The sequence below is a fragment of the Hymenobacter sp. H14-R3 genome (genome assembly GCF_030063445.1).
Lineage (GTDB): Bacteria > Bacteroidota > Bacteroidia > Cytophagales > Hymenobacteraceae > Hymenobacter.
In genome coordinates this window covers 112,053-306,240 of the sequence record NZ_JASITD010000003.1, presented here as the reverse complement: position 1 = coordinate 306,240, position 194,188 = coordinate 112,053, and the positions used below count along the sequence as shown (strand labels likewise).

Below are 194,188 nucleotides of genomic sequence, written 5' to 3'. Positions count from 1 at the left end.
ACGTACCCCGCCTTGCCCCGGCAGGCGCGTTGCGCTTGCCGCAGCAACTGCCGCTCTGACTCCGAAAGCCCCACTTCCATAGCACAATTTTAAGCCCTAATTCGCATTTCACTTCGCGACGAGTATAGTGTCTTTTTTTCTGGCAGCTCCGTAGTTGTTAGTCGCTGGCAGGACACGGGGGACTTTCTTTACGCTGAAACCAGCCAGCTTGCCTGTTACCCGCCCATTATCTTCCTGCACATCGTGCGGCCGCCCCGGCCCGTATACCCGTTTTATGAGCCGTATTTTTCTGGTTGATGACCACACCATTGTGCGCGATGGCCTGCGGGCGCTGCTGGCCGGCGAGCCAGATTTAGAGGTTGTGGGCGAGGCTAGCAATGGCCAGGAGCTACTCGACCGCCTGCCTGCCTGCCCCGCCGACCTCGTGCTGCTCGATGCCAACATGCCCGTGCTCGATGGCCTGGCCACCACCTTGCGCCTGCGCGCCGAGTACCCCCAGGTACGGGTGCTCGTGCTGAGTATGCTGGCGCACGAGCGCTACATCGGGCAGCTGTTTGACGCGGGCGCGCTGGGCTACGTGCTCAAAAGCGCCGAGAAAGGGGAGATTCTGGTGGCTATTCAGACGGTGCTTGCCGGGCGGCAGTTCCTGTGCAGTGACCTGGGCCTCAATATGCTGCGTAAAGTATTGGCCAAGGACGATGAGTCCGATGAAACCACGAAGGTCAGCCAGCTGTCGCGCCGCGAAACCGAGGTATTGCAATTACTATCCGAAGGCTTGACTACCAATGAGATAGCCGAAAAGCTGTTTACCAGCAAACGCACTATTGAAACGCACCGCCAGAACATTCTGGAAAAAACCCAGACGAAGAATACCGCCGCCCTCATTCGCCTGGCCGTTACGCAGGGCCTGCTCACGTAAGCAGGGCCCAGGCAGGTTTTCAGCGCAAGCAGGCCTGGTCTCCTTACGGGGGCCAGGCCTGCTTGCTTTTCATGTATAACTAACAGTTAATCAGGCCGTACTGGCTAGTTCTTTTTGGCTTTGGCAACCAGCGCTTTGGGGGCCGCCTCGGTAGGGCGAATGGGGCCGCGCCGGCTGGTGAGGCCACCTTTGCGGCCCGCCTCACGGGCCTCGTCGGCCGTCCACTTGTGGCCTTGGCCGCTGGCGTGCGAGGCTTTACCACCTTCACTGGCAATGCGGCGCTGCTCGGCGGGGTCCATGCTGGCAAAGCCCCGGCGACTGGTGCGGCTACCATCACCGATGCGGGCGGCCGGGCGGGCTTTGAGCGTTAGCACGCCGGCGGCAGTAGCGTTTAGAACCGATTTCATAGGAGTAGGGGAAAAGGTGAACTGGTGAACTGGAGGGCCGGGGAGTCTTGTACTGACTGCCCAACGGCAAAAGGCCCGATAACGTCCACCTTTTCGCTCCTAAAAAGCTAGTTTTCAAGCTAATTACCGATTTATACGGAGGACCTATACGAGTTTTTCGCGGCAAGCACACGCACCGAACGGCGCAACCTGCGGAAAACACGTAGCTGAACAATACGCAGGGCTTAGGCACCCCCATCGCAACCGTAAACAGGTATTTATACCTAGGTAAAATCACGCGTACTACGGAGCCAACTCTCTGACTGGCAACTGTATCTTTGCCTCATTGCTCTCTTAACCTTCCCCGCGCGCTATGACGAATACCTTCTTCCTCCTCATCCTCCCCACGCGCTCGCTCACCATTCACCTGGGCAGCCACCAGCAGCGGGTGGGGCTTAGCCTGCGCGGGGGCTGCTCGAGCGCCGCCGACGCGGCGCACTTGGGCCAGGCCATGCAGCTCCTGCTCGACCGCCATCCCACCCAGGCCTGGATTGATACGCAGCTGCTGCACTCGCTCAGCCAACTGGGCCAGCAAGCCTTGCTACGGGCCGACACTAGCGGCAAACAGGCCGGCGTGGCCGTGCACTGGTGCGGGCTGCCCGCCCCGCTCCGCCACGACCTGAGCGCCAGTGGCCTGGGCCAGCAGCTTGACTTACAGCCCGCCAGCAGCTTTGAGGGGCCCGAGTTTTTGCTCCCCGTCCGGGCCGCCGCCAGCACGCACCAACCCGGGTACCTGCCGGCGGCCTAGGCGGCGGGGCCGGCCAGCAGCCACTCTTGCAGCCGGGCCTTGAGCTCGGCGGCGGCCAGGCCGCGGTAGATTTCGCCGTGGCGCACGAGGCTCATCTGGCCGGTTTCTTCGCTCACTACCAGCACCACGGCGTCGGTGGCTTCGGTGAGGCCCAGGGCGGCGCGGTGGCGCAGGCCCAGGGCGGCGGGCACCTCGGGGTTCTGGCTCACGGGCAGGATGCAGCGGGCGGCCACCAAGCGGCCCTGGGCCACTATCACGGCCCCATCGTGCAGGGGCGAGTTTTTGTTGAAAATGGCCAGCAGCAGGCGCTTGCTGGGCTCGGCATCGAGCCGGTCGCCCGATTCGGCGTAGAAACTAAGGTCGGAGGTGAGCGTGAAGCAGATGAGCGCGCCGGTTTCTTTGCCGGCCAGGCTTTTGGCGGCCTCCACAAAGGCCACAATGCTGGGCGCGCCCGCGGGCTGGCCACTGGGCCGCCGCCACCAGCCCAGCGGGCCGCCGCCCTCCAGCGCTACTTTACCCACATTAAGCAAAAACCGCCGGATTTCCTGCTGAAACAGGATGATGCTGGCCAGCACGCCCACGCTCATAAACTGCCCCAGAATGGCCGACAGCAGCCCCAGGCCCAGCGCATTCACCACCAGGTACACCAGGTAGAGGCTCAGCAGCCCGAGCGCGACATTGAGGGCCACCGAGCCGCGCAGCAGCTTATAGAGCTGGTACAGCAGCCAGGTCACGAGCAGCACATCGGCCACATCGACCAGCCCGACGTGCAGGAAGTAAAAGGGAAAAGGGAGGGACAAGGCAGCGGCGGTTAGACTACAACAAAGAACGGCCGCTCCGCCGCCGTGGGCAAGGTGAGCAGGCATTATCCTCAGCTTTCGCTTACCAGAGCGGCAGTTCCTGGGTTAGCTGACCTTACTTTCAGGAAGCAATAGAATTTCTGGGATTTTGAAAAATATTTTATTTATTCAACTAATTGAGTATTATTGCTTACGCAAATACCAACCCCTCTTACTTACATCCCCTTTTCCACTTAGCGTATGAGAAAGCTCTTTACCCAAATTAGCTTATGTTGGGTGCTTATCGGCACTATACTAGTAGCTTGCAAAAAGGACGTTACCCCGTGGCAGCCCGTGCTCAGCACGGCTAGCAAGGCAACCGCGCCCTCGCTGGCGGAGCTAAAAGCTTGGTATGCCGGGCGGGCCAGCGCCAGTCATACCCGGCTGAAGAGTACAAGCGCCTCCCGCACGGCTTCGGCTACTCAGGCCGACTCGCTGAACTGGCTAGCCATTCAGTGGGAGCAGCTTGACACCATCGCCAATGGGGCCGAGCCGCTGGCGTTTCTGCCCATTCAGGGCGGCCCGGTCGGCTTTACCAGCCAGTACCAGGGTTACCGGCGCGTAGTGATGGGCAAAAAGGCGGGCAGCCCACCCAGCGGGGTCATCATCGAGGTCATTCACAAGGGCACTGCGCTCGGCGCGCCGGAAATAAATCACGTGTTTAGAGCGCTCTACACGGCCCAGCAGCAGGGCCAGGTAGCTCAACTAGCCGGCTTCACGGGGTTCACGGCGTTTTACTCCCGGGAAAACTACTACCTCACGGGCCGCGCCTATCAGGCCGGGGTGCCCTCGGCCGGCCCAAAGTGGCTCAGCTCCTTCCCGGTCGTGGACAAGGCTACCCGCCAGTCGGGCACCGCCCGCACGGCGGATGTAGACATTACGTGCGTGGCCTCGGTGGTGAACCCCTCTACCTCCCTAGAATCCAGGGAGGACATTGTCATCTGGAACTGCTCAGTTAGCGGCGGCGGCGGCGGTGGGCCTACGGGCGGCGGCACTACCGGCGGTACTACGGGCGGCGGCACTACCGGCGGGGGCTACCCTGGGGGCACGGGCGGGGGCAACAGTGGCGGCGGGGGCAGCAACGGCTCCATCCCGAACGAGCAGTACGACGACGGCAGTGGCAACGGCTACGGCGGCTACCCCACAAGTGGGGGCAGTAGTCCTGCTGCCACTACGACCATTATAAAAGATAACCTACCCCCTTGTATGCAGGCAATTCTTGCCTCTTTACAAAAAACGAATGGCAATGATATCGGCGGAATATTCGCGTTACTAGGCAATAGCACAACTGTTACTTGGACGATAAAAACTGGTATTATTCCTCCATCCTCTAATAGTACTCAGGCACCTAACGCGATTACAGAAACCTTGGGAAGTACTCCCTTTGAGGTTACTACAACTCTGCAAAGCAGCTATGTTTCACAGGCAACAAATGTTGCCGTAGCCAGAACATTAATCCACGAATCGCTCCATGCTTACTTGGGGCGATGGGGAAGGCTTAGTAATATGCCGCCGAATGCCACCTTGGATGAGCTATTAGAGGGGTATATGAAGGGCACTGGCTTCAGTCCAGAAGACCAACATGCGTTGATGTCAGGTATTGTAAGCCAAATGGCTGATGCGCTACAGAACTATTGCAATCAGAATGGTATCCTCTTATTTCATGAGCGAGCAGAAGACCTTTTTTGGAGTGGCCTAACAAAAACACCTGCATACAAGCTACTTTCTCCGGCGCGGCAAGATATGATTACAAGAGAAAACAATGCTGAACAACAGAATATAAATGTACCCAATCCGGCTCCGACAGGTGTTGACATTACCCCACAGGGAAAAAAGGCTTGTTAGCAAGTATAAAATTATATTTATTAAAATAAAATATGACTTTCTATAGGTTCTTTCTTATTTGCACGGCACTCGCGTTTTTTTTCACGCACCCCTACCAGGCGCTGGGCCAGCAACTGGACTGTTTGGCCGGTAGCCTACCCGGCAGCCAATACGACCAATACGTAGAAATTACCAACGTCGGCCTTTCGGCTACGCACGTGCAAACTAGGCGAATGCGGCAGGGCAAAAGCGAGTTTGTGGATATCATCAACGTGCTGGCGGACAACATTTTTTTTCTTCGACAGGAAGCCTCCTTTGCGGGTAGTGGACTAAACGACCCGTATGTCAGCGACCAATTGCTGGTCACGATGGCCGTGCTACCCGACCCGGCAACTGGGCGGGTAATGTGGGTGCCGCTGGACCCCGATAGCCTCGCCACCCAACATACCGCATCACTAACGGCCGTTTTGCACGACTGCTACGCCCGGCTCTTCGCCTACAAGGCAGCCCTGCCCTACGCCAATGCCCTGACCCGCCGCCTCGACCTGCGGCCCGTCATCTGGCGCGCAGGCCGCCGCTGGACCACCCGCAACATGGTACTCACCGAATACTTCCTGGTGCGCCGCAAGCCTCAATGGTTCATAGAGGGCAGCGACAACGTTACTCTCAACTATAAGGCCCGCGTGTTTTCGCGCGCCGACCTGACCGCCCTCCAGCGGAGGGTGGCAGTGGCCTTCCCTAAGGAGGAGGAGCGCCCGCCGGTAGATGGCGAGTTGCAAACCAAGCTGCTGCTGGAGCGGCAAGACGGGCTGACCTATTCGTTCTGGTCTACCCAGCCCCAGGTAACCGACCTGGAGCCGGAGCTAGTCTACTCTGGAGTGGTTGAGCTGCAATTCCGACCAGGCATTGGTATGGTTTCGGGTAAGTTTCCGACCTACTTTCACCTGAACGATATATCCACAGCCAATACCTTCTTTGAGGTAGTGAGCCTGACGCATCTGCCCGACAACTAATCGTATGCTGCGTACTTCCCTTTTTTCACTGCTGCTAACGCTAGTGCTATCTAGCAGCCAGGCAGCCTGGGGGCAATTCAAGCCCGCCTCCAGTACCCAGCCGCTGCCCTATGCCGAGGGCCGGCTCTACATGCTGGTGCCAACTACTGGGGTGCGGGCTACCCACGTGCGCACCCAGCGGCTGCGGGCGAAGGGGCAGGAGTTTTTGGACTTGGTGAATGTGATTCTACCCGCTGCCTTTGTTCAACAGCAGCTCATCGCCAGCGGCGACCTGGGGCCCACGGGCTTATACCCCACCGATGAACTATTAGTGACTATGACCATCCTGCCCGACCCCAATTCTGGTCGTGTGCAGTGGCTCCCCATCCGGCTCGATACCCTGGCCCAAGCTCGGCAGGTGACCTGGCCCGCCGTGGCCGGCGATTGCTACACACGCTTATTTAACTATAAGGCGGCACGCGAGGCTGAAGTGGACTGGTCGCGCCGACGCCTGGATTTGCGCCCGGTGCTCAAGCAGGGTAATCAATACTTCACGCCCAAGCAGCAGGTATTAACGGAATATTTCGTACTGCGCAATACCAGAACTTGGTATCCTACTTCGGGTGACAATGCCACTATCAATTGCCTGGCCCAGCCTTTTTTACCAGCCACTTATCTCAAAGAGCAGGATGCTGCTAGCGCTGCCAGTCCACCGGGCCAGCCTGCCCCCCGATTGCGCGAGGAGCTAGGTACCAAGCTACTTCTGCAAAAGGCAGAGGGCCAAGTATATACTTTCTGGTCGTTCCCTCCTGCTAGTACGGCTGGCGTGGATGGCTTGCTCACTGCATATGGAGTGGGCGACCTGCGCTTTCAGCCTCAAGTAGGCCTTATCAGTGGGCGCTACTCCTCCTATTTTGGGGCGATTATCAATGCGGAAGACCGGTTCTTTGACCTTATCAGTATTGAGTTGCTTTCTGCCAAATAGACACCCCTTTTATTAGGACCAAAAAGACATCGTTATCTGGACGTGTACGGTCAGCGGCGGTGGGGGCAGCCCGCCTACTGGGGGCGGCGGGGGCAGCAACGGCCCCATTCCCAACAAGCAGTACGACGGCGGCAACGGCTACGGCGGCTACCCCCCAAGTGGGGCAGTAATAGCCCTATTGCAACTAATGAGGAGGGCCGGTTTTTGACTTAACCGGTATTGAGCCACTTTACCCGCAAGAAATAGAGATGCATGGAAAATCCTAATAACCTGATTTTTTATGCTGCTTAAACTCCTCACCAGCCGGTCACCAGCTCAACCGTCTGCCGGGCCTCGGCCACGTCGTGCACGCGCAGCAGGCGCGCGCCGCCTTGCAGAGCCAGTACGTGCAGGGCGGTGGTGCCGTTGAGGGCCGTTTCGGGGCCCAGGCCCAGGGGCTTGTACACCATGGCCTTGCGCGATAGGCCCACCAGCAGGCCGTAGCCCAGCGGGGCCAGCTCGGGCAGGCGGCGCAGCAGGGCGTGGTTGTGGATGGGCGTTTTGGCAAAGCCGAAGCCGGGGTCGAGCAGCACGTCGGGCAGGGGTTGGCCGCCGTTGGCTTGGCGTAGTTTGGCGAGCTGGTCGCGGAAGAAGCGCAGCAGCGTGAGCACCAGGTCATCGTCGTACTGGGATAATGCTCTCATAGTCTGCGGGTTGCCTTTGATGTGCATGAGGCAGTAGGGCACCCGCAGGCGGGCCACGGTGGGCAGCATGTCGGCGTCGAGGGTGCCGCCGCCGATGTCGTTGATGAGGTCGGCCCCGGCGGCCACGGCCGCGGCGGCCACGCTGGCCCGGAAGGTATCGGCCGAGATAAACGCCTGCGGAAACTCGCGGCGCAGGGCTTCGAGGGCGGGCAGCAGGCGGGCCTGCTCCTCGGCGGGGCTGATGTCGTCGGCCCCCGGGCGCGAGCTGTAGCCGCCCACGTCGAGGGCGGCGGCCCCGGCGGCGAGCATAGCTTCGGCGCGGCGCAGCAGGTCGGCCGCGGGGCTGCCGCCGAGGCGCGAGCCGGGGTAAAACGAATCGGGCGTGACGTTGAGAATACCCATTACCTGGGGCCGGCGCAGGTCGAGCAGGCGGCCGTGGGGGCTCTTTAGTACGTGCGTAAATGAGTAAGTGAGTAAGGGGGAGGACGTAGCGGCAGGGAGCATTGCGGGGGTGGGAGGAAGGCGAATGGCGGTTAAATATCCGGCATTGCGGGCGAACTTGCGGGGGTTTTCGGGTGGGTGTTTTCACCGCAGAAGACGCAGAGGGGTACGCAGAAGAACCGCAGAAGTCGGCCAGCTCCTTCACTCATTCACTCCTTCACCCCTTCACTCCTTGACCACCCCTGCCCACTACGACCTGATTCTGAGCCGCTGCCGCGAGCTGTTTTTGGCCAAAACCCACGACTATGGCACGGCCTGGCGCATTTTGCGCCTGCCCTCGGTCACGGACCAGCTATTTATCAAGGCCAACCGCATTCGCACTATTCAGGAAGTAGGCACCCAGAAAATTGCCGATGGCGTGGACGAGGAGTTCGTGGCCATCATCAATTACTGCCTCATTGCCCTCATGCAGTTGCGCTTGCCGGCCACCGCGCCCCTCGACCTGCCCCCCGACGAGGTAGCCGCCGCCTACGCCCATGAAAACGCCCTCAACCGCGAGCTGCTGCTGGCCAAAAACCACGACTACGGCGAGGCCTGGCGCCAGATGCGCGTGAGTAGTATTACCGACCTTATTCTCATGAAGTTGCACCGCATCAAGCAACTCGAAAACCTGGGCGGCGCGGCCCTGGTGAGCGAGAGCGTGGAGGGCGGCTACCGCGACATGCTCAACTACGCCGTGTTTGCCCTCATTTTGCGCGAAAACGCGGCATGAGCCGGCGCTCGCGCATATTGGCGAAGCGGTTGGTGCCACGTTTCTGGCTGGCGCTCCGTTATGGCCCCGGTTACTTCCTTTGTAAGTAGCGGCTGCGCAAAAGGCAGTTGTCGTTGCGAGCATGTTGCGCCCTTGCATGATGCGCATCATGCTCGCAATGAAGGGTGTTTCTGCGTAAACCCTTACTCAACACCAAGCTTACAGCTAGTAGCTAAAACCCAACGGCTCATTCCCTATATGCCCACTTCCAGCCTCGCGCCCGCCCCTCCTGCTCAGCATCGCCTCCGCATTTTTACGCGGGTGTGCTGGCTGCTGCTGGGCGTTTTGTTCATCTTTTCGGGCCTCATCAAGCTCAACGACCCGGTGGGCACGGCCTACAAGCTGGAAGAATACTTTGAGGTATTTGCCATCGACGTGCCCTGGCTGGGCTGGCTCTTTAGTACCCTCAAGGACTCTAGCCGCTTGCTGAGCGTGGCGCTCAGCTCGCTCGAAGTTATTTTGGGGGTGGCGCTGCTGCTGCGCTGGTACCTGCGCCAGGTGCTGCACCTGCTGCTGGCGCTGCTGGTGTTTTTCACGTTTCTCACTTTCTACTCGGCGGCCCTCAACCGGGTCACGGACTGCGGCTGCTTCGGCGATTTCATCAAGCTCACGCCCTGGACGTCGTTTACGAAAGACGTGTTTTTGCTGGTGTTGTGGGCCGTTACGTTCAAAGGCCTGCGGTTTTTGCGGCACTCGTTTGTGAGCGGCATGGCCGGACTCATGACCATGACGTTTGCCAGCGCGCTGGTCATTGGCATTGGGGTGCGGGCGCTGGGGCACCTGCCGTACTTCGACTTTTTGCCCTATAAAGTGGGCAACAACATTCCGAGCCTGATGAAGCCCGCCGAGGCCCCGCGCTACCGCTACACCTTTGAGCGCAACGGCCAAACGATGGAAGCGAGCGAGTTTCCGACCGACTCGACCTGGAAATACAAAGCCATGACGGTGCTCAACCCGCTAAAATCGACGCCCATTGTTACCGATTTTGTGATTTCTGACCTGGAAGGCAATGACATAACCCAGCAGGTGCTAACGGGCAATAAGCTGATTCTCATTGTTCAAAACACCAACAAGGCCGACCGTGAGCGCTTCGAGCAGTTCAACGCCCTGTTTGCCCAGGCCGCCAAGTCGCGCAAGAAGATTGACGTGCTCACCATCACGAGCACGGCGGCCAGCAAGTTCGACTCGTTTCGGCACGATGTGAACCTGGCCACGCCCTTCGCCTTCGCCGATGCCACGGTGCTCAAGTCCATCATCCGCTCTAACCCCGGCCTGCTGGTACTGCACAACGGCACCGTGATGGCCAAGTACCACTACCACGACATTCCGGCGCTGTACCAGGTCGAGAAGGCGCTGTAGCAATTTTCGTTTTTCGTTGCTCGTTTTTCGCCCGCTGCTTCGGCGAGAACCGGCCACCCACAAAAAGCGCGCAACTAAAAGCGCGCAACTAAAAAACGAAAAGACATGCTCACTTTCCTTCTGCGTCGCCTGGGTCAGGGCCTGCTTGTGCTGGTGGGCGTGGCCTGCACGGTTTTTTTCCTGTTTAATGTGCTGCCCGGCGACCCGGCCGCCCTGCTGGCCGGCCAGCGCTCGGACGTGGCCACCAAGGCCGCCATTCGGGCCGACCTGGGCCTCGACCAGCCGCTGCCCGCCCGCCTGCTGGGCTACCTCAACGATGCCTCGCCGCTGGGCCTGCACCCGCGCGACTCGGCCGGGGTGGCGCGCTACGGCGGCGTGGCGCTGCTGCCGCTGGGCTCGCGCGCTCTGGTGCTGAAGTGGCCCTACCTGCGCCGCTCGTTCCAGAGCAACCAGGACGTGCTCAGCATCTTGCTCGACCGCTTTCCGGGTACGCTGTGGCTGGCGCTGGCGGCTATGCTGCTGGCGGCCGTGGGCGGCATTGCGCTGGGCGTGGCGGCGGCGCTGCGGCCCCAGTCGTGGCTCGACCGTATTTTGGTAACTACTTCGGTATTAGGCATTTCGGTACCGTCATTTGTGGCGGGCATTCTCATTGCCGTGAGCTTCGGCTTTTACTGGAGCCACTGGACGGGCCTGAGCCTCACGGGCCAGCTCTACGAAACCGACCCCTTCACCGCCGAGCGCCACCTGGCGCTGCGCAACCTGCTGCTGCCAGCCATCGCGCTGGGCGTGCGCCCGCTGGCCATCATCATGCAGCTCACGCGCTCCTCCATGCTCGATGTGCTGAGCCAGGACTACATCCGCACCGCCCGGGCCAAGGGCCTGAGCCCCGGCCGCACGGTGTGGCACCACGCCCTGCGCAACGCCCTCAACCCGGTGGTCACGGCCGTGTCGGGCTGGCTGGCCTCGCTCATGGCGGGCGCCTTCTTCATCGAATATATCTTCAACTGGAAAGGCCTGGGCACCACTACCTTGCGCGCCGTAGAAAACCTCGATTTCCCGGTGGTAATGGGCGCTACGCTTTTTGTGGCCGCCATTTTCGTGCTGGTGAACATCGCCGTCGACATGCTGTACGCCGTGCTCGACCCGCGGGTGCGAATCAGTTAACCTTTAACTGTTTGTCCTTGCGAGCATGTTGCGCTCCACCGCGCCCTTGCTTGATGCGCATCATGCTCGTAAGGACAAAGTGCTTGTTATAAGGCCATTAACAATGAACCAGGCTTTGACCCCATGAATCACCTCTACCTCATTGGCCTGCCGGCATCGGGCAAAACCACGCTGGGGCGGCAGCTGGCCGCGCACTACGGCCGGGGCTTTCTCGACCTCGACCAGCGCATTGTGGCCGACGCGGGGCAGTCGATACCCGAGATTTTTGCCCGTGAGGGCGAAGACGGGTTTCGGCGGCGCGAGGCGGCGGCGCTGGCGGCCGTGGCCCGGCACCCCGGCCGGCCGCTGGTGGTGGCTACCGGCGGCGGCACGCCCTGCTTTCATGATAACCTGGCGGTGCTGCACGCCTCCGGCTTTGCGCTGTGGCTCGATGTGCCGCTGGCCGAGCTAAAGCGCCGCCTGGCGCGGCGCAACCAGGCCGCTACCCGGCCGCTGCTGGCCGCCACCACGGCCGCCGCTACGCCCCAGGAGGCCCTGGCCGACTGGCTCGACCGAACCCTGGCGGCCCGTTCGCGGTTCTATGCCCAGGCGCGGCTGCGCCACCCAGGCGGCCCAGCCGCGGAAGTAGCCACCGCGCTCGAAGCCGCTGGCTTCCAGCCGTAGCCGCGTGTAACCGCACGGCGGCGCGTGGCGTAACTTTGTGAATTAGGTTGATTTTTTAGGTATTAAGCAAGTTTTAGCGTTCGTATGGCTACCCTACCCGACACCCCTACCGCTCCGGCGGCGGCCCCGGTCCGGCCCAAGCATAAGGGCTCGGCCCAGCTCTTTAAAAACCCCATGCTGGAGCGGCTTTCGCACACGCACATTGCGCTGCCGGTGAGCATTTTTATCGCTACGGCCCTCGTGAGCCTGTATTACGGCTTCACGCGCGGCTTCCTGTCGGGCTTTTCAGCGCTGGGCTTGTTCCTTGGTGGCTGGTTGCTGTTTACGTTTGCCGAGTACCTGGTGCACCGCTACTTATACCACATTCCGGCTACCTCGCCGGGCCGGGCCAAGTTTCAGTACACCATGCACGGCGTGCACCACGAGTACCCTAAGGATGAAACCCGCCTGGCCATGCCGCCCATTATCACGGTGTTTGTAGCCTCGCTGCTGTTCTTCATTTTCCGGTTTGTGTTTGGCACCTGGGCGTTCGGCATTCTGGCCGGTTTCACGTTTGGCTACGCGCTGTATCTATTTGTGCACTACGCTATTCACGTGTACGCGCCGCCGAAAAACTTTCTCAAAGTGTGGTGGACGCACCACGCCCAGCACCACTACCGGCAGGATGAAATTGCCTTCGGGGTTAGCAGTACCCTCTGGGACCACATTGTGGGCACCATGCCCACCAAGCGGGCCGAGTAGGCCTCAGCAAGTACTCATCAAAAAAGGCGCGGCCCCCGAACGGGGGCCGCGCCTTTTTTCTTGTCAAGCAGTGAGTTACGTTGTTTTAAGTTCTACGCACTCTTGCAGAATTATTAAGAATCAAGCAGTTAACTTCTTAATTAATTCCGAAGCTGCACAGCCTTATACCGAGGTGCCGTTGCCACCGCCGCCGCCCATCTTGGTAACCAGCCACCACACCAGGGCCACTACCAAAAACACGCCGATGATGCCCACCCAGGCACCTGCCTTAAAGATGTCGCCAATGGCGGAACAGCTGCTGAGCGTGGTAACCATCAGCACCAACGCAAACAGGGAGAATAAACGGGAAGTAGTCATTAGAATAAGCAGAAGATGAAGAAAATACGGCGTGGCGCTACTGAGCGGCCCCCGTAACTTGGACTTACTTAAATACCCCGAAAAAGGTTGGCGCGGCAGTGCCCCCGCGGGGCGGGGCTGCGTAAAAAGTAACTCATCCGGTCTTTTTACAGCACATTTACGCTCACTATGACTATTCCCACGCTGAAGGCCGATTTCGAGCGCCACTTTGGGGTGCCGCCCGACCTGTTGCTGCGCGCCCCCGGCCGCATTAACCTCATTGGCGAGCACACCGACTACAACGATGGCCTAGTGCTGCCGGCCGCCATCGATAAGGAAATCCGCTTTGCGATGCGCCTCAACGGCACCGACCAAATCCGGCTGGCGGCCCTCGACTTTGACGCGACCTACGAGGTGGCGGTAGCTGCTATTGCGCCCATTCCGGATGGCCACTGGGCCAACTACCAGCTGGGCGTGGTGGCTGGGCTGCTTCGGCACGGGGCCGTAGTGCCGGGTTTCGACTGCGCCTTTGGGGGTGATATTCCGACCGGGGCGGGCATGTCGTCGTCGGCCGCCCTGGAGTGCGGCGTGGCCTGGGGCCTCAACGAGCTGCTGCACCTGGGCCTCGACAACATGACGCTGGCCCACCTGGCCCAGAAGGCCGAGCACGAGTACGCCAAGGTGATGTGCGGGCTCATGGACCAGTTTGCCAGCCTCTTTGGCCGGGCCGGGCACGTGGTAGAGCTCGACTGCCGCTCGCTCGAATACGCCTACTTTCCCTTCGACACCGCCGCCTGCCGCCTGGTGCTTTGCAACTCGGGCGTGAAGCACGCGCTGGCCGACAGCGAGTACAACACCCGCCGCCAGGAGTGCGCCCGCGGCGTAGAAATACTACAAGCTAAAAACCCCAAAATCAAGGCGTTGCGCGACGCTACCCTGCCCGACATCGAAGCCGCTCAGGCCGAGCTGGGCGAGGTAGTAGCCAAGCGCTGCCGCTACGTGGTGGAGGAAAACCAGCGCGTGCGCGACCTCACGGCCCACCTCGCCAAGAACCAGTCGCTGGCCGAAGTGGGCGCGCTGCTCTACGCCAGCCACGCCGGCCTGCGCGACGACTACCAGGTGAGCTGCCCCGAGCTCGACACCCTCGTGGAGCTGAGCCGCCAGGCCCCCGGCTGCTACGGCGCCCGCATGATGGGCGGCGGCTTCGGCGGCTGCACCCTCAACCTGGTAGCCACCGACAAAGTGAAAGTTTTTCTGGCCCACATGAAGCAGGGCTACCACGACCAGCTGGGCCTCAAGCTCGATACCTACGTGACGACCTTGGCCGACGGCGTGGGCGAGTTTTTGAATGAGGAGTAGCTTATGTGGGAAGTTGGCGCTGAGGTACGCTGAGTTTTGACGTCCGCGCGCAGCGTACCCCAGCGGCAACTTCCCAAACGGCACCGCCCCGTACCGAATCGACAACAGCCACCGATTTTAACCTATCCTGATGTTTGATTTCACCGAACAGCCACACCGCCGTTTCAACCCCCTGCTCGATGAGTGGGTCCTCGTATCGCCGCACCGCTCCAAGCGCCCCTGGCAGGGCCAGCAGGAAAAGCCGCAGCCCGACGAGCGCCCCACCTACGACCCCACCTGCTACCTCTGCCCCGGCAACACCCGCACCAGCGGCGACGTGAACCCGAAGTACGCGCACCAGTTTGTGTTCGACAACGACTTTGCGGCGCTGCTGCCCGCGGGCGAAGGCGGCACCTACGAGGAGGGCGGCCTGCTGCGCGCCGAAGCCGAAACCGGCCACTGCCGCGTCATCTGCTTCTCGGCGCGCCACGACCTCACGCTGCCCGAAATGCCCAGGTCGGAAATACGCCGCGTGGTGGATGTGTGGACCGATGAATTCCGCACGCTCGGGGCCGACCCGACTATTAATTACGTGCAAATATTTGAGAATAAGGGCTTTATGATGGGCTGCTCGAACCCGCACCCGCACGGCCAAATATGGAGCGAGCGCACCGTGCCCGACCTGCCCGCCCGGGAAAGCCGCGCCCAAAAGGCGTACTTCGCGCAGCACGGCCGCACCTTGCTCAGCGACTACCTCGCCATTGAGGAGAAGACCAAAACCCGCTTCGTAGTCGAAAACGAGACGTGGGTAGTGCTGGTACCCTTCTGGGCGGTGTGGCCCTTCGAAACGCTGGTGCTGCCGCGCCGCGCCGTGCCGGACCTCACCCAACTCACGGAGCAGGAGCGCGATGGCCTGGCCGATATTATCAGCCAGCTCACCATTAAGTACGATAACCTGTTCGAAATCAGCTTCCCGTACTCGGCCGGCTTCCACCAGCGTCCCACCGATGGCGCCGACTACCCCGAGTGGCACCTGCACATGCACTTTATGCCGCCGCTACTGCGCTCGGCCACAGTGAAAAAGTTTATGGTGGGCTACGAGCTGCTGGCCAACGCCCAGCGCGACATCACCGCCGAGCAGGCCGCCGAGCGCCTGCGCGCGCTGCCGGCCGTGCACTACAAGGCCGCCACTGCGGCAGCCAAGTAGCCCCAATTTTTTTTCCTCAGCGCAGCACTGCCCCGGTCGGCCGGCGAAGCCGGCCGACCGGGGCACGCACCTTGGCCCCACAAGCAAATTAATATCTAAATATTTTGTAATCAGGTAGTTATAATAACTACTGCAGTAGTGCAGCGGGACCTTGGTAGCCCGTGGCGGGCAGCAGGCTCAGCAGCAGGTGCAGGCCGGTGGTGGTGAGCTGGGTGAGCACGGCGGGCTCCAGGCCGCACCAGTAGAGGGTGCGCCCCGCCAGCCGGGCCCGCTGGTTGGCGTTGAAAACGGCCCGCTGGCCCTGCCAGTTGAGTGAGGTGAGGTACCGGCAGTCGACCCAGATGAGCATCGAGCCCACGGCCACCATCTCGTCGATGGCCTTTTCGAGCTGCTGGGCCGGGCCGGTGCCCTGGCAACTGCCGCGCAGGCTGAGGCCAGCCGCCGCAGCATTATTGCTGCGGTGCACGGTGAAAGCAATAGTGGTTTCCATAGCAGAATGAGTGTGTGTAATCTTTTTAAGATTAAATTACACAAAACTACTACCTAAGAAAGTTTCACACGTGCGGCAATTACTGATTTTTTCCTGGAGATAAACCGCAATTTTAGGCTCCTTCGGGGCCACCCGGGGCCACTACTGGTATTTGCAGGAAGAAACCCGTGCCCCGCCCCGGCCGCGACTGCACCGTGACGGTGCCGCCCAGCAGCCCCGCCCGCGTGCGAATGCCGGCTAGCCCAATGCCCAGGGGCGGGCCCTGCACTGCCTCGGGGGCCAGGCCCACGCCATCGTCTTCCACACTGAGATAGAGCTGACCATCTTCCTGGCTCACTTGCACGAATACTTCCTGAGCCTGCGCGTGCTTCATCACATTGTTAAGCAGCTCTTGCACAATACGATATACTGCCGTAGTCAGCAACAGGGGCAGCGGCTGCCCCAGGTTGCGCAGGTTGAGGTCGACGGTGAGGCTGCCCGGAATGCGGCTCACCAGCTCTTGCAGGGCCACGGTCAGGCCAAAGTCTTCGAGGATGGTGGGCGTGAGCTCGAAGGAAATGCTGCGCGTGGCAATAATAGCTTCATTCACAAGCGATTGACTGGCCCGCACGGCCTCGGTGGGGGGCAGGGCATCGAGGTGCAGGCGGGTGCCGTAGAGCAGCTGGCCCACGCTGTTGTGCAGGGCCTCGGCAATGCGGCGGCGCTCCTCCTCCTGGGTGGTGAGGATGGCAGCCAGCAGCTCTTGCTGCTGGCGCACGGCGGCTTCCTTGAGCTGCTCGGAGTCGGTAATGTCGAGGGCAAACACGACGACCTCCTGCCGCTGGGCGTCGAAAAAGCCCGAGCAGTGCAGCACCATCGTCCGCTCCTGGTGGGTGAGGTGCAGCACGTAGCTTTCGCGGTGGCCGGCCAGCAGCCGCTGAAAGTGCGGCGCGGTGGCCGGAAACAGCCTGGCCGCTACCTGGCCCACCAGCTCGTTGTCGGCCAGGCCCAGCCGGCGCAGGGCTTGGCCCACCAGCTCGCGGTAGCAGCCATCGGGGCCCAGGCGCGCCAGCACCACGGGCATTTGCTGCACAATGGTATCGAGGAGGCGGTTTTTGGCGCTTAGCTCATCCTGGGCCTGGCGGCGGGCCGTTACGTCGAGCAGCACCAGGCGGCAGCTGCCGGGCAGCTGGCCCAGGGCATCGGCCTCGGCCTGCACCACGCCTTCGAGCTGGCCAAAGAAGGGCGTGTTGTCGGCGCGGCGCATGGCCAGCTCGCAACTCTGGCGCTGGCCGGGCTGGGCCCACAGGCGCGCCAGGAAGTGGGCCAGCTGGTCGCGGGCGGCGGGGGCCACAAACAGGGCCAGCCGCCGGCCCAGCAGCTGGCGGCGCTCCTGGCCCAGCAGCTGGCCGGTGCGCAGGTTGAGCTGGTGCAGCGTGCCGGTGGCATCGAGGGTGCAGTAGCCCACCGGCGCAAAATCGTAGAGGTCAAGGTATTGCAGGCGGCTGCGCTCGGCTTCGGCCTGGGCCAGCAGCAGCTCTTCGTACTGCATTTCGAGCTCTATCTGGTGCACTTGCAGCTCCTGCACCAGCTGCTGCACGTCGGGGGCGGTGCCGGGGGGCAGGCTGGCCGCCACCAGCCCGCGGCGCTCGGCACGGGCGCGCAGGCCTTGCAGAGCGGGGTGGGGGTCGGCGGGCGGCGGGGTGGGGGCGGGGCGTTTCATAGGCAAGGGCAGGTAGGCGCGGGCACAGCCGCGGCCGGGCGAACTGCTGGGAGCGCGCAACAACTTATTAAGTATAACTTATTTATCGTCAAGTACTTAATAAATAACCTTACGTATGCGCCGGCAGCTGGCGCTGAAAGTGCAGCTGGAGAATATGGTCGATTTTCTCCTTGGTGAGGGGCTTGCTGACGAGGCCGGCGATGGAGAGCTCATCGAGGCGGGCCAGGTCGCGGGCGTCCATGGTGGTAGTGAGCATGATGATGACCGTGGCCGCCTGCTGCGTGGTGGGCAGCTGCTGGTAGGCTTCCAAAAACTGGATGCCGCTCATGCCGGGCATGTTCACATCGAGCAGAATGAGGGCGGGCTCCGGGGCCCCGGTGGGCTGGGCCAGCAGGCCAAGGGCCTGCGCGCCGCTTTCGGCCACCAGCAGGTGGTCGGTCACGCTCAAGTTCTTGAACAACAGTTCATTCAAAAAGTTATTGGTTGAGTCGTCGTCAACCAGCAGCACACTGGATAGCTTTTCCATGGGAGAGGGCGAGGCAAAAAAACGGGCGCTAGCGGGCCAGTGGCAGCGTTACGGTAAAGGTAGAGCCCTGGCCGGGCTGGCTCTGCACGGTAATGGTGCCGCCGGCGTTTTCGACCAGCCGCTTCACCATGTACAGGCCCACGCCCGAGCCCTCGACGTGGCTGTGCAGGCGCCGAAACATGCGAAACAACTGGGCCTGCTGGCCCTCGCTCAGGCCCAGGCCATTGTCGTGCACCGCCAGCACGGCCTGGCCGGCGTGGGCGTGGCAGTGCAGCGCCACCACCGGCGGGCGGGCGGGGTCGCAGTACTTCACGGCGTTGCTGAGCAGGTTGTACACCACCGAGCGCAGGGTTTTGGGGGGGCACTGCACCGCCAGGCCCGGCGCGCTCTCCACGGTGAGCGTGGCCTGGGCGGCCAGCAGCAGCGGGGCCAGGTCGAGGCGCACGGCCTCTACCAGGGTGGCCACGGCCACGGCCTCGGCCGGCGCGGTGGCGGCTTCCTGTTGCAGCTGGCCAATGTCGGTGAGGTGCCCGATGGTTTGCTGGAAGCGGGCCACCGAGTCGCGCATCAGGTGCAGGATGCGGGGCACCAGCGGGGCGGCCAGGGCGGCGGGCGGCAGCTGCTCGTGCAGGGCCGTGAGCAGCCCCTCAATATTGGTGATGGGGGCTTTGAGGTCGTGCGAGGCCGTGTACACAAACGTGTCGAGGTCGGTGTTGGTGCGCAGCAGGCGGTTGTTGGTGTCGCCCAGCGCGGCGTTGGTGGCCTGCAGCGCCTGGTTGAGGGCCTGCACCTGCTGGCGGGCCTGCACCTGCTCGGTTACCTCGGTGCCAATGGCGATAATGCCGCTAACGTGCTGATTATCATTAATTAAAGGTTGAAACACAAAATTGACGTAGGCCTGGGTGGGCTGGCCCGTGTGGGCCCGCGCAAAGGCCACGGGGGCCTCGGTGAGGCTAAAGGGCTGGCCAGTGTGCAGCACCTGGGCCAGCCCCTGCTCAAAGCCCTGGCCCGCCGTGTCGGGCAGGGCCTCGAAGTAGGGGCGGCCCAGCACGTGGGCCGGGGCGCGGCCCCAGATGCGGCCCACCGCGGCGTTGGCCAGCTCTACCACCAGGGTGGGGCCGCGCATGATGGCGATGGCCACCGGGGCCTGCTCAAAAATGCGTTGCAGCTCGGCCTGCTGCGCCTCGCGCTGCTGGCGGGCCAGCACCTTGTCCGTCACATCAAAGGCAAAAACCGAAACGCCCACAATGCGGCCCTGCTCGCGGTAGGCCTGGTAGGTGAAGTTGAAGTAGTGCGGCTGGGGCGGCTGGCCGGGGGCCGGCGCGCTGGCCAGCAGCTCTTCGGGGCCGTGGTAGGGCGTGCCCGTTGCGTACACTGCGTTGAGGCAGGCCAGAAACTCGCGGGCGTCGGGCTGCACCTCGGCCACGGTGCGGCCCTGCAGCTGGCGGCCCGCAAACAGCGCCTGGTAGGCGGGGTTGAGGTACTCGATGCGGTGGTCGGGCTCGCGCAGCAGGCAAATGGCGGCCGGGGCCTGCTCAAACAGCTGGTAAAGGTTTTCGCGCTCCTGGCTCTGGCGCTGCACGGCGGCCAGCGCGGCGGCTTGCAGCGTATCGGCCTGGCGCTGCGCCAGCACCTTGTCGGTTACGTCCACAATGAAGGCCAGAATACCCTGGGGCTGCTGCTGCCCATCAAACAGCGGCTGGTAGATGAGGTCCATGTAGCGCTGCCGGCCGCGGCCGGTAGCTGAGTCGTGGAGCAGCACCGGCACTTCGCTACCCACGTAGGGCTGGCCAGTGGCGTACACCCGGTCGAGCAGGCCAATGAAGCCCTGCGCCACCACTTCGGGCACTACCTCGGCCACGGTGCGGCCCAGGGCCGTGCGCCCGGCTACTATGCGGTGGTACTGGTCGTTGAAGAACGTGTAGCGGTGCGCGGGGCCGGCGAGGGCGGCAATGGCGGCCGGCACCTGGCCCAGAATCTGACTGAGCAGGCCCTGCTGGGTACGCAGCTGCTCGCGCTGGGTCTGGGCGGTGTGCAGGGCGGCGCGGGTTTCGGCGGTGCGGGCGGCCACGCGGGCCTCCAGGTCCTGGTTGAGGCCCTGCAAGTCGTACTGGGTTTGGCCCAGCGCCTGGTTGGCGGCCAGCAGTTCCTCATTATTGGTTTGCAGCTCTTCGTTGGCAACGGCCAGCTCGTCGTTGAGCTCCTGCACGCGCCGGCGGGCCAGCACCTGCTCGGTTACTTCCACGGCCACATCTACCACGCCCAGCACCTGGCCCTGCGCATCGTAAATGGGCTGGTACACAAAGTTATAGTAGGTAGTTTGCAGGTGGCCGTCGCGCTGCATCTGGGCGGGGGTTTCGACGCCCGTAACGGGTACGCGGGTGGCCAGCACCTGGTGCAGCAGCGCGTCGAAGCCCTGGCCGCGCAGCTCGGGCACGGCCGCCAGCAGGGGCTGGCCCACCACTTCCTTCAGCGAGCGCCCCCAGATGGCGGCCATGTGGGCATTGGTGGCCGTAACGCGCAGCTCGGAGCCTTCAAACAAGGCGATGGCCACGGGGGCTTGCGTGAGCAGGGCGTGCAGCTTGTGGCGCTCGGCCTGGGCGGCGGCCAGGGCTTGCTGCTCGCGGGCCTGGCTTTCGCGCAGGGCCTGCTCTACGGCCGTGCGGGGCTGGTCGTTGGTGTCGGTAAAGCTCACTACCAGCAGCGGCCCGTGGCGCTGGGCAGCCAGGTGAAAGTAGCCGTCGAGCTGGTCGTGCTGGTAGTTGGTTTGGTGCTGTGCGGCCTGGCCCGAGGCCCAGGCCTGCGCATAAAAGGCAAACACGCCCGTGGCAATGGCGTGCGGATACAGCGTGAGAAACGACTCGGCGGGGCGCGCCGGCAGATGCAGCAGGCGCTGGGCGGCGGGGTTGAGGCGCTCGTAGGCCAGGTCGAGCACATCGGTACCGTTGGCGGCCAGCACCGGCCGAAACAGGATAATGCCCGTGAGCGACACGTTGAGCAGCACGTGTAGCAGCGCTTCCGAAACGGGCACATCGGCCGGTAGCAGCCGGGAATCTAAATCAGCCATTACCTAAAGCTAAACTAGCAGCAGTCAATTTATTAGGAGCCAAGCAGGAACTCCCTACCCCCGGCTTGGCCCGGCTGGTCCAGGGCCGCGGGCGGCACTTCTTCCAGGGCCCGCACGCCCAGCATAAGCTGGTGGGTGAGCTGGCCCTCTTGCAGCACCCGGCGGCCGTAGAGCAGGGCGCGCCGCCGGCCCAGGCCCGGAAAATCGGCCTCCAGCACGAAGCCCTCAAACTCGGCGCCCGGGCTGGCTTCGTCCAGCAGGCGGCGCAGCTGCTGGTGCAGGGCCGGCTGCCGCCAGGCTGCCCCGCCCAGGCTGGCCAGCGCCCGGCCCGGCAGCCCGGCCAGGGGCTCGCCAAAGGTGGTGGCAAAGGCGGGGTTGGCCCCAAGCACGCGCAGCTGGGCATCGAGGGTGAGCTGGGGCTCGCGGCCGCCGTCCTGCAGGCTGTCGGTGAAGCGGGTGTGGTCTTGCAGGCGGGTTTCGAGCACCTTCAGGGCCGTGATGTCGGTGAAGGTGAGCACGGCCCCGTTGATGTAGTTGTCGAGCGAGCGGTAGGGCAAAATGCGCAGCGTGTACCACTCGCCGCGGGTGGTCTGGATGTTGGTTTCGACCACCGTGAGGCGGTCAAGCACCTGCTGCACATCGCGCAGCAGGTGCTCGTAGCGCAGGCTGGAGGTGAAGTGGGCCAGCGGCCGGCCCACGTCGCCCGGCACCAAGCTGATGATGCGCCCCACGGGCGGCGTAAACCGCTTGATTAGCAAGTCATTATCCAGAAAAATGATGGCTATTTCGGTAGCATCGAGCAGGTTTTTCATGTCGTTGGCCGTTTGGCCCAGCTCCTCAGTTTTGGCCAGGTACTGCATGTTGAGGGTCATAAGCTCCTCGTTGAGGCTCTGCATCTCCTCCTTGTTGGTCATGGCCTCCTCGTTGGTGCTTTGCAGCTCCTCATTGGCACTTTGCAGCTCCTCGTTGGTGCTTTTGAGCTCTTCGAGGCTGCTTTCCATCTCCTCCACGGTGGTTTGGAGGCGGTGCTTGGTGTATTGCAGCTCTTTGTCGAGGGCAGCCACCATGGCTTCGCGGTGCGCGCCGTCGGGGGCGGGGGCGTCTTTGGCCACCCGCAGCCGGCGCGGGGTGGGCTGGTCCTCAAACACCACCAGCAGCAGGCCAGCCAGCACCTCGGGGCCGGCCAGGTGCTGCACCGACAGGCGCAGCACCTGCTGGCCGGCGTCGGTGCGCACGTGCACGTTGTCGACCACCACATCCTGGCGGGTTTGGGTGGCGCGGTGCACGGCCCCGCTGATTTCGAAGTTGAGCTCCTCGCGGGCCATCTCAAACAGGTTCATGCCGCTGAGGCCGGGGGCGGGCTCCAGGTACTTGCCGGTGCGCCCGTTCACGTACAGGATTTCGCCCTTGCCGTCAATTACCACGGCGGGCGGGGCGTAGGTTTGCAGCAGTTTTTTTTGCACCAGCGCCGCGAACGTGCTGGTTTGGCGGTGGTTGGCGGAGGCGGAGGCAGACAGGAGGGCCATGGTGGGGGGCGCGGGCGCCTGGCGGGCATACGCAAACGGAAACTTGAGCACGTGGGGCAGCGCGGCGGGCAGGCTGGTGCGGCGCGATATTTTCCACTTCACATCCAGGGGCTGAAACAGGTCTTGGTAGCCGGTGATGTTTTCGCTGGGCCCCAAAAACAGCAACCCACTGGCATTCAGGGCATAATGGAAAACAGGCAGCAGGCTTTTTTGCAGCTCGGCCGAGAGGTAGATGAGCAAATTGCGGCACACCAGCAGGTCGAGCTTGATGAAGGGCGCGTCCTTGTTGAGGTTGTGCAGGGCAAACACCACCACGTCGCGCACTTCCTTGCGAATCTGGTACTGGTCGTCGATTTTCTGAAAAAAGCGCGCCAGCCGCTCGGGGCTCACGTCGGCCGCAATGTTTTCGCTGTAGAGCCCGGCGCGGGCAAAGGCAATGCCGCCGGGCGAGATATCGGTGGCAAAAATCTGGAGCCGCAGGTGGTGGCCGTCGGGCTTGAGCTCGTCGAGGCACTCCAGCAGGGTCATGGCCAGCGAGTAGGCCTCCTCGCCCGTCGAGCAGCCGGGGGCCCACACCCGCACGGTGCCGTCGGTTTCCTTGGCCGCCAGCAGCGGGCGCAGCAGGCCCTGCAAGCTGGCAAAGGCCTCAGCATCGCGGAAAAACTTGGTCACGCCAATCAGCAGCTCGTGAAAGAGCTGCTCTACCTCGCCGGGGTTTTCCTGCAGGTAGCGCACGTACTGCGTGAAGTCCTTGATTTGGTGCGAGTTCATGCGGCGCTCGATGCGCCGAAACACCGTATTGCGCTTATAAAAGCTGAAGTCGTGCCCGGTTTGGGTGCGAATGAGCAAAAATATCTTCTGGAGCGCGTGGCCCGGCTGGCTCGGCGAGGCGGGCTCGCGGGGGGTGGGGCGGGCCTCCAGGGGGCGCTCGACGTAGTCGAGCAGCTGGGCGGGCAAGCGCTCGGGGGGCAGCACAAAATCGACAAACTCGGTGGCCAGCGCCGCGCGCGGCATAGCGTCGAACTGGGCCGTGGCGGGGTCCTGGGCCATCACCATCCCAAAGTTTTCCATCACCAGCTTCAGGCCCACGGTGCCATCGGCCCCCAGCCCCGAGCAGATGACGCACACCGCCCGCTCGCCCATATCCTTGGCCAGGGTTTGCAAAAAGAAGTCGATGGGCTGGCGGCGGCCCGGCGGCTGGGTGGGCTTGAGCAGGTAGAGGCAGCCGTGCAGCAGGCTCAGGTCGTGGTCGGCCGGAATCACGTACACGTGGTTGGGCCGCACGCGCAGGCCGTCGGTGGCCTCGGCCACGGGCAGGGGCGTAAAGCGCTGGAGCACTTGCGTCAGCTGCTCGCCGTGGGCGGGGGCGGCCGGCCGGTGCAGCACCACCACCAGGGCCAGCCCGCTGAGGGGCGGCAGGTGGGCAAAAAACTTTTCGAAGGCCTCCAGCGCGCCCGCCGAGCCGCACAGCGCCACTACGGCAAACTTATCGGGGCCACTGGAGCGGCCGTCGCGCGCGGCCCGCTGGTTGCGGGGCGCGCGCGGCGTTACGGAGTCGGCCGCGATGGGGGCCGCCACCGACTCATCTGGGCCCGGTGCGTTTTCGGGCACGGGAGTATTTTTCATAAAAAAAGATGCGCTGGCGGCCTGGGTCCTCGTAGCAAGGTGCCGGGTAGCCAAGCCGCCCGTTATCTAAAACTTGCCGCGGCCTTACCCTTGAGCTAGCCAAAACTACTTGCTAAGTTAACGGCCCACGCGGGTTGGTGGGGCGTAGCCCACGCGGCCCGGTATTGCGTAGTTGAATTGGTGCCGCCAACGGCCAACGCGCCTTTTCAGTTTCTTTCCCGTGCCCAGCCCTTCCCACCTCATCGTTATTGGTACTTCGGCGGGCGGCATGCCGGCCCTCACCCGCCTGGTGGCGCAGCTGCCGGCCACGCTGCCGGCCGCCGTGCTGGTGGTGCAGCACCTGGCGCCCGAGTCGACGGGTGCGCCGCTGGTGGCCCGGCTGGCCGCCCACACCGGCCTGCGCTGCCAGTTGGCCACCCACCTCATGCCCCTGGAGGCGGGCTGCCTGTACCTGGCCCCGCCCGACCGCCACCTGCTGGTGAAGGGCGACCACCTGCTGGTGACCAAGGGCCCGCGCGAAAACAGTTACCGCCCCGCCGCCGACGCCCTGTTTCGGTCGGCGGCCGTCACCTTCGACTCGTGCGTGGTGGGCGTGGTGCTCACCGGCATGCTGCACGACGGCACGGCGGGCCTCGACTTTGTGCAGCGCTGCGGCGGCACTACCGTAGTGCAGGACCCCGCCGAGGCCGAGTTTCCGAGCATGCCCGAGAGCGCGCTGCGCAGCGTAGCCATCGACCACGTGGCCACCCTGGCCGCCATGGGCCCGCTGCTAACGGCGCTGGTGAGCCCGGCCGGGCCGCCCACGCCCCCCAACCCGTTCGCCATTCCGCCCGACCTGCGCCTGGAGGCCGCCATTGCCGAGCGCGTGGTGGGCACCATTGAGCAGGCCAGCGAGCTGGGCCAGCTGGTGCCCCTCTCGTGCCCCGACTGCGGCGGCCAGCTCTGGGAGCTGAATCAGGGCCAGGTGCTGCGCTACCGCTGCCACACCGGCCACGCCTACAACGCCGAGGTGCTGGCCGAGCGCTCGCAACGCGGCCTGGAAGAAAGCCTCTGGGTGGCCCTGCGCATGATGGAGGAGCGCAAAAACCTGCTCAGCAGCCTGGCTGCCCACGGCGAGGGCCGCTGGAACGCGCAGCACACCGCTCGGGTAGAAGAAATAAAGCGCCACATCAACCGCCTGCGCGAGTTTTTGCTGGCTAGCCCCGCGGGCGGCCCCGCGGGACCCAGCTAGCGGGCCGGCTCCTCAAAAGGCACCCCAAAAGCTCGGAGCAGGGCGTGCAGGTAGGGCTCGGCCAGCTCGGGGGCCGGCAAATTTTCCTGCACCAGCAGGGCATCGAGGGCCTGGGCGGCGGCCGGGCCGGCGGTGCGCCCCAGGCCCATGCTCCAATCGGCAAAGCGGCGGCTAGGGCCGGGGCCCTCGCTCACGGTTACTACCTGGGTGTGCCGCGGGTCTTGCTGAATTTTGGCGTATAAGGCGCGCACGGCCGGCTCGGGGCCTTCGAGCAGCTGTACAAACCGGCCGTCGCTGTAGAGCAAAATACCCGTGAGCTGGTGCCGGGTGTTGAAGCCTCGGGCTTCGGCCAGCAGGCTTTGCAGCTGGGCCTCGCTCACAGTGCCAGTGGCCTGGCTGTGGTAGAGCACCTGGTAAATGCTATTATCTAACAAGCTGATAACCTGCTCGATATTAATTTCGCCGCGTTGGTAGCGGCTCAGCAACTGGCGCTCGTAGCGTTGCGGGGCCTGGGGCGTGTTGGCCGTGAGGGCCACAGCGGCGGTAATGGCGCGGCGGCGCTGGTCTTCGCTTTCGGGTGGTTGCATGTAGTAGTTTACGCCGGGCCGGGCTGCGAGATATACCGTTGTAGACCGGAAAATACGAATTCCACCCGTATTACGCCGCCCGCCCCGGCGCTGCGTGCCCCCGCCAGCGCCCGCCAAAGCCGCTTTAAACTCCGCCGCAGCGCCTCGTACTAAACTTGTGCTCTTGGGCGTTAGCGCTGCCTCCGGCCCTTCGGTTGACCCGCACTTCCTTCCCGCGCAGTATGGCTTTTTTTTCGTTCCGGCGGCCCGCCGCCTCCCCCGCCGCTCCCAGTAAAACCCGCGAGTGGGCCAACTCCTTGCTATTCGCCCTTGTGGTGGCCACGCTCATCCGCTGGTCGGCGGTGGAGGCCTACGTCATCCCGTCCGAAAGCATGGAGCACTCACTGCTGGTGGGCGACTACCTGTTTGTGAGCAAGTTGCACTACGGGCCCCGCACGCCCCAAACGCCCCTGCAAGTGCCCCTCACGCACCAAACGCTGCCGGTGCTCAACAGCCCGAGCTACTCCGACCTCGTGCAGCTGCCCACGTATCGCTTGCCCGGTTTCAGCACGGTGCAGCGCAACGACGTGGTGGTGTTTCACGTGCCCCACGAACAGCAGCGGCCCGCCGACCTGCGCACCTTCCTCATCAAGCGCTGCATTGCCGTGGCCGGCGACACGCTGGCCATTCGCAACGGCCAGGTCTTCCTCAACGGCCGGCCCGGCGCCGTGGCCGGCCAGCCCCAGGCCAGCTACTTCCTGGCCGTGGCCCAGCCCAACGACGAGGTGCGCCAGGCCCTGCACGACCAAGGCGTGGTTGACTACACCGCGCCCGATGGCCTGCCCGCGGCCAGCACCAACCCCGCCACCGGGCAGCTGGGCTACTTCATCAGCTGCCCGGCCGCCGTGGCCGCCTACTTCCGCCGGCAGCCCTACGTGCAGACGCTCACCGTAGCCGCACCAGCCGCAGCCCTGTTCCCCGACGTGGCCGACTTTGATGTTTCCGGGGCCGCCAGCGCCGTGCTTACCCACTGGCAGCTAGATAACTACGGCCCGCTGCCGGTACCCAAAAAGGGCCAGACCATCGTGCTCACGCCCGCCAACGCCGCCATCTACTACAAAATAGTGAGCCAGTACGAGCACAACCCCGGCATTACGTGGCAGGGCGGCATGATGCAGCAAAATGGCCGCCCCCTCACCCGCTACACCATCAAGCAAGACTACTACTTCATGATGGGCGACAACCGCCACAACTCGGAAGACTCGCGCTTCTGGGGCTTTGTGCCCGAAGACCACCTCGTGGGCAAGGCCGTGTTCGTCTGGCTTTCCCTCGACCCCTACGCCGACTTCTGGCACAAGGTGCGCTGGAGCCGCTTGCTTCAGCCCATCAGCTAATTCATTAGTAATCAATAAATTAACCCCAACCATAACCTTATTGCGGTTTTGGCAGTAAAATCCGCAGTTTTAGTACCTTTTTCCTTTTCCCATGAAATTCTCACATTTGTTCCTCGCCGCCAGCCTGTTCACTTTCACGGCTGCTACCGCCCAAACCACCCCTACGCCCAATGGCCCCGGCACCGCGCCCGGTGCCCCGGGCACCACCACGGCTAGCCCCAGCGCCGTGCCCAGCGGCACCGCCCCCGTGCAAGCCAACCCCGACGGGGCTGTGAGCGCCGGCGAAGTATTCACCAAGGGCGCGCCCATGACCGCCGACGAGCGCCGCATGAAGCGCCAGCAGCATAAGGCCATGAAGGCCGATGGCAAAGGCAAGATGAAAACCAAGATGTAGGTTGCCCGCGCTGCCCACTGGCCGCGCCCAGACTATAAAAAGGCCGTTCCCCACGTAGGGAACGGCCTTTTTTTGTTGATTAACTCCTGTGATTCGCAGCGTACCTGGCTGTCCGGCATAAGGCCCGGCGCAGCTGGGCCGCTGAGCTTTATAAGCAAAAGAAAAGGCCGTTCTCAGTAGAGAACGGCCTTTCTTAGGTAGCGGGGACTGGACTCGAACCAGTGACCTTTGGGTTATGAGCCCAACGAGCTACCAACTGCTCCACCCCGCACTGTTTGGTAATACAAAAGTACTGAAAAATCCTGAAATTGCAAGTCTTGCTCTGTTAAAAGGCGTGGAACGGTAGCTTGGGCGCTGATTTTCAGCCTTAAAAATTGTGCAGCCGCTGGTAGCAGCCCGGGTTAACCACCGGGCCGATGGGGTTTTGTCGCCAGCTTTGCTGTTTAATTGCCCCTTCGCTTTATGTCGCCCAAACGCCCGGCCGCGCTCGCCTTCATCTTCGTCACCATTCTCATCGACGTTATTGGGCTGGGGGTCATTATCCCGGTGCTGCCCACGCTCATCGAGCAGCTCACGGGCGAGGGCGTGAGCCGGGCCTCGCAGTACGCGGGCTGGCTCTCGTTTGCCTACGCGGCGGCGCAGTTTGCGTTTGCCCCGGTTATCGGGGGGCTGTCCGACCGCTTTGGGCGGCGGCCGGTGCTGCTGGCCTCGCTGCTGGGGCTGGGGTGCGACTATATTTTTCTGGCCCTGGCGCCCACCATTGCCTGGCTGTTTGTGGGCCGCGTTATTGCGGGCATCACGGGGGCCAGCTTCACCACGGCCACGGCCTACATTGCCGACGTGAGCACGCCCGAAAAGCGGGCCCAGAACTTTGGGCTGGTGGGGGCGGCGTTTGGGCTGGGCTTCATTATCGGACCGGTGCTGGGGGGCTTGTTTGCGCACTACGGGCCGCGGGTGCCGTTTGTGGTGGCGGCGGTGCTGAGCTTGTGCAACTTCCTCTACGGCTTTTTTCTGGTGCCCGAGTCGCTGCCCGTGGAGCGGCGGCGGCCCTTCGAGTGGGCGCGGGCCAACGCCGTAGCCTCGCTGGTGCGGCTGGGTAAGTACCCCAAAATCATTGGGTTAGTGGTAGCCCTGGTACTGCTCTACCTGGCGGGCTCGGCCACGCAGTCGGTCTGGACGTTCTACACCATCCTCAAGTTTGGCTGGACTGAGCGGCTCATTGGCTACTCGCTGGGCGCGGTGGGGCTAGGCGCGCTCATTGTGCAGGGCGGGCTGGTGCGGGTGGCCATTCCGCGGCTCGGTGCAGCCAAGGCCGTGGCCGTGGGCCTGGTATGCTATATCATTGGCTTTGTGCTCTATGCATTTGCCTCGCGGGGTTGGATGATGTTTGCTTTCACGGGCGTGTACTGCCTGGGTGGGCTGGCGGGGCCGGCCTTGCAGGGCAGTATTTCGGGCCAGGTGCCGGCCGATGAGCAGGGTGAGCTGCAAGGCGCGCTCACCTCGCTCATCAGCGCTACCGGCGTGGTGGGGCCGCTGGCCATGACGAGCCTGTTTGCCTACTTCACGCGGCCCCAGGCCCCGTTCTACTTCCCGGGCATGCCGTTTTTGGTGGGCGCGGTGCTCACGCTGCTGGCCCTGCTGGTGGCGGCCGGCCCGCTGCGCCGGCTGCCCGCCAAGGCCGCCCCGCTGCCAGCGGCCGGGGCACCCGCCGGGCACTGATTTTCGTTAGGGCAGATGTACCGTCTGACTTTGCCCGCCTATGCCCGCCCAGCCGCTCCACCCGCCCCTGCTAGAACTTACGCCGCGCCCCGACCTCGATATTTTGCTGGGCCGCTGGCGCTACCAGCCCGAGCAGCCCGCCGCCTTGCGCCCCTGCTACTACCAGCTCGCCGACCAGGCCCTGGCCACAGGCTGCCGGTCTTGGCTGCAAGACCTGCGCCGCCGGACCTCACCCGACCAGCAAACCAAGCGCTGGCTCCTGGACGAGTACTACCCCGAGGTGGCCCGCTGCCTGGGCCAACGCCTGTTTGTGGCCTACCTGTTTAGCCCCGCCATGCACCGCCAAATTGTGGCCGCCCCCGACTACGCTCCCCCCGAGGCCTACGGCAACACTCCCTACGCGCTCGATTTTTTTGGCAATGAGGGCGCGGCCATTCAGTGGCTGCAAGCGCACCAGCTGGCGGGCCGCGAGGCGGCCTGATTTGGTGTAGCCAAGTAGTATAGCCGTTCATTATGAGCTAGTAAGCTTATTTTATTTAGAGCTAAAAAAGTGCTTTTCTCCCAAGGGAAAGCACTTTTTTTTGCATTAGCAGAAATTTTTACCCGAACACTGAGTTTCTTATTACGAATCATTCGTAGTATTACGAAAAATTCGTAATAAGCACACATGGAACGCCTCACCCAACCCGAAGAAGACGCCCTGCGTGCCCTCTGGCATACCAGCCCGGCCTTTGTGAAGGATGTGCTGGAGGCGCTGCCCGCGCCGCGCCCGCCCTACACTACCCTGGCCAGCACGCTGCGCAACCTGGAGCGCAAGCTGTACATCAGCGCCGAAAAGCTGGGTAATTCCTTCCGCTACGCGGCCTTGGTGAGCGCCGAGGACTACCAGCGCCGCTCGCTGGGCGCGCTGGTGCGCGAGCACTTCCGCGACTCGTACAAGGAGCTGGTTTCGTTTTTTGCCAAAGAGGAGAAGGTCAGCGCCGCCGACTTGCAGGAGATTATCCGGCTCATCGAACAGCAAAAACCCGAGTAGCGATGGCGGCTCTTTTCGATTACCTGCTGCGGGCCAATGCGGTGCTGCTGCTGTTTGCGGCCGCCTACTACGGGCTGCTACGCCGGCTCACGTTTTTCCAGCTGAACCGGGCTTACCTACTGCTGGCCCTGCTATTTGCGGCCGTGTACCCGGCGCTGCCGGTGCCGGCGCTGCTGCCGGCGTCGGCGCGGCTGCTGCCGGCGGCTACGCTGGCTACTGGCGCAGGCCCAGCGGCCGTTGTTGCGCAAATGCATAGTGTTGATTATAAATTACTTATAATCAGTATTTATGCTGCGGGCACGGGCTTGCTGCTGCTGCGCCTGCTAGCCCAGCTGATGAGCCTGGCGTGGGTGCGGGCCCGCGCGCGGCCGGCCGTGGTGCTGGGCCAGGCGGTGCGGGTGCGGGCGGGCGCGGGCGGGCCGTTTTCGTTTGGCCGCACCATCTACCTGAGCGCGGCCACGCTGGCCGACGCGGCAAACCTGGCCCCGGCCCTGCGCCACGAGCAAGCCCATGTGCGCCAGCTTCATACCCTCGATGTGCTGCTAACCCAGCTGGCCACTGCCCTGGCCTGGGCCAACCCTGCGGCCTGGCTACTGCGCCGCGCCGTGCTCGACAACCTCGAATACCTGGCCGACCACGCCGCTCTGCAAACCGGCCTCGACCGCCGCGCCTACCAGTATAGCCTGCTGCGGCAGCAGCCGGGCGGCGTGCCCGCACCCGCCCTGGCGTTTCACTTTTCCTTTCTCACCCTCAAAAACCGCATTACCATGCTCAACCAACCCGCTTCGACCACGCGCCAGCTGGGGCGCTACCTGCTGGCCGCGCCGCTGCTGGTGGCGCTGGCGCTGGGCTACTCATCGGCCCACGCGCAGGTGGCCCCTACGCCGGTACCAGCCCCAAAGCCATCCCTTAGCAAGGCTACTTACTACGTTGATGGTAAGGTTACTACCGCTGATGCGCTCAATAATATTAGCCCCGATAATATTGCATCCGTAAGCGTAGTGAAGGATGCGAAGCGCTTGCAGGTGCTGGGCCTGGGCCAGGTTTCGGCCGAAGGCGCGGTACTGATTACGACCAAAGCCAAGGCCAACGCGCCGGATGTGCTGGCTTTTAACAAGCAATTCTCCGTGCAGCCGGCTACGGCGGCGCAGCAGGCTGCCCTGGCCGCCGCCCAGGCCTACATCACCAAAACCTACCCCAACGCCAAGATAGAAAGCGTTTTTATGGTTAAAAACCAGCCCGGCCGCTACCAAGCCATCTTTATGGAGGCCGGGCAGCGGCAGCAGCAGTTGTTTGATGCGCAAGGCCAGCCCGTAGCAAAATAAGCTTTTAGCCAGCCGAACAGTGCGGCAAGACACTGTAAACCAAAGAAGCGACTAGCATCTAGTCGCTTCTTTTATACTTGATAATCAATGCGGTACTTTCCTTTTGCGCTGGCGCTGGCCAGCTGCCTGGCGGCGCGCGCCCAGGCCCCAATCACCATTAGCGGTCAGCTGGCCGGCTGCCCCGACTCCACTACCGTGGCGGTGGCCGAGCCGATTGTGGGCGGGCGGCTCAACTACTTCTTCGCCGCCGAGCCCAACGAAACGCTCGTGCAGGGCGGCCGCTTTCGCTACCGGCTGCACCACGCGCCCACCGGCCTGGTGCTGCTCACGGGCAAATGCGCCCCCCAGGTGTGGGCGTTTGTGGAGCCCGGCGCGCAGGTGAGCTTCACCCAAACTACCACCGGCCAGGCCAGGCCAACCTACGCCTTTAACGGCACCAATGCGGCCGCCAACGACCTGCTGGCCAACGGCAAGCTGCTCAACAACGGCCCCGCCGACCAGGAGCGCGTGGGCAACCTGCTGGGCGCGGCTCCCACGGCGGCGGCGGTGCTGGCCCGGCTGCAAGGGCTGCTGCAACCCAGCCTCGACCGGCTGGCCGCACTCCGGCAGCAAGGGCGCATTTCGGCCGGTTGCCACGCCTACCTGCAAGCCGAAACTGAGCAGCGACTGGTTTTTTGGGCCGGCGGCCTGCTGCTGGCCTACGCCACCGACTCGGTGCGCGCGCGCCTGCCCCTGCGCCTCAGCCCGGCGGAGCGCGGCAAGCTGGCGGCGCAGCTTTTTGCCCGCTATAACCCCAACCTGCCCGGCTACCGCTTTACCACGCTGGGCACTGACCGCCTCAAGGCCACGTTTGTGAGCCGGGGGCTGCTGGCCGGTTCACGGCCCGCCAATCACTTATGGGCCAGCTTTCACCAGCAACTGCTCGGGGTTGATGAGGTGGTGGAGGTGTTTGATTACGCGCCGCTGGCCGGGCAGGAGCAGGGCATGGGCATGACTATTCTGAACGCCGTGGCGCTCAAAGCCATCAGCCCCCCCGACCTGGTGGCCGTGGTGGCCGCGTACCGCCAGCGCTTTCCGGCCAGCCCCTACGCGCCGCTGCTGGCCCGCGCCGCCACCCAGGCGATGGCTGCGGGGCCCGCGCTGGCAGGCCAGGGCCTGGCTTTCGGCCACTACGAATTAGGCGCTAAGGCGCTGGCCTTTAGCCCCGCGCCGGGCCTCGACACGGTGCGTACGCTCGGGGGGCTGGTGCGGGCGCAGCGGCCGGGCCGGGCGGTGTTCGTCGATTTTTGGGCTACCTGGTGCGGACCCTGCGTGGCCGAGTTTTCGCACGAGCCAGCGCTGCACAAATTCTTAGCTAACAACGACATAGATATTTTGTATATCTCCGTTGATAAGCCGGCGCTGCGCGAAAAGTGGGCTGCCATGGCCGCCAAGTACCGCCTGCAAGGCTACCACTACCTGGCCCCACCGGCGCTGCAAAAAGCCCTCGAAACTACCGTGCCGCACGTGCCCTACTACCTGCTGTTTGACAAAAGCGGCCGGCTGGTGCAGGCTGATATCTACCGCCCCAGCGACGGCGAAAAGCTGTACCAGCAAGTGCGCGAGCGGCTGGCCCTGACGCACTGAGCTTCAAAAAGTCTTCAGAAATCAATAACCTGAACCGGTCGCCACTTAGGGAAAGTGCTGCTACATTCGCGGCCTTATTTCCCTACTTACTGCATGACGACGGGCCTTCCTACCGAGCTGCTTCACCTCACCTATCGCCCCGATTTGGCCATCCTTATCGGCCGCTGGGGCTACCAGCCCACACCCGCCGAGCTGCCCGCCCAGTATGAGCGCCTGGCCGCCATCGCGCTGCAGCACGGGGCCCAGCGCTGGCTGCAAGACATCAGGCACCGCAACCTCAACGACCCCTACACCACGCAGTGGCTGCTCACCGAGTACTTCCCCGATATGGCCGAGCAGCTCGCCAAGCCACTGCGGGTGGCCTACCTGGTGGGCCCCACCCTGCGCGGCCTCATTGAGGCGGCCCCCGATTTTCAGCCGCTGGCTTCGTACCAGGGTCGGCCGTTCATCGTCGGCTTTTTCGGCGAGGAGGGCGCGGCCATTGCGTGGCTGAAGGAAGGTTGAGAGAACACCCAAACCAACACCGAGTTTAGAGAAGTTCTTCTGTTTATCGCGTAATACATTTATAACCATAATTTTACCTTTATGCGTTATTCAATGAAGTTACTGGCTGCTTTGGTGGCAGCCTGGGCATTGCGCCCGGTCGGGGCCCACGCTCAAGCGCTGGATACCGCTCGTGGCCCCCGTATTCAGAACGCCCCCAAAGGCATATCAACCACCCCCCTGATGGCCCTGGATGGCCTCCAGGCTAAAGGACTCTCATCGGTGATTTACCTGGATGGGCAGCGACTCGACTCGACGGCGCTGTTAGCCGTCAGCCCCAGTGATATTGCCACTATCAGCGTTATGAGAGCCGAGACGGCTCGCCAATTGGGGCCCGATGAGGCCCGGCTGGGCGTTTTGGTTATCACTACAAAGGCGGGCAAGCGTAAGCACTCGGTACGCGCCTTCGACAAGCGCTTGCGCAAGCTGGTGCCGCCCAGCGCGCCCGCGGCCCCGCCCGGCCGGGGCCCCAACTAGTACTCGCCAGCGGCCCGGCCGAACTACCCACCCACCCGGCGGCGTTGGCCGGGTGGGTGTAACTTGTTGCGGCGCGGGCTGCCACAAGGCCCCTTTTCTTTCCGCCTATGACGATGGTAGCGACTCCCCCGGCTGCGGCAGCCGGGGTTTCTTCGACCGATTTTCCGGCCCTGGCCCAGGTGCGGGCCGAGCTGGAAGCCTACAAGCGCAAGTTTTACCTGAGCCTGCTGGTGCGCGGCGGCCTGGTGGCGGCGGCCCTGCTGCTGAGCTTGTTCGTGGTGCTCAACACTCTCGAATACTTCCTCTACCTGCCCCCAGTAGTGCGGGCGGGGCTGCTGTTTGGCTTCCTGACGCTGGCTGTGTACGCGGTAGGGCGCTGGCTGTGGCAGCCGCTGGCCGCACTAGCCAACCTGCGCCGGCTGCTCAGCGATGAGCAGGCCGCCCGCCAGGTGGGCGAGTTGTTTCCGCAGGTGCAAGACCGCCTGCTCAACGCCTTGCAGCTGCAAGGCCAGGCCCGCGGCAATGCACTGCTGCTGGCCAGCCTGGAGCAGCGCGCCGCCCAGCTGCACGGCGTGTCGTTTGCTCAAGGCATCAACATTCAGCAGCAAAGCCGGCCGCTGTGGAAGTACGTGCTGCCGCCGCTGGCAGTGCTGCTGCTGGCACTGGCGTTTTTCCCGAGCTTCATCACGCAGCCCACCAGCCGCATCTGGCACTACCAGCGCCGCTACTCGCGGCCCGCGCCGTTTGCGTTTGTCATTAAAAACAAACAGCTGCAAGTATTTAAGGGTGAGAGCTTTACGTTGAGCGTGGCCGTGACCGGCAAGGCCCTGCCCGCCACCCTCAGCCTGCTTACCGCCGATGGCCCCGAGCGCCCGCTGGCCCCGGTGCCCGGCCACCCTAGCGAATTTCGCTACACCTTCGAGCAGCCCGCGCAGGACGTTGCGTTTCAGCTCAGCGGCGCGGGCTTCGTGTCGGATGAGTACCAGCTCACGGTACTGGAACGGCCTGACCTGCGCGACTTTACGGTGCGCGTAACCTACCCCGCCTACACCGGCCGCACCCCCCAAAACCTGCGCAACGGCGGCAACCTCACCGTGCCCGAGGGCAGCCAGCTGCGCTGGGAATTCAGCACCGCCGCCACCGAGGCCCTGGCCCTGCGCTTCGATAACCCCGCCGAGCTGGTGCAGGCCACCCGCGCCGACGACGCTTTTGTGGCCGAGCGCCGGGCCCTGCGCTCGCAGCAATATTTAGTACAATTGCGCAACGCGGCCAGCGCCAATGCCAACCCAATCAGCTACCAGCTTACGGTGGTGCCCGACGCGCCGCCCAGCCTCACGGTGGAGGCGTTTTCGGATACGACCTCAATGCGCTTTCTGGCGCTGGGCGGCTCCGCTACGGATGATTATGGCCTCACGGCGCTGCGCCTGCACTACCGCCTGCACCGGGCCGGCGCAGGCCTCAATGCGGGCGGCGGCTTTGCCAGCCGGGCGCTACCCCTACCCAGCGGCGCGGGCGGCACCTACGCCTACACCTGGAACCTGGCCCCGCTGGCCCTGCGCCCCGGCGACCGCCTCGAATACTTTGTGGAAGCCGTTGATAATGACGGTATTCACGGGCCCAAGAGCACCCGCTCGCGGCCCCTGGAGTTCCGGCTGCCCAGCCGCCGCGAGCAGGACAAGCAGCTGGCCTCGGCCGCCAATGCCGTGGCCAGCCAGCTGAGCGCGGCCGCCAAGCAGAGCAAGCAACTGGAGCGCGAGCTGGCCCAGAGCCAGGACAAGCTCAAGACCAAGCGCGACCTCAGCTTTCAGGACCGCAAGCAGCTGCAGGACATGCTGGAGCAGAAGCAGCAGATGGACCAGCAGGTGAGCCAGATGCAGAAGCAGTTTGACCAGCTGCAAAAGCAGCAAAACCAGCTCGACCCCAAAAGCGAGGAGCTGGCCCAAAAAGCCGAAGAGCTGAAAAAGCTGATGAGCGACTTGCTCGACCCCGAAACCAAGAAGCTCTACGAAAAGCTGCAAAAGCTGCTGGATGAACAGAAGAAGCCCGACGCCGAAATGCAGAAGCTGATGCAACAGCTTGAGAACAAAGAAAATACGCTGCAAAAAGAGCTGGACCGCGCCCTCGAAATGTTCAAGCAGATGCAGTTTGAGCAAAAGGCCGAGAAAACCGCCGACCGCCTCGACCAGCTGGCCAAAGACGAGCAGAAGCTGGCCGAAAAAACCGCCGAAAACGACAAGAACAACCCCGATAACAAGCAAAGCGCCGAGCAGCAAAAAACTGAAAACCAGCAGCTTCAAAAGGAACAGGCCCAGCGGCGCGAGGAGCTCGACCAGCTGAAGGAGGACCTGAAAGACCTCAAGCAGCAGGACAAGGAAATGGGCGACCAGAACGAGCTGGACGAGCAAAAGGCCGACCAGGAGCAAGCCGACCAGGAAATGCAGGACGGCGAGCAGCAGCTCGGCAAAAACCAGAACCAGAAGGCCAGCCAGAGCCAGAAAGCCGCCGCCCAGCGCCTGGAGAAAATGGCCAAGAAAATGCGCGACGAGGCCAGCGACGATGAGCAGCAAAAGAAGCAGCAGAACATCGACGACCTGCGCGATATTCTCGATAACCTGGTGACGCTCAGCTTTGACCAGGAGAAGCTGATGAAGGACTTTCGGGCCGTGGACCAGACCGACCCGCGCTTTGTGCAGCTGGGCCAGACCCAGCGCAAGCTGCGCGACGATGCCCAGATTATCCAGGACTCGCTGTATGCCCTGGCCAAGCGCGAAACCCGGATTCAGAGCTTCGTGACCCGCGAAGTGGGCGAGATGAACGGCCGCATGGACGAGAGCCTCACCCACATCAAGCAGCGCGACGTGGCCCGCGCCACCACCACCCAGCAGCAGGCCATGACCAGCGTTAACAACCTGGCCCTCATGCTCTCCGATGCCCTCAAGCAGATGCAGCAGGACATGCAGCAGATGCAGGGCAAGGGCCCCGCCAAGCCCGGCAGCGGCAAGGGCAAGAAGAAAGGCAAGGGCGGCTCGCCCGGCGCGGGCGGCCTGGGCAAGATGCAGCAGCAGCTCAACGACCAGATTCAGCAGCTGCAGCAGAGCGGCAAAACCGGCCGCGCCCTCTCGCAGGAGCTGGCCAAGCTGGCCGGCCAGCAGCAGCTACTGCGCCAGGCCATGCAGCAAATGGGCAACATGCCCGGCGGCGGCAAGCCCGGCGGCAAAGACGGCAAGGAGGGTAAAGACGGGGGCAAAAACGGCGGCAAGCCGGGCCAGGACAAAGACGGCCAGGGTGGTGGCGGCAACGCCGCCGAAATGAAGAAGATGATGGAGCAAACCGAGACGGACCTCGTCAACAAGCGCCTCACCGAGGAAACCATCCAGCGCCAGCGTCAGATACTGACGCGCCTGCTCGAAGCCGAAAAATCGGCCCGCGAGCGCGACCAGGACACCAAGCGCGAGGCCCAGGCCGCCCAAAACCACCCGCCCGTGTTCCCGCCGGCCTTTGAGAAGTATAAAACGGCCGCGCCCGACCAACAAACAGAAATTTTACGTCGTCAGCAACCCGCGTTAACTCCTTACTATCAGCAAAAAGTAAGCGAGTATTTCCAAAAAAACCGGTAGGCAAACCGTAACCTCATCGGCAGTCGTACGTAGAGGCGACTTTGCTACTTATCCAATCCAGGCAAAGCAGGGCCAAGTAGCCGAAAACCACGCTGCTACGGCGCTACCCGTTTTTTGCCCGGTGTTTTCTACTTTTGCCCTCCGTTAGCCGCGCCGCTCTTTCTATTCCTTCGCTATCCCCCGTATGAAGCAGGTTAAAATTCAGATTCCATCGCTCGTGGAAAATATCCGCGTCGTGGAGAGCTTCATTGATAACTCCAAAGACACGTTCCAGATTGAGGACGACATCTATGGCAATATTATGGTGGCAGTGACGGAAGCCGTGAATAACGCGATTCGCCACGGCAATAAGTTCGACAAAGACAAGAACGTGTACCTCTCGCTCTACGTCAACCAGAACCAGTTGAAGTTTGAGATTGAGGACGAAGGCACTGGGTTTGATTTCAACAACCTCGACGACCCCACGGCCCCCGAAAACCTCGAAAACCCCGGCGGGCGCGGCATCTTCCTCATCCGCCACCTGGCCGATGAGGTGGAATTCAGCAAAGACGGCCGCCGCCTGGAACTGACGTTTGCCCTGCACCCCGCCACCCCCGAGCAAGCCGCCGCATGAGCGTACCAGCCGCCGCCGGCGTCCGCTACTTCGAAGCCCCCGGTATTGAGTTTGTAGTGGAAGACGTGGCCGAATTCGGCCTGCGCGACGCCGAAGACCTCGTAGCCTGGATTGAGCGCATTGCCGTGGTGCACGAGTACCGCATCGCGCAGCTCACCTTCATCTTTTGCTCGGATACTTACTTGCACAAGCTGAACGTGGACTACCTCAATCACGACACGCTCACCGACGTCATCACCTTCGACAACGCCGACGATGCCGAGGTGTTGGAAGGCGATATCTTCATCAGCGTGGAGCGCGTGGCCGACAATGCTAAAGACCTGGGAATCAGCTTCCGCGACGAATTACACCGCGTCATGATTCACGGCGTGCTACACCTGCTGGGTTACCACGACAAAGACCTGCTGAGCCAGACGGCCATGCGCCGCAAGGAAGATTACTGCTTGTCGCTGCGCACCTTTTAGGGCGCGGCACGTTTTGCTGGCATGAGTGTCGCGCTTTCTCGCCTGCCCGGCGATTTTCTGGATTATTACCTCGGTCAGGGCTACTACCGCATGGGGCAAAACTTGTTTACCTGCGAGTTTTTACCCCTCGAAACCGGCCTCTGCACTACTCACTGGCTGCGCCTGGCCCTGGCCGACGTGGCCTACGGCCCCAAGCAGCGCCGCCTGTTTCGGCTCAACGAGCAGTTTGCGATAACCACCCGGCCCTTTCGGTTCTCGCCCGAGCTGATGGACCTGTATAATCTTTATTATCAGTCGATTGACTTCGACGGCAACCCCTCGCTGGCCGACCTGCTGCTGGATGGAGCCGCCCACAACGTCTTCGACACCCACGTTATTGAGGTGCGCGACGGCCCCCGGCTCATTGCGGCCGGCGTGTTCGACAACGGCACGGACAGCATTGCGGGCATTGTTAACTTTTACGACCCCAGCTATCACAAGCACAGCCTGGGTAAGTACCTGATGCTGCTTAAGTTAGAGCACGCCCGCCGCCACGGGCTAGCCTACTACTACCCCGGCTACCTGGTGCACGGCTACCCCAAGTTTGACTACAAGCTTTTCGCCTGCCCGGCCGCAACCGAGGTCTTCAACTCGCGCACCCACCACTGGCGCACCTTCCGCTGGGAGGACGTGAACCGGCAGGCCGCCTTTCTGCACGGCGAGCGGCAAGCCCAGGACCTAGCCGACGAGGCACAGTAAGCGGGATAGCCGACAACGCATGCAGGGTAAGCTTTAGCTTACCGCCGCAAGGCAGCCGGCCGTAGCGGGCTCATCAGTAGTTAGCCGATAGTACCGTAATTTTGTTGATTCCTACTGGGCTACCCGCTGCGCCGCCGAACTATTTACGGCAAGCTAAAGCTTACCCTACTATGTTTCAGCAAGAAGATTACGACCTCATAGTGGTGGGCGCGGGCCACGCGGGCTGCGAAGCCGCTGCCGCCGCCGCCAACCTCGGCTCGAAAGTGCTGCTGGCCACGATGAACCTGAACACCATCGCCCAAATGTCGTGCAACCCGGCCATGGGCGGCGTAGCTAAAGGCCAGATAGTGCGCGAGATAGATGCCCTGGGCGGCCAAAGCGGTATCATCACCGACCGCACCATGATTCAGTTTCGGATGCTGAACCGTTCGAAAGGCCCCGCCATGTGGAGCCCGCGCGCCCAAAGCGACCGCATGCGCTTTGCCGAGGCCTGGCGCCTGACGCTGGAGCAGATTCCGAACGTCGATTTTTGGCAGGAAGCCGTGACCGGCTTGCTCGTGGAGGACGGCACCTGCGTGGGCGTGCGCACGGCGCTGGGCATCGAGTTCCGCAGCAAAACGGTGGTGCTCACCAACGGCACCTTTCTTAATGGCCTCATCCACATTGGTGAAAAGAACTTCGGGGGCGGCCGGGCCGGCGAAAAAAACAGCCGCGGCCTCACCGAGCAGCTCGTAGAGCTGGGCTTGGAAGCCGGGCGCATGAAAACCGGCACCCCGCCCCGCGTGGACGGCCGCTCGCTCGACTACTCCAAAATGGAGGTGCAGGCCGGCGACGAAAACCCCGGCCGCTTCTCATACCTCGACACGCCCCGGCTCACTGAGCAGCGGCCCTGCTACATCACGTACACCAACGAGCGGGTGCACGAGATTTTGAAGGAAGGCTTCGAGAAATCGCCCATGTTTCAGGGCCGCATCAAGGGCCTGGGGCCGCGCTACTGCCCCAGCGTGGAGGACAAAATCAACCGCTTCGCTGACAAGGACCGCCACCAGATTTTTGTAGAACCAGAAGGTTGGTCTACCGTGGAGTGCTACGTGAACGGCTTCAGCAGTTCGCTGCCCGAGGACATTCAGTACCGCGCCCTGCGCGAAATCGCGGGCTTTGAAAAGGCCAAGATGTTCCGGCCCGGCTACGCCATTGAGTACGACTTCTTCCCGCCCACGCAGCTTACGAATACGCTGGAAACCAAGCCAGTGCATAACCTCTGGCTGGCTGGCCAGATTAACGGTACCACCGGCTACGAGGAGGCCGCTTGCCAGGGCCTGATGGCCGGCATCAACGCCCACCAGCGCGCCCACGACAAGCCCGCCTTCACGCTCCGGCGTGACCAGGCCTACATCGGCGTGCTCATTGATGACCTTATCAACAAGGGCACCGACGAGCCGTACCGCATGTTTACGAGCCGCGCCGAGCACCGCATCTTGCTGCGCCAGGACAACGCCGACCTGCGCCTCACGCCCCTGGGCCACGCCCTGGGCCTGGCCAGCGACGAGCGCCTGGCCCGCGTGCAGCAAAAGGAGGCCGACACAGCCGCCGTGCTGGCCGTGCTCGCCAACTTCGGCATCGAGCCGGCGGCCATCAACGGCTTTCTGGCGGCGCAGGGCTCGGCCGAGATTCACGAGAAAACGCGGGCCCTCAACCTGTTGCGCCGGCCCAATATCGAGCTGCCGCACCTCACGGCCTACCTGCCCGAACTGGCCGAGAAACTGGTGGCTTTTAGTGAAGAAGCTCAGGAACAGGCCATTATCCAGACCAAGTACGAAACCTACTTGCAGAAGGAGCAGCAGCAGGCCCAGCGTATGCGTGAGCTGGAAGACTTCCACATTCAGGGCCGCCTGAACTACGGGGCCATGCCGGCCCTCAGCCACGAGGCCCGCGAAAAGCTCCTCAAGATTCAGCCCGAAACCCTGGGCCAGGCCAGCCGCATCAGCGGCGTGAGCCCGGCCGACGTGTCGGTGCTGATGGTGTATTTGAATCGTTGAGTAATAACGACCTGAAAAAGACCGTCATGCTGAGTTCGCCGAAGCATCTCTACCACGAGCGTATTCTCCAATTATCAGGATTACGCTCGTGGTAGAGATGCTTCGGCGAGCTCAGCATGACGGTCTACTTTGATTTTCCTTTTTTCAACAAAGTGACCGAATTATTACCCGTCTGCCCGGTGTGCGGAAGTGCCGACCTGCGCGACAAGCTGCGCGTGCAGGACCGGTCGGTGAGCCAGGAAACGTTCACCATCCAGCAGTGCGCGGCCTGCGGCTTCCAGCTTACCAACCCGCGACCCTCGGCGGCAACTATTGGAAAGTATTATGAATCAGATGCTTATGTGTCACACAACTCAGCGGCGCAAGGCCTGGTAAACCGCGTGTACAAGGCGGCGCGCTACTTCACGGTGCGGCGCAAAGTGAGGCTCATTACCCAGCTTAACGGGGGGCACGTGGGCAATTTGCTCGACTACGGCTGCGGCACGGGACACTTTTTGGCCGGGGCCAAGCGCGCCGGCTGGCAGGTAACGGGCCTGGAGCCCAACGACCGCGCCCGCCACGACGCGGCCGCCCGCGTGGGCCAGCCTATACTGGAGGACACGGCCCTGGCCGCGCTGCCCGCCGCCAGCTTCGACGTGATTACGCTGTGGCACGTGCTGGAGCACGTGCACACGCTCAATGACACACTGGCTCAGCTACTGACGGCGCTCAAGCCGAGCGGCAAGCTGCTGATTGCGGTGCCCAACGCCGAGAGCCTCGATGCCCAGCACTACCGCCAGGACTGGGCTTCGTACGATGTGCCGCGCCACCTCTACCACTTTGTGCCGGCTACTATGCGCCGGCTGTTAGCGGCTCATGGCCTGCACGTTACACAAACGCTGCCGCTGCCGCTCGATGCCTACTATATCAGTATGCTGAGCGAGCGCAACCGAGCCGCCGAGCGGGCCGGTGGGCCGCTTGCGGTGCTGCGGGCGGGCTACAAATCCAACCAGTACGCGGCGCAGCACGGCGGGCAATATTCGAGCCTGGTGTACGTAGCCGAGCGGGCGGCCGCGGGCCGCTAGCCCCGGCCGTAGCCGGCGGGGTACTTTTGCACACGTTTTTCCGCCGCTGGTATTTCTGATGGGTTTTCGCGCTGCTTTTCGTTTTTTAGTGAGTAACAAGTTGATGGCCAGCCCAGAGTGGGCTGGCTCGGGGCTGGCGCTGGCGGCTTTGCTGGCACTGGGCAGCTGCGCGGCCATTAGCTCGCCGCAGGGTGGGCCGCGCGACAAAACTGCGCCGCGCCTGGTGGCTACCTCGCCCGACAGCGCCGCCCGCAACGTGAAGCAGCAGTTTATCCGCCTCACGTTTTCGGAGCCCATTCAGGTGAAGGATTTGGCTAAGAACCTGCTCATTACCCCGCAGCTACCGCCCGATAACTTGTACTCGGTGCGGCCCGACCGCGACTTCGTAACCCTGCTGTTTAAGAAGCCGCTGGAGGCCAACACCACGTACTCGTTTAACTTCCGCAGCGCCATTGTGGACGTTACCGAGAGCCTGCCGGCTAAGTACCAGGCCCTGAGCTTCAGCACCGGCGCCACCCTCGACTCGGGCCGCGTGAGCGGCTCGGTGGTGGACCTGCTCACCACCCGCCCCGCCAAAGATGTGGTGGTGGGCCTCTACCGCACCACCGACACGGTGGGCGTGCGCCGGGGCCAGCCCTACTACCTCACCCGCACCGACGACAAGGGCCAGTTCCAAATCAACTTTGTGCGCGTGGCCCCCTACAAGCTCTACGCCTGGACCGATAAGAACAATAACAACCGCTTCGACGACGGCGAGAAAATAGCATATCTGCCTAATCCAGTGCTGGTTACTGATACTACCGGGCCGCGCGTGCTGCGCCTGGTGCGGCCCGACCGCCTGCCCCCGCGCCGCACCGGCCTCGAAACCACGGCCACTCAGGCGCGGGTAAATTTCAACGAAGGCCTGCGCTCGGCCACGCTGGCGGCCCTGGCCCCAGCGGCCGGCGCTACGCCGGCCGCTATCCAAAACGCCACCGAGGTGGCCGACTTCGGCCGCTCGCTACTCATCTACAAAACCCCGGTGCTGAGCGATGGCCGCTACCTGCTCATGGCCACCGACAGCACGGGCAACGAGCGCCGCGACACCCTCAACCTGCGCTTTCCGGTGCCCACGGCGGTGGGCAAAACGCCCGCGCTGCCGCCGGGCACCACCGTGGCCGGCAACCCGCGCACCGTGTACCGGCAGGGCCAGGTAAAATTCGTGTTTCCGGTGCCCGTGGCGCTAGTGGCCGGCCGCAGCCCCGGCACCCTCACCGAAGACTCGCTCAAAACCCACGCCCTCAAGGTGCCCACCGAGGCTGTGCTGAGCCCCAGCCGCACCCAGCTGCTGGTGACCCTGGACACTAAGGCGCTCAAAAACATTGAAATCCGCCTCGATACCCTGGCTATTCTGGCCGTTACGGGGCAATCGCTGGGTCTGCGCCGCCCCCTGCGCCTAGCCGTGGTAGACCAGGACCCCAGCGGCCTCATCACCGGCACCATCCAAACGGAGGTTAAGAACTTTGACTTGCAGTTACTTAATGAGCAGCTGCAAGTGGTGGCGCAGCTGCGCTCGCCGCGTGGCACCTACCGCTTCGCCTACCTGGCCCCCGGCAAATACCGCCTGCGCGTGCTCATCGACCAGGATGGGGATGGCCGCTGGCGCGGCGGCGACCCCGACCTCTTGGTGCCCGCCGAGCCCATTTATCTCCACCCCGAGGTAATCCAGGTGCGCTCCGGCTTCGAGTTGAACAACAAGCTCAACTTTTAACTCTCCGCGTTGCCGTGGTAAAAGGTGGCCTGGCAGTAGCCTGCCCCTTACCACCACCCACCCGCCGACAACCGAAAAGACCTGTGTGACGCTTTTCGGCTACTTACCTGGTTCGGCGGGCAATTGTGCATAAGCAGCGCTGAATTCCGGGTTTAACCCGGAGCATTTCATAAAAAGTGGATAACTAAGCCGCGTTTCCAGTTACTGGGCGCGGCTTTTGGCGTTTTTCCACTAGTTATCCACCGAGTTATCCACCGCCGCTGGGGGTGGAGCAGTTTCGTGTGGATAACTGTGGGGATAAGTGCTGGCAGCCTGTGGATAAAATGGGGACAAGTTTTTTTGGTAGTCCGGCCCGGCTAGCAGCTAATCGGCGTTGTGGATAACGGTGGATAACTTCCACCGTCTACGAACACTATCCACACTCCCCGCCCCCTGTGGATTGTGAATAGTGGATAACTACTGTGAATAGTGGATAACTAGGTTAAGTTCTTCAGCCTGACCCGAATGATATACACATTGCCTGTGGATAGCCGGTGGATAAGCCCATAGTTACCCACTTGTTATCCACGCTGTGGATAACTTCTGAGAGTTATCAACTTATCCACTGCCCTGATGGAGGAGAATAAGAAGAGCTTTTTTTAAGAAGAAATTAATTCATCTTATTAGGCTGTGGAAAACTTCGGCCGGTGGAAAACTCGCGGTTGCCTCCGCCTCGCCAACCCTGGCCCGGGGCCGGCCGTTGAAAAAGCGGCCGTGCAAAAACTGCCGCGCCCCAAAAGGAAATTGCCGCCATGCCCTTCGACTACACCCTGGACTTTGCCACCGTCGACTTTCGAGCGCACCCCGAGCTCTACCGCGTGGGCCGGGGCGAGCAGGGCGTGCTGCTGGTGCAGCCCTACAAGGGCGAGATTCTGCCCCACTGGCGCTTTAAAGACGCCGCGGTGGCCCACGAGTCGGCGGCGGCCATCTGGGGCCTGCTGGAGGCTTACCTGAAGGCCGCCGACTTTGTGGGGGCCGACATGGCCCGCAAGTTTTTACAGATGGGCTACACCCGGGCCCGGCGCTATGCCAACCACGCTGGCGGCAAGAAATACGATGGCCCCGTGCCCGCCGATAAAAAAGGCCAGAGCGGCGCCCATGGCCGCGCTGAATTGCCGCGTAATCCACATCCCGATGTGGATAAAGTAGAAGCGGCCGCCATTTTCAAAACCAAGTGGGATGCCGCCGTGGCCCTGCCCGAGTACCAGCGCCAAAAAGCCGCCTTCATAGCGCAGTATGGCAAGTAACGAGTAGGGGAAGCTTCAGCTTGCCGGGCGCTGGCGCAAGTACCCGACCGGCGCGGGTGCCCGGCAAGCTAAAGCTTACCCTACACGCCGCACATTCTACCTTTGTCTCAACTTCAAAACCCCTTTCCCATGAGCACCCCGACGACCACTCCCAGCAGCATCGAGGAAAACGAAATCATTCTGGGCACCGGTATGGGCCCGCTGCGCTTTGGCACCACCATGGACGAGGTGCGCACCCTGGTGGGTGAGCCCGAGGAAATCGACGAGTCGGAAGACGAGGACGAATTCGAGCACCAGGCCTGGAACTACTACGAGGAAGACCACTTGCTCTCGCTGTACTTCGACCGCGAGGACGATTTCCGCCTGAGCTGCATCGAAACCGACAACCCCAACCTGCGCCTCTTCGGCGAGGTTATCCACGGCCGCCCGCTCGACCAGGTGAAGGAGCTGATGAAGCGCCACGGCCAGGCGGCCCCCGAAATCGAAACTATGGAGGGCGGCGAGGTGCGCTTGTCCTACGAAAAGTCGATGATTGACATGTACTTCGAGGAGGGTATGCTGCAATTCGTCAACTTCGGCGTCTTCATCAATGACGACCTGGAGGTGCAGTGGCCCAAATAGACTTATAGCAGGTGGAAAACTTGAAAGTTCCCGGCATTATCCAGTTGGGTGCCGGTCAGCCAAAAAGTTATCCACAAAAAGGCCCTTTTTTAGTGTTGATAAGTGGATAACTCAGTGAAGCTGGGATTATTCCCAGGTTACCACTAGTAAACCTAGCCAACCTGCCTAGCAAAAAAAGCCAACCCTAACCGGGTTGGCTTTTTGCATGTAGCGCGGACTTTCAGTCCGCGGGTATTGTCGTTTTGTTGGTTACCATCCGCGGACTAAAAGTCCGCGCTACTTACCCCGTAAAGGAGCGGAACAATAGGAACAGGCCGCCCGACAGCACCATGGTAACGGGCAGCGTGAGCACCCAGGCCAGGGCGATGCTGCGCACCATGTCGGGGTTGATGTTTTTGACGCCGCGGCTGGCCACCATGCTGCCCGCGATGGACGAGGTGAGCACGTGCGTGGTAGACGAGGGCAGGCCGAGTTGGGTGCTGGCCCCAATCATCATGGCGGCTACCAGCTCCGAGCTGGCGCCCTGCGCGTAGGTAAGGTGCTCTTTGCCGATGCGCTCGCCAATGGTTTTGACGATGCGCTGCCAGCCTATCATCGTGCCGCAGGCCAGCGACAGCGATACCATCAGCAGCACTTGCCAGGGCGCGTAGTCGGTGAAGCTGCTCATCTGGCCGATGGCCGCTTTGTAGGTGTCGCGGTCGGCCGTGCTCAGGCTGATGCTTTTGCTGGCGAGCAGCTTTTTGCCCCGGTTGGAGAGCAGCAAAATGGCGCGCCGAATCTCGAAGCGGGCCTGCTTGGGTAGGTCGCTCACCGCGTTTTTGCCAGTAAATACGCGGTCGAGCTCGGCCGTTTGGGCCCGTACTTCGGTTAGCAGCTGCTGGTCGGTAGTGCCCAGCTCGGCAGCGTTGACGCGGTTGATAACGTACTCGACCCGGGCAAGTGAATCGCGCAGGTCGAGAGGATTCTTGGAGTTGTCGAGGGCAAAGTGCGCGGGCACTATCCCAATGAGAATCAGCATGATAAGCCCCACGCCCTTTTGGCCGTCGTTGGAGCCGTGGAAAAAGCTCACCAGCGTGCAGGTAGCAATGAGGGTGAGGCGGATGAACAAGGGCGGCGGCTTGCGCTTGTGCGGCTCCTTAAACAGCGCCTTGCTGGGGAAGAATCGCTTGAGCAGAAACATCATGCCGATGGTGAAGGTGAAGCCCAGCAGCGGGCCCAGCAGCAGCGCCAGGCCACTCTCGCTGGCCTTGCTCCAGTTGATGGCCGCGCCCCTGCCACCGGGCAGCAGCGAAAACGCGATGCCGACCCCCAGAATGGAGCCAATGAGCGCGTGCGACGACGACGACGGAATGCCGTAGTACCAGGTGCCGATGTTCCAGATGATGGCCGCCACCAGCAGCGCCCCCACCATGGCAATGCCGTGGTACACGTTCTGGTCAACCAGGCTTTCGACGGGCAGCAGGTACACAATGCCCATGGCCACGGCAATGCCCCCGGAGAACACGCCGATGAAGTTCCAAAACGCCGACCACACCACGGCCACCCAGGGCCGCAGGGTATTGGTATAAATAACGGTAGCCACGGCATTGGCCGTGTCGTGGAAGCCGTTGACAAATTCAAAAGCGCAGGCTGCCAGCAAACAAATCGCTAGCAGCAGCAACACGTGGGGTTCAAGTCCGAACATAAAAGGAAGCCGGAGTGGGTAGCCGGCCCACAAAATTAACCCCGCGTGAAGCGAACGGCATGTTACCTAATCATTACCGCAGATTCAAACGGATTTAACGGATTTCGCAGATACGCCCGCTGCGCGGGCTTACTACGTGGGGAGTTTTGGGGTGGGGTGTTTCTTAGAGCTTGATGCGTAGGCGGGTGTCGGTGGCGCCGCCGAAGAGGCCGTAGCCGCCGGGTAGGTTGGAGCGCAGGGGGGCGGGCTCGGCAAAGGGGTTGCCGTTGGTGTCGTAGAAGCGCTGCACCGATTGGTAGAAGGTGTAGGTGGTGGCGGGCAGGCTGCTCACGGTGAGCTCCAGGTAGGCGGGCGGCGAAATGGGGTTCTGCGCGTTGTAGGACCGACCGTAGTAAAAACCCACGGGGTTGCTGAACGCGAGGCGCTGCCCGTTGCGCCCGGCATCACTGATAGGCAGTATTCTGTACACATCGTTGGCCGTCGACAGGTCGAAGCGGTTCAGGTTGACGTCGGGGCCGGTGCTGTTTTGCAGGCTGTAATCCTGGTTTACGTCGCCCCAGAACTTGCCCGCCGCATCGAGCACCTGCGCGTACACGGCGTAGTAGTCGGTGGTGGCCGCCGGGTCGAGAATGGCAAACGAAAGCTGGCCGTAGTAGTCATAAATGGCGGGGTAGGGCCCGGAGGCCACCACCTGCGGCCTGGCCACGAAGCTGGCGCTGGCCGCATCAATGGCCGCCGGTGCGGGCAGCGTAATGGTGGCTTCGAGCGGCGCCACGCCGGGCGCGCTGGCGCGCAGTGTGTAGGCCTGGCCCGGCCGGCCCACGTAGCCGCGCACGGCCGTGTAGGGGCCGTAGTTGTAAGTGGCGTATTTAGAGCCGGGGGGCCGGTAGCCGGCCGTATCGGCCTCAAACTGCTCCACTACCTGCCCGCTGGCGTCGCGCAGCTCCACGGTGGCATCGGTGCGGCCTTGCAGGGGCGTGGTAGCCAGCGTGCCCAGGCTGCTGCTCACGTAGAGGGTGCGCCCGCCGAAGCTTTGGCGGTAATCGGTTGTAAGCGGTTGGTTGCTAAGGGTATAGAGTAGCGATAGCCGCGGCGTGTGCGCCGGCACGGGCACCTCCACCACGGTGTCGCAACTGGCCAGCGCCGCCAGCGCACTCAGGAGAACAGTCTTTTTCATAAAGCTTACCGAAGGAATCGACCTAAAATTTGAACGCCTTGCTCACCGACGGGATGATGGGAAACAGCGACACCTGCTTGTAGCGGGCCTGCTTGTTTACCACGCCGTTGGGGCTGATACTACCGGCCTCGTAGTAGATGTAGTAGGGGTTGTTGCGGCTATATACATTGTAGATAGACAGGCTGTTGACTATTTCGCCCCAGCGCTTTTTCTTGGTCTTGCTCAGGTCGAGGTCGAAGCGGTGGTAGGCCGCCATGCGGTAGGAGTTGCGGTCGCCGTAGTCGTCAAAAATCTGCCCGCTTCCCAGCTGGTAGCGGCCCGACGACAGCGTGGTGGCGTTGCCGGTGCCATACACCCAGGTGCCCGACAGCGTGAGCGTAGGGCTGAAATGGTGAATAACCACCAGCGAGACATCGTGGCGTCGGTCGTACTTGTAAGGGAAAATCCGGCCCTGGTTCAGCTCCCCAAACTGGCGGTTGCTCCAGGCCAGCGTGTAGCCGAGCCAGCCGGTGGTGCGGCCGGTTTTCTTCTGTAAAAACAGCTCGGCGCCGTAGGCCCAGCCCCGGCCGCTCGTGATTTTGCTTTGCCAGTCGCCGTCGGTGGTATTGAGAAAGCTGGCGCCCTCGCGGTATTCCACCAGGTTCTGCATCGGCTTGTAGTAGGCCTCCAGGCTCAGCTCAAACTCTTCGCCCCCGCGGTGCAGCGTGCGGGCCGCGCCCAGCCCAAACTGGTGCGCCACCTGCGGCCGCACCGCCGCCGTGGCCGGCACCCACAAGTCGGTGGGCAGGCCGATGCCGCTGTTGGTGAGCAGGTGAATATACTGCGTGGTGCGGGCGTAGGCGGCCTTCAGGGCCCACTCGTCGGTGAGCATGTAGCGGGCGGCGAGGCGCGGCTCCAGGGAGGGATAGAGCTTGCTATCGACGTAAAAGCTGCTCAGGCGCAGGCCGGCGTTCACCTTCAGGCGGGGCGTGAGGTGCACGTCATCTTCCACGTAGACAGCGCTTTCGGTGCCCTGCGTGCGGCTGCCCGAGGCGGCGGCGCTGGTCACGCCGTCGGTGTTGTCGTTCTGGACCACCGCGCCCGGCCGAAACGCGTGCCGGATAAGCTGGCCCCCAAACCGCAGGTAGTGCGCCGGCGACGGCACGTAGTCGAAGTCGGTCTTCAGGCTCCAGTCCTTGATGTTCGACAGGTAGTTGAGGGCGTTAATATCGGTGGCGGGCTGGCCCTGGCCGAGGTGAGTGTATTGCCGCGACTGGTCGATGTCGAACTGGTACTGGCTGTAGGTGAGGTGGGTGTTCATAAACAGCTGGTCGTTCACCACGTGGTTCCAGCGCAGGGCCCCGGTGAGGTTGCCCCAGCCCAGGCTGTTGGCCGAGCGGCGGTAGTCGGTGGGGTCCTCGGTAGTGCTGCGCAGGTTGGCCGAAAACTTGTCGTAGCCGCGGTAGGCGCTCAGGTAGAGGCGGTCGCGGCTGCCCACCTTCCAGTTGAGCTTGGCGTTGAGGTCGTAGAAATAATAGCCCAGCGAGCCCGCCTGGCCCTCCTGGCGCAGCTGCCACTTGATGAGCGGCTGGGCCACCACATCGAGGTACGTGCGCCGCGCCGAGACGATGAACGAGGCCACGTCCTTCTTAATCGGCCCTTCCAGCGTGATGCGCGAGGCAATGAGCCCGATGGCCCCCTCGCCGTGCAGCTGCTGCGCGTTGCCCTCCTTCATCGAAATATCGAGCACCGACGACAGCCGCCCCCCGTACCGCGCCGGGAAGCCGCCCTTTATCAATTCCACATTATTGAGGGCGTCGGCATTAAACACCGAGAAGAAGCCGAACAGGTGCGCCGCGTTGTAGACCGGCGTGCCATCGAGCAGAATCAGGTTCTGGTCGGGCGAGCCGCCGCGCACGTAGAGGCCGCTGCTGCCCTCGCCGCCACTCTGCACGCCGGGCAGCAGTTGCAGCACCTTCAGCACGTCGGTTTCGCCCATGAATTTGGGCAGGCTCTTAATTTGGGCGATGGGGATGTTGATGGTACCCATGCGGGTGCTGCGCGGGCCGTGGTCGTCGGCGGCCTGGCGGTCGCCCACCACCTCCACGCCGGCCAGCTCGTTGGTAGCGGCGGGCAGCCCTAAGTCGTGCCGGGCGCTACCAGTGGCGGGCACGGCCCAGCGCTGGCGCTCGTAGCCCACGTAGCTGGCCACCAGCCGCACCGAGTCGAGCCCCGCCGCGGGCAGCGTGAGCGAGTAAAAACCGTAGGTATTGGTGGCCGTGCCCTGGCCGGTACCCACCTGCACCACGGCCACCCCAATCAGGTTTTCGCCCGTAGCCTGGTCGCGCACATAGCCGCTAACAGTAACGCGCGCCGGCGGCGGCGGGAGGCTGGGGGTAGAAGTAGGGGCCTGCGCCCGCGCAGCCAGTGCGCCCAGCAGGCAGCCGGGCAGCAAACAGCGGTAAAGCTGCTTCATAGCAGAAAATAAAAAGAGAAGAAATAGGCTATTTCTACACAAGGTAGAACCCAGCCACTCCCCAAGTGAGTGTTTGATGAGCCGCCCCCCACCAAATAGGTTGCGCCCCCCAGCCAGCCACGTAATCAGCTTGCGCAGCAAGCGTATCAGCGAAATCCGTTTGAATCTGCGGTCAAGCATGGGGTTTATCTTTGCGGCTTATGAGCAAGCCCGCGCCTACGCCTGAGAATACTCAGCTAAAAGATATTATTGCCCACGCCAAAGAATACGGTTTTGTATTTCAGTCTTCCGAAATATATGACGGCCTCGCCGCCGTGTATGACTACGGGCCCAACGGCGTGGAGCTGAAGAATAATTTGAAACGCCTGTGGTGGGAGGCCATGACCCAGCTGCACGGCAACGTAGTGGGCCTCGACGCGGCTATTTTCATGGCCCCCCAAACCTGGGAGGCCAGCGGCCACGTAGCCGGCTTCAACGACCCGCTCATTGATAACCTCGACAGCAAGAAGCGCTACCGCGCTGATGTACTGCTCGAAGAAAAAGCCGCCGAATACGAAAAAGCCGGCGACCCTGCTCGCGGTGCTGCCCTCACCGCTGAGATGGGCCGCCTGCTCACGGCCAACGACCTGGCCGGCGTGCGTCAGCTCATTCTTGACGAAGAAATCAAGTGCCCCGTCTCCGGCACCGGCAAGTGGACTGAGGTGCGCCAGTTCAACCTGATGTTCTCGACCCAGGGCTCGGCCGTGGACTCGGACGCGCCGCCCGTGTACCTGCGCCCCGAAACGGCCCAGGGTATTTTCGTCAATTTTCTGAACGTGCAGAAGTCGGCGCGGATGAAAATCCCATTCGGTATCGCGCAGATTGGCAAGGCGTTCCGCAACGAGATTGTGGCCCGGCAGTTCATTTTCCGCATGCGCGAGTTTGAGCAGATGGAGATGCAGTTCTTCGTGCGCCCCGGCACCGAAGGCGCGTGGTACGACATCTGGAAGGCCGCCCGCCGCCGCTTCCACGAAGCGCTGGGCCTGCCGGCCGCCAAGCTGCGTTTCCACGACCACGACAAGCTGGCCCACTACGCCAAGGCCGCCGTAGATATCGAGTATGAATTCCCCTTCGGCTTCAAGGAGATGGAGGGCATTCACTCGCGCGGCGACTTCGACCTGACCCAGCACCAGAACCTGAGCCGCAAAAAGCAGCAGTACTTCGACAACGATATTGACGAAGCCACCGGCAAGCCCTACGGCAACTACGTGCCCTACGTGGTCGAAACCTCGGTGGGTGCCGACCGCCTGTTTCTGGCCACGCTCTGCGAGGCCTTTCAGGAAGAAACTATTACCGAAGGCGAGGGCGAAGCCCAGACTACCAAGCAGCGCACGCTGCTGAAGCTGCACCCGGCCGTGGCGCCCATCAAGGCCGCCATTTTCCCGCTGGTGCGCAAGGACGGTATGCCCGAAAAAGCCCAGCAGATTTTCGACGACCTGCGCTTCGATTTCCGCCTGGTAATCGAGGACAAGGACGCCATCGGCAAGCGCTACACCCGCCAGGACCTCATCGGCACGCCCTTCTGCATCGTGGTGGACGGCCAGACCCTCGAAGACGATACCGTGACGGTGCGCGACCGCGACACCCGCGAGCAAATTCGCATGCCCATCAGCGCGTTGCGGGCCTACATTGGCGAGGCCGTGAGCTTCAAAACGATATTTGCGAAGCTGTAACCCACGCGGCGAAGCCTCGCCGGAACTCTGAGCGGAGGTAATTGGCTTTCGACTATGCAAGTACTGACGAAGCGGGCGTTAAGGGAATTTGGCCTGCTGCATCCCGACGTAGCGGCCGATATCCTGGACTGGTTCGACGCGGTGGAAGCCGCCGAATGGGAAAATGGCGCGGCCGTGCGGGCATTTGACCGCACGGCCGACTACGTTGGGGGCGACCGCTGGGTGTTCAACCTGCGCCGCAACCGCTATCGGCTCGTAGTGCGTATCTTTTTCCCGGCCCGCCAGGTGTATGTGCGCTTCATCGGTACCCATGCTGACTACGACCGACTTGCCGACATTACCACTATTTAGCTAGCGTTGTTATGGAACTCAGTAACGAAGCCGACTACCAGCAGGCTTTGCATCGCCTGGAGTATTTGCTTGACCATGAGCCTACTAATCTGGCTGAAATTACGATGTTGGGCAACGTAGTGAATACGTATGAAAACGAGAATGGCCACCGGCCGCTACCGCCTAATTCGCTCATTGCCCGGCTGGAGCGAGAGCGACTGGCGCGTCAGCTCAGTAATCAGCAGCTGGCTGAGCTTCTTGGAATCAGCCCTGAAAGCTTACGCGCCGTACTCAACGGCCAGCAAATTATTGACTTAGATTTTGCTAAGCGGCTGCACAGCCGCTTAGGAATTCCGGGCGATTTTATTCTGGAAGCGGCCTAAGCCAGCCCGCCACTTTATTTACGTTGCTACTCATTTTATAAGCTTATGTGGGGACATATCGCCCTCTTTATCATCAAGTACCGCGGCTGGTTGCTGGGCCTCATTGCCGCCGCGACCGTGGGCATGGCCTGGATAGCCAAGGACGTGGAAATGACCTATGACTTTGCCCAGGTTGTGAGCCCGAAAGACCCGGACATGGTCTACTTCCAGCAGTTCAAGAAAACCTTCGGCGAGGATGGCAACATCCTGGTGGTGGGCATGCAGGACAGCTCGGTGTACCGGCTCAAGCAGTTTCAGCAGTACGACGAGCTGGCCGAAAACCTGGTGAAGGTGCAGGGCGTGTCGGGCGTACTGGGTATTCCCAAACTCATTAATATTGAGAAGGATACCGTAAACAACCGCTTCGTGACGGCCCCGGTCTTCAAGAAGCCCCCCACCAGCCAGGCGCAGCTCGACTCGCTGATGGGCGTCGTGAACAGCATCGAGTTTTACAAGGGGCAGGTGATTGCGCCGCGCTCGGGGGCCACGCTGCTGGCCATCACGCTCGACCCATCGTTCCTGAACTCGAACAAGCGGGGGGCGGTGATGAATAAAATTCTGGACCTGACCACCAAGTTTGAGAAGGACACCGGTATCAAGCTGCACTACGCGGGCCTGCCCTACGTGCGCTCGACGATGACGAGCAAGGTATCGGCCGAGATGAAGATGTTTGCCGGGCTCATGGTGCTCGTGATGGCCGTCATTCTGTACGTGTTTTTCCGCACCTGGTCGGCGGTGGTAGTGCCGCTGCTGGTCGTCATTATCGTGATGATATGGTGCGTGGCCAGCATTGTGCTGCTCGGGTTTAAAATAAACCTGCTCACGGGTTTGATTCCGTCTATCCTAGTGGTTATCAGCGTGCCCAACTGCACGTACCTACTCTCGCGCTACCACTACGACTACCGCAAATCGGGTAACCAAGTACTGGCCATGACGCGGGTAGTGCGCAAAATCGGCCTCATTACGCTGGTCAATAACACGACTTCGGCCATCGGTTTTTTCGTGTTCACCTTCACCGATATTGCCATTCTCTACCAGTTTGGCCTGGTGGCGACGGTCAATATTTTCGTGGCCTTCGCCATCAGCTTCATCATGATTCCGGCGGTGTTTACCTACCTGCCCGGCCCCAGCGCCAAGCAGCTGGAGCACCTCGATTCGAAGCCGCTGGTGGGCATTGTGCACTTCCTCGACTTCATTGTGCTGCGGCGGCGGCGCACCATTTACCTCACGGCGGCGCTGCTGGTAGGGCTGGCGGCCATCGGTATTTCGCGCATCGAAGCCGTGTCGTACATGGTGGACGACCTGCCCAAGAAAAGCTCGGTGAACGAGGACTTGAGCTTCTTCGAAGCCCGCTTCGGCGGGGTGATGCCCCTGGAATTTGTGGTGGATACCAAGCAGCCCAAGGGCCTGCTGAAGCTGCCCAACTTGCAGAAAATCGACCAGTTCGATAAGTTTCTGCAAGCCCAGCCCGAGCTATCGACGCCCATCAGCATGGTGACGTTTTTGAAGGCGGCCAAGCAGGCTTTTTATAATGGCGACCCCAGCTTTTATAAGCTGCCGGATAACGACGATAAGAACTTCATTCTGAGCTACCTGGCCAACTCGCAGGGGCAAGGTAAAAACTCGACCAGTAAGCTGCTCAAGTCCTTCACCGACAGCACGCAGCAGCGCGCCCGCATCAGCGTAAAAATCGCCGATATCGGCTCGCACAAGCTCGATACGCTGGTGAATAAGCGCATTGAGCCGGCTATCAAGCGCATTTTCAGCGGCACCGATATGGTAGTGCGCCGCACCGGGACCACGGTTATTTTCACGAAGGGTAACGAGTACGTTATCGGTACTCTGGGCGAGAGCCTGCTGTGGGCCTTCGGGCTGGTGGCGCTGGTAGTGGTGCTGGTGTTCCGCTCGTTCCGTACCATCTTCTACGCGCTGGCTCCCAACGTGTTAACGCTGACCCTCACGGCCGGCGTGATGGGCTACTTCGGCATTGCTCTCAAGCCCAGTACGGCGCTCATCTACGTGATTGCCCTCGGCATCGACGGCGACAACTCGATACACCTGCTGGCCAAGTTCCGGCAGGAAATGGCCATCGCCAACCGCAGCGTGAGCGAGGCCATTACCAACACGCTGAGCGAGGCCGGCACGAGCATGTTCTACACCAGCGCCGTGCTCTTTATCGGGTTCAGTATCTACGGGTTCAGCGAGTTTGGGGGCACCAAGGCGCTGGGCGTGCTTATGGGCGCATCGCTGCTGATTACCAACTTTTCGAACCTGGTTTTCCTGCCCGCGCTGCTCGTAACCTTCGAGCGCGGCGGCGGCTGGCACACTCCCAAAGCCGCCCTCGTGCACCACTACGATGAGAACTACCACGAGGAAGACGACGACGTAGACCAGAACTTGCAGCGCCTAAGCGTGGAGCGCAACAAAGTGATTAAAACAACTTGAATCAAATCTGCCTAACGGGGTGTCTCACCCCCTGGCCCCCTCTCCGAAAAGGAGAGGGGGAACTAGCTCTAGTTTTAGTTGCCAGGCTGGTACTAGATTTAAAAGCTAATCCCCCCTCTCCTTTTCGGAGAGGGGGCTAGGGGGTGAGGCGCACGCGGAGGGCGATGCTACAAACGAAAAAAGCTAACGGCTAGCAGCTAATAGCTACTAATACAATGACTTATACCGAATACAAGCAGCCGCTCGACTACGCCAAGCTCGCCACCGACGTGCGGGCCTATTGGGAGGCCAACGGCATTTTTGAGAAGAGCGTGAGCAGCCGCGACGGCCAGCCCACGTTCGTGTTTTACGAGGGTCCGCCCTCGGCCAATGGCCAGCCCGGCATCCACCACGTGATGGCGCGGGCGGTGAAGGACATCTTCTGCCGCTACCAGACGCAGCTCGGCAAGCAGGTGCCCCGCAAGGGCGGTTGGGATACCCACGGCCTGCCCATCGAGCTGCAAGTGGAGAAGGAGCTGGGCATCACGAAGGAGGATATCGGCCACAAAATCAGCGTGGAGGAGTACAACCAGCGCTGCCGCGAAACCGTGATGCGCTTCAAGGCGCAGTGGGACGAGCTGACCCAGCAAATGGGCTACTGGGTGGACCTCGACGACCCCTACATCACCTTCGAGCCCGAGTACATCGAGAGCTGCTGGGCGCTCCTCAAGAAGCTCTACGACAAGGGTTTCCTGTACAAAGGCTACACCATTCAGCCCTACTCACCGGCCGCCGGCACTGGCCTTTCGTCGCACGAGCTGAACCAGCCGGGCACGTATAAGGACGTGAAGGATACGACGGTAGTGGCGCAGTTTAAGGTAGTGCGCGATGCGGCTTCGGAGAAGCTGTTTGAAGCGCTAGAAGCTGAAAAAGTAGATGTGCCAGTTTCTGTTTTAGCTTGGACTACTACTCCTTGGACTCTACCTGCTAATACTGCACTAGCAGTAGGTAACAACATCGACTATGTTCTAGCAGTTACTGAGAATCAGTACACACACGAAAAAATTGCTGTCGTAGCTGCTAAGAAACTCTTAGATAAATTAGTTGCCGTCCCAAACGTTACAGCTCTCACAAAGCAGTTTTCTAGTGACCCGCTTGTTATAGACCCGTTGAAGACGGCTTTGGCTATTGTCGAGGCTGCTAGGCCAAAAATCATAGCTGAATTCAAAGGAAAAGACCTAGTAGGCATCCATTACGAGCGCCTATTCGGTACCGAAGCCGGTTTCCCGCACTTCGAAGGTGAAGAAAATGCCTTCCGTGTAATCCCCGGCGACTTCGTAACCACCGAAGACGGTACCGGCATCGTGCACATTTCGCCCACGTTTGGCGCGGACGACTTTCGGGTGGCGCAGCTCAACAACATCCCCGCGCTGATGCTGCCGGATAAAGAGGGTACCCTCGGCCCCATCGTGGACCGCACGGGCCGCTACGTGGCCCAAATGGGCGAGTTTGGCGGCCGCTGGGTGAAGAATTACGACGGCCACGACCAGAGCGGGGCCGACTATAAAACGCTGGATGAGAGCATCGCCATTCGGATGCGCACCAACGGCACGGCCTTCAAAACCGAGAAGTACGAGCACACCTATCCGCACTGCTGGCGCACTGACAAGCCGGTGCTGTACTACCCCCTCGACTCGTGGTTTATCAAGACCACGGCCGTGAAAGACCGCCTCATCGAGCTCAACAAAACCATCAACTGGAAGCCCGAAAGCACCGGCACCGGCCGCTTCGGCAACTGGCTCGAAAACCTGGTGGACTGGAACCTCAGCCGCTCGCGCTACTGGGGCACGCCGCTGCCCATCTGGCGCACCCAGGACCGCACCGAGGAAATCTGCATCGGCAGCATCGCCGAGCTAAAGGCGGAGATTGATAAGGCCGTAGCGGCCGAAGTGATGACCCACAACCCCTACGCCAACGGCGAAAAAGTGGACCTGCACCGGCCCTACGTGGACGATATTTTCCTGGTTTCGCCCAGTGGCCAGCCCATGTACCGCGAGCCCGACCTCATCGACGTGTGGTTCGACTCGGGCGCGGTGCCGTATGCACAGTGGCACTATCCGTTTGAGAATCAGGAGAAATTCGCCAAGAATTTCCCCGCCGATTTCATCGCCGAAGGCGTGGACCAGACCCGCGGCTGGTTCTTCACGCTGCACGCGCTGGCCGTGATGCTGGAAGACTCGGTGGCCTTTAAAAACGTGATTGCCAACGGCTTGGTGCTCGATAAGGAGGGCAACAAGATGAGTAAGCGCCTTGGCAACGCCGTGGACCCGTTTGAGACGATTGCCAAGTACGGCCCCGACGCCACGCGTTGGTACATGATTGCCAATTCTTCGCCCTGGGACAACCTTAAGTTTGATTCGGCCGGCATTGTGGAGGCGCAGCGCAAGTTCTTCGGTACGCTCTTCAACACGTACTCCTTCTTCGCGCTCTATGCCAACCTCGACCGCTTCCAAATGGGGGAGAAGCCCAGTGTGCCCGTGGCCGAGCGCACCGAGCTGGACCGCTGGATTCTGAGCAAGTTGCAATCGCTGCTGGCCGAAGTACGCGGCCACTTCGACAGCTACGACCCCACGAAAGCCGCCCGCGCCATCCAGGATTTCGTGGCCGACCAGCTCTCCAACTGGTACGTGCGCCTCTCGCGCCGCCGCTTCTGGAAAGGTGAGCTAACTACCGACAAGCAAGCCGCTTACGAAACGCTGCACGAGTGCCTCAGCACCGTGGCGCAGCTTATGGCGCCGATTGCGCCGTTCTTCGCCGACTGGCTGTATGGTAACCTGATGCAGCCCCATCCCCCGACCCCTTCCCCTATGGGAGAAGGGGAGCCTAACGACTTCGAAACTTCTGATAACGTGCGTTCTATCTCGGCTCCCCTCCCCCGCAGGGGAGGGGCTGGGGGTGGGGCCGAGTCGGTACACTTGACCTACCTGGCCGAGGCTGATACTACGCTCATCGACAAAGCGTTGGAAGAGCGTATGGAGTTGGCCCAGCGCATCAGCTCGCTCACGCACTCGCTGCGCAAGAAATCGGTGCTGAAGGTGCGCCAGCCCTTGCAGCGCATCCTGGTGCCGGTGCTGAACGGCTCTACCAAGGAGCAAGTGAGCAAGGTCGAAGACCTGATTTGCGCCGAGGTCAACGTGAAGCATGTGGAGTTTCTGGACGACACCAGCGGCGTGCTGGTGAAGTCGGTGAAGCCCAATTTCAAGCGCCTCGGCCAGGTGTATGGCCCGCGCCTCAAGGCCGTGGGGGCCCGCATCCAAACCCTGAGTCCCGACGAGTTAAGCCAGCTCGAAAAGCAAGGCGAGCTAGCCGTGGAAGTGGAGGGCGAAACCCTCACCCTGCACCTCGACGAAGTGGAAATCCGCACCCAAGACCTGCCCGGCTGGCTCGTGGCTACCGACGGTCCGCTCACCGTGGCCCTCGACGTGACCCTCACCGATGAACTGCGCCAGGAAGGCTTAGCCCGTGAGCTGGTCAACCGCCTCCAGAACCTGCGCAAAGATTCGGGCCTGGAGGTGCAGGACCGCATTAGCGTGGCGCTGGCCGCCAGCGCGCCCGCCGAGTTGCACGCCGCCGTGGCCTCGTTTGGCAACTACATCCGCGAAGAAGTGCAGGCCCTGCGCCTGGAGTTCGTGCCCGAAGTAGCTGGCGGCGCGGTACTGGAGTTTGACGACTTCTCGGTGCCTGCCAAAGTAGACGTCGTAACTGCCTGATTGTGAGCCACCCGGCTGCGCCCCAAAGCGCGGCCGGGTTTTCTCGCGCACAACGCCTTGCCCAAGCCGTTTTTAAAGGTTATGAAACCTCGTAATCCGGTATAAAACAGTACAAAGTAACCAGAGTTTCATCCGTGCAGACCGATTTACCCGCCGCTTCTTCTTCCGCGCCTCCGCGCTACCTGGCGCGCCGGGGCAGCGTGTTGCCCTTTTTCCTGCTGGCCATCTTGATTATCGCTATCGACCAGCTTTCTAAGTATCTGGTGCACACGCATATGGCCCCTGGCCTGGCGGGCGAGATACCGCTCATTGGCAACTGGCTCAAGCTGCATTCCATCCTCAACCCTGGCATGGCCTTCGGCGTGGAGTTGCTGCCGCCGCCCTACGGCAAGGTGGTGCTCACAGCTTTCCGCATTCTAGCGGCCGGCGGCATCAGCTATTATATGGTGTACCTGTGGCGGCACCGGGCGGCGGCGGGCTTCATCGCCTGCATGGCCCTGATTTTGGGTGGGGCCGTGGGCAACGTCATCGACTCGATTTTCTACGGCGTCATCTACCACAACGCACCCTTTGGCTCGCCCACGCCGTGGTTTTTCGGCCAAGTCATTGATATGATATACGTTGACATTTTCGAGGGCTTCCTACCAGCTTCGTGGCCCCTGATAGGCGGCAAGTACCTGTCGCTATGGCCCATCTTCAACATCGCCGATTCGTCCATCTTCGTCGGCGTGGCGCTGATTCTGCTGCTGCAAGGCCGCTTCTTCAAGCAGAGCGAGCAAAACACGGCTGCCCTTACCGCCGAGCCACCCACTTCGGAGCTCACCTAGCCTAAGTTGTGGACCAGCGCGCCTCACTGGCAAGGTTCAATTTGTGGGGCCGCTTTGCCGGTCCGCCGGCTCGCGCCGGCCGACCGGGGAGCACGGCTCGCAACTTGGATTACCCAGCCCATTAAGCGTTGAATGACTAGAAAACGTCTGCCGTGCTCAGCATGGCAGACGTTTATATTTTTAGCCTGCTGTAAGTTTGTCGTCTATGCCTCTACTCTCGGTCGAAAACCTCACCGTCGATTTTCATTCGCAGCGCGGGCACACGCGGGCCGTGGCCGGCGTCTCGTTTGAGATAAACAGGGGAGAGGTGCTCGCCATTGTGGGCGAGTCGGGCTCGGGCAAGTCGGTGACCTCGCTGGCGCTGCTGGGGCTGCTGGCCAAGCCGGCCGCCCGCATCGAAAGCGGCACGGCGCTTTTCGAATCCGACAAACTGGGGTCTGTCGATTTGCTGCCCCTCACCGAGGCGCAGCTGCAACAAGTGCGGGGCAACGACATCAGCATGATTTTTCAGGAGCCCATGACTTCCCTGAACCCCGTGCTCACCTGCGGCTACCAGGTGGTCGAGGCGCTGCTGCTACACACCGCGCTCACGGCCAAAGAAGCTGAGGCCCGCACTATAGAGTTATTTACCGAAGCCCAGCTGCCGCGCCCAGCCCATATTTTCAAATCCTACCCGCACGAAATCAGCGGCGGCCAGAAGCAGCGCGTGATGATTGCCATGGCCATGGCAGCCCGCCCCGCCCTGCTCATCGCCGATGAGCCCACCACGGCGCTCGACGTAACGGTGCAGGCCAAAATATTGCAGCTCATCCGCGACTTGCGGCGCGAGTACGGCACGGCCGTGCTCTTCATCACCCACGACCTCGGCGTGGTGGCCGAAATCGCCGACCGCATCCTGGTCATGTACCGCGGCCGGGTGGTGGAGCAGGGCACGGTGCTCGATATTTTCACCAACCCCCAGCACCCCTACACTAAAGGCCTGTTAGCCTGCCGCCCCCGGCTCTCCATTGGCAAAACGCGCCTGCCCGTAGTAGCCGACTTCATGGACACCGACGCGGCCGGCAACCTCACGGCGCGCGCCGGTGGGGGAGGAGCCACCCCCACCGAAACGGCCATTTTGCAGTTACGGACTAATTCTGATACCACCAAAACGTTCCCCGTGGAACAAAATCCACGTTCCACGGCCGATTCGCCCCTGCTGCAAGTCGAAAACCTCCAGGTTTACTTTCCCATCCGCAAGGGGTTCTTCACCCGGGCCACCACCTACGTGCGAGCCGTGGATGAAGTCAGCTTCGATATCTATCGCGGCGAAACGGTGGGCCTCGTGGGCGAGTCGGGTTGCGGCAAAACCACGCTCGGCCGGGCTCTGCTCCGCCTCACGGAACCAACGGCCGGCCGCATCTTGTTTGAAGGCACTGACTTGGCGCGCCTACCGGCCGGCGAATTGCGCCACCGGCGGCGCGAGTTTCAGCTCGTGTTTCAGGACCCCTACGCGGCCCTCAACCCGATGCTCACCGTGGGCGAGGCAATTCTGGAACCGTTGCGGGTGCACGGCGTGGGTGGCAACCGCGCCGAGCAAAAGGCCCGGGTGCGCGAGTTGCTGCGCACCGTGGGCCTGAGTGAGGACGCGGAGCAGCGCTACTCGCATGAGTTCAGCGGTGGGCAGCGGCAGCGCATTTGCATTGCGCGGGCGCTGGCGCTGCGGCCCAAGCTCATCGTGTGCGATGAGTCGGTGTCGGCACTCGACGTGTCGGTGCAGGCGCAAGTGCTCAACCTGCTCAACGACCTCAAGCGCGAGTTGGGCATCACCTACCTCTTTATTACCCACGACCTGTCGGTGGCCCGCTTCATGAGCGACCGCCTGCTGGTGATGAGCCAAGGTAAGATTGTGGAGAGCGGCCCGGCGGCTGATGTGTACGCACACCCGCAGCATCCGTATACGCAGCAGCTGCTGGCAGCCATCCCCAGTGATGACCCGGCCCGCATCGCGGCGCGGGTGGCGCAGTAAGGTGGGCCAGCGCACGGCGGGCCTGTAGTACCCGGCTGCTCGGGCACTTAGCTTTGAACAAGCCGCTCCCGCTCCCGTTTTACTTTTACCCAATAATGAGCGGAATAATCCTCCGTTCCCAATTTCTTTACCACGCGTCGCCTTCGTCAATCTTACCCCAAGCTGCCCGGCGGCCGTCTTACCAACTTAATGAAAAACCCCAAAGACCCCGCCGCCCCCCGCGCCGCTCGCGCGAAGGCAGCCCCCGCCGCCAAGGCAGCTCCTACCCCTAAAGTCTCCGTTGCGGCTGCGGCCGCAGCCAGCATCGACGAAGAGCTCGTGTACCGCCAGTTTGCCGATAACCCCGGCAAGGTGCTGGCTTATCGGCAACTCTCGCGCCGCCTCGGCATCACCACCAAGGCGCAGCGCGAAGAGCTGTTTGCTCACCTGAAGGAACTGAAGCAGGCCGGCCGCTTGGAGTTGCTCCAGAACGACGAGTATCGCCTGGCTAACCCCACCGACCTGCAAGTGGCCGCCAGCGCCACCAAGGCCCGCAAAACCACTAAAAAGGCCGCCGCCACCGCCGCCGCAGAATCGGTCCTAGAAGAGGAATTCGGCCAGGACCCCATCATCCACCGCCGCCGGGCGGCGGGCTTCGACCACGTGGGCGATGGCCCCGACCGTCGGTCTCAGCGCGACGTGAACACCGTAATCGGTACGGTGTCGCTGGCCACGCCGCGCTTCGCCTTTGTAATGCGGGAGGATGGAGAGGGCGATGATATCCGCGTCTTCACCGACCAGCTACGCTACGCCCTCGATGGCGACCTGGTGCGGGTGCGCCTGCGCGGCATGCGCGACGGCCGCCTCACTGGCGACGTGGTGGAGGTACTCAAGCGCCAGCGCCCCGAAGTGGTGGGGCGCCTGCAAATCAACGGTTCCATCGGCTTTGTGAAGCCCGACAGCCGCAAGGCTTATTTTGATGTGATGGTGCCCGCCAGCGAGCTAGGCGACGCCCGCAACGGCGACAAGGTGCTGGTGCGCATCACCGAGTTTCCGGACCAGGATTCGCAGGGCCGCAGCCCGGTGGGTACCATCGCCCGCAACTTCGGCGCGGCCGGCGAGAACGAGGCCGAGATAAACGCCATCATGGCCGAGTTCGGCCTGCCCTTCGAATTCCCGGCGGGGGTGGAAGAGGAGGCCGACGCCATCCCGACGGAGGTAACCAGGGAGGAGATTGCCAAGCGCCGCGACTTCCGCGACGTGCTCACCTTCACCATCGACCCGGCCGACGCCAAGGACTTTGACGATGCCCTGAGCCTGCGCACCCTCGAAAACGGCAACCACGAAGTAGGGGTGCACATCGCCGACGTGACCCACTACGTGCGCCTCGGCACCGAGCTGGAGCGCGAGAGTAAGAACCGCGCCACCTCGGTGTACCTGGTAGACCGCGTGATTCCGATGCTGCCCGAGAACCTTTCCAACGGCCTCTGCTCGCTGCGGCCCAACGAGGACAAGCTCACCTTCTCGGCCGTGTTTGAACTCGACGATAAGGGCAAGCTGGTGGATTCCTGGTTTGGCAAAACCGTCATTCACTCCGACCGCCGCTTCAGCTATGAAGACGCGCAGGAGCGCATCGAAACCGGCGCGGGCGAATTCGCCGAAGAGGTAAACCTGCTCAACCGGCTGGCCAAGCTGCTCTCGGCTGAGCGCTTCCGCAAGGGGGCCATCAGCTTTGAAACGCAGGAGGTGAAGTTCAAGCTGGGCGAAGACGGCAAGCCGCTTGGCGTGTACGTGAAGGAGCGCAAGGACGCGCACAAGCTCATCGAGGAGTTCATGCTGCTCGCCAACAAGCGGGTGGCCGAGTTCGTGTTTGGCCTCAAAAAGACCAAGCCGCGCTTCACTATGGTGTATCGCACCCACGACGCACCCGACCCCGACCGCCTCGAAAACTTCGCCATGTTTGCCCAGAAGTTTGGCCACACCCTCAACCTGAGCAACCCCAAAAAAGTAAGCACCGAGCTCAACAAGCTGAGCACTGAGGTGGTGGGCAAGCCCGAGCAAAACGTGATTCAGGGCCTGGCCATCCGGTCCATGTCGAAGGCCATTTATACTACCGAGCCGCTGGGTCACTTCGGCCTTGCGTTTGCGCACTACTCGCACTTCACCTCACCCATCCGCCGGTACCCCGACATGATGGCCCACCGCCTGCTGGAGTACTACCTCAATGGCGGTAAGAACGCCGCCGTGGAGCCCGTAGAAGAAGCCTGCAAGCATTCCTCGGCCCGCGAGAAGCTGGCCGCCAATGCCGAGCGCGCCAGCATCAAATACAAGCAGGTCGAGTACATCGGCGCGCACATCGGCGAGCAGTTTACGGGCGTGGTATCGGGCCTCACCGAGCGCGGCATCTACATCGAAATCGAGGCCAACAAGTGCGAAGGCATGGTGCGTATCTCCGACATTCCCGGCGATACGTTTGAGCTTGACAAGGAGAACTACCGCATCGTGGGCCGCGGCTCGAAGCGCATCATCCAGTTTGGCGACGAGTTGCAAGTGGTGGTAACGTCGGCCAACCTGCTCGACCGCACCATCGACATGGAGCTGGTCGACGACCGCCCCGAAGGCGTGAAGCAACGCGAGCGCGCCGAGCGCGAAGCCGGCCGCGGGGGCCGCCCCGCCCGCAACAGCGGCGGTAATAGCAAGGGCGGCGGTGGCTACAAAGGCAGCGGCGGCAGTAGCCGCGGCGGCAAGGAAGGCGTCAAGCGCCGCCGCTAGATTCTATAATTCATCTGTCATTGCGAGCGCAACGAAGTGGAGCGCGGCAATCTTTCCTTCGCACTTGGGTTAGTAATCCAAGTGCTGAAGGAAGGATTACCGCGCTCCACTTCGTTGTGCTCGCAATGACAATTGTACCCCGACCTTTGCCCCGTGCAAACCGACCTCTCCGCCCTCCTCGCCCCGGCCCTTCAGCAGCTCGACTACGGCCAGCAGCCCGCCACACTCTACGACCCCATTCGCTACATTATGGGCCTGGGGGGCAAGCGCCTGCGACCCCTGCTCACGCTGCTCGGCGGCCAGCTTTTTACCGACGACCTGGCCCCGCTGGTAAATCCCGCGCTGGCCACTGAGGTCTTCCACAACTTCACGCTGCTCCACGACGACCTCATGGACCAGGCCCCTATTCGGCGCGGCCAGCCTACGGTACATGAGAAGTGGAACCCCAACGTGGCTATCCTCTCGGGCGATGTAATGCTGGTGCGGGCGTATGAGCTGCTCATCGAAAACGTGCCGTTGCTGCTACTGCCCCCGGTGCTGCGCCGCTTCTCCCAAACCGCCGCCGAGGTGTGCGAGGGCCAGCAGTGGGACATGAATTTCGAGACCGAAACCACCGTCACCATCCCGCAGTACCTCGACATGATTCGGCTGAAAACCGCCGTGCTCCTCGGCTTTGCCCTGGAGCTTGGCGCGGTACTGGCCGGCGCCAGCGCCGAAGATGCCGAGCACCTGCGCCAGTTTGGAACTGACATCGGCCTAGCTTTCCAACTCCGCGACGACCTGCTCGACGTTTATGGCGATGCCGCTACCTTCGGCAAGCGGGTAGGGGGCGATATCATTTCTGATAAGAAAACCTTTCTGCTGCTTACCGCCCAGGCCCAGGCCAACGCCGCCCAGCGGGCCGCCCTGGCCCAGCACATCGGCCAGCCCGTGCCCGATGCCGAGGCCAAAGTGCGGGCCGTGCGCGCCATCTACGACGAACTCGACATTCGGCCCCAAACGGAGGTGCTCATCAATACTTACTTCCAGAATGCCTTGCAGCACCTAGAGCGTGTAGCGGCTCCGGCGGCCCGCAAGCAGCCCCTTCACCACCTCGCGCTCCAGCTAATGGACCGCGAAAGCTAGCGCAGTGCGGTAAGCTTCAGCTTGCCGTTTACCCTCCATACCCGGCAAGCTGAAGCTTACCGCACTTACTCATGGCCCTCAATCCCATTCTCATCCTCATCGGCCTTACGGTCGCCGTGTCTGCCTACGCTTGGTCTAACGACGAGCTGATGCGCTCCTGGATATTAGAGCCCTACACCATGGCCCGTGCTAAGGGCCAGTGGTACCGCTTCCTCACATCGGGCTTCTTGCACGCCGATTGGATGCACCTGCTCTTCAACATGTACGCCTTCTACTCCTTCGGCCCCATCGTGCTGAGTATGCTGGCGAACGCTTACGGGCCCAATGGCGGCCTGGGCGTATTTCTGCTGCTCTACCTAGGCGGCATTATTGTGTCGGATTTGCCCACGTATTTCCGGCACCGCGACGACCGCGACTACCGCAGCCTGGGCGCGTCGGGGGGCGTGTCGTCGGTGCTGTTTGCCAGCATCCTGCTCTTTCCGGTCAGCGAAGGCGGCGGCATCCGCATCTTCCCCATCCCCGTCGATATCCAACCCTTTATTTTCGGCTTTCTCTACCTGGCTTATTCCTACTACATGGGCCGCCGCCGGGGCGACAACATCAACCACGATGCCCACTTCTATGGTGCGCTCTACGGCGTGCTCATCATCATTGCGCTGATACCCGGAGTAGTGCCTGCATTTGCCCAGCAAGTAGGCGCTTATGTCGGTAAAATACTGTAAATCAGTATTTTATCATAAATAAGTAGCCAAAGATTTAGAATCTGCGTAAAGGGCGGCAACACGCCACTCTTCTTCACTTCTTTTATGCGCACTTTCTCCACCGTAGCTACCCGCCTCAAGCCGCTGGCTTTGCTACCCCTTTTGTCTTTAATCGCAACTAGCTGTGCACCAAGTGCTTACAATAGTCGGGGCGGCCTGGGCTTTTTCGGGGTTCTGTACCTGATTATGGCCATTTACGCGGTCATCAGCTTGCTTAAGCAAGATTGGTCGCTGGGTAAAAAGCTCCTCTGGGGCGCTATTATCTGGTTCTTCCCAATTGGTGGCTCCATCATCTACCTACTTTTCTCGGGCCGCAGCAACTAGCTGCCAATCGTAGTGAGGCTTGTTTCGAGCCAACAGAAAGCCCTCAGCTACCGTGTAGCTGAGGGCTTTCTGTTGGCTGCTTTGCCTGTATCGGGTTGTTACTTCAGCAGGTGCTGCTTCTCCAACCGGGCTAAGCCCTGCACCAGTTCACCAGTATTAGTAACCTGTTTAGCCTGCCAATGGCCATCGGGTTGTCTCTGAAGCTTCACTTCTACTACCATGGTGGTGTCGTAGCGCGGCTGCGAAAACTCCAGCCCTACCAACGATACGTCGCCCTTGTCAATGGTGTATTTGATGCCCTTAAATTTGCTATCGGGCCCTACTACGTGCCCAGCCAGGCCCAAAAAGGAGAGGTTGACCAGCCGCTTGGGCGCGGCCGCCTGGGCCTCTTCCAGCGAGCCCGTCTCCACGTAGCGCTGAATTTCGCTATGGGCGGCTTTGGTCAGTTGGGGTTTCAGCAGGCCCAGCCCACCGCGCAGTAGTAGCCCGCCGCCCGGCACCAGCACCGACAGCACATTGCCCTGCTTGGCCACATCATCGACTAGGTGGCCCGTGAGGGCGTCCACATCTACGTAGCGCTTGAAGGCCGCCAAGTCGTGCGTTTGGGTCGCGGCCGCCGCTTGCAGCAGCGCATATTCCGGCCCTTTCTTAAGGGAATTGTAGTAGTAATAGCCGCCCGCCGCGAGGGCCAACAGCAGCACAAATAGTAAAAGACGCTTCATGAAAGGAGATTAAGCAACCCGCTGGGCGGAGTAAAAAAGTAGCTGCAAAGCTACTGGCCCGGCCACTGCTACCCCGCCCGCCTGCGTACAAAGGCACATGCTGTTTTTCTCTACCACACCTACTCACTCCTCCCGCCCCGAAGTGCACGGCCACCGGGGCTGCCGGGGTCTGCTACCCGAAAATACCCTGCCCGCTTTCTTGCACGCCTTGGCCTTAGGCGTTGATGTGCTGGAGCTGGATGTCGTGATTTCGCAAGACCAGCAGGTGGTGGTTTCGCACGAGCCTTGGCTGTCGGCCCGCCTGGGGCCTGGTCCCAACGGCGAGCCAATCGACCCGCGGCACGAGCGCGAATACAACCTTTATCATCTGCCTTACGCCACTATTCGCCGCTGCGTAGTGGGGGAGCAGCCCCACCCTGGATTCCCCATGCAGCAGCGCACGGCCACCTACCGGCCACTCCTGCGCGAGGTTTTGCAGGCTACGGAAGCGACGTGCCAGCGCCTGGGCCGCTCCCCAGTTGGGTACTCCATAGAATTGAAAAGCATGCCGGATGGTGATGACATTTTCCATCCGCGGCCGGCCTGGTTTGTCGAGTTGGTACTGTCCGAGCTGGTTGCCGCAGCTGTGCTGCTACGCACCACGCTACTCAGCTTCGATGCGCGCATTCTGCAAGCGGCCCGGCAGCTATCGCCCGCGTTGGCGCTCTGCTTGCTCAGCGAAGACCATACACCGGCCGAGATACTGTTTCACCAGCTCGGCTTTGTGCCCGAAACGTTCGGCCCCAATTTCCAGCTTCTTTCTCAGCGCACTGTAACGGACCTGGCCACGCGTTACCCAGCGATACGGCTGATTCCCTGGACCATAAATACGCCTAGCGACATGCAGCAGGCAATTACCTGGGGCGTAGCGGGCATCACAACCGATTACCCCGACCGCCTACTGCAATTGCTGGCGTAATACAACGAGCGGCAGCCGGCTTATCAAAAATTGTCCGTAGTGTCCGTTTCTGTCAGCTGACCAAATTCGTTACAATGTCAATCCTAAACTTGTTACAGTCATGAGTTGAAGATATTCATAAGTAACCGCAATTGTGGACTTGTCTCATTACGAAACAATTTGGATTAGCTTGATACGGTTTCCATATTTGCATCACCTAACCCGTAACACCCTCATTTTATGGCTCATCAAGGCGAAATACTGCAAGAGGCCATTAAAAACAGCGGTATTTCCATCACGCGTATCGTGGAAGAACTGGGCATTACACGGCCCACAATATACCGTAAGTTCAAGGATGATACACTAGACGCTAACCTGGTGAAAAGTGTTGGCCAAATTATTGGTCATGACTTTTCACAGGATTTTACAATAGCCCAGCAATCATCGCTGCCTTTTGTAACACCCTTATCGCGAAGTTCTGTTACACCGCGTGTAACACCGAACCAATCTCTTGATGTAGACCCCATCAGGCAGTTGCTAGTCCTCCAAACCAAGTACATTGCCCTTCTAGAGGCGTACAATGAGTTGTTGTTGAAGGTGTATGGCCCCAAGTAACAAAAATGTTTCACGTGGAACATTTTTGCTGTCTCAGTGAACTAGCCAGGCGTGTCAAATAAATAGTGATGGCTGACAGGCACTATGAAGAGTACCCGGAACTGCCAATAATTGTCAAGGGCAGCAACAGCTTTATTACAAGCTAGCTGCGCCGCACTCCTTACTCTGCAAGCGGAGCTTACAGAAAAATAACTTCCGAAACCACCTGGGTGCCTACCTCCGCGTTGAGCATTTCCAACACTCGGGTCTTGGCCATTACCAACTCGTGCTTGAGCGGAGCCGAGGTGAGGCGCACGAAGAGCTTACCCTTGCTCACGTAAACCTCCTTGGTTTTGAGCGCGACGGCTTTACCCATCACCCGTTCCCAACTTGCCACAACTGTCACCTCGTTGAGCTTACCACCTAGGCGGTAAGCGCGTACTAAGGCTTCCAATCCTTCTTTCAGCGGAATGATATCGGCCCGGCGAGCGGTAGGGGAGAGGCTAGGCTTTTTCACGGCAAAAGGAAAAATGTTGCGCGTGGCGGCCGGGAAGCCGCAGCTTATTAGCTGCACAAGGATGACTCAAAAGTACGCCTCCCGTGCCCCGAAAAGAGCGGTAGTAATCAGATAACCGCCACCAAACCGGCCTGCACCCGAAAGCGCCGGATGTCGCTTGCAATGCCGGCAAGCGCCAGGTCGGTGCGCTCCAAGTTGGTGTCGGTGAGGAACACTTGGCCAAACGTATGGTCGGCTACCAGTTGAAGCAGTCGGGCAATGCGCTTATCATCAAGGCGGTCGAAAATGTCGTCGAGTAGCAGCAGGGGTTTGGCTGCGTCGTGGCCCGCTGGTTGCGGCTTGGTAGCCAGCAGCTCAAACTGCGCCAGCTTGAGGGCGATGACGAAGGACTTCTGCTGGCCCTGGGAAGCGTAGCTTTTAACCGGTAGTCCATCCATCAGGAATACGAAGTCGTCGCGGTGCGGCCCGGTGGTGCTGCGTTGCAGGGCCACGTCGCGGCGCTCATTGGCTAGTAGCAGGTGGCGAAAGTTCTGGCCCGGGAGTTGGCTTTTGTATTCGAGTAGTACTTCCTCGCGGCCATCGGCCAGCTGCGCGTAGTGCCGCTGAAACACTGGTACGAACTGCGCCAGAAACGCGGCCCTCATGGTCGAGAGGTTTTCGCCTAGCGGGGCCAGCTGGTCATCGAGCGAGTGCAGATACAGCATGTCGAAGCCGTGGCTGCCGCCGCTTTGCTTGAGGGTGGCATTGCGCTGGCGCAGCAGCCCATTATACTGGATGAGTAGTTCTAGGAACTCGTGGTCGAGCTGTGATTGCAGGCTGTCGAAGTAGCGCCGCCGGTCCTCACTGCCTTGTCGAACGAGGTCGGTATCGTAGGGCGAAATGAGCACCGCCGGGTAGCGCCCGATGTGGTCGGCTAGTCGGTCGTAGGGCTGCTTGTTGTGGGTGATGGTTTTCTTCTGCCCCGCCCGCATACTCACCTGAATGGTTTCGGCCTGCTCCAAGAGGGGGGTATTGAACTTACCCTTAACTACAAAAAAATCAGCCCCTTGCTTGATGCTCTGGGCATCAGCGCTCGCAAAGGCGCTCTTGGTAAGGGAGAGGTAGTAGATGGCGTCCAGCAGGTTGGTCTTACCGCTGCCATTGTCGCCAATGAAGCAATTGATACCCGGGCTGAAGGCCAGGCTCGCTTCGTCGTAATTCTTGAAAAATAGCAGGTGTAGCTGGTCGAGCGTCATTCGGAGCGGTGGGGTGGGAGTACGGTCAGAATTATGTAATTTCGCCCTCCCAACGCGAAATTATATACCCCGAATTATGGCGGAGTCGAAAGTAAAGGATGCGCCGAAGGCTGGCGCAAACGGCAGCAACACCGAGAAAGCCGTCAAAGGCCAAACCCCGGCTACGGTTGATGCCGCAACGGGCGTCGAAACCGCGCCCCTGCCGGCCGTAGAAGAAATGCCCGATGCGCACCAGGGAGATGCCCCGGCCGATGCACCGCTGGCTACTTCGCCTGCCGAGCCGGAGTTTTCTAAAGAGATGTACATGGCCTGGTATGAGCAAATGCAGCTCATGCGCAAGTTTGAGGAGAAAGCCGGTCAGCTGTACGGCCAGCAGAAGATAAAGGGTTTCTGCCACCTCTACATTGGCCAGGAAGCCTGCGTAGCCGGGGCCGTGTCGGCCCTGGAAAAAGGTGACAAGTATATCACCGCCTACCGCGACCACGCCCACCCCCTGGCGCTGGGTACTTCGCCCAATGCCATCATGGCCGAGCTGTTCGCTAAGGCCACCGGTTGCTCAAAAGGCAAAGGCGGCTCCATGCACATGTTCGACAAAGAGGTTGGCTTCATGGGCGGCCACGGTATCGTGGGAGCCCAAATCCCGATGGGAGCCGGCATTGCTTTTGCTGAGAAGTACAACAAAACTGGCAAGCTCTGCATCTGCTACATGGGTGATGGCGCGGTGCGTCAGGGTGCCTTGCACGAGGCCTTCAACATGGCCATGCTGTGGAAGCTGCCCGTGATTTTCATCGTGGAGAACAACGGCTACGCCATGGGTACGGCCGTGCACCGCTCGTCGAACGTGACGGACCTGCACATCATCGCCGACGGCTACCAGATGCCCAACGAGCCCGTGAATGCGATGAACGTGGAAGATGTGCACCACGCCGTGGCCCGCGCCGCTGAGCGCGCCCGCAGCGGCGAAGGTCCCACCTTCCTCGAATTCAAAACCTACCGCTACAAAGGCCATTCGATGAGCGACCCGGCCAAGTACCGCACCAAGGAAGAGGTGGAGGAGTACCGCCACCGCGACAGCATTGAGTCGGTGCGCCACACCATCCTCACTCACAATATGGCTGCTGAGGAAGACCTTGCGGCCATCGACGAGCGCATTAAGGCGCAGGTGCTGGAGTCGGTAGAATTTGCCGAAAACTCGCCCTACCCCGACGCGCGGGAGCTGTACACGGATGTGTACGTGCAGGCCGACTACCCTTATATTCACGACTAGTTCCATTCTTAACCCGGCCCCTTGCCTTTGTGGCCAGGTGGCCTCCCGCGGCGCGGCCTGGTTCAGAGCCGTGCCGCCGAGCTACCAACCCTGATGTCTAAGATTCCTTACACCGGCAAAACGCCGGGTGCCCGCCAGCCCGTTCGCCCCGTATCGACCGACCCGTTGGCGCCGGCCGAAGAAACCTACGCGACCGAAAACCCGCTGCTCGAAGACCCCGATGCCCTGGCCGCCCGGCTAGCCGATTCGGAAGACTTTGTGCGCCGCAACCGCAACCTGCTCGTGGGCGTGTTGGTGGTGGTGGTAGCGGCGATAGCCGGCGCGTTTGGCTATAATTACTGGCGTACCGAGCAGAACACGCAGGCGCAAAACGCCATGTACAAAGCCGTGGACTACTGGCAAGCCGACTCGTTGGGCAAGGCCACCAAAGGTGACGGTAAGCACCCGGGCCTTGATAAAGTGGCCTCGGAATATAGTGGTACAAAGGCAGGCAACCTAGCTAACTTCTACGCCGGCGTAGCCTCGTTGAAGCAGGGCAAATTTCAGGAGGCCTACACTTACCTCGACAAGTTTAGCTCGGACGACTACCTCGTGCAGTCGCGCGCCTACTCGCTCATGGGTGATGCCAAGCTGGAGCTCAACCAGCCCAAAGAGGCTGCTGAGCTCTATGCCAAAGCCGCCGACCATAATGCCAACGACCAGTTCTCGCCCGGCTATGTGCTGAAGCAGGGCGTGGCCCTCGAAGCCGCCAAGGATAACGCCGGCGCTGCCAAAGCTTACGACCGCGTGCTGAACGACTATGCCACCGCGCCCGAAGCCGGCGAAGCCCGCCAGCGCAAAGCAGCTCTCGGCCAATAGTACCAAGTAACTCGTTACAGCAACGGCGCTTTCCCGCAACGGAGAGCGCCGTTGCTTTTTAGTTGAAATCTCACTTTCCCAAGCAACTTTTCACCCCGTAGCGAGCAGTATATCTGCAAAAGGCTTGGCCCTGCGCCAGCCGAATCTGCGTAATCTGCTCCATCTGCGTAATCTACGATTTATGGCAACCGCCCTGCAAAACCTGAGCACCTATGATAGTGCTGGCTTCATCGACATCAGCGAAAAGCGCTTTGGCCTAGTGGTAGCCGAGTGGAACCGCGAGCTAACCGACATGCTCAGCAACGGCGCGTACGAAACGCTACTCAAGCACGGGGCCAAGCCGGAGAACATTTTCCGCAATACGGTGCCCGGCAGCTTTGAGTTGACGTTTGGTGCGCAGCTGCTGGCCCAGCACGAGGAGATGGATGCCGTCATCTGCCTGGGGGTGGTAATCAAGGGCGACACCAAGCACGACGACTACATCTGCCACGCGGTGGCGCAGGGGTTGACCACAGTAGGGCTTAAGTATAATAAACCTGTGATATTTGGTCTGGTTACGACCAATAACCTGGAGCAAGCCTGGGACCGCGCCGGCGGGCGGCACGGCAACAAAGGCGTGGAGGCTGCCGTGGCCGCCATTCAGATGTTGGGATTCTGAAGGAAGTAGATAGCCAGCGAGGCAAACCCGCTGAAAACAATTACCTTTGCCCCGCGAAAGCCGACTTCCCGCGGAAGCCGGTTAGTAAATGCCAATAGCTTGACCAAACTTTTTAGTAGGGTGGGGCGTTGGTTTTGCCAGGCTGCCTACCGCAGCGTGCGTATTTATTATTCTTTTTACTTGCTTTTCGATGTCTGAGGAAAACCTCCGCTATTCGCGGGAAGATTTAGCTGAGTTTGAACAGATTATTCAAAGTAAGCTCACGGCTGCTCGCAAGGAATTGTCTTTCATTAAGGAAACCCTGACCCGCAACAACGAGTCGGGCACCGACACTACGGCAGCTTCGCTGAAGGTGCTGGAAGACGGCGCTGAGACCGCCGAAAAGGAAAGCTTGAACCAGTTGGCCTCGCGCCAGATGAAGTTCATTCAGCAACTGGAAAATGCGCAGACGCGCATTAAAAACGGCACCTACGGCGTGTGCATCGGCACGGGCAAGCTTATCCCGAAGGAGCGCCTGCGGGCGGTGCCCCACACCCAGCATTCGATTGAAGCCAAGCTAGCCCGGCGCGACTAAGCGCGGCCTTGGCCTACGGCCCGGACCCGTAACCGGCGCTTCGGCGGCTGGCTTACGGGTCCGGGCTTTTTTTTACTAACTACCAATAGGGTAGATATTTGCACTCACCAGCGCCGGCGGCGCGGGACTATAAGCCAGCAACCAGATAAATTATAACTCAGATGGGTAAGAAACATTTTTCAGACGATAAGCCGGGTCGGCGTGGCGCAACTGGCGGTAGCGGGCGGCCAAGCAGCGACTCGCGCGGGAGCGGTGGGTATGCACCCCGCGGCAACAGCAGCGCTGGCGGCGGCTATAAAGGCAGCCGGCCCGACGGACGCGGCGAGGGCTTTTCGCCCGCCCGGCCCACGTTTGGCCAAGGTGGCGGCAACAAGTTTGGCGGCCGGCCCAGTGGCGGTAGCGGCGGCAGCAGCTTCGGCAAATCGAACTTCGGCGGTGGCGACCGCCCCGAGCGCGGCAGCTCCAGCTTTGGCGAGAAGCGCAGCTTCGGCGGTGGCGACCGTCCCGAGCGCGGCGGCTTCGGCGAGAAGCGCAGCTTTGGCGGTGACCGCCCCGAGCGTGGCGGCTTCGGCGAGAAGCGCAGCTTTGGCGGTGACCGCCCCGAGCGTGGCGGCTCCAGCTACGGCGAAAAGCGCAGCTTCGGCGGCGACCGCGGCGGTGCTGGCGCTGGCGAGAAACGCAGCTTCGGTGGCGGCGCTGGCTACGGCGAGAAGCGCAGCTTTGGTGGCGGCGACCGCCCCGAGCGCGGTGGTTCCAGTTATGGCGAAAAGCGCAGCTTTGGTGGCGACCGCCCCGAGCGCGGCGGTTCTAGCTACAGCGAGAAGCGCAGCTTCGGCGGTGACCGCCCCGAGCGGCCTCGGCCCCAGGATGCCGAAGGTGGTGACCGCGACCGCAGCGAGCGCCCCGCTTACCCACCCAAGCCCATCTGGCAGGGCCAGCCGGTGCGCTACGAGGGCCTGCCCACGGTGCCGCGCGGTGGCAAAGGCGAGCGCAACCGCAAGTTCATCAAGACTAACCCTGATGGCTCGCCGGTAGAAGGTGGTGCCGACAATGCGCGTCCCGCCTATACGGGCCGCGATGAGCGCCGCTCGTTTGAGGAGCGTGGCACGGGCAACGAAGCCCGCCGCCCGCCGTCGGAAGGCAGCCGCGACGAGCGCCCCGCCCGCCGCGAGTTTGGCACGCGGCCGGGTGGCGACGACCGTCGCAGCAACGACCGCGAAGGCGGTGAGCGCCGCAGCAGCTACGGCGACCGCAACGCGCCCCGTGAGCAAACGCCCGGGGCCTTTGGCAAGCCGCGCAGCTTTGGCGAGCGGCCCAACAACACTACTACCGGCTCGTTCCGGGAGCGTCGCGAGGCCATGCGCGAAGCCCAGAGCAGTCCGCAACGCAGCACCGGCTATGGTAACAAAACCCGCACAACCACTACGGACGAGCCAGTAGGCTTGGCCCCTGACTACAAGAACCTCAAGCACTACGAAAACGACAAAACCCGTGGCAACAAGCGCCGGGCGAGCGAGGAAGACTTCGGTACCGAGGAGCTGCGCCTGAACCGCTACATCGCCAACGCGGGCATTTGCTCGCGCCGCGAGGCCGACTCGCTGATTGCCGCTGGCGAAATCCGCGTGAATGGCGAGGTTATCACCGAAATGGGCTACAAAGTGCAGCCCACCGACACGGTGCAGTACGGCAAAACCAACCTCAACCGCGAGAAGCTGGTGTACGTGCTGCTGAATAAGCCCAAGGACTTCATTACCACGACCGACGACCCCGAAGGCCGCAAAACGGTTATGTCGCTGGTGGCTACGGCCTCGAAGGAGCGCATTTTCCCAGTGGGTCGCCTCGACCGCAATACCACGGGCCTGCTGCTCTTCACCAACGATGGCGAAGTGGCGCAGAAGCTGTCGCACCCCTCGCACAAGAACAAGAAAATCTACCAGGCTGAGCTTGATAAGCCCCTGACTGCCGAGCACTTGGCTGAAATAGCGGCCGGTATCGAGCTGGAAGACGGCAAGGCTGAGGTGGATGATGTAGCCGTGGTAGCCGGCAACCCGCACTTCGTGGGTATCGAGCTGCACATTGGCCGCAACCGCATTGTGCGCCGCATATTTGAACACTTAGGCTACGACGTGGTGGCCCTCGACCGGGTGCAGTACGCTGGCCTCACCAAAAAGGAGGTGTCGCGCGGCAAATGGCGTTTCCTCACCGAGCAGGAAGTGATTCGCCTCAAGTACTTTATGTAAATAATTGATGGGCAGGGTCTTATGAATACTGGTTTATGCGCCGGTATTCATAAGACCCTGTTTGTTTTAGGACGTTCTGCACATGATTACGCTGGCGCTGGACCTGGGTAATACGGCGTTGAAATACGGCGTATTCGGGCCGGAAGGACTACGGGAAAGTGGTGTGCTGGCAGCCCCGGCCCACCTGGAAGAAATATGGCAGCGCACGCAGCCGGCGCAGGCCATCCTGTCGTCGGTGGCCGATAAGGTGGACACCCAGCCCTGGCTGGCGGCGCTGGCTGCCACCGATGGCCTGCAACGGATATTGCCATTTCGGCCCGGCTTTACGCCGGTACCGCTGCGCAATGCCTACGCCACGCCCCACACCCTGGGGCCCGACCGCCTGGCCGCCGCCGTAGGGGCCGCCCGCCTGCGGCCGGGCCAGGCCACGCTGGTGCTCGACGCCGGCACGGCCCTCAAGCTGGACCTGGTAACCGCCGATGGCACTTACCACGGTGGTAGCATTGCGCCCGGCCTGCGCATGCGGTTGCAGGCGCTGCACACGTTTACGGGCCGGTTGCCGTTGTTGGAGCTGCCCCCGGCCAGCGAGGCGGTGCAACTAATCGGCGACTCTACGGCGTCTTGCTTGCTGAGCGGCGTGCTGCGCGGCACGGCGGCCGAGGTGCGCGGGCTGGTGGCCGAGTACCGCCAGCAGCACCCGCAGCTGGCGCTGGTGCTCACCGGCGGCGACGCCGAGTACCTGGCCGTGGCGCTGGCCCCGCTGGCTGGCCGTATCTTTGCCGTGCCAGAATTGGTGCTGCTGGGCTTGGATAAGATTTTACGCTATAATGTTGACAACTAAAAAACTATCCGGGGCCCTGCTAACGGCCGCTGCTACCTTGTTTGCCGGCTCGGCCTGGGGGCAGGGGCTGGGCAACTCGCCCTACTCGCGCATTGGCTTGGGCGATAGCTACGGCAACTTTGGCGGCGTGCGCCAGCTGGGCATGGGCGGCTCGGGCCTGGCCGCGCCCAATACGGGCAACGTCAACGAGCTGAACCCTGCCTTGCTCACCTACACGCCGCGCACCACCTGGGAAGCCGTGTTCAACGCGCAGGTGCAAACGGTAAAAAACACCGTGGCCTCCAGCCGCGCGGGCACCGGCACGCTGGGCTACCTGGCGCTGGCCGTACCGCTAAACAAGCGTTGGGGCGCAGCCGTTGGTCTAAAGCCCTATAGTTCAGTTGATTATGAATCTAATACCATTGGCTCGGTAAATGGCGACCCGCTGGCCCAGGCTTACAAAAAGTATACGGGCTCGGGCGGGCTGTCGGAGGCGTACTTCGCCACTGGTATTCACGTGCTGCGCGACCTCAACCTGGGGGGCAGCGCCTCTTACCTGTTCGGCACCATCACGCAGAGCGAGGGTACGGCCATAAACTCGCCCAACATTGCGGCCCAGCAGCTGGTGGTGGCCAATGAGCAGCTGCGCTACGCCGACTTCCTGTTTCGGGCCTCGGCACACTACCGCCACCAGATTAACAAAAACCTGAACGTGAACCTGGGAGCCGTGCAGACCTTTCAGGCCAACCTGAAGGCCAACCGGCAGCGCACCACCGAGCAGCAGGACGCCCGCGGCGCGGTAATCGGCAACGTGGTGCAGCTCTCCGACGACAGTGGCACTACCACCACGCCCGCGATGTCGCAGCTGGGCTTTTCGCTCGACAATGGCCGCAACTGGAGCTTTAACCTCGACGGTTCGCGTCAGCAATGGTCTGATTTCAAAACGTTTAGCCTAATATCGCCCCAGGCGCTGAGCAATACATGGCGCGTGGCTTCGGGCGGCGAATTTACGCCCGACCCCGGCTCGGTAGACCACTATTTCCAGCGCGTGACCTACCGCCTGGGCCTGAGCGTGGCGCAGCTGCCCTACGCGCCCCTCGGCAACCGCCTCTACGACCGCGCCGTGCACTGGGGCTTCGCCTTCCCGCTGCCCACCGCCACCGCCCTCGAATCGACGGTTATCAGCTTGGGCTTTGCCTACGGCGTGCGCGGCAACACCGATTTCCTGGTGGGCAACAACGGCGCGAGCAACGTGCAGGAAAACTACGTGCGTATGCAAATTGGCGCCACGCTGAGCAACCGCTGGTTTATCAAGCGCCGCCTGCAATAATCGTGAGCATGAGCTACTTATGGCAGGCCGGCGCCCTGGCGGCCGGCTTGCTGCTGGCTGGTTGCGATAAGCAAGACACCGCCCCCAAGCGGGTGGTGTACACCGGCCCGCTGCTCGAAACTGACAATGTGGTGACGCTGCTCAGCGACTCGGCGCGGCTGCATATTCGCCTCACCGCCCCGCTGGAGCAGAACTTCGAGAACAGCGACCGGCTGTATCCCAAGGGCGTGACGGTGACGTTTTATGACAAGCCCGGGAAGCTGACCGTCAATACGTTGGTGGCCAAGTGGGCCAAGTTTGACAACGCCAAGCAGCTCTACATCATGCGTGGCGCGGTGAAGGTGGCCAACGTGCCGCAGAAGCAAACTCTCGATACGGAGGAGCTGTTTTACGACCGCAACAAGCAGCGGATTTACACCGATAGCGCCATGTTTGTGCGCATAAAAACGCCCACCGAGGTGCTCACCGGTAACGGCATGAGCGCCAATCAGGACTTTTCGAGCTACCGGCTGTACCACCCCATCGGCACGTTTTCTATTGACCAAGCTAATGGTTTGGGGAAGTAGAACGCTAGCCAAGATGTTGCTAAATCCGATAGAACGCCATGCTGAACGCAGCGAAGCATCTCACACGCATCGTTGCAACGACCTGGGCGTTGCGCGCGCGATGCTTCACTGCGTTCAGCATGACGTTTAGGTAGCTAGTTTGAATATAAATTATTAATAATCAATAAATTATGAAATTCGATAAATCCTTGGCGCGCACGATAATATTTGCCCTGGGTGTGGTATCGTTCGTAATTGGGGTGCATCGGACCATTTTGCAGAACGATATAATCGCTAACTACTGGATATTTATGATATCGCTGGCGTGCTGGCTACCGCTCAACTACTGGCGGCGGCAGGATGCCCGCCGGGCTAAGGAAGCCGAGGTAGCCCAGCAAGTGGCCGCGCTCAACAAGCCCGCCAAAAAAAATAAGAAGCGCCGCTAGGGCCGGCTGGCTCACATTGGGGCCGGGCACGGGGGCAGTAGCTTGATAGTTTGGGCGATTCGTGGTTATTTTGCGCCTCTTTTTGGCTTCGGGCCACCGCATTTAGTTTAGTATTTGGTAAGTAATGGCTTTAATTAACACGATTCGGGAAAAGTCGGGGGTGGCCGTAGGCGCCGTCGCCATCGGGATGCTGCTCTTCATTGTGGGCGGCGACCTGGTGGGAGGAAAAAACCGGCTTTTTGGTGGCAATGGCCAAACGGTAGGCGAAGTGAACGGCAGCAAAATTGAGCTACCCGAATTCACGGCCGCCCTGGAGCAGGCCAAGCAAAACTTTGCCAACCAGCAGGGCCGCCCCGCCGACGACCAGGCCCTGGGCTACCTGCGCGACCAAACCTGGAACCAGCTGCTGTACCGCCGCGCTTTCCAGCCCGAAATCGACAAGCTGGGCCTGACCGTGGGCGACGCCGAAATGGTGGACATGGTGCAGGGCGACAACCCCAACCCCGCCATCCGGCAGGCGTTTACCGACCCCAAAACGGGGCAGTTTGACAAGGCGCGCCTCATCGACTACCTCAAGAACCTCGACAAGCTGCCACCCGATGCCCAGGCCGCTTTCCACAACTTCGAAGCCAGCCTGCGCGATTTCGATGGGCCGGTGAACAAGTTCAACGCCCTGCTTAAGAACTCGGTGTACGTAACCACGGCCGAGGCTAAGCAGTTTGACCAGGCCCAGAACGCCAAGGCGAATTTCCGCTACCTGTTCGTGCCCTATTCCAGCGTGTCGGACTCGGCTTTCAAGCCCACCGATGCCCAGCTGAGCGACTACCTGGCGCGCCATAAGGGCCGCTACAAGGTGGAGGACGGCCGCAGTATTGAGTACATCGTGGTGCCCGAAACCGCCACCAAGCAGGACAGCGCCGCCCTGCGCACGAGCATTGCCAGCATTGCCGAGCAGTTCCGCACCGCGCCCAACGACTCGCTGTTTGTGCGCTCCAACTCGGAGCAGCCTTATAGCCCCGCCTACCTCACGGCCGCCCAGCTGCCCCAGCAGCTTACCAGCCAGCCCATGACTGTGGGCCAGGTGTATGGCCCGTATGTGATTGGTAATACGCTGGCCGTGTACAAGATAACCGGTGAGAAGGCCAAGCCTACGGTGAGCGCCAGCCATATCCTGTTTAAGACGGAGGCTAACATGAGCCCGGCCGACAAAGCCGCCGTGAAAGCGCAGGCGCAGGAAATTCTGACCAAAATCAAGGGTGGGGCTGACTTTGCCGCCATGGCCAAGCAGTACGGTACCGACGGCACCAAGGACAAGGGCGGTGACCTCGGCTACTTCGACCGCACCAGCATGGTACCCGAGTTCAGCAAGGCGGCCTTTGGGGCACCGGGCCTGGGCCTGCTGCCCACGCTGGTCGAAACCAGCTTTGGCTACCACATTGTGAAAGTGACCGGCAAAAAGACCGAGAACACCTACCAGGTGGCCTCGGTGCTGAAGTCGGTGCAGCCCAGCGACGCCACCCGCGAAGCCGCCTACGCCCGCGCCGAGCAGCTGCAATCGGAAGCTAATACCCTGGACACCTTCCGGGCCCTGGTTGCCAAAGACAAGACTCTGCAAAAGCAGGAAGCCAAGTTTATCACCCGCGATGCGCCAACGGTGGGCAACCTGCCCGGCTCGCGCGAGATGGTGCGCTGGGCCTTCGGCTTCAACCCCGACGGCGGCTCCGAAACGAAAGTGGGCGACGTGCGCAAGTTTGACATTGGTGAGCAGCACATCCTGGCCGCCGTTACCGATTCGCGCAGTAAGGGCACCGCTACCATTGAGAGTATTCGCCCCGAGCTAACAGCTGCCGTGCGTAATGAATTGAAGGCCAAGCAGTTGATGGAGAAATTGCAAGGCAAAACCGGTACGCTCGAAGAAATGGCCACCGCAGCCGGGGCCGGTGCGCAGGTGCAAACGGCCGAGGGCGTAGCCCAGGGCCAGGGCACTATCCCCAACGTGGGCTTCGAGCCCGACGCCGTGGGCCGCGCCTTTGCCTTGAAGGCGGGCCAGAAATCGGCTCCCATCCAAGGCGAGCAAGGTGTGCTGGTGGTAGAAGGCAGCAGCGTGCTGCCCGCCACGCCCGGTGACCTGAAAGTAGTGCGCCAGCAGCTCACGCAGCAGCGCCAGCAGCGCCAGGATGGCCTCATCTACGAAGCCATCAAGAGCCAGGCCAAGGTGCAGGACAACCGCTCGAAGTTCTTCTAGGCCACTGCGCCGCGAAAAGCAAAGGGGCTGTACCTTCGGGTGCAGCCCCTTTTTGCTGCCGTTAAGCTAGGTTAGCGGCACCCGCAGCAGCGGGGCGGCGTTGAACAAACCACTTACCCTCAGGCGTTGCCAGATTATGAAAATCGAGTTGCGTATGCGTGCTGCCGTGTTGGTGCCGGCTTGCTGGCTGGCGCTGACGGGCTCCTTGCACGCCCAGAATATGCCGGGCGGGCCACCCCGGCCGGGTAGCTGGGCCCCCATTGATGCGCCCACGCTGGCCCGCGACTACGCCCGCCGGGGCGAGTTCGAGAAGGCCGTCTTCCTGTTTGAAAAGCTCAAGAGCGACGAGCAAACGGCCCCCACAATGCTGCCCGACTACCTCGCCGCCCTGCAAAGCCTGAAGCGCTACAAGGACGCCGAAAAGTTGGTGAAAAAGGCCATCAAGCAGCACCCCGAGGAGGGCGGCTACGGCGTGGCGCTGGGTGGCCTCTACGCCGCCGCCGGCGACCCGGCCGCGGCCGACAAGCAGTACCAGCGCGTGGTGAGCCAGCTCACGGTGGCGCAGGTGGTGCCCGTGGCGGCCGAGTTTGGCCAGCGCAACCTGCCCGCCTGGGCCGAGCGCAGCTACCTGCGCGGCCGCGAACTGGCCAAGAATAACACCGAGTACGCCCCGCAGCTCATCCAGCTCTACACCCAAAGCCAGGAGCAGGATAAGCTGCTGGCCGAAACCCTGCGCCTGGTGGAGCGCGACGAGCAGCAGCTGCCCTTTGTGCGCAACATGCTGCAAAATGCGCTGCACGAAGACAAGGATTTCGATGCCCTGGAGAAGATACTCGTGGCCAGGGTGCAGGCCCAGCCCGACCAGAATGCCTACAGCGAGCTGCTGCTGTGGCTGCAAGTGCAGCGCCACGACTTTACGGGCGCGCTGGTGCAGGTGCGGGCCCTCGACCGGCGCACCGGCGCGCAGGGGGCGCGGGTGCTGAGCCTGGCCGGTATTGCGCAGCGCAACCGCGACTACGCCACGGCCATTGCCGCCTGCCAATACGTGGTGCGCGAGTATAAGAGCGGGCCTTACTACCAGATAGCCAGGCAGTTGCTGTTGCAGGCCCGCGAGGCGCAGGTGCGCGACACCTACCCCGTGGACCTGGCCCAGGTGCGGGCCTTGGCCGCCGACTACCAAGCCCTGCTTACCGAGCTGGGCCGCACGCCCGCCGCGGCCCCGGTGATGCGCCAGCTGGCCAACCTCTACGCGTTTCAGCTCGATGATAAGCTCAAGGCAATGAGCCTATTGCAGGAAGTGATTGACATGCCCCGCGCCGAAACCGACGTGGTAGACGAGGCCAAAACGACCCTCGGCGACCTGTTCCTGCTGAAGGGCGAGCCCTGGGAAGCCACCCTGCTCTACTCGCAGGTGGAAAAGGCCCACCCCGAAGCCCCGCTGGGCTACGAGGCCAAGCTGCGCAACGCCCGGCTGAGCTACTTCGCCGCCGACTTTAAGCTGGCCCAGAGCCACTTGGATATCCTGAAGGAGGCCACCACCCGCGAAATCGCCAACGATGCCATGCAGCTCTCGCTGCTCATTCAGGAGAGCACGGCGGAGGACACGCTGGGCCTGGCCCTCAAGGACTACGCGGCGGTGGAGGCGCTGGTGTTTCAGAACAAGATTCCGCAGGCTGAGGCGGGGCTCGATGCGCTGCTGCGCAAGTACCCCAGTCACGCCCTCACCGACGATGCGCTGTATTTGAAGGCCAAGCTGCAACGCCGCACCGGCGACTACGCCGCCGCCGTGCGCACGCTGGGGCAGATTACGGGCAACCCCAAGTATGACGTGCTCAGCGACGATGCGCTGTTCTTAACGGCTGAGATTCAGGACGAAAACCTGAAGGATAAGGCGCAGGCCCAAACCTTGTACCAAGCGCTGCTCACCAAATACCCCGGTAGCATTTACGTGGCCGAGGCCCGCAAGCGCTTCCGCCGGCTGCGCGGCGATGCCGTGCAGTAACCGGCGGGCGTTTTGAAACAGGTAGCTAGCGCAGCCCTAGTTTCTGGCCCGCGGCCAGGCGCTGGCGGCGCAGCAGGCCCTCCATAAAGTAGTAGTCGGCGTAGTTGAGGGGCACGTCTACCTCGCTGTTGGCGGGCTTGGAGCCGGTGCTGTGCAGCAGCAGGAAGCCTTGGCTGCCGCCGGGCTGGGCCACGTATCTTTTGGCTAGGTTGTCCAGCATTTTGTTGGCTTGGCGGCGGTAGAGGGGGCCGTTGGTGCTGAAGGTGCTCAGCTCAAGCAGGCCCGAGGCGATGATGGCCCCGGCCGAGGCATCGCGCGGGGCGTTGGGCAGGTCGGGAGCGTTGAAATCCCAGTATGGAATGAGGTCTTTGGGTAGGTTGGGGTGGTTGAGAATGAAGGCCGCTACGTGCTCAGCCTGAGCTAGATAGTCGGGATTTTTAGTTTCGCGGTAGCACATAGTGAAGCCGTAGAGCGCCCAGGCCTGGCCCCGCGCCCAGGCCGACTCGCTGGCGAAGCCCTGGTGGGTGGTGCGCTTCACCACGCGGCCGGTGGCCGAGTCGTAGTCTACTACGTGATACGAGCTGTAATCAGGCCGGAAGTGGTTTTTGAGCGTGGTGTTGGCGTGGCTGACGGCGATTTTATAAAACGACGAATCGCCCGAAAACCGGGTAGCCGCGAAGAGCAGTTCCAGGTTCATCATATTGTCGATGATGACCGGGAAGCCCCACTCGGCGCGGTGGTGGTCCCAGGAGCGTAGCGTGCCCACATGGGGGTTGAAGCGGGTGCTGAGCGAGCGGGCCGCCTGCACGATAACGGCCTGGTAGGCTGGGTCTTGCGTGAGGCGGTAGCCCGTGCCGAAGCTGCAATATATTTTGAAGCCCACATCGTGGCTGGTGCGGTCGTTCTTTTCGGGCTCGATGCGGGCCGTGTATTCCTGGGCGGCGGCCTTCCACTTGGCCGCGCCGCTGGCCTGGTACAGTAGCCAGAGGTAGCCGGGGAAGAAGCCGCTCGTCCAGTCGCGCGAGGGCACTACTACCAGCTCGCCGGCCGGGCTGAGGGTGCGCGGGGCCACCAGCGGCGCCTTGCCGGGCTTGGTGGCGCGCTCAATGGCCAGGGGCGTTTGTTGCAGCAGCAGCTTGGCTTGGGTTTCGGCCAGGCGCAGCGTCTTTTTGGGGAGGCCAGCCTGGGCCATTGCCGAGGTAGCGAAGAGCGCCAGGCCCAGGGTTAGGCCGATGCGGGTACGGGTGCGGGTCATGGGGTGGAATATAAAGTGTTGGTTGATAACTAAAAACGGTTATAATAGACCGTCATGCTGAGCTTGCCGAAGCATTTCTACCGCTTCATCCGCGCTGTTCAACGAAGCGGTAGAGATGCTTCACTGCGTTCAGCATAACGGCCTCCTCGTATTCAACGACCAGCTCACGGCAGCCAAATGAGCGGGTTGCGCACGGGCAGGTTGCGCACCACTTCGGGCACTTGCGGGTCGTGGTTGAGGCGCTGCCAGGTGCTGAGCCAGGCGCGGTTGTCGAACTGCACCGCGCCCAGCACCAGGCTGGGCTGGGCCACCGGCCAGTCGTTCCAAAACAGCACGTCGTGGGCGAAGGGCCAGGTGCCTTTATCGGCAATGTAGGGGTGCAGGTATGCGATGCCGCGGCGAATGCTGCGGCCGTCGGGCGTGGCAAACGCCCAGAGGTTGTGGGTGTTATCGGTCAGGATTTGGCAAATCAGCGTCATCGCATCCAGGTTGAAGAGCGAGTAGCCGTAGGGCTTGGTACGCTTCAGCTCCTGGGGAAAGGAGCCGTCGGCGGCCATTTGGGTGGGCAGCAGCACGGTTTGGTAGCGCGTGCGGCAAAAGTTGAGCAGTTCGGCGTTGCCGGTGAGGCGGGCGAAGGCGGCCACCTGCATCACCCAGCAGGTGCCGTGGTTATTGGTGGCATTCATTTCGTCCTGGCCATACTGGTGGGTGGTGAGCCAGGTGAGGTACTGCGCAAACCAATCTTTAATAGTAGTTAAGTCGTTGATTGCAAATGCGTTAGCTCCCTGCATCACCAGCACGCCCTGCGCCACTTCCAGCAGTTGAATGGTGTCGATAACGCCGATGCCGCGCCCCGTAAACCGGCCCTGAATGGCCTGCGCGTACAGCAGCGAGGGGTTCATGCGGGTGGCGGGATTCAGGAACCAGGCGCGCAGGTGCAGCAGGGCGTGGCGGGCGTATTTGTCGTCGCCCGTGAGCTTGTAGGCCGACGCCAGCGCGCCCACCACGCGGCTAAACCGAATCATGGCCAGCCGGTGGGCCGTGAAGTTGTCGGGATTGGTGAGGCCGTCGCGCTGCACGTAGGGCCCAGTAGGGTCTTTGGGGTCGGGCCACCAATAGTCGCCTTCCGAGAAGAAATCGTGCGGGCCGCCCGCGCTGCGCGGCGAGGTGCTGGCCGTAACCGTAACCGGCGCCTGCTGCAACGCCCAGGCGGCCTCGGCCAGCACGTGGGCGCGCAGGGTGCGCACGGCCGCCTGCTCAAACTTACCGGCGGGCAGCGTTGGCGGCGTGGCCAGCAGCAGGCTCAGCAGCAAAGTCAGGTAGGAGAAAAGTAGCACAGCGTGAGGGAGTTGTGGATTAAATCTAGGCTATTGATAAGAAGTTAGTACTGCCGCCGCACCTGAATCCCGTTCAGGCAGGCCTCGCCCGCCTCGGGCCGAAACTCGACCACGATGCCGCGCCCGCCCCGCGCCGCTACCGGCACCTTCACGCGCACGGCTCGCAGGGGCGGCAGGTTGGTGGCGCTGCTGAACGGGGATAGGGCTTGGCCGTTTAGCAGTACCGCAAAGGCCCGGCCGGTAGGCGCGGGCGCGCCGCTGGCCGCCGGGTTGCCGGCCAGGTTGTAGGCCAGCTGCTCGGTGGCTGGGGCGGCCTCCAACTCGGCAAAGTGCAGCGTCACCTCATATTCGCCGTCGGGCACGTCGAGCCGGAACTCGCGGAGGCCCAGGCGCTGGGTTTCGTAGAGGGCATCGTAGCTGGTGCCCAGGATGTTGCGGTCGGAGCCGTAGGGGAGGCGGTCGCCGGGCAGCCGGTACACGTGGCCGCCCACGTAGCCCCAGCCGCCGGGGGCGTAGGGCTGCTCGGGCACCCAAACCTGGTGCAGCATAGCATCGGTGAAGGTGCGCTCGTCGCCAAGGCTCACATTGAGCTCGGTAAAAGGTAATTTATTGCTGGATAAGTTGTTAGGTAGTAGCTGAAACTCAATGTCGGCCGCGTCTTCCAGGGCCAGGCCGGTAGCCTGGGCCCGCAACTGGTTGGGCCCGGGGCCGAAGGGTACGCTGAAATGCGCCACCCCCAGCGCGGCCGGCTGGGTGCCCAGGTCGCGGCCATTGAGCAGCAGCCGGGCGGTGGGCTGGTTGGTGTACACAGCCACCGGCTGGCGGCAAAACAGCGAATCGGGCCCGGCGGCCTGGCCGGCGCGTAGCGTCCAGGCGCGCGAGCCGACGCACAGAAACGGTGTTTTCAGCAGCCGCGCCTGGTAATAGAGGTAGGCGTCTTTGGGCCGGCGGTCGCCGGTGAGCAGGCTTTTGTTGTTGATGTGAGGCACGGCCTCCTGGCGGCTTTCGGAGTTGAATTCGGCCAGGTTCCAGACGGTGCTGCCCGCCACGAAGGGCCGGTCGAGGATGGCTTGCAGGTAAAACTCGTGGTAGCGGTTGGCGTACTCGGTGGTTTTGTCGAAGCGCCGGGGGCTGAACGAGTGCAGCCGCTCATCGGAGTCGGCCCCGTACTCGGTTACCAGCATCGGCTTGGTAGGCAGCTCTTTATGGTGGCGGTCGAGAAAATCGGGGAAGCCCTGCAAATTGCCCGCGTACCAGCCCTGGTACAGGTTCCAGCCAATTACCTGCGGAATACTGAGCAAGCCGGCCTGCTGGTAGAGGTTGAAATCGCCGTGGCACACGAGCATAGTGGCGCGCGCCGGGTCTTCGCGCCGGGTGAGGCTGTCGAGCTGCTGGGCCAGCGCGCGCACGCGCCGCAGGTAGGCGCGGCCGGGGTCGTTGTCGCGCTTGAGGCCGGCGGGCAGGCGCAACAGCACCTCGTTCATGTAGCCCCAGATGACGACGCTCGGGTGGTTGAAGTTTTGCCGTATCAGCTCGGTCTGCATCGTGCGGCAAGTCTCAAAAAACGCGGGTGATTCGGTGATGGCGTTCACGATTGGAATCTCGACCGAGGCCAGGATGCCCAGCCGGTCGCAGGCGGCCAGCACGGCGGGGTCCTGCGGGTAGTGCGACACGCGCAGAAAATTGCCGCCCATCTCCTTAAGTAGCTGCACGTCGCGCACGGCCAGGGCATCGGGCAGGGCGTTGCCCAGGCTGGGGTAGTCCTGGTGCCGGTTGGTGCCAATGAGCTTGAGCGGCTGCCCGTTCAGAGTTCAGAAAGAAGCCCGTGGCGGCCTCAAACCGAAACCAGCGCAGGCCCACCGGGTTGCGTACCTCATCGAGCACGGTATTTTGCCGGGCATCAACTACTTGTGAAACAGCTTGATACAGATACGGGTCGCCGGGTGCCCACAGGTGCGGCCGGCGCAGGGCGGGCAGGGCCTGCCGAAACTCCCGCCGCTCGCCGGCCCGTAGCGTGAGGCGACTTTGCTGCCGGGCCACCACGCGCCCGGCGTGGTCGAGCAGCTGCGTGCGTACCAAAAGCTGGCGCGAACTGGCCGATTCGTTGGCCAGCGCGCCGCGTACCGCCACGCTGGCCGCCTCGGCCGACACGGCGGGCGTGGTTACAAACACGCCACTCGAAGCGTAGTTGCTGAGGTCGAAATGTACCGGCTCGGCCGCTACCACGTACGCGTCGCGGTAGATGCCGCCGTAGAAGGTGAAGTCGGCCGTGAGGGGCGGAATGGCCGGGTTGTAGCGGTTGGTGAGCTTCACCACAACCTCGGCAGTGGTGGGGGCGTTATTGCTGAATACCAAAAGCTTACTTATGGGAACGCTGAACGCCGTGTAGCCGCCCGCGTGGCGGCCGGCCAGCTGACCATTCACGTACACCTCGGCCTCCTGGTTGGCTCCTTCAAAGCGTAGGTACACGGCGCGGCGCTGCCAGCCGGCGGGTACGAACAGCGTTTTGCGGTACCAGCCGCCGCCCCGGTAGTAGCCCGGCTCATCGTCGAGCACGTCGGTGGCGTTCCAGGTGTGGGGCAGCGAAATAGGCATCCAGCCCGCGGCGGCCACCACTTGGCTGGGGTTCAGCGCCAGCGAGTCTTTGCGAAACAGCCAGTTAGAATTGATGGACTGCACCACGCGCTGGGCGGCGGCGGGGGCGGCTAGCAGCAGCAAGGCCAGTAGCGGTATCAATTGGTAACAGTGTTTCGCTAATTTACTCATTAGTAGTATGTTAATATAATTCCTGAACAGGGTGCAGGCTCCGCTCCGCCGGCGCAGCCGGCCGACCAGTTGCCGCGTGCGCCGCTTGGCCAGTTGTGCAGGCATCGTTCCTACCTCGTTCACGCGACAACTGGTCGGCCGGCTGCGCCGGCGGACCGGAGCATTTGCGCTAACGCTTAGTAAGCTATCATGCTCACAAAGAGAGTGCTACCGTAGCCAGCCCCGGCGACTGCACCGCCACCACGCTCTGCCCGGGCCGAACATCGGCGAGGCTAATGCGGGCGCGGCCGTTGTAGGCCTGCACCCGGCGCGAGCCGCGGCTGGTGCCCAGGTCGTCGAGCAGGCGGCCCTCGCCGGCCAGCGAAAACTCGACCCAGTTGGCGGCGTCGAGGCAGGGCACGCCCTGGGCATCGAAGAGCTGGACCTCGACGGTGGGCAGGCCGCTGGGGTCGGTTACTTTGTTGAGGGTCAGCCGGGTGGGCTTGGTCCAGGGCTGGGTTTGGTACTGGAAGCTGATTTCGTCGGTCACGGTTTGCTGGCCCTGGTGGGCTACTACGCGCAGCTGGTTTTGGCCGGTGGCGAAGGGCACAGTCCAGTGCAGGCCGGCGGCCGGAAAGTCCTGGCTGTTGCGCTGCCGGGTGCCGTAGCTTTTACCGTTCACAAATAGCTCGGCCTGAGCGCAGTTGGAGTATACTTTCACCAGCTTTTGCTCGCCTGCGGTGCCCCAGCGCACGGGCCACGAGTGGCCGTAGATATGGGCCATGGGCGCGGTGGCCCAGTACGATTGGAACACGTAGTAGGCCTCCTTTTTGGTGAAATCACGCTCTACCACGCCCTTCTGGTTCATGTACGGGATGGGGTTGTCGGGGCGCACGGGGGTCGAAAAATCCTTGAAGGGCCAGTAGGCCGTGCCGCTGAGCCAGGGCATGGTTTCCTGCTCCTTGAGGTGCCAGTCGACGAGGTTGCAGAGGTAGGTTTCGCTCCAGTCGCCGTCTTTCGATACCCGGGCGCTGCCGCCAAACAGCGAGGCGTCGCCGGCGCGCTCGTCGGCGCCGCGGCCGGTCGTTATTTTGGCCAGCGCGTTGTCGGGGTTTTCGGAGTGGCGGCCGGCGTGGCTGTCGCCGCCCCACTCCACGTGCAGAAACCGCTTCACGCCCTTAAACTCGGCCTCGGTGGCAGCTTTATAATCGGTATAAATGCCTCGGTACCAGCCCGCCCAGATGGAAGGCGAGTACACATCGGGAATATCCTTGCAAAAATCGCAGCGCCGGATGGCCGTGTACCGGCGCGGGTCGAGCTGGTGCGAAAGCGCGTTCAACTCCTTCATAAAGGTGCGAATTTTCTCCTTGTCGAACTCGGGGAAATCGCCCGGCCAGTCGTTCTCATTGCCCAGCCCCCAGATGATGACGGCCGGGTGGTTGTAGTGCTGCGTTATCATATTGGTAAGCATGCGCTTGGCCTGCGCCTGGTACACCGGGCCGCCCAGGCCGCCGCGGCACCAGGGTATTTCCTCCCACACCAAAATGCCCAGCGAGTCGCACAGATTCAGCACGATGCGCGACTGCTGGTAGTGGCCCAGCCGGATGAAGTTGACGCCCATCTGCTTCATTAGCACCATCTCCTGCCGAATCAGGGGCTCGGTCATGGCGGCGGCCACGCCGGCGTGGTCCTCGTGGCGGTGGGTGCCGCGCAGCAGCAGGCGCTCGCCGTTGAGCTTAAACGGGCCGTGCTCCACAAACTCGATGCGCCGGAAACCCACCTTTTCGGTGTGCTGGTAGGCCTGGGGCCCGGTGCCCACCGTGAGCCGCACCGTGTAAAGCTGCGGCTGCGCGGGCGACCACAGCCGCACGTTCTTCACCCGCAATTGGGCCAACGCCAGCTCGCCGGCCTGCCCGGCCAACGTGCCCTGGTAAGTAGCCACGGCCCGGCCCTGGGGGTCGAGCACGCGCACGGCCACCGGGGTGGCGGCGCTGGGCGGGCCGGTTTCGGGCCAGGCGGCGCGCAGGGTGAGCGTGCCGGTTTTACCGCTGGCAGCTACCTCGGCCAGGGCGGCCACGCGCTCCAGGGCCACGGCCGGGCGGTACTCCAGGTTGAGGTAGCGGTAGAGGCCGCCGTAGAGGTTAAAATCTGATAAATCAGAGGGTATCATCTCCAAATCGCGCGAGTTGTCGCAGCGGATACTGAGCGGAACCTTGCCCTTAAATTGCTTTTGGAAAGCCTCGGTCTGCTGAAAATCGGCCACGGCCTGGGTGATGTCCACCGTCCATTCGTCGTAGCCGCCCACGTGGCTGCCCACCAGCGTGGTGCCGATGAACACCTGTGTTTTCTGGCCCGCGCCCTCGAAGTGCAGCCGGGTGCGGCCGCCGGGGTAGGGGTTGCGCACCGCCAGCTGGGTCCGGTACCAGCCGGGCCCCTGGTAGTAGTTGAGGGCGGGGTCCACGGCGTCGCGGGCGTTGAAGCAGTGGGGCAGGGCCACGGCCTGCCACAGCGGCACGCTTTCGGGGTTGCCGGCCACCACGGGGCGCACGGCCTCCCAGAGGCCGCCCAGGTCCTGGCGCAGGTACTCCCAGCCGGCGGTGAGGCGCTGGCTTTGCTGGGCGTGGGCAGTCAAAATACTCAGTAGCAAGAGGATGCTAAAGAGAATGGGCGGGCGGTTTGTCATCAAAGGAGGGTATGAGGGCGCTGCTAGGAGGTGAGGTGCCCCGCGCGCCGAATGCCCAGCTCCAGCCCGCGCAGCTCGGCCAGGCCGCGCAGCCGGCCGATGCCGGAGTAGCCGGGGTTGGTTTTTTTGGTGAGGTCGTCGAGCAGCTGGTGGCCGTGGTCGGGGCGCATGGCGATGGCGGCGCGGCGGTGCTGGGTCAGCTCCACCAGCTCGCGCATCACGGCGTACATGTCCACGTCGCCTTCGAGGTGGTTGTCCTCGAAGAAGTCGCCGGCCGCGTTGCGGCGCGTGCTGCGCAGGTGCACGAAGTGGATGCGGTGGGCAAACTGGCGCACCATGGCCGGCAGGTCGTTGTCGGGCCGCACCCCAAACGAGCCGGTGCAAAAGCACAGGCTGTTGGCGGGCGAGGGCACGGCATCGAACAGCGCCTGCACATCGGCGGCGGTGCTCACCACCCGCGGCAGCCCCAGAATAGGGTAGGGCGGGTCGTCGGGGTGAATGACCAAGTTGACGCCCGCGCTTTCCGCCACCGGCACCACGGCCCGCAAAAAGGCAATCAGATTGGCCCGCAGCCGCGCCGCGTCGATGCCCTGGTAGGCATCGAGCGCCGCCTGAAACTGCGCCAGCGTGAAGCTCTCCTCGCTGCCCGGCAGCCCGGCAATGATGTTGCGTTGCAACAGCTGCTTATCGGCCGCGCTCATGCCCCCGAAGCGGGCGCGGGCGGCGGCCAGCTCCTCGGCCGAGTACGCGGCCGCCGCCCCAGGGCGTTGCAGCAGCAGCACATCGAAGGCCACAAAGGCGGCCCGCTCGAAGCGCAGCGCCCGCGCGCCGTCGGGCAGCTCGTAGCTCAGGTCGGTGCGCGTCCAGTCGAGCACCGGCATAAAATTGTAGGTGACCGTGCGGATGCCGCAGGCCGCCAGGTTGCGCAGCGATTGCTGATAATTTTCGATAAAGTGCTCGTAGCCGGCGCTTTGCGTTTTAATGGCTTCGTGCACGGGCACGCTCTCCACTACGCTCCAGCGCAGGCCGGCCTGCTCGATTTCGACCCGCCGCGCCTCAATTTCGGCCACCGGCCACACCTCGCCGTTGGCGAGGTGGTGCAGGGCCGTGACCACCCCCGTGCAGCCCGCCTGCCGCAGGTCGGCGAGGCGCACGGGGTCGGGGGGGCCAAACCAGCGCATGGTGTGCTCTAAGGAAAACGATTCGGTAATTAATTGATTATCAGTCATAACTTACACGCCGCCAAAGATGGAGAAGCCGCCATCCACGCAAATCATGGAGCCGGTGACAAACTGCGCGGCGTCGCTGAGCAGCCACACCAGGGCACCCTTCAGCTCGTCGGGGTGGCCGAAGCGCCTGAAGGGCGTTTGGCGGATTACCAGCTCGCCGCGGGCCGTGAAGCTGCCGTCGGGGTTGGTGAGCAGGGCGCGGTTTTGCTCGGTGAGGAAGAAGCCGGGGGCCAGCGCGTTCATGCGGATTTTGTCGCCGTAGCGGTTTGCCATCTCCACCGCAAACCACTGGTTGTAGCAGTCGAGTGCGGCCTTGCCCATGTTGTAGCCCAGCACTTTGGTGATGGCCCGCTTCGAGTTCATGGACGAGATATTGACGATGCTGGCCTTGCCCGGCGCACTAGCCAAGGCCGCGCCAAAGGCCTGGGTGGGCAGCACGGCCCCCCACACGTTGAGCTCCATCACGCGCTTCATGCCGGCCAGGTTCATCTCAAACACGCCCTCGGCGGGGTCGAGCACGCCGTCGGGCGCATTGCCGCCGGCGGCGTTCACCAAGCCATCGAGGTGGCCGAAGGCGGCCACCGCCTGCTGGCAGGCGGCTTGCAACTGGGCTTCGTCGAGCACGTCGGCTACCAGGGCCAGGGCGTGGCCGCCGGCTGCGTTAATGGCGTCGGCGCGGGCGTGGGCCACCTCGGCGTTGCGCCCCAAAATGCCGACGCTGCCGCCCGCCTCCACAATGCCCTCAATAAAGGACTGGCCCAGAATGCCGGTGCCCCCGGTAACGATAATCGCCTTGCCCCGCAGGGAAAACTGCTTACTCATAACTACTTGTTGATTAATAAGATGCCTGCTACTAACTCTCAAAACGCCCACGGTACCGGCCGAAAATCGGGATGCTTGGTAAAAACGGCGGCGGCGTTGAGGTCGGGGTAGGCGCGGCTGGCTTGCTCGTACGCGGCCAGGGCCAGGGTGTTGGAGGTGGGGGCGGCGTCGGCCTTGGCCATCGTTTGCTGGCCCAGCAGGTAGGGCCGAAACCACGCCACGGCGGCGCGCAGGCCGCGGCCGTCGGGCGTGGTGTAGTGCCACAGGTCGAGGCCCACGTGCGGGGCCAGTAGGGCCAGGCGCACCCAGCCTTGGAGGTTCATACTCACGTAGTTCCAGGGGCGGGTGCGGGCCAGCTCCAGGGGCTGCGCGCCGTCGGGGGCCAGCTGCTCGGCCACGCGGGGCCAGGTTTGCTGCTGCAAGGTGCGCCGGGCCAGGGCCTCATCGCCGGTGAAGAGGGCAAAGTCTACTACCTGGGCATCGTAGAAGGTACCGTGGTTGTTCCTGGCCTGGCCCTCGGGCAAGGCGATGGGGCTGGTAAGGAGCCAGTTGTTGAAGTCCTTGAACCAGGTTTTCAGGCCTGTTACTAAGCTGGCATCGAGGCTGGGGCTGCCGCTGAGCAGGGCCAGCGCCTCGGGAACAACCACCAGATGGCGCGTCTCAATAATGCCAAAATTGCGTCCCGTATTAATGCCCGGAATGCCCTGCCCGAAGTTCAGGTTGGGGTTCATGCGGGTGGCGGGGGCCAAGAAAAAGCCGCGTAGCTGGCGGGCGGCCTGGCGGGCGTAGCGCTCCTCGGCGCTGAAATAGTAGGCCAGACTGAGCGCCTGTACGTCGGCGCAGAGCTTGCTCAGCTGCTCGCTGTCGTGCATGGCCTCGGCCTCGGGGTTGTGCAGGCCGTCTTTCTGAATGTAGGGTAGGCCGCTGGGCTTGCTGGGGTCGGGCCACCAGTAGGGGGCCTGCGAAAGGTAGTCGTGCTTGTCGCCGCTGGGCGGCACCTGGGGCTTGGTGGCAATGGTGTAGGGCGCGTGGGCCAAGGCGCGGTCGGCCTGCCTCAGCACGTCACTCACGATGCTCTTCTGCAAGGAGTTACCGGCGCGGTAGGCCGCTTTGTAGGCCGCCATGGCGGTGGGGTCGAGCAGCAAAAAGGCGGGCGGCGCACTGGGCGCTGCCCGCGCCAGTAGCGGGGCGGCCAGTAGCCACCCCGCTAGCAATAGCAGTATATTACGCATTAATAACCAGGGTTTTGCGTCAGGTTGGGGTTCAGCACCGTTTCGGGCTGCGGAATGGGAAAGAGCAGGTACTTATCATCTACTACGCGGTTGAACACGGCCAGCTCGCGCTGCTTGAGGCGGTTGAGGCGAATGAGGTCGAACCAGCGGTGGCCCTCCTGCACCAGCTCCCAGGCGCGCTCCTGCACCAGCAGGTCCACGAAGGCGTCTTTGGTGGTGGCCGTGGTGGGCAGCGGGGCCAGCTTGGCCCGCACGCGCACCTGGTTGATGTCGGTGTACTTGTTTACATCGTTGGGGTTCAGGTTGTTGAGTGCCTCGGAGCGCAGCAGTAGCACGTCGGCGTAGCGCGTGATGAGGTAGTTAGTGCGGGCATCGTTGATGATGCGCAGCGGGTCGCGAAACTTGTTGAAGTAGTAGCGCGGCAGCACCGTGGTGCCGGCCAGGTTGCTGATGTTCCAGGCACGGCGGGCGTCGGTAGCGGCGTAGGAGGCTACCAGGTTGTCCTCCACCGTAAAGGTGCCCAGGCCAGCAAGCTGCGAGGGCAAAAACTGCCGCACAATGATGCTGCCCGTGTTGGGCGGCAGGTCAAACTGGATGGAGAAAATGTGCTCGGGGCCGTTTTCCTTGTCCGGGTCAAACACGTCGCCGTACACGGGCAGCAGGCGATACAAGCCGCTGGTAATAACGCGGTTGCAGGCGTCGAGGCCGCTCTGGTTATCGGTGGGCTGGGCGGCCGCGCTGGCGGCGCGGGTCACGTACACCTTGGCCAGCACGGCGGCGGCGGCCCCGCTCGACACGCGGCCCTTTTCATTGTTGGCCAGCTTGTTTTCGGGAAAGCAATTCTTCTCCGCAAATTGCAGGTCCTCAATAATTTGCTTGTACACGTCGGCCAGGGGCGTGCGGCTGGGGCGCAGGTCGTCGGTGGGGCCTTTCACGGTGGCCAGCACCAGGGGCACATCGCCAAAGCAGCGCGCCAGGTCGAAGTAGCCCTGCGCCCGCAAAAAGCGCGCATTGCCCACCAGGTTGTTGCGCCGGGCCTCGTCCATGCTAATGCCAGGCACCTTCTCAATCACGTCGTTGGCCCGGTTTATCATCCGGTAGGTATTTAGCCACCAGCTGTTTATCTCCGTGTTGGTAGGCGTGTAGGTGAAGCGCGAGAGCTGGGCCCGCTCGTCGGTGCTGGAGCCCACGCGAATGAGCTCGCCGGGCAGCTCCGTGATTTGCCAGCCCGTGCGGCCGTAGTAGGTTTGGGGCAGCAGGGCGTTGAACACGCCGTTGAGGGCGGCCACGGCGTCGCCCTCGGTTTGGTAAAAATTGGTGGCGGCAATAAAGTCGTAGGGCTTCTCTTCCAAAAAGCTTTTGCAGGAAGGGAAGGAGCTCAACGCCAGCAAGCCCAGCAGAATAAATGACTTTTTCATCGGGGTGGGAAGTTTAGAGTAGAGAAAAAGGCGGTTCTGGCGTCCGCCTCAAAAGCCCAGGCGCACGCCGGCAATGAAGGTGCGGGTGCTGGGAAAGGCGTTGTAATCTGTGTTGAGGCTCAGGTTGTTACCGCCAAAGGAGTTTACCTCGGGGTCGTAGCCGGTGTACTTGGTAAGGGTCACCAGGTTCTGGGCGGTGAGGTACACGCTGGCCAGCTTGATGGCGCTGAGGTAGGCGGGTACCGGAATGGTGTAGCCCAGCGTGAGGGTTTTAAGGCGTACGAAGCTGCCATCTTCCACCACGTCGCTCACGATGCCGGTGCTGCGGCGCAGCACGCTGCCAGCCCGCGGAATGGTGGTGCTGGTGCCGGGGCCGGCCCAGCGGTTTACCACGCTGGCGAGCTTGTTGGTGGTGGTCACGCCCGATTCCAGCTCGTAGCGGTTCAGGTTCAGCACATCGTCGCCCTGCACGCCCTGAATGAACACGCTGAGGTTGAAATTGCCCAGCTTGAAATTGTTGGTCACGCCGTAGATGAAGCTGGGCTGGGCCTTGCCGATAATCACGCGGTCGGTGGCCGTAATGGCGCCGTCGCCGTTCTGGTCCACGTAGCGTGGGTCGCCGGGCACTGCGGGCGTTTTGGTGCCGCTGGCCTTAATCTCGTCGGCCGTTTGCCACAGGCCGTCAAACTGATAGCCGAAAAACGAGCCGATGGGCGCGCCCACCCGCAGCACGCTGGTGTTGCCCAGGCCCGAGCCCACAAACAGGCTGCTGCTCGACGAGCCCACGTAGCGCTCATACTCGCCGTTGAGGTCCAGCACCTTGTTGCGGTTCAGCGAAAGGTTGAGGTTGGTGGACCACGAAAAGCGCTTGCTGTCGATGTTGGTCGTGTTCAGGGCAAACTCCAGGCCCTTGTTTTCCACGCTGCCCGCGTTCAGGTACACGCTGTTGAAGCCCGAGGTGGTGGGGATGGATACTTGCAGCAGTAGGTCGCTGGTTTTCTTATAGTAAGCATCAAACGTGAAGCCAATCCGGTTCTTGAGCAGCGACAAATCGAGGCCCACGTTGCTCGATGCCGTCGATTCCCAGCTCAGGTTGGGGTTCGGAATGTTGGTCGAAACCAGGCCCACCAGCCGGGTGTTGCCCGCCGCGTAGGCGCCCACGCTGTAGCGCGAAAGCGACTGATAGTTAGCTATTTCCTGGTTGCCGGTGACGCCGTAGCTGGCGCGCAGCTTCAAGTCGCTCACCACCGGAAAATTTTGCATAAACTTCTCATCGACAAGCCGATAGGCAAAGGCCGCCGACGGGAAGTAGCCCCACTTATTATTATCGCCGAAGCGCGACGAGCCGTCGGCCCGCATCGTAAGCGTGAACAAAAAGCGCTGCAACAGCTGGTAGTTGACCCGCCCGAAGTACGAGGCCAGCGTGTTGGCGTAGCGCCCCGAGCCGGGCGTGAGCGTTACCGCGCCCAGCGATAAGTTGTCAGTGCCCAGCGTGTTAGTAAAAAAATTGGTGGCCGTGGCGTTGAAGTTATCGCCCCCAAACTGCTGAAAGCTGAGGCCGCCCACCACGTTCAGCGAGTTGTTCTCGTTGAACTGCCGGTCGTAGGTCAGCGTGTTCTCGTTCACCCAGCTATACACGTTCGAGTTGATGCGGGTGGCCGAGCCGTTGGTGGTGCGGCCCAAAAACACGTCGGAGGGCCGGTACTGCTCCACCTGCTGGTTGTTGTAGTCGATGCCGCCCGTGGCCCGAAAAGTTAACCCCTTTATAATCTGGTAGTTGCCAGCCACGTTCAGCAAGCCCCGAACGGTGTTGCGGTTGTCCGTGGCCTTCTCGGCGTAGGCCACGGGGTTGCCCACGTCCTCCACGTAGGGCAGCGGCGTGTTGGAATACGTGTAGTTGCCGTTGGCGTCGCGAATCGGGTTGATGGGGCTAAAGCGCAGGGCATCAAGCAGAACGCCGCCAAAGCTGCCGCCCTGCGAGTTCACCAGCGCCCGCTTTTCGCCAGTGGCCGCCACCTGGCTCGAAAAGTTGAACGTTAGCTTCTCGCTCACCTTCTTGTCGAGATTAAAACGCACCGTGCCCCGCTTAAAGCCCGAGTTGAGGATAATGCCCGTTTGGTCGAAGTAGTTGAAGCTCAGGTTATAGCGCGTTTGCTCGGTGCCCCCGTTAAAGCCTAGCTGGTAGTTGTTAATCTTGCCCGTTTGCAAAATGGCGCTCTGCCAGTCGGTGCCTTCGCCCAGCGCCGCCACTTGCTCGGGGGTGTAGGGGAGGGGCAGCGCCGTGGTGGGCGAGGCCAGGTTGCCCTGGGCGCGCACGTCGTTGAGGTAGCTCGCAAACTGGCTGGCGTTCATCAGGTCGTACTTGCGGCGCACTTTCTGAATACCGCTGTAGGCCTCGAAGTTGATGGTGTTGCGGCCCACCTTGCCCTTTTTGGTGGTGATGAGCACCACGCCATTGGCCCCGCGCGAGCCGTAGATGGCCGTGGCCGAGGCATCTTTCAGCACCTCAATGCTCTCGATGTCATTGGGGTTGATGGAGTTAAGGTCGCCCGCCCCCGGAAAGCCATCTACTACAAACAGCGGCTCGTTGCCCGAGTTAATCGAGTTGGTGCCCCGAATGCGGATGGACGTGCCGCCGCCCGGCTCCGAGTTGGTCTGGGTCACCTGCACGCCCGCCGCCCGGCCCTGCAAAATCTGGTCGGCCCGCACAATGGGCGTTTCGGCCACCTGCTCGGCCGAAATAGACGATACCGAGCCCGTGATATCGCGTTTTTTCTGGGTGCCGTAGCCCACCACCACCACCTCGTCGAGGCCAGTGGCGGCGTCCTTCAGCTGCACAATGTTGAGCGTCGAGCGGTCGCCCACCCGCACCGTAGTGGCCTCGTAGCCCACAAACGAGAAGATGAGCACCGCGTCGCCGCCCACGGGCACGTTCAGGCTAAACTTGCCCGTGGCGTCGGTCGAAGCGCCCAGCGTAGTGCCCTTCACCACCACCGACACGCCGGGCAGGGGCGTTTGGTCGGCCGCGCTCACCACCGTGCCGGCAACCGGGCGGGTCTGCGGAGCCTGGGCCAGGGCCGGCAGGCTCGCGGCCACGGCAATGGGCACCAGAAGAGAACGAAAAGTAGAGGTGTGCATGAGGCAGCGCGTTGGGTGGAAATTGGATGAAGTGCCACAAACATAGGCCGCTGCCCAGCCCGAAACTACAATTAGTTACGGAAACGTTTTCGGAAAATTGAGTACTCACTCACCCAATTGAAGGGAAGCCTCTTTCTCGCTCGTTAATTGCGACAGGCAGAAGATTTATTATGTAAATTACTGATAACAAATAATTTACTGGTTGCCCTTTTCACCAGTAGTCGCAGGGGTTTTTGGCCCCGCGCCAGCGCAACTGTTGCGGGCCGCCCGCGCATCCCCGAAACGTTGCGTTACATTTGGCCCATCGAAGCGGGGCCGGTGGTGCCGCTTTCCGCTCTGCTTTCCCCACCCCATGAAGTCCGTAAACCTGAAGCAGCTGGCCCAGGAGCTAAGCCTGTCCGTGTCCACGGTGTCGCGGGCGCTCAACGACCGCTACGACATCTCGCAGGCCACCAAAGACCGGGTGCGGGCGCTGGCCAACCAGCTCGACTACGAGCCCAACCCCTACGCCAGCAGCCTGCGCCAAAACAAAAGCAAGACAATCGGCGTCATCATTCCCGAGGTGGCCAACCACTTTTTCTCGCTGGCTATCAATGGTATAGAGGAGGTAGCGCGCAGCAACGGCTACCACGTTCTCATCTACCTCACCCACGAGGAATACCAGCGCGAGGTGTCGATGGTGCGGCTGCTGGCCAGCGGCCGCGTCGATGGCGTGCTGGTGTCGGTGGCTAACAATGCGGACAGCGACTTTTCGCACCTCGACCTGCTGGGCGAGCGCAATATTCCGGTCGTGTTTTTCGACCGGGTGTGCGAAGGCGTGGCCGCCCCCAAGGTCACCACCGACGACTACGACAGCGGCTACCGGGCCACCCGCCACCTGCTCGACCAGGGCAGCCGCGTCATCGCCCACCTCACCATCGCCGAAAGCCTGTCCATCAGCCAGCGCCGCATGCAGGGCTACCTGGCCGCGCTGGCCGCCAGCGGCATCGCCTTCGACCCCGAGCTGCTGCTACGCTCACAAAATGATAAAGTGCAGGACGTCAAAGCTATCCAGGATTTGCTGGCCCAGCGGCCCGACATCGACGGCATCTTTGCCACCGTCGAGAGCATGGCCATGAGCAGCTACGAAGCCTGCCGCAACCTGGGCCGCGACATTCCGGCGGATGTGAAAATCATCAGCTTTTCCAACCTCGAAATTGCCGCCCTGCTGGCCCCGGCACTCACCACCATCACCCAGCCCGCCTACAACATTGGCCGTGAGGCCGCCCGCATCTTGTTTCAGTCCATTATTAAGAACCGGCCCCTGTCGGTGGCCCAAAGCCAGGAGCTGAAATCGGAGCTGGTTATCCGGGCCTCTACGGCCAGCCGCAGCGCCCCCGGCTAGCGGAAAAAAATGAACATGATGGCCAAAGCCAGCAGGAACACCACGTACATCAGGCCATCGGTGAGAATGTACTGGCGGTAGCGCTGGTAAAATTCGCGGAGGCGGCTCATAAGCGGAGGGGGAAGCCGGGCGAAGGTACGGCGGCTAAATTTTGTGTACTTTTGAGGCTATCCCTATCTACTAAATTAATGGCTGTTATACCGCTTAAGCGCTGGATTTTTGCGCCCTTGCCCAACTCCACAACGGTGGCAGGGCTGGAGCAGGCGCTGGGCATCAGCCCGTTACTGGCCCGCCTGCTGGTGCAGCGCGGCATCGAAACGCCCGCCGCCGCCGAGGCCTTTTTTACGCCCGACCTCGCCAACCTGGTGTCGCCCTGGCTCATGTGCGACATGGACCTGGCCGTGGCCCGCCTGCGCCGGGCTCTCGACAGCGGCGAGCGGATACTGGTGCTGGGCGACTACGACGTGGACGGCATTACGTCGGTAGCGTTGGTAGTGAGCTTCTTGCGTGATTTAATAGAAGGCCCCGACCTCGACGAGGCGGCCAGCCGCTTCCAGCCCTACATCCCCGACCGCCACCGCGAAGGCTATGGTATTTCGGTGCAGGCCGTGGATTTTGCCAAAGCCAGTGGCATAAGCCTTATTATCGCCCTCGATTGCGGCGTGAAAGCCGTGGAGCAGGTGGCCTACGCCAACACGCTGGGCGTAGACTTCGTAATCTGCGACCACCACCTGCCCGGCGAGGTGCTGCCGCCCGCCGTGGCCGTGCTCGACCCCAAGCGCCTCGATTGCAGCTACCCGTACCCCGACCTTTCGGGTTGCGGCGTGGGCTTCAAGCTGCTACAAGCTTACACCGAAAAATACAATTTACCCTTAGCTCCGCTTTATGCGCAGCTCGACCTTGTGACGGTAAGTATCGCGGCCGACGTGGTGCCGATTACCGGCGAAAACCGCATTCTGGCTCACCACGGCCTGCGCCGCTTCAACGTGACGCAGGCGGCCGCCTTTGCCGCGCCGCAGCCCTCCGCCCTAGCCTCGGCCGACACCCTGGACGGCCCCGGCCCGCTGGCCCCGCCACCCACCGAGGCTGCGCACGACGGCCTGCGCCCCGGCCTGGCCGCGCTGCACGAGCTGGCTACCCCGCGCCAGGGGCCGCTGAGCCTCAGCTCGTTGGTGTTTGGCTTTGCGCCGCGCATCAACGCCGCCGGCCGCATGGGCGACGCCCACCGCGCCGTGAATATGCTATTGGCCGCCACTCAGCAAGAGGCCCGCTACACCGCCGAAGTGGTGGACCACATGAACCAGGAGCGCCGCCTCTCCGACGCCCGCACCACCCAGGAGGCGCTTGCCCTCATTGTGGCCGACCCCGACGGTGCCACCTCGCCCGCCACCGTGCTCTACCAGGCCCACTGGCCGCAGGGCGTGCTGGGCATTGTGGCCTCGCGCTGCCTCGACCAGTACTACCGCCCCACCGTCATCCTCACCGAGCGCGACGGCCTGGCTACCGGCTCGGCGCGCTCGGTATCGGGCTTCGACGTGCACGAAGTGCTGGAGGCGTGCGCCCCGCTGCTGCGCCAGTTTGGCGGCCACAAGGCCGCCGCCGGCCTGGCCCTGCCCATCGAAAACGTGCCCGCTTTTCGCGAGCAGTTTATGCGCGAGGTGGCGGCCCGCCTGCCCGCCGGCCAGCTGCCCGTGCGCCCGGTCGAGATTGACGCGGAGTTGGATTTTACGCAGCTCACCGAGGAGTTTCTGAACCAGCTGGGCCGCCTGGAGCCGTTTGGGCCGGGCAACCCGGCCCCCATTTTTGCCACCCACCATGTGCGGGCGGTGCCCGGTTCGGTGCGCCCCGTGGGCCAGGCCGGCCACCTCAAAATCAGGCTCATGCAGCCCGGCCAGTCGCCAGGCCTCGTGCTGGAGGCCATCGGCTTCGGCCTGGGTCACTATCTGCCCCGCCTACTCGAAAGCCCCGAAGCCTCCTTCAGTGTGTGCTACGCCCTGGAAATGAACGAGTTTCGCGGCCACCGCACCTTGCAGCTCCGCCTCAACGACTTGCGTTGGGAAGATGGTAAATGAGTGAGTTGTGAATGAGTGAATTGGTGAATGAGCGAGTTGTAAATTAATGAGTTGGTGAACATCAGTTATGTAACTCATTAATTTACAACTCGCTCATTCACCAACTCACTCATTCACAACTCACCGCATGCGCTACGTCTCGCTCGACCTTGAAACCAGCGGCTCCGACCCGATCCGGCACCAGGTGCTGGAGCTGGCCGCCGTGGTGGAAGACACCCGCCGCACCGCCACCACGCCCCTGGCCGAACTGCCGGCTTTCCGGCGAGCCCTGCGCTACCGCGAGCTCACTGGCACGCCCGGCGCGCTGGCCCTCAACGCCCGCCTGCTGGTAGAGCTGGCCGATAAAACCAAGGCCGACGCCCCCGACATCTGCGCGCCCGCCGAGGTGCTGCCGCAGCTGCGTGAGTTCCTGCTGGCCAACGGCTTCAAACCCGATAAAAAGGACTGCGTGAGCTTCACGATAGCTGGCAAAAACGTGGGCACATTCGACGTGCTGTTTTTGCGCCAGCTGCCCGGCTGGGGCACCTTAGTCAGGTCGGAGCCCGCCGTGCTCGACCCGGCCGCGTTCTACCTCAACTGGCACAAAGATTCGCGCCTGCCCTCCATGCTCATCTGCCAGGCCCGCCTCGGCGACCCCGAGCCGCACGTGGCCCACGAAGCCCTCGCTGATGCCCTAGAAGTAGTGCGCCTGCTACGCCCGTTCTACGACCGGCCAGCTTATAAGTCAATTGTGAAGGAGTGAATTGGTGAAGGAGTGAGGCACGTAACATGGCCCTCACTCCTTCACAACTCACTCCTTCACAACTCACTGAGAGCTACCAGCTACCAGCTACCGCTGGCGCCCCCACCGCCGCTGTCGCCGCCGCCCCACGAGTCGCTGCTAGAGCTGTCCGACGAAGAGTCGGAAGACGACCAGGAGTTGCTGGACGAGTCGCTGCTACTGCTGCCTGAGTGGCTGTCGCTTTCATACGTTGCGCCTGCCCCAATGCCTATCGCCCAGGCCCAAAGGCCCCGCGTGCCGCGCTCCATGAGCAGCCACGTCAGCAGCCCTGCCATCAGCATTGACACGCAGAGGAGCAGGCTCGGGCCCCGTTCATCGGCCGCCGGGGGCTCGAAAGATGCCGTTTCGCCCTGCGCCAGGCGAATGAGCTGGTCGGCCAGCGCGTCGAGGCCCGCGTAATACTGCTCTTGCTTAAAGGCTGGAGTCAATACTCCCGTAATCAGTCGCTTAGCAATAGCGTCCGGGACGGCGCCTTCGAGGCCATAGCCAGTCTGGATGCGCATTTCGTGCTCTTGCGCGGCCACCAACACCAGCAGGCCATTGTGGTTTTTGCGCTGGCCAATGCCCCAGTTGCCGTACAGCTTTTGCGCGTAGTCGGCAATGTCGCTGCCGTCGAGCGTGGGCACCGTTACCACCACGAGCTGGGTAGTGCTGCTGTGCTCAAATGCCTGAAGCTTAGCGCCGAGCGCGGCCGCATCCTGCGTACTCAGCAGGCCCGCGCCGTCGCTCACCGGCGTGTACACGGCCGGGCGTGGCGGCATGCCGTGGCTGGCCACGGGCGCCCGCAGGTGGCCCAGCCACTGGCTAGCGCCCTGCCATAGGCTCAGTCCCAACGCGCTCAGCATCAGGCATCCTATAAACAACCCACCCAGGCAGCCCATGCTACTAAAAAACTTGCCCGCCAGCGACATAGAGTCACTGGCGGGCTTGGTAGTTTCTTTTTCGGGAGTCGAATTTCGTTTGGCAGCCAATGCGCGAGGGGAGGACCTTTTCATACGCAGTTGGCTGAGAGGTTTAGGTTTGGTAGCTGTCAGTAAAAGGCTTCGGCTAAATATCTCTTTGATTGACAGTATGTTGTGAGGAAAGCAAAGCCGGTTTTATTCTGCCCATTCACTCATTCACCACTCACCAAGACCCGCTGGCGCCGCCACCACCGCTACTGCCGCCGCCAAAGCCGCCGAAGCCACCTCCACCGCCGCCGCCAAAGCCGCCGCCCCCGCCGCCAAATACGCCCCGGCCACCCGAGAAGTCGCCGAAGATGATGGGGGGGATGAAGCCGCCGCCGCCGCGCCCGCCCCGGCCGCCGCCCCCGCCCCGCGAGCGCAGGATGAAGAACAGCACCAACGCCCCGATAATCAGCCACATGCCAATGCCCGAGCCCGGGCGGTCGCGCGGGCCGCGCCGCGCCGCGTTGGGGTCGCCTTTGTAGCCCTCGCCCCTGGCCAGCGAAATGAGCGCATCGGTGGCCCGGTCGAGGCCCGCGTAGTACTGGTTCTGCTTAAAGGCGGGCACTAACACATTGCTAATAATGCGCTTAGCCAGGGCATCGGGCACGGCCCCTTCCAGGCCGTAGCCGGTCTGAATGCGCGCCGTGTGCTCCTTGGCCGCCACTAGCACCAAAATGCCGTTGTCCTTGCCCTTCTGGCCGATGCCCCAGCCTTCGTACAGCTTTTGGGCGTAGTCGGCAATGTCGTTGCCATCGAGCGAGGGCACGGTTACTACCGCAATCTGCGACGACGTGCTGTCGTTGTAGGCCACCAGCTTTTGCTCCAGCGCGGCCACTTCCTGGGGTTGCAGCAGCCCCGCCAGGTCGTTGACGAGGCGCGGCGGGCTGGGGCGCGGGGGCACGGTTTGGGCGCGGGCCGCCAGGCCCAGGCCCAGCAGCAGCACCAGTAGCCACGCCCAGGCCGCCGGGTGCCGGGCGGGGCGCAGCGGGGTGAGAGTTATCGTTTTCATCGGCGGGGAGTGGGCGCGTTGTCGCCGTAAGAAATGTCGTCGTCAAGCTCATTCACATCGGTAGCCTCGTCGTAGGGGAAAAGCTGCCGCAGCTGCTCGCCCACCAGCCGAATGCCGCGCTCCAGCCCCGGCACGTACTTCTCCTGCCGAAAGTGGTCCATCACGGTTTCCTTCACGGCCTCCCAAAACTCGTCGGGCACCACCGAGTTGATGCCCGAATCGCCCACCACGGCAAACTGCCGCGTTTGCCAGGCCAGGTAAAACAGCACCCCGTTGCGCAGCTTGGTGTGGTGCATGTTCAGTTCGGCAAACACCTGGGCGGCGCGGTCAAGCGGCTCCGGCGTGGGGCATTTATCTTCCAGATGCAGCCGGATTTCGCCCGACGTGCGCAGCTCGGCAGCCTTGATGGCGGCCACCAGCGTGGCTTCCTGGGCGGGGGTAAGGGGGTGGGTCATGGCGTACAGGGATGAAATAAAACCGTCTGTCATGGCGAGGAGGAATGACGAAGCCATCTCTCCTTCCGTTTGGCCAACGAATAGGAAGGATTGCTTCGTCGTTCCTCCTCGCAATGACAGACGATTGTGTAAGCAGCAGCTGAACAGTTATTTGCTGCCGGCGGGCGCGCCGCCCATGTCGCCGAAGTCCACTTTGGGCGCGTCCTTGGCCCCGGCATCGGCCTCGAAGTAACCCTTGGGCTGGAAGCCGAACATGCCGGCAAACAGGTTGTTGGGGAACGAGCGCGTGAAGGTGTTGTAGTCGTTTACGTTGCCGTTAAACTTGTTGCGCTCCACGTTGATGCGGTTTTCGGTGCCCTCAATCTGGGCCTGCAGCTCCTGAAAGTTGGCGTTGGCCTTCAGTTCGGGGTAGTTTTCGCTCACGGCCAGCAGGCGGCCCAGGCCCTGGCTCAGCTGGCTTTGGGCAGCCTGAAACTTCTCGATGTTTTCGGGCGTCAGGTTGTCAGCGCTGATGTTGACGCTCGTGGCCCTAGCGCGGGCCGCGATAACGCCTTCGAGGGTCGATTTCTCGAAGTTGGCGGCGCCCTTCACAGTACTCACCAGGTTGGGGATAAGGTCGGAGCGGCGCTGATAGGCACTCTGCACGTTGGCCCATTGGCCTTTCACGGCCTGGTCGCGCTGCACCATGCCGTTGTAGCCGCACGACGATTGCGAGAGCAGCGTCACCATCGCGGCGAAGTAGAGGAGAAGGCGTTTCATAGAACAAGGGTTTCTAAATGCTGGGCTTAGCTTTGGGGCCCAGCGGTGAGAAAGAAAAGAATCGACCGGCCGTAACCACCACCCAATGGTAGCGGTTATGGTGCCCGACCGGCCCAAAGTACGCAGCCGCCCGCTAACGGTTGTACGGTTCCGCTTTTTCTGCCTTTGCCCTCTTCGTACATGAAAGCCATTATTCCCGTTGCCGGCATCGGCTCGCGCCTGCGCCCCCACACCCACACCCAGCCCAAAAGCCTGGTGCCGGTAGCCGGCAATACCATCCTGGGCCATATCATCGACCGCCTGCGCGGGGCCGGCCTCACCGAGTTTGTGTTCATCATCGGCTACCTGGGCGAAAAGATTGAGCAGTACGTGCGCCGCCACTACCCCGATCTTAACGCCACTTTCGTGGTGCAGGAGCCGCGCGAGGGCCTCGGCCACGCCCTGTGGGTGGCCCGCGACACCTTCCGCCACGAGCCCGACGGCGTGCTCATCATGCTCGGCGATACCATCGTGGACATCGACCTGCCCGCCCTACTGCGCCAGCCCGGCACGGTGCTGGCCGTGAAGGAGGTGAAAACCCCCAGCCTCTTTGGCCTGGTTGAAACCAATGCCGCCGGCCAGGTCAGCCGCGTGGTGGAGAAGCCCCGCATCCCGAAGTCGAATTATGCGCTGGTGGGCCTCTACAAAATGGCCAACGCCGAAAAGCTGGCCCAGTCGCTGGAGTGGCTCATCGAAACCGGCCGCCGCACCCACGAGGAGTACCAGCTCACCGATGCGCTCATGCACCTCATCGAGGAAGGCGAGCCCATGCAGACGGTAGCCGTGGACAACTGGTTTGACTGCGGCCGCAAGGAAACCCTGCTCGAAGCCAATGCCCGCCTGCTCGACCAGCCCGAGTTTCGGCAGGAGCGCGCCTACCCCGAGTTTCCCAACACCGTCATTATTCCGCCCGTCAGCATCGGCGCGGGCTGCCGCATCGAGCACGCCATCATCGGTCCCAACGTGGCCATCGGCGACCGCACCATCATCCGCCACACCATCGTCAGCGACAGCATTATCGGCTCTTATTCCGAGCTCAGCTCGGCCGTGATGAGCGACTGCATCGTGGGTTCCGACGCCTCCTTTAAAGGCCTGAACCACAGCCTCAACCTGGGCGACAATACCGAAATCGACTACGGCCAGGCGCGTGGGTAGCACAGTAGCGCGAATCTTCCGCTTCGTGCGCAGCGCAGCGAGCATCTGGCGGCCGGGTCATCCGGTGCCGCCTGCTCGCTGCGCTGCGCACGAATGCGGAAGATTCGCGCTACACCACCACGTTATCAATCAGCCGCACGCCGCTTAGATGGGCGGCTACGCACAGCACTACGCCGCAGCCGGCCACATACTGCGCCAGCGGTTGCAAGGTCTGCGCATCGGCCACTTCAAAATACTCGGGGGTAAACTGCGGCTCGGTCGCCAGCGCCGCTTGCGCCAGCGCCTGCACCTCGGCCGGGGCCACGCCCTGGCGCACCTGCTCGGCCGCCTGGGTCAGCACGCGGTAGAGTAGGGGGGCCGCCGCCCGCGCCTCGGCCGAGAGGCGGCGGTTGCGCGACGACATGGCCAGGCCATCGACCTCGCGCACCGTGGGATATACAATTAGCTCCAAGTCAAATGACAGGTCTTCAATAAGTTGGCGCACTAAGGCTACTTGTTGAAAATCCTTCTGGCCAAAGTACGCCGCGTGCGGCCGGGCCAGGTGAAATAGCTTGCTCACCACCGTAGCCACGCCGTTGAAGTGGCCGGGTCGGTGCGCACCCTCCATTACCCGCTCCAGCGGGCCGAAGTCGAAGTGCAGCACCGTGGGCTGCGGGTACATCTCGGCCACGGTGGGCATAAATAGCGCCGTGCAGCCCGCCCCGGCCAGCAGGGCCGTGTCTTGCTCGGGCAGGCGCGGGTAGAGGCGCAGGTCGTCGGAGTTATTAAACTGGGTAGGGTTGACGAAGATGCTGGCGATAACGTCGTAGCCAGCGGCGGCCCCGGCCTGCACTAGTTGCAGGTGGCCGTTGTGCAGGGCGCCCATGGTAGGCACCAAGGCTAGGCGGCGGCCGGCGCTACGGGCGGCTTCCGAGTAGGCCCGCAGCTCGGCGGCGGTAGTAAAAACGTGCATTAAGCTGAGCGATAGAACGATAGGGTTAAGCAAATTTTATTGAAAATTCGCGAAAAAATGCGTATTTTTGTGGAGCCAATCTGTGGCCCGTTCTCAAATCCTTTAGTTCACTAGCTATGTCGAAGTTGCGCATCCTGTACGCGGCCACCGAAATTGACCCTTTTCTCCAGACTACGAAAGTAGCGGAGCTGTTGCGCCGCTTGCCGGCCGGCATGCAGGAGGCGGGCGCCGAAATCCGGATTTTTGTGCCTCGCTTCGGCATCATTAATGAGCGTAAGAACCGCCTGCACGAAGTGGTACGCCTCTCGGGCATCAACATTGCGGTGGGCGACGATGAGAAGCCCCTGGTCATCAAGGTAGCTTCCATTCCGACCGCGAAGCTACAGGTTTATTTCATCGACAACGAGGATTACTTCCACCGCAAGTCGGCGCTAGTTGATAAAAACGACAAGTTCTACGCCGACAACGACGAGCGCGCCATCTTCTTCTGCAAGGGCGTACTCGAAACGGTGAAAAAGCTCGGCTGGTCGCCCGATATCGTGCATTGCAACGACTGGATGACCTCGCTCATCCCGCTGTACTTGAAAACGACCTACAAAAAAGACCCCGTTTTCAAGGATGCCAAGTCGGTATTCACGGTCTACAACAACGAGTTCCTGGATAAATTTGAAGGAAACTTAGTAGACAAAGCCAAGATGCTCGACATCGACGACCAGATGCTGAAGTCGCTGAAGACGGCCGACTTCTCGGGCTTCGTGAAGCTGGGTATGGAGTACGCCGATACGGTAGTGCGCCAAGATGAGGACTTTTCCGACAATATGAATGGCTTATTCAAAGAATACGCGTTGAACAACCGCCTCAGCCAGGTGGCTACCGACGAAAACCTGCTCTCCTCCTACCAAGCCCTCTACGACGAACTGGCCAACTAGTTCCTCTGGGCTCCGGCGAGGTTGAGAAGATACTTCTTAACTTTGCGAGTCCCGTACCGGCCGCTGGTCTCGCTTTGGGCGAAGCTAGCGGCCGGTGCTGTTTTACAAGCGCTTAGCGGTGAGCGCGACGGTTTGGCTATAAAATTGCTAGAGCCCCACGCCCCGCTTCTACGGGTTTACTAGTTATCTTAAAATTTACTTTTACTCTTTCTGCACATGTGCGGTATCGTTGCATATCTCGGCCATCGTGAGGCCTGCCCCATTATCCTTAAAGGACTGCATCGCCTCGAATACCGGGGCTACGACTCGGCCGGCGTAGCCCTGCTCAACGGTGAGCTGAGCGTCTATAAGAAAAAGGGCAAAGTAGCCGAGCTGGAGAAATTCCTGACCGATAAGGATACTCACGCCACCGTGGGCATGGGCCACACCCGCTGGGCTACCCACGGTGAGCCCAACGACGTGAATGCTCACCCGCATTACTCAACCTCCGAGCGGATTGCCATCATTCATAACGGCATCATCGAGAACTACGCGGCGCTGAAAACCCACCTCGAACAGCAGGGCCACACGTTCCACTCCGATACCGATACGGAGGTGTTCGTCAACCTCATCGAGGATATCCAGACAAATAATAACTGCACGCTGGAAGAAGCCGTGCGCCTGGCGCTGCACGAAGTAGTTGGTGCTTACGCCATTGTGGTGCTGAGCAAGGATGCCCCCAACCAGCTCATCGCGGCCCGCAAGGGCTCGCCGCTGGTTATCGGCATTGGTGAAGGCGAGTTTTTTGTGGCTTCCGATGCCACGCCCATCATTGAGTACACCAATGAGGTAGTCTATGTAAACGACTACGAACTGGTCGTTATCAAGGACGGGCAGATGGCCATCCGCTCGCGCGAAGACGTGGTGCAGACGCCCTACATTCAGCGCCTGGAGCTGGAGCTTGATAGTATCGAAAAGGGTGGCTACGAGCACTTTATGCTCAAGGAGATTTTTGAGCAGCCGCGCTCTATCCTCGATTCCATGCGCGGGCGCCTGGAGCTGGGTGGTAGCCACCTCAACATGGCGGGCTTCCGGGCCTACGAGCAGAAGTTTGTGAATGCCCAGCGCATTATCATCGTGGCCTGCGGCACGTCGTGGCACGCCGGCCTGGTAGCCGAGTATCTCATTGAGGACCTGGCGCGCATTCCGGTGGAGGTGGAGTACGCTTCGGAGTTCCGCTACCGTAACCCGGTTATCTCGGAACGCGATATCGTAATCGCCATCTCGCAGAGCGGTGAAACGGCCGACACGCTGGCTGCCCTGGAGTTGGCTAAGAGCAAGGGTGCCACCATTTTCGGCATCTGCAACGTGGTGGGTAGCAGCATTGCCCGCGCCACCGACGCCGGCGCCTACACCCACGCCGGCCCCGAAATTGGCGTAGCTTCTACCAAGGCCTTCACGGCCCAGGTAACGGTGCTCACGCTGCTGGCCATGTGCATCGGCCAGCGCAAGGGCACGCTCTCAGACACCCGCCTGCGCGAGCTGACGACTGAACTGCACAACATTCCCGCCAAGGTGGAGAAAGCGTTGAAGCTAGACGCCGAAATCCAGCTGATTGCCGAAACGTTTAAGGATGTGCCTAACTTCCTATACCTGGGCCGCGGCTACAACTTTCCGGTAGCCCTGGAAGGCGCGCTTAAGCTCAAGGAAATCAGCTATATCCACGCTGAGGGGTACCCCGCCGCCGAGATGAAGCACGGCCCCATCGCCCTCATCGACGAGAATATGCCGGTGGTAGTTATCGCTACCAAAGACAGTTCGTATGAGAAGGTGGTAAGCAACATTCAGGAGGTGAAAGCCCGCAAAGGCCGCATCATCGCCGTGGTAACGGAAGGCGACACTACCATCCCGGCCATGGCCGAGTTCGTGATTGAAGTGCCCGCCACCTCGGAGGTCCTGATGCCGCTGGTGTCGGTGATTCCGCTGCAGCTCCTGAGCTACCACATTGCCGTGCTGCGCGGCTGCAACGTAGACCAGCCCCGCAACCTCGCCAAGTCGGTGACGGTGGAGTAAGTATAAGTCGACTTGCTTCTGTTTATCAGATAGTTGCGCTAAGTGATAGAAAGTCATGCCGAGGCTGTTTAGACAGCCTCGGCATGACTTTTGTTTTTGTAATATATTGATTAGTACGTTATACCAGCGTTGCTAAGTGCTTTTATCGTTGCGTTATTGCGCTATGCCACGACCAGCTGCCCTGTTTTCATTTTTGGCTGCTTTAGGCTGCGTATTGCCTTTTCTGGGGCTGGCTTTCTACAGCCATGCCGCGCTGGACGACTACGCTATCGGCACTGCTTTGCGCGCCACCGATATCTTCAGCTATACTTGGGGTACTTATGTGAATTGGTCGGGTCGATACTCGGCTTCCTTGTTCAGTGCCATTCATCAGTTGTTCGATGCGCATCCAGCTTGGTACCCTTACCTAATTTTTGGCTTTATAAGCCTCTTTGTCAGTAGCTTATTTGCGGCGGTTGTAGTACTGGTGCCGGGCCTGCCAACCGGCCGGCTGTTGGCGGGAAGCGTGGTTCTCGTTACGGGGCTAAGTGCCTTTCCATGGCCCGCCGAAGGCATTTTCTGGTTGACAGGCGCAGTAGCTTACTTAACCCCACTCATTATGAGCTGCTGGTTATTGATTCTATTAGCTACTTTTTATGCAGCCCCAGCCGGGCCGCAGTGGGGTGGCTGGTGGTTGCTTGGTGGGCTAATAGGGTTTTTCATTGCTGGTTTTTCCGAGGTGATGGCTTTGCTTTTGCTATTGGTGGGCAGTGCGGTATGGGCAATGCCTACGCTACGGCCATTCCGCCGAGAGGCGCATTGGGCAGGGGCCGCCATTGCGGTTGGCTGCCTGCTCACGCTCGCCGCACCCGGAAATTTTCATCGTCTGGGTATCCGGCCGAGTATCATTCAGGTGGGAAATGCCGCGGTATTGGCCGCGTTAAGCACGGGCTACCTGCTCCTCAATTGGGTTGGCAATGCGCTGCTGCTTGCCCTCACCTTACTACTACTACCCATAATCCAGGCTACGGCCCGCTACCCTGGCCGCAGCTTACTCAACCGGCTGGTTGCTGGGCCTAGCTGGCTGTGGCCGCTCCTGCTAGGGGCGGGGCTATTCGGCACTACGTGGTTTTGCTATGCTGCGCAAGGTATTGGCCCGGCTTTGCGGGTTAAAAACCTTCTTTATTTTTACTTTTTGCTCTGCTGGTTTTTGAGCGTATGCGCAGCCATAAAGCATCATGGCCCAAGTGCGCAACTGCGGTATCCGGCAGGCCCAGGGCTTTATGTGGGTGGAGCACTGTTGCTCAGTTGCCTTTTCTTCACTGACCACAACCAGAACCTGGTGCATGCTGGCATCGGCCGGGCACCCAATACCGTGGTGCAGGCTTACCGTGACTGGCTCGGGGGCGATGCCGCCCGCTACCATGCGGCGCAGTTGACTCGCTATCGTATAATGCGTACTACTCAGCAAGACAGCGTGCGTTTGCCCGACCTACCCGTGCATCCGGTTACCATATTTTACTCGGATATTTCCTGTAATCCGGCCCTGTGGGGAAACAGGGCATACGCCCAGTTCTTTCACCGCAAAGCTGCTTATGCCTATCTGTTGCCATAAGCAAATTGTTGACAAACAGCATTCTATTCACAATTAGAGCCTTCTTTTCTCATGCCCCACCAAGTTATCCTCACCGACCAGGCGCCCGCGCCCATCGGCCCCTACTCACAGGCCATCAAGGCCGGTAATACGCTTTACGTTTCGGGCCAAATCCCGCTGAGCGCCGCCGGGCAGCTCGTGGGCGAAGGCGACGTAGCCGCCCAAACGCACCAAGTACTCCAAAACCTGACGGCCGTGTTGAAGGCTGGCGGCTTGCAGCTAACGGACGTGGTGAAGTGCTCCATCTTCGTAAAAGACTTAGGTAACTTTGCCATTATCAATCAGATATACGGTACTTACTTTGACGAGGCCACCGCCCCGGCTCGCGAAACGGTGGAGGTAGCCCGCCTGCCGCGCGATGTGGAGGTGGAAATTTCCTGTATCGCGGTAGGGTAGGTAGTGCGGTAAGCTTTGGCTTGCCGTCGAACGGCTTTTCCCGTGGGCCGGAAGTTACCTTTGCATATTCTTTACGGCAAGCTAAAGCTTACCGCACCTACTATGACTGACCGACCTGTTCGGGTGCGCTTTGCACCTTCGCCCACGGGGCCGCTGCACATTGGCGGCGTTCGTACGGCGCTTTATAACTACTTGCTGGCCCGTAAGTTGGGCGGCACCATGATACTGCGCATCGAGGACACCGACCAAAATCGGTTTGTGCCCGGTGCTGAGGATTACATCCGCGAAAGCCTCGAATGGGTGGGTATTGAGTTGGACGAAAGCCCCTGGAAGGGCGGCCCCCACGCGCCCTACCGCCAGAGCGAGCGCAAGCCCATGTACCGCGCCTACGCCGACCAGCTCATCCGCGACGGCTACGCCTACTATGCCTTCGACACGCCCGAGGAGCTGGATGTGATGCGCGAGCGCCTGCAAGCCGCCAAGGTGCCCAACCCACAGTACAACAGCATTACCCGTGCCCAAATGCGCAACTCGCTCACCCTACCAGAGGACGAGGTGAAGGCGCTGCTCGAAAACAACACGCCCTACGTGATTCGCCTCAAGGTGCCGCGCAAGGAGGAAGTGCGCTTTCAGGACATGATTCGGGGCTGGGTAGTGGTGCATTCGAGCGCCATCGACGACAAGGTGCTGATGAAATCGGACGGCATGCCGACCTACCACCTGGCCAATATCGTGGATGACCATTTGATGGATATCTCCCACGTTATCAGGGGGGAAGAGTGGCTGCCGAGCGCGCCGCTGCACGTGCTGCTCTACCGCTACCTGGGCTGGGAAAAGACCATGCCGCAGTTTGCCCACTTGCCGCTGCTGCTCAAGCCTGATGGCACGGGCAAGCTCAGCAAGCGCGATGGCGACCGCCTGGGCTTCCCGGTTTTTGCCACCGAGTGGCGCGGCACCGACGCCGAAACCGGCGAGCCCACCCTCAGCAAAGGCTACCGCGAGGAAGGCTACCTGCCCGAGGCGCTAATCAATTTTCTGGCCTTTTTGGGCTGGAACCCCGGCACGTTGCAGGAAATCTTCTCGATGGACGAGCTGATTCAGGCCTTTTCGATTGACCGCGTGAGCAAGTCGCCCGCCAAATTTGACCAGGCCAAGGTGAAGTGGTTTAATGAGCACTACCTGCGCGCCAAGTCCGATGCCGAGCTGGCGCCCTACCTGCTCACGGCCGTGGCCGCGCACGGCATTGCCTGCGACCAAGCCAAGGCCGAACAGATTGTGGGCGTGATGAAGGAGCGCGTGAGCTTCCCGCAGGATTTCTGGCAGGAAGCCCGGTATTTTTTCGAAGCCCCCACCGAGTACGACCCGGCGGTTATCAGCAAGAAGTGGAACCCGCAGGTGAGCGCCGCCCTGGCTGCCTACGCCGAAGCCCTGCCCGCCACCTCGGAGCCCAGCAGCAATGCGGAGGTGCTGAAGGCGATTTTTACCCAAACGGTAGAAGATCAGGGCCTGAAGCCGGGCCAGGTATTGCAGGCCTTGCGCGTAGCCGTGACTGGCGCAGCCGCCGGCCCCGACCTGTTCGAAACGCTGGCCATCTTGGGTACTGGCGAGGTAGCCAAGCGCCTGCGCATGGCCATCGAGCGCCTGAGCTAGCGCCCGGCCCACCAAACCCCAACCCGAGGCCGCGCCGTATGCACTACGACGCGGCCTCTTGCGTTGGCCCGTAGTTGCTCATCGTTACTGACTTCTTGAAAGAGAAATGGCTAAGAAACCCACCAAACCCAAGCAGAAGCCCGCCGAGCCTGAGAAGAAAGCCCGCGTGCATAAAGAATTGGATGGCTTCGAAATCGGCGTGAACCCGCTGGGCGAAATCACCTCCAACTATTCCATCGAGCAGATAAACCAGTTTTTGGGCCGCCACGTGCGCGACAAGAAAATAGTGCACCGCGAGGGGCAGTTCGGCGAAGAAGCGCAGGCCCGCACCGCTGCCGAAGAAGCCCGCCTGGCCCGCGAAGATGAAGAAAACTTCCCCGCCACCGATGGCCCGCCCGAAGAGCCAGAAGAAACCGACGAGGACTTTATGAAGCGCACCAGCCGCGAGGCCAAGCGCAAAAAGCCCGCCGCTACCGACGACGACGAGGCCGCCGAGACCCGCCAAGAGCTACCCGAATAGTAAGAATTTGGTAATCAACACGTTGGCTACATGGCTACTGCGCTAGGTGGCCCAGCCAAGCTGGGAGCGGCCCGGGGCCGACTGGGGCCGGTAATTTGGGGCGGACGCTACATTTGTGCTCCACCCAAATTTCCCTGGCCATGCGCTCGCACGATGTTGATTACCGAATTATTGGCGCCGACATCCAGGTGCTCGAAATAGAACTGGACCCCCAGGAAACCGTGATTGCCGAGGCCGGTGCCATGGTATACATGGAGGAAGACATTGCCTTCGAAACCAAGATGGGCGATGGCTCTTCCCCCGACCAGGGCCTGTTGGGTAAGCTGTTTTCGGCGGGCACGCGGCTCATCACCGGCGAGAGCTTGTTTCTGACGCACTTTACGCACCGGGGTAACTCAGGCAAGAGCCGGGTGGCTTTTTCGGCCCCTTATCCGGGCACTATTATTCCTGTTGACTTGGGCACCATGCCCCAAGGCCTCATTGTGCAGAAAGATGGCTTTTTGGCCGCCGCCCGGGGCACCCAAATCAGCGTGCATTTCAATCAGAAATTCGGGGCCGGCTTATTTGGCGGCGAGGGCTTTATTCTGCAAAAGCTGACCGGCGACGGCAAGGCCTTTGTGCACGCCGGCGGCACCATCATCGAAAAGCGCCTGAATAACGAGCTGCTGCGCGTGGATACGGGCTGCGTGGTAGCGTTTGAGCCGGGTATTGACTTTAGCGTGGCGCGCGCGGGCGGCCTCAAGTCGATGATATTTGGGGGCGAGGGCCTGATGCTGGCCACCCTGCGCGGCACCGGCCGCGTCTGGATTCAGTCGATGCCCGTGAAGAAGCTTATTCAGGCCCTGGCCCCGTGGGGCGGCAATGCCAAGAAAGAAAGCGGCACCGTGCTGGGCGGCCTTTTTGGCGGCCTGCTCGATGAATAGTAGCCGTTAGTCTTCCGGCTTGCTACTGCGGGCTAGTGGCCAGGTGGTAGGCTACCACCCCCAGCGTTACGACCAGCGCCGCCACCAGCAACCCCACTACCACCAGCGTACGCCGCGTAGAAGCACCGGCAGCCTGCAGCTGCCTGGCCCCGTTGAAGGAGGAGCGGCGATAGGGGTGGGACGATGACGAGCGGTGGGAAGCGCTGAGATGCGGAGAAGCCATGCTGAGCAACAGAAATTAAGAGGCGGGAAAATTACAACTTACTGACGAATCATAGCAAAGCTACGACAGTGCCTGCAAGTTGGATTGCCCGTAGCAAGCTAATAAGCTAAGCACTCGTTCAATACCCGTTTAAAGTCGCCGAATTGTCCTGCGCGGCTCGTTGCTAACTGCGCTTTCTGCCGGTGCCTAGGTTCCCCGTTTAGTTTCATTTCGGCTCCCGCGTGGGCCTCCTCTATGAATATTGCGTTTGCCCCCAACTACCTGCTGCCCCTGCCGCCCGGCCACCGCTTTCCCATGCTCAAGTACGAGTTGCTGCCCGAGCAGCTACTGCACGAAGGCACCGCCACGGCCAGCGATTTCTTCGTGCCTACCCCGCCGCCGCTGGCCGATGTGCTGCTTACCCACGAAGCCAACTACGTGCACCGCCTGCTGCACGGCCAGCTCACGCGCCAGGAGGAGCGGGCCAGCGGCTTCCCATGGAGCCCTGCGCTGGCCGACCGCGAAATGACCCTGCTCGGCGGCACCATCGGCTGCGCGCAGCGGGTGCTGGCGGGTGGCGGCGTGGCCCTCAACATTGCTGGGGGCACGCACCACGCATTTGCGGGCCGCCCCGAGGGCTTTTGCCTGCTCAACGACCAAGCCGTGGCGGCCAACTGGCTGCTGGCCCATGAGCCGGCGCGGGTGCGCCAGATTCTCATCATCGACCTCGATGTGCATCAGGGCAACGGCACGGCGGCCCTCTTTCAGCACGAGCCGCGGGTGTTTACGTTTTCGATGCACGGGGCGCGCAACTTCCCGGGCCGAAAGGAGGTATCGGACCTCGACCTGGCGCTGCCCGACGGCCTCGGCGATGCCGAGTATCTGGCCCAGCTGGCCGACGTGCTGCCCCGCCTGCTCGACGAGCAGGTGCGCCCCGACTTTGTGTTCTACCTCAGCGGCGTCGATGTGCTGGCTACCGACAAGCTTGGCCACCTGGCCCTGAGCCGCGCCGGCTGCCGCCGCCGCGATGAGCTGGTGCTCACCGCCTGCCATCGCCGCGGCCTGCCCGTGGTCGTGTGCATGGGCGGCGGCTACTCCGAGCGCATAGCCGACATCGTAGAGGCCCACGCCAACACCTACCGCGTAGCCGCCAGCCTCTGGGACTGAAATAATTGTGAAGGGGTGAGTTGGTGAAGGAGTGAAGGAGTGAGTTGGCGAATGGCAGAATTAACCAAACAGCTACTTCTTCACAACTCACTCCTTCACAATTCACTCATTAAATAAAAAAAGCCTCGCTCCAAGATAGGAACGAGGCTTTTTCAAAAAGCGATTAGGCTGAATTAATGCTGGTTCGACGGACGGTTGGGGTCGTTGCTGGTGCCGCTGAAGGTCTGCGAGAACCAGTCTTTAATTTCGTCGATGGCGTGGCCGGTTTTTTTCTGGATGTTACCGAAGAACTCGTCCTGCTTGCCCTCGTCGTAGGTCATGTCGTCGTCGGTGAGCTGGCCCCACTTCTGTTTGGCAGCACCTTTTACTTCGTTCCAGTTGCCACGGGTATTCAGCTCGGTGCTGTCGTCGATGTTGTTGTTATTAGCGTCCATGATTGAGAAAAGAAAGTGGTGGGTTGCGAAGCTTGTACGGCAGAAATAAGCCGCAGGTTGGGGGCCGCTACGGTTTCAGGTGCAGCCCGCTTACTTTCGGCTTTCCAACCGACCTGCCCTCTATGGACGACCTGCGCCTGACCCTGCAAACCCTGGCCCCCGACGACCGCCGCGACCTGGCCCAGTACATGCAGTGGCAGCGCCGCCGCCCCGCTGGCCGCCAGGATGTGCGCCTGCTGGCCCTGCTGCTGCACCCCAAGGAATACGACTCGGAAGTGCTCATCAAAAAGCTCTACCCCGACGAGCCTAACCCCGTGGCTTACTACGCGTTGCGTAAGCGGCTGCTGCGCCAGCTCACCGATTTTTTGTTGCTGCGCCAGCGCCAGCACGATGCCACGGCCGCCACCCCCGTGCGCGGCCACCTCACGCTGGCCCAGTACCTGTTTGGGGCCGGCGTGCCGCGCCTGGCCTGGACGATGCTGCGCAAGGCCGAAAAGCTGGCCCTCGACAACGAGCAGTACGAGCCCCTGAACGCCGTGTACAACGTGCAGATTCAGTACGCCCACTCGCCCCACGCCGAGCCGCTGGAGGCGATAATTGAGCGCCGCCACCGCAACAAAAAAGCCGCCGACGAGGAGGAGCGCGCCGGCATTGCCGATGCCCTGCTGCGGCAGCGCCTGCGCCAGGCTCGCGTGCACGGCCGCGGCACCGTGCCCGTCGATGAGCTGCTGCGCAACATCCTGGTTGAGTACGACTTGCAGGAGGCCTTTGCCCGCTCGCCCTCGCTGCTGTGCCGTCTGCTGAGCATTGCGCGCCACGCCATGCTGGCCCGCGGCGACTTTGCCACGTTTGCGCCCTTTGTGGAGCGCTGCTACGGGCTCATGGCGCGCCGCCACGGCTTTGCGCCCGCCCAGCGCGGCTACCAGCTGCGGCTGCTCTACATGCTGGCCCACGCGCTGTACCGCGCCCGGCGCTTTGCCGAGTCGGTGGCGTACCTGGAGCAGGCGCGGGCCGTGCTGGCCGCCGCGCCGGGCCGGCAGTTTGCCGAAATGGGGCCGCGCCTTACGTTTTTGCTGGCCGCCAACTACGCGTTCCTGAATCGTAACCGCGATAGTATCAGTCTGTTGGAGGAAGTACTGAAAGCCCGGCCCGCGCTGCCGCCCGCCGACCAGCTCACGGCGCGCCTACAAATCAGCTTCCATTATTTCGCCCAAGGCAAGTTTGCCCAGGCCAACCAAACCCTCATCAGCCTCGACCGCACCGACCACTGGCTGGAGCAGCACCAAGGCCTCGAATGGCTGCTGAACCACAACATTGGCGAGCTACTCATTCAAATAGAGCTGGGCAACCCCGAGCTGGCCCTAGGCCGGCTGCGGGTTATTGAGCGGCGGCTGCACGAGCAGTTTCCGGCCGCCGAGGCCACGCCCGATACCCCCGCCGCCCACGCCGGCGGCCCCTACCGCGCGGTGCTGCACTACCTGGCCCTGGTGCACGAAATCATCGACGACCCCGCCGTGGCCACCACCTCGGCCTTTGCTAATCGGGTGGCCACGATGCCGGCTTTCCTGTCAACCCAACAAGAAGATTTACAAGTACTTAGCTTTTTTGCCTGGCTGCGGGCGCGGGTGCTGGGCCGGCCCTATTACGAGGTGCTGCTGCGGCTGGCCGAGGGCTAGGAAGCAGGTAACTGCCTGGCCAGCTGCACAATGTCTTTCACCTCCAGCACCGGCTTGCCGGTCCCGCCCTGGGCCGCGTGCAGCATGGCCAGGCCCAGCTCACGTAGGGTGGAGCCGAAGCCCAGCCGCCGCGCCAGCGGAAGCAGCCAGCCAACCCAGCGATACATCGGCAGCACGTGCTGCTGGCCCGCCACGGGCTTTAGAAAGCCCGGCCGCAGCATAAACGCCGCCCCGAAGGGTAGGGCCAGCAGGTCGGTTTCGGTGCGGCGCTTCACCCGCGCCCACATGGCCCGCCCGCCAGTGCCCGCCCCCGAAATGTAGCAGAACGTGGCCGCTGGCGACTGCCGCACCAGCGCGCGGGCAAAGTGGAGCGCCAGGTCGTACGTGAGGTGCGTGTACTCGGACTCCTTCTTGCCCACCGACGACACGCCCGCGCAAAAAAAGCACGCCGTGTAGCCCGCCAGCTCGCCTTCAACGGCGCCCAACTCAAAAAAATCGGGCACCAGCAGCTCGCGCAGCTTGGGGTGCGCGTGCCCGCTGGGGCTACGGCTGATGCTGAGTACCTGCTCCACCCCAGGCTGTTGCAGCAGGGTGAGCAGCACACCTTCGCCCACCATGCCGGTGGCGCCGGTGATAATGATTCGTTGACTCATAAGTAATTAAGCGAAAAACCCGCCCTCCAGCCAGACGGTGAAGAGCGGGTTCTGTTTTAAGGAATAAATTTGATTTACAGCTCCTTGCGCAGCCGGGCCACCGGAATATTAAGCTGCTCGCGGTACTTGGCCACCGTGCGGCGGGCAATGTTGTAACCGCGGGCATTCAGCATTTTCTCCAGCTTATCGTCGCTGAGGGGGTGGTCTTTTTTCTCGCTGCCGATGAGGTCGCGCAGGATGCTTTTGACCTCGCGGCTGCTGGCGTCCTCGCCCGAATCGGTGGCGATGCCCTCCGAAAAGAAGAACTTGAGGGGGTAGATGCCGTGCTCGGTTTGCACCGATTTGGAGTTGGCCACGCGGCTCACGGTCGAGATATCCATGCTGATTTGCTGGGCGATGTCCTTGAGAATCATGGGCCGCAGCTTCGAATCGTCGCCGGTCATGAAGAACTCGCGTTGCAGCTCCACAATGGACGACATGGTGCGCAGCAGCGTGTTCTGGCGCTGCCGGATGGCGTCGATAAACCATTTGGCCGAGTCGAGCTTTTGCTTCACGAAGCTCACGGCCTCCTTCATTTTCTGGTCCTTTTTGGCGGCCTTGTCATAGGTCTGGAGCATTTCGCGGTAGTCGCGGCTCACGCGCAGCTCGGGGGCGTTGCGGGCGTTCAGGGTCAGGTTCAGCTCGCCGTTGTCGTTGGTGAGGATGAAGTCGGGCATGAGGTACTGGGCCCCGCCGCCGCTGCCGCGGCCCGCGTTTACGGGGCCGTTGCCGCCTGGCTTGGGGTTCAGGCGCAGAATAACGGCCACCGCGTCTTTCAGCTCATCGTCTTCTAAATCAAGCTTTTGCTGAATGCGCTGGTAGTGCTTCTTGGTAAACTCGTCAAACGTTTCGGTGAGAATGCGCTCGGCGTTGAGGGTGTCCTCGTCCTGGTGGCGGCGCTCCAGCTGCAAGAGCAGGCACTCGGGCAGGTCGCGGGCGGCAATGCCGGGCGGGTCAAACTGCTGCACCACGCGCAGCACGGCCTCAATCTCGTCCTCGCTCACCTCCAGGTTCTGGCTGAAGGCCAGGTCGTTGGCAATGGCGGCCAGGTCGCGGCGGATGTAGCCGTCGCCGTCAATGGAGCCCACCAGCTGCTCACCAATGGCCTGCTGGCGCTCGTCGAGCTGGGCAAAGTGCAGCTGGTCGAGCAGCGAGTCTTGCAGCGAACCGCTGTTGTCGGCCAGGGGCATTTCGCGCTCCTCCTCGTCGCCGGGGCCGTCGCCCTGCATTTTGTAACCCGCTATCTCATCGTCGTTTACGTAATCGCTGATGTCGATTTCGTGGTTGTCGTTGTCGATGCCCAGGGCCTCGGGCTCGGCGGCGGGCTCGGGGCGCTCGTCGGCGTAGTCGTCGGTGTTGAAGCTCTCCTCGGCGGGCTCGGGGGCGTCCTGCCCGGCGGGGGCAAAATCCTCGTCCAGGGTGTTCTCGTCGTTGTCGAGCGAGTCGTTGGGGTCATCGGCCTCGGGGGCCTCCTCCGAGTTGTCGTCGCGGTCGTCGGCGTCCTCGCTGTCGCCTTCTTCGAGGGCGGGGTTCACCTCCATTTCCTCCTTGATGCGGGTCTCCAACTCGGCCGTAGGAATTTGCAGCAGCTTGATAAACTGAATCTGCTGGGGCGAGAGGCGCTGCGAGAGCATCTGCTTGAGGTCGAGGCGTTGCATAAGGGAGCTAGAATAGAAGACAGTAGGGTGGGGCAGCAGCCCGTAGGAACCCGGCGCGCCGCGAACCGGCGCGGGCGGCGGCGGCTCCGGCCCGGCAAGCTACGGCGCGGCTGGCCCTGGCTACCGTAGTCTCATACTCCCAATGCACGGGTGAGGTTAACTCTCGGCCCCGGCGCAGCTTCCTGGCGGGGCCGCTGGGTGGCGGACTACGGCCGGTTTGCCGCCAGTGCCACTGGCTGGGGGCCAGGCGCGCCGGCGCGGCTTATTTTGCGCCTCCGCCTTTGGGCAGCACGATGAAATTCAGCAAGTACCGCGACTTTCCTACTCCGAGACCCTACGGCTTCACCCGCCAGTGCCTGGCCCTGCACGAAGGCCAGGCCGCCGTAGCCCTCACCCACGACCGGCAGCTGTGGCGGCTCTCGCTCGACGGCCCCACTGGGCCGGGGCAGGACCTGCGCCCGCTTTCGGCCCGTTACCAGCAGTGGCAGCAGGCGGGCGACACCTTTGAGGAGCGCACCTACGGCGGCGGCGCATTATTCGCTTACGAGCAGGGCTTTGGCGTAGTGTTTCTTGACCAGGTGCTGCTGTTCGATACCCTGAGCCAGCCCGTGCCGCGGGTGCTCGACGTGCTGGGCCCCGACCAGCAGCCCCAGGTGCTGCCCGCCCGCTTCACCGGCCGCGCCGGCTGCCCAGGCGCGGCCTGCTGGCTACCCGATACCAACGAGCTGGCCGTGGCCTACGAGCACGGCCAGTTCTGGGGCCGGAAGTTGTTTTTAGGGCTGCTGCGCCTGCGGCCGACCGCCGGGCCGCTGCCACCCGCTTTTTTCCGAACTCTGCGGCACGCGCTGAAGGCCGATAGCCACCCCCAACCACCGCCCGCCGCCTTCTACCAGGTAGCGCCGGCCCAGCCGCTTACCCTAAGCGCCGCGCTGCGCGCCGAGCAACAACTGCCAGCCAGCCTGGGCGACCTGATAGACGCGCCGCAGCTACTGGCGCTGCGCTACGCGGCGGGGCAGCTACAGGTAGCCACGTTTGGCGGCTACTACTCGGCCCGCATGGGCGGGGCTGGTACGGGGCGGGGGCTGGCCCTGCTGGCCGTGGAGCCGCGCTCGGCCACGGCCACCGCCCTGCTGCAACACGTGCCCACGCACTGGGCCAGCGTGCGGCTAACGGCCGATGGCACGCTGGCGGGCTGGAACCAGTACTTGCCCGCCGCGCAGGGCGGGCTCTACTTCTACTGCTTTGCTACGGGCGAGGTAGCCCGGCTGGGCTTCCGGCAAAAAGCCTTTACCACCGGCCTGCCGCAAGACAAAGGGGAGATGCTGAAGTGGCTGAGCTTTGACCGGGCCGGGCGCTTCATCTGGGTGTTTTCGGGGGGCGGGGCCAGCGTGTTTGAGGTACACTGACCTTGGAACCTACCTTTGCCCCACTCCTTAATCCCTCTTTATGCCTGCCGACCAGCTCCGCCGCACCCGCATCCAAGACCTGCTCAAAAGTACCGACCTCAACCGCGAAGTGCTGGTGAAGGCCTGGGTACGCACCCGCCGCGGCAACAAGTACGTGCAGTTTATTGCCCTCAACGACGGCTCGTGCCTCGCTACGCTGCAAGTAGTGGCTGCTGCCGAGGGTTTCCCGGAGGAGAGCCTGAAGGAAATTACTACGGGCTCGTGCATCGCCGTGCGCGGCCAGCTGGTAGCCAGCCAGGGCAAAGGGCAAGCCGTTGAGATTCAGGCTACTGAGATAACGGTGCTCGGCACGGCCGACGAAACCTACCCGCTGCAAAAGAAAGGCAACGACCAGAAAGGAATCTCGCTGGAGCACCTGCGCGAAATTGCCCACCTGCGCCCCCGCACCAACACGTTTGGGGCGGTGCTGCGCATCCGGCACGCGCTGGCGTTTGCCATTCACCAGTATTTCAACGACCACGGCTTTTACTACGTGCACACGCCCATCATCACGGGCTCCGATGCCGAGGGTGCGGGCCAGATGTTTCGCGTCACTACCCTGCCGCCCGAGCACCCGCCCCGCACCGCCGACGGCGCGGTAGACTACGCGGAGGATTTCTTCGGCAAGCAAACCAACCTCACCGTGAGCGGGCAGCTCGAAGGCGAGCTGGCGGCCATGGCGCTGGGTAGCGTGTACACCTTCGGGCCCACCTTCCGGGCCGAAAACTCGAACACCGCCCGCCACCTGGCCGAGTTCTGGATGATTGAGCCCGAAGTGGCCTTCAACGACCTCACCGACAACATGGACCTGGCCGAGGATTTCCTCCAAAGCCTGGTGCGCTACGCCCTGGCGCACTGCGCCGAGGACCTGCAATTTCTCAACGACACCTACGATAAGGAGCTGCTGGAGCGCCTCAACTTTGTGACCACCAACGAGTTTCAGCGCCTCACCTACACCGAGGCGGTGGAGATTTTGAAGTCGGCCAAGAAGAAATTCGAGTTTCCCGTGGACTGGGGCACCGATTTGCAGAGCGAGCACGAGCGCTACCTCGTGGAGAAGCACTTCAAGAAGCCGGTTATCCTCACCAACTACCCCAAGGAAATCAAGGCTTTCTACATGAAGCTGGACGATGACGGGCGTACCGTGCGGGCCATGGACGTGCTCTTTCCCGGCATCGGCGAAATCATCGGCGGCTCGCAGCGCGAGGAAGACCTGGTGAAGCTGCAAACCCGCATGGCCGAGATGCACGTGCCCGAAGACGAGCTGTGGTGGTACCTCGATACGCGCCGCTTCGGCACCGCGCCGCACGCGGGCTTTGGCCTGGGTTTCGAGCGCCTGGTGCTGTTTGTGACGGGCATGACCAACATCCGCGACGTGATTCCTTTCCCGCGCTTCCCCAAGAACGCCGAGTTTTAGGCCGCGCCGCGGCCCGGCCAACGCCGGGCGGCGCGCTAGCCCCACTGAAATATGCTGCTGATACTGCTGTTTTGGGGCTGGGCGCTGGGCGTGTCGCTCGGCCTCGGGCTGGGGCTGGCGGCAGCCCTGCGCCGGCTGGCGGGCCCGCTACCCACCGTATTGACCACCAGCCCCGAGCTACTGGGCCTGACCGGGCTGGCCGCGCTGGCCTGGCTCGTGGCCGGGCTCAGTTTTAGCCTGCCCGTAGCCCTGGGCCTACAGGTGGGCCTGAGTGTGCTGGCGGTTGGCTGCCTGGTGGCGGGCCGCGGGCAGCTGCACCAATTGCTGCGGAGCTATGCCCACGCGTGGCGGCAGGCCGGGGTAGGGGCGGGCGCGCTGGCGGCCGTGCTGGTAGCGCTGGTGCTGGTGCACGCGGCCCAGCCGCCCGTTTTCCCCGATGCGGCGCTGTATCACGCGCAGTTTGTGCAATGGCTGCACCACTACCCGGTGGTGCCGGGGCTGGGCAACTTGCAGGGGCGGTTGGCTTTTAATTCGCACGCGCACTTGCTCACGGCGTTTTTTAGCCCGGCGGCCGGGCGCGGGCCGGCTTTTCAGCAGGTATTCAACAGCTTGGGTTGCCTGCTGCTGGTGCTGCACCACGTGCGGCGGGCGGCGGGCCACGCCCGGCCGGGTGGGCAGCCCTGGCTGAGCTGGTTTTACCTGGGCACGCTGCTGCTGCTGCTCATGGCCCTGCGGCCCTGGATTTCGTCGCCGCTGCCCGATAGCACGGTGGCCGTGTGGGGCCTGCTGCTGCTGGGCGCGCTGCTCGAAACGCCTCGCTTCGCCCTTGGCGGCTTGGCCTGGCTGGCACTGCTCACGGCTACGGCCCTCACGTTTAAGCCCTCGGCGGGGCTGCTGCTGCTGTGGCCCGCCGCGGCCCTGCTGCGGCTGCCGCGCCGGGCCTGGGGGCGCGGGCTGGCCGTGGTGGGGGGCGTAGTGACGGTAGTGCTGCTGCCCTGGCTGGGGCGCAACGTGCTGCTGTCGGGTTACTTAGCTTATCCCCTGGTGGGGTGGTCGCCGGGGCCTGATTGGCTGGTGCCCGAAGCCCAGCGCTTGGCCGACCTGGCCGAAATCCGGCTCTTTGCCCGGCGGCCCCTGGCTGATTGGTCGCTGGCCGCCGGGCAGCCGCTGCGCCAATGGCTGCCGCCGTGGTGGGCCCAGCAGGAGCCCGCCGATAAACGGCTGCTGGTGCTTGGGCTGGCGGGGGCGGCGCTGGTGCTGGGCTGGTTGCTGTGGCTGGCCCTGCGCCGGCCCGCGGCCCTGCGCCACCAGCTGCGCCGGGCTGAGGTGCAGCTCTACGGCCTGTTGCTGCTGGGCGGCGGCGGCTGGTTTGTAGCGGCTCCGGCGCTGCGCTTTGCCTATGCCTACCTTATTGGGGCGGCCGTGCTAGGGCCATTGCTGGTGCTGCGCGCGCCGCTGGCGCGCTGGGGTCGGCTTAGCGGGTGGGTGCTACTTGGCCTGGGCCTGGTGTACGGGGGTAATGGCCTGCGCCACGAGCTGGCCCGGCCGGGTGCGCTGAGCGCAACGCTCATTTGGCCAGCCGATTACCCGCCCGTGGCGGTGCAGGTAGTGGCCCGGCTGGGGCCTTACCCGTTGCGCGTTGCGCCCGCCACCACCGGGCGTTGCGGCAACTGCCCGCTGCCGTGCGCCGAGGCGTGGCAGCCCGGCCTGCGGCTGCGCGGCGCTACGCTTGGGGAGGGTTTTCGCACGTTGTCAGCAGCGGCCGGGAGATAAAAGCGTCATCAGGAAAAAAGGCTGGTACTTCCAGCCGTGATAGCTGGCGCACCAGTGGGGGTTATGACCGTAGCGAGCTATAGGCGGCTACCGCGCACTGGTGCGTGTGCTGCTCTTCGGGTAAGCCAGCTTCAACCTTTTTTTTCCACCAGTAGCTTCAAAACTATGGCCAGGAACCCGGCGGCCGGGCCAGCGCCCTGGGCAAGCTATGCCAACCCGGCGGGCCGGCTGTGCGTTGCACGAGGTAGCCCCTCACTTACCCAGCCCATGCGCCCCGAAATCAACCTCACCGACTCTGCCAGCCTGCCCGAAGGCGGCCTGAAAACCTTTTCCACGCCCGACGGTGGCCCTGCGGTACTGCTGGCCCGCCACCAGGGGCAGGTGCACGCGTTTGCGCCCAACTGCCCGCACTACGGCGCGCCTCTGGAAAAAGGTAAGCTGCTGAATGGCAAAATTATCTGCCCCTGGCACCACGCCTGTTTTCGGGTGGCCGATGGCACCTTGTGTGAGCCGCCCGCCCTCGACGACCTGCCCACCTACCCCGTGCGCGAGGCCGAGGGCCGCATTTGGGTGCAGGTGCCTGCCAACCCACCCGCCAGCACCGACAAGCCCGAGGCCACGCCCACGGCCGAGCTGGGGGGCACGCCGCCCCCCGCCCCCGCCCCGGCCGCCGATACCCGCACCTTCGTGCTGGTGGGCGGCGGCGCAGCCGGCGAGTTTGCGGCCCAGGCGCTGCGCCGCGAGGGTTTTGCGGGCCGCGTAGTGCTGGTATCGGCCGAGGCCGACGTGCCCTACGACCGCACCAAGCTCAGCAAAGCCTACCTGGCGGGCAAGGCCGCGCCAGCCACGCTGCCACTGCGCAAAAGAGATTTTTATGAAGCGCAGCAGATAGAATGGCGGCCCAACAGCCGCGCTACGGGCCTCGACCTCGCCAAGCAGGAGCTGCAGCTGGCGGGCGGCCAGCCGCCGTTGCACTACGACCAGCTGCTGCTGGCCCCCGGCAGCACGCCCAACCTGCTGCCCAAGCTGCCCGGCCACAACCTGGCCGGCGTGCTGCCCTTGCGCACCAAGGCCGACGCCGACGCGCTGCTGGCCGCCACCAAAAACGCGCAGCAGGTGGTCATCATTGGCAGTAGCTTCATTGGCATGGAGGCGGCCAGCAGCCTCATTGCCGAGGGCCGGGCCGTGACGGTAATTGCCCAGGAAAAAGTGCCCTTTGTGCGGGTGCTGGGGCCCGAAATCGGGGCGATGTTCCAAAAGCTGCACGAGGAAAAAGGCGTGCAGTTCGAAACGGAGGCCGAGGCAACCTCCATACTTGGCGAGCGCGGCCATGCGGTGGGCGTGGAGCTTAAATCGGGCAAGCTGGTGCCGGCCGACGTGGTGATACTCGGCGTGGGCGTGCGCCCAGCTACTGATTTCCTGAAAGAAGCCTTCACCCTGGAGAAAGACGGTGGCCTGGCCGTAGATGAGTACCTGCAAGCCGCGGCCAATGTGTACGCGGCTGGCGACATTGCCCGCTTCCCACTGGCGGCCACCGGGCAGCCTACGCGCATCGAGCACTGGCGCGTGGCTCAGCAGCACGGCCAGGCGGCGGCCCGCAATATGCTGGGCCAGCAGCAGAAATTCACGGCTGCGCCCTTCTTCTGGACGCAGCAGTATGGCAAAAGCCTGCGCTACGCCGGCCACGCCGAAAAGTGGGACGAAATCACCTGCCACGGCGACGTAGCCCAGCAGGATTTCCTGGCGCTCTACGTGCTGGACGGCCGCATAGTGGCCGCCGCCGGCATGGGCCGCGATACCGACATGATTTACATTACCGAGCTGCTGGGCCTGGGCAAGCTACCCGCCCCCGCCGACGTGCACGACAAAACGGACTGGGCCGCCCTGCGCTAACTCAGCCTGCGTTTGCGCTCGGGCAAGCAAAAAAGGGGGACGATACCTATTCGGTGTCGCCCCCCTTTTTTGCTTGATTATCAAGGCTCTAGCGTCTGCCTCGGCCACCGCCGCCAGGGTTGTCTCCGCCGGGCTGGCCGCCGCCGCGTTGGTCGCCCCCGCCAGGTTGCCCGCCGCTGGGCTGCCCACCAAAAGTGCTGCGGTTGGGCTGGCCGCCGCCACCCGGCTGGCCACCAAAGCCGCCGCGGCTCGGCGCGGGCTGCATGCCGCCCCCAGGGCTACCCCCGCCGCCGGGCTGGCCGCCGCCAAAGCCACCGCGCCCAGGGTTGCCCCCGCCGGGGTTGCTGCCCCCGGTGCCCCCGCGGTTGGGCTGGCCCCCGCCAGGGTTACCCCCGCCAAAGCCGCCGCGGCCATCGTGGTCGCCGCCGCGGCTATCACGGTCTCCGCCGCGGCCATCACGGTCGCCGCCACGGCCATCGTGGTCGCCGCCAAAGCCACCGCCGCGGTTGGGCTGGCCGCCGTAGATGCCACCCCGGCCGCCGTAGCCATCGCGGTTGTAGGGCCGGTTGCCCACGTTGCCGCGGTTGCCATAGCCGCCGCGGTCGTAGCCATACACTCGGCCCGCGCCGTACTCGTGGCCGTTGTAGCGGCCGCCGCCGCCGTAGCCCCCGCCGCCGCCGTAGCCCCCGCCGCGGTACACGGTTACGTACTGCGGGTAGCGCTGGCGGTAGGTGCCAATGTAGAGCCAAGGCTGCGCCCCAATGTAGCTAACCGGTTGCGGGTGAAAATAGTAAGGGTCGTAGCCGTCGAGGTAAGGCACCGAAATCCACTGGACGCCATCGAACACGATGTACGTGCCGTTGTAGATGTCGTAGTACCCGTCAATCTCCGGAATGTAGTAGTACTGCGTGCCCTGCTGCACGGGCGGGCCCCACGGCGGTGTGCCAATGTTAATGCCTACGCTCACTTGCGCCTGCGCAGCAATGGGGGCGGCAAAAGCCAGGCCAGTGCCCAGCGCGAAAGCAAGATAACGAAGGCGGAAGTTCATGATAAGGAGGGAAAAAGAAGGAAGACTACGCGGCTGACTAACTGCAAGTAAGGTGCCGGGTTTTGGGCCGTGCCGCCACCAGGCGCGTTGCTTCGGTAGACAGGGCAACTACGCCGGCCACTACCCGCCCGGCCGGAACTACCCCAAAAAAGCCTCGCCCACCGGGCGAGGCTCCAGGGTCCCGCGGCGGTTACCTAGCGCACGGTGCGCGTAACGAGCTGGCCGCGGCGATTCACTTTTTGCACGATAACCGGGCGGCGGCCGGGTTGCTGCATCGCCACCGGGCGGCGCACCGGCATCGCTACCGGGCGGCGGTAGTAGCGGGCGTGGTGGTCATTGTACTGCGCCCAGGGCTGGCGGCCGCGGTAGGCTACCACTACCGGGTGAAAGCTGCTGGGGTTGTAGCCCTGCATGCTGGCTATGGGCGTCCAGCGGCCGTTGCGCTGCACGAGGTAATTGCGGGCGGCCAGGTCGTAGTAGCCATCAATTTCGGGTACGTAGTAATACTGTGCGCCGGCTGGAGCGGCCGGGCCCCAGGTGGGGTGGCCAAACTGCGCGTTGAGGCTTACCTGGGCGTGGGCGGCCGGGGCGGCCAGCGCCGCGAAAGCACCGCAAACAAAGGCGAGAACGTGGGTGCGAAATTTCATGGCAGTGCGTTGAAAAAGGGTTGGGAAAAGGTGTTGAACAGGATACCCTAACCATGCAAAGCAGGTGCCCCAAATACCCGCCCTCGTTGAACAACCCGCTTATGCAGACCAAAAGACGTACTTCATCGACCAGCCCGGACGCCTGGCTTTTGGGCCAAAAAAAAGCGCTCTGGAGAGCGCTTTTTATGCAAGTGGCTTGCAGTAAATTGGTTAGTGCTTGTCCTTGCCGTGGCCTTTGTCCTTATGGCCCTTTTCTTTGTGGCCCTTGCCGTGGTCATCATGGTCATGGTCATGGTCATAGTCACCACGATACAGCTTCTTGGCCTGGCCGGGGGGCAGGCCGTGGGGGTGGCCCTTGCGGTCGTAGGTCCAGGGCTCGGCGCCGCGGTACTCGATGTACTGCGGGTGAAAATTGCGCACGTCGTAGCCTTCCAGGCGCTCGTAGCGGTTCCAGCGGCCATCGCGCTTCACCAGGTAGCGGCGGGCGGGCACGTCGTAGTAGGCATTGGCCTCCGGAATGTAGTAGTACTGGGCGTTGGCGGGCGCGCCCACTACCACGGGCGGGCCCGTGTTGATGTTGATATTAACCTGGGCCTGGGCGGGCGCGGCGGCCAGGTCCAGGGCGCTCAGCAGGCCGAGGACGGCGGTTTTTTGGAGGAAATTCATGAAAGGAGAGAGTTAGGTAGGTGTGTGCTCTTGTTGCAAGGACGGTGCCAGGTACCAGGGAGCGGGAGCGCCCATGCGCGGCGGCTCAGCTTTTGGCTTTGCGCAGCAGGTAGCGCGTGACAACGGGCGCGGGGGATACGCCTTCCAGGACGGCGTGGGTTTCGACCAGCTCCCAGCCGGCCGCGGACAATTCGCTTAGCGCCTGGTTGAGCAGCAAGGTGTTGTGGTGCAGGTTTTCGCGGTAGCGGTCGCTGGTTATGGTATATTCTTCTTCCAGCTTTACTTCGCTCACGCCCTGGAAGGCCGGCGTCACCAACATGCGGCAATCCGTTTTGTAGGGCGATTTGATAATCGTAATAGTTAGAAAATCGTAGCCGCCGCGGGGGCGCGCCGCGCTGGCCTGGGCAAAGGCCGCCTGGGTGCCCAGCACCAGCCCGGCGCTCAGCACCAGCCGGCGCAAAAAGGGGCGTAAAAGCAAACGCATGGCAAGGAGGGTTTAGAGAGAGTGCCGCCGAGGTGCACGGCCCGGCAAAGAAAGAGAAATTGCGCCACCGCGCACCAATCGGGGGCTCAGCTTGTTGCTGTCGGTCGGCCCACCGCCACTGGTAGCCAGAAATCTTCGATTTTTCGCCACCCCTGGCCGGCCATTCCCGTACCTTTGCTCGTTCTTCCTCTTTGCCCGCATGGCTAAAAAAACGGCTACCGCTCCCGTGGCTCCCGCTCCGAAAAAATCCCAAGCTGCTCCTAAAAAAGCCGCGAAGCCCGCCGCCCCCGCGGCCACAATCCTGACCGCCGCTACCGAAGCCGAGCTACTTGAAATGGCTGAGCAGCAGGGGCCCGACCTGCGCCACAACCTACCCGTGGGCAGCCAGCCTGCGCCCGCCGGCCTGGCTGTGGCCGCCGCGCACGACACGCCCGAAACGCTGCCGCCCCGCGTCCCAGCCCCCGGCCCCGCGCACCAGGCCCCACTCCTGGGCGCGGCTGCCGAAGCGCCCTACATTGAGGTATACGGTGCCCGCGAGCACAATCTCAAAAACGTGAGCGTGCGCATTCCGCGTGGTAAATTGGTGGTTTTCACCGGGATATCGGGCTCGGGTAAGTCGAGCCTGGCCTTTGATACCATTTACGCCGAGGGGCAGCGGCGCTACATGGAGACGTTTTCGGCCTACGCGCGCTCCTTCATGGGCGGGCTGGAGCGGCCGAATGTCGATAAAATCGAGGGCTTGTCGCCGGTAATTTCCATTGAGCAGAAAACGACCTCGCGCAACCCGCGCTCCACGGTAGGCACCATTACCGAGATATACGACTTCCTACGCCTGCTGTATGCGCGTACTGCCGAGGCGTTTAGCTACGCCACGGGCAAGAAGATGATTCGGCAGTCGGACGACCAGATTATCAACTACATCCTTCGGCAGTACGATGGCAAAAAGCTCATCGTGCTGGCGCCCGTGGTGAAGGGCCGCAAGGGCCACTACCGCGAAGATTTTCAGAAGATTGCGAAGCTGGGTTTCACCAAGGTGCGCGTCGATGGCGAGCTGCTCGACATCACGCCCAAGATGCAGGTGGACCGCTACAAAATCCACGACATTGAAATCGTGATTGACCGGCTCGTGGTGAAGGAGGAGGACCGGTTCCGCCTGTCGGGCTCGGTGCAGAACGCCATGACCCACGGCAAGGGCACCATGCTGGTGCTCGACCCCGACGCCAAGAAGGCCGCGCCGCAGTTCTTCTCGCGCTTCCTCATGGACCCCGAAACCGGCATCGCCTACGACGACCCGGCGCCTAACACGTTCAGTTTCAACTCGCCCTACGGCGCGTGCCCGCACTGCGCCGGCATGGGCGAGGTGCAGCAGATTACGGAGGAAACCGTGATTCCCGACCCCAAGCTGAGCATCAGCCGCGGGGCCATTGCGCCGCTGGGTGAGTACCGCGACATCTGGATTTTTCAGCAGCTCCAGCTCATCCTCAAAAAGCACAAGGCCAGCCTCAATACCAGCATTGAGAAGATGGACCCCGACCTGCTCAAGCGCCTGCTCCACGGCATTACCCAGGACGAGGCCGACGACGCGAAAGCCGTCTATACGGAGCCGTTTGAGGGCATTATTCCCTTCCTGCGCCGGCAGATGGAGTCGGAGTCCGACAACATCCGCGAGTGGATTCAGCAGTACACCCAGGCCCAGACCTGCCCCGTGTGCGATGGCTACCGCCTCAAGAAAGAGAGCCTGCACTTCAAGTTGGCCGACAAGCACATTGGCGAGCTATCGGTGATGGATATCAACGAGTTATCGACGTGGTTTGTGGACGTGGAGGAGCGCCTGAGCGACCGCCAGAACCTCATTGCCCGCGAGCTGCTCAAGGAAATTCGCAAGCGCATCGGCTTCCTGCTCGAAGTAGGCCTCGACTACCTCAGCCTGCACCGCTCGGTGCGCACGCTGAGCGGCGGCGAAAGCCAGCGCATCCGCCTCGCCACCCAGATTGGCACCCAGCTCGTGGGCGTGCTCTACATCATGGACGAGCCGAGCATTGGCCTGCACCAACGCGATAACGAGCGGCTAATCAAGGCTTTGCAGCACCTGCGCGACATCGGTAACTCGGTGATTGTGGTGGAGCACGACAAGGACATGATTATGCACGCCGACCACGTGCTCGACATTGGCCCCGGCGCGGGCATCCACGGCGGCCACATCGTGGCCGAGGGCACGCCCGAAGCTATTTTCAACTCGGGCTCGCTCACCTCCGATTACCTCAGCGGCAAGCGCAACATTGAGCTGCGCAAAAAGAAGCGGGTAGGCGAGGGCGCCGAGCTGGTGCTGAAAGGCGCCAAGGGCCACAACCTTAAGAACGTAACGGCTAAGTTTCCGCTGGGCAAGCTCATCGCCGTCACGGGCGTGTCGGGCTCGGGCAAGTCGTCGCTCATCCACGACACGCTGTACCCGATTCTGAACCAGCACTTTTTCAACGCTCACCGCGAGCCGCTGGCCTACGGCAGCCTCGACGGCCTGGAGCTGATTGACAAAGTGATTGAGGTGGACCAGTCGCCCATTGGCCGCACACCGCGCTCTAACCCAGCTACTTACACGGGCGTGTTCACCGAAATCCGGCAGCTGTTTGCCGAGATGGCGGAGGCCAAAATCCGCGGTTACGGCCCCGGCCGCTTCTCGTTCAACGTGAAGGGTGGGCGCTGCGAAACCTGCGAAGGCGCGGGCATCCGCACCATCGAAATGAATTTCCTGCCCGATGTGCACGTGCCCTGCGAAACCTGCAAAGGCCGCCGCTACAACCGCGAAACCCTGGAAGTGCGTTTCAAGGGCAAGTCCATCACCGACATCCTCGACATGACGGTGGAAAAGGCTACGGAGTTCTTCGAGTTTCAGCCCCGTATCCTGCGCAAAATCAAGACGTTGGCCGATGTGGGCTTAGGGTACCTCACGCTGGGCCAGCAGGCCACCACGCTCTCGGGCGGCGAAGCCCAGCGCGTGAAACTCGCCACCGAGTTGAGCAAAAAGGACACCGGCAAGACCTTCTACATTCTCGATGAGCCCACCACCGGTCTGCACTTCGAGGACATTCGCCACCTCGCCGACGTGCTCCACAAGCTCGCCGACAAGGGCAACACCGTCCTCATCATCGAGCACAACCTCGACCTAATCAAGGTGGCCGACCACGTCATCGACATTGGCCCAGAAGGTGGCGCGGGCGGCGGCGCCATTGTGGCTCAGGGCACGCCCGAGCAGGTGGCCAAGAGCGGCAAGGGCCACACCTCACGCTTTTTGGCTGAGGAGTTGAAGACGAGCGTATATGCCTAGCGCACAGTTCTTTTTGTCGTAAATTCACTTCTCTAGCCCCTTGCACGATGACCACCGCCCAGGTTTTGTTTGAGCAGTACAAAGTGCTGCCCCAGCGTATTCAGCAGCAACTCAAGCAGCTCATTGTGCAGGCCGAGCCGCCCGCCGCCCGCCCGCCGGTAACTCCTGTAGTTAATGAGGATGACGATGAGGATACGGATACCCACATTAGTATCTCGATGGAGGCGCTGCACGCTAGTATTGAGCAAGTTAAGCTATTGCGGGCTGGTAAGATTACCGGCCGGCCGATAGAAGAATTATTTGCGGAATTGGAAAGCGAAAAAGATGAGGCGGACGATTAGGACGTTACCAGAATTTGACCGCCGGTCTAAAAGGCTACGTAAAAAATTCATTTCGCTCACCAATGAGCTTCGCACACTTGTACAAAGTATCATTACTGACCCGCGCCAGGGCGAAAGCCTGGGCGCGGGCCTTTACAAAATCCGCCTGGCCAGCGCCAGTAAGGGCGGCGGTAAAAGCGGCGGCTTCCGCGTTATCACGTACTACGTGGAGCAAACTGCCGAAAGTGAAACGGTCTATCTGGTAACGATTTATGACAAATCGGAAGCCGGCAGCATCGCTAAAGAAGAGTTGCTGAAACTGCTACAACAAGAGTTGCCACCGGCTTAAAAAAGAGCGCCCGCCTCCCCGCTGTAAGGGAGGCGGGCGCTCTTTTTTGCGTTGTTCAGGCTTACCCGCCCGTGGGGCCAAAGCGCTCGGTCAGAATACTTTCGGTAGCTACGCCAACGGCTTGCAAGCCGTTCGCTACGCTTTCGACTAAGCCCGTGGGCCCGCACACGAAGCACTGCGGCGGCGTAGCAAACCGCGCCACTACCTCGGCCAGCAGCGCCGCGTCGATGCGGCGCTGGTAGCCGGCCCAGCCGGTGGGGGCCTGGCGGGTGTAGTCGAGCAGCAGCGTGAAGGTGGGGTCTTCCTTGGTTAAAGCCTCTAATTCAGCCTGATAGATAACCTCCTCGGGCGTGCGAATGCTGAACAGCAGCACGGCCGGCGTGCGCAGCCCCAGGTGCTGCCGGTGGCGCAGCATGGCCATGAGCGGCACTACGCCCGAGCCGCCGCCTACCAGCAGCAGCGGCGGGGCCGCCGGCTCGCCGCGCCACACGAAGTAGCCGCCGATGGGGCCGCGCACTTCCAGCGGGTCGCCCACGGCCACGCCCTCGAAGAGGTAACCCGACACCTCGCCTTCCGCCACCAACTCAACGGTCAGCTCGATTTCGCCGGTTTGCTCGGGCGGGGAGGCCACGGAGTAGCTACGCTCGGCCTGGTAGCCGCCCTCGGCGGTGAGGCGCAGGTCGTAGTGCTGGCCGGCGAGGTGGGGCGTAAAGCCGGGCAGGCTGAGGGTGAAGGACTTGACGCGCGGCGTTTCCGGCCGAATGCTGGTAACGGTGGCCAACTGCCAGGTTATCTTGCTCATAGCCGGATGCTGGTGGCGCTGGCCGCGGGCTCGTCGTCGTCGTCGCGGTAGCGCTGCTCCTTCCACGGGTCGCCGTACATGCTGTAGCCGGCGCGCTCCCAGAAGCCAGGCTCGTCGGTGGCCGTGAAGCGCAGGCCCTGCGCCCACTTGGCGCTTTTCCAGAAGTAGAGGTGCGGCACCACCAGCCGGGCCGGGCCGCCGTGCTCGGGCGCCAAAGGCTGGCCGTTGTACACGAGGCCCACAAAGGCTTTACCGCCCCGCAGGTCGGCCAGCGGCAGGTTGGTGGTGTAGCCGCCGTAGCTGAACTGCGTAACAAACTGAGCCTCGGGCTTGAGCTTGACGTGCTCCAGCAAGGTGTCCACGCTCACGCCGCGCCAGTGGGTGTCGAATTTCGACCACTTTGTCACGCAGTGGATGTCGGGGTTGAAGTCCTGCATGGGCAGCTTATTGAACTCCTCCCAGCTCCATTTTACGGGTTCTTCGACCAGGCCTTCGAGGCGAAACTCCCAGTTGGGGAGTGCGATGCGGGGCGTGGGACCGGCGGTGAGCACCGGAAAATCGGTGGTTTCGTATTGGCCGGGCGGCAGCTTAGGGTTGGCGGGGCGCTTGGGCTGGAAGCCGCGGTTGGTGAAAAGTCCCATGATGGTGAAGGGGAAAGTGGCTGTTAAGTAAGCGTTTGCGAGTAGAAAGGTTGGCATCTGCTGCCCGCTGGCTAAGCTTTAAAAAAATAAGTGCGGCCCCAACCAACCTTTGCGCGCCGGGCTGGCACTTTACGCCAAATTACTGCTAATGCCAGCACCGCTACCCCTTGCGCCCTCCGCCGACGACCAGCTGCTGGCCGGCTGCCTGGCCCACGACCGGCAGGCGCAGCACCAGCTGTACCTGCGCTACAAAACGGCCATGTTCTCGGCGGCGCTCCGCATTCTGGGCAGCCGCGACCTGGCCCAGGACGCGTTGCAGGAGGGCTTTATCGAAGTCTTCCAATCGCTGAGCAGTTTCCGGCACCAGTCCACGCTGGGAGCTTGGATTAAAATTATTGTGGTGCGGCGCGCGCTGCGCACGCTGCGGTGCGAGCAGCGCATGGAAGTGTACGACCCCGAGCAGCACCCCGAGCCGCTGGTGGCCTGGCACGACAACCTCACCGGCGAGGCCCTCGACCGGGCCATTGCCGAGCTGCCGGCCGGCTACCGGGCCGTGTTCTGCCTGGTCGAAGTGGAGGGCTACGCCCACCGCGAGGTGGCCGAGCTGCTCCGCATCAGCGAGGGCACCAGCAAGTCGCAGCTTTTTCACGCCAAGCGCCTGCTCCAACGCAAGCTTCAACACCTCTACTCATGAACCCCACAACCCCCGACATGCCCGAAAGCGGCATTCCAAATCTGCGGCGGGCGGTGGCTACCCTACCCCTCCACGAGCCCGACGCGGCCACTTGGCCCCGCCTCGCGGCCCAGTTGGCCGCCGCCGAAGCCCTGGCGCGCGCCATTCCGACCCTGCCCGCCCACGAGCCCGCCGATGACCTGTGGGCCAGCATCAGCGCCCGCCTCGATGCTGGCGAAACCGCCGCCGCGCCCGAAGCCGCCCCCGCTGAAGTGGTTCCGGCAGTGCTGCGCACCCTGCCGCTGCCCGGCCGCCCCGCCTGGCTGAGCCGCCCGGCGCGGCGCGCTCTGGCCCTGGCAGCCAGCGTGTTGCTGCTGCTGGGCGGGTGGTGGGGGCTGCGCCCAACCACTACGCCGGCGGCCACGGCCTTGCACGAAACGGTGGCCTACAGCGAGGAAGTAGCGCCGGTGACCAGCGAGCCGCGGGCGCTGGCGGCCGTGCCCTTCGCCGCCCCCGACCCGCTGGAGCAGCAGGGGCAGGCCTTCATTGATGCGCACTGCTCGTCGCTGCCCACGGTGTGCCAGTCGGGCGAGTTTCGCTCGCTGCGCACCCAGCTCACCGAGCTGGAGGGCGAGGAAGCCCGCCTGCGCCTCGATGCCCGGCGCTTCGGCACTTCGCCCGAGCTGCTGCGCGAGCAAACCCAGCTTATCAACCTGAAAGCCGCGGTTACCCGCGAGTTGGTTCAATTGCTAATATCATGATTATCTATAAGTTACATCGGGTAAGCCAGGCGGTCCTGCTGGCCGGGCTGCTAAGCCTGCTGGCCCTGCCGCCCGCCTGGGCGCAGCAAAAGGTGCAGGTGGTGACCCGCACCCTGGCCCAGAACTGGCCCTGCCCGCCGGGCCTGGCCGTGCGCATCCGGGCCGAGAAAGCCACCGTGCTGGTGCGGGCCTGGGACAAGCCCACCGTGCAGGTGACGCTGCGCCTGAGTGCCCGCCACCCCGACCGCGCCGTGGCCGAGCAGGACCTGCCCGTGGCGCAGTACCGCTTGCAGCAAAACGGCAAAGGGCTGGATTTGCTCAATTTCTTTGAGCTGCCGGCCGGTGCGCCGGCCGTGCGCAGCGACCTGCGCGCCGAGTTCACGGTGTTTATGCCCGCCGGCAACCCGCTGCAAGTGGTGAACGCCTACGGCCAAACCGAGCTGGCCGACCTCACCGGCCGCCAATCAGTGGAACAAAGCTTCGGCAAAATTATCCTGCGCGACCTGCGCGGCACCCTCCGCGTGACGGCCCGCTACGCCGACCTCACGGCCACCAACGTGCAGGCCGATTTTACCTGCGAGGCCAATAAGTCGGCGGTGCTGCTGACCGAGCTGGGCGGCAGCTGCGTGGTGCACGACTTCTACGGCAGCGTGCGGGTGCAGCCGGCCGCCACGCTGCGCAAGCTCAGCATCGAAACCGACCGTACGGAGGTGATTATCAGCGTGCCGCAGCCCGAGCAGTTTACCTATCAGCTCAGCACCCAGCAAGGCACCCTCACGGTGCCCGCCGCCTACGCCGCCGCCCGCAAGGGCAGCGCCACCCACGGCACGCTGGCGGTGGCTGGCCCGCGCCCGCTGGTGCGCGCCACTACCACCTACGCCCCGCTGACCCTGCAAACCCAGCCGCTGCCGCCCGCCCCGCTCAGCGTTTCGTCGGTGCTTAAACCCTGATTTTTTGTGAACAGATTCTACGCTTACCTGGCCGGCCTGCTGCTTGGGGCTGGCCTGCTGCCGGGCCTGGCCCACCCCGCCGCCGCCCAAACCACGCCCGCCGATACCACCCGCCTGCGCTACGGCGAGGAGGTGGCGGCCCCGGCTGCCGCCGCGCCGCGCCCTATCGCCCGTCAAGAACGCGGCGTTTGGAAACTGGGGCTGAATAACTTTTTAGTGGGCTCCCTGGCCTATGCTTCTTCTTGGCGAGCGGGCTTGCATGTGGCCTACGAGCACCAGTTGGGCAGCCCGGCCTGGTCAGTGCTGGGCGAGGTGAGCCCGGCCATCACGCGCAGGCGCACCGGCTACTACACGGAGAACCAAACCAACTTCGCGTTGCGCGCCCAGGTGGCAAGCCGCTACTACTACAACCTGGAACGGCGGCGGCGGCAGGGCCTGCGCACGGCGGGCTTTTCGGCCAATTACGTAGCGGTCGCCATCGGGGCCAGCTTGTTTGGGCCGGGCGGGTCCAACCGGGAGGCCCCTTTTTTGCCGCTGGCGGGCGGGGTAACGAGCGGCAGCAGCGGCACTGCCCCCGTTGATGTGGCGGTGCTCTACGGCGTGCAGCGCCGCTTTGGTCGCCGGGGCTTTATGGATGCCAGCCTCGGCCTGGGTAATTTTTTTACTTCCGGGTTTCAAACCGGCGTAGTGGGCAGCCTGCGGCTGGGCGTGGTGCTGGGCAGCCCGCCTAGCTACCCGGCCCCGCCCGTGCCAGCTACTGCCGAGGCCAGCCTGCACCCGCGGGTCTACCTGGGCGTGCAGGCGGGCCGCATCGGCTACCGGCTGCAATACCCAGCGCAAAGCCCTTACCCGGAGAGCAGGAAGGAAGTGATAGGGGGCGAAACGCGGGAAACGAATTATGGTGGGCCATACAGGGGCTATGACTATTACGAAGAGTTCGCTTTCCCCGCCCCGACCTTCTACGCCGGCTACTACCTGCTGCCCCGCCTGGCCGTGCAGGCGGGCGCGACTTACTGGGCCAGCACGGCCCTCAACTACACCACCTTTACCAGCCCCGGCGGCCGGCTTGCGGTGGGCAACGGCCGCTACCGGGCCACCGGGCTGGCCCTGCCGGTAGTGGCGCGTTACAGCCTCACGCCGGTCTTTCTGCGGCGCTGGCAGTTTGAGGCGCTGGGTGGGCTTACGCTGGTGCGGAGCACGGCCGAGTATCGGGAATATGCCATTGAGCAGCACCAGGTTACCGACCAGCAGACCGCCGGTTTCCGGCGCACCTCGTGGGGGCTGCACGCCACCCTGGGCCTGGCGGCCAACTACAGTTTTGGCCGCCGCCGCCAGGTGCAGGCCACCGCCGAGCTAACGGCCGCCAAAGACCTGCGCACCGGCTTGCAGATTACGAGTATCAATGACCTGACGCCGAGCGGTAGCCTGGGCCTGCGCTACCGCTTCGGCTACCGATAAGATGTAAGTAGCTGATTATTAGAATTTTGACTTGAAATTATCTCGCCCATTACGATAGTATGAAATACTTCTCCTCTTTTCTGCGGGGGCAATTGGCGTTTGTAGCCGGCTTGCTGCTGCCTTTGGCCGCCGCCGCCCAAACCACGCCCACCGACACTACCCACCTCAAGTACGAGGAGGAGCTGCTGCCGGCCGCCGAGCTGCCGGCCGTGCCGCGCCAGGCGCGCGACCAGTGGAAGCTGGGTCTCAACAACTTCATTCTCAATGGCTACCCCTTCAGCCAGACCAAGGACGTGCCGGGCTACTACACCCGCTACGGCCTGCACCTGGCCTACGAGCGCCGCCTGGGCCGCGCCTGGTCGGGGCAGGTCGAAGCCAGCCCGGCCATCATTCACTACCGGGCCGAGGGGACGGCCGGGGCCCCGGTGGCCAGCGCGCAGCTGCGGGCCCAACTAGCTGGCCGCTACTACTATAACCTGGAGCACCGCCTGCGCCGGGGCCACCGCACGGCGGGCTTCTCGGCCAATTACTTCGCCCTGGCCCTGGGGCTGGGCCTGAGCAAGGGACCCAGCGAAACGCCGTTTCACCTGCTGGCCGACGGCACCGGCCCCGCCACCGATGCGGCCCTGCTCTACGGGGTGCAGCGCCGGCTGGGCCGCTTCGGCTTCGTGGACCTGAACGCGGGCCTGAGCGGCGTGCTGCGGGCGGGGCGTGCGCAGAATTTTGGGCCCGTGGCCAGCCTGCGCATCGGGGTGGCGCTGCCCACCATTGCCCGCACGGCCCCGCAGGAGGCGCAGCCCGACGAGGTGCAGGCCCTGCTGCCGCGCTTTTTCGTGGGCGCCCAGTTTGGCGACGCCCGCTATCACACGCACTACACCCGCGCCAACCCGTACCCGGCTTCTTACCAGGAAACTGCCAACGGGTACGAGAAATACGTCATCTACCTGCCCTATGGCCCAGGGTATAACAACGAAGCAATCGGTACGCGTGAGTACGACAACGATAAAACGTACTACCTGTACGGCGGCTACTACCTCAAGCCGCGCCTGGCGCTGCAAGTGGGGGTGCAGTACGGCGCTTCCCAGAGCGACTTTGGCGGCGGCGCGGTGGGCATTCGCCGGGCTGGGGGCGATTACTACTACCCGCGCAGCAGATTCTATGACGAGTCTATTCTGGCCGTGCCCGTGCAGGTGCGCTACGCCGTCACGCGCTCCTTTCAGCGGCGGCTGCAGGTAGAAGTGGTGGGGGGCCTCACGCCGGTGTGGTCGGGGGTGCGTTTTCGGGAATACGAGACGGCCGGCTACGCCGTCACCGACCAGGTGCGGTTTGAGTTTGAGCGCCGGGCCCTGGGTCTCACCGCCAACCTGGGCGGCGCCCTCAGCTACGGGCTGGGCCACCGCCGCCGCGTGCAGGCCACCGTGGACTACGGCTTGCAGGAAGACCTGCACCACCTGTTCAGCAACCCCGAGCGCCCGGCCACCTACGCCAAAGTGGGCCTGCGCTACCGCTTTGGCTACCGCTAGGCCGGCCGGGGCCCTACGCGCCCTCCACCCGCCAAAAAGCCCCGCTGGCGCTGCCTGCGTTGGGGGCGGGCACCCCAAGCATTTTTTCCCCCACCTAAGCTTTTTCTCATGCGTCTTGTCCATCTGTTCTCGTTGCTGCTAGGCCTGGTGCTGGGTGGCTCCTTCGGCCAGCCCTACCGGGCCGCTGCCCAAACTGCCGCCGACTCTGCCCGCCTCAGCTACGGCGAAGAGGTATTGAACGGGCCCGATACCACGGCCCTGCGCCTGCAAACGCTGGAGCGCGGCCAGTGGAAGCTGGGGCTCAACAACTTCACGCTCGGCCAGGCTTCGGCCACCGATTTTTACACGCGCTACGGCGTGCACCTGGCCTACGAGCGCAAGCTGGGCCCGGCCTGGGCCGTGCAGGGCGAGGTGAGCCCGGCCGTGGTGCGCTACCGCGGCCCCGATGGCCAGTTGCAACGCGCCGCCAGCGCCCGGGTGCAGCTGATGGGCCGCTACTACTACGACCTGGAGCGCCGCCGCCGCCGGGGAAAAGACGCGGGCAGCTTCTCGGGCAACTACTTCGCCGTGGCCCTGGGGGCGGGCCTGGGCCGCCACACCCGCGACACGCCCTTCTACTATTACTTCCCGAGTAATGCCTTGTCCAACAAAGGCTTGGCTGACTTTGCCATGCTTTATGGCCTCCAGCGCCGGCTGGGTCGGCTGGGCTTTATTGATGCCAACCTGGGCCTTACGCAGCTGATTGCCCCCAAATTCTCGGACTTCCAGCTGAACGCCAGCTTGCGGGTGGGGCTGCTGCTGGGCGCGGCCCCGCCGCTGGCGCGCCTGCCCCTGCGCCTGAGCGCCGCCGAAGACGCTACCCTGCGCCCGCGCTACTACGTGGGGGTGCAGGGCGGCAGCTACAACTACCAGGTGCGCTTCGATAATTTTGACCCCTATGCGGCGCGGCCGGGTGGGTTCCCATCGTTTTTCCAGCGGGCCGGCGTGGGCAGCTACGGCGTAGAGGTGAAGAACCCCTACGTGTACGTGGGCTACCAGCTGCGGCCCCGGCTGGCGGTGCAGCTGGGCTACCAGGGGCAGGCCGGCACGGGCCGTAGCGAGAGCTACGTATTGGTTGGGGCCCAGCAAATTTTACTCAACGCCTCCGAAAACTACCAGCAAACCCTGACCTTTCCGCTACTGCTGCGCTACGCCATCACGCGCCAGTACTTGCAGCGCGTGCAGTTTGAGGTGGTGGGGGGCGTGGCCCTGTCGTATGCGCGAGTGCGGTTCAGCGAAACAAAATACGACAATGGCCAGGTAAAGGACCAGTTTGCCTTTGCCCGCCAAACAACGAGTGGGCACGCCATTGGGGGCCTGAATGTGGGCTACGGCTTCGGCCGGCGGCGCAAGCTGCAAGCCACGGCCGAATACGTATTCATTCAAAACCTGCAAACCTCTTTTAGCGGTTTCGAGGTCTTGCAGGCCGGGGGTAGCCTGGGCCTGCGCTACCGCTTTGCGTATCGCTAGGGGGTGGTGGGGCTTGCCCACACGGGTGTTTTCACCGCAAAAAACGCGGAAGGCTTCGCAGAAGAGCCGTAGAAGAACAACCTCTGCGACTTTTCTGCGAAATCCTCCGCGTCTTCTGCGGTGAAAATACCCGTCGGGTGATTGCGGCGTTACGTAGCTGCCGGCGTGGGCTCGTCAAACTCAGTTTGCTCGTCCAATTCATCGGGTTCCTCGGCCGGTGGCGCGCCCGCCCCGGCAAACCGGGTTTTGAAGCGGGCGTACAGCGCATGCAAGCCCAGCAGCAGTAAGCCCACGAATATGAACACGATAGCCCGCGTTACGGTGCCGCTGCGGCTGAGGTCGACCACGGCCAGCCGCACCAGGGTGGCGGCCATGCCGGCCAGGGCTACGTAGCGCATATCCTGGCGGCGCAGCAGCAGGCTGGTGCTGAAAATGGCCACCACTTCCAGCATCAGTAGCACGGTGAGCACTGCGCGGTCGAAGGACTCGATGAACAGCAGCGCCAGCACCGCAAAAGCGGGGTAGAGTAGCGCCGCCTCCAGCTGGTGGCGTGTGGGCCGGGCCAGCGCCGCCCACCGGGGCGAGAGCCCCGCCAGGGGCGCGTTGCCGAGGCGCAGCGCCAGGCCCGCGTACCCAAACAGCAGCGCCACGGTGCTGCCCACCGCCCAGCGCTCCATGCCCATGAGCTGCTCGGCACCCAGGTAGCGCAGGCAAAACGCGCCGGCCGACAGCGCTGCCAGCCCGAAATACAGACGCCCGTACACGCCCAGCCGCCGGAAACGTAGCGGGAGCTCAATAAGCAATGCGCAGATAACCAGTGCGAAAGCCACCCATACCAACCCCAGCCAGGCCGTCCGCACGTGGTGCGCCAGCGTGCCCGTGCCAAACAGCAGCGCTACCTCCAGCAGCGCCGGGTGCAGCACGCGCCACGAGGTGTAGACCGGGCCAGCTGCCGGCCGCCGGGCCCAGGCCAGCGCCACCAGCCCCCCCAACAGGGCCGCCGCCGTGAGGTACTCGGCCGGCTGGTGCAGTAGGGTTTCGGTGGTCATTAGCAGCCGCAGGTGCGTGGCCAGGCTGGCCAGCAGCAGCCCGTAGCTGAGGTGCAGCAGGTAGCGGTCGGGCTGGCCGGCGCGGGCCACGGCGGCGGCATCGGGCAGGGTGCGCCGCCAGGCTTGCGCCGCCGCGAAGGCCGCCCCGGCCAGGGCCAGCAGCCCCAGCACCAGGTAGGCCAAGTGGGCCGGCGGCACGCTACCCAGCAGCCCCACCACCAGGTGCAGCCCCAGGCAATACAGCCACGGCCAGCGCACAAAGCGCTCGCCGGCCGGCCACCACGCGGTGCGCATGCCCGCCAGCAGCACGGCCACGGTGGGCAGCAGGTACAGCAGCACATGGCCGGCTCCCAGCCCGGGCGCATTGCCAACGTGCTGTGCCATAGCCGCGTGCAGCACGTGGGCCCATTGCAGCCCCACGTAGCCGGTGGCCGCCAGCACCAGCCCGGCCCACAGGCCCGGCACCGTGAGGCGCTGGCGCAGGTAGAGGAGCGCCCCGAGCAGCCCGGCCACGGCGTAGCCGGCCCACAACTGCCTGTATTCCAGGGCGCCCGTGCCCAGCAGCAGCCAGCCGATGGCGATGCTTAGCGCCGGCAGCCGGTAAGTGCCGATGGCGGGCAGCAGCGCATAATCATCCCCCGCCTGGGCAAATACCAGCCGGCGCAGCTGGTAGCCCAGCGTGAGCAAGGCCGCGCCCAGCAGCAGGCCCGCCTGCCCCAGCGGCGGCAGCGCGCCGGGCGCGGCATAGCGCACCAGCACGGGCAGCAGGCCCGCTTGCAGCACCAGCAGGTAGGTTTGGAGGTGCAGCAGGCCTTCCTCCTCGCGCCCGGCCAGCAGCAGGGCGGCCAGCAGGCCTTCGGCATACAGCAGCCCGAATACCACGGGCCAGCTCAGGCCCGTTTCGTGCAGCCCCACCAGCGCTAGTATGGCAAAGACTTGGGTAAGAAGAAGTTGCTGCCGGCGCACCCAGCGCGGAGCCCAGCCACTGCGGTGCACCCAGGCAGCCAAGGCCAGCGCCACCCCGGCCAGCACCGGCAGCCCGGCCAGCGCCCGCGTATCGGCGTGCGCAAACACCACCTGCGCCAATAGCAAGCCTGCGCTCGCTTGCAGGAAGCCCGCCAGTCCGGCGAAGCCCGCCAGCCAGTTGGCAAGCCCGTCGGCCGCGGCGGAGCCAGCGGCATCAAGACTTAGTTTATTAGATAATTGCTTGTAAGTGAGCTGTATAAAGGCTAGGCCTGCCCAGCCGGCCAGCGCCAGCAGCGTGGCATCGCGGTAGAGGGCCGGCGGTAGCGTGGCCGCCGGGTGGCCGCCGGCCAGCAGTAGCAGGCCCGCGCCCGTAAACAGGGCCTCGGCCAGCGCGGCGCGGTGCAGCAGGGCATCGCGCTTGGCCAGCCACAGGGCGGCCAGCAGGGTTTCGGCAAACAGCAGGGCCAGGATAACCGACCAGCCCAGGTGCGCTTCGTGCAAACCCACCACCGCCAGCACCACAAAAAACTGCGTGAGTACCAGCTGTTGGCGGCGCACCCAGCCGGGTAGCCGGCCACTGGCCCGCACCCAGTAGGCCAGGCCCAGGGCCGCCGCTGCCAGCCCCAGCAAGGCCAGCAGCAGCCCCGCCACTGGCACGCCCGGCCAGGCAAACAGCGCCCGCGCCAGCAGCGCCCCCGTGCCCACTTGCAGCAGGCCCGCCAGCCCCGCAAAGCCGCTGAGCAGGTTGGCGAGCAGGCCGGAGGTCGGCGTCGCGTCGGTGCCGAATTTTGTGGCCAATTGCTTAGCGGTAAGTTGGATGAACGCAATGCTCAACCAGCCGGTCAGCGCCAGTAGCGCGGCATCGCGGTAGAGCTGGAAAGGCGGGCTGTCGGGCAGGTGCGTGGCCGCCAGCAGCAGCAGGCTGCTGCCCGCCAGCAGCGCCCCGGCCATGGCGGCGCGGTGCAGCAGGCCATCGCGCCGGGCCAGCAGTAGCACGGCCACCAGGGTTTCGAGGTAGAGGATGCTGAGTACGCCGGGCCAGCTCAGGCCCAGCTCGTGCAGCCCAAAAATGGCCAGCACTACGAATAATTGCCCGAGCACCACCTGCTGCCGCCGCACCCAACTAGGCGCGCGACCCGCCGCCTGCACCCAGGCGGCTAGGCCCAACGCGCTGCCCGCCAGCGCCGCCAGCGCCAGCAGCAGCCCACCCACCGGGGCCGGGTGCCAGCCAAACAGCATCCGCCCCATCAACAGGCCCGCGCCCGCTTGCAGCAACCCCGCCAGGCCGGCAAAGCTGCCCAGCCACGCCGGGTGCGCCGCGGGGTTCGATACCACTTGAAGCGGCGCAGCCGGCCCCAGCCGTCGGCCGGGTTGCACGCCTTGCAGTAGCGGAAACCGGTAAGCCAGCTGCACAAACGCCAAGCCGACCCAGCCGGCCAGCGCCAGCAATAGCGCCTCGCGGTAAAGCGTAGTGGGTGAGGTGGTTATCGAATGATTGCTAGCCGTGAGCAGCAGGCCCGCGCCGGTGAGCAGCGCCTCGCCCATCGCCGCCCGGTACGCCACTTGGTGCAGTTGGTCGGTGGCGTCGCGGCCGGCCAGCAGGAGCACTACCAGCAGGTTTTCGGCAAAGAGGACCAGCAGCAGCGCCGACCAAGCCAGCCCCAGCTCGTGCAGCCCGAATATGGCCAGCACCACCACTAGCTGCCCCAGCGCCAGCTGCTGCCACCGCACCCAGCCGGGCGCCCGCCCGCCGCGGCGCACCCAGGTAGCCAGCGCCCCGGCCGTGCCCGCCAGCGCCAGCAGCGCCCCCAGCAGCAGCGCCACCGGCGGCTGCTCCCAGCCAAACAACGCGTGCGCCACCAGCCCGGCGGCGCCCAGCTGCAGCAGCCCGCCCAGCCCCGCAAAGGCACTCTGCCAGCGCCGGTATTCCCCGGCCGTGGCGTGGTTGGCTGACTCCTTATTAGCTTCAAAACCAATAAATTGCGTTAAGAAAGACTTAAACGCCAGCTGCGCAAAGGTCAGGCTGCCCCAGCCAGCCAGCGCCAGCAGCAGGGCATCACGATAAAGCGTGGCGCGGGGGCCGCCGAAGTGGCTGCCCGCCACCGCCAGCAAGCCCAGGCCGCTGAGCTGGGCGCTGGTCAAGACCACGCGGTGCAGCAGGGCATCGCGCCGGGCCAGCAGCAGGCCCGCCCCCAGGTTTTCGGCAAACAGTAGCAGCAGAATAACCGGCCAACTCAGGTGCACCTCGTGCAAGCCAACGATGGCCAGCACCGCAAACAGCTGACCCAGTGCCAGTTGTTGCCGCCGCACCCAGTCGGGCGCGCGGCCCGCCGCCTGCACCCAGGCAGCCAGGGCTACTGCGCAGCCGGCCAGCGCCACCAGCGCCAGCAGCAGCCCCGCCACCGGCACGCCCGACCAGGCAAACAGCGCCCGCGCCAGCATCAGCCCCGCGCCGGCTTGCAGCGCGCCCACCAGGCCCGCAAAGCTGCTCAGCAGCGTGCGGTGAGCCTGGTGAGCTTCGTTCTTTGAAATAAGTTCTTTATTGACAAGGAGTTGTAAAAGCGGCTGCTTATAAATGAACTGCGCAAACGCCAGCCCCGCCCCGCCGGCCAGGGCCAGCACCAGGGCATCGCGGTAGAGCACGGCGGGCAGTGCCCCAGCCGCCCGGCCGCCCACGAAAAGCAGCAGGCCGCTGCCCGCCAGCAGCGCGCCGGCCAGCGCCACGCGGTACACCAGAGCCTCGCGCTGCCGGGCCATTATCAGGGTCACCAGCAGGGTTTCGAGCAGCATGAAGAGCCCGATAACCGGCGGCGTGGCGTGCCAGCCTTGCAGCGACAGCGCCGCAGCCAGCCCCAGAATGAGCGAGAGGATGGTATCGGTCTGAAACAGCCAGCCGATGCCCAGCCGCTTGGCCTGCCGCCCGGCCCAGAACGTAAGCAAGGCCCCAGCAGCCAGCGGAATAGTCTTCCAAACCGAGCCCGTGCTGTAGAAGTACAGGTTGAGGCCCAGGCTGGTCCAGTTGAGCAGGTGCGAGGCAAACAGCAGCGGCTCAAACCGGCGCTCGGCGTACACGCGGCGGTACTGCACCACGGCCGCGGCCGCGCCCACCAGCGTCACCAGTGCCATGGCCACCAGGCGCGCACTGCCTTCCACAGCTCCCAACTGCTGATGCCAATACACGTGAAATGCGAAGAAACTGCCGATGCTCAGCAGCAGCTGGTATTTCCACTGCTGCCGGTAGGTAATGGCGATGCTGAAGGCCGTGACGCCGGCCGCCGCGGCCAGCGTGAGGGGCGTGGGCGGCAGCACCGCCAGCGCCACTAGGCTCAGCACGCCGTGCAGGGTGGCCACATCTTGGCGGCTGGTGCGCCAGGCCAGGTACAGGTTGGCCAGCACGCCGGCCAGCAGCAGCAGGTAGTCAAACGGCGGCGTGGCCCAGCGCAGGCCCGGAATACTCACCGCCCCCACGCAGGCAAACAGGAAAATGGCCGCCGCGCTGCTCAATAGCCAGGCATTCAGCTGCTTGGCAAAGTCCTTGTGGCGCAGCCCAAACCGCGCCCCCAGCAGCCCCGCCGCAAAGGCGCAAATCAGCAAAAAGCGCAGCGGTGGCGACACCCGCAGCGCCGCATAAATGCCCAAAAAGCCCACGCCCGTCACCAGCACCACGGCCCCCAAAATGCCGGTCCAGTTTTCGAGCACTACCGTGGAGGTGCGCTCCCAGAAGGTAGGACCCGTGGGTATTTTCTTGGGCCGCAGCGCCGGCTTGGCCGCCGGTAGGGGCGGCATAGCGCGGGGCCGGGGCGTGGGGGCTGGTGCCGGCTCTGGCAGCGCAACGGGCGCTTGCTCTTGAGTTGGCTCTTCGCTCAATTCCTCCTCGCCCGGCTCCTCCGGCGTTGGCTCAACCTCCTCAACCGGCGATTTCGCCAACTCAGATGCAGCCACCAGCTCGCTCTCCGCTACTTGCGCCGGTTCCGATTCTGGCTCGCCGGCTACTTCCGGTTCTGCTACCTGAGCTAGCTCGTTTGCAATAAGTACTTCTAAATCTGATATTTGTACTAATTCGGATTCCTCAACTACCTCAGGTTCTGCAGCCTGTGCCTCTTCAATAATCTCTTCAACTAGCTCGGACGCTACAACCGGCGCTTGCGCTGCAACTTGTGCCGCTTCAGGCTCAGCAAGTAGCTTTGATTCAGTTTCTTGGGTGGGTTGAGCTCCTGCGGTTTCCGCCTGGGCTGGCTGAACTGCCTCAACTGCCTCAGCTTCTTGGGCTGCTTCCGTAGCTGGTGCGGCAGGCGCTGCGGCCAGCGGTTCGGCTGCTGGCGCGGGCGCGGGCTCAGCGGGTAGGGGAGAAGCGGTGGGTTGGGGTGCCGCTGCTGGCTCCGCCGTGGGCGCGGGCCACGTGTTAGGGTAATCGGCCCATGCCGCAGGGGCCGGCGCGGGCGGCGCGGCTACCACGGGTAGCGCCGCCAAAAACTCTTCCCGTAGCAATACCAGCTGCACGCGCAGCTGCTGAATTTGGCCTTGCATTTTGTGTTGCTCGACCTGGCGGCGGCCCAGGTCGGCTCGTAACTCCTTGACCTGAAGGGGCAAGCCCCAACTTCGCGCGATGACTAGTAGGGCCACGAGGAGCCCTGCAATGAGTAGAACCATTGTGATGGGGGTAAAGGGGAAAAAATCGGCCAAAACGGCCACAAAATCAGCCCGGTACCACCCAGGTTCGGATAGCAAATGTATACTAAATGCCGAAATTATGTACACTTAAGGAAAAATTATGTACAATCGGGCATAAAAAAGCCGCCCCGATAGTTTCGGGGCGGCGAGAATAGGGGCGCAGGGTGCGCTAGGCGTACACGAACCGAACCTCTTGTTTGAGTTCGGGGTTCAGGCTCAGAGCCACGGGGCAGGTGTGCGCGGTGCGTTCCATCAGGGCGCGGTCGGCGGGGCTGAGGGCGGCGGGCAGGTGCAGCTCAATGGTGAGCTGCGCAATGCGGCGCGGTGGCTCCTGGCTCATTATTTTTTCCATCGTGAAGGAGCTGCCTACCAAGTCTACTTGGTGGCGCTCGGCCACGATGGCCATGGTAGTGAGAATGCAGGTGCCCAGGGCGGTGCCCACGAGGTCGGTAGGCGAAAACGCTTCGCCGCGGCCGTGGTTATCCACTGGGGCATCGGTTTGAATAACAGTGCCCGAAGCCGTGTGCGTAGCTTCGGTGCGCAGGTGGCCCTCGTAGCGGGCGGTAGCGGTGGTGTGGGGCGTGCTCATACTACAAAGCTACCCCGGCCGCGTTAGGAAGAAGCTGCGTGGTAAAAGCCACGCCAGCAGGTATTTTTGACTTCTCTATGAACAAGACGCACGTCATTGCCGCCGGTTGCCTGGTGCTGGGCCTGGCCACGGCCGGCCGCTCGGCCCGCGCCCAAGCTCCTAGCCCCACGCCCGCCCCGGTGGGCCCCACCTTTCAGGCCGCGCCGCTGGCCATGCCCTCCGACGAGCAGTCGTACCGCCGCGAAACCGTGTTTGGCATCAACTTCAACACCCAGGGCGGCCTCATCGGGGGCGTCAATGTGCGGGTGGCGCGGGTGCTCGACGAGCGCTGGCTGCGCTTCTGGAGTCTGGAGGGCGTGTCGTTCAAAAACCCTAAGGAGCAGGATGTTACCAATCCTTACACCGGCGGCTCGTTCAAGCGCTACAAGTCCAACTACGCCTTTGCGCTGCGGCCCTCCATTGGTATTCAGCGCATTCTGTTTCGCAAGGCGGCCGATGCGGGCGTGCAGGTCAACGGCCTGCTCAGCGCCGGCCCGTCGCTGGGCCTGCTCATGCCCTACCACATCAGCTTCGACTACACGGCGCAGCAAAACGGGGCCTTCGGGCCGTCCGACATCATCACCGACGAGGCCTACGACCCGGCGAAGCACGCCAACCAGAACTTTATCTACGACCGCGCACCCCTGTTCAGCGGCATCGGCCAAACCCAGGTGGTGCCCGGCGCGCACCTGCGCGGGGCGCTCAGCTTCGAGTATGGCCGCTACCGCGATGCCGTGGCTGGGGCCGAGGTAGGCTTTTTGCTCGAAGCCTACACCAAGCGCCTGCTCATGCTGAACCCGCCCGCCCCCGCCGACCCCAATAGCCTGAACCGCCAGTTCTTCCCGTCGGTTTACCTCACGTTGTACATCGGCCACCGAAGCTAATTTTGAGGGCTGCTTTTAGGTGTCATTGCGCTCGCCATGACAACTGATTTTTATTACTAGAAAAGATGGATACGATGCTGCTCACCCTGCCCATTATTCAGGCCGAACCGCTGGCGCCCGCCGCGCCGGCCCGCCCGCGCAAGCCCGACTGGCTGCGCGTGAAGCTGCCCATTGGCCCCGACTACGCCGCCGTGCGCAAGCTGGTGGATGAGCACAAGCTGCATACCATCTGTGAGTCAGGCAATTGCCCCAATATGGGTGAGTGCTGGGGCGCAGGCACGGCCACGTTCATGATACTCGGCAACATCTGCACGCGCTCGTGCTCGTTTTGCGCCGTGGCCACCGGCCGCCCCACCGAGCTTGACCTCGACGAGCCCCGCCGCGTGGCCCAGGCCATCTCGCTCATGAAGGTGAAGCACGCCGTGCTCACCAGCGTGAACCGCGATGAGCTCAAGGACCGCGGCGCCAGCGTGTGGCGCGATACCGTGGTGTTTACTAAGGAGCTAAGCCCCGAAACCACCATCGAAACCCTGATACCCGACGTGAAAGCCAACTGGGCGGCGCTCGACGTGATGATTTCGGGCGGCCAGGAGGTGATTTCGCACAACATGGAAACCGTGGGCAGCCTCTACCGCCTCGTGCGCCCCCAGGGCAAGTACGACCGCAGCCTGGAGCAAATCCGGCGCACCAAGCTCCAGGGCCACCGCACCAAGTCGGGCATTATGCTGGGCCTGGGCGAAACCGCCGACGAGCTGCACCAGGCCATGGACGACCTCGTGGCCAACGGCCTCGATATCCTGACCTTAGGCCAGTACCTCCAGCCCACCAAGCGCCACCTCGAAGTGGCCGAGTTCATCCACCCCGACACCTTCGCCCGCTACAAGGAAGAAGGCCTGGCCCGCGGCCTCAAGTACGTAGAAAGCGGCCCGCTGGTGCGCAGCAGCTACCACGCCGAGCGCCACGTAAACGTGCCGATTTAATTCGTTTTCAACAGCTTACTCCTGCGCATTATGTCAATCCGCGAGCAAGTACACGCTTTGGCCGAGCAGCTTTCCGGAGAAGCTACTTGGAAAGATGTTGCCTACGAAATTTACGTGCGGCAGGCAATTGAACGGGGCATTGAGGCGAGTAAAGAAGGGCGTCTTATCCCAGCTGAGCAAGCAAAGGCTTATTTGACTAAACTACGCGCCGCGAATGCAAGTCCACTGGACGACCGACGCGCTTGAGATGCTAGCGGACACTTGTGGCCAACTAGGGCAAACGTCACCACAATAGGCTGAAACAGTTGCTGATACGCTAATTACCCGCGGCAACTCGTTAGCCGATTCGCCTTTCCTGGGGCGGGCATTACCGGAGGTTAAGCTCAAGCCAGTGCGTGAACTGTTTATCCTCAGCTATCGATTGGTATATTATGTTGGTAGTACGCAAATTGAGATTTTTACAGTAGTGCACCAAGCGCAAAATCAGTAAGAACGCAAAAAGCCTCGCCAAATTGGCGAGGCTTTTTGCGTAATATACTTGTCGTCAGTCGCTTAGCGCACGGCCTGGCGGCGCTGGTCGGTGGGCGGGTAGTTGCCCAGCACGCTGTTTACGATGCGGTAGGTCTCTTCCTCCGAAATGCTGTTCTGGTTGAGCTGGGCCTGGCCCGTGCCACGCCAGGCGAGCTCCTTGCGGCGGGCATCCACGATGTCGATGATAACGGTGCCGGCTTTGTAGTTGTAGCCGCCGCCGCCCCCGTAGGGGAAGCCGCCGTAGCCGCCGTAGCCCCCATATCCGCCGTAGCCGTAGGGGTAGCCGTAGCCACCGTAGCCGCCCTGCTGCTGCTTGTTTTCGACGCGCACGCTATAGGCTACGTACACATCGGGCGCGGTAGTGGTTTCGGTCAGGCCCTTGGCAGTAAGGTCTTTAGCTACGGCATCGCGGATGCGCTGGTCCGTGAACGACTCGTAGCCCTTGGCCGGGCCGCCCTCAGTGTCGTTGGCCTGCTTGGGGTACCAGGCCCAGGTTTTGTAGGCGCGGAAATTGACCGCGTGGTCAAAGTCGCTCGACACGCCGACGTTGGCCGACGTAGCGCAGGAGACGAGCCCGAAGGACAGCGCCAGGCTCGTGACAACCATAGCGGTTGGGCGGGCCAGAAGATGCGTGATACGGTTCATATAAGTTGAAAGCTAGCGGAATAAAACCCGTACTCGGGAGTAGGTAGCTAACGCTACCTGCCTGGCCAATGTTCCAAAAATAGTAGGCAAGCCGACTAAATGCGCTAGCCAACCGCCCACCACGCCAAACGCCCGGCTGCGCCGCTTTCGCGTGCGCAACCGGGCGTTTCTTTTAAAGTAGCGCGGACTTTCAGTCCGCCTGTGCGTTGGTACTACTCGCGGACTAAAAGTCCGCGCTACACCCTAGTACGACGGGCCTTTATCGGCCGGTACCATGTGCTCTACCTCGTCTACGTACTCCTCCATCGGCGTGCAGCTGCAAATGAGGTTGCGGTCGCCGTAGGCCGAGTCGATGCGGCTCACGCTGGGCCAGAACTTAGCCTGGCGCACGTAGGGCAGCGGATACACGGCTTGCTCACGCGAGTAGGGACGCGTCCAGTCGTGCACGAGTACGGTGGCGGCGGTGTGGGGCGCGTGCTTCAGCACGTTATCCTTCTGGTCGGCGCGGCCTTCCTCAATCTCCGTAATCTCCTTGCGAATGGCAATCATGGCCTCGCAAAAGCGGTCAAGCTCCAGCTTGCTCTCGCTCTCCGTGGGCTCAATCATGAGCGTGCCCGCTACCGGGAAGCTCACCGTGGGCGCGTGGAAACCGTAGTCCATCAGGCGCTTCGCAATATCCTCTACCTCGACGCCCGCCGTTTTCTTGAAGTGGCGGCAATCGAGAATCATCTCGTGGGCGGCCCGGCCCTGGCTGCCGGTGTAGAGCACGGGGTAGTGCTCTTCGAGGCGGGCCTTGATGTAGTTGGCGTTCAAAATAGCCAGCTCGGTAGCGCGGGTAATGCCGTCGCCGCCCATCATGGCAATGTAAGCGTAGCTAATGGGCAAAATGCTGGCCGAGCCCCACGGCGCGCCCGAAACTGCGCCGCTGGTGCGGCCCTCTACCGGCACTACTACGTGGCCGGGCAGGTAGGGCTCCAGGTCGGCCACCACGCCGATGGGGCCCACGCCGGGGCCGCCGCCGCCGTGCGGAATGCAGAACGTTTTGTGCAGATTCAGGTGGCACACGTCGGCCCCGATGGCGGCCGGCGAGGTGAGGCCCACCTGGGCGTTCATATTAGCGCCGTCCATGTACACCCGGCCGCCGGCCTGGTGAATGAGCTCGCAGATGTCGATAATCGTTTCCTCATACACGCCGTGCGTGCTGGGGTAGGTCACCATGAGGCACGAGAGGCGGTCGGCGTGCTGCGCAATTTTGGCGCGCAGGTCGTCCATATCCACGTTGCCGTCGTCGGTGCTTTTCACCACCACTACCTGCATGCCGGCCATTACGGCCGAGGCGGGGTTGGTACCGTGGGCCGAGGCCGGAATAAGCGCCACCGTGCGGTGCGTGTCGCCGCGGCCCGCGTGGTAGCCCCGAATGGCCAGCAGGCCCGCGTATTCGCCCTGCGCGCCCGAGTTGGGCTGCAAGCTCACGGCCGCGAAGCCGGTTACCTCACAGAGCCAGGCTTGCAGGTCTTTAATAATCTGCTGGTAGCCAACGGTTTGGTCAGCCGGGGCGAAGGGGTGCAACTGGCCTATTTCGGGCCAGGTTACCGGTATCATCTCGGCCGTGGCATTCAGCTTCATGGTGCACGAGCCCAGCGGAATCATGCTGTGGGCGAGGCTCAGGTCCTTGTTTTCGAGCTGCTTCATGTAGCGCAGCAACTCGTGCTCGGCGTGGTGCGAATGAAACACTGGGTGCGTGAGGTATTCGCTGGTACGTTGCAGGTGCTCGGGCCAGGTGAGCGTCAGTTCGGCTTCGGCCTCGGGGGCGGCCGGGGTGGCTACCTCCTTGCCCAGCACCTTGGCGAAGATGTCCACGATGTCGCGCACGTCTTCAATCTCCACGTTCTGGTGCAGGCTAATGCCCACCAGCGTATCCTCGTAGTAGCGGAAGTTGATGCCCGCGGCTTCAGCTTCGGTCTTGAGGGCCTGCTGCATCTCGTGGCTTTCGAGGCGCAGGCTCAGGGTGTCGAAGTAGTGGCTGTTGAGCTGCTCCACGCCCAGGGCCTTCAATTCCGCTTCCAGCGTTTGGGCAAATAAGTGCGTGTTTACGGCAAACTGCCGGATGCCCGCCGGGCCGTGGTACACGGCGTACATGCCGGCCAGCACGCTCAGCAGCACCTGCGCCGTGCAGATGTTGGAGGTAGCTTTTTCGCGCCGAATGTGCTGCTCGCGGGTTTGCAGCGCCATGCGATAGGCCTTGTTGCCGGCCGCGTCGATGCTTTGGCCAATAATGCGGCCCGGAATGACGCGCTTAAACTGGTCCTTGCACGAGAAGAAGCCCGCGTGCGGCCCGCCAAAGCCCATCGGCACGCCAAAGCGCTGCGACGAACCCACGCAGATATCGGCGCCCAGCTCGCCCGGCGACGTTAGCAGCGTGAGGGCCAGCAGGTCGGCGGCCATCACCACGAACAGGTTATTAGTCTGCGCGTTAGCGATAAAGTCCTGAAAGTCAAAAATCGTCCCGTTGGCGCCGGGGTACTGCACCATCACGCCGAAGAAGGCGTCATCGCTGAGGTCGGCCGTGCGGTGGTCGCCGATTACCAACTCGATGCCGAGCGGCGTGGCGCGGGTGCGCAGCACGTCAATCGTCTGGGGCAATACCTGCTCCGAAACGAAGAACTTGGTGGCGTTTTTCTTTTTGGTTTGCGAGTGCAGCAGGTGCAGGGCCTCGGCGGCGGCGGTGGCCTCGTCGAGCAGGCTGGCGTTGGCGATGGGCAGGCCCGTGAGGTCAATTATCAGGGTCTGGTAATTGATGAGCGCCTCCAGGCGGCCCTGGGCAATCTCGGCCTGGTAGGGCGTGTAGGCGGTGTACCAGCCCGGGTTCTCCAAGATATTGCGCTGGATAACCGGGGGCAGCGTGGTGTCGTGATACCCCAGGCCGATGTAGCTCTTATACACCTTGTTCTGGCCGGCAATCTGCTTGAAGCGCTTCAAAAACTGGCGCTCACTGAGGGCCGGCGGCAGGGCCAGCGCCTCGGGTAGCCGAATGGCGGCGGGCACGGTTTCGGCAATGAGCTGCTCCACAGAAGCTACCCCAATGGCGCGCAGCATGGCCTGCTGGTCGGCACTGGTGGGGGCGTTGTGGCGGGTTTCAAACACGTCGGCGGGCTTGAATTTAAACGACATAAACGGGGGCTGGGGTAGGGGAGAAGACTGGCAACTTGTTCCTTAACAAAGGTAAGCCCCGTTTGGTCGGGGCGGGGGTGTAGTTTTGGGGCCTAACCCGTCCGTTAACGTCGCCCGCTCCGTTAATGCCGTCTGTCCCGTTAACACCGTCTGTCATTGCGAGCGCAACGCAGTGGAGCGCGGCAATCTTTCCTTGGTCGTTCGCGGCGTTAGAATTGCTAACCCTGACGTGAAGGAAAAATTGCCGCGCTCCACTTCATTGCGCTCGCAATGACGGGCGCTCTACCATGCTCCCCATTTCCATGCCCCACCCCACCCTCATTGGCCTGCTGCGCGAAGGCCGTACCCCACCCGACCGCCGCGTGGCCCTCACCCCCAAAAAATGCGTCGAGCTGCAAGATGCCTACCCCGGCCTGCGCGTGCGGGTGCAGCCCAGCCCCCACCGCGCCTTCACCGACCAGGAGTACCTGGACCTGGGCCTGGAAGTGGAAGAGGATATGACCGCTTGCGACGTGCTGCTCGGCGTGAAGGAAGTGCCCGTGGCCGCGCTGCTGCCCGGCAAAACGTACCTGTTTTTCTCGCACACCATCAAGAAGCAGCCCGCCAACCGCCCGCTGCTGCAAACCATTCTGAAAGAGAACATTACGCTGATTGACTACGAGCTGCTGACCAACGCGGCCGGCCAGCGCGTGGTGGCGTTTGGGCACTGGGCGGGCATTGTGGGGGCCTACAACGGCCTGCTCACCTACGGCCGCAAGCACGGCCTGTTTCGGCTTAAGCCAGCCTGGCAGTGCGTGGATATGGAGGACATGGAGGAGGAGTTTTTCAAGGTTAAGCGTCTGCCACCCATCAAGATAGCCGTGACGGGCTCGGGCCGGGTGGCGCAGGGTGCGCTGGAAGTGCTGGGCCGCATGGGCATCCGGCAGGTGAGCGTGTACGACTACCTCTACCTCGATTTCAACGAGCCCGTGTTTGCCCAATTGCGCAGCTCCGACTACAACCGCCGCCGCGACGGCCGGGTGTGGGACACGGCCAATTTTCACCACGAGCCGGCCGCTTACGAGTCCACGTTCGGCAAGTTCCTGCCCGTAACCGACCTGCTCATCGCCTGCGCCTACTGGGACCCTGCCGCGCCGCGCCTCTTCACCGCAGTTGATACGCAACAAGCTGATTTTAAGATAAATACTGTGGCCGACGTTACCTGCGACGTGAACGGCTCCATTCCGCTCACCCAGCGCAGCACCACCATCGAGCAGCCCGCCTTCGACTACGTGCCCGCCACCGGTGAGCTCACGGAGGCATACGCGCCGGCCGGCACCATCACCGTGATGGCCGTGGACAACCTGCCCTGCGAGCTGCCCCGCAACGCCAGCCGCGACTTCAGCCGGCAGCTGCTTGACCAGGTTTTTCCGGCTCTCGTGGGCGGCGACGCCACCGGGGTGCTGGCCCGCGCCACCATTACTAAAGGCGGGCAGCTGCAGCCCCGCTACGCGTATCTGGCTGATTACGTGGCTTGAACAGCAAAGTAAAAGAACGCCATGCTGAGCCTGCCGAAGCCGCTCTACCACGCCGCACAGGTTACCAACCCAACGGCGTGGTAGAGCGGCTTCGGCAAGCTCAGCATGGCGTTCTTTTTTTGTTGTAAAAAACTGTTAATCAATAGCCTACTGCTTGGTAGTGGAGGTGCTGTCGGCGGTGCTGGCGGCCGGCACGGGCGGCGAGCCACCGGCCAGCGTCGACACCAGCCCGGCAGGGCTGATTTTGCGCAGCGAGCCGCTGCCCGTGTCGCTCACGTACACGGCCCCGGCCCGGTCGGTGGCCACGCCCGCCGGAAACCGGAAGCCATCGGCCAGTGGCGTTACCTGGCCCGTGGTGGGGCTCACGCGCCGGATGCTGTTGCCGTAGGTATCAGCCACTACCAGCGTGCCACTGGCCTCCAGGGCCAAGCCGCGCGGGTGGTTGAGGCCGGTGGCCAGCACCGTTACCTGCCCGGTGGCCGTCACCTGCTTTATCGTATTATTTTCGGTATCAGCTACGTAGAGGAGGCCGCCGGGGGCAAGGGCGATGCCGGTGGGCTTGTTGAAGCCCGCGGCCAGCGTGGTGAGGGCCCCGCGCAGACTTACTTTTTGCACGGTGCCGCTGTGGGGCGCGGCCCCGGCATCGGCTAGGTAGAGGTTGCCCACCGAGTCGAGGCAGAGGGCCGTGGGATACACCAGGCTGCGGCTATGGGCCAGGGTAGTTACCTGCCCCTCGGGGCTGATGCGCACGATGCGGTGGGTGCCGGCATCGGCCACGTACACGAGGCCCGCGGCGCTCACGGCAATGCCCGTAGGGTAGGTTAGGGCGCTGTCGGTGAGGAGCTTGACTTCGCCCGTGGGGCTGACCTTCTGCACGGCGTGGTTGTCGGTATCCACCACGTACACGTTGCCGGCTGCATCCACGGCCACCCCGTCGGGATAGCCGAACGGCACGGCGGGCGGGGCGGGGGGCCGGCTGGCCGTGAACCCCGCAGCTAGTAGAATAGTGAGTAGTAAAGTTGTTTTCACCAAGCAGGGAAGTGCGCGCGTAAGTGTTTCAAAGATAGTCGGCGTTCCTGATAATCTGCTAATCTTTATCTCTTTAGTGATAATAAGTCCGCTACGGTTTCCGTTCGCACCTTTGCCCACATGAATTTTGCGACCCGCGCCACCACCCCCGAGCTGATGGACGACCTCACTCTGGCCACCGACGAGCTGCGGCAAAACCTGGACGAGCTGGAAACCATCAACACCTGGCTGGGTGGCTACCAGCCGGTGCTGCACGCGCTGGCCTGCCTGCGGCCCCGCTTCCCGCCGGGCCGCCCCCTGCGCCTGGCCGACCTGGGCAGCGGCGGCGGCGACACCCTGCGCCACATTGCCGGCTGGGCCCGCCGCCAGCGCCAGCCCGTAGCGCTCACGGGCATCGACGCCAACGAATTCATGCTCAGCTATGCCGCCGCCAAAAGCGCGGCCTACCCTGAAATCAGCTACCGCCAGGTCGATATTTTCTCGCCCGAATTTGCTGCCCAGCCCTACGACGTGCTCACGGCCAGCCTCTTCTGCCACCACTTCACCGACGCTGAGCTGGTAGAATTGCTACGCCGCTGGCACCAACAGGCGCAAGTGGCCGTGGTTATCAATGACCTGCACCGCCACCCGCTGGCCTACTATAGTATCAAGCTGCTAACCAGGCTATTCGGGGGCTCGCGCCTGGTGCAAAACGACGCGCCGCTCTCGGTAGCCCGCGCCTTTTCGCGGGCCGACTGGCAGCGCCTGCTAACCCAGGCGGGCATCACGAACTATGAGCTGCGCTGGCGCTGGGCGTTTCGCTGGCAGGTGATTGTTTTCAGGGAAAAGGCTGGGTGAGGTGGCGGGTAATTTCCCCGTCATTTGCAGCTGGTAGTTGGAGGCGCGGTTTCTACAACTGCGCAGGTCTGCTAACATAATCCTGCTTGCAGGACGAGTCTTGAAATAAGGGCGACTTTTGGCTTACCTAAAGCACATTTATACTTGATATAATGAATTAAAAATGAAGAATTAAAAATTTGACATTCAGATTTTTAATTCAGTTAAAAAATGTACACTAACCTGAAACCCGCGCTAAGTGAGCTGCCTGGCGTGGCATTTTTCTTATAAGAAATGCTCGCGTTACCGAAGCGTTATTGGACCAACTGATTCGGCTTTGCCCTTTAAATTGCAACCAGCTACCGCAAACTACCACCCTGCCTCGTCCCGCCTGATACTCTCAGCTTTCTCACGCGCTAGTCCCCGTTTCACAACGCCCAGTTTGTCAATCCTTTTCTAGCCCTCCGCTGCGCATGTTTACTACTCGTTTGCGCTATCCCTCGCTCTTGGCGCTAGCAATCAGCACCTGGGCCTGCTCGCACAAAGACATTCCTGCGCCTGCTCCAGCACCCAACACCTGCTCTTACACGTTGGACGGGCGCCCCGCCACGGGCACGGCCAAAGCCATTCGCAACCCCGCTTACCACCTACTCGACGCCACTGGCGACCACCCGGCGGAACTGCTGACCATTACGTGCACCAGCACGACGGCTTCAACCGCCAGCCCACTCCTGTTCAGCCTCTCTTTCATCAAGTTCCTCCCCGAATCCGACGCTGCCTTTCGGCCGCTGCCCAGCCCCGGTATCGACGTGCTCCGGCACAACCCCGCCACCGGCTCGGCTTATACCAATTACACTCTCGGGGTCAACCTCACCCTGAAAACGACCAGCACCGGCGGCTTTTCCGGCACGTTTGGCGGCGAATACCCTGCTACCGCTACTTCCCCCAGGAGTGCGTTTGTTGCCGGCGTGTTTACAGATGTGCACCCCTGATTGCTTCCCACGGGCAACCTCGCGCGTGGCCAGGCAGGGTATCCCGCTGATAAAGTTCTGCCGGAGAGCTTAGCGTGTAAATCCGCCCGTTGTAGAAGACGAACCTTTGTAACGTACTGCAAATGGCTCTTTCCCGTACCTGAAAAGCTAGCCTTAGGCGGGCAGCACGAGCTGCGGTGGGCGTTTTGGTGGCAGGCAGCAACTGCGCTTACGCAGCAGCGGGCAGCGCGAACTCGCAAAGTCTGCGCTGCTCTCCCGGCGGCGCTTACCCGAAGGCGCTGCCTAACAGCAGGTGGTAATGGAGCCGGCCGCAGCTAGCGCCTGGCGCAATTTGCTGGGGTAGATGGCTGGCGCAGCCTGGCAACCCTACCGCCAACCAGGCGCTAAAAAGCCTTAATAAGCTGGTATACAGCGCAAAATCTTGTTCTAGAAAGCGTAGCCCAGCTTGCCCCCTGCCACGGGCAGCGGCAGCCACAAGCCACTACCCCCATAGTTCACCTTTGGGTTGGGGATGGGCTCGCCCAGGTCTTGGCGCTGCCGCTCATTGTTGAGACCCACGCCCAAAAACAGGTCCAGGGCCAAGCGGTTGAAAATGTGCTGGTAGCCAACTTTGAGGTTGAGGCCCGCCTCCTGGTCCCTGATGTGGTAGTTGGTTTCCGGGCCGCGGCGGTCGGCCTGCCAGAAGCTACCCAGCGGCACAAGGCCGATGCTGCTTTGGTACCGATGCCAGTCGTAGCCGGGCGCGGTATTGCTGTTAAAGTAGACCTGCTTGTAGTAAAGCTGCGCGGCCCCGTAAAACCCGTTCAGGCCCTTGTCGCGCCCCCAGTAGCGGCGCAGTTCGGTTTTAATGCCCACGTTGAGCCGGCTCCGGTCCGTGGTTCGAAAAGCCAGGTCGGGAAATTCGCTGGATAAATCAAACAGCGCATCGCTACGAAAGATGTAGCCCAGGTCCGTTTGCCAGCTCAGGCGGGGAGCCAGCTTCACTTCGGCCCCGAGCCACAGCTTGGCGTTGTGCGGAATGAGCAGGTCAATGGGCGAAAGCTTGAGCACCACCGTGCGCGTGTGGCCCGGTGCCACGGCCTGCGCGCCCGCCGGCACCCGCACCCCGGCCAAAGCTAAAACCGTAACCCCAAGGCGGAGAAGTATCTTCATAGTCTAAGCATGAAATCAGCAGTGCGTGTCGCGCTAATTACCGGCAAGATAAGCAATTGCCCTAAGCCCAGTGCCACTTCCAGCAGCCGGGCCGCCATCGTGCGGCGCGGCCCGGCGGCGCAGCTCAGCACAGGCGCGCCGGCCTGGGCGAGGGTGGCGGCGGGCGCCACTCGTGCGCTCGGTGAGCCAGCAGCCTGCCCCAATAGAAGTTGTGCCTTGGCCTGAGAACCATCTCAATGCGCACTGGCCGCTTTGCCTGTGGGCTGGTGCAGCAGCTGCGTTTCTGCGGAGCTATCGAAGGGCAGCTCCTCGTTTAGCCAGATGGGCAGCACCTGGTTTTCGAGCAACAGCCGCACTACCTCACTGCGGTGAATGCCGCACGTCATCTTGTGGTACAGGGCCAGCAGGGGGGGCGCGCACTCGGGCGTTTTGGTAGCCTCATAAATAGCCACGTAGCTACAAGCCAGTTGTTCGAGCGTGTGCTCGTGGTGGGAGCGCTGCACAATGGCCGTGAGCAAGCCAGCATCACCAGTCTGGTAGTTACTGATTAACAAGTCGGTATACTGGCTGGGCCGGGTGGTAGTGGCTAGCTTTTGCAACGCAAAAGCCCTTATCTCGGGGGCGCTAAGGTGCTGGAGGGCAGCGGTGGCAAACTCGGCCAGCCGGTAGCGGCTGCGCGCTTGCTGCCGGGCCAGCTCCAAGATGAGCCGGTAGTCAAGCGGGTACTTGAACTCGCCGAAAACGAACAGGATATTCTCTATAACTGCCTTGCTTTTCTCGGTCAGCAGCCGTTTTGCAAAATACTCGAGGTCAGTGGGTTGTAATTTTTTCCTGAATAAAAAAGGCAGCGCCCGTTGCCGGGGCACCTCAATCATCTCTTGCCTGCCGGGGAGCTCGCGGGCCGGCCGCTGGTAGGCTTCTTGCCGGGCCCGCGTGGCCTCTACGTTGTGCAGGTAGCGGCGCACGTTGTCGTCGTGCTGCGCCGCGTGGCGCAGGTCGGCCCAGGCATCGAGGGTCGGGTTATCCTCTTGAAAAGACTTAATGAGGTGGTCATCCTGCCAGTCATCGGGGTTTTTGGCCAGGGCGCGGCCAAATTTCTGCGCCACGTACCGCAGCCCCGCCAGGCCATCGAGGGCCATCAGCTCACGCGCGCCTACCCAGTCGGAACCGTGAATTGGCTTGCGCAAAAAGCGGTGGTACATGGCCTGGCGGGCCGGGGCATCGCCGTGCTGGGCAAACAGCAGCGCCAGCTCAAACAGCTGCTGCAGCGTCCAGGTATCGTCGTGCTCGGTGGCCAGGCCCGCGAGTACGGCGCGGCGAATGCGGGCCTGGTGCTTCGACAGGCCGTAGAGGGCAAACACGTACTGCGCCCGGCTGCCCTCGGCCTGCCCGTCGTAGGCAAAGTTTTTGAGCGCGACTTCGATGATAGCCGCCGAGAAATCGACGTCGGGATTATCCCGCGCCAGGAGGTAGGCCCGCCCCGTACCAAGCCTGGCCGACTGGCGAAAGTATCTTCTCAACGTATTGATAGGCTGCATAATATAGCGTAAGTAGATGGTTGAGAAGAAATTACCCGCCTCCCTTCCGGCCCTCCCTTCTTGAAATACGCGCCCACCTCGGCCTTGTAGGACAGGCCCAACGGGATGGCCGTGTTGTCGGCCAGCACCAGCTGCTCGGGCTGGAGCAGCTTGATGTGGGCCGCCCCCACGATGAACGAGCGGTGCACCCGCACGAAGGGCGCGCCCAGCAGCTCGGCCATTTCCTTTAGGGTGGCGTGGTGCAGGTAGGTTTTGGCGGTCGTTACCACCTTCACGTAGTCTTTGCAGCCCTCCACGTAGCTGATGGCGCGGTGCGGCACCTTCAGCAGGCCGCGCATGGGGGTAGATAGAGGGAAGCGGGGAGCCGCGCTGGCGCGGCTAGTGCGGCAGGAGGTGCAAAGTAAGCTCGGCGCGGTAGCGGCCGCCGTGCTCCGAGAGCCGCAGCGCGTGCCGGCCGGGGTAGTAGAGGTGCAGCCACCGGCGGATATTGTGGAGGCCGATGCCGCTGCTGCGGGCGGCGGCGTGGCGGGCGGCGGTACGGGCAGCATGTCGTTTTCGATAGTGAAGTGCAGCGTGCCCGGCCCGGCCGTGAGGGTAGCCACCACGCTGGCCGCTTCGCTGAAATGGTGGCGGCCGTGCTTGAAGCTGTTCTCGACCAGTGGCAGCGGCGGCGGCACGTGCAGCCCGGCCAGCTCGGCGCCCCCGGCCACGAAGGTGCTGCTGGCCCCGGCGTGCTTACGCTGCTTCATCTCAAAGTAGTTTTCGAGAAACGTCAACGAGCTCAACCCCACCCTGACCCTAATGAAGCCGTTGCTGAATGATAAGTGGCAGACCATGAACATCTTAGGCGTAACCTATGCCACAGTGAACACGGGCACCGTGAACGCCGGCCTCAGCGCCGCCCGGCCCGCCGCCTTCCCCTCCAGCAACCACACGCTGGTGCTGCCCCAGGGCTTCCGGGCCGAGGTGTCGGCCATGTATATGTCGCCCATGACCTTCGGCGGGCGGGCCATCCGCTCCAGCTTCAGCAGCAGCGTGGGGGTGTCGAAATCGGTGCTGCACAACCAGGGCACGCTCACGCTCAACGTTTCCGACCTCCTCAACACCCAGCAGCGCCGCGCCGATGTGCTGGCCGCCGGCCTCAACTCCTACACCGTGAACAAGGCCGAAAGCCGCTTCGTGCGCCTGAACTTCAGCTACAAGTTTGGCAATAGAAATGTGAAAGCCAGCCCGCGCCGCGACACCGGCATCGAAGCCGAAAAGGCCCGCATGGACAACTAGCCCGCCGGGCCAGCACAGAGTAGCCAGGGAGCACCGGTGGCCACTAACTGGCCCCGCGCTCGCCGATTCTTTATTTTAACTAACTGATAGTCAAATTTTTATGAATAAACTAGCCTGGTGTACTGGATGCGTACGGGGCGGGCTGCCGGGGTTGGGCCGGCTGTCCGCTCTTTGAAGGAGCAAGCGACGTGAACGAAGAGCGGACAGCTGGCGAAAAACCAGCAGCCCGCCTCGTACGCCAACCTAAAGACTACTATAAGTTTTCTATACTAGTAAGCTGCCAGTGAATTGAGGACGGTTTTGGCCTCCCAGCGCGGGCTATGGCCGGCGTCACACTTCTCCATTTCAACTCCTGTTTTTTGAGGTAGCTTTTATTGGTGGCATATTTGAAGCCTATCGCTGGCTGCACCAACTAGACTACGTACTGATGTCTTTCTTTCGTAAAAAGTCCTCTTCCTCAGCTGCCCATGCAGCCAATTCAGGCCGGCACTTATTCAGTAAAGAAGCTATCGTGGGCGGACTATTAGTTGGGCTGCTGTTAGCGTTGGCGGCTTGTAAAGCAACTCAAACGAGCATTTCTTCTACTCAACAACTACCCGGCAGCAGTGCCCAACACCCGTTTGACCCGGCGGCGGCCAAGCAAAAACTAGCCATTGCGCCAACCAAAGTGATGGTTTTTGGCCTCGGCCACCTCGACACTGCGCCGGCTACTTTTCAGCTTGCTTGGCTCGAACCGGTTCTGTGTCGCCTGCGTGCCTATCAGCCGGATATTATTTTGACGGAGGCCATGTCGGGGGAGCAAGTTATGGGCCTTGATGCGTACGCGGCCTACCATGGCACGGCGAGCCAGTACGCGGGCCCGACCCTGGAGATGGCAAAAACCGCCCAAGCCGCCCTGCACCTGACGGCGGCCCAGGCACTCGTGCAGGCCAACGAGCTTTTCAAAAAAGGCGCCTTGACCCCAGCGGAACGACGGCACCTGGCGGGCCTGTTCGTGGCGGCGGCCGAACCGTTGTCCGCAACCGTTCAATGGCTGCGTTTGCCGGTGGCCGAACGCGTGGGGGCCGATGGTGTTTCCCCCGCACTGGCCAAACAGCTCCACCTTTGGGCCAGTCTGCGCAATGAAATGTCCTCGATGGCCGCTCGTCTGGCGGCAGACCTGGGCCTGGAGCGGGTGTATGGAGCCGGGGACCATCTGAGCGACGTAACCCAGCCGGACTTTGCTGCGCTGAAGGCCGCGGTTGCCGCGGAGCCCAGCCAGGTGGACTTATTCAACCACAACACGCCCACTTTTCACGCGGTGCCGGAGGAAGCTATGAAGATGGCCACCGCCGCCGAAGTCATGCCCGTGCTGAAGTGGAAAAATTCGCCGCGCTTTGCGGAGCTAGACGCTGATGCCCAGTGGTTTTCAATGCTTCGGAGTGAGAAAATGGGCCGCGTTGGCCGGCAGCAGGTTGCTGCCTGGGAAGCCCAGAACCTGCGCATGGCCGTGGCCATGCGGGAGGCCACAGCCCCGGTGCCGGGCGGCCGGGCCCTGCTAATCGTTGGGGCGGCTCACAAACCCTTTTTGGAAGCCTACCTGCGCACGTTCACCGATGTAGAGCTGGTTTCGGTGCCGGACCTGCTAAACGCGAAGCCGGTTGGCTGCCCCGAATAAGGGTACTGATGTTATTAAAATTACGTGCTGGCAGCGGTCGTTCCCAACGCGTAAAAACTTACTCCGCCACTACCTCCAGCAGCATCGCCTCCATGGTCAGCCCCGGCCCGAAGGCGCAGCTGAGCACCGGTGCGCCCGCGTCGGCGGGGGTGGTGTCGGCCAGCAGTTCGCGCAGCACAAAGAGTACCGTGGTCGACGACATATTGCCGTAGTCGCGCAGCACCTGGTAGGCGTAGCGGTTGTCGTCTTTGCTCAGCTGTAAGGCTTTCTCAATGGCTTCCAGTATTTTGCGCCCGCCGGGGTGCAGCGCAAAGTGCCGGATGTCTTCGCGGCGCACCGGCAAGTCTTGCAGCAGCTCGTTCAGCAACTGCCCGATGCCGCCCTGAATAAGCGCCGGCACGTAGCCCGAGAGCGTCATCTCGAAGCCAAAGTCGCCGATGTGCCAGGCCATGTCTTTGGTGCCCTCGGGCGCGAGGCCGCAGTGGAAGGCGCGCAGCGCCAGGCTGCGGCCGGGCAGCGGCTGCCCCAACACCAGGCAGGCCGCCGCGCCATCGCCAAAAAGCGCGTTGCTCACCAGGTGGTCGGGCTCGTGGCTTTTTTGGAAGTGCAGGGTGCACAGTTCCACGCTCACCACCAGCACCCGGGCGGCGGGGTCGGCCCGCACCAGGCTGTCGGCCAGGCGCAGGGCATTCACGGCCGCGTAGCAGCCCATAAAATTGACGCAGGTGCGGCGTATGGAAGTATTTAATCCTAAAGTAGTTACCAGTTCAATATCCAGCCCCGGCGCGTACATGCCCGTGCAGCTCACCGTGATGAGGTGCGTGAGACTGCCCGGCGCCACATCGGGCGCCTGGCGCAGCGAGTCTTGCACGGCGGCCAGGGCCAGGGGCAGGGCTTCGCGCCGGTAGGCGGCCATGCGCTGGCTCACGCTCGGGAACGGCTCCAGGCCCGGCGTATTCGGAAAGAACTCGTAGTCACCGTGTTCGCGGCCATAATCGGCCAGCACCGAGTGCCGGTGCGCAATGCCCGATACCCGGTACAGTGCCCCCAGCTTGCGCGTGCCGGCCGCGTCCAGTTCCAGCGCCCCGGCCATGAAACCGGCAATGGTGGGCTGGGCTAAGCGGTGGGCAGGAGTAGCGGTGCCGATGGCACCCAGGTAGCTGGGCATTGCGTCTGGTAGTTATGAGGTAGAAATCGGGAGGTGGGCCAGTGGGCCGCGGGCTGCTAGTTACGTAATGGCGGCTGGTTTGGCGGCGGGGAGCAAGTTTCTGGCCGATTTTCCGGAGCTTTTATTCCGGGTAGTGGAATGCTGTCCAGATAATTCATTGATTCATACTAAATTGACGCACTAAGAAGCCTCCTTATAATCAGCTTAAAATTCGGTGCCGTGGGTTTGGCGCATCAGGGCGCGCACGGCGGCGGGCCAGTAGCGCAGGCCGCCCACCACCAGCTCGCTCAGCACTGGCCCGCCAAACAGGCCCTGCACCGCCCGCCCCACCCGCAGCCGCGTGCCAAACTGCTGCTGCCAGGCCCGGGCATAGGCCGCTTCCAGGGCCGGGCGGGGCAGCTCGCCGCGCAAGAAGCGGCTGGCCAGCGGCGCGGCCAGCGCGGCCCCGTGCAGGGCCATGGCCATGCCGTTGCCACACAGCGGCGTGATGAGGCCGGCCGCGTCGCCCACCATCAGCAGGTGCTGCTCCACGGGCTGCTTGGGGGCGAAGGAAATCTCGTTGATAACCTCGGGCTGGGCATACAGGCGCTCGGCGTGGCCCAGAATGTCGGCCAGGCGCGGGTTGCGGGCCAGCACCTCGCCCTCCAGGGCCGCAATGGTGCCGCCGCCCGCCTTGAGATTGGCGCGGGTGGTGAGATAGCAAAAGCACAGCTTGTCGCCTTCAATGGCCGAAATACCCGCGTAGCCGTCCTTAAAGTTGTGCAGCTCAATGATATCGCGCGCAAAGCCGGGCAGGCGCAGGTGGTGTTTCACGCCGAGGTAGGGCGAGCGCTGGTTGAAAAACGGCCGGCCCAGTTGCCGGTCCAGGGCCGCGCGCTTGCCATAGGTGCCCAGTACCAGGCGCGCCCCCAGCTGGCGGCCATCGGCCAGGGTTACCTGGTGCTGGTCGGCGGCGATATCGAACCCCACGTCGGCCACGGTGGCAAAAATAAATTCAACTCCCTGGGCAACAGATTTTTGGTATAAATAATCGTCGAGCTGGTAACGGCTCACGCCGAAGCCGCCCAGGTCGAGCGCGCTACTTAGCACGCGCCCGCCCGGCGACGACAGCCCAAACCGCCCAATGGCCGCCGGGGCCAGCGCCGCCGGGTCGGCCCCCAGCCGGCGCAGGTAGGGCAGCACCTCGTTGCTTACGTACTCGCCGCACACGCGGTGAAACGGGTAGCGGCGGCGCTCCACCACCACCACGCGGTGGCCGCGCCCGGCCAGGTCAAGGGCGGCCGCCAGGCCCGCCAGGCCGCCGCCCAGCACCAGGGCCGCGGGGCTGTGAATAAGAGAGTTATCGGGTAAAGCCACGGGTTGACCGGTAAAAAAACCGCCTTCGAATAATTACACGTATATTAACAAGCTGGTAGCCGTACTTTTGTGAAACCAAAATGCTGGCTCTTCGTTTACTTTCATCACATCCGGCTATTGTGTTCTGGTTGACTATATTATGAAAAAACCCCTACTTTTTGTCTTACTGTGTGTTACGAGTCTGGGCCTGTGCCTAGGGCAGGCCACCCAGGCCCAGGCCGCACCGCCAATTGGCGCGCACCAAACCGTTACCCGCCCTACCCTCGATGATAAAACGCTGGTGGTGTACCCCAACCCCAGCACCGGAATTGTACATTTTACCATCAGTGGCCTCGAAGGCCGGAAGGTAGATGTGAGCATTATCAACGTCATCGGCACGGTGATGTACCGCGAAACCCTCACGGAACTCAACGAGCGCTACACCAAAACGCTGGACCTCAGCCGCTTTGCCAATGGCCTCTACTACGTAAAGCTGGAGGCCGACAACGCCAGCCAGCTGTGCAAGCTCGTTATTCGCTAGATTGATAAATTATTATTAACGAGACTGTTACCAACAGAAAAAGCAGCCCGCTAGGCTGCTTTTTCTGTTTTCAGGCACCAGCGCAAGCTAGTTGGCACCCACAGTGGCAGGGCTCACCATGTTGCGAACGCGGCGGGCAGTGTCGAGGGCGAGCAGGGCAGTCGCCAGGGCGAGGGCCAAAAACAGGTAAAACATAACGGAGAAAAATCAAGTGAAATGAAAAAGTATGCGTCCCGGCCAGTAGCCGGTCCGCACGCTTTTAACCGTTCCTTTTGCGGCAAGGTTACAGCAAGATTCGGGCATTTTGCCCGCCGCCCGCTACGGCAACTGCAAATGCCCGCTCTGAATGAGTCGGTACAGCGTAGAGCGGCCCACGCGCAGGCGGTTGGCGGCGGCTACTACGTCGCCGTTCAGCGCCGAGAGGCTGTCCTGCATAATGGCAATGGTTTGCTCGCGCAGCGACGGAAACGTGAGCGTGGAGCGGCCGCCCGCCGCCGGGTCGGCCGCGCGCGCAGCCGGAGCCGTGCGGAAGGGAATATCGCAGGCTTCAATGTGCTCGCCGTCGGCCAGCACGGTGGCCAGTTCTACCACGGCCTTGAGCTCGCGCACGTTGCCGGGGTAGGCATAGCCCAGCAGGCGCTGGCGCGCCTCGGTGCTAAAGGCCCGCGCGGGCAGCTTGTTGAACTGGCTGAAGGTGCAGGCAAACTCCTGGGCCAGCAGCAGAATGTCGCAGCCTCGGTTGCGCAGCGGGGGCAATTCAATGGGCAGGCCCAGCAGGCGGTAGTACAGGTCCTCGCGGAAACGGCCGGCCTCTACCTCGGCGGCCAGGTTGCGGTGCGTGGCTACCACCAGGCGCACGTCGAAGGGCACCGGCTGGCTGCCGCCCACCCGCGTCACGGCGCGCTCTTGCAGCACGCGCAGCAGCTTGGCTTGCAGCACCAGTTCGAGGTCGGCAATCTCATCCAGAAACAGCGTGCCGCCGTTGGCTTCCTCAAAGCGGCCAATGCGCCGGGCCGAGGCCCCGGTAAAAGCCCCTTTCTCGTGGCCAAATAGCTCGCTCTCCAGCAGCTCGCGCGGAATAGCCGCCATGTTGAGCGCCACAAAGGGCTGCCCGGCCCGGCCCGACTGCGCATGAATGGCCTGCGCCACCAGTTCTTTGCCGGTGCCCGTTTCGCCGCTCACCGATACCGTGATGGTGGTGCGGGCGGCCTTGGCAATAAGCTCGCGCACCTGGTGCATGCTGGCGTGCTGGCCCAGCAGCATGCCGGCCGGGGCCTCCTGCGCATGGGGCGCGGGCGAGGCCCCGGCCGTGGGCTGCCGGGCGGCGGCCAGCGCCTCCCAAATACGCTCGGGGCTGCCCAGGTCCTTTAATAAGTAGTGGTCGATGCCCTGGCTAAGCAGCTCTTCCTCCATCTCGGCGTCGGGCTCACTGGCTAGCACAAAGCAATGGGCCGTGGGCAGGCGCTCGCTCAGCTTGCGCACGAGGCGGCGCGGCAGGCCCTCCGGACCGTCGCCGTCCAGAATGAGCGCGTTGGGCATAGCCGTGGCCGCCGAGCGGTAGGCCAGCGCCAGCGCCACCGTAGTAAAGCGCCGCACCAAGTGGTCGGGGTTCATACTAAGCCGGTGACACAGCCGCGTGACGTAGTGACTGTCGGGTCCAATAAGCCAGATGTGGTAATAGCCGGATGTTTTCATGAATAAAGAAGGCTAGAGCTGGCAATAGCAATTGCTGGCGGAAGAAAGAGCAAAAAATTAGTGGTAAAATTATAAAGTAGCAAATTCTGTCCGTTCAATAAAATTTGTGTAAAATTCCGAGGTAAATATCATACTTGTACTAATTACGGTGAAAAAAGAAGGTTGGATTCTTGTTTTTATGAGAAACCAATTCTTTTTTGGGAGAAACACGTAAAATATAAATTAATATATTTTACTAATAATCAGCAATTTATAAAATTGGCCGACTAATTGGGAGAATAGGGTCATGTCCAACCTTTACTCCTCGGCATCATGCTTCTTCTTGAAATAATCAAAAATGCCCGCGCAACGGGAACGGAGTTGCGGCGGACGGCTTTCCTGGTATTCACGTTGGTATTGCTGCTGCTGGTAGCCCGGGTGCAGGCCCAGACTTCGACAGAAACCGTATTGTATTCGAAAGGAACTCCAGTATTAGCTCAAACGTGTGTTCCCATTTTCGGCTGCTCGAATACAGTAGGGTTACAACTGGGCACTACGAGTAGTATCGCCAACCTGTCACTAGCAGTACGTGTGCCAGTGCCGCTAGTAGGTGTAACCAAGGTGCGGCTGCAACTAAGCGACATCGCCACGGGTGGTTATCGCGCAGGCATGTTGCTTGCCAATGGCAGCACAATTTTAGGCCTGCAGGCATTAGGTGCAGTTACGATACGAACGTACTTAAGTACTTCCAAAACACCAAATGATGCACTGAATAGCGGAACAGTATCAGCAAGCGCAGCACAACTCAAGTTACTAGCCGATACTGGTCAGCCAATGCAGTTGGAGCTTATTACAACTATTGGCAAGGATTTCGACCAGGTTGAGATGGAGTTCGGTTCAGTCTTGAACTTAGGCTCATCTATAGATATCAAGTACGCCTACGGTATTGCGGCTAATCAGTCGCGGACGGTAGCCGGCTACATTTCGCGGGTTGGAGCGGGTACCCAAACCGTAACCGGATGCGCAGCAGCTATTCAAAATGCCGAACGGACGGTAGATGCAGACCTTAACAACTTTGCTACTATGGCTAGCCTTGCTACGGTCAATTGCTCAGCGCAACTTAAAGTAAAGTTGGATGGCACTGCCCCTGGCACATACAAGGCCGGCTTTGTGGTAGGCAATGCTAACAATCTGCTCGACGTAGGCCTGCTGAATAGTGGTATGGTACTGAAAACGTATGATGCGGATGGCATCGAGTTGGAGTCTTCGTCTTTGTCGGCGCTGCTGGGTCTGAACTTGTTGCCGGATGGCCGCTCCTTGGTAAGCTTTCAAGCTACAAAGCCTTTCTCATTCGTGTCGATAGAGCGGACTGGTACCGTTACAGTACTGGATAATATGCAGTTATACTACGGCTTAGGTGTGGCTTCTACTACGGTGATACCTAGAGTATTATCTAATTTTGATGATGGTACCGGTAGATATAAAACTAGCCAGAATGGTATATTGTGTGCCCTCTCGTGTGGCGTGACGAAACCGGAAAATGCTGCTGGTTCAGATAATAACTCGGCTGCTACCATTAACACTCTCGTTGGAGTAGGTAGCTCTACCACGTTGCGCCTCGATTTGAACGGGGCTGGGGCCAACGTAGCCGACCCACCTGGCCGCGCTGGCAACCGTGCTGGGGTAGTAATTGGTAACAGCAGCCTACTGGACGTTAACCTGCTTAATAATGCAACCATAACTACCTATAAGGTAGATGGTACGGTTCTAGAAACGGCAAGGGGTTCTTCGCTACTCTCGCTCAACTTGCTGCCCGATGGCCGCCGTACGGTAAGCTTTAACACGACGCAGGACTTTTACAAAGTAGGTATCACGTTGACCAACTTATTGTCAGTTGCCTCTAACACGGACGTGTATTATGCTTTCGCCGACGACTCCAACGGCCAGATTAACATCATCAACCCCGCCGGCCCGCTGCCCGTATCGCTCACCAGCTTTGCCGTGCGCCGCGTGGCTAGCACCGGGGCCGCCCTGGTTACCTGGGCTACGGCCAGCGAAGTGAACAGCGCCAGCTTTGTAGTAGAGCGCTCAGCCAACCCGATTGATGGCTTTGTAGCCGTGGGCCAGGTGGCCGCCGCTGGTAGCAGCACCACCCCCCGCAGCTACTCGCTGCCCGATAATGGCGCGGCCCTGCAAACGGCAACCCTGTACTACCGCCTGCGCCAGCTCGACGCCGATGGCACGGCCCACCTCTCACCCGTGGCCGTGCTGGCCGCTGGCCTCGTAAAAACCAGCTTCAGCATCTACCCCAACCCCGCTACAGCGGGCACCCAGCAAGTAACCATCAGCGCCACGGCCGACCTGAGCGCCGGCTACTCGGTGAGCGTGTACTCGACCATGGGCCAACTGCTGAGCACCCGCGTGGTGAGCAGCGAAGGCGCCGCCGCCCCGCTCACGGTTTCGACCACCGGGCTGGCTACCGGCGTCTACCACGTGGTGCTGCGCGATGCCACGGGGCAGTCGCTCTCGACCCAGCGCCTGCAAGTAGCTAATTAACAAGAAATTGGACTAAAGCCATACTGAATATAACACCCACTTTCGCCGAGTGAGTTTCTGCAAAAGGTAAAGAAGAAGGCCCCGCTGCTACCAGAGCAACGGGGCCTTTTTCTTTACCTTTTGAGCGTTGTTGCAGCGGGCGCTGGTAGGCCGAACCGGCTAGTCGGCCAGCTCGACCCAGGCGGGGCAGTGGTCCGAGTGCACGGCATCGGGCCAGAGGCCGGCCCCGCGCAGGCGGGGCAGCAGCGCCTGGTCGAGTAGCAGGTGGTCGAGGCGCCAGCCCACGTTGCGGGCCCGCGAGCCGGCCCGGTAGCTCCACCACGAGTAGTGGCCCGGGGCCTCGGGGTGCAGCTGCCGAAACGAGTCGGCGTAGCCATCGGCCAGCATATCCCGAAACCACTGGCGCTCCTCGGGCGTGTAGCCGGGGCTGTTTTGGTTGGCCTTGGGGTTGTGCAGGTCGAGGGGCGTTTGGCAGCAGTTGAAGTCGCCGCCAATCACGAGCGGCGGCACGGCCGCATCGTGCCGCAGCCCGGCCACGTAATCCCGAAACCAGTGCAGCCACGCCACCTTAAACGCCTGGCGCACCTCGCCGCTGGTGCCCGAGGGCATGTAGGTATTCAGCACCGACACGCCCGCAAAATCGAGGCGCAGCACGCGCCCTTCGGCATCATAAAGCGCATTGCCGCAGCCCGTTACCACGGCCAGCGGCTTGACGCGGCTGAAGGTGGCCACGCCGCTGTAGCCGGGCTTTTGGGCGGGGTGCAGGTAGGCGTGGTAGCCCAGCGCGGCTAGGCCACTCACGTCGAGCGCGGCGGTGCCGGCCTTTATTTCCTGCACGCACAGCACATCGGGCTGGGTAGTGGCCACCCAATCGAGCAGCCCCTTGCCCAGCGCCGAGCGCAGGCCATTCAGGTTATACGAAACGATTTTCAAAACCAGATAAGCGTAAAATGCTTAATGACAATTACTTACTGCTCGTCATCCAGCGCGTCGAAATACTCCAGCATGTGCCATTTCAGCATGCGCTCCTGCTCCTTGAGGTTGGCAAAGGGCACGGGGTTCACCAGCTTATAATGCGGCCAGCCTTCCTCGTCTACGTGCGCCAGCTCGTAGTGGCCGCTGAGGCTGAACAACTTGCAGGTGGCAATGTGCATAAGGTCCTGCTTCTGCTCTTTGGTAAAAGCGGCCACGCCCTGGCCCAGCTCCTGCACCCCAATGAGCAGTAGCAGCGCATTGAGGTCGGGCCGCCGCTCGAAGCGCTCGGCCATTGAGGCCAGCAGCTCGTCCCAGCGGCGGTTGAAGTCGGCTTCGCTCTCGTGGGGGGCGGGGGTATCGTTAGTGTTCATGGGGCGGGTTGGGGGCCGATTTGTGGCCGGTGGGGCCGGCGAGGGCTGCTTCGGCGCGCAGCACTTCCCAGTACTCCACGGCGCGGCGAAAGTGCGGAATCACGATGCTGCCCCCAATGAGGTTGGCAATCGAGAACACTTCGAATACTTCCTCGTCGCTGAGGCCTTCTTCCTGGCACTTGCCGAGGTGGTACTTCACGCAGTCGTCGCAGCGCAGCACCAGCGAGCAGGCCAGGCCCAGCATCTCCTTGGTTTTGACGTCGATAGCCCCGGCGGCGTACGTGTTGGTATCGAGGTTGAAGAAGCGCTTGATAACCTTGTTATCGTACGAGAGCACGCGCTCGTTCATGCGCTCGCGGTAGTCGTTGAAGTCGGTGGTTAGAGACACGGGAAGAATTAGGAATTAAGAATTCAAAATTAAAAATTAGCAATCGTTGCTTTGGGGCGAACTTACGGATCACAACCGCTTCGCTCCCGAAATGATACTGCGCCCGCTTCTGGCCGACCTGGCGGCCCTGTTTTTCCCGCGCCCCTGCCTGGCCTGCCGCGCGCCGCTGGTGGCCGGCGAGGCCAACCTCTGCACTACTTGCCGCGCCGAACTGCCCTATACCGACTACCACCTGCTGCCGCCCGAGGCCAACCCGCTGGCCCGGCGCTTCTGGGGCAAGCTGCCCGTGCAGCAAGTGCTTAGCTACCTGCATTTTGTGCGCCACGGCCGGGTGCAGCAGTTGCTGCACCAGCTTAAGTACCAAGGCCAGAGCCAGGTGGGTAGCGCGCTGGGCCAGCTCTACGGGGCCGAGCTACTGGCCGCCGGCCCGGACCTAGACCTGAACTTTGACCTAATCGTGCCGGTGCCGCTGCACCGCCGCAAGCTGGCCCGCCGCGGCTACAACCAAGCCGAAGCCTTCGCCACGGGCCTGGCGGCCGCCTTGCCCTGCCCCAGCGCCGCCCATGCCCTGCGCCGCACCGAGCACACCGCCTCCCAAACCCGCAAAGGCCGCGCCGAGCGTTGGCAAAACGTAGCCACTGTGTTCGAGGTGCCCGACCCCACCGCCGTGGCCGGCCGCCACATCCTGCTGGTCGATGACGTGCTCACCACCGGCGCCACCCTGGAAGCCTGCGGCGCCGCCCTGCTGGCCGCCGGCGCCCGCGCCATCAGCATCGCCACTATCGCCAGCGCATAATCGCAGATTTAGACAGATTACGTTGATTTTGCTCATTCAAAATGCGCTTGCTACATAATAGTAGTAAATAATTGATTAACTGAAGAATAGCCTAAAAAATACGCGCTGCTGATACGATGCCAGCCACAAAAAAGGGCCATTCCGAAGAATGGCCCTTTGCTCACAAAGAAGACGTCTGAATCAGCGAAATCAGCGCAATCTGTCTAAATCTGCGATTATTATTTGTTCGTGCCGGCGTTAATCATCGCGCAGCGGAAGCCGATGGTAGACGTAGCGGAATCCTCGGCCATAAAGCGGCGGGTGCCGGGCGAGAGGTAGTAGGCTACATCGCGCCACGAGCCGCCTTTGTACACGCGCACGTGGTCGTCAATCAGGCTCTGGTAGCCTTTTTTGTCGTATTTGCTGGCATCGTCACCCACGCCGTTGCGGCGGAAGGGGTTCAGGTCTTCCACGTCCTGGTACGAGAGGGGCCGGTACACGTCCTGCACCCACTCGTTTACGTTGCCGGCCATGTTGTAGAGGCCGTAATCGTTGGGAGCGTAGTCGTATACGCCCGAGGTAATCATGGCGCCATCGTTCAGGCTACCCGCGATGCCGGCGTAGTCGCCGCGGCCGCGCTTGAAGTTAGCCAGGAATTTGCCCTGCTCTTTGCCGTAGGGGTTCCGGGTCGAGCGGCCATCCCACGGGTAAATGCGCTTTTCTTCCTGGTTCTCGTTGCCCACTTCCTGGGTGCCAACGAGGGCCTGGGCGGCGTATTCCCACTCAGCCTCGGTGGGGAGGCGGTAGTTGGGCAGCGAGTTGCCGTTTTCGATGGACGCGCCACCCTTGCCATCAGCCAGGGCGCCCGCGTTGGCGGCAGCAGCACCACCTTCGGCGGTGCCAGTGTCACCCTTCTTCTTTTTCTTCTTGAACAAGCCACCGCCGCTGCTTTTGCTGCTGCCGCCTTTGGCCAGGTTCTCGTTTACCTTGGCCGTGCGCCAGGCGCAGAAGCCATCGGCCTGCAGCCAGTTTACGCCCACTACCGGGAAGTAGCGGAAACCAGGGTAGCGTAGGTAGTAAGTCACGTAAGGGTCGTTGAACGACAGGTCGCGTGACCACACCGTGGTGTCGGGCAGGGCCGCCTTGTACTTTTCCTCCGACGAGTCTTTGCGCATGTAGTGCAGGTACTCCAGCCAGTGAATGTTGGCCACCTCGGCCTCATCCATGTAAAACGAGGCGATGGTAACGGTGCGCTCGATGTTGTCGTGCGTGTTAGTCACGTCTTCCTCCTGCGAGCCCAGCACCGTGCGGCCACCCTCGATGTACACGAGGCCCGGGCCAGTGGGGATTTTCTTGAAATCCGACACCTTCATGCCCTCGTCGGTATTGTACTCGATACCAGTCGTTGACGACGCCTTGCCGGGGCTGGTAGCCGTGGGGGTGCCGCCTTTGTTGCAGCTGGCCAGCGCCAGGCTGCCCGCCGCGAGCAGGCCCAAATAGTTAGGGAATTTCATAACAGAGGAATTTGCCGATGGCGCTAATAGATTATGACGAGCAATTTGGTTGCAATATTACAAACAATCAGAAGCTGGGACAAGGAGAAATTGGATAATCGCGGCGTTTGAGGCGACGAAAGGCGCTTTCCAGCTTGTCAAACGCACGCAGGGTGAAAGTTATTTCGTGCGCCCCGCCCAAGTCGCTGGCTAATTGGCTCACGCCCACATCGTAGCTGTAGCCCAGGCGCAAGTCGCCCACCGCAATGCCGGCTACCACGGCCACCACGTGTTGAGTTCCTAAATCGGGGCTGGCGAGGTTGCGGTAAAGCACGCCCAGCGTCACGGGGTCGGCCAGCAGATACGCGCCGGCCTCCGAGCGCTGCGAGCCGCCCTGCCGCGTGTAGCCCACGGTGGGCGTGAGGCTGATTTCGCGCTGCTCGCCCGCGCCGTAGCCCGCCGGCTTCTGAATAAAGAGCTTGTAGCCGGCATTGGCGCTCAGGCGCAGGGGCAGGCTGGTTTGGGTGGTAAAGCCCAAATCGGGGCGGTTGAGATGCTGGCCCGAGGCGCTGAGCCAGAACTGCTCGGCGTAGAGCACGCCGCCCACGCCCACCGTGAGGTAGTTCACGGGCGGGAAGCCGGCCAGGCTCTCGGCCGAGGTACCGGTGTAGGTGCCATCGGCCCCGTACTGGTCGCCGAAGGTGTAGTTATCGTAGCCCACGCGCTGGCGGCCGTAGCCCAGCTGCGCCCCGCCACTCAGGGCCAGCGTGCGGGTGAGGCGGGTGTGGTAGGCATACTGCGCCGTGGCCCCCAGGCGGGTGTAACCCACGGCCCCGGTGCGGTCCTGGTTTATCACTATTCCAAGAGCGTGATGCAATCCGGGCTTCGGAATGCGCCAGTCGGCGGCCAGCTGCACGGTTTGGAAAGTGCCCGCGAGTTGCGGAAACTGGTTGCGGTAGCTGAGCGTGGCGCTGTAGTCGTCCATAATGCCGGCCCAGGCGGGGTTGTCGGCCTGGCGGTTGGCAAAGGCCTGCGAGTAGTACACGTCCTGCGCGCGCGCGGCCATGGCGGCCAGCAGCGCCAGGCCAAGTAAGCTGCTTCTCAGCCAGATAGTGGGCGAAGTGAGCGGCACAGAAACGTCTGTCATGCTGAGTTTGCGAAGCATTCTGACAGGGTTGACGAAGCGTGAGATGAAAAATGCTAGCGATGCGAACCTAACAAGATACTTCGTGAACTCAGTATGACAGACGGGAATTACTTCTTCGTAATCGTGAATTCCACCCGGCGGTTGAAGCGGCGGGTTTCTTCCTGCTCGTTGCTGGCGATGGGCTCGGCGCCGCCCAGGCCCTTTGTACTGAGGCGCTTGGCATCTATCCCCTTGCTAACCAGGTACTTCTTCACGGCCTCTACCCGGTCTTCGCTCAGCTTCACGTTGAGGGCGGGGTCGCCCTGGTTGTCGGTGTGGCCGCCAATGAGGATTTCCACGGTGGGGTAGTCGCGCAGTATTTTCACCAGGCGCAGCAGCTCGGGAAACGAGCTGGGCTGCAGGTAGAACTTGCTCTGGGGGAAGAAGATGTTGTTGAGCTTCACCTTCTGGCCCACCTTAAAGGGCACCATAAACAGGTCCTGGTTTTTCTCCGAGTACTTGTCGGCGGTGGTGGCGTCGAGGCTGGCGTTTTCGGCGATGTAGTCCGGCGACTCGGCGCGGTAGCCGTACTGCACGCCCGCGGGCAGCACAATGGTGTAGGAGCCATCGACGGGCGACGATTCGGTAACGCCGATTTCCTCGCCCGTAATCAGGTTTTCGTAGTGAATGATGGCCCGAACGGGCTTCTTGGTCACGGCGTCTAGCACCTTGCCCTGCACCAGCGTCACCACCTCGGGCTTGAAGGCCGGGGCCAGCGCGATGCGGAAGATGTCCTTCGAGCCGTCGGTGCCATTGCGCGACGACACCAGGTAGGCGTTGTCGCCGGCCGCCGACACCGTGTAGTAGGCATCAAAATCGGGCGAGTTCACCACCGGGCCCAGGTTGCGCGGGGCGCTCCACTTGGTCCAGGTGCTATCGAGGCGCTTCGCGTAAAAAATATCGCTCTTGCCGTAGCCGCCGTGCCCGTCGGAGGCAAAGTACAGCGTCTTGTTATCGGAAGCCAGGAAGGGCGCAAAGTCGGCGCCCGGCGTGTTGATGTTCGGCCCCAGGCTAATGGGCTTGCCCCACTCGGTGACGCGCTTGGGGTCGGGCTGCTCGCCCACCGGAATGGGCTTCGGGAAGCTCACAAAAATATCCTGGCCGCCCTGGCCCTCGGGGCGCTCCACGGCCATGAGCAGGGCCTTGCCCGAGGTAGCCAGGTAGCCATCGACGTGCTCGGGGTCTTTGTTTATAAAGTTGTCAATCTGCACTTTAAGCGGTACGCTCCAGCCGCCCGGCGAGTGCCGACTCGTGCTAAAGCCCTTAGGCTCCATAAAGCCATCGACGTATATGCCGGTGAGCAGCGCCACCTGCCCGTTGGCCGATACCGAGGCCAGGCCGTTGGGGTCTTCGGGGCCGTTGGGCGGGGTACCCAGGTTTTTGGCCAGGCTCCAGGTCTGGTTTTTGCCGCTCGTCAGCTTCGAGTACCAGATGTCCTGCGGGTCGCGGCCGCCGCCCCGGTTGCCGGGGTGAAACTGCCGGGCGAAGAACATGGTGCGGCCGTCGGGCGAAATCACGGGGTGCGTGTCCACGTAGCGGCTGTTGATGTTAGGGCCCAGGTTTTTGAGGGTCGAGTCCATCTGCACCGTTTCCACGCCCGTGGAGGTCGGGTTCTTAAAATCCTGCTTCACAATCTGCACGTCCACGTTGGCTACGCCAATGGCATCCAGCTGGTTAACGCCGTCTACCTTGGCCGCGTTCAGGGTCACGCGCACGCCCACGGTGCGGTACTTTTCGGGCTTAAACTTGACTTGCAGCGTGCGGTAGGGGTCCGGAATGGGCCCCGGGTTGGGGTTGCTGTACACCTGGTGGCGCTCGCCTTTGATGTCAATCAGCTCAATCTTGGTAATTGCCCCGGGGTTAAAGTTCTCAATAACCGTAACTTGCTGTGCCAGAATGCTTTTGATAAAGCGCACCTCAATAAACTCGTTCGAGCCGTCTTTGCCCGGGCTCCAGGCCTCGTTGCTGAGTTGGCCCAGGGGCTGGGCGTTGGGCTCGCCCAGCGCTTTATCGGGGGCGTAGGGCTCCTTGAGCTTGGCTTTTTGGGAAGAAACCTCCTCTATCTTGCTGCCCCACAGCACTGATTGGCCGTGGGCGGCGGAAGCAACCAACAAACCAGCCGCGAGGGCCGGCATAAAAAACAGCGCCGAATTCAGGTTCATAGCGTAAACGAAAGCCAGTCGCAGAAAAGCACCGGAAAATACTAAAAAAATGCCACCCCAGCCTAGGGCATGGGCTTGCTACTACGAACCTAATACCAAATTGCCAAAGCGGCCGGCCGCCGCATCTTTGCCCTATGTCTCAGCTCCTCCCTGCCGCGCCCGCCTACGACTACGTGCTGGTGGGGGGCGGTGCCGCCGGCCTCAGCCTAGCCTACCACCTGGCCCAGGAACCCCGCCTGGCGGCCCGGCGGGTGCTGCTCATCGAGCCCGAGGCCAAAGACCAGAACGACCGCACCTGGTCGTTCTGGGCCGACGAGCCCACGCTATTCGACGCGCTGGCGGTGGGCGAATGGTCGAAAATCGCCTTCCGCAGCCCCGGTTTCGAGCACGTTTTCGACCTCGGGGACTACCGCTATCGTACCATTCGGGGCCTCGATTTTTACCAATTTGTGCACCAGGCGCTGGCGGCGCGGCCGGCGCAATTTACCGTGGTGCGCGGCCGGGTGGCGGCGCTCGAAAACACGCCCGCCGGGGTGCGGGTGCGCACCGAGGCGGGGGAGGAGTTTACGGCGCGCTACGCCTTCGATAGCCGCCCGCCCGCCATCGAGCCCCGGCCCGCCAAGCACCGCTACCAGCTCCAGCACTTTGTGGGCTGGGAAATCGAAACCGACCACGACGTATTCGACCCCGCGGTGGTGGAGTTCATGGATTTTCGGGGGCCGCAGTACCACGAGGCGCGCTTCATGTACGTGCTGCCCTTCGGCCCGCGCCGGGCGCTGGTCGAGTACACGCTGTTTTCGGGCCAGCCGCTGGCCAAGGCCGAGTACGAAGCACATATACTTGATTACCTGCAAGATAACCTCAAGCTGACGGCCGCGCAGTACCGCGTTACGGCCGAGGAAGTTGGGGCCATCCCGATGACGGACCACCCGCTGCCCACCCGCGCCGGGGCGCACATCGTTAATCTGGGCACCCGCGCCGGGCGGGCCAAGCCTAGCACGGGCTACGCGTTTCGGCGCATTCAGGCGCAGTCGGCGCGGCTGGTGGCGGCGCTGGCTGCCACGGGCCAGCCGCCCGCCAACGCCACCGGCGACCGCTGGCAGTTCCGGCTCTTCGACACGCTGCTGCTCGATATTATGCAGCGCCGGGGCGAAACGACCCGCGACATCTTCGCGCAGCTGTTCGAGCGCAACCCGGTAGGGCGCATCTTCCGGTTTCTGGATGAGAAAACCAGCTGGGCCGACAACCTGCGGGTGATGAACTCGGTAGCACCCGGGCCTTTTATGCGCTCCATTGGGCAGGTGCTGCGCGGCCGGCCGGGCCGGCGCGCGTAGCGGCCTTTGGGGTACCAGTAGCTAGTCGCCGCCCCCGCAGCCCCCGCAGCCCGAGCCGCCCCCGTCGCCTCCGCCATCACCGCCGCTGCTGTCGCCGCCGCTAGTAGTAGCGGGCGGGGCCAGGTGCGTAGCCAGGCTGGCTAAGCCCAGGTTATTCAGCTCGTTAAGACCAAAAAAGGCCACTGCAAACGCAACGGATTGGGTGGTAAGCGCCCCGTCGGCCGGGCCTTGCTTGGTGCGCCGGGCCAGCTCCCGCAGCACATACTTGCCCCGGCCGGTAGCCCAGGCGCCATGCAGGTACGCAACGCCGCCTATAAGGGAAATAGCTAGTAAAGAGAGAATTAAAAAACCAACTGGCCGGCCACGCACCAAGCCCACCACCAGCTTTATCAACCCAAAAAGCACAACGGCGAGGGTAGCCGCCGGCGGGTAGTAATCGAGCCGGCGGCGGGCGGCAGCCCCAAGCAACAGGCCCTTGGCCTGGAGCGACTGGTCGAGGTCGCGCACGGCCACCTTAATCTGGCGGTTGGCTTGGTCGCGCACCGTTTCCACCTTCGAGCTACCCGGCTGCACAATCAGGTTCCACACGGCCCGCTCGTAGGGCACGGTGGGCGGGGTGTCAGTAGCGCGCCTGATTTTTTGGTCGGGCAGCAGCTCTATTTGCTGCGAGTGGGCCAGGGCAGCCAATGCGCTGTCGGCCAGGCGGCTGCCTCGGTTTGCCAGGCGCACCACCTCATACGTGCTAAGCAGGGGCCCTTCATAAGATTGCTGCGGGCCGGCACCCCGGGCGCGCAGCCACAGCGCCAGCGCCAGGGAAAGCGCATACACTCCCCAGAATAGCCTCAAAAACTCGGTCCCGTACCAGTCAAATGGGTTGAGCGGGGTGCGCGCCGTGCAGCCTACCAGCACCAGGGCCGCCGCCAGCGCCAGCCCCCAGCGCCGGTTGGGCAGCGCCAGCCGCCCGCGCAGCCTGGGCATAGCCGGGCGCGGCAGCAGCCAGTGCCGCCGCAGGTTGACGCGCCGAAAGTGGGGCGCCTCACCAAAGCGCACGGCCGCCGCCGGCCAAATATCGGCCGGGGGCATCTCGCCAAAAGCTGCCTGGTAGGCCTGCTTGGTGGCGGTGTACCACTCCCGAAACTTGTGGCCCTCGGCCGCGCCGCCCTTGGTGGGGCCGTGGTGCAGGGCAAAGCCCAGCACCTGCCCGCACAGCTCCTCCCAATACGAGCGCGTGTACACGAGGTGCAGGTGCCAGGCCTGGTCTACCTCATCGGAGGGCGTAACGGGGTGCCCGCAGGTAGCGGCCAGGTACACAAACTTCTTGTATTCGAGCACCACGCGCCGGGCAAAAGCCAGGGGCCAGCCATTGTCGCGGGCCAGCCGGTGCGAAAACGAAAGGGACGCCTGCCCATCGAGGTCGAGGGCAACGAGCCGCGCCCAAAGCTCCGACTGCGGGGCGGGCGGCAAAGCAATAGGCATACGCATAACTGAGGCGCCCCTTGGTGGGCCACCCCAACGCCCTAAAGATAAAGCCACTACTGCCCTTGCGCCCGCCGGCCGGCCCGCGTTTAAGGCCGCCGCTGCAACTGGGTTGCCGATGGGGGTTGTAAAAAAAATCGCGGGGCAACACCCGGCTGGGGTGCCCCGCGATTAGCTCACTGGTGAGCAAGTAGGAGTTTCAGGAAAAGGGTTTGAAGTAGTTGTCTACTGCAAGTACCTGAAGAACACTTGTTAAGTAATCACTCCTAGCTGCTAGTCAACTTTAGTACTCGTCCTCGTTGAACATGAAGTCCTCCTTGGTCGGGTAGTCGGGCCACACCTCTTCGATGCTTTCGTAGGGCTGGCCATCGTCTTCCAGGCCCTGTAGGTTTTCAACTACTTCCATCGGGGCACCCGAGCGGATGGAGAAGTCAATGAGTTCGTCTTTGGTGGCGGGCCAGGGCGCATCTTCCAAATAGGAAGCAAGTTCGAGAGTCCAGTACATGGTCAGAAAGAAAAAAAGATGCTTGAAAAAGGTTGCTAAATGTAAGCTTCACGGGCGCAACGTAAACCCCGAAGCAAAGGTTAGCCTGAAGTAGGCAGCTGGAAAAGCGCGATGAGCTCCGTTTTGGTTTGGATTTTCCGCTCGAAGGTGCGAATTTTTCCCTGCAACAGCTGCCGCATCTGGTCGTTGGCGGCCGAAGAGTTGAGCGTACCCAGGTTGTCTTGCAGCCCGGCCAGCTCCTGGCGGTCGCTCTCGATAAATTTGCGTAGGGCCACCGTGGCGGTTTGGGCACGCTCGGCGGGGGGCAGGGGCGGGGCGCCCTCGGCTTGGCGCTTGCGCAGGTAGTAGTCTAAAGCGCTCATTTCGAACACTTTATCGCAGGCCAGCATAAAGCGCTGCCACAGCTGGTCGCTTTCGGGGCCGCGCACCGCACCGCTTTGCTTCCATTCGGCTTGCAGGTTTTTGGCCTGGGTCACGCCTTGGTTGGGCGGCAGGGCAATGAGGGCTTCGGCGCGCTTGGCCAGCTCGCGCTTGCGCAACAGGCTCTCCTCGGGCGAGCCGGGGGTGGCGCCGGGGCGCACCTCGGCAGGGCGCTGGGTTTCGATATGCTTTTTGAGGCGCTCGAAAAAATGGTTGTTGGCGGCCCGAAACTTGGTCCACAACTCGGCGGCCTGCTTCTTGGGCAAGGTACCGTTGATTTCGCGCCACGCATTTTGCAGCTGCTTGAGCTGGCGCGAAGTGGTTTCGAACTGGTCGGAGTTTTTGAGTACCTCGGCCTGGTTCACCAGCTCGCGGTAGCGCTCCACGGTGCGGCGGGCCAGGGCCTTGCGGTCGGTCTGGAAAGCTTTGCGGCGGTCGAAAAACTCCTGCACCGCGCCGTGAAAGCGGCCTTCCAGCTCCTCGGTTATGCCTTTGTCCACGGGCCCGGTTTTGAGCCAGGCCTGACGCAGCTCCTTCACGGTTTCGCTGGCAGCAATCCACTCCTCGGTATCGCGCAGGGCTTGAGCCTGGCCAATGAGGCTGGCTTTGGTGGCCAGGTTTTTTTCGCGGTTGCGGGCCACCGACACGTTGAGCTGCTCCTCGGCCTCCTTGAGGCGGCGGTGCAGCGTTTCGTAGTCGCCGAGGCCGTCGTGCTGCTTGCACTGTTCCTGCAAGTGCAGGAGCTTCATCAGAAAAGACCCTTGGTTATCAGCGGCTTGCAGGCGGTCCAGAAGTTCTTCGATTTTAACCCGGAACGCCTCGTAGCGCTGGCCAAAGTAGCGCAGGGCGTCGTCGTCGGTGTCTTTTACCTGGCCGATGCGGCGGGCCGGCTGGCCCAGCGTTGGGCGTAGCCACACGCCCCCGTCTTCCACGTAGCCATAGCGGCGGGCTTCCGTGAGCGGGTGGTCGGGGAGTTCCATTGGGGAATGGGAAAGATAGAGTGAGGCAAAAACGCCGGTAAGCCCGGCAGTTGGCTCCCAACATAGTCGGGGGAAGGAATTACAAGTTTACGCGGAAAATTGGTTGTGGCCGCACAGTAGGCAGGTGGGTGCCAGGTGGAGATTTTGCTCAACTACGAAGCTGCCAACAGATTTGGCTTATAATTGGCGCTTTTTTATGCGAAGGCCCGCATTTTTTCTGGCAGCCGGGCGGCCCGCAAACCTAGCGGCGCAAGGTAGCTTTGCAGTGTTCCGCTTTTTCACCTATTCCCGAGCCCCATGTCCGACCAGCCCACTATTATCTTCAGTATGGCCGGGGTAAGCAAGATTTACCCGCCCCAGAAGCAAGTTCTCAAAAATATCTACCTCTCCTTTTTCTACGGGGCCAAAATCGGCGTGCTCGGCCTCAACGGCTCGGGCAAGTCGAGCCTGCTAAAAATCATTGCCGGCGTCGACAAGCAGTTTCAGGGTGAAGTAGTGTCGTCGGCCGCTTACTCGGTGGGCTACCTGGAGCAGGAGCCCCAGCTCGACCCCGCCAAAACGGTGCTGGAAGTAGTGCAGGAAGGCGCCGCCGAAACGGTAGCCCTGCTCAAAGAATACGACGACATCAACGAAGCCTTTGGGGCCGAAGATGCCGATTTCGACAAGCTGCTGGAGCGCCAGGGCAAGGTGCAGGAGCGCCTCGACCAGCTCGACGCCTGGAACCTCGACAGCAAGCTGGAGCGCGCCATGGACGCCCTGCGCACCCCCGACGCCGATGCCATCATCGGCAACCTCAGCGGCGGCGAAAAGCGCCGGGTGGCCCTGTGCCGCCTGCTGCTGCAAGAGCCTGATGTACTGCTGCTTGACGAGCCCACCAACCACCTCGACGCCGAGAGCGTGCTGTGGCTGGAGCAGCATTTGCAGCAATACAAGGGCACGGTAATCGCCGTGACCCACGACCGCTACTTCCTCGACAACGTGGCCGGCTGGATTCTGGAGCTCGACCGCGGCAGCGGCATTCCGTGGAAGGGCAACTACAGCAGCTGGCTGGAGCAGAAAACCGACCGCATGGCCAAGGAGGAAAACACCGAAAGCAAGCGCGCCAAAACCCTGCAGCGCGAGCTGGACTGGGTGCGGATGTCGCCCAAGGCCCGCCAGAGTAAGGGCAAAGCCCGCTTGGCCAACTACGAAAAGCTGGCCGGCGAAGAAGCCAAGGACAAGGAGCAGAAGCTCGAACTGTTCATCCCCGATGGCCCGCGCCTGGGCTCGCAAGTAATTGAGGCCGAAGGGCTTCGTAAAGCATTTGGCGACAAGCTGCTGTTTGAGAACCTGAGCTTCTCGCTGCCGCAGGGCGGCATTGTGGGCATCATCGGGCCCAACGGCGCGGGCAAAACCACGCTCTTCCGCATGATAACCGACCAGATGCAGCCCGACGCGGGTACCTTCGAGGTGGGTCCCACGGTGCAAACGGCCTATATCGACCAGCAGCACGACTCGCTCGATGGCAGCAAGTCGGTGTTTGATACCATCACGGGCGGCACCGAAACCATGCTGCTGGCCGGCCGCCCGGTGAACTCGCGGGCCTACGTAAGCAAGTTCAACTTTGGGGGCGGCGACCAGGAGAAGAAGGTGGGCACGCTCTCGGGCGGCGAGAAAAACCGGGTGCACCTGGCCATGACCCTCAAGCAGGGCGCCAACCTATTGCTGCTCGATGAGCCCACCAACGACCTGGACGTGAACGCCATCCGGGCGCTGGAAGACGCGCTGGAGAACTTTGCCGGCTGCGCCGTCATCATCAGCCACGACCGCTGGTTCTTGGACCGCCTGGCCACCCACATCCTGGCTTTTGAGGGTGACTCGGAGGTGGTGTGGTTCGAGGGTAATTTCTCGGACTACGAGGAAGCCAAGCGCAAGCGCCTCGGCGACGTGGAGCCCAAGCGCGTGCGCTACCGCAAGCTGAGCTAGGCGGTACGCTGCATAAACAAGTATCCCCGGCGGTGCCAGCTTTGTAGCTGGCACCGCCGGGGATACTTGTTTTATAGTGTTGACAATCAGCTTGTTTTAAAAGATAGCGGGTAGGTATTTACCCCGGCCCAGTGGCTGGCAGTGTGCCAAAGCGCCGGTGCAGCTCCTGGAACGCAGCGGGTGAGATGGCGAGGTGCTGCACCACGGTGGCGGTGCTTTGGGTGGCTTTGCCCTTTTTGTCGAGCGTGGTGGTCACGTTGTGCAGCGTGAGGTAGCGGCAGTTGGGGTCGTTGGGGGCGCTGTGGAGGCTGAGGCGGGCAAACGGGCCTTCGGCCACCGCGCTCGTGTGGGGCGTGAGGTGGTGAAACTGGCCGCTTTCGAGGGCTGCGCGGGTGGCAGCGGCATCTGGTGCGTAGCTAATGGGGTGGGCCAGGGCTTCTTCGGTAGCCCATTCGTTGCTGGTTTCGGAGAAGGGCTCGGTGGCTTGGGCGCGGGCCATTAAGTACGCGCCGCCCAAAATCATAAGGGCCTCCATAACCCAGATGGCTCCTAAAAACAGGCCGGAAGGCGTGCTGCTTTTCAGCGACCAGGTGCCGGTTTCATTTACCTGGCGCATGGTCGTCCACATCGCCGCCGGGTGGGTAAGAACGGCCGTGAAAATGCTGGGGCTGAACGAGGTACTCGTATCGGCTGCCTTGCCCGTGCCCGTGGTTTCGGAGTTGAGGAGCAGCGTTAGGTACACCGCCCATTCCAGATACACGGCCACGAGGCCCACGGCCAGCGCCAGCCCACCCACCGCCCCGGGGCTGCGCAGCTTACCCAGCCGGGCCAGCATAGCCAGGGCCGCGCCCAGCAGCAGCCCAAATCCCAGGCAAAGAATAAAATTGATGTAAACGAACGGGATGTACCACACGGCATAGATGTACACCAGGGCCAGCATCAGGGCCACCGCCACCCCGCCGGCTAGCAGGGTCAGGATGCCGGTGGGGGGCATTTTATTGGAAGGCTGGTAGTAAGGGCTCATGCAGCGAACTGGTAAGGGGAAAGGAAAGGGAAAAACCGGCCGCAATAAACGCAAAAGCCTGCCAATAACATTGCCTGGATACCTAATGGGTTAATAGTTTGGGGAGTGGTTTAGAAATGTATTTTTTCGGATTGCTTTTCCTGAGAAGCTTTATCGGCCAGTGGGTAGTTGTTGTGGTTGCGTCGCGGCGCACTGGTGGCGGTTGCGCACTAGGTCCCGCTGCCAGTTTGGTGACTTTGGGGAAAGGCTGACTTTGGCTTGCAAAAAAGGCCACTGCCACTGCTACGGCTTGGCTTACCCAAACTAAGGTTCCTGCCTACGCGGGCCGCACCGGCGCCTATTTTTGGTCGCCTACTTCGCCATTTGCCCCCGCCATGACTGCTACCATCCTCTCCGAAAATGTGCTGCCGCAGTTGCCCTCCGCCTCGGGGGTCGAAATTATCGGCCCCACTGCCTACCTCGTGAGCGACGATGCGCCGCTGCTCTACCTGCTCGATGCGGCCACCCTGGCCCCCGTGGGCCAAGTGCAGCTTTTCGAAACCAGCGACTTTGGCAGCGGCCGCATTCCCAAGGCGGCCAAGCCCGACCTCGAAAGCATGGCCGCCGTGGTGAGCCCCACCGGCGCGGCCGGGCTGCTGCTGTGCGGCTCGGGCTCGCAGCCCAACCGCGAAACGGGCTACTTCGTGGGCCTGCCGGCGGCCGATGCCCCGGCCGGCCCGCGCTTTGTGCAGCGCCTCGACCTGAGCCGCCTCTACGCCCAGCTGCGGGCCCGGCTGCCGGCTGGCGCCACCCTCAACCTCGAAGCCGCCGCCACTACCGCCACCGAGCTGCTGCTGTTGCAGCGCACCGTGGGCGGCGGGCCCGCGCTGCTGTTTGCGCTGCCGCTCGATGCCACGCTGGCGCATTTGTTTGAGCCGCGCTGGCCGGCCCCGGCCCCCACGCGGGTGCTGTCGTTTGCGCTGCCCGCGCTGGGCGGCTACGTGGCAGGGTTTTCGGGCGCTACCCACGTGGCGGGGCAGCTACTCGTAACGGCCTCGGTGGAGGCCACCACCAGTGCCGTGGCCGACGGCGCGGTGCTGGGCTCCTTCGTGGGGGTGGTGAACCTGGCTACCCAAACGGCCACCTTCGCCCGCCTGGCTTGGGCCGATGGCCGCGCCTACCTGGGCAAGGTCGAGGGCCTGGCCGTGCGCCGCACCCTCGGGCCCGGCTGGCTGGAGCTGCTACTGGTAACCGATGATGACCTGGGCGGCAGCACGGCGCTGGTGGCCGAGCTGCGGCTATGAGCGCGGGCGAATACCGGGTAAGCTTTAGCGTGCCAGTAGCTAATTCTTTGTCAGCCAGCTACTGGCACGCTAAAGCTTACCCGGCATTTCGAAAATCAGGCTTCTACCCAGCCTTCCCGCAGGGCCCGCATTACGAGGCCCACGGGGGTGCGCACGCCGGCCTTATGCAGCAGGGCCCGCCGGTGGCTTTCGACGGTGCGCACGCTGAGGCACAGCTGGTCGGCAATCTGCTCGTTGCAGAGGTCGGCGGCTACCAGGGCCAGCACTTCCAGCTCGCGGGGGCTGAAGCCGGCGTGGTAGGGGCGGTGGGGGGAGCACGGGGCCTGCGGCAGCGCCAGCGTGGGCGCGGTAG

Annotated in this window: 160 protein-coding genes, 1 tRNA gene and 1 pseudogene (1 of these 162 running past the window's edge); 96 read left to right on the top strand and 66 right to left on the bottom strand. The window is 62.5% G+C overall.

Annotation, left to right across the window (positions count from 1 at the left end):
- Positions 1-274: 274 nt before the first annotated feature.
- Positions 275-919 (top strand): response regulator, encoded by a 645-nt coding sequence (locus tag QMK33_RS05020; RefSeq protein WP_283563462.1) that lies wholly within the window; start codon positions 275-277, stop codon positions 917-919.
- A gap of 104 nt (positions 920-1,023) precedes the next feature.
- Here the strand turns inward: QMK33_RS05020 and QMK33_RS05015 are convergent, their stop codons facing one another.
- Positions 1,024-1,326 carry a KGG domain-containing protein gene (locus QMK33_RS05015; protein WP_283563461.1) on the bottom strand — a complete coding sequence of 101 codons (303 nt, stop codon included), beginning with the start codon at positions 1,324-1,326 and terminating at the stop codon, positions 1,024-1,026.
- Positions 1,327-1,678: 352 nt separating this feature from the next.
- On the opposite strand from QMK33_RS05015, the gene QMK33_RS05010 reads away from it, so the two are divergent.
- Positions 1,679-2,113, top strand: a complete 435-nt coding sequence (locus QMK33_RS05010; RefSeq protein WP_283563460.1) for a hypothetical protein — start codon at positions 1,679-1,681, stop codon at positions 2,111-2,113.
- Here QMK33_RS05010 and cdaA read toward each other — a convergent pair.
- From cdaA to QMK33_RS04995, 3 genes are all read right to left on the bottom strand, one after another.
- The gene (cdaA, locus tag QMK33_RS05005; protein ID WP_283563459.1) at positions 2,110-2,913 is read right to left on the bottom strand and encodes a diadenylate cyclase CdaA; all 804 of its coding nucleotides are present in this window, start codon (positions 2,911-2,913) and stop codon (positions 2,110-2,112) included. The genes QMK33_RS05010 and cdaA overlap by 4 nt on opposite strands.
- 483 nt (positions 2,914-3,396) lie before the next feature.
- The gene (locus tag QMK33_RS05000; protein WP_283563458.1) at positions 3,397-3,657 is read right to left on the bottom strand and encodes a hypothetical protein; all 261 of its coding nucleotides are present in this window, start codon (positions 3,655-3,657) and stop codon (positions 3,397-3,399) included.
- Positions 3,658-3,725: 68 nt separating this feature from the next.
- Complete coding sequence (locus QMK33_RS04995; protein WP_283563457.1) at positions 3,726-3,887, bottom strand: hypothetical protein; 162 nt, start codon at positions 3,885-3,887, stop codon at positions 3,726-3,728.
- A gap of 271 nt (positions 3,888-4,158) precedes the next feature.
- On the opposite strand from QMK33_RS04995, the gene QMK33_RS04990 reads away from it, so the two are divergent.
- From QMK33_RS04990 to QMK33_RS04980, 3 genes are read left to right on the top strand one after another with little or no spacing between them, the layout of a single operon-like run.
- Positions 4,159-4,797, top strand: coding sequence for a hypothetical protein (locus tag QMK33_RS04990; RefSeq protein ID WP_283563456.1), 639 nt, complete (start codon positions 4,159-4,161; stop codon positions 4,795-4,797).
- Between the two features lie 32 nt (positions 4,798-4,829).
- Positions 4,830-5,789 (top strand): hypothetical protein, encoded by a 960-nt coding sequence (locus QMK33_RS04985; RefSeq protein ID WP_283563455.1) that lies wholly within the window; start codon positions 4,830-4,832, stop codon positions 5,787-5,789.
- Positions 5,790-5,793: 4 nt separating this feature from the next.
- Complete coding sequence (locus QMK33_RS04980; protein WP_283563454.1) at positions 5,794-6,753, top strand: hypothetical protein; 960 nt, start codon at positions 5,794-5,796, stop codon at positions 6,751-6,753.
- A 296-nt stretch (positions 6,754-7,049) separates the two neighbouring features.
- Here QMK33_RS04980 and folP read toward each other — a convergent pair whose 3' ends face one another.
- Positions 7,050-7,940 carry a dihydropteroate synthase gene (gene folP / locus QMK33_RS04975; protein WP_283563453.1) on the bottom strand — a complete coding sequence of 297 codons (891 nt, stop codon included), beginning with the start codon at positions 7,938-7,940 and terminating at the stop codon, positions 7,050-7,052.
- Between the two features lie 169 nt (positions 7,941-8,109).
- Here folP and QMK33_RS04970 point away from each other — a divergent pair, with 169 nt between their 5' ends.
- From QMK33_RS04970 to QMK33_RS04950, 5 genes are all read left to right on the top strand, one after another.
- Positions 8,110-8,649: a DUF1599 domain-containing protein gene (locus QMK33_RS04970; protein WP_283563452.1), complete on the top strand. Its 540-nt coding sequence runs from the start codon at positions 8,110-8,112 to the stop codon at positions 8,647-8,649.
- 237 nt (positions 8,650-8,886) lie between these two features.
- The gene (locus tag QMK33_RS04965) at positions 8,887-10,047 is read left to right on the top strand and encodes a BT_3928 family protein (RefSeq protein ID WP_283563451.1); all 1,161 of its coding nucleotides are present in this window, start codon (positions 8,887-8,889) and stop codon (positions 10,045-10,047) included.
- Between the two features lie 105 nt (positions 10,048-10,152).
- A complete protein-coding gene (locus tag QMK33_RS04960) occupies positions 10,153-11,211 on the top strand; it encodes an ABC transporter permease (protein WP_283563450.1) in 1,059 nt (352 codons plus the stop codon).
- A 123-nt stretch (positions 11,212-11,334) separates the two neighbouring features.
- Complete coding sequence (locus tag QMK33_RS04955) at positions 11,335-11,874, top strand: shikimate kinase (protein WP_283563449.1); 540 nt, start codon at positions 11,335-11,337, stop codon at positions 11,872-11,874.
- 84 nt (positions 11,875-11,958) lie between these two features.
- Positions 11,959-12,615, top strand: coding sequence for a sterol desaturase family protein (locus QMK33_RS04950; protein ID WP_283563448.1), 657 nt, complete (start codon positions 11,959-11,961; stop codon positions 12,613-12,615).
- Between the two features lie 162 nt (positions 12,616-12,777).
- Here QMK33_RS04950 and QMK33_RS04945 read toward each other — a convergent pair whose 3' ends face one another.
- Entirely contained in the window at positions 12,778-12,972 is a 195-nt protein-coding gene (locus tag QMK33_RS04945) for a hypothetical protein (protein ID WP_283563447.1), read from the bottom strand.
- A 168-nt stretch (positions 12,973-13,140) separates the two neighbouring features.
- Here QMK33_RS04945 and galK point away from each other — a divergent pair, with 168 nt between their 5' ends.
- Positions 13,141-14,310 carry a galactokinase gene (galK, locus tag QMK33_RS04940; protein ID WP_283563446.1) on the top strand — a complete coding sequence of 390 codons (1,170 nt, stop codon included), beginning with the start codon at positions 13,141-13,143 and terminating at the stop codon, positions 14,308-14,310.
- A gap of 130 nt (positions 14,311-14,440) precedes the next feature.
- Positions 14,441-15,496, top strand: coding sequence for a UDP-glucose--hexose-1-phosphate uridylyltransferase (locus tag QMK33_RS04935; RefSeq protein ID WP_349361681.1), 1,056 nt, complete (start codon positions 14,441-14,443; stop codon positions 15,494-15,496).
- Between the two features lie 127 nt (positions 15,497-15,623).
- Here the strand turns inward: QMK33_RS04935 and QMK33_RS04930 are convergent, their stop codons facing one another.
- From QMK33_RS04930 to QMK33_RS04910, 5 genes are all read right to left on the bottom strand, one after another.
- On the bottom strand, positions 15,624-15,986 hold the full coding sequence (locus QMK33_RS04930; protein ID WP_283563445.1) for a hypothetical protein: 363 nt from the start codon (positions 15,984-15,986) through the stop codon (positions 15,624-15,626).
- A gap of 112 nt (positions 15,987-16,098) precedes the next feature.
- Complete coding sequence (locus QMK33_RS04925) at positions 16,099-17,688, bottom strand: PAS domain-containing sensor histidine kinase (protein ID WP_283563444.1); 1,590 nt, start codon at positions 17,686-17,688, stop codon at positions 16,099-16,101.
- Positions 17,689-17,797: 109 nt separating this feature from the next.
- The gene (locus QMK33_RS04920) at positions 17,798-18,214 is read right to left on the bottom strand and encodes a response regulator (protein WP_283563443.1); all 417 of its coding nucleotides are present in this window, start codon (positions 18,212-18,214) and stop codon (positions 17,798-17,800) included.
- 28 nt (positions 18,215-18,242) lie between these two features.
- Entirely contained in the window at positions 18,243-21,281 is a 3,039-nt protein-coding gene (locus tag QMK33_RS04915) for a PAS domain-containing protein (RefSeq protein ID WP_283563442.1), read from the bottom strand.
- 32 nt (positions 21,282-21,313) lie between these two features.
- Positions 21,314-24,433, bottom strand: coding sequence for a CheR family methyltransferase (locus tag QMK33_RS04910; RefSeq protein WP_283563441.1), 3,120 nt, complete (start codon positions 24,431-24,433; stop codon positions 21,314-21,316).
- A gap of 220 nt (positions 24,434-24,653) precedes the next feature.
- Here QMK33_RS04910 and QMK33_RS04905 point away from each other — a divergent pair, with 220 nt between their 5' ends.
- Complete coding sequence (locus QMK33_RS04905) at positions 24,654-25,664, top strand: chemotaxis protein CheB (protein ID WP_283563440.1); 1,011 nt, start codon at positions 24,654-24,656, stop codon at positions 25,662-25,664.
- Here the strand turns inward: QMK33_RS04905 and QMK33_RS04900 are convergent.
- Entirely contained in the window at positions 25,661-26,251 is a 591-nt protein-coding gene (locus QMK33_RS04900; RefSeq protein ID WP_283563439.1) for a BLUF domain-containing protein, read from the bottom strand. The genes QMK33_RS04905 and QMK33_RS04900 overlap by 4 nt on opposite strands.
- A 221-nt stretch (positions 26,252-26,472) precedes the next feature.
- Between QMK33_RS04900 and lepB the strand changes: the two genes are divergently transcribed.
- Both lepB and QMK33_RS04890 read left to right on the top strand, forming a co-directional pair.
- Complete coding sequence (gene lepB, locus QMK33_RS04895) at positions 26,473-27,624, top strand: signal peptidase I (RefSeq protein ID WP_283563438.1); 1,152 nt, start codon at positions 26,473-26,475, stop codon at positions 27,622-27,624.
- 91 nt (positions 27,625-27,715) lie between these two features.
- A complete protein-coding gene (locus QMK33_RS04890; protein WP_283563437.1) occupies positions 27,716-28,018 on the top strand; it encodes a hypothetical protein in 303 nt (100 codons plus the stop codon).
- Between the two features lie 198 nt (positions 28,019-28,216).
- On the opposite strand, the gene QMK33_RS04885 is transcribed toward QMK33_RS04890, so the two are convergent.
- Positions 28,217-28,289: transfer RNA gene (locus QMK33_RS04885), tRNA-Met, on the bottom strand.
- Positions 28,290-28,480: 191 nt separating this feature from the next.
- On the opposite strand from QMK33_RS04885, the gene QMK33_RS04880 reads away from it, so the two are divergent.
- From QMK33_RS04880 to QMK33_RS04805, 16 genes are all read left to right on the top strand, one after another.
- Positions 28,481-29,737: a TCR/Tet family MFS transporter gene (locus tag QMK33_RS04880; protein WP_283563436.1), complete on the top strand. Its 1,257-nt coding sequence runs from the start codon at positions 28,481-28,483 to the stop codon at positions 29,735-29,737.
- A gap of 40 nt (positions 29,738-29,777) precedes the next feature.
- The gene (locus QMK33_RS04875) at positions 29,778-30,218 is read left to right on the top strand and encodes a hypothetical protein (RefSeq protein ID WP_283563435.1); all 441 of its coding nucleotides are present in this window, start codon (positions 29,778-29,780) and stop codon (positions 30,216-30,218) included.
- A 186-nt stretch (positions 30,219-30,404) separates the two neighbouring features.
- Positions 30,405-30,770: a BlaI/MecI/CopY family transcriptional regulator gene (locus tag QMK33_RS04870; RefSeq protein WP_283563434.1), complete on the top strand. Its 366-nt coding sequence runs from the start codon at positions 30,405-30,407 to the stop codon at positions 30,768-30,770.
- Between the two features lie 2 nt (positions 30,771-30,772).
- Positions 30,773-32,095, top strand: coding sequence for a M56 family metallopeptidase (locus tag QMK33_RS04865; RefSeq protein ID WP_283563433.1), 1,323 nt, complete (start codon positions 30,773-30,775; stop codon positions 32,093-32,095).
- An 87-nt stretch (positions 32,096-32,182) separates the two neighbouring features.
- Positions 32,183-33,721: a TlpA family protein disulfide reductase gene (locus QMK33_RS04860; RefSeq protein WP_283563432.1), complete on the top strand. Its 1,539-nt coding sequence runs from the start codon at positions 32,183-32,185 to the stop codon at positions 33,719-33,721.
- Positions 33,722-33,814: 93 nt separating this feature from the next.
- Entirely contained in the window at positions 33,815-34,225 is a 411-nt protein-coding gene (locus QMK33_RS04855) for a hypothetical protein (protein WP_283563431.1), read from the top strand.
- 93 nt (positions 34,226-34,318) lie between these two features.
- Positions 34,319-34,741, top strand: coding sequence for a hypothetical protein (locus QMK33_RS04850; RefSeq protein ID WP_283563430.1), 423 nt, complete (start codon positions 34,319-34,321; stop codon positions 34,739-34,741).
- A gap of 113 nt (positions 34,742-34,854) precedes the next feature.
- Positions 34,855-38,358, top strand: a complete 3,504-nt coding sequence (locus QMK33_RS04845) for a DUF4175 family protein (RefSeq protein ID WP_283563429.1) — start codon at positions 34,855-34,857, stop codon at positions 38,356-38,358.
- 184 nt (positions 38,359-38,542) lie between these two features.
- Positions 38,543-38,971, top strand: coding sequence for an ATP-binding protein (locus tag QMK33_RS04840; RefSeq protein ID WP_283563428.1), 429 nt, complete (start codon positions 38,543-38,545; stop codon positions 38,969-38,971).
- Positions 38,968-39,435 (top strand): rRNA maturation RNase YbeY, encoded by a 468-nt coding sequence (gene ybeY / locus QMK33_RS04835; protein ID WP_283563427.1) that lies wholly within the window; start codon positions 38,968-38,970, stop codon positions 39,433-39,435. Before QMK33_RS04840 ends, ybeY begins: the two co-directional genes overlap by 4 nt.
- Before the next feature lie 21 nt (positions 39,436-39,456).
- On the top strand, positions 39,457-40,173 hold the full coding sequence (locus QMK33_RS04830; RefSeq protein ID WP_283563426.1) for a GNAT family N-acetyltransferase: 717 nt from the start codon (positions 39,457-39,459) through the stop codon (positions 40,171-40,173).
- A gap of 170 nt (positions 40,174-40,343) precedes the next feature.
- Positions 40,344-42,212, top strand: a complete 1,869-nt coding sequence (gene mnmG / locus QMK33_RS04825) for a tRNA uridine-5-carboxymethylaminomethyl(34) synthesis enzyme MnmG (RefSeq protein WP_283563425.1) — start codon at positions 40,344-40,346, stop codon at positions 42,210-42,212.
- Between the two features lie 116 nt (positions 42,213-42,328).
- Positions 42,329-43,276 carry a methyltransferase domain-containing protein gene (locus QMK33_RS04820; protein WP_283563424.1) on the top strand — a complete coding sequence of 316 codons (948 nt, stop codon included), beginning with the start codon at positions 42,329-42,331 and terminating at the stop codon, positions 43,274-43,276.
- Between the two features lie 88 nt (positions 43,277-43,364).
- Positions 43,365-45,026, top strand: coding sequence for an Ig-like domain-containing domain (locus tag QMK33_RS04815; RefSeq protein ID WP_283563423.1), 1,662 nt, complete (start codon positions 43,365-43,367; stop codon positions 45,024-45,026).
- Positions 45,027-45,817: 791 nt separating this feature from the next.
- Positions 45,818-46,312 (top strand): DUF4385 domain-containing protein, encoded by a 495-nt coding sequence (locus tag QMK33_RS04810; protein WP_283563422.1) that lies wholly within the window; start codon positions 45,818-45,820, stop codon positions 46,310-46,312.
- 102 nt (positions 46,313-46,414) lie between these two features.
- The gene (locus QMK33_RS04805) at positions 46,415-46,933 is read left to right on the top strand and encodes a hypothetical protein (RefSeq protein ID WP_283563421.1); all 519 of its coding nucleotides are present in this window, start codon (positions 46,415-46,417) and stop codon (positions 46,931-46,933) included.
- A 280-nt stretch (positions 46,934-47,213) separates the two neighbouring features.
- Here QMK33_RS04805 and QMK33_RS04800 read toward each other — a convergent pair whose 3' ends face one another.
- The 3 genes from QMK33_RS04800 to QMK33_RS04790 form a co-directional block, all read right to left on the bottom strand.
- Positions 47,214-48,617, bottom strand: coding sequence for an inorganic phosphate transporter (locus QMK33_RS04800; RefSeq protein ID WP_283563420.1), 1,404 nt, complete (start codon positions 48,615-48,617; stop codon positions 47,214-47,216).
- Between the two features lie 163 nt (positions 48,618-48,780).
- On the bottom strand, positions 48,781-49,794 hold the full coding sequence (locus QMK33_RS04795) for a DUF4249 family protein (RefSeq protein ID WP_283563419.1): 1,014 nt from the start codon (positions 49,792-49,794) through the stop codon (positions 48,781-48,783).
- A 22-nt stretch (positions 49,795-49,816) separates the two neighbouring features.
- Positions 49,817-52,249 (bottom strand): TonB-dependent receptor, encoded by a 2,433-nt coding sequence (locus QMK33_RS04790; RefSeq protein ID WP_283563418.1) that lies wholly within the window; start codon positions 52,247-52,249, stop codon positions 49,817-49,819.
- 200 nt (positions 52,250-52,449) lie between these two features.
- Here QMK33_RS04790 and QMK33_RS04785 point away from each other — a divergent pair, with 200 nt between their 5' ends.
- The 11 genes from QMK33_RS04785 to QMK33_RS04735 all read left to right on the top strand — a co-directional run bounded on the left by QMK33_RS04785 (position 52,450) and on the right by QMK33_RS04735 (position 68,703).
- On the top strand, positions 52,450-53,961 hold the full coding sequence (locus tag QMK33_RS04785) for a glycine--tRNA ligase (protein WP_283563417.1): 1,512 nt from the start codon (positions 52,450-52,452) through the stop codon (positions 53,959-53,961).
- Positions 53,962-54,015: 54 nt separating this feature from the next.
- Entirely contained in the window at positions 54,016-54,312 is a 297-nt protein-coding gene (locus QMK33_RS04780; RefSeq protein ID WP_283563416.1) for a type II toxin-antitoxin system HigB family toxin, read from the top strand.
- Positions 54,313-54,323: 11 nt separating this feature from the next.
- Complete coding sequence (locus QMK33_RS04775; protein WP_283563415.1) at positions 54,324-54,674, top strand: helix-turn-helix domain-containing protein; 351 nt, start codon at positions 54,324-54,326, stop codon at positions 54,672-54,674.
- 45 nt (positions 54,675-54,719) lie between these two features.
- Entirely contained in the window at positions 54,720-57,158 is a 2,439-nt protein-coding gene (locus tag QMK33_RS04770) for an efflux RND transporter permease subunit (RefSeq protein WP_283563414.1), read from the top strand.
- A 215-nt stretch (positions 57,159-57,373) separates the two neighbouring features.
- On the top strand, positions 57,374-60,907 hold the full coding sequence (gene ileS / locus QMK33_RS04765; protein WP_283563413.1) for an isoleucine--tRNA ligase: 3,534 nt from the start codon (positions 57,374-57,376) through the stop codon (positions 60,905-60,907).
- Between the two features lie 134 nt (positions 60,908-61,041).
- Complete coding sequence (locus QMK33_RS04760) at positions 61,042-61,734, top strand: lipoprotein signal peptidase (protein WP_283563412.1); 693 nt, start codon at positions 61,042-61,044, stop codon at positions 61,732-61,734.
- 205 nt (positions 61,735-61,939) lie between these two features.
- Positions 61,940-63,742, top strand: a complete 1,803-nt coding sequence (locus QMK33_RS04755) for an ABC transporter ATP-binding protein (protein ID WP_283563411.1) — start codon at positions 61,940-61,942, stop codon at positions 63,740-63,742.
- 189 nt (positions 63,743-63,931) lie between these two features.
- A complete protein-coding gene (rnr, locus tag QMK33_RS04750; RefSeq protein WP_283563410.1) occupies positions 63,932-66,493 on the top strand; it encodes a ribonuclease R in 2,562 nt (853 codons plus the stop codon).
- Between the two features lie 153 nt (positions 66,494-66,646).
- Positions 66,647-67,618 carry a polyprenyl synthetase family protein gene (locus QMK33_RS04745; RefSeq protein ID WP_283563409.1) on the top strand — a complete coding sequence of 324 codons (972 nt, stop codon included), beginning with the start codon at positions 66,647-66,649 and terminating at the stop codon, positions 67,616-67,618.
- Between the two features lie 71 nt (positions 67,619-67,689).
- Positions 67,690-68,340, top strand: a complete 651-nt coding sequence (locus QMK33_RS04740) for a rhomboid family intramembrane serine protease (RefSeq protein WP_283563408.1) — start codon at positions 67,690-67,692, stop codon at positions 68,338-68,340.
- A gap of 225 nt (positions 68,341-68,565) precedes the next feature.
- The gene (locus QMK33_RS04735; protein ID WP_283563407.1) at positions 68,566-68,703 is read left to right on the top strand and encodes a PLD nuclease N-terminal domain-containing protein; all 138 of its coding nucleotides are present in this window, start codon (positions 68,566-68,568) and stop codon (positions 68,701-68,703) included.
- Between the two features lie 98 nt (positions 68,704-68,801).
- Here the strand turns inward: QMK33_RS04735 and QMK33_RS04730 are convergent, their stop codons facing one another.
- Entirely contained in the window at positions 68,802-69,425 is a 624-nt protein-coding gene (locus tag QMK33_RS04730; RefSeq protein ID WP_283563406.1) for a hypothetical protein, read from the bottom strand.
- A 97-nt stretch (positions 69,426-69,522) separates the two neighbouring features.
- Here QMK33_RS04730 and QMK33_RS04725 point away from each other — a divergent pair, with 97 nt between their 5' ends.
- Complete coding sequence (locus QMK33_RS04725) at positions 69,523-70,383, top strand: glycerophosphodiester phosphodiesterase family protein (protein WP_283563405.1); 861 nt, start codon at positions 69,523-69,525, stop codon at positions 70,381-70,383.
- A 219-nt stretch (positions 70,384-70,602) separates the two neighbouring features.
- The gene (locus QMK33_RS04720; RefSeq protein ID WP_283563404.1) at positions 70,603-70,977 is read left to right on the top strand and encodes a helix-turn-helix domain-containing protein; all 375 of its coding nucleotides are present in this window, start codon (positions 70,603-70,605) and stop codon (positions 70,975-70,977) included.
- A gap of 178 nt (positions 70,978-71,155) precedes the next feature.
- Here QMK33_RS04720 and QMK33_RS04715 read toward each other — a convergent pair whose 3' ends face one another.
- The gene (locus QMK33_RS04715; protein ID WP_283563403.1) at positions 71,156-71,473 is read right to left on the bottom strand and encodes a DciA family protein; all 318 of its coding nucleotides are present in this window, start codon (positions 71,471-71,473) and stop codon (positions 71,156-71,158) included.
- A gap of 107 nt (positions 71,474-71,580) precedes the next feature.
- Complete coding sequence (gene recF, locus QMK33_RS04710) at positions 71,581-72,708, bottom strand: DNA replication/repair protein RecF (RefSeq protein ID WP_283563402.1); 1,128 nt, start codon at positions 72,706-72,708, stop codon at positions 71,581-71,583.
- A gap of 298 nt (positions 72,709-73,006) precedes the next feature.
- Here recF and pdhA point away from each other — a divergent pair, with 298 nt between their 5' ends.
- The 11 genes from pdhA to QMK33_RS04655 all read left to right on the top strand — a co-directional run bounded on the left by pdhA (position 73,007) and on the right by QMK33_RS04655 (position 85,693).
- Positions 73,007-73,975 (top strand): pyruvate dehydrogenase (acetyl-transferring) E1 component subunit alpha, encoded by a 969-nt coding sequence (gene pdhA, locus QMK33_RS04705; protein WP_283563466.1) that lies wholly within the window; start codon positions 73,007-73,009, stop codon positions 73,973-73,975.
- Positions 73,976-74,068: 93 nt separating this feature from the next.
- Positions 74,069-74,833 carry a tetratricopeptide repeat protein gene (locus QMK33_RS04700; protein WP_283563401.1) on the top strand — a complete coding sequence of 255 codons (765 nt, stop codon included), beginning with the start codon at positions 74,069-74,071 and terminating at the stop codon, positions 74,831-74,833.
- Positions 74,834-75,014: 181 nt separating this feature from the next.
- A complete protein-coding gene (ribH, locus tag QMK33_RS04695; protein WP_283563400.1) occupies positions 75,015-75,491 on the top strand; it encodes a 6,7-dimethyl-8-ribityllumazine synthase in 477 nt (158 codons plus the stop codon).
- A 190-nt stretch (positions 75,492-75,681) separates the two neighbouring features.
- A complete protein-coding gene (locus tag QMK33_RS04690) occupies positions 75,682-76,065 on the top strand; it encodes a TraR/DksA family transcriptional regulator (RefSeq protein ID WP_283563399.1) in 384 nt (127 codons plus the stop codon).
- A gap of 161 nt (positions 76,066-76,226) precedes the next feature.
- The gene (locus tag QMK33_RS04685) at positions 76,227-78,305 is read left to right on the top strand and encodes a pseudouridine synthase (RefSeq protein ID WP_283563398.1); all 2,079 of its coding nucleotides are present in this window, start codon (positions 76,227-76,229) and stop codon (positions 78,303-78,305) included.
- Between the two features lie 82 nt (positions 78,306-78,387).
- Entirely contained in the window at positions 78,388-79,146 is a 759-nt protein-coding gene (locus QMK33_RS04680; RefSeq protein ID WP_283563397.1) for a type III pantothenate kinase, read from the top strand.
- Positions 79,133-80,455 carry a BamG family beta-barrel-assembly machinery protein gene (bamG, locus tag QMK33_RS04675; RefSeq protein ID WP_283563396.1) on the top strand — a complete coding sequence of 441 codons (1,323 nt, stop codon included), beginning with the start codon at positions 79,133-79,135 and terminating at the stop codon, positions 80,453-80,455. The genes QMK33_RS04680 and bamG overlap by 14 nt, the downstream gene beginning before the upstream one ends.
- An 8-nt stretch (positions 80,456-80,463) precedes the next feature.
- Positions 80,464-81,021 carry an LPS export ABC transporter periplasmic protein LptC gene (gene lptC / locus QMK33_RS04670; RefSeq protein WP_283563395.1) on the top strand — a complete coding sequence of 186 codons (558 nt, stop codon included), beginning with the start codon at positions 80,464-80,466 and terminating at the stop codon, positions 81,019-81,021.
- A gap of 170 nt (positions 81,022-81,191) precedes the next feature.
- Positions 81,192-81,446: a hypothetical protein gene (locus QMK33_RS04665; RefSeq protein ID WP_283563394.1), complete on the top strand. Its 255-nt coding sequence runs from the start codon at positions 81,192-81,194 to the stop codon at positions 81,444-81,446.
- A 124-nt stretch (positions 81,447-81,570) separates the two neighbouring features.
- Positions 81,571-83,691, top strand: coding sequence for a SurA N-terminal domain-containing protein (locus QMK33_RS04660; protein WP_283563393.1), 2,121 nt, complete (start codon positions 81,571-81,573; stop codon positions 83,689-83,691).
- Between the two features lie 136 nt (positions 83,692-83,827).
- On the top strand, positions 83,828-85,693 hold the full coding sequence (locus QMK33_RS04655) for a tetratricopeptide repeat protein (protein WP_283563392.1): 1,866 nt from the start codon (positions 83,828-83,830) through the stop codon (positions 85,691-85,693).
- 25 nt (positions 85,694-85,718) lie between these two features.
- On the opposite strand, the gene QMK33_RS04650 is transcribed toward QMK33_RS04655, so the two are convergent.
- The 10 genes from QMK33_RS04650 to QMK33_RS04605 all read right to left on the bottom strand — a co-directional run bounded on the left by QMK33_RS04650 (position 85,719) and on the right by QMK33_RS04605 (position 101,552).
- Entirely contained in the window at positions 85,719-86,948 is a 1,230-nt protein-coding gene (locus QMK33_RS04650) for a glycoside hydrolase family 88 protein (RefSeq protein ID WP_283563391.1), read from the bottom strand.
- A 164-nt stretch (positions 86,949-87,112) separates the two neighbouring features.
- Entirely contained in the window at positions 87,113-88,285 is a 1,173-nt protein-coding gene (locus QMK33_RS04645) for an alginate lyase family protein (RefSeq protein WP_283563390.1), read from the bottom strand.
- Positions 88,286-88,329: 44 nt separating this feature from the next.
- Positions 88,330-90,036, bottom strand: coding sequence for a glycoside hydrolase family 2 TIM barrel-domain containing protein (locus QMK33_RS04640; RefSeq protein WP_283563465.1), 1,707 nt, complete (start codon positions 90,034-90,036; stop codon positions 88,330-88,332).
- Positions 89,984-91,021 (bottom strand): glycoside hydrolase family 2 protein, encoded by a 1,038-nt coding sequence (locus QMK33_RS04635; protein WP_283563389.1) that lies wholly within the window; start codon positions 91,019-91,021, stop codon positions 89,984-89,986. The genes QMK33_RS04640 and QMK33_RS04635 overlap by 53 nt, the downstream gene beginning before the upstream one ends.
- 223 nt (positions 91,022-91,244) lie before the next feature.
- Positions 91,245-93,713 (bottom strand): glycoside hydrolase family 2 TIM barrel-domain containing protein, encoded by a 2,469-nt coding sequence (locus QMK33_RS04630; protein WP_283563388.1) that lies wholly within the window; start codon positions 93,711-93,713, stop codon positions 91,245-91,247.
- A gap of 23 nt (positions 93,714-93,736) precedes the next feature.
- Positions 93,737-94,942, bottom strand: a complete 1,206-nt coding sequence (gene uxuA, locus QMK33_RS04625) for a mannonate dehydratase (RefSeq protein ID WP_283563387.1) — start codon at positions 94,940-94,942, stop codon at positions 93,737-93,739.
- Positions 94,943-94,945: 3 nt separating this feature from the next.
- Positions 94,946-95,764, bottom strand: a complete 819-nt coding sequence (locus QMK33_RS04620; protein ID WP_283563386.1) for an SDR family oxidoreductase — start codon at positions 95,762-95,764, stop codon at positions 94,946-94,948.
- Between the two features lie 38 nt (positions 95,765-95,802).
- Positions 95,803-96,996, bottom strand: coding sequence for an alginate lyase family protein (locus tag QMK33_RS04615; RefSeq protein ID WP_283563385.1), 1,194 nt, complete (start codon positions 96,994-96,996; stop codon positions 95,803-95,805).
- Positions 96,996-98,414: a RagB/SusD family nutrient uptake outer membrane protein gene (locus QMK33_RS04610; protein WP_283563384.1), complete on the bottom strand. Its 1,419-nt coding sequence runs from the start codon at positions 98,412-98,414 to the stop codon at positions 96,996-96,998. The genes QMK33_RS04615 and QMK33_RS04610 overlap by 1 nt, the downstream gene beginning before the upstream one ends.
- Before the next feature lie 48 nt (positions 98,415-98,462).
- Positions 98,463-101,552, bottom strand: a complete 3,090-nt coding sequence (locus tag QMK33_RS04605; RefSeq protein WP_283563383.1) for a SusC/RagA family TonB-linked outer membrane protein — start codon at positions 101,550-101,552, stop codon at positions 98,463-98,465.
- Positions 101,553-101,904: 352 nt separating this feature from the next.
- Between QMK33_RS04605 and QMK33_RS04600 the strand changes: the two genes are divergently transcribed.
- The 3 genes from QMK33_RS04600 (at position 101,905) to QMK33_RS04590 (ending at position 105,750) form a co-directional block, all read left to right on the top strand.
- Positions 101,905-102,936: a LacI family DNA-binding transcriptional regulator gene (locus QMK33_RS04600; protein WP_283563382.1), complete on the top strand. Its 1,032-nt coding sequence runs from the start codon at positions 101,905-101,907 to the stop codon at positions 102,934-102,936.
- 227 nt (positions 102,937-103,163) lie between these two features.
- On the top strand, positions 103,164-105,008 hold the full coding sequence (gene recJ / locus QMK33_RS04595) for a single-stranded-DNA-specific exonuclease RecJ (protein ID WP_283563381.1): 1,845 nt from the start codon (positions 103,164-103,166) through the stop codon (positions 105,006-105,008).
- A gap of 127 nt (positions 105,009-105,135) precedes the next feature.
- On the top strand, positions 105,136-105,750 hold the full coding sequence (locus tag QMK33_RS04590; protein WP_283563380.1) for a 3'-5' exonuclease family protein: 615 nt from the start codon (positions 105,136-105,138) through the stop codon (positions 105,748-105,750).
- 80 nt (positions 105,751-105,830) lie between these two features.
- On the opposite strand, the gene QMK33_RS04585 is transcribed toward QMK33_RS04590, so the two are convergent.
- The 4 genes from QMK33_RS04585 to QMK33_RS04570 all read right to left on the bottom strand — a co-directional run bounded on the left by QMK33_RS04585 (position 105,831) and on the right by QMK33_RS04570 (position 108,959).
- Positions 105,831-106,760, bottom strand: coding sequence for a TPM domain-containing protein (locus QMK33_RS04585; protein WP_283563379.1), 930 nt, complete (start codon positions 106,758-106,760; stop codon positions 105,831-105,833).
- Between the two features lie 154 nt (positions 106,761-106,914).
- Positions 106,915-107,745 carry a TPM domain-containing protein gene (locus QMK33_RS04580; RefSeq protein WP_283563378.1) on the bottom strand — a complete coding sequence of 277 codons (831 nt, stop codon included), beginning with the start codon at positions 107,743-107,745 and terminating at the stop codon, positions 106,915-106,917.
- Positions 107,742-108,200 carry a TPM domain-containing protein gene (locus tag QMK33_RS04575; RefSeq protein ID WP_283563377.1) on the bottom strand — a complete coding sequence of 153 codons (459 nt, stop codon included), beginning with the start codon at positions 108,198-108,200 and terminating at the stop codon, positions 107,742-107,744. The genes QMK33_RS04580 and QMK33_RS04575 overlap by 4 nt, the downstream gene beginning before the upstream one ends.
- A 147-nt stretch (positions 108,201-108,347) precedes the next feature.
- Positions 108,348-108,959 (bottom strand): LemA family protein, encoded by a 612-nt coding sequence (locus QMK33_RS04570; RefSeq protein ID WP_502867042.1) that lies wholly within the window; start codon positions 108,957-108,959, stop codon positions 108,348-108,350.
- A 180-nt stretch (positions 108,960-109,139) separates the two neighbouring features.
- Here QMK33_RS04570 and QMK33_RS04565 point away from each other — a divergent pair, with 180 nt between their 5' ends.
- Complete coding sequence (locus QMK33_RS04565) at positions 109,140-110,153, top strand: sugar phosphate nucleotidyltransferase (RefSeq protein ID WP_283563376.1); 1,014 nt, start codon at positions 109,140-109,142, stop codon at positions 110,151-110,153.
- A 109-nt stretch (positions 110,154-110,262) separates the two neighbouring features.
- Here QMK33_RS04565 and panC read toward each other — a convergent pair whose 3' ends face one another.
- Positions 110,263-111,105 (bottom strand): pantoate--beta-alanine ligase, encoded by an 843-nt coding sequence (panC, locus tag QMK33_RS04560; RefSeq protein ID WP_283563375.1) that lies wholly within the window; start codon positions 111,103-111,105, stop codon positions 110,263-110,265.
- A 116-nt stretch (positions 111,106-111,221) separates the two neighbouring features.
- On the opposite strand from panC, the gene QMK33_RS04555 reads away from it, so the two are divergent.
- From QMK33_RS04555 to QMK33_RS04525, 7 genes are all read left to right on the top strand, one after another.
- Positions 111,222-112,034: a glycogen/starch synthase gene (locus tag QMK33_RS04555; protein WP_283563374.1), complete on the top strand. Its 813-nt coding sequence runs from the start codon at positions 111,222-111,224 to the stop codon at positions 112,032-112,034.
- A 216-nt stretch (positions 112,035-112,250) separates the two neighbouring features.
- On the top strand, positions 112,251-114,086 hold the full coding sequence (gene glmS, locus QMK33_RS04550; protein WP_283563373.1) for a glutamine--fructose-6-phosphate transaminase (isomerizing): 1,836 nt from the start codon (positions 112,251-112,253) through the stop codon (positions 114,084-114,086).
- Between the two features lie 163 nt (positions 114,087-114,249).
- On the top strand, positions 114,250-115,680 hold the full coding sequence (locus QMK33_RS04545) for a DUF6056 family protein (protein WP_283563372.1): 1,431 nt from the start codon (positions 114,250-114,252) through the stop codon (positions 115,678-115,680).
- Positions 115,681-115,731: 51 nt separating this feature from the next.
- On the top strand, positions 115,732-116,115 hold the full coding sequence (locus QMK33_RS04540) for a RidA family protein (RefSeq protein ID WP_283563371.1): 384 nt from the start codon (positions 115,732-115,734) through the stop codon (positions 116,113-116,115).
- A gap of 102 nt (positions 116,116-116,217) precedes the next feature.
- Positions 116,218-117,765 (top strand): glutamate--tRNA ligase, encoded by a 1,548-nt coding sequence (gene gltX / locus QMK33_RS04535; protein ID WP_283563370.1) that lies wholly within the window; start codon positions 116,218-116,220, stop codon positions 117,763-117,765.
- A 106-nt stretch (positions 117,766-117,871) separates the two neighbouring features.
- Positions 117,872-118,285 carry a hypothetical protein gene (locus QMK33_RS04530; RefSeq protein ID WP_283563369.1) on the top strand — a complete coding sequence of 138 codons (414 nt, stop codon included), beginning with the start codon at positions 117,872-117,874 and terminating at the stop codon, positions 118,283-118,285.
- Positions 118,286-118,425: 140 nt separating this feature from the next.
- A complete protein-coding gene (locus QMK33_RS04525; RefSeq protein ID WP_283563368.1) occupies positions 118,426-119,208 on the top strand; it encodes a TIGR00266 family protein in 783 nt (260 codons plus the stop codon).
- A 22-nt stretch (positions 119,209-119,230) separates the two neighbouring features.
- On the opposite strand, the gene QMK33_RS04520 is transcribed toward QMK33_RS04525, so the two are convergent.
- Complete coding sequence (locus QMK33_RS04520) at positions 119,231-119,431, bottom strand: hypothetical protein (RefSeq protein WP_283563367.1); 201 nt, start codon at positions 119,429-119,431, stop codon at positions 119,231-119,233.
- A gap of 234 nt (positions 119,432-119,665) precedes the next feature.
- Here QMK33_RS04520 and QMK33_RS04515 point away from each other — a divergent pair, with 234 nt between their 5' ends.
- The gene (locus QMK33_RS04515) at positions 119,666-120,577 is read left to right on the top strand and encodes a histone deacetylase family protein (protein WP_283563366.1); all 912 of its coding nucleotides are present in this window, start codon (positions 119,666-119,668) and stop codon (positions 120,575-120,577) included.
- 173 nt (positions 120,578-120,750) lie between these two features.
- Here QMK33_RS04515 and QMK33_RS04510 read toward each other — a convergent pair whose 3' ends face one another.
- On the bottom strand, positions 120,751-121,011 hold the full coding sequence (locus tag QMK33_RS04510) for a CsbD family protein (protein ID WP_283563365.1): 261 nt from the start codon (positions 121,009-121,011) through the stop codon (positions 120,751-120,753).
- Positions 121,012-121,133: 122 nt separating this feature from the next.
- On the opposite strand from QMK33_RS04510, the gene QMK33_RS04505 reads away from it, so the two are divergent.
- Positions 121,134-122,687 (top strand): tetratricopeptide repeat protein, encoded by a 1,554-nt coding sequence (locus tag QMK33_RS04505; RefSeq protein WP_283563364.1) that lies wholly within the window; start codon positions 121,134-121,136, stop codon positions 122,685-122,687.
- Here the strand turns inward: QMK33_RS04505 and QMK33_RS04500 are convergent.
- Positions 122,684-123,340 (bottom strand): NAD-dependent epimerase/dehydratase family protein, encoded by a 657-nt coding sequence (locus QMK33_RS04500; RefSeq protein ID WP_283563363.1) that lies wholly within the window; start codon positions 123,338-123,340, stop codon positions 122,684-122,686. The two genes, QMK33_RS04505 and QMK33_RS04500, sit on opposite strands and share 4 nt — an antisense overlap.
- Positions 123,341-123,414: 74 nt before the next feature.
- The gene (gene rpoN, locus QMK33_RS04495) at positions 123,415-125,037 is read right to left on the bottom strand and encodes an RNA polymerase factor sigma-54 (RefSeq protein WP_283563362.1); all 1,623 of its coding nucleotides are present in this window, start codon (positions 125,035-125,037) and stop codon (positions 123,415-123,417) included.
- A 293-nt stretch (positions 125,038-125,330) separates the two neighbouring features.
- Between rpoN and QMK33_RS04490 the strand changes: the two genes are divergently transcribed.
- The 4 genes from QMK33_RS04490 to QMK33_RS04475 all read left to right on the top strand — a co-directional run bounded on the left by QMK33_RS04490 (position 125,331) and on the right by QMK33_RS04475 (position 131,565).
- On the top strand, positions 125,331-126,443 hold the full coding sequence (locus tag QMK33_RS04490) for a hypothetical protein (protein ID WP_283563361.1): 1,113 nt from the start codon (positions 125,331-125,333) through the stop codon (positions 126,441-126,443).
- Between the two features lie 40 nt (positions 126,444-126,483).
- On the top strand, positions 126,484-127,899 hold the full coding sequence (gene asnS / locus QMK33_RS04485; protein WP_283563360.1) for an asparagine--tRNA ligase: 1,416 nt from the start codon (positions 126,484-126,486) through the stop codon (positions 127,897-127,899).
- 51 nt (positions 127,900-127,950) lie between these two features.
- Complete coding sequence (locus tag QMK33_RS04480) at positions 127,951-129,672, top strand: LIC_10190 family membrane protein (RefSeq protein ID WP_283563359.1); 1,722 nt, start codon at positions 127,951-127,953, stop codon at positions 129,670-129,672.
- Positions 129,673-129,939: 267 nt separating this feature from the next.
- Positions 129,940-131,565, top strand: coding sequence for an FAD-dependent oxidoreductase (locus tag QMK33_RS04475; protein ID WP_283563358.1), 1,626 nt, complete (start codon positions 129,940-129,942; stop codon positions 131,563-131,565).
- A gap of 88 nt (positions 131,566-131,653) precedes the next feature.
- Here the strand turns inward: QMK33_RS04475 and QMK33_RS04470 are convergent, their stop codons facing one another.
- The 4 genes from QMK33_RS04470 to QMK33_RS04455 form a co-directional block, all read right to left on the bottom strand.
- The gene (locus tag QMK33_RS04470) at positions 131,654-132,613 is read right to left on the bottom strand and encodes a hypothetical protein (protein ID WP_283563357.1); all 960 of its coding nucleotides are present in this window, start codon (positions 132,611-132,613) and stop codon (positions 131,654-131,656) included.
- Positions 132,614-132,807: 194 nt separating this feature from the next.
- Positions 132,808-133,260 (bottom strand): hypothetical protein, encoded by a 453-nt coding sequence (locus tag QMK33_RS04465; protein WP_283563356.1) that lies wholly within the window; start codon positions 133,258-133,260, stop codon positions 132,808-132,810.
- Positions 133,261-133,470: 210 nt separating this feature from the next.
- Positions 133,471-133,926, bottom strand: coding sequence for a hypothetical protein (locus QMK33_RS04460; protein ID WP_283563355.1), 456 nt, complete (start codon positions 133,924-133,926; stop codon positions 133,471-133,473).
- Positions 133,927-134,011: 85 nt separating this feature from the next.
- Positions 134,012-134,410, bottom strand: coding sequence for a hypothetical protein (locus QMK33_RS04455; RefSeq protein WP_283563354.1), 399 nt, complete (start codon positions 134,408-134,410; stop codon positions 134,012-134,014).
- 199 nt (positions 134,411-134,609) lie between these two features.
- Between QMK33_RS04455 and uvrA the strand changes: the two genes are divergently transcribed.
- Genes uvrA through QMK33_RS04440 form a run of 3 tightly spaced genes read left to right on the top strand, consistent with a single transcriptional unit; the run spans position 134,610 to position 138,401 of the window.
- Positions 134,610-137,732 carry an excinuclease ABC subunit UvrA gene (uvrA, locus tag QMK33_RS04450; RefSeq protein ID WP_283563353.1) on the top strand — a complete coding sequence of 1,041 codons (3,123 nt, stop codon included), beginning with the start codon at positions 134,610-134,612 and terminating at the stop codon, positions 137,730-137,732.
- 47 nt (positions 137,733-137,779) lie between these two features.
- A complete protein-coding gene (locus QMK33_RS04445) occupies positions 137,780-138,073 on the top strand; it encodes a hypothetical protein (RefSeq protein WP_283563352.1) in 294 nt (97 codons plus the stop codon).
- Entirely contained in the window at positions 138,033-138,401 is a 369-nt protein-coding gene (locus QMK33_RS04440; protein WP_283563351.1) for a type II toxin-antitoxin system RelE/ParE family toxin, read from the top strand. The genes QMK33_RS04445 and QMK33_RS04440 overlap by 41 nt, the downstream gene beginning before the upstream one ends.
- 61 nt (positions 138,402-138,462) lie before the next feature.
- Here QMK33_RS04440 and QMK33_RS04435 read toward each other — a convergent pair whose 3' ends face one another.
- Positions 138,463-139,203 (bottom strand): ferredoxin reductase, encoded by a 741-nt coding sequence (locus QMK33_RS04435; protein WP_283563350.1) that lies wholly within the window; start codon positions 139,201-139,203, stop codon positions 138,463-138,465.
- Positions 139,200-139,844, bottom strand: a complete 645-nt coding sequence (locus QMK33_RS04430; protein WP_283563349.1) for a sulfite oxidase-like oxidoreductase — start codon at positions 139,842-139,844, stop codon at positions 139,200-139,202. Before QMK33_RS04430 ends, QMK33_RS04435 begins: the two co-directional genes overlap by 4 nt.
- A gap of 148 nt (positions 139,845-139,992) precedes the next feature.
- Here QMK33_RS04430 and QMK33_RS04425 point away from each other — a divergent pair, with 148 nt between their 5' ends.
- The 6 genes from QMK33_RS04425 (at position 139,993) to QMK33_RS04400 (ending at position 146,718) form a co-directional block, all read left to right on the top strand.
- Positions 139,993-140,538 carry an RNA polymerase sigma factor gene (locus QMK33_RS04425; RefSeq protein WP_283563348.1) on the top strand — a complete coding sequence of 182 codons (546 nt, stop codon included), beginning with the start codon at positions 139,993-139,995 and terminating at the stop codon, positions 140,536-140,538.
- Positions 140,535-141,278 (top strand): hypothetical protein, encoded by a 744-nt coding sequence (locus QMK33_RS04420; RefSeq protein ID WP_283563347.1) that lies wholly within the window; start codon positions 140,535-140,537, stop codon positions 141,276-141,278. Before QMK33_RS04425 ends, QMK33_RS04420 begins: the two co-directional genes overlap by 4 nt.
- Positions 141,275-142,228 carry a hypothetical protein gene (locus QMK33_RS04415; protein ID WP_283563346.1) on the top strand — a complete coding sequence of 318 codons (954 nt, stop codon included), beginning with the start codon at positions 141,275-141,277 and terminating at the stop codon, positions 142,226-142,228. The genes QMK33_RS04420 and QMK33_RS04415 overlap by 4 nt, the downstream gene beginning before the upstream one ends.
- A 6-nt stretch (positions 142,229-142,234) precedes the next feature.
- Positions 142,235-143,686 carry a hypothetical protein gene (locus QMK33_RS04410; protein WP_283563345.1) on the top strand — a complete coding sequence of 484 codons (1,452 nt, stop codon included), beginning with the start codon at positions 142,235-142,237 and terminating at the stop codon, positions 143,684-143,686.
- Between the two features lie 59 nt (positions 143,687-143,745).
- Positions 143,746-145,209 carry a hypothetical protein gene (locus tag QMK33_RS04405; RefSeq protein WP_283563344.1) on the top strand — a complete coding sequence of 488 codons (1,464 nt, stop codon included), beginning with the start codon at positions 143,746-143,748 and terminating at the stop codon, positions 145,207-145,209.
- A 108-nt stretch (positions 145,210-145,317) separates the two neighbouring features.
- On the top strand, positions 145,318-146,718 hold the full coding sequence (locus tag QMK33_RS04400; protein WP_283563343.1) for a hypothetical protein: 1,401 nt from the start codon (positions 145,318-145,320) through the stop codon (positions 146,716-146,718).
- Positions 146,719-146,867: 149 nt separating this feature from the next.
- Here the strand turns inward: QMK33_RS04400 and QMK33_RS04395 are convergent, their stop codons facing one another.
- Together QMK33_RS04395 and QMK33_RS04390 are read right to left on the bottom strand one after the other, a co-directional pair.
- Positions 146,868-152,519 (bottom strand): hypothetical protein, encoded by a 5,652-nt coding sequence (locus QMK33_RS04395; RefSeq protein WP_283563342.1) that lies wholly within the window; start codon positions 152,517-152,519, stop codon positions 146,868-146,870.
- A 1,054-nt stretch (positions 152,520-153,573) separates the two neighbouring features.
- Positions 153,574-153,993: an OsmC family protein gene (locus QMK33_RS04390; protein ID WP_283563341.1), complete on the bottom strand. Its 420-nt coding sequence runs from the start codon at positions 153,991-153,993 to the stop codon at positions 153,574-153,576.
- A gap of 77 nt (positions 153,994-154,070) precedes the next feature.
- On the opposite strand from QMK33_RS04390, the gene QMK33_RS04385 reads away from it, so the two are divergent.
- From QMK33_RS04385 to QMK33_RS23565, 4 genes and pseudogenes are all read left to right on the top strand, one after another.
- The gene (locus QMK33_RS04385) at positions 154,071-154,916 is read left to right on the top strand and encodes a hypothetical protein (RefSeq protein ID WP_283563340.1); all 846 of its coding nucleotides are present in this window, start codon (positions 154,071-154,073) and stop codon (positions 154,914-154,916) included.
- A 77-nt stretch (positions 154,917-154,993) separates the two neighbouring features.
- Entirely contained in the window at positions 154,994-155,896 is a 903-nt protein-coding gene (gene lipA, locus QMK33_RS04380; RefSeq protein ID WP_502867046.1) for a lipoyl synthase, read from the top strand.
- Between the two features lie 30 nt (positions 155,897-155,926).
- Positions 155,927-156,142: a hypothetical protein gene (locus QMK33_RS04375; protein WP_283563338.1), complete on the top strand. Its 216-nt coding sequence runs from the start codon at positions 155,927-155,929 to the stop codon at positions 156,140-156,142.
- Positions 156,143-156,203: 61 nt separating this feature from the next.
- Positions 156,204-156,386 (top strand): annotated as a pseudogene (locus QMK33_RS23565) (type II toxin-antitoxin system RelE/ParE family toxin); the annotation flags it as partial.
- Positions 156,387-156,448: 62 nt separating this feature from the next.
- Here QMK33_RS23565 and QMK33_RS04370 read toward each other — a convergent pair.
- On the bottom strand, positions 156,449-157,072 hold the full coding sequence (locus QMK33_RS04370; protein WP_283563337.1) for a DUF4136 domain-containing protein: 624 nt from the start codon (positions 157,070-157,072) through the stop codon (positions 156,449-156,451).
- Positions 157,073-157,315: 243 nt separating this feature from the next.
- On the bottom strand, positions 157,316-160,243 hold the full coding sequence (gcvP, locus tag QMK33_RS04365; RefSeq protein WP_283563336.1) for an aminomethyl-transferring glycine dehydrogenase: 2,928 nt from the start codon (positions 160,241-160,243) through the stop codon (positions 157,316-157,318).
- A gap of 287 nt (positions 160,244-160,530) precedes the next feature.
- Here gcvP and QMK33_RS04360 point away from each other — a divergent pair, with 287 nt between their 5' ends.
- Complete coding sequence (locus QMK33_RS04360; protein ID WP_283563335.1) at positions 160,531-161,760, top strand: NAD(P)-dependent oxidoreductase; 1,230 nt, start codon at positions 160,531-160,533, stop codon at positions 161,758-161,760.
- A 147-nt stretch (positions 161,761-161,907) separates the two neighbouring features.
- On the opposite strand, the gene QMK33_RS04355 is transcribed toward QMK33_RS04360, so the two are convergent.
- Positions 161,908-162,789, bottom strand: a complete 882-nt coding sequence (locus tag QMK33_RS04355; protein WP_283563334.1) for an NHL repeat-containing protein — start codon at positions 162,787-162,789, stop codon at positions 161,908-161,910.
- Positions 162,790-162,909: 120 nt separating this feature from the next.
- Here QMK33_RS04355 and QMK33_RS04350 point away from each other — a divergent pair, with 120 nt between their 5' ends.
- On the top strand, positions 162,910-163,626 hold the full coding sequence (locus QMK33_RS04350) for a methyltransferase domain-containing protein (RefSeq protein WP_283563333.1): 717 nt from the start codon (positions 162,910-162,912) through the stop codon (positions 163,624-163,626).
- 452 nt (positions 163,627-164,078) lie between these two features.
- On the top strand, positions 164,079-164,597 hold the full coding sequence (locus QMK33_RS04345) for a hypothetical protein (protein ID WP_283563332.1): 519 nt from the start codon (positions 164,079-164,081) through the stop codon (positions 164,595-164,597).
- Positions 164,598-165,023: 426 nt separating this feature from the next.
- On the opposite strand, the gene QMK33_RS04340 is transcribed toward QMK33_RS04345, so the two are convergent.
- The 3 genes from QMK33_RS04340 to QMK33_RS04330 form a co-directional block, all read right to left on the bottom strand.
- On the bottom strand, positions 165,024-165,749 hold the full coding sequence (locus QMK33_RS04340; RefSeq protein WP_283563331.1) for a hypothetical protein: 726 nt from the start codon (positions 165,747-165,749) through the stop codon (positions 165,024-165,026).
- Positions 165,750-165,982: 233 nt separating this feature from the next.
- Complete coding sequence (locus QMK33_RS04335) at positions 165,983-167,287, bottom strand: hypothetical protein (protein ID WP_283563330.1); 1,305 nt, start codon at positions 167,285-167,287, stop codon at positions 165,983-165,985.
- Positions 167,266-168,036 carry a LytR/AlgR family response regulator transcription factor gene (locus tag QMK33_RS04330; RefSeq protein WP_283563329.1) on the bottom strand — a complete coding sequence of 257 codons (771 nt, stop codon included), beginning with the start codon at positions 168,034-168,036 and terminating at the stop codon, positions 167,266-167,268. Before QMK33_RS04330 ends, QMK33_RS04335 begins: the two co-directional genes overlap by 22 nt.
- Before the next feature lie 52 nt (positions 168,037-168,088).
- Between QMK33_RS04330 and QMK33_RS04325 the strand changes: the two genes are divergently transcribed.
- Together QMK33_RS04325 and QMK33_RS04320 are read left to right on the top strand one after the other, a co-directional pair.
- Positions 168,089-168,568: an outer membrane beta-barrel protein gene (locus tag QMK33_RS04325; protein WP_283563328.1), complete on the top strand. Its 480-nt coding sequence runs from the start codon at positions 168,089-168,091 to the stop codon at positions 168,566-168,568.
- 670 nt (positions 168,569-169,238) lie between these two features.
- Positions 169,239-170,225, top strand: coding sequence for a DUF5694 domain-containing protein (locus QMK33_RS04320; RefSeq protein ID WP_283563327.1), 987 nt, complete (start codon positions 169,239-169,241; stop codon positions 170,223-170,225).
- Positions 170,226-170,283: 58 nt separating this feature from the next.
- On the opposite strand, the gene QMK33_RS04315 is transcribed toward QMK33_RS04320, so the two are convergent.
- Both QMK33_RS04315 and QMK33_RS04310 read right to left on the bottom strand, forming a co-directional pair.
- Complete coding sequence (locus QMK33_RS04315) at positions 170,284-171,393, bottom strand: type III polyketide synthase (protein ID WP_283563326.1); 1,110 nt, start codon at positions 171,391-171,393, stop codon at positions 170,284-170,286.
- A gap of 204 nt (positions 171,394-171,597) precedes the next feature.
- Positions 171,598-172,749 (bottom strand): NAD(P)/FAD-dependent oxidoreductase, encoded by a 1,152-nt coding sequence (locus QMK33_RS04310; RefSeq protein ID WP_283563325.1) that lies wholly within the window; start codon positions 172,747-172,749, stop codon positions 171,598-171,600.
- 139 nt (positions 172,750-172,888) lie between these two features.
- Here QMK33_RS04310 and QMK33_RS04305 point away from each other — a divergent pair, with 139 nt between their 5' ends.
- The gene (locus QMK33_RS04305; RefSeq protein WP_283563324.1) at positions 172,889-173,269 is read left to right on the top strand and encodes a T9SS type A sorting domain-containing protein; all 381 of its coding nucleotides are present in this window, start codon (positions 172,889-172,891) and stop codon (positions 173,267-173,269) included.
- A 318-nt stretch (positions 173,270-173,587) separates the two neighbouring features.
- Here QMK33_RS04305 and QMK33_RS04300 read toward each other — a convergent pair whose 3' ends face one another.
- Positions 173,588-174,964, bottom strand: a complete 1,377-nt coding sequence (locus tag QMK33_RS04300) for a sigma-54 interaction domain-containing protein (protein WP_283563323.1) — start codon at positions 174,962-174,964, stop codon at positions 173,588-173,590.
- Between the two features lie 1,503 nt (positions 174,965-176,467).
- Between QMK33_RS04300 and QMK33_RS04295 the strand changes: the two genes are divergently transcribed.
- Complete coding sequence (locus QMK33_RS04295) at positions 176,468-177,499, top strand: T9SS type A sorting domain-containing protein (RefSeq protein WP_283563322.1); 1,032 nt, start codon at positions 176,468-176,470, stop codon at positions 177,497-177,499.
- 159 nt (positions 177,500-177,658) lie between these two features.
- On the opposite strand, the gene QMK33_RS04290 is transcribed toward QMK33_RS04295, so the two are convergent.
- Genes QMK33_RS04290 through QMK33_RS04280 form a run of 3 tightly spaced genes read right to left on the bottom strand, consistent with a single transcriptional unit; the run spans position 177,659 to position 179,194 of the window.
- Positions 177,659-178,432, bottom strand: coding sequence for an exodeoxyribonuclease III (locus QMK33_RS04290; protein ID WP_283563321.1), 774 nt, complete (start codon positions 178,430-178,432; stop codon positions 177,659-177,661).
- Positions 178,433-178,467: 35 nt separating this feature from the next.
- The gene (locus tag QMK33_RS04285) at positions 178,468-178,845 is read right to left on the bottom strand and encodes a hypothetical protein (protein ID WP_283563320.1); all 378 of its coding nucleotides are present in this window, start codon (positions 178,843-178,845) and stop codon (positions 178,468-178,470) included.
- Positions 178,835-179,194, bottom strand: coding sequence for a carboxymuconolactone decarboxylase family protein (locus QMK33_RS04280; protein WP_502867045.1), 360 nt, complete (start codon positions 179,192-179,194; stop codon positions 178,835-178,837). Before QMK33_RS04280 ends, QMK33_RS04285 begins: the two co-directional genes overlap by 11 nt.
- A 130-nt stretch (positions 179,195-179,324) precedes the next feature.
- Between QMK33_RS04280 and QMK33_RS04275 the strand changes: the two genes are divergently transcribed.
- Positions 179,325-180,029, top strand: a complete 705-nt coding sequence (locus QMK33_RS04275; RefSeq protein WP_283563318.1) for a ComF family protein — start codon at positions 179,325-179,327, stop codon at positions 180,027-180,029.
- Between the two features lie 218 nt (positions 180,030-180,247).
- Here the strand turns inward: QMK33_RS04275 and QMK33_RS04270 are convergent, their stop codons facing one another.
- From QMK33_RS04270 to QMK33_RS04260, 3 genes are all read right to left on the bottom strand, one after another.
- Positions 180,248-181,522: an SUMF1/EgtB/PvdO family nonheme iron enzyme gene (locus QMK33_RS04270; RefSeq protein WP_283563317.1), complete on the bottom strand. Its 1,275-nt coding sequence runs from the start codon at positions 181,520-181,522 to the stop codon at positions 180,248-180,250.
- Between the two features lie 67 nt (positions 181,523-181,589).
- On the bottom strand, positions 181,590-182,648 hold the full coding sequence (locus QMK33_RS04265) for a PorP/SprF family type IX secretion system membrane protein (protein ID WP_283563315.1): 1,059 nt from the start codon (positions 182,646-182,648) through the stop codon (positions 181,590-181,592).
- 107 nt (positions 182,649-182,755) lie between these two features.
- A complete protein-coding gene (locus tag QMK33_RS04260) occupies positions 182,756-184,849 on the bottom strand; it encodes an OmpA family protein (RefSeq protein WP_283563314.1) in 2,094 nt (697 codons plus the stop codon).
- Between the two features lie 134 nt (positions 184,850-184,983).
- On the opposite strand from QMK33_RS04260, the gene QMK33_RS04255 reads away from it, so the two are divergent.
- The gene (locus tag QMK33_RS04255) at positions 184,984-186,183 is read left to right on the top strand and encodes a lycopene cyclase family protein (RefSeq protein ID WP_283563313.1); all 1,200 of its coding nucleotides are present in this window, start codon (positions 184,984-184,986) and stop codon (positions 186,181-186,183) included.
- 21 nt (positions 186,184-186,204) lie between these two features.
- On the opposite strand, the gene QMK33_RS04250 is transcribed toward QMK33_RS04255, so the two are convergent.
- The 3 genes from QMK33_RS04250 to QMK33_RS04240 all read right to left on the bottom strand — a co-directional run bounded on the left by QMK33_RS04250 (position 186,205) and on the right by QMK33_RS04240 (position 189,564).
- Positions 186,205-187,659 (bottom strand): TIGR04222 domain-containing membrane protein, encoded by a 1,455-nt coding sequence (locus QMK33_RS04250; protein ID WP_283563312.1) that lies wholly within the window; start codon positions 187,657-187,659, stop codon positions 186,205-186,207.
- Between the two features lie 283 nt (positions 187,660-187,942).
- The gene (locus QMK33_RS04245) at positions 187,943-188,164 is read right to left on the bottom strand and encodes a DUF2795 domain-containing protein (protein ID WP_068238128.1); all 222 of its coding nucleotides are present in this window, start codon (positions 188,162-188,164) and stop codon (positions 187,943-187,945) included.
- Positions 188,165-188,244: 80 nt separating this feature from the next.
- Positions 188,245-189,564 carry a DUF349 domain-containing protein gene (locus QMK33_RS04240; protein WP_283563311.1) on the bottom strand — a complete coding sequence of 440 codons (1,320 nt, stop codon included), beginning with the start codon at positions 189,562-189,564 and terminating at the stop codon, positions 188,245-188,247.
- Between the two features lie 297 nt (positions 189,565-189,861).
- Between QMK33_RS04240 and ettA the strand changes: the two genes are divergently transcribed.
- Entirely contained in the window at positions 189,862-191,529 is a 1,668-nt protein-coding gene (gene ettA / locus QMK33_RS04235; protein ID WP_283563310.1) for an energy-dependent translational throttle protein EttA, read from the top strand.
- Positions 191,530-191,647: 118 nt separating this feature from the next.
- Here the strand turns inward: ettA and QMK33_RS04230 are convergent, their stop codons facing one another.
- Positions 191,648-192,553 (bottom strand): hypothetical protein, encoded by a 906-nt coding sequence (locus tag QMK33_RS04230; protein ID WP_283563309.1) that lies wholly within the window; start codon positions 192,551-192,553, stop codon positions 191,648-191,650.
- A 374-nt stretch (positions 192,554-192,927) separates the two neighbouring features.
- On the opposite strand from QMK33_RS04230, the gene QMK33_RS04225 reads away from it, so the two are divergent.
- Complete coding sequence (locus QMK33_RS04225; RefSeq protein WP_283563308.1) at positions 192,928-193,836, top strand: DUF6929 family protein; 909 nt, start codon at positions 192,928-192,930, stop codon at positions 193,834-193,836.
- A gap of 95 nt (positions 193,837-193,931) precedes the next feature.
- Here QMK33_RS04225 and QMK33_RS04220 read toward each other — a convergent pair whose 3' ends face one another.
- Positions 193,932-194,188, bottom strand: the 3' end of a protein-coding gene (locus QMK33_RS04220) for a helix-turn-helix transcriptional regulator (RefSeq protein WP_283563307.1). 379 nt of this gene lie beyond the right edge of the window; the window shows 257 of its 636 coding nt (coding positions 380-636); its start codon lies off the right edge, out of view; it ends in the stop codon at positions 193,932-193,934.

What these genes read in the sequence shown, in the direction of transcription:
- QMK33_RS05020 (WP_283563462.1), top strand. Translation starts at nt 275, where the DNA reads ATGAGCCGTATTTTTCTGGTTGATGACCACACCATTGTGCGCGATGGC.
- QMK33_RS05015 (WP_283563461.1), bottom strand. Translation starts at nt 1,326, where the DNA reads ATGAAATCGGTTCTAAACGCTACTGCCGCCGGCGTGCTAACGCTCAAA.
- QMK33_RS05010 (WP_283563460.1), top strand. Translation starts at nt 1,679, where the DNA reads ATGACGAATACCTTCTTCCTCCTCATCCTCCCCACGCGCTCGCTCACC.
- QMK33_RS04995 (WP_283563457.1), bottom strand. Translation starts at nt 3,887, where the DNA reads ATGTCCTCCCTGGATTCTAGGGAGGTAGAGGGGTTCACCACCGAGGCC.
- QMK33_RS04990 (WP_283563456.1), top strand. Translation starts at nt 4,159, where the DNA reads ATGCAGGCAATTCTTGCCTCTTTACAAAAAACGAATGGCAATGATATC.
- QMK33_RS04985 (WP_283563455.1), top strand. Translation starts at nt 4,830, where the DNA reads ATGACTTTCTATAGGTTCTTTCTTATTTGCACGGCACTCGCGTTTTTT.
- QMK33_RS04980 (WP_283563454.1), top strand. Translation starts at nt 5,794, where the DNA reads ATGCTGCGTACTTCCCTTTTTTCACTGCTGCTAACGCTAGTGCTATCT.
- folP (WP_283563453.1), bottom strand. Translation starts at nt 7,940, where the DNA reads ATGCTCCCTGCCGCTACGTCCTCCCCCTTACTCACTTACTCATTTACG.
- QMK33_RS04965 (WP_283563451.1), top strand. Translation starts at nt 8,887, where the DNA reads ATGCCCACTTCCAGCCTCGCGCCCGCCCCTCCTGCTCAGCATCGCCTC.
- QMK33_RS04960 (WP_283563450.1), top strand. Translation starts at nt 10,153, where the DNA reads ATGCTCACTTTCCTTCTGCGTCGCCTGGGTCAGGGCCTGCTTGTGCTG.
- QMK33_RS04955 (WP_283563449.1), top strand. Translation starts at nt 11,335, where the DNA reads ATGAATCACCTCTACCTCATTGGCCTGCCGGCATCGGGCAAAACCACG.
- QMK33_RS04950 (WP_283563448.1), top strand. Translation starts at nt 11,959, where the DNA reads ATGGCTACCCTACCCGACACCCCTACCGCTCCGGCGGCGGCCCCGGTC.
- QMK33_RS04945 (WP_283563447.1), bottom strand. Translation starts at nt 12,972, where the DNA reads ATGACTACTTCCCGTTTATTCTCCCTGTTTGCGTTGGTGCTGATGGTT.
- galK (WP_283563446.1), top strand. Translation starts at nt 13,141, where the DNA reads ATGACTATTCCCACGCTGAAGGCCGATTTCGAGCGCCACTTTGGGGTG.
- QMK33_RS04935 (WP_349361681.1), top strand. Translation starts at nt 14,441, where the DNA reads ATGTTTGATTTCACCGAACAGCCACACCGCCGTTTCAACCCCCTGCTC.
- QMK33_RS04930 (WP_283563445.1), bottom strand. Translation starts at nt 15,986, where the DNA reads ATGGAAACCACTATTGCTTTCACCGTGCACCGCAGCAATAATGCTGCG.
- QMK33_RS04925 (WP_283563444.1), bottom strand. Translation starts at nt 17,688, where the DNA reads ATGAAACGCCCCGCCCCCACCCCGCCGCCCGCCGACCCCCACCCCGCT.
- QMK33_RS04920 (WP_283563443.1), bottom strand. Translation starts at nt 18,214, where the DNA reads ATGGAAAAGCTATCCAGTGTGCTGCTGGTTGACGACGACTCAACCAAT.
- QMK33_RS04915 (WP_283563442.1), bottom strand. Translation starts at nt 21,281, where the DNA reads ATGGCTGATTTAGATTCCCGGCTGCTACCGGCCGATGTGCCCGTTTCG.
- QMK33_RS04910 (WP_283563441.1), bottom strand. Translation starts at nt 24,433, where the DNA reads ATGAAAAATACTCCCGTGCCCGAAAACGCACCGGGCCCAGATGAGTCG.
- QMK33_RS04900 (WP_283563439.1), bottom strand. Translation starts at nt 26,251, where the DNA reads ATGCAACCACCCGAAAGCGAAGACCAGCGCCGCCGCGCCATTACCGCC.
- lepB (WP_283563438.1), top strand. Translation starts at nt 26,473, where the DNA reads ATGGCTTTTTTTTCGTTCCGGCGGCCCGCCGCCTCCCCCGCCGCTCCC.
- QMK33_RS04890 (WP_283563437.1), top strand. Translation starts at nt 27,716, where the DNA reads ATGAAATTCTCACATTTGTTCCTCGCCGCCAGCCTGTTCACTTTCACG.
- QMK33_RS04880 (WP_283563436.1), top strand. Translation starts at nt 28,481, where the DNA reads ATGTCGCCCAAACGCCCGGCCGCGCTCGCCTTCATCTTCGTCACCATT.
- QMK33_RS04875 (WP_283563435.1), top strand. Translation starts at nt 29,778, where the DNA reads ATGCCCGCCCAGCCGCTCCACCCGCCCCTGCTAGAACTTACGCCGCGC.
- QMK33_RS04870 (WP_283563434.1), top strand. Translation starts at nt 30,405, where the DNA reads ATGGAACGCCTCACCCAACCCGAAGAAGACGCCCTGCGTGCCCTCTGG.
- QMK33_RS04865 (WP_283563433.1), top strand. Translation starts at nt 30,773, where the DNA reads ATGGCGGCTCTTTTCGATTACCTGCTGCGGGCCAATGCGGTGCTGCTG.
- QMK33_RS04860 (WP_283563432.1), top strand. Translation starts at nt 32,183, where the DNA reads ATGCGGTACTTTCCTTTTGCGCTGGCGCTGGCCAGCTGCCTGGCGGCG.
- QMK33_RS04855 (WP_283563431.1), top strand. Translation starts at nt 33,815, where the DNA reads ATGACGACGGGCCTTCCTACCGAGCTGCTTCACCTCACCTATCGCCCC.
- QMK33_RS04850 (WP_283563430.1), top strand. Translation starts at nt 34,319, where the DNA reads ATGAAGTTACTGGCTGCTTTGGTGGCAGCCTGGGCATTGCGCCCGGTC.
- QMK33_RS04845 (WP_283563429.1), top strand. Translation starts at nt 34,855, where the DNA reads ATGGTAGCGACTCCCCCGGCTGCGGCAGCCGGGGTTTCTTCGACCGAT.
- QMK33_RS04840 (WP_283563428.1), top strand. Translation starts at nt 38,543, where the DNA reads ATGAAGCAGGTTAAAATTCAGATTCCATCGCTCGTGGAAAATATCCGC.
- ybeY (WP_283563427.1), top strand. Translation starts at nt 38,968, where the DNA reads ATGAGCGTACCAGCCGCCGCCGGCGTCCGCTACTTCGAAGCCCCCGGT.
- QMK33_RS04830 (WP_283563426.1), top strand. Translation starts at nt 39,457, where the DNA reads ATGAGTGTCGCGCTTTCTCGCCTGCCCGGCGATTTTCTGGATTATTAC.
- mnmG (WP_283563425.1), top strand. Translation starts at nt 40,344, where the DNA reads ATGTTTCAGCAAGAAGATTACGACCTCATAGTGGTGGGCGCGGGCCAC.
- QMK33_RS04820 (WP_283563424.1), top strand. Translation starts at nt 42,329, where the DNA reads ATGACGGTCTACTTTGATTTTCCTTTTTTCAACAAAGTGACCGAATTA.
- QMK33_RS04810 (WP_283563422.1), top strand. Translation starts at nt 45,818, where the DNA reads ATGCCCTTCGACTACACCCTGGACTTTGCCACCGTCGACTTTCGAGCG.
- QMK33_RS04800 (WP_283563420.1), bottom strand. Translation starts at nt 48,617, where the DNA reads ATGTTCGGACTTGAACCCCACGTGTTGCTGCTGCTAGCGATTTGTTTG.
- QMK33_RS04795 (WP_283563419.1), bottom strand. Translation starts at nt 49,794, where the DNA reads ATGAAAAAGACTGTTCTCCTGAGTGCGCTGGCGGCGCTGGCCAGTTGC.
- QMK33_RS04790 (WP_283563418.1), bottom strand. Translation starts at nt 52,249, where the DNA reads ATGAAGCAGCTTTACCGCTGTTTGCTGCCCGGCTGCCTGCTGGGCGCA.
- QMK33_RS04785 (WP_283563417.1), top strand. Translation starts at nt 52,450, where the DNA reads ATGAGCAAGCCCGCGCCTACGCCTGAGAATACTCAGCTAAAAGATATT.
- QMK33_RS04780 (WP_283563416.1), top strand. Translation starts at nt 54,016, where the DNA reads ATGCAAGTACTGACGAAGCGGGCGTTAAGGGAATTTGGCCTGCTGCAT.
- QMK33_RS04775 (WP_283563415.1), top strand. Translation starts at nt 54,324, where the DNA reads ATGGAACTCAGTAACGAAGCCGACTACCAGCAGGCTTTGCATCGCCTG.
- QMK33_RS04770 (WP_283563414.1), top strand. Translation starts at nt 54,720, where the DNA reads ATGTGGGGACATATCGCCCTCTTTATCATCAAGTACCGCGGCTGGTTG.
- ileS (WP_283563413.1), top strand. Translation starts at nt 57,374, where the DNA reads ATGACTTATACCGAATACAAGCAGCCGCTCGACTACGCCAAGCTCGCC.
- QMK33_RS04755 (WP_283563411.1), top strand. Translation starts at nt 61,940, where the DNA reads ATGCCTCTACTCTCGGTCGAAAACCTCACCGTCGATTTTCATTCGCAG.
- rnr (WP_283563410.1), top strand. Translation starts at nt 63,932, where the DNA reads ATGAAAAACCCCAAAGACCCCGCCGCCCCCCGCGCCGCTCGCGCGAAG.
- QMK33_RS04740 (WP_283563408.1), top strand. Translation starts at nt 67,690, where the DNA reads ATGGCCCTCAATCCCATTCTCATCCTCATCGGCCTTACGGTCGCCGTG.
- QMK33_RS04735 (WP_283563407.1), top strand. Translation starts at nt 68,566, where the DNA reads ATGGCCATTTACGCGGTCATCAGCTTGCTTAAGCAAGATTGGTCGCTG.
- QMK33_RS04730 (WP_283563406.1), bottom strand. Translation starts at nt 69,425, where the DNA reads ATGAAGCGTCTTTTACTATTTGTGCTGCTGTTGGCCCTCGCGGCGGGC.
- QMK33_RS04725 (WP_283563405.1), top strand. Translation starts at nt 69,523, where the DNA reads ATGCTGTTTTTCTCTACCACACCTACTCACTCCTCCCGCCCCGAAGTG.
- QMK33_RS04720 (WP_283563404.1), top strand. Translation starts at nt 70,603, where the DNA reads ATGGCTCATCAAGGCGAAATACTGCAAGAGGCCATTAAAAACAGCGGT.
- recF (WP_283563402.1), bottom strand. Translation starts at nt 72,708, where the DNA reads ATGACGCTCGACCAGCTACACCTGCTATTTTTCAAGAATTACGACGAA.
- pdhA (WP_283563466.1), top strand. Translation starts at nt 73,007, where the DNA reads ATGTACATGGCCTGGTATGAGCAAATGCAGCTCATGCGCAAGTTTGAG.
- QMK33_RS04700 (WP_283563401.1), top strand. Translation starts at nt 74,069, where the DNA reads ATGTCTAAGATTCCTTACACCGGCAAAACGCCGGGTGCCCGCCAGCCC.
- ribH (WP_283563400.1), top strand. Translation starts at nt 75,015, where the DNA reads ATGGCAACCGCCCTGCAAAACCTGAGCACCTATGATAGTGCTGGCTTC.
- QMK33_RS04690 (WP_283563399.1), top strand. Translation starts at nt 75,682, where the DNA reads ATGTCTGAGGAAAACCTCCGCTATTCGCGGGAAGATTTAGCTGAGTTT.
- QMK33_RS04685 (WP_283563398.1), top strand. Translation starts at nt 76,227, where the DNA reads ATGGGTAAGAAACATTTTTCAGACGATAAGCCGGGTCGGCGTGGCGCA.
- QMK33_RS04680 (WP_283563397.1), top strand. Translation starts at nt 78,388, where the DNA reads ATGATTACGCTGGCGCTGGACCTGGGTAATACGGCGTTGAAATACGGC.
- bamG (WP_283563396.1), top strand. Translation starts at nt 79,133, where the DNA reads ATGTTGACAACTAAAAAACTATCCGGGGCCCTGCTAACGGCCGCTGCT.
- lptC (WP_283563395.1), top strand. Translation starts at nt 80,464, where the DNA reads ATGAGCTACTTATGGCAGGCCGGCGCCCTGGCGGCCGGCTTGCTGCTG.
- QMK33_RS04665 (WP_283563394.1), top strand. Translation starts at nt 81,192, where the DNA reads ATGAAATTCGATAAATCCTTGGCGCGCACGATAATATTTGCCCTGGGT.
- QMK33_RS04660 (WP_283563393.1), top strand. Translation starts at nt 81,571, where the DNA reads ATGGCTTTAATTAACACGATTCGGGAAAAGTCGGGGGTGGCCGTAGGC.
- QMK33_RS04655 (WP_283563392.1), top strand. Translation starts at nt 83,828, where the DNA reads ATGAAAATCGAGTTGCGTATGCGTGCTGCCGTGTTGGTGCCGGCTTGC.
- QMK33_RS04650 (WP_283563391.1), bottom strand. Translation starts at nt 86,948, where the DNA reads ATGACCCGCACCCGTACCCGCATCGGCCTAACCCTGGGCCTGGCGCTC.
- QMK33_RS04630 (WP_283563388.1), bottom strand. Translation starts at nt 93,713, where the DNA reads ATGACAAACCGCCCGCCCATTCTCTTTAGCATCCTCTTGCTACTGAGT.
- uxuA (WP_283563387.1), bottom strand. Translation starts at nt 94,942, where the DNA reads ATGACTGATAATCAATTAATTACCGAATCGTTTTCCTTAGAGCACACC.
- QMK33_RS04620 (WP_283563386.1), bottom strand. Translation starts at nt 95,764, where the DNA reads ATGAGTAAGCAGTTTTCCCTGCGGGGCAAGGCGATTATCGTTACCGGG.
- QMK33_RS04615 (WP_283563385.1), bottom strand. Translation starts at nt 96,996, where the DNA reads ATGCGTAATATACTGCTATTGCTAGCGGGGTGGCTACTGGCCGCCCCG.
- QMK33_RS04610 (WP_283563384.1), bottom strand. Translation starts at nt 98,414, where the DNA reads ATGAAAAAGTCATTTATTCTGCTGGGCTTGCTGGCGTTGAGCTCCTTC.
- QMK33_RS04605 (WP_283563383.1), bottom strand. Translation starts at nt 101,552, where the DNA reads ATGCACACCTCTACTTTTCGTTCTCTTCTGGTGCCCATTGCCGTGGCC.
- QMK33_RS04600 (WP_283563382.1), top strand. Translation starts at nt 101,905, where the DNA reads ATGAAGTCCGTAAACCTGAAGCAGCTGGCCCAGGAGCTAAGCCTGTCC.
- QMK33_RS04590 (WP_283563380.1), top strand. Translation starts at nt 105,136, where the DNA reads ATGCGCTACGTCTCGCTCGACCTTGAAACCAGCGGCTCCGACCCGATC.
- QMK33_RS04580 (WP_283563378.1), bottom strand. Translation starts at nt 107,745, where the DNA reads ATGAAAACGATAACTCTCACCCCGCTGCGCCCCGCCCGGCACCCGGCG.
- QMK33_RS04575 (WP_283563377.1), bottom strand. Translation starts at nt 108,200, where the DNA reads ATGACCCACCCCCTTACCCCCGCCCAGGAAGCCACGCTGGTGGCCGCC.
- QMK33_RS04570 (WP_502867042.1), bottom strand. Translation starts at nt 108,959, where the DNA reads ATGAAACGCCTTCTCCTCTACTTCGCCGCGATGGTGACGCTGCTCTCG.
- QMK33_RS04565 (WP_283563376.1), top strand. Translation starts at nt 109,140, where the DNA reads ATGAAAGCCATTATTCCCGTTGCCGGCATCGGCTCGCGCCTGCGCCCC.
- panC (WP_283563375.1), bottom strand. Translation starts at nt 111,105, where the DNA reads ATGCACGTTTTTACTACCGCCGCCGAGCTGCGGGCCTACTCGGAAGCC.
- QMK33_RS04555 (WP_283563374.1), top strand. Translation starts at nt 111,222, where the DNA reads ATGTCGAAGTTGCGCATCCTGTACGCGGCCACCGAAATTGACCCTTTT.
- glmS (WP_283563373.1), top strand. Translation starts at nt 112,251, where the DNA reads ATGTGCGGTATCGTTGCATATCTCGGCCATCGTGAGGCCTGCCCCATT.
- QMK33_RS04545 (WP_283563372.1), top strand. Translation starts at nt 114,250, where the DNA reads ATGCCACGACCAGCTGCCCTGTTTTCATTTTTGGCTGCTTTAGGCTGC.
- QMK33_RS04540 (WP_283563371.1), top strand. Translation starts at nt 115,732, where the DNA reads ATGCCCCACCAAGTTATCCTCACCGACCAGGCGCCCGCGCCCATCGGC.
- gltX (WP_283563370.1), top strand. Translation starts at nt 116,218, where the DNA reads ATGACTGACCGACCTGTTCGGGTGCGCTTTGCACCTTCGCCCACGGGG.
- QMK33_RS04530 (WP_283563369.1), top strand. Translation starts at nt 117,872, where the DNA reads ATGGCTAAGAAACCCACCAAACCCAAGCAGAAGCCCGCCGAGCCTGAG.
- QMK33_RS04525 (WP_283563368.1), top strand. Translation starts at nt 118,426, where the DNA reads ATGCGCTCGCACGATGTTGATTACCGAATTATTGGCGCCGACATCCAG.
- QMK33_RS04520 (WP_283563367.1), bottom strand. Translation starts at nt 119,431, where the DNA reads ATGGCTTCTCCGCATCTCAGCGCTTCCCACCGCTCGTCATCGTCCCAC.
- QMK33_RS04515 (WP_283563366.1), top strand. Translation starts at nt 119,666, where the DNA reads ATGAATATTGCGTTTGCCCCCAACTACCTGCTGCCCCTGCCGCCCGGC.
- QMK33_RS04510 (WP_283563365.1), bottom strand. Translation starts at nt 121,011, where the DNA reads ATGGACGCTAATAACAACAACATCGACGACAGCACCGAGCTGAATACC.
- QMK33_RS04505 (WP_283563364.1), top strand. Translation starts at nt 121,134, where the DNA reads ATGGACGACCTGCGCCTGACCCTGCAAACCCTGGCCCCCGACGACCGC.
- QMK33_RS04500 (WP_283563363.1), bottom strand. Translation starts at nt 123,340, where the DNA reads ATGAGTCAACGAATCATTATCACCGGCGCCACCGGCATGGTGGGCGAA.
- rpoN (WP_283563362.1), bottom strand. Translation starts at nt 125,037, where the DNA reads ATGCAACGCCTCGACCTCAAGCAGATGCTCTCGCAGCGCCTCTCGCCC.
- QMK33_RS04490 (WP_283563361.1), top strand. Translation starts at nt 125,331, where the DNA reads ATGAAATTCAGCAAGTACCGCGACTTTCCTACTCCGAGACCCTACGGC.
- asnS (WP_283563360.1), top strand. Translation starts at nt 126,484, where the DNA reads ATGCCTGCCGACCAGCTCCGCCGCACCCGCATCCAAGACCTGCTCAAA.
- QMK33_RS04480 (WP_283563359.1), top strand. Translation starts at nt 127,951, where the DNA reads ATGCTGCTGATACTGCTGTTTTGGGGCTGGGCGCTGGGCGTGTCGCTC.
- QMK33_RS04475 (WP_283563358.1), top strand. Translation starts at nt 129,940, where the DNA reads ATGCGCCCCGAAATCAACCTCACCGACTCTGCCAGCCTGCCCGAAGGC.
- QMK33_RS04470 (WP_283563357.1), bottom strand. Translation starts at nt 132,613, where the DNA reads ATGAACTTCCGCCTTCGTTATCTTGCTTTCGCGCTGGGCACTGGCCTG.
- QMK33_RS04465 (WP_283563356.1), bottom strand. Translation starts at nt 133,260, where the DNA reads ATGAAATTTCGCACCCACGTTCTCGCCTTTGTTTGCGGTGCTTTCGCG.
- QMK33_RS04460 (WP_283563355.1), bottom strand. Translation starts at nt 133,926, where the DNA reads ATGAATTTCCTCCAAAAAACCGCCGTCCTCGGCCTGCTGAGCGCCCTG.
- QMK33_RS04455 (WP_283563354.1), bottom strand. Translation starts at nt 134,410, where the DNA reads ATGCGTTTGCTTTTACGCCCCTTTTTGCGCCGGCTGGTGCTGAGCGCC.
- uvrA (WP_283563353.1), top strand. Translation starts at nt 134,610, where the DNA reads ATGGCTAAAAAAACGGCTACCGCTCCCGTGGCTCCCGCTCCGAAAAAA.
- QMK33_RS04445 (WP_283563352.1), top strand. Translation starts at nt 137,780, where the DNA reads ATGACCACCGCCCAGGTTTTGTTTGAGCAGTACAAAGTGCTGCCCCAG.
- QMK33_RS04435 (WP_283563350.1), bottom strand. Translation starts at nt 139,203, where the DNA reads ATGAGCAAGATAACCTGGCAGTTGGCCACCGTTACCAGCATTCGGCCG.
- QMK33_RS04430 (WP_283563349.1), bottom strand. Translation starts at nt 139,844, where the DNA reads ATGGGACTTTTCACCAACCGCGGCTTCCAGCCCAAGCGCCCCGCCAAC.
- QMK33_RS04425 (WP_283563348.1), top strand. Translation starts at nt 139,993, where the DNA reads ATGCCAGCACCGCTACCCCTTGCGCCCTCCGCCGACGACCAGCTGCTG.
- QMK33_RS04420 (WP_283563347.1), top strand. Translation starts at nt 140,535, where the DNA reads ATGAACCCCACAACCCCCGACATGCCCGAAAGCGGCATTCCAAATCTG.
- QMK33_RS04415 (WP_283563346.1), top strand. Translation starts at nt 141,275, where the DNA reads ATGATTATCTATAAGTTACATCGGGTAAGCCAGGCGGTCCTGCTGGCC.
- QMK33_RS04405 (WP_283563344.1), top strand. Translation starts at nt 143,746, where the DNA reads ATGAAATACTTCTCCTCTTTTCTGCGGGGGCAATTGGCGTTTGTAGCC.
- QMK33_RS04400 (WP_283563343.1), top strand. Translation starts at nt 145,318, where the DNA reads ATGCGTCTTGTCCATCTGTTCTCGTTGCTGCTAGGCCTGGTGCTGGGT.
- QMK33_RS04395 (WP_283563342.1), bottom strand. Translation starts at nt 152,519, where the DNA reads ATGCCGCCCCTACCGGCGGCCAAGCCGGCGCTGCGGCCCAAGAAAATA.
- QMK33_RS04390 (WP_283563341.1), bottom strand. Translation starts at nt 153,993, where the DNA reads ATGAGCACGCCCCACACCACCGCTACCGCCCGCTACGAGGGCCACCTG.
- QMK33_RS04385 (WP_283563340.1), top strand. Translation starts at nt 154,071, where the DNA reads ATGAACAAGACGCACGTCATTGCCGCCGGTTGCCTGGTGCTGGGCCTG.
- QMK33_RS04375 (WP_283563338.1), top strand. Translation starts at nt 155,927, where the DNA reads ATGTCAATCCGCGAGCAAGTACACGCTTTGGCCGAGCAGCTTTCCGGA.
- QMK33_RS04370 (WP_283563337.1), bottom strand. Translation starts at nt 157,072, where the DNA reads ATGAACCGTATCACGCATCTTCTGGCCCGCCCAACCGCTATGGTTGTC.
- gcvP (WP_283563336.1), bottom strand. Translation starts at nt 160,243, where the DNA reads ATGTCGTTTAAATTCAAGCCCGCCGACGTGTTTGAAACCCGCCACAAC.
- QMK33_RS04360 (WP_283563335.1), top strand. Translation starts at nt 160,531, where the DNA reads ATGCTCCCCATTTCCATGCCCCACCCCACCCTCATTGGCCTGCTGCGC.
- QMK33_RS04350 (WP_283563333.1), top strand. Translation starts at nt 162,910, where the DNA reads ATGAATTTTGCGACCCGCGCCACCACCCCCGAGCTGATGGACGACCTC.
- QMK33_RS04345 (WP_283563332.1), top strand. Translation starts at nt 164,079, where the DNA reads ATGTTTACTACTCGTTTGCGCTATCCCTCGCTCTTGGCGCTAGCAATC.
- QMK33_RS04340 (WP_283563331.1), bottom strand. Translation starts at nt 165,749, where the DNA reads ATGAAGATACTTCTCCGCCTTGGGGTTACGGTTTTAGCTTTGGCCGGG.
- QMK33_RS04335 (WP_283563330.1), bottom strand. Translation starts at nt 167,287, where the DNA reads ATGCAGCCTATCAATACGTTGAGAAGATACTTTCGCCAGTCGGCCAGG.
- QMK33_RS04330 (WP_283563329.1), bottom strand. Translation starts at nt 168,036, where the DNA reads ATGAAGCAGCGTAAGCACGCCGGGGCCAGCAGCACCTTCGTGGCCGGG.
- QMK33_RS04325 (WP_283563328.1), top strand. Translation starts at nt 168,089, where the DNA reads ATGAAGCCGTTGCTGAATGATAAGTGGCAGACCATGAACATCTTAGGC.
- QMK33_RS04320 (WP_283563327.1), top strand. Translation starts at nt 169,239, where the DNA reads ATGGTTTTTGGCCTCGGCCACCTCGACACTGCGCCGGCTACTTTTCAG.
- QMK33_RS04315 (WP_283563326.1), bottom strand. Translation starts at nt 171,393, where the DNA reads ATGCCCAGCTACCTGGGTGCCATCGGCACCGCTACTCCTGCCCACCGC.
- QMK33_RS04305 (WP_283563324.1), top strand. Translation starts at nt 172,889, where the DNA reads ATGAAAAAACCCCTACTTTTTGTCTTACTGTGTGTTACGAGTCTGGGC.
- QMK33_RS04300 (WP_283563323.1), bottom strand. Translation starts at nt 174,964, where the DNA reads ATGAAAACATCCGGCTATTACCACATCTGGCTTATTGGACCCGACAGT.
- QMK33_RS04285 (WP_283563320.1), bottom strand. Translation starts at nt 178,845, where the DNA reads ATGAACACTAACGATACCCCCGCCCCCCACGAGAGCGAAGCCGACTTC.
- QMK33_RS04280 (WP_502867045.1), bottom strand. Translation starts at nt 179,194, where the DNA reads ATGAACGAGCGCGTGCTCTCGTACGATAACAAGGTTATCAAGCGCTTC.
- QMK33_RS04275 (WP_283563318.1), top strand. Translation starts at nt 179,325, where the DNA reads ATGATACTGCGCCCGCTTCTGGCCGACCTGGCGGCCCTGTTTTTCCCG.
- QMK33_RS04270 (WP_283563317.1), bottom strand. Translation starts at nt 181,522, where the DNA reads ATGAAATTCCCTAACTATTTGGGCCTGCTCGCGGCGGGCAGCCTGGCG.
- QMK33_RS04265 (WP_283563315.1), bottom strand. Translation starts at nt 182,648, where the DNA reads ATGACAGACGTTTCTGTGCCGCTCACTTCGCCCACTATCTGGCTGAGA.
- QMK33_RS04260 (WP_283563314.1), bottom strand. Translation starts at nt 184,849, where the DNA reads ATGAACCTGAATTCGGCGCTGTTTTTTATGCCGGCCCTCGCGGCTGGT.
- QMK33_RS04255 (WP_283563313.1), top strand. Translation starts at nt 184,984, where the DNA reads ATGTCTCAGCTCCTCCCTGCCGCGCCCGCCTACGACTACGTGCTGGTG.
- QMK33_RS04250 (WP_283563312.1), bottom strand. Translation starts at nt 187,659, where the DNA reads ATGCCTATTGCTTTGCCGCCCGCCCCGCAGTCGGAGCTTTGGGCGCGG.
- QMK33_RS04245 (WP_068238128.1), bottom strand. Translation starts at nt 188,164, where the DNA reads ATGTACTGGACTCTCGAACTTGCTTCCTATTTGGAAGATGCGCCCTGG.
- QMK33_RS04240 (WP_283563311.1), bottom strand. Translation starts at nt 189,564, where the DNA reads ATGGAACTCCCCGACCACCCGCTCACGGAAGCCCGCCGCTATGGCTAC.
- ettA (WP_283563310.1), top strand. Translation starts at nt 189,862, where the DNA reads ATGTCCGACCAGCCCACTATTATCTTCAGTATGGCCGGGGTAAGCAAG.
- QMK33_RS04230 (WP_283563309.1), bottom strand. Translation starts at nt 192,553, where the DNA reads ATGAGCCCTTACTACCAGCCTTCCAATAAAATGCCCCCCACCGGCATC.
- QMK33_RS04225 (WP_283563308.1), top strand. Translation starts at nt 192,928, where the DNA reads ATGACTGCTACCATCCTCTCCGAAAATGTGCTGCCGCAGTTGCCCTCC.